Source organism: Chelatococcus composti (genome assembly GCF_014201415.1).
Taxonomy (GTDB): domain Bacteria; phylum Pseudomonadota; class Alphaproteobacteria; order Rhizobiales; family Beijerinckiaceae; genus Chelatococcus_A; species Chelatococcus_A composti.
The window spans coordinates 218,908-443,774 of sequence record NZ_JACHEH010000002.1 but is presented as its reverse complement, the minus strand read 5'-3'; the positions used below and the strand labels follow the sequence as shown (position 1 = coordinate 443,774).

Genomic DNA, 224,867 nt, shown 5'->3' with positions numbered 1-224,867 from the left:
ATCGCCTTGTACTTCTCCTCCGCCGTCCGGTAGACCTCGTCGTCCTCGTCGATGCGCTGCACGGGCAGGTTGGTCGGGATCTCGACCACGTCCAGCCGGTAGATGTCGGCGAACTCGTCCGCCTCGGTGGCGGCCGTGCCGGTCATGCCCGCCAGCTTCTCGTAGAGGCGGAAGTAGTTCTGGAACGTGATGGAGGCGAGCGTCTGGTTCTCGGGCTGGATCGGCACGCGCTCCTTGGCCTCGAGCGCCTGGTGCAGGCCTTCCGAATAGCGACGCCCGGGCATCATGCGGCCGGTGAACTCGTCGATGATGACAACCTCGCCGTTGCGGACGATGTAGTCCCTGTCTCGCTGGAAGAGCGTGTGGGCGCGCAACGCCTGGTTGACGTGGTGCACGATGGTGGCGTTGTTCGCCTCGTATAGCGAGCCTTCCTTGAGGATGCCCGCCTCCTGGAGGAGCTGCTCGATGTGCTCGTTGCCCTTCTCCGTGAGGGAGACGGCGCGCTGCTTCTCGTCGACCTCGTAGTCTTCCTTGGTGAGCTTGGGAATCACCGCGTCGATGGCGTTGTAGAGCTCGGAGCGGTCGTCGAGGGGCCCGGAGATGATGAGCGGCGTGCGCGCCTCGTCGATCAGGATCGAGTCCACCTCGTCGACGATGGCGAAGTGGTGCCCGCGTTGGACCATCTGTGCGAAGTCGTACTTCATGTTGTCGCGCAGATAGTCGAAGCCGAACTCGTTGTTGGTGCCGTAGGTGATGTCGCAGGCATAGGCTGCCTTGCGCTGCTCGTCGTCGAGCCCATGCACGATGATGCCGACGCTGAGGCCGAGGAAGCGGTAGACGCGGCCCATCCATTCGGCGTCGCGGCGGGCGAGGTAGTCGTTGACGGTGACGACGTGCACGCCCTTTCCGGCGAGCGCATTGAGATAGGTCGGCAGGGTGGCGACGAGCGTCTTGCCCTCGCCCGTGCGCATCTCGGCAATGCCGCCCTCGTGCAGGACCATGCCGCCGATGAGCTGGACATCGAAGTGGCGCTGGCCGAGCACGCGCTTGGCCGCCTCGCGCACCGTGGCGAAGGCAGGCACCAGCAGGTCATCGAGGCTGCGTCCCTCGGCGAGCTGACGCTTGAATTCCTCGGTGCGGGCGCGCAGCGCCTCGTCGCTCAGCGCCGCAAGCTCCGGCTCAAGGGCATTGATGGCCGCCACCTTCGGCTTGTACGTCTTGAGGCGGCGATCGTTGGCCGAGCCGAAGATTTTTTTTGCGAGAGCGCCGAACATCGATGGCCTTTCCGGACGAAAACAGTCTTGCGGTACGAACGAGCGCACGTGCGGCGCCGAGGAGCCGCGGCTATGGTGGAACTCCTGTCGCCGCGCGACAATTACCCGGCGTGAGCGCGCCGGTCCAGCATAACTCTGAAGGTTGCGCGTTGCTGGTCCGCCGGGGCGTCGTCGGGCGGCCGGGATCCCTTGCGCCACATGGGATCGGGGCGGGGGAATGTCAACGCTTTCAACAATGGGCGAGAGCTGTCGCGGACGATTTGTCCCTTGCCAAGCGCTTGCGCTTCAGCCACTCATGCCACCGTGATGCCGGCCGGCCCTGCGCGAGCGGCCCCGCCGGTCCATGTTCCATGCGGCTCGCGCCGGACCGATCCATGAAACGATTTCGCCCGCATGCCCTCGTCCTGCTGACCGGAGCCGCGTTCCTCGCGGGTGCGGCGGCCGTGGCCCAGACCTCGGCGCCCGCGCAGCCGGCGCCCGCGCAGAGCCAGGCGGCGGATGAGACGAAGGTGCTCGCTCGCGTCGATGGCGAGCCCATCACTGCCCTCGATCTCGAGATCGCGGCGCAGGATCTCGGCGACCGGCTGCCCGCGATGGCCGAGGCCCAGCGGCGGGACTATCTGATCGGCTACGTCATCGACCTGAAGCTCGGCGCCAAAGCGGCCCGGGCCGCCAAGGTCGATGCCGCGCCGGATTTCGAGCGTCGCGTTGCCTATTATCGCGACAAGGTGCTGCTCGACGAATATCTGCAGAAGGAAGTCGAGAAGGCGGTGACGCCCGAGGCCGCCCGCGCGCTCTACGACGAGACGGTGAAGAACCTGAAGCCGGAAGACGAGGTGCGCGCCCGGCACATCCTCCTCGAGAACGAGGAGGATGCGAAGAAGGTGGTCGCGCGGCTCGAGGCGGGGGAGGATTTCGCCAAGGTCGCCGGCGAGGTGTCGAAGGATCCTGGCTCGGCCAAGGAGGGGGGCGACCTCGGCTACTTCACGAAGGACCGGATGGTGAAGGAGTTCGCCGACGCCGCCTTCGCGCTCGAGCCCGGCAAGGTCTCCGCTCCCGTCAAGTCGCAGTTCGGCTGGCACGTCATCAAGGTCGAGGACCGGCGTGTGAAGCCGCTGCCGACCTTCGAGGAGGTGAAGGAGCAGGTCGAGGCCTATCTCGCCCGCAAGGCGCAGCAGGATCTCATCCTCGGCCTGCGCAAGGACGCCAAGATCGAGCGACTCGACAAGGCCGACAGCGCCAAGCCCGGCGAGAAGCCGGCCGAGCCGAAGAAGAACTGAGCAGATAGGGCCTGTCTTCCTCGCGGACCGGCCGTTGGTCCGCGAGGTCTTCCCCACCACCGCCCGCGCCGGCCCTGCACGAGGGCATCCCGAGGCATCCGATGTCCACCACCGTCTCCCCGCTTGCTCCCAAGATCGTGCCCGACATGCCCGCCATCGAGGGCGTGCGCTTCGCGACCGCCGCGGCCGGCATCCGCTACAAGAACCGCACCGACGTCCTGATGGCGGTGTTCGACGAGGGCACGACGGTGGCGGGCGTCTTCACGCGTTCCAAGTGCCCTTCGGCCGCGGTCGACTGGTGCCGGGAGCACCTTGCTTCCGGCACGGCACGGGCGCTCGTCGTCAACTCGGGCAACGCCAATGCCTTCACCGGCACGAAGGGCCGCGAGGCGGTGGCCCTGACGGCGAAGATCGCCGCCGCCGCTGCCGGCTGCCGGCCTGAGGACGTGTTCCTCGCCTCCACCGGCGTCATCGGCGAGCCGCTCGATGCGACGAAGTTTGAGGGCGTACTGGAAGACTGTGTGAGGCGCGCCGGGGGCGGGCCGTGGATCGAAGCCGCGCGTGCCATCATGACAACCGACACCTTTCCCAAGGTGGCGACGCGCACGGTCAATCTCGGCGGCGTGCCCGTGACCATCAACGGCATCGCCAAGGGTGCCGGGATGATCGCGCCCGACATGGCGACCATGCTCTCCTTCGTCGTCACCGACGCGCCCATTGCCGCGCCGGTCCTGCAGCGGCTCCTGGCGCGCGGCGTCGAGACCACCTTCAATGCGGTGACCGTAGACGGCGACACCTCGACCTCCGACACGCTGATGCTGTTTGCCACCGGTGCGGCGGCCAGGCGTGGCGCCCCGCGCATCGAGGAGGCGGGCGACCGCCGGCTCGCCGCCTTCCGCAAGGCGCTCGGTGAACTCCTGCTCGATCTTGCCCAGCAGGTGGCCCGTGACGGCGAGGGAGCGCGCAAGTTCATCACCGTCACCGTCGAGGGAGCGGTCAGCGCTGCCTCGGCCAAGCGCATCGCCTTCTCCATCGCCAACTCGCCGCTGGTGAAGACGGCCGTAGCCGGCGAGGACGCCAACTGGGGCCGCGTCGTCATGGCCGTCGGCAAGGCGGGCGAGCCAGCCGAGCGCGACAGGCTCACCATCTACTTCGGCGACATCCGCGTGGCGCACCAGGGTGAGCGCGACCCGTCCTACGACGAGGCGCTCACCACTGCCTACATGCGAGGCGACGAGATCCTGATCCGCGTCGATCTCGGTCTCGGACGCGGCAAGGCCACGGTGTGGACCTGCGACCTGACGAAGGAATACGTCGCCATCAACGGCGATTACCGCTCCTGAGGCACCGTCGATGAAGCTCGTCCTCGTCGCCGCCTGCGCCCTCCTCGACGTGGACGGGCGTGTGCTCATCGCCCAGCGGCCCGAGGGCAAGCAGCTCGCCGGGCTGTGGGAGTTCCCTGGCGGCAAGGTGGAGCCCGGCGAGCGGCCGGAGGAAACGCTGATCCGCGAGCTTCACGAGGAGCTCGGCATCACGGTGGCCGAGCCCTGCCTTGCGCCCTTGACCTTCGCGAGCCACGCCTACGAGACTTTCCATCTCCTGATGCCGCTCTATGTCTGCCGGCGCTGGGAGGGGCAGGTCATGCCGCGCGAGGGACAGGCGCTCAAGTGGGTGATGCCGAACCGCCTGCGCGACTATCCCATGCCGCCGGCAGATGAGCCGTTGATCCCGCATTTGACGGCGCTGATGTGAGCTTCGGCCGCAGGCAGCGTGACCGGCACGGTTCATTTGCCGGCGCAGGCCAGGTGCAGAAAGGCTCCGGCTTCGATTCTGGGCTGCGATGATTAGCCGGCGTCATTTCTGGCATCGACGACGAGTGGCAGCAGGGCCGTCCGGATCTTTTCCAAGATATCCACAGGCCTCTGGCTGTCGCGCGCGACAAGAACGTGCACGTAGTGGCCGGCCGCCAGCGCCTCGTTCTCGCCGGTGCGGAACACGGCGACGTCATAGGTGACGGAGGAGCGGCCGAGACGGGAGATGGCGAGCCCGACCTCGAGCGCGTCGGGATAGGCGGCGCTGGCGAAATAGGTGAGGCCGGTCTCCGCGACGAGGAAGATGTGCGGGCTCCTCGCGATGTCGATGAGGCCATTGTCGATGAGGAAGCGGTTCACCGCCGTGTCCACATAGGCGTAGTAGGTGACGTTGTTGACATGGCCGTAGGCGTCGTTGTCATGCCAGCGCGTTTCGATGCGGTGAAAGTGACGATAGGCGGTCCGGCTCGGCCGCGTCCGCCGCGCCGTGGCCGGGACGGGGGGCGTCGGATGATGGTTCACCAGGCAGCCTCGTAGATGCTGAGGGCGTCGGCCTCGCTCAGGGGCCGGGGGTTGTTGACGAGCAGGCGGGTCTGCTTCATGGCGTCGCGCGCGAGGCGGGGCAGGTCCTCACGCGGTATGCCGACGTCGCGCAGGCGCCGGGCGAGGCCGATCTCCTCGCACAGGTGCTCCAGGGCCTCTGCGAAGGCCTCCGCTCGCCGTGCCGCCGGCACTTCGGCGAGCCAGGGGAAGGCGCAGGGAGCGATCTCGGCATAGGCGGGGCCGCAGGCCTCGGCGTTGAAGCGCAGCACGTGCGGCAGCACGAGGGCGTTCGAGAGGCCGTGCGGCACGTGATAGTGGCCGCCCACCGGATAGGCGAGGGCGTGGACGGCTGCCACGGGCGAGTTGGCGAAGGCCTGGCCGGCGAACATGGCGCCGAGCAGCATGTTGGCGCGTGCCTCCCCGTGCGTGCCGTCGCGCACGGCCGAACGGATGTCGCCGCCGAGGAGCTTCAGCGCTTCTCTAGCGAGCAGGCGGGAGACGGGATTGTTGTTGGCGCTCGTCGAGGTATAGGCCTCGATGGCGTGCACCATGGCGTCGATCCCCGTCGCCGCGGTCACGTGATGCGGCAGCGCATAGGTGAGCTCCGGGTCGAGCAGTGCGATGTCCGGCAGCAGGACGGGCGACACGACGCCCTTCTTCTCGGCTTCGCCCGTGGTGACGATGGAGATCGGCGTCACCTCCGAGCCGGTACCCGCCGTCGTCGGCACCAGCACGAGCGGCAGGCGCGGCCCCTTCGCCTGGCCGACGCCGTAGACGGAGGAGAGCTCTTCCCCGCTGCGGGCAAGCAGCGCCACGAGCTTGGCGACGTCCATGGACGAGCCACCGCCGAAGCCGATGACACCATCCGCCTGCGCGGCGCGGGCCTCGCCCGCGGCGGCGAGCACCACGGCCTCTGGCGGGTCGGCCGTCACGCCGTCGAAGACGGTGACCGCGACGCCCGCCGCGGCAAGGGATGCGAGCGCGCCCTCATGCAGCTTCGCGTCGACGATGCCGCGGTCGGTGACGAGGATGACGCGTTTGCCCAGATGGCTGAGGGCGATGTTGCCGATCTGGGCGATGCTGCCGGCGCCGAAGACGATCGTTTTCGCCGTGCTGAAGGTGAAGGAATGCATCGCCTCCTCCCGTCCCGAGCCGGAACCTGCTCCAAAGCCGGTTCCCGGGCATGAGACGTGAGTGGCTGGCCGTTGGCAAGACCCATGGGCGGTTTTACCGCCGTGCGTTCATGCGCCCTCGTCCTTTCTGTCCGGCGCAAATCCCTTCAGCGCGTCGGCGAGGCGCATCTTCGCCGAGCCCGGTCGCAGAGGCTTCCGCTGGCTTTCATGCGGTGCCCAGCCGGACAGCCAGACGATGTCGAAGGTCGCCGGAATGCGCCCGTCCGCCATGGCGAAGCGCTCCGCATAGATGGCGGCGGCGCGTATCAGGGTTGCCCGGCGCAGCGGTGTGCGGCGACGCTCGACGAGGGTGTTGGTGAGGCCCATTGCCCTCAGGTCGCGCATGAGTGCGAAGGCGTTGTCGTAGCGCACGGTCAGCGTATCGACGTCCGTGACCGGCAGGGCGAGGCCGGCGCGCTGCAGCAGGCCTCCGAGGTCGCGCAGGTCCGCGAAGGGTGCGACGCGCGGGCTGACGCCCCCTTCGACTTCCGCCTCGGCGGCCGCGAAGGCGGTGCGCAGCTCGTTCAGCGTGCTGCCGCCGAAGAGGCAGCCGACGAACAGTCCGTCGTCGACGAGGCAGCGGCGGATCTGCGCAAGCGAGCCCGGCAGGTCGTTGACTCCCTGCAGAGCCAGCAGCGACACCACGAGGTCAAAGCTCTTCGGCGCGAAGGGAATGAGTTCCTCGTCCGCAACCACCGTCGCCCCGGCCGCGGTGGGGAGGAGCGGGCGGACCGGAGCTGCATGCAGGACGTGCCCGACCTGCCCGCTCGCCAGGAGTGCGGCGGCCGCACCGCCATGCGGCGTGCCGAGGTCGAGGGCCCGCGGAAAGCTGCGCTTGACGGCCGCAATCCGTTCGGCAAGCTCGTCGCAGACCCGCGTCAGGAGGAAGTCGGCATAACCGAGACGCCCGGCGCGCGTCAGGCGCAGGCGCTGCTGACGACGGTCGAAGATCTGGGGGGCATTTGTCATGGCGCGTGATCCGTTGCGGCCTTATGGGCCGTCGCGCGGGCAAGGTCAAAGCATTCCGGCCCGGCACCGATGAACCTTGTTGCCGAAGCGTCTCTCGCTTCCCGCCTCCATCGCTCCGTCCGGCGGGCGGGGACGAAGCTGGCCGATCTTCTCTATCCGCCTCGCTGCGTCGCCTGCGGCGCGGCCACTGCCGAGGCTCATGCGCTCTGTCCGCGCTGCTGGAGCGGGATCGCCTTCATCGAGCGACCGTTCTGCGAGCGGCTCGGCACGCCTTTCGCCGTGGATATCGGCGGGCTGCTCCTGTCGCCGGCGGCCATCGCCGAGCCGCCGGTCTTCGGCCGGGCGCGGGCGGTTGCCCGTTTCGACGGCGCCGTGCGGGAGATGGTGCACCGGCTGAAATACGGCGATCGCATGGATCTTGCCGAGGCCATGGGACGCATGATGGTGCGTGCGGGCGGCGAGATCCTGGCCGGGGCGGACGTGCTGGTGCCGGTGCCGCTGCACCGCATGCGGCTTTTCATGCGCCGGTTCAACCAGGCTGCGGCGCTTGCCCGTGTTATCTCCCGCCTCACCGGCGTGCCCTGGGAGGCGGAGGTGCTGCGCCGCGTCAGGCGCACGCGGCCCCAGACGGGTCTCACGCGGCTCCAGCGGGCCGGCAACCTGCAGGGTGCCTTCGCCGTGCCGGCCGACAGGCGCGCGCATGTGGAGGGCCGTACAGTCGTCCTCGTCGACGACGTGCTGACCACCGGCGCGACCGCCAATGCTGCCAGCCGTGCGCTGCTGCGCGCCGGCGCACAGCAAGTGGACGTCCTCGCCTTCGCGCGAGTTGTCGTCGGCGGGGATTGACGCCTATATGACAGCAAGGGCGCCGTGAGCCGGCGCCACAAGACAAGGCAGGAGAAGGATGGCCTCCGTCGTCATCTATACCAAGTCCTGGTGCCCCTACTGCAGCGCTGCCAAGGATCTGCTGCAGCGCAAGGGTGTCGCGTTCCAGGAAATCGAGATCACCGGCCGCAGCGACCTGCGCGACGAGATGATCGAGCGGGCGGCCGGACGCACCACCGTGCCGCAGATCTTCATCGGCGAGCGGCATGTCGGCGGCTGCGACGATCTCTATGCGCTCGATTCCCGCGGCGAGCTCGACGCGTTGCTCGCGGCTTGAGGCTCCGGGCGCCGGAGTGACCGAGAGATGATCCGCTACGATCTCGTCTGCGACAAGAACCATACATTCGACAGCTGGTTCACCGACAGCGCGGCCTACGAGAAGCTTTCGGCCGGCGGGCTCGTCACCTGTCCCCACTGCGGCTCCGCCCGGGTCTCGAAGGCCATCATGGCCCCGGCCGTGAAACGGACGGACAGGGACCAGCCGGCGCTTCCGTCCGCGCCGGCGGGCGCGCCCGCCGAGTCCGGTCCTGTAGCCCTCCTCTCCGAAAAGGATCGGCAGATACGCGCTTTCCTGCGCGCCGTGCGCCGTCATGTCCTGGAGAACGCCGAGAATGTGGGCGACCGCTTCCCCGAGGAGGCCCGGCGCATGCATGCGGGCGAGACGGAGGAGCGCGCCATTTACGGCGGCGCTTCGCTCGAGGAGGTGCGTGCCCTGCACGAGGAGGGCATCGAGGTTCTGCCGCTGCCGCGCCTGCCGGAAGAGGGCAACTGAACCCCTGCGAGCGGCTTTGACGCCGGTGTCCGCTGGCATCAATCTGGGCGGCGACGACAATGGAGCTTCCAGCCATGGCTGATCCTGCCTTCCGCTCCGTGCGCGGCCGCGTGCTCACCTTTCTTGCGCCGCCGCAAGGGGCGGGGGACGAGGCGAGCTATCGCTATTTCGTCGACGGCCTCGTGGTGGTGCGGGACGGCCGCATCGCAGCGGTCGGCGAGGCGGCCCCGCTGCTCGCGACCCTGCCGCCCGGCACGCCAGTCGATCACTACCCCGATGCGCTCATCCTGCCGGGATTCATCGATCCGCACATCCATTTCCCGCAGACACAGGTCATCGCTTCCTATGGGACGCAGCTGCTCGAATGGCTCGAGAAATATACTTTTGTCGAGGAGCAGCGCTTCGCCGATCCAGCCCACGCGGCCGAGCAGGCGGTATTCTTCTTCGACGAGCTTGCCCGCAATGGGACGACGACGGCGCTCGCCTTCTGCTCGGTCCATCCCGTCTCGGTCGACGCCTATTTCGCGGAGGCCGAGCGCCGCGGCATGGGCATGCTCGGCGGCAAGGTGATGATGGACCGAAACGCGCCGCCGGCCCTCACGGATACGGCGCAGCGCGGCTATGACGAGACGAAGGCGCTGATCGTCCGCTGGCACGGGCGTGGGCGCCAGCGCGTCGCCATCACGCCACGCTTCGCCATCACCTCGACGGCCGGGCAGCTCGCGGCTGCAGGGGCGCTCAGGCGGGAGCATCCAGACCTTCTCGTGCAGACGCACCTGTCGGAGAACTGCGCCGAGATCGAGACGGTGCGCCGGCTCTTTCCCGAGGCGGACGGCTATCTCGACGTCTACGACCGGTTCGGCCTCACCGGCGAGCGCAGCCTCTTCGGCCATTGCATCCACCTCACCGAGGCCGAGCGCCGCCGCATGGCAGAGACGGGTTCGGTCGCCGTCTTCTGTCCCACGTCCAACCTTTTTATCGGCAGCGGTCTCTTCGACATGAGGAAGGCCGTCAGCGAGACGCCGGCCATGCGCGTCGCGGTGGCGACGGATGTCGGCGGCGGCACGAGCTTCTCGATGCTGCGCACCCTCGCGGAGGGCTACAAGGTGCAGCAGCTTCTCGGCTACAACTGGAGCGCGCTTGAGGCCTTCTACCTCGCCACCGCTGGCAATGCCGCGGCCCTCGGCCTTGCGGGCGAGATCGGCACGCTGGAGCCCGGTGCCTTCGCCGACCTCGTCGTGCTTGATGCGCGGGCAACGCCGGTCATGGCCAACCGCATGGCGCGGATCGACGGCGACCTCGAGGCGGAGCTGTTCGTGCTCATGACGCTCGGCGACGACCGGGCCGTGCGCGCCACCTATGCCGCCGGCCGGCTCGTTCATGCCAGGAGCTGAGCGCCCGTCCGGTCACACCTTGCGTGTCGCGAGCTGCGCGACGGCTTCGGCCGTCTCGGCCGCGAGCCGCGCCATGAGTTCCGCCGCACTTTGGCGGCGTGCGAGGCGCACGCCCTGCCCGGCCCAGAGCGACAGGTAATCGGCCCGCCCGGCCCTGGCGGCGGCGGTGCGGATCGGCCGTGTCAGGGCGTTCTGCAGCGGGAAGGGGAGAATGGCGCCCCCGGCCTCCACCGCCGTCATGAAGCGGTTGGCGATGCCACGCGCCGGCCGGCCGGAGAAGGCGCGTGTCACCTGCGTCTCGTCTTCCCTCGCCGCCAGCAGGGCCGCGCGGTAAGCTTCAGGAATCCCGGCCTCGGCACAGGCGAGGAAGGCGGTCCCCATCTGAACCGCGCTGGCGCCGAGCGCGAGCGCTGCCGCGATGCCGCGCCCGTCCATGATGCCGCCGGAGGCGACGACGGGAATCGAAACGGCGTCCACCACCTGCGGCACCAGTGCCATTGTGCCGATCATGGCGCGCTCGAAGGGCACGGCGAAGGTGCCGCGATGGCCGCCGGCCTCGCTGCCCTGGGCCACGACCAGATCGGCGCCGGCCGCTTCCACGGCCTTTGCTTCCTCCACGGTCGTCGCCGTCGCAGCGAACAGCATGCCCTTCGCCTTGACGGCCGCCACGACGTCCGGCCCCGGCAGGCCGAAGGTAACGCTGAAGAGGCTGGCGCCGCTCTCCAGCACCGCCTCCACCTGCGCGGCGAAAGTATCGGCCGGCGCTGCCGGCATCTGCGGTCGGGGCAGGGCCAGCTCCTCGCAGAAGGGTGCGACGGCATCGAGCGCGGCGTTGGCATCGGCTGGAGGCTCCGGTGCCGGCAGGGGGGCGAAGAGGTTGATGCCGAAGGGGCGGGCCGTTGTGGCCCGCACGGCGGCAGCCGCCTCCCGAATCTGCTGCGGCGACAGATAGGCGGCGCCGATGACGCCGAGGCCGCCGGCCTCGCTTACGGCCGCGACGAGGGCAGGCGTATCGCTGCCGGCCATGGGGGCCTGGATGACGGGATGGACGAGGTCGAGGCGCTGCATGGGGTCAGTCCGCTCGTTCAGGGCGGACGAACGATAGCGCCGGACGAACCATCAGGAAAAATGGTTTTCGATGATGACAATCATCTCTTATGGAGATGGCAGGCCCGCATCACTGGCGCGTCACCTGGACTCGGCGCGGGCCGGCTCTTCCGTCGGGGTGGGAGCGTCGAGGGTCGCCCAGCCATTCGTCGTGCCGGTGGGCGGCAGGTTCGCGCGCTCGCGCTTGTCGCGCAGGATGTGGGCCTTGGAGATCATGAAAGCCGTCACCGGTGCCGTCAGGAAGATGAAAAGCGTGATGAGCAGCTCGTGGAGGGAGAGGCTGCCGCGCACGGCCACCGCAAAGATCATCGACGCGATGAGGATGGAGCCGATGCCCAGGGTGGTCGACTTGGTCGGGCCGTGCAGGCGGCGCATCATGTCCGGCAGCTTGGCGAGCGCGAAGGACCCGACCAGCAGGAAGAACGCCCCGACGAGGATGAGGGCGGCGATGAGGAATTCAGCGACGATGGCCATCGGTCCGTCCGGTGCGGGGTTTCATTCGATCACGTTGCCGCGCAGCAGGTACTTGCAGAATGACACCGTTGTGAGGAAGCCGACCATGGCAAAGAGCAGGGCGGCCTCGAAATAGACCGGCGCCTCGAAGAACATGGCGACGACGACGATGAGCGCGATGGCGTTCACCGTCATGGTATCGAGGGCAAGGATACGGTCGAGCACATCCGGTCCCGCGACGAGGCGGTAGACGTTGAACAGCAGCGACAGGCCGATGACTCCGATCGCGATCTGGCAGGCGAGCGTGATCATCCGAAGATCCTCTTCAGCCGAGCCTCGTAGCGGGTCTTGATCTGCGCGACGTCCGCGGCTGGATCGTCGCTGTTGAGGCAGTGAACGAGCAGCGCCCGCCCGTCGGCGGACAGGTCGCAGCTCACCGTGCCTGGCGTCATGGTGATGGTGCCGGCAAGAGCCGTGATGGCCTCGGGCGAGGTGATGTCGAGCGGCACGGTGACGAAGGTCGACTTTAGGCTGTCCCCGCGGCGGAAGAGGACGAGGCGCGCCACCATCACGTTCGAGACGATGATGTCCCACAGCACCACGAGGCCGTATTCGACGATGGCGAGCGGCGCCCTGATCCTGGGCCGATCGGGCCAGTAGGCGCTGGTGAGGAGGGGGATGAGAATGCCGAGGGCAAGGCCGAGCACGATATGGCCGGCCGATACGTCGTTCGCCAGCAGCAACCAGACGAAGGTGATAAACAGCGTCAGGATGGGGTGGGGGACGATCTTGCGCATGGCTCACAGTCCCGTCACGCTGGCCGTCTTGATGGTGCCGATCACGGCTTCGACGTACCCGCGCGTGTCGAGCGCCTGGTGCGCCGTTTCGCCGAGGGCGCGGGAGACGGGCGCCGCGAGGACCGACAGCAGGACCGTCGCGCCGATGAGCGTGGCGGCGGCCAGCGTCGGCACCGCGCGGCGCCGGACGTCCTCCTGCGCGGCCGGCGCCGGCTGGGCGGCGCTCTTCCAGAAGAGGACGCTGCCCGCCCGTGAGAAGCCGACGAGCATGAGGAAGCTCGAGCCGAGCACGACGGTCCAGATGGCGGCGGCGTGCGGAGTCGTCATCGTGGCGTCGAGGAGGAGCAGTTTGCCGAGGAAGCCCGACAGGGGCGGCAGGCCGACCGTGGCGATGGCGGCGAGGAAGAACAGGGCGCCGTAGACGTAGTCGCGCGGGAAGGGGGCAGCGGCGCTCAGCGTGTCGCGCGCCTTGCCGCGCCGGATGGCGATCAGATCCACCAGCAGGAAGAGCGCGGCCCCGGCCACGGTGCTGTGCACCAGATAGTAGAGCGCCGCGGTGACGCCCACTTCGTCGAACAGGCCGATGGCGATGAGCAGCGTTCCCATCGAGGCGACGGCGGCGAAGCAGGCGAGGTCGAGCAGCCTGCGGCTCGCGAGGACGCCGATGGCGCCAATGGCGAGGGTGACCATGGCGGCCGGGATGACCCACGGCTCCGCGACGAGGGCCAGCGGGCCGGCGTCCGGGCCGAAGACGAGGCCGTACATGCGCAGGATGCAGTAGGCGCCGACCTTGGTCATGATGGCAAAGAGCGCGGCGACCGGCGCCGAGGCGGCGGCATAGGTGGTGGGCAGCCACCAGTGCAGCGGCACCATGGCGGCCTTCAGTGCGAAGACCATGAAGAGAAGGAGCGCGCCGGTGCGCAGGAGGGCGACGTCACCCGTCGCGACCTGAGAGGCCTTCACCGCGAGGTCTGCCATGTTGAGCGTGCCGGTGACGGCGTAGATGATGCCGACGGCGATGAGGAACAGCGTCGAGCCGATGAGGTTGATGGTGACGTACTGGAAGCCTGCCTTGAGCCGGCGTGGCCCGCCCCCGTGCAGCATGAGGCCGTAGGAGGCGATCAGCATCACCTCGAAGAACACGAAGAGATTGAAGAAATCGCCGGTCAGAAAGGCGCCGTTGAGCCCGAGGAGCTGGAACTGGAACAGCGGGTGAAAGTGCCGGCCGCGCCTGTCCCAGCCGTTGATGGCGTAGACGATGACGACGAGGGCAAGGCATGCCGTCAGCAGCAGCATGGTGGCCGAAAGTCGGTCGAGCACCTGCAGGATGCCGAAGGGGGCCGGCCAGTTGCTGAGGAGATAGACGCGCAGTTCTCCATCGTCCGCGAGCCGGTAGAGCCCAAGGGTCAGGACGACGAGCGCCACCGTCGCGACGACGGAGATGACCCGCTGCAGGAAGAGGTTGTCGCGGGCGAAGAGCACGAGGCAGGCGGCGGTCAGCGCCGGCAGCACCGTGGGGACGACAATCCAGTGGCTCATTGGCGTGCCTTCCCGTCACGGGCCTCGAGGCCGTCCTCGCCGACGTCGTCCATGGCGACGCCATCCGATCCAGTTTCGAGGAAGCTGCGCAGAGCGAGGACGACGATGAGCGCCGTCATGCCGAAGGAGATGACGATGGCCGTCAGCACCAGGGCCTGCGGCAGCGGGTCCGTGTAGTCTGTCGCCGACGGATCGATGATCGGTGGCTTGTCGATGGTCAGGCGGCCCATGGAGAAGAGGAAGAGGTTGACGGCGTAGGACAGCAGCGCCAGCCCGATGATGACCGGGAAGGTGCGGGCCCGCAGCGTCATGTAGATGCCGCCCGCCGTGAGGGCGCCGATGGCGCTGGCCAGCAGAAACTCCATGCTCATTTGGCCGCTCCCTGGGTTGCGGTGAGGGCCGGCGCATCGCCGCCCACGGGCTGCGGCCTGTTGTCCATCGGGCCCTCCGGCACGGGCTCGCGTTCGGCCCGCTGCTCGACGCGGGCGATCTGCGACAGCGACAGCATCACGGCGCCGATGACGGTGAGGAAGACCCCGGTGTCGAAACCCATGGCCGAGGCCAGCTCCACGTCGCCGATGACGGGCAGGTGGAGGTGACCGAATGTGCTCGTCAGGAACGGGGCGTCGAAGAACCAGGAACCGATGCCAGTGAGGCCCGCGATGATGACGCCGGCGCCGATCAGCGCCTGGGCATTCACCCGGGCGCGCTCGGCGGCGAAGGCATAGCCGCTGGCGATGTACTGCATGATGAAAGCGATGGAGACGATGAGCCCGGCGATGAAGCCGCCGCCCGGCTGGTTGTGGCCGCGCAGGAAGATGTAGACGGCGACCGTGAGGGCGAGCGGCAGCAGCACGCGGGTGGCGACGACGAGGATGAGCGGATGGGCGTCCTTCGCCTCCTCGCCCTGGCGCATCGCGTCGAGCCGGCGCGCCGCCGCTCCCCGCAGCGCGTTGTCGAGCAAGGCGAAGATGGTGAGGGCGGCGATGCCGAGCACGATGATCTCGCCGAAGGTGTCGTAGCCGCGGAAGTCCACCAGCGTGACGTTCACCACGTTGGTGCCGCCGCCGCCGGGCTTCGACTGGGCGATGTGGAAGTCCGAGATGGTGGAGAAATCGCGCGTCATCACCGCATAGGCGATGCCGGCGATGCCGAGGCCAGCCACGATTGCGACCGCGCCGTCGCGCAGGTGGATGCCGAGCCCCTTCTCGGGCGCCGTCTGCTTCGGCAGGAGGTTGAGCGCGAGCAGCAGCAGGATGGTCGTCACCACCTCGACGGAGATCTGCGTCAGGGCGAGATCCGGCGCCGACAGCGTCAGGAAGGAAAGCGAGACGACAAGGCCGATGACGCTCGTCAGGACCAGCGCCAGAAGGCGGTTGGCGTGGCAGGTGATGACGGCGAGCGTCGCGCCGAGCACGAGGATCCACGCCAGGATGGCCGTCGCGTTGACCGGCATGGGCGTCCGCTCGCCCGCCGCGTGCGGCGCGTCGAAGAAGGCGACGAGGCCGACGGTGACGACCGCTGCGATGGTGGCACCCGCATAGGCCTGCAGCGAGCCGGTGTGCGACGCGTCGATGAAGCGGCGGCAGACCGCAACGAGTGCGTCGATCACGCTGTCGAACAGGCGCTTGGCTTCCGGCCGCGGCAGGGAGCGGCGCAGCCGGTCGGCCGGATCGAAGGCCGCAAAGAGCGCGGCGCCGCCCGCGATCGCCACGAGGCTCATAAAAAGAGCGGGCGTCAGGCCGTGCCAGAGGGCGAGGTGGAATTCCGGCAGCGGCCCGCCGACGATCGCCATCGCCGTGCGGGTGATGACCGGCTCGGCGAGCATCGGCAGGATGCCGATGGCGATCACCGGAACGACGAGGACCGCGACCGGCAGCCACATGCCAAAGGGCGGATCGTGCGGGTGATGCGGATAGTCGTGCCGCACGGGGCCGAGGAAGGTTCGCACGGCAAAGCGCGCCGAATAGGCAACGGAGAGGAGGGCGCCGAGCGTCGCGAGCACCGGCACCAGCCAGGTCGTGCCGGCGAAGACGGTGTGCGACGCTTCCTCGAGCATCATCTCCTTCGAGAGGAAGCCGTTGAGGAGCGGGATGCCTGCCATGGAGGCGGCGGCGATGAGGGCCAGTGTCGCCGTGATCGGCATCAGCGTCACGAGCCCGCCGAGGCGGCGGATGTCGCGGGTGTGCGCCTCGTGGTCGACGATGCCGGCGCTCATGAAGAGCGGGGCCTTGAAGGTGGCATGGTTGAGGATGTGGAAAGCGCAGGCGACGGCCGCCATGTGAGTGCCGAAGCCGAGCAGCATCACCATGAGGCCGAGGTGGCTGACGGTGGAGAAGGCGAGCAGGGCCTTGAGATCGTCCTTGAAGATCGCGATCCAGGCCCCGACCAGCATCGTCACGAGGCCAGCCGGGGTGACGACCATGAACCACATGTCCGTGCCGGCGAGGACGGGCCACAGCCGCGCCAGCAGGAAAACACCAGCCTTCACCATGGTGGCCGAGTGCAGGTAGGCCGACACGGGCGTCGGCGCCGCCATGGCGTGCGGCAGCCAGAAGTGGAAGGGGAACTGCGCGGACTTCGTGAAGGCCCCAAGAAGGATCAGCACCAGCGCCGGCGCGTAGAGCGGCGAGGCCTTGACGACCTCGCCGCGTGCGAGGATCTCGCCGAGTTCATAGCTGCCGGCGATGTGGCCCAGCAGCAGCATGCCGGCGATGAGGCAGAGCCCGCCGCCACCGGTCACCGCCAGCGCCATGCGTGCGCCCTGGCGCGCCTCGGGCAGGTGCCGCCAATAGCCGATGAGCAGGAAGGACGAGAGCGAGGTCAGCTCCCAGAAAACCAGCATCATCAGGACGTTGTTCGACAGCGCGATGCCGACCATGGCGCCCTGGAACAGCAGGAGGTAGGTGTAGAACACCCCCATCGGATTCCTGCTGTCGAGATAGAAGCGGGCATAGAGGATGATGAGCAGGCCGATGCCGAGGATGAGCGTTGCGAAGAACAGGCCCAGCCCGTCGAGGAAGAAGGAGAAGCGCAGGCCGACCGGCGCGAGCCAGTCAACGCCCCAGGCCGGCACCTCACCCCGGTAGACGGCCGGCGCTTCACCGAGGAGCAGCACGAGTGCGGCGAGCGTGAACGCCCCCGCCAGGGCAGCGCAGGCATTGCGGCCGTATCGGATGGAAAAGACGGGGAAGACGGCTCCGAGAAACGGTAGCAGGGTGATCAGCGCCAGTTTCATGCGAGTGCGTCGTTCCCACCTTCGATTGACCGCATCCGGATCCCCGCGCTGCGGGCCGGCGCCGCCGGCCTCGCCCCGGGCCGTGAGCGCCCTCCGACATGGACGGCACGTCCGGTGCCGGACGATGGCAGGCGCGACAATCGCTTCGCCGGCGAGTGCCCGCCACTTCCAGCCTGGCCGTCATCCTGCCGAAAATCCACGGAAAGATGCCGGAGAGGGGATGTGCCATTCCAGTTGCGCACGGGTCAAGCCTTCAACATGGCCCGGCGTCGTTTTTTGCGGCGCAGCAAGAATTTAGGGCAGCTGCCGCTCCTCGAAGAAGTCGGCGACGCCGGCGTTCGTGGCGCGGTCGGCGGCCTCGATCGCCTCCTTGACGCGGTTGCGGTAGCTCATCAGCGCATTCAGCAGCTGGGCCGCATCGTGGGAAAGGCCGAAGCGCAGCCAGCTCTCGATGGTGCTCTCCGGCAGGCCGGTGCGGTCGCAGAACTCGCGCATGGACGAAAAGCCGAGGCCGGCCACGGTGGCGCGGAAGGCGTCCGGGCTCATCCGCTCCTTGAGCGCGTGGGTATGGACGCGCTCCATGACATGGCCGAGATCGTCGAGCGCCGTTTTCAGCGATCGCTTGGCAAGGTCCGGCAGGCGTGGCGCCATCGTCGTGCCTCCATCGCAGACGCGTCCGTTCAGCGGGCATCATGCGCCACAGCGGCGGCCGCGCAAGCACCACCTTCCCGTTCCGGGCAGCGGCCGCCGGTGCCTCTGCGTTATTTGGCAGTCTCTTGGCGTAGTTTGCTATCCACTATCCAGTCAAATTTGTCGACGGTGCGAATACCATCAGAGCGCTTCGACCGTCACAGCGCAGGCAGGCGCATCCGTCGGGCTTCCGGTGAAGGTGCAGTTGCGTCGTTTGTCAGTCGGGTCGAGGAGAGCGATCCCGGGGATGTTTCCCTGCGGGTCAGGCGACTTCGTTTCTTCGTTCGTTGCGCGGTTTTTATTTCATCACTGCGGAATTTTTCAGATGCAGCAGATCGTTTCCAGGCTGGCACATGGCATTCGCCGACACTCGGACAGGAACGAACTTCTCACGAATCTCGACAGCATCTTCTTCGCCTGTGTGACAGGGATCGCCGCGGCATGGCGCCTTCTGACACAGGCCTTTCAGGTTCTCTGCTACCGCGTCGCGGAGCATGACGTGAAATCGACCTATTTTCTTGTCCGCCGCAGGCTCGTCGGCGCGGTCGGATATGGCGTTTTCCTGTCGATCAATCTCCTGCACCACGTGCCGCTTGTCGGACACGGTATCGCCATCTCGCTCAGCGGGCTGATCCTGAAGAAATATGCCGGCTGGTTGTGCAGCGTCCATTTCCATCGGTCGCCCGACCGGACTGGGCAGGCTCTCGGATGGCGGGATCTGCTTGGTGGCAACCTGACCGTGACCCCGATCCTCTTTTTCGATCCGGCCTATTACCAGCGACATTTTCCGGGGCGTTCCCTCGCCGTTGCGGAAGCGCTCCTGCATTTCCTGCTCGTCGGCCGCTGGCGACAGCTGAACCCGACACCCTGGTTCTCTTATCCCGTCTACCTCAAGAGAAACCCGGACATTGCAGACTGGGGAGGCGAGCCTTTCCGGCATTTCGTCGCCTTCGGGCTGCAGGAGGGGCGCAGCGCCAGCGACATGTTCGACCCAGGCAGTTACCTCGCCGCCAATCCGGATGTGGCAGCAAGCAACATGCCGGCGCTGGAGCATTTCGTGCGCTTCGGTGAGGCCGAGCGCCGGCGCGGTGTGCCGCTTCCGCCCCGGCCTGAGGAGACCCGCTTCCCCGACGACGATCACGATGCCGATCACGATCTGCGAAAAATCCTGGCCCTGCCGCGGCCGGGCACGATGCAGCAGCTCCTGAGGTGGGCCTCGCGCAAGACGGTCGATGTCATCATTCCCGTCTACCGGGGCAAGCGCGAAACTGTCACCTGCCTCTACCGTGTACTTTCGGCGCAGAATGAAACGTCCTTTCGCGTGGTCGTTATCGACGACTGCTCCCCGGAAGCGGACCTGTCGGACATTCTCCGGCTGCTGGCCAAGAAGGGCTACATCCGGCTGATCAGGAACGAGCAGAACGAAGGCTTCGTCAAATCCGTCAACAAGGGGATGAGGCTTCACCAGACCCGCGATGTCATCCTGTTGAACTCGGACACGGAGGTGTTCGGCAACTGGATCGACCGCCTGCGCCAGGTCGCGTTGGCGGATGAGAGCACCGGCACGGTGACGCCCCTGACGAACAACGGGACGGTCTGCTCCTACCCCTTCTTTAACGAGGACAATCACCGGCCGCTTGAGGTGCCCTATGCGGAGCTCGACCGAATCGCCTCCTCGGTGAACGCGGGGGTCGTCATCGAGCTGCCGACCGCCGTCGGCTTCTGCATGTACATCAGGCGAAAGCTCATCGACCAGATCGGCGAGTTCGACGCCGAGGCTTTCGGGACAGGCTACGGCGAGGAGAACGACTTCTCCCTGCGCGCCATCGATGCCGGATGGAAGAATGTCGCTGCCGCCAATGTCTTCGTCCGCCATCTGGGCGCGACGTCGTTCCAGGATCAACGGCGGGAGCGGGTCGAACGCGCCATGCGGGTCATCAACGAGAGGCATCCGCATTACCAAACGCAGGTGCAGTCCTTTCTCCAAGCCGATCCGATGCGCCCCGCGCGCGAGCGGATCGATCGCGAGCGCCTCAGGCGCGCATCTTTCGAAAGGAACGTGCTGATCATCAGCCATCTGCGCGGCGGTGGCACGGAACAGCACGTGCGCGAGGAGATCCAGCGCCTGGAGGCCGCGGGCTACGGCGTCTTCCGCGCGGTCGCTGATCCGCGTGTCCACGACCGCTTCGACATCGTCGCAACGCATGCGGCGAGGACGTCGACGCTGTCGGCGATCCGCATCGCCAGCGATCCGCAGCGTCTCCAGCGTGTTGCGGAGGACCTCGCGATCGCCGAGGTTCACGTCCATCACATCATGGATTTCGGTTCGCGTCCCGCCATCGGCGTGCTCAATCTGCTCAACCATCTGCAACGGCCGTGGAAGGTGGTGGTGCATGACTATTTCGGCATCTGTCCGCGCGTGAACCTCGTAGACACGAAGGGAATCTATTGCGGCGAGCCCGGAAAGCGGGCCTGCCAGGCCTGCCTGCAGGCCAATCCAACGGAGTTCGGCGTGCCCGACATCCAGACGTGGCGGGCGGATTATCACAAGCTTTTGGCGGGGGCGGCGTCTGTGATCGTGCCGGACGAGGATATTTTCCCGATATCGTCTTTCAGATCCGGCCGCACGACGATGTCGAGCCCATGCCGCTGCTCAAGCGGCCGCGGCCCGGTTCCCGCGTGTTGCGTGTCGGCGTCCTCGGCGCGATCTCCGCGATCAAGGGGTTCGAAAAGCTTCTCGACTGCGCGACCGATGCCCGGCTGCGCCGCCTGCCCCTCGAGTTCGTCGTCATTGGCTACACGGAAAACGACGAGAGGGCGGTGGAAGCAGGGATCATGGTGACGGGCCCCTATGACAACGCCACCGTCCTCGACACCATCGATTCCCTCGATATCGACGTCATCTTCCTGCCGTCCGTCTGGCCGGAGACGTATTCCTATACGCTCTCGCTGGCTTTAAGGTCGGCGCGCCCGATTGTCGTGTTCGATATCGGTGCCGCCGCACGCCGGATCCGCGGGCTGCCAGGCCACAAGCTCATTCCGCTGCATTACAACGGCTGGAAGATCAACAACGCAATCCTCGAGCTTCTGCCCTAGCGCAGCCGGACGGCGCCCGGGCACTGGCCCGGTTGGGCATTGGGGCACGACCTGCTATCCTGACTATCTCGTTTGCTGCAGATGAGGAGCGCTGTGGAAGGCACGAGGCTCAACGGCGGAATGGGTGCGTCGGACGAGGTCTCGCTGACCGGCGGGCAGCGGCGTCTGCTCCTGACTGTTTCGGCGGGCCTCTGCGTCGGGCTCCTGGCGGCAGGGGTCTTCTTCTGGAGTCATTCTTCTCAGGCCGTCTTCGCGGACTGGCTGCTCACGGCCATTGCCGGCTGCTTCTGAGGCGGGAGCAACGGTATCCGGGCCATGTGATCGGCGTCTCGCCGCCTCGGACGTGCGGGCGAGCCCATGCTCCGTCTTGTTCCAGCGGAAGGGGCTGCGGACGAGTTCGACCACGCCCAGCCATGTGGCGACGGAAATCAGCGTGAAATACAGTGGCATGAGCGCGGCATAAGGCGCCAGCCGGAGCAGCTTGCGACGCTTCAGGCCGATGAGCGCGGGCAGGAGCATGGCGAGGCAGCCCGCAATGAAGAGGGTGAGGCCGATGGCGGCAAAGGCGCGGCCTAAGAGCCCGTCCGCAATGAACAGGCTGCCATCGGTGAGGGAGAGTACCGATGCGATCAGGAATAAGGGGAAGAAGAGCGCTGTCAGTACGGTGCCAGCCAGCGTCGCGGTGACGCCCAGCATGCCGTCGGCGCCGAGCTGGCGCAGCGCGGTCAGGGGCTCGCGCGTGTGTGTGATACAGACCTGCATCCAGCCCTTCATCCACCGCGCCCGCTGGGCGAGCCAGGCGCGCAGGCGGGCGGGGGCCTCCTCGTGGGTGGTCGACGGCAGATCCGCCACGGCATATCCGAGGCGTGCCAGCCTGAGGCCGAGGTCGGCATCCTCGGTCACGTTCCATGCATCCCAGGCGTGGATACGGCGCAGCACCGCCGTGCGGAAATGGTTGGACGTGCCGCCGAGTGGCACCGGAAGGCTGAAGGCGGCGAGGCCCGGATTGATGACATCGAACAGCGCAGCATACTCGATCGCGAACAGGCGCGTCAGCAGGCTGTCATCCACGTTGTCGATGGCGAGGTGAGCCTGCAGGCACGCGATACGTTCCGGCGCGGCTGCAAGGCTTGCTGCCGCCAGGCGGAGCTGCTTCGGCTCGGGCACGTCCTCGGCGTCGTAGACGACCGTGTATTCGCCCCGCGCCAGCTGCAGGGCCAGGTTGAGCGCGCGCGGCTTGGTCCGCGGCAGGCCGGGTGGCGCAACCACGATCTCGAACCAGGGTGGCAGTGTCTGGGCGCGCAGGGCTTCGGCCGTCGTTGCATCGTCGCTCTCGATCACCAGCTTGATGTCGAGTTTGGCGGGTGGATAGTCGAGGCTCATGAGCGCGGTGAGAAGCTGCGGCACGACCCGCGCCTCCCGGTGCAACGGCACGATGACAGTATAGATCGGCAGCTCGTGGTCGGCGGGCATACGGGCCGGGGGGCGTCGCGGCCGCTCCATGCAGCAGGCGAGGCGCACCATGACCATGGCTATGAAGACGAGGCTGCAGAGCGCTGCGAACAGGCCGAAGGCCGCCGTCGGTGCCCGGACGAGGAGAAAACTCGTAACCCCCGCGGCGAGCGCGAGTATGCCGATCTGGAAGCCGTTCATCTGCCCTCGATACGACAGGGCGGCGGCAGCATCGGCGAGACCGTTGGCGGCGAGATGGGCGATCTGCCGCGGGTAGGTTCGCATCACCAGTCTGGTCAAAAGGCGTGGCGTCGTGAGCGCCACGCCGGCGTTCTGCCAACGCGCGTACTGCTTCATGAATCGGCCGAGATGCGGCACGCCCGGGGCGACGAGAAAGCGCGGACCCCGCCCGTCCGGGCGCAGGGGCACGATGCCGGCCGTCAGACATTCGGGAAAGCGGGCGTCAGCGCCGATGCGCACGCCGCGGTGCAGGAAGGGCAGGCCCATCGTCTCGGCGACGGCGGCATAGAGCCGTTCCTCGTCGATCGCGCCCGAGGCGAGAAGCGCCTCGAAGGGTGATACGTTCCACCGGTATGCCTGGCGACGTGCCTCCGTGAGAGCGTGTGCCGACACGCCATACTGCAGCAGGAAGACGAATTCGTCCGTGCCCGCCGCGTCGTCCAGACTTGTATAGTTCAAACAGACATCTTGATTGACGTTCTTAAAAAAATTCCGTTTTCCCCCGCTGGCGTCGGGAGCGATAGCATCATTCATCATCTATTACTCCCTGCAACCCCTGTGGAAAGATTATCGACAGTTCTTGATTTGTAAATTGGCCCGTGGGGTGAGTGCGTGTGCGCGCGCAAAGCGGCGACACCCTCTTGCCGGGAGGGGGTGGCTGGCGCACAACTACCAAAATCGGCGACAGGTTCCGGGGGAAGCCGGGTGTTCCGGGGATTGCTCTTTCGCTTGCTCGTCCTCTGTCCCTTCCTCGGCGGCCCGGCCGTCGCGGCCGGGGGGACCGGTCCGGTCGTGCCCAATTTCTGGGATACCCGTACCCGCATCGAGAAGCCGGATCTGTCCTGGGTGCGGGTCGTGCGGATCATGACGGACGACGAGTTTCCGCCGCTGCACTTCGCTGGTCCCGACGGTGTGCCGACCGGCTTTGCCGTCGAGCTCGCGCGTGCCGCTTGCGAGGTGCTGGCGGTTGCCTGCACCATCCAGGCGCGGCGCTTCGACACGCTGTTGCCGGCGCTCGAGGCCGGCCACGGCGACGTGGTGGCTGCCGGCATCCCCATCACCGCATCGCTCCGGGAGGGCTTTGCCGTCACCGCGCCCTTTCACCGCATGCCGGCCCGCTTCGTCGCCCGGCGCGAGAGGGCGCCGGACCGGTTCAGGCCCGAGGTTCTCGCCGGACGCACGGTCGCGGTCATTGCGGGAACGGCGCATGAGGCCTTCCTGAAGACCCATTTCCCCGAGGCGGAGGCAAAGCCCTACGCCAATCTCATCGCCGCGCGCGAAGCGCTCCGTGCCGGTGAGGTCGACTATCTGTTCGGGGACGGGATGAGCCTCGCCCTGTGGCTCAACGGGCGCGTGGCCGCCGATTGCTGCCGCTTCGTCGGCGGCCCCTATCTGGAGAGCCGCTATTTCGGCGAGGGCGTCGGCTTCGTGTTCCGGAAGGACGACAAGGTGCTCAGACGCGCCTTCGACTACGCGCTGCAGCGTCTGTGGGACAACGGCACCTACGCCGAGCTCTACCTGCGCTATTTCCCGGTGGGCTTCTATTGACCTTTCCGCGATTTGGCGGGAAATGCCGCGTTGACGCAGCGGGGGGCCCTACCTAGTGTCCGCCGCCTCGCCCCCGGAACGTTATCGCCGGCCGGTGCCCCTCATTCTTGAAGAGATGTGTGACATGACACAACCGCTCCAGCTCGATCCCGCGCTTGTCGAGGCTGCCCGAGCCTCGGCTGCCTGGCCGTTCGAGGAAGCGCGCAAACTCGTCGTGCGGCTGGAGCGTTCGGGCAAGAAGGAGGCGCTGTTCGAGACCGGATACGGCCCCTCCGGCCTGCCGCACATCGGCACTTTCGGCGAGGTGGCGCGCACCTCCATGGTGCGCCATGCGTTCCGCGTGCTGACCGAAGACCGCATCCCGACGCGGCTCGTCGCCTTCTCCGACGACATGGATGGCCTGCGCAAGGTGCCGGACAACGTGCCGAACCGCGACATGCTGAAGGAGCATCTCGGCAAGCCGCTGACGCGGGTGCCCGATCCCTTCGGCACGCACGAGAGCTTCGGCCACCACAACAATGCGCGCCTGCGCGCCTTCCTCGACGCCTTCGGCTTTGACTACACCTTCATGTCGGCGACCGACTGCTACACCTCCGGCCGCTTCGATGACACGCTGCGCCTGGTCGCCGAACGCTACGAGGAGGTGATGGCGATCATGCTGCCGAGTCTGCGGGCGGAGCGGGCGCAGAGCTATTCGCCCTTCCTGCCCATTCACCCGAAGACCGGCGTCGTCATGCAGGTGCCGATCGAGGAGGTGAAGAAGGACAGCGCCACCATCGTCTGGCGCGATCCCGAGACGGGCGAGCGTTTCGAGACGCCGGTGACGGGCGGGCACGCCAAGCTGCAGTGGAAGCCGGACTGGGCCATGCGCTGGGTGGCACTCGGCGTCGACTACGAGATGGCGGGCAAGGATCTCATCGATTCCGTGCGCCTGTCGGGACAGATTGCCCGTGCGCTCGGCGCCACCCCGCCCGAGGGCTTCAACTACGAGCTCTTTCTCGACGAGAACGGCCAGAAGATCTCCAAGTCCAAGGGCAACGGCCTCACCATCGAGGAGTGGCTGCGCTACGGCACGCCTGAGAGCCTCGCCTTGTTCATGTACAACAAGCCGCGCGAAGCCAAGCGCCTGTTCTTCGACGTCATTCCGCGTCACGTCGACGACTATCTCGGTTTCCTCAACGCATACGGCCGGCAGGAGTGGAAGCACCGGCTGGGCAATCCGGTCTGGCACATCCATGCCGGTAACCCGCCGCCCCCGGAGACGGTCGAGGCGGCCGGTGCCACTGGAGCGCCGACGCAGCTCACCTTCGGCATGCTGCTCAACCTCGCAGGCGTGGCCAATTCTGAGGATCCGGCGGTGCTGTGGGGCTTCATCCGCCGCTATGCGCCGGCTGCCTCGCCCGAGACGCATCCGCGGCTCGACAAGCTCGTCGGCTACGCCATCAACTATTTCCGCGACTTCGTCCGGCCGGCCAAGACCTTCCGCCCGCCGACCGAGGCGGAGCGCGCGGCGCTCCTCGATCTCGACAACGAGCTCGCGCCCCTCGAAGGCTCGACCGATGCCGACGCGCTGCAGGCAATGGTCTACGAGGTTGGCCGCCGGCACTTCCCGGACCTCAGCGGCAAGACGAAGAGCCCCGACGGGCGCCCTGGCGTCTCGCAGCAGTGGTTCTCCAGCATCTACCAGGTGCTGCTCGGCGAGGAGCGGGGGCCGCGCTTTGGCTCCTTCATCGCCCTCTACGGCGTCAAGGAGACGCGGGCGCTGATCGGGAAGGCGCTGTCCGGCGCGCTTCAGGCCGAGCACGAGGCCTTCCTGGCGGCGCGCTGAGCCGGCCACGGCGCGGGTCGTTTTCGGGTGACGGTCCGGGGGCGCGACGCGTCGTGCCATGGCGCGTCCGCGCCGGCCGGGCTATGGTCCCGGCGTTCGAAGGGGTGGGACGATGACGGCAGCGCCAGACGACAACACGCATTTCGGTTTCACCAATGTCCGCCTGGCGGACAAGCAGCGCCTCGTCGATGATGTCTTTCACAAGGTCGCCAGCCGCTACGACCTGATGAACGACCTCATGTCGGTCGGCCTGCACCGGGCGTGGAAGGATGCACTCGTCTCCATGCTGCGTCCGCCGTGGCACCGGCCCTTTCGTCATCTCGACGTGGCTGGCGGCACGGGCGACGTCGCCTTCCGCGTCAGTGACGCCGGCGGGCCGCAGACCAAGGTCACCGTGCTCGACATCAACGGCGACATGCTCGCCGTGGGGCGCGACCGGGCTGCGGCGCGCCGCAACAAGGGCGAGATCGAGTTCGTCCAAGGCAATGCCGAGAGCCTGCCCTTTCCGGACGGCAGCTTCGACGCCTACACGATCGCCTTCGGCATTCGCAACGTGCCGCGCATCGAACTCGCCCTCGCGGAGGCCTATCGTGTGCTCAGGCGCGGCGGCCGCTTTCTCTGCCTCGAGTTCAGCCGCGTCGACGTGCCCGTGCTCGACGCAATCTACGACGCCTATTCATTCAACGTCATTCCGGCAATGGGCCGCGTGGTGACAGGGGATGGCGAACCCTATCGCTATCTCGTCGAATCGATCCGCAAGTTCCCCAATGCCCGCGTTTTCGCAGGCATGATCGAGAAGGCGGGCTTCGCCCGTGTCACGGCCCGGCCGATGACGGGCGGCATCGTCGCCCTGCATTCCGGCTGGAAGATCTGAGGCGGTCGTGATCTCTGCGCTCGTCCACTGCTTCAGGCTCGCCCGCGTCGGCTTCGTGCTGGCGCGCGAGGGGGCGCTCTCCCTCGCCGACGTCGCCCCGCTGCCGCCGGCGATCCGCCTCCTGATCACCCTCGCCCGCACCATCGAGCGGCGCGGCGCGCGCGAGAGCGGCTCGCGCCTGGCGGCGGCGATGACGCGGCTCGGGCCGTCCTACGTCAAGTTCGGCCAGTTCCTGGCGACGCGCCCCGACGTCGTCGGCGTCCGCGCCGCGGCGGATCTCGAGACCCTGCAGGACCGGCTGCCGCCCTTTCCGCGCGAGGAGGCCGTGCGCACCATCGAGGCCTCCTTCGACATGCCGATCGACAAGCTGTTCAGCGAGTTCGGTCCGGCGATCGCCGCCGCCTCGATCGCGCAGGTGCACAAGGCGCGCATTGGCGAGGGCGAAAATGCGCAGACGGTGGCGGTCAAGGTGTTGCGGCCCGGTGTGCGTGAGCGTTTCGCGCGTGATCTTGCCTCCATGCGTTTCGCCGCCGCCATGGCCGAGCGTCTGTTTCCCGCCATGCGTCGCCTGCGGCCCATCGAGGTGGTGGAGACGCTGGCGCGGTCCGTCGCCATGGAGATGGATCTCAGGCTGGAGGCGGCGGCGCTGTCCGAGCTTGGCGAGAACACGCGCGATGACGCCGACTTCCGCGTGCCGGAAGTGAAATGGGATCTCACCGCCCGCGACGTCATGACGAGCGAGTGGGTGGACGGCACGCCGCTGTCGGACATGGCGGCGCTCGTCGCCGCCGGCCACGACCGCGAGGCGCTGGCGCGCACGGTCATCCAGTCCTTCCTGCGCCAGGCCTTGCGCGACGGCTTCTTCCACGCCGACATGCACCCCGGCAACCTCTTTGTCGATGCGCAGGGGCGCCTTGTCGCGGTCGACTGCGGCATCATGGGCCGGCTCGGCCACAAGGAGCGGCGCTTCCTCGCCGAGATCCTGCTCGGATTCATCACGCGCAACTACCGCCGCGTGGCCGAGGTGCATTTCGAGGCAGGCTACGTGCCGCGGCACCACAGCGTGGCGGACTTTGCCCAGGCCATCCGGGCGATCGGCGAGCCGATCCACGACCGGCGCGCCGACGAGATCTCGATGGCGAAGCTCCTGACGCTGCTCTTCGAGATCACGGCGCTGTTCGACATGAACACGCGCACCGAGCTCGTCATGCTGCAGAAGACCATGGTGGTGGTCGAGGGTGTGGCGCGCTCGCTCGACCCGCGGCTCGACATGTGGTCGACAGCCGATCCTGTCGTGCGCGAATGGATCGAGCGCAACCTCGGCCCTGTCGGCCGCCTGGAGGAGGCCGGCCGCGGCGCCGTCTCGCTCGCCGGTTTCGCCGCCCATCTGCCGTCGATCCTCAACCGCGGCGAGCGCATCTTCGAGCAGCTCGAGATCGCGAGTGAACGCGGCTTCCTGCTCGCGCCGGAGAGCGTGGCGGATATCGGTCGCGCCGAGGCCCGCCGCGCCCGCTGGGGCAATCTCGCGCTCTGGGTTATCGCCGCCATCCTGGCGGCGATGTGGCTCGGTGGCTGAATTCTTGCCGGCCTGCACGTTAAGGTTGATACTCCATTTCCGTTCCGGGGGGCCCCCTGCGGCGCTGAATCGTTTGCGTACGATGCACGACGCGCTAGTTTGCGGTCGCGCCGCGCCGGCCTTGCTCGCCGAAGCGCCCGGCGCCGGAGCGATCCTCGACGGGAGCGGCGCGTGAGCAAGCGGATCCTTCTTATCATCGGAGGCGGCATCGCGGCCTACAAGTCGCTGGACCTCATCCGCCGCCTGAAGGAGCGTGGTTACGGTGTGCGCGCGATCCTGACCACGGCCGGCGCCGAGTTCATCACGCCGCTGTCAGTCTCCGCCCTGTCGCGCGAACGCGTCTTCACCGATCTGTTCTCGCTGACCGACGAGGCGGACATCGGCCACATCGAACTGTCGCGCTCGGCCGATCTCGTCGTCGTTGCGCCGGCAACGGCCGACCTTCTTGCCAAAATGGCCGGTGGCCATGCCGACGATCTCGCCTCCACAGCGCTGTTGGCCACCGACAAGCCTGTTCTCGTCGCCCCGGCGATGAACCCGCGGATGTGGCAGCACCCGGCGACGCGCCGCAACATGGCCCTTCTCGAGGCTGATGGCGTCGCCGTGGTCGGGCCGAACGAGGGGGCGATGGCCGAGCGCGGTGAGTTCGGGCCCGGTCGCATGGCCGAGCCGCTGGAGATTGTTGCCGCCATCGAGCGGCTGCTCGGCGGCCGGGATCTGCCGCTTGCCGGCCGCCATGTCCTCGTGACCTCCGGGCCGACGCACGAGCCGATTGACCCAGTGCGTTACATCGCCAACCGGTCCTCGGGGCGGCAGGGGCATGCCATCGCTGCCGCTGCCGCGGCTGCCGGCGCGCGGGTGACGCTCGTGTCCGGCCCTGTCTCTATTGCTCCTCCGGCTGGCGTGACCACGGTGGCCGTCGAGACCGCGCGGGAGATGTTGGCCGCGGTCGAGGCGGCGCTGCCGGCCGATGCCGCCGTCTTCGCCGCTGCGGTGGCGGACTGGCGCACGGCCGGCGAAGCCACCCAGAAGATGAAGAAGACGGGCAAGGGCGTTCCCCAGCTCGCCCTTGTCGAGAACCCCGACATCCTCGCCACGATCGCGCAGCGGACTGACGGGCGGCCGCAGCTCGTCGTCGGCTTTGCAGCTGAGACGGAGAACGTGGTGGAGCATGCCCGCCAGAAGCGCCTGCGCAAGGGCTGCGACTGGATCGTCGCCAACGACGTTCGCCCCGGAACGGGGGTGATGGGCGGTCGGCACAACACGGTGCATCTCGTCACCGCCGAGGGGGTCGAGGACTGGCCGACCATGGACAAGGACGAGGTGGCGCGCCGGCTGGTGGCGCGCATCGCCGCTGCCTTGCCGAAGGGATGACGATGACATCGATGTCACCTGCCGATCCCATCGTGGAGATCGTCCGCCTGCCGCATGCCGGAGACCTGCCCCTGCCGCGCTACGAGACGAGCCAGGCCGCGGGGCTCGACCTCATGGCGGCTGTACCGGCCGACGCTCCGATCACCCTGCGACCCGGCAGCCGCGCGCTCGTGCCGACCGGCTTCGCCATGGCTCTGCCCCCCGGATACGAGGCGCAGGTGCGGCCGCGCTCGGGCCTCGCACTGAAGCACGGCGTGACCGTTCTCAACGCGCCGGGGACCATCGACGCGGATTACCGCGGCGAAATAGGTGTTATTCTGATCAACACAGGTTCAGCCGATTTTGTGGTTGCTCGCGGGATGCGCATCGCACAGCTGGTCGTCGCCCCCGTGCGGCAGGCTTTGCTCGTGGAGGTCGACCGGCTCGGCGCTACGGAGCGTGGTGCCGGCGGGTTTGGATCGACGGGTGTGTGACCCGCGAGAGGCAGACGAAGAGGAACGACGACAATGATCCTGCTGTCCCGGCGCAGCTTGCTCGCCATTGCCGCCGTGGTGGACGTGGCCATCCACGCCCGGCCGAGCCCGGTTGCGGCGAAGCTGCTCGCGGCCCGTCACAACCTGCCGCCCCGCCATCTTGAGACGGTGCTGCAGCAGCTGGTGCGGGCCGGCATCCTCAAGGGGGTGCGGGGACCGCGCGGCGGTTACGAGCTTGCGCGCGAGCGCCGCCGCATCACGGCCGGTGAGATCGTGCGGGCGGCCATGGCGACGTCGTCCGAGGAATCGATGCCGCCTGTGCCGGACTCGGCCCTCGTCGACCTGGTGGTCGGGCCGGTGGTGCGCAAGGCGGGCGAGGCCTTTCTCGAGGTTCTGGACAATTCGACGGTGGAGGACCTGTGCCGTCGCGCCGAGGAGGCGAAGGTTTTCGGGCAGGTGCCGTCGTCGGTCGATTTCACAATATAGAATGTAAATATACTAATATATCGACAATCTTTTTGTAAATATGCTATCGGGGCTGAGGTTCAATCGTCGGGCCTGCCCCTGGTTTCGCGGCAGGCCGGCACAAGGGTGGAGTCGAGACCATGGCCGAACCAGCCGCCAAATCCGCCGCCGACACGCAGCGCGTGCCCGGCCGCGGGCGCATCTACAATTCCATCACTGAGACGATCGGTGACACGCCCCTGGTGCGGCTCGACCGCCTGGCCAGGGAGAAGGGCGTCAAGGCCAACCTCCTCGCCAAGCTGGAGTTCTTCAACCCGATCGCGAGCGTGAAGGATCGCATCGGCGTCAGCATGATCGACGATCTCGAGCAGCGCGGCATCATCAAGCCGGGCGCGACGCTGATCGAGCCGACGTCGGGGAACACGGGCATCGCGCTGGCCTTCGTGGCGGCCGCGCGCGGCTACCGCCTTATCCTCGTCATGCCGGAGACGATGTCGATCGAGCGGCGCAAGATGCTCGCGCTGCTGGGAGCCGAGCTCGTGCTCACGCCTGGTCCACAGGGCATGCGCGGCGCCGTCAACCGCGCTGAGGAGCTGAAGAACGAGATCCCCGGCGCCATCATTCCGCAGCAGTTTGCCAACCCGGCCAACCCGGGGATCCACCGGCGCACCACCGCCGAGGAGATCTGGAACGACACCAACGGCGAGGTGGACATCTTCGTCGCCGGCGTCGGCACCGGCGGCACCATCACGGGCGTTGGCCAGGTGCTGAAGCCGCGCAAGCCTTCGCTGCGCGTCGTGGCGGTGGAGCCCGAGGATTCGCCCGTGCTGTCCGGCGGCCAGCCCGGCCCGCACAAGATCCAGGGCATCGGCGCGGGCTTCGTGCCGCAGGTGCTCGACCGCTCGGTGATCGACGAGGTGGTGACGGTCGGCAACCAGACGGCCTTCGACACGGCGCGCCTCGTGGCCCGGCTCGAAGGCATCCCGGTCGGCATCTCCTCCGGCGCGGCGGTGGCCGCGGCGCTCGAGATCGCAGCCCGTCCGGAGAGCGCCGGCAAGAACATCGTCATCATCATCCCCTCATTCGCCGAGCGCTATCTGTCGACGGCGCTGTTCGAGGGGCTGTGAGGCGGCTCATTTGCCCGTGGGGGAATGGCAAGAGCGGGGGCGGCCCATGTGGCCGCACTTTTCATTTCTCGGCTCCGGCTGTCCGCCACGTGCGGGGGCGCACGCCGGCCAAATCCGGCCCGGCGCAGATTATCCCGGCCTGAAGCGCCGATGCGGCGCCGGGCACCGGGAGCCGAACGATGTACCGCCGCCTCGCCCTCCTCTCGATGTTCGTCTTCTTCGCCGCGGCCTATGCGACGCAGGACCGGATGCCCCGTTCGGCGGTGAAGCTGCTGCGCGGTGCCAGCGAGCATGTCGCGGTCATCCCGGGGCCGGAAGCGAGCATCGGCCCGGAGATGTGAGGCAAGACCGCCGGGCCACAAAAAAGGGCGCCTGAGGCGCCCTTTTCGCTGTCCGGCGTCAGCCTGCCGCCGCTTCCTTGGCGCGCTCGGCGCGCTTGCGGTCGTTGGGGTCGAGCAGGATCTTACGCAGGCGGATGGATTTCGGCGTCACCTCCACCAGCTCGTCGTCCTGGATCCAGGCAAGCGCCCGCTCCAGGGTCATGCGGATCGGCGGCGTCAGGCGGACGGCCTCGTCCTTGGACGTGGTGCGGATGTTGGTGAGCTTCTTGCCCTTGAGCACATTGACCTCGAGGTCGTTGTCGCGCGTGTGCTCGCCCACGATCATGCCCTGATAGACCTTGCACCCGGGCTCGATCATCATCGGGCCGCGGTCCTCCAGGTTCCACAGCGCATAGGCCACGGCCTCGCCGGCGTCGTTCGAGATGAGGACACCGTTGCGCCGGCCGGGGATCTCGCCCTTGTAGGGGGCGTAGGAGTGGAACAGCCGGTTCATGATGGCCGTGCCGCGCGTGTCCGTCATCAGCTCCGACTGGTAGCCGATGAGGCCGCGCGTCGGGGCGTGGAAGACGAGGCGCAGGCGATTGCCGCCCGACGGGCGCATCTCGATCATGTCCGCCTTGCGTTCGGACATCTTCTGCACGACGACGCCCGAGTGCTCTTCGTCGACGTCGATGACGACCTCCTCGATCGGCTCAAGCGTCGCGCCGGTGGCCTCGTCCTTCTTGAAGACGACGCGCGGGCGTGAAACGGCCAGCTCGAATCCCTCACGACGCATGGTTTCGATGAGGATGGCGAGCTGCAGCTCGCCGCGGCCGGAGACGAAGAAGGAGTCCTTGTCGGGCGATTCCTCGATCTTCAGCGTGACGTTGCCCTCGGCCTCCTTGAACAGGCGGTCGCGGATCATGCGGCTCGTCACCTTGTCGCCCTCGGTGCCGGCGAGCGGCGAATCGTTGACGAGGAAGGTCATGGTGACGGTCGGCGGGTCGATCGGCTGCGCCGGCAGGGGCGTGTCGACCTCGGGCGCGCAGAAGGTGTCGGCCACGGTGCCCTTCTCGAGGCCGGCGATGGACACGATGTCACCTGCCTCGCCCACCTCGATCGGCTGGCGCTCGATGCCGCGGAAGGCGAGGATCTTCGACACGCGGCCCTGCTCGATGACCTTGCCGTCGCGGTCGAGAACCTTGACGGCCTGGTTCGGCCTCACCTGGCCGGCCGTGATGCGGCCGGTAACGATGCGGCCGAGGAAGGGGTTGGCCTCCAGGATGGTGCCGAGCATGCGGAAGGGGCCTTCCTCCACCTTCGGTGGCGGGACGTGATCGAGCACCAGGTCGAAGAGCGGGGCGAGGCCGTTCTCCTTCGGCCCCTCGGGCGAGGTGGCCATCCAGCCGTCGCGGCCCGAGCCGTAGAGGATGGGGAAGTCGAGCTGCTCGTCGGTGGCGTCGAGGGCTGCGAAGAGGTCGAAGACCTCGTTGATCACCTCCTGCGGGCGCGCATCCGGGCGGTCGACCTTGTTGATGGCGACGATCGGCCTCAGGCCGATCTTGAGCGCCTTGCCGACCACGAACTTCGTCTGCGGCATGGGGCCTTCGGCCGCGTCGACGAGCACGATGGCGCCATCCACCATGTTGAGGATGCGCTCCACCTCGCCGCCGAAGTCGGCGTGGCCGGGCGTGTCGACGATGTTGATGCGCGTGTCCTTCCAGACGACCGACGTCGCCTTGGCAAGAATGGTAATGCCGCGCTCCTTCTCCAGGTCGTTCGAATCCATCACGCGCTCGGCCACGCGCTGGTTCTCGCGGAAGGCGCCGGACTGCGCGAGCAGCTTGTCCACGAGGGTCGTCTTGCCGTGGTCGACGTGGGCGATGATGGCGATGTTGCGCAGCTGCATGAAAACTCCTGCCGCGGCGGATGGGGCCCGGCTCATGACACGAAATTGCGAAGCGGATGAGACAGCGCGCGCTGCCTACGCGCGTTGGCACGCGGTTCCTATAATGCCATGTGCGTCTGACGGCAACGGAAAGTCTGTTGCAGCGCAACAGCCTTGACGCTCAAACATGGGCGTTTTAATAAGGCGCCCTTATATTAAGGGGATCCATGAAAAGCGGCCCTTCGACCTTCGGCTTCCTTCTGACGGATGCGGCGCGCCTTCTGCGCGCGCGCGTCGACCGCGCGCTTGAGGAGGCGGGCCTCGGCCTGACGCCCGGCGAGGCGCGGGCGCTCGTCTTCGTCAGCCATTTCGGGCCCATCCGCCAGAGCCAGCTTGCCGAGCGCATGAGCGTGGAGCCCATGACGCTCGTCGGCTTCATCGATCGGCTGGAGGGGCGCGGGCTCGTGGTGCGCGAGGCCGACCCCGAAGACAGGCGCGCCAAGACGGTGCGGCTCACGCCGGCAGCGCAGCCGCTCGTCGAGGAGATCAAGGTCGTGCTGACGCGCACGCGCGAGGAGGCAACGCGCAACTTCACGCCGGAGGAGATCGAGACGATGCGCCGGCTGCTCGACCGCATGCGCAGCAATCTGTCCATTCGCAGCGGGGAAGAGGTATGAGGCCGGCGACCGCCACGCCGCTGATGAGCGAGATGCGCACGGCCGTCATCGGCGCCTTCATCGTGGCGCTCGGGCCGGTCAGCCTGGCGCTCTACACGCCGGCCATGCCGGCACTGGTCAGTGCCTTCGACACGACGCCGGCGGCGGTCAACCTGACGCTGACGGTCTATTTCTTCGGCTTCGCTTTCGCGCAGCTCGTCTGCGGGCCGCTGTCGGATGCATACGGGCGGCGCCCGGTCGCGATCGGTTTCTTTTCCGTCTACCTGACCGGCAGCCTCGTGGCCGCCTGGTCGCCGAGCATCGGCTGGCTGCTCGTCGGCCGGGCGCTGCAGGGCGTCGGCGTGGCGGCGGGCGTAGCCATCTCGCGCGCCATGGTGCGCGACCAGTTCACGGGCCAGACCTCGGCTCGCATCCTGAACCTCATCGGCCTTATGCTTGCCGTCGGTCCGGCCGTGTCGCCGACGCTTGGCGGCCTGACGGCAAGCGCCTTCGGCTGGCATGCCCTCTTCGTCATCATGGTCGTCTACGGCATCGCCGTGGTTGTCACGCTGATGCTGGCGACACGCGAGACGAACCTTTCCCCCGACAGGGCGCTGGCGCACCCCTCGCGCATGCTCAGAAGCTACGGCACGCTGCTGCGCGACCGGCGGTTCCTGCGCGCGGGCCTCGTGCTCGGCCTTGTCACCGGCGGGCTCTACACCCTCGCCTCCATGCTGCCCTTCGTCATGATCGACCGCGTGGGCCTGACGCCGACGATGTTCGGCCTGTCCATGCTGTGCCAGACGGGGGCCTATACGCTCGGCACGGTGATCGTCGGGCGGCTGCTGCGGCGGTTTGAGGCGAGCCGCCTCATCGCGGTCGGCCTCGTCTTCTCGATCTGCGCCGCCGTGGGGTTCGGCGTGGTGCTGAGGCTTTATCCGCCCAGCTTCGCCACCGTCATGACGCCGGTGGCGTTGTGGGCCTTCGGTATCGCGCTCGTCATGCCCGGCGTCACGACCAACGCGCTCGCCGGCTTCCCGCATATCGCCGGAGCTGCCGCTGCCATGACGGGCTTCATGCAGATCGGCGGCGGGCTCGTCGGCTCTGCCGTCGGGGCCGCGTTCTTCAGTGATCCCTTCGTCGCCATGACGACCGTCCTGCCCCTCATGGCCATCGGCGCCGTGGCCGTCCATGCGGGGCTGGCGCCGCGCCCGTTGCGCGCTGCCACGCCCGCGGCGGGGAACGCCAGGGCGGCGGCTGAACCGGCCGCCGTCGTCGGCAGCAATGCCGAGGAGGCGACGCTGCGGGACGAGGCCCGCGGCTGACGCCTCAGGCGCGCCGGCGGGCGCCGAAACGCCATTGCGGCTGCACGGCGCGCACCAGCATCATCTCGCCGATGTTCTCGGCCGTGAGCAGGCCGACGAGCCTGTCGCTGCTGTCGAGCACGCCGAGCGCCGGGGCCTTGGCTTCGTTGAGCTTGCGGAAGGCGGCCTCGAGCGGCTGGCGATAGTGGATCGTCGGCACATCCGTGTTCATCACCTCGATGACGGGCGCGGCGGCGCCATGGTTTCGGAGCGCCATGACGAGCGCATCGCGCGTGAGGATACCGCGCAGCCGCCCGGCGCCGTCGACGACCGGAAATTCTTTCTGCGCCGTGCGGATCATCGTCTCGACGGCATCATCGAGTGAGCTCTGCGGACCGAGAACCTCGAACTGCGTCATCATCGCCTCCCCGACGGGCAGGCCGCGGGTGACGTCGCGGAAGGCGACGTGCTCGGCCTCGGAGGAGGCGGCCAGATAGACGAAGATGGCGATGAAGATCAGCAGCGGGTTGAGGAACAGCCCCGCAAATCCGAGCAGGAAGGCGAAGCCCTGGCCGATCGTTGCGGCGAGCTGCGTCGCGCGCGAGAAGCCGAGGCGCATGGCGAGGATCGCCCGCAGCACCCGCCCGCCGTCCATGGGGAAGGCGGGAATGAGGTTGAAGAGGACAAGGACGACGTTGGCACCGGCGAGGCGGGCGATCAGGCTGACGCGCGGGTCCTCGAGCCGCGTCATGTCCGTGACGTCGACGGTCGCACCGAGGAGGACGATGAGGACGAGGGCGATGACGACATTGACCGCCGGGCCCGCCACGGCGACGATCAGCTCCTCGCGCGGCTTCTCCGGGATGCGCTCGAGGCTCGCCACACCGCCGATGGGAAAGAGCGTGATGTGCGGTGTGCGCACGCCGTAGCGCCGGGCGGCGAGGACGTGGCCGAACTCGTGCGCCAGCACGCAAAGGAACAGCAGCGCGATGAAGAGGACGCTGTCGGCCGCCGCCGCGGGCCCGCCGATGCGCCATTGCGCGAAGCCGATCCACGCCAGGAAGAGAAGGAAGGTGACGTGGATGCGAACCGCGGTTCCAGCAATCGTGCCGACGTGAATCGACCAGGGCATGGGGATGGGACCTCCGCTTCATGCTTCACCACAACAAAGCATGAAGCGGGGCCCTCGCGCCATGCGGCCAAAGGGTTCAGGGCCGTCCGGCGCGCTTCAGAGCCGGGCGCGCCACCAGGCGACCTGGGCGCGTACGTTGTCCGGCGCCGTGCCGCCGAAGCTCGTGCGCGAACGGACGGAGTTCTCCACGCCGAGCACGCCGTAGACCGCGTCCGTAATGCGCGGCTCGACCGCCTGCATCACATCGAGCGGCAGGTCCTCCAGGCCGCAACCGCGCTGCTCCGCCTCGGCGACGAGGCGGCCGGTGACGTGGTGCGCGTCGCGGAAGGGCATGCCGAGCGAGCGCACCAGCCAGTCCGCGAGATCGGTCGCCGTGGCAAAGCCGGCGCCCGCGGCCGCGGCCATGCGCTCCGGCACGGGCTTCATATCTGCGATCATGCCCGAGACGGCGGCAAGAACGAGCTCGTAGGTGTCGGCGGCGTCGAAGAGGCGTTCCTTGTCCTCCTGCATGTCCTTGGAATAGGCGAGCGGCAGGCCCTTCATCACCGTCAGCAGCGCTACCAGCGAACCGATGACGCGTCCGGTCTTGGCGCGCACCAGCTCGGCCGCGTCGGGGTTCTTCTTCTGCGGCATGATGCTGGAGCCGGTCGTCCACTGGTCCGACAGGCGCACGAAGCCGAACTGCGGCGTCATCCAGATAACGATCTCTTCCGCGAGGCGCGACAGGTGCACGGCCGAGATCGCGGCGATCGACAAATATTCGAGGATGAAGTCGCGATCGGAGACGGAATCGAGCGAGTTGCGGGTCGGCCCGTCGAAGCCCAGCGCCTCGGCCGTCGCATGCCTGTCGATGGGGAAGGAGGTGCCGGCGAGGGCAGCGGCGCCGAGCGGGCACTCGTTGAGGCGCTTGCGCGAGTCGCGGATGCGCGAGCGGTCGCGCCCCAGCATCTCGACGTAGGCCATGAGATGGTGGCCGAAGGTGACGGGCTGGGCGCTCTGCAGGTGGGTGAAACCGGGCATCACCGTGTCGGCATGGGCCTCCGCCTGGGTCAGCAGGGTGTCCATCAGGTTGGTGATCTGCGCGTCGGCCCGGTCGTGCGCCTCGCGCACCCACAGGCGCACGTCGGTCGCCACCTGGTCGTTGCGGCTGCGGGCCGTGTGCAGGCGGCCGGCGGCCGGCCCGATGAGGTCGCGCAGACGGCCCTCGACGTTCATGTGGATGTCTTCGAGGGCCGTCGAGAAGGTGAACTGGCCGCTCTCGATTTCCTCGAGGATGCGCTTCAGCCCGTCGTGGATGGCGTCGCGGTCCTCCTCCGTGATGATGCCCTGCTTGGCCAGCATGTCGGAGTGGGCGATGGAGCCGCGGATGTCCTGCGCGGCGAGGCGCTTGTCGAAACCGATGGAGACGTTGATGGCCTCCATGAGTGCGCTCGGCGAGGAGGCGAAGCGCCCGCCCCACATCGCGTTGGCGTTCTTGTTCTGCCCGTTCGTCGGCTTGCCGCTCACTGTCGCCTCGCTTGCTCTTTTTCCAGCGTTCACGCCACTGGCGCGTCATAGGGCAGCAGGGCGCGGGGAGCAAGGCGCGGTGGCTGGGGCGAAAGAAAAGACGCGGCAGGGGTTCACCTGTCGCGTCTGAAGGGTGGGAGGAAGAGTTCGTGCGGAACAGGGGGCTCAGCGCTCGACGAAGGCCTTCTCGATGACGAAATGGCCCGGCTCGCCGTGGTTGCCCTCGATGAAGCCGCGCTCCTCAAGGATGTTCTTGAGGTCGCGGATCATCTGCGGGCTGCCGCAGAGCATGAGCCGGTCGTTCTCGGTGTCGAGCGGCGGCAGGCCGATGTCGTTGAAGAGCTTTTTGGTCGTGATGAGGTCGGTGATGCGGCCGCGGTTGCGGAAGGGCTCGCGCGTCACGGTCGGATAGTAGATGAGCTTCTGGCGGACCTCCTCGCCGAGGTACTCGTCCTGCGGCAGGTCGCGCGTGATGAGCTCGCCATAGGCCAGCTCCGCCACCTGGCGGCAGCCGTGCAGGAGAATGACCTTCTCGAAGCGCTCGTAGGTCTCCGGGTCGCGGATGAGGCTGAGGAAGGGGGCAAGGCCGGTGCCGGTGCCGAGCAGGTAGAGGTTGCGGCCGTGCATCAGGTTGTCCAGCACCAGGGTGCCGGTGGCCTTGCGGCCAACGATGATGGGATCGCCCTCCTTGAGGTGCTGGAGGCGCGAGGTCAGCGGCCCGTCTGGCACCTTGATGGAGAAGAACTCCAGCTTCTCGTCGTAGTTCGGGCTGACGACACTGTAGGCCCTGAGGAGCGGCTTCCCGTCCACTTCGATGCCGATCATCGTGAACTGGCCGTTCTTGAAGCGGAAGCCGGGATCGCGCGTCGTCGTGAAGGAGAACAGCGTGTCCGTCCAGTGATGCACGCTGAGGACGCGCTCTTGGTTGAAGTTGCTCATGGCTTCTCGTCCATGCTCCCGGGGGATCTTCGTTGCGGTCGGTGCCGCGGGGTTAAGGGCCGCGCCTTCCATAACGGGGCGCCGCACGAGGGAAAAGGGGTCACAGCCTCTATTTGCGCAATCGCTCGCGGAATTGCAAGATTTTACATTTCCTCCGCACTAAACAGGAATTTCTCCTTGTCGGGAACGCCCTTCCAGGCGTCGGCGTCGTCCGGCACCGGGCCCTTATCGGTGATATTGGGCCAGATCGCGGCATACTTGGCATTGATCGGTGCCCACCGCTCGGCACGCGGGTCCGTATCGGGGACGATGGCTTCGGCCGGGCATTCCGGTTCGCACACGCCGCAGTCGATGCATTCGTCGGGATGGATGACGAGCATCGTCTCCCCTTCGTAGAAGCAATCGACCGGGCACACCTCGACGCAATCCTGGTACTTGCAACGGATGCAGCCATCGGTCACGACATAGGGCATGCGAACCTCCGGAGGGCTCTTGCTCGCCTCATAATTGTTTGTATACTAACAAATTAATGCGGCTGATCCGGCTTGTCAATCGGGTCGCGGCACAGGCCGTGAGGGGTCGGCCGAGGCACACGGAGAGAGAGGGAACCATGGCGCACGACGCGGTACAGCAGGGTGGAAAGGGCAAGCTCGTCATCCGCAACATCGGCCTGATCCTGAGCGGCGATCTCGAGCGGCCGATCCTCGATGGCGACACGGTGGTCGCGGTCGACGGGCGGATTGCTGCCGTCGGGTATGAGAAGGATGTCGATACCGAGGGCGCGAGCCAGGTGATCGACGCCAACGGCACGGTGCTGACGCCCGGCCTCATCGACAGCCACGTCCACCCCGTCGCCGGCGACTGGACGCCGCGCCAGCAGCAGCTCAACTGGATCGAGAGCAACCTGCACGGCGGCGTCACCACCATGATCTCGGCGGGCGAGGTGCATACGCCCGGCCGGCCGCGCGACGTCGTCGGCCTCAAGGCTATGGCAATCTACGCCCAGCGTACCTTTTCCGCCTTCCGCCCGAGCGGCGTGAAGATCCATGCCGGTGCTCCCTGCATCGAGCCGGACATGACGGAGCAGGATTTCAAGGATCTGGCCGATGCCGGCGTGAAGCTGCTCGGCGAGGTCGGCCTCGGTGGCGTCAAGGACGGGCCGACGGCGCGCAAGATGGTGGCCTGGGCGCGCAAGTACGGCATCCAGTCGACCATCCATACCGGCGGGCCGTCCATTCCCGGCTCAGGCCTCATCGACAAGGATGTGGTGCTCGAGGCGGACACGGATGTCGTCGGCCACATCAACGGCGGCCACACGGCCCTGCCGGACGACCAGATCCGCTGCATCTGCGAGGGCTGCAAGCGGGGTCTCGAGCTGGTGCACAACGGCAACGAGCGGGCAGCCCTCTACACCCTGCGCATCGCCCGGGAGATGGGCGAGCTCAACCGCGTCATCCTCGGCACGGATGCGCCGGCAGGGTCGGGCGTGCAGCCGCTGGGCATCCTGCGCATGATCTCGCTCCTGTCCTCGCTTGGCGACGTGCCGGCGGAAGTTGCCTTCTGCTTCGCGACGGGCAACACGGCGCGCATGCGCCAGCTCGACTGCGGTCTCATCGAGGCGGGTCGGGCGGCCGATTTCGTGCTGATGGACAAGGCCCAGCATTCTGCCGGCAAGGACCTGCTCGATTCCGTCCGCCTCGGCGACCTTCCGGGCATCGGCATGACCATTATCGACGGTGTCGTGCGCACCCAGCGCAGCCGGAACACGCCCCCGGCCACGCGGGTGCCGGAGATCGTGGCCCACTGAGGGCTCAGAGCATCTTCTGCAACAGGGCGGTGAGCGTCGCGCGTTCCGCGGCGCTCAGCTCCTTCAGCGTCTCCTCGGTGATGGCGATGGCCCGCGGCAGGCAACGCTCGACCATCGCCTCACCCTCTGGCGTCAGTGCCACGAGCAGGCGGCGGCCGTCGTCGGGATCGGGGCTCGTCGCGGTCAGCCCGCGTTTCGTCAGCCGGTCGACGACACCCTTGATGGTGGCGGCGTCCATGGCCGTATGCCGGCCGAGCAGGTTCTGGGACAGCGGTCCCAGCTGGTGGAGCTTGGCGAGGGCGGCCCACTGTGTCGGCGTCAAATCCTCGCCCATCAGCGTCATGAAGATGGTCGTGTGGCGCTGGCTGACCTGGCGCAGGATGAAGCCGATCTGCTCGTCGAGCACATAGGCGGGTGTCGAGGCGGCTGAAGTCATCGAAACTCCGGTTGGGGCGGTCGTTGCCGCGGCCTATCACACTGCGAGATAAGCGTCACGAATCTCTGGGCTCTCCTCGAGCTCGCGAATTGTGCCGCCGAAGCGGATACGTCCGCTTTCGATGATATAGGCCCTGTCCGAGATCAGCCGCGCGAAATGCAGGTTCTGCTCCGAAAGAACGATGCTGAGCCCCTCGTTCTTCATGGCGAGGATGGCGTTCGCCATCTCCTCGACGATCTTGGGGGCGAGGCCCTCCGAGGGCTCGTCGAGCAGGACAAGGGAGGGATTGCCCATCAGCGTACGCGCGATGGTGAGCATCTGCTGCTCGCCGCCACTCATGCGCCCGCCGAGGCGCCCGCGCATCTCGCCGAGGTTGGGAAAGAGCGTATAGAGCTTCTCGGGCGTCCAGCACGGGGCGCCGTCCCGCGCGGGCTGCGCGCCGACCATCAGGTTCTCCTCCACCGTCAGCTCCGTGAAGATGCGCCGGTCCTCCGGCACGTAGCCGAGGCCGCGGCGCACGATCTCGTGCGTCGGGCGGTTGGTGATGTCCTCGCCGTCGAAGACGATGCGGCCCTCGCGCCGCGCCACGAGCCCGACGATGGAGCGGAAGGTGGTGGACTTGCCGGCACCGTTGCGGCCGAGCAGGGCGACGACCTCGCCGGTGCCGACGCTGATGTCGACGTCGAAGAGGATGTGGGCCGGCCCGTAATAGCTGTTGAGCTTGTGGATTTCGAGTTTCATGCCGCCTCTCCGCCGTAGACGCTGCCTTCGCCGAGGTAGACGGCCTTGACGTCCGGGTTGTTGCGCACCTCGCCTGGCGTACCGCTGGCGATGAGCTGGCCCCGGTTCAGCACCATGATCCGGTCCGCGTGTTCGAAGACGACGTCCATGTCGTGCTCGGTGAACAGCACGCCGATGGACTGCTCCCGCGCGATGCTTGCGGTAAGGCGCATCAGGTCGACGCGCTCCTTGGGCGCCATGCCGGCGGTGGGCTCGTCCATCAGGAGGAGCCTCGGCTCGTTGACGAGAGCGATGGCGAGCTCGAGGCGCTTCAGGTCGCCGTAGGCGAGCTCGCCGCACGGCCGCGCCGCAAGCTCCTGCATGCCGACGAGGCCGAGCAGCCGGTCCGCCTCGGTGCGGTGGCGCGCGCCGGCGAAGCCGAAGAGGCGGCCGAGCTCGCGGTGGTGGGAGAGGATCGCCACCTGCACGTTCTCGCGCACGGTCATGGAGGGATAAGTGGCGGTGATCTGGAAGGTGCGGCCGACACCGAGGCGCCAGATCTCGCGCGGGCGCATGCCGGCCGTGTCCCGGCCGAGGATGCGGACCGAACCGCTGTCGCGGCTGATCTGGCCGTTCAGCATGTTGAAGCAGGTGCTCTTGCCCGCGCCGTTGGGGCCGATGAGGGCAAGGATCTCGCCAGCCCTCAGCGAGAAGGACACGCCTCTGACTGCGTGCACGCCGCCGTAGGACTTCGACAGGTTCTCGACCTCGAGGATGGGCTCGCTCATCGTGCGGCCTCCATCTTGGGAGCTGCGATGGGCGCGGCGCCGCTGCCGGGCGCCGCTGGGGCGGCCTTGGCCGGCGCGGCCAGCGCCGCGCCGCCGTCGTCGGTCCTGGCGCGGCGACGGGCCATGAGGTCTTCGGCGAAGCCGACGATGCCCTTGGGGAAGGCGACGACGAGCAGGACGATGACGGCGCCGAGCACGAGCTTCGACAGGTCCGTCTGGCTGACAAGCCAGATGGCGAGCGCCTTGTAGACGACCGCACCGACGACGGCGCCCGACACTGTCTCGATGCCGCCGAGCAGCACCATGACGAGGCCGTCGACCGACATCGGAATGGCGAGGTTGTCCGGGAAGACGCTGCCTTTCAGGAAGGCAAAGAGCGCCCCGGCGATGCCCGCGAAGGTGCCGGCGATGATGAATGCGGCCCACTGCACGCGGGCGCGGTCAATGCCGATCGCCTCCGAACGCAGGGCCGAGTCGCGTGTCGCCCGGAGCGCATAGCCGAAGGGCGAGAAGACGAGAACCCTGAGCGCGGCGATGCCGGCGACGGAGACGGCGAGTGCCAGCCAGTAGAAGGCGGCGGGGCTCGAGGCCCAGCTCGCCGGCCACACGCCGAGGATGCCGTTGTCGCCGCCGGTCACCTCCACCCACTGGAAGGCGATGGACCAGGCGATCTGCGCGAAGGCGAGCGTCAGCATGGCGAAATAGACGCCGGACAGCCGCACGCAGAACCAGCCGAAGAGGATGGCGCCGGCCACCCCCAGCAGCGGCCCGAGCAGGAGTGAGGCAACCATCGGCGCGCCGAACATGGTGGTGGCGAAGGCCGCACCATAGGCCCCGAGGCCGAAGTAGGCCGCATGGCCGAAGGAGGCGAGGCCGCCCACCGTCATGAGGAAGTGCAGGCTCGCCGCGAACAGGGCGAAGACAGCGATCTCCGCCAGCACCGTCAGCACGTAGTTGCCGGCGACGAGGGGGACGAAGCCCGCGACGACGACGAGCGCGAGCATGAGCAGGCGCTGGTTGGGACTCATCGGGTGCCAGGGACGGATGCTGAGCCCGGCCGGCTGGCGCGCGGGCCCTTCCGGACGCCCGAGCAGGCCCCATGGCCGCACGATCAGCACGCAGGCCATGACGAGGAAGACGAGAACAATCGAGATCTTGGGGAAGACCAGGATGCCGAAGGCATTGAGCTCGGAGACCAGCACGGCGGCGATAAAGGCGCCGAGCACGCTGCCGAGGCCGCCGATGACGACGACAACGAAGACCTCGACGATGATGGACAGGTCCATCAGGTGGGTCACGGCGTTGCGCGGAATCTGCAGCGCGCCGCCGAGGCCGGCGAGAAAGATACCGAGCGCGAAGACCGAGGTGAACAGCCACGTCTGGTTGACGCCGAGCGCCGCCACCATGTCGCGGTCCTGGGTCGCGGCGCGCACGAGCACACCCCAGCGCGTGCGGTGGAAGAGAATCCAGAGGGCGCCGAGCACCAGCGGGCCGAGGACGATGAGAAAGAGGTCGTAGGTCGGGACGGCGAGGCCGAGGATGTCAACGGCACCCCGCAGGCCGGGAGCGCGCGGGCCGACGAGATCCTCCGGGCCCCAGATCATCACCACGAGATCCTGCACCATCAGCGTCACGCCGAAGGTGGCGAGGAGCTGGAACAGCTCCGGCGCGCGATAGATGCGGCGCAGCAGCACGATCTCCAGCAGCGCACCGATGGCCGCGACCACGAGCGCGGCGAGAAGGATGCCGCCCCAGAAGCCGAAGAAGCCCTCGAACCGCTCGGTGAGCGTGTAGGCCACGTAGGCGCCGAGCATGTAGAAGGCGCCATGGGCGAAGTTCACGATGCGCGTGACGCCGAAGATGATCGACAGCCCGGACGCGACGAGAAACAGGGAAGCCGCGCTGGCGAGGCCTGTCAGAAACTGGACGACGAAGAATTCCACGGACGCGACCCTCTGGTTCGGTCAGGCCCGGCGTCGTTGCGCCGGGTGCGCGGGATGAGCGACGCTGGCTCGTTGCCTCCCCACGGGAGGAGCGGGAGGGCCCGCGGACAGCGGAGCGTCGGGTCGTCATGACCCCGACCCTTCCCGAGCCGGTCGGGTCACCCCGGCCGGCTCCCTGGAAACGAGGCTCGGGCCGCGCCCGGCCTCGCGGATTAAGAAGGCTGCGCCTTGCGGCGCTGCCTCCGCGTCCCCGCCTCAGCCCTGGGGCCGCAGGTGTTTCACTTCCTCCTCGGACGGCAGGTAGTCGGCGCCGTCGCGATAGACGGAATCGACCATTACGCCCTTGCCGTCGCGCACGTCGGTCTTGCCGACGAAGGCGCCGAGCGTCGACTGGTGGTCCGTCGCACGGAAGACGATCTTGCCGAAGGGCGTGTCGACCTCCACGCCTTTCGCGGCGGCGATGAGCTTGTCGGTGTCAGTCGAGCCGGCCTTGGCGAGGATGGCCGCGATTGCCTTCATCGTGCCGTAGCCGACGATGGAGCCGAGGCGCGGATAGTCGTTGAACTTCGCCTGGTAGGCCTTGAGGAAGGCGTCATGCTCCGGCGTCTTGATATCGTACCAGGGATAGCCGGTGACGATCCAGCCCTTGGGCGTTTCGTCCTTGAGCGGATCGAGATACTCCGGCTCGCCGGTGAGGAAGCTGACGACGGCGCGGTCCTTGAAAAGGCCGCGGGTGTTGCCCTCGCGCACGAATTTCACGAGGTCGGCGCCGAAGGTGACGTTGAGGATGGCGTCGGGCTTGGCCGCGAGCAATGCCTGGGTCACCGCGCCGGCGTCGATCTTGCCCTGCGGGGGCCACTGCTCCTCAACCCATTCGACATCGGGCCGTGCCTTGGAGAGAAGCTCCTTGAACACGGCCACGGCCGACTGGCCGTATTCGTAGTTGGGCGCCACGGTCGCCCAGCGCTTGGCCGGCAGCTTGGCTGCCTCCTCGGCCAGCATCGCCGCCTGCATGTAGTTCGACGGCCGCAGGCGGAAGGTGTACTCGTTGCCCTTGGACCAGACCATGGCGTCTGTCAGCGGCTCTGCCGCCATGAAGAACACCTGCTTCTGCTTGGCGAAGTCGGCCACGGCGAGGCCGATGTGGGAGAAGAAGGTGCCGGCGATGAGCGCCACGCCCTCGCGCGAGACGAGTTCATTGGCGGCCGTCACGGCCTCGGCCGGCTTGCCGGCGTCGTCCTTGGAGATGACGACGAGCTTCTTGCCGTTGACGCCGCCGGCGGCGTTGATCTCGTCGATGGCGAGCTGCCAGCCCTTGCGGTAGGGCTCGGTGAAGGCCGGCAGGGCCGAATAGCTGTTGATCTCGCCGATCTTGATCTCGCCCTCGGCCCGGGCAACGCTGCCGGCCGTGACAAGGGCCAGGGCTGCAAAGGCTACCGATTTTCGCAAGCTCGTCCGCATGCTCTCTCTCCCGTTATTGTTCGCACCGGTCCCCTCTGGTCTGGACTGTCAGCGCAAACCGTCCTCACCCTTGATTTCGTGTTTTGTCAGCCCGCCGACGCGCGGCAGCGGCCGGCCGGAATCGGTGACGGCGACCGCCACCATGATCTCGCCCGCCCGGGGCGCGTCGTTGAGGCTTACCTCCATGCCGTCGAAGTGGCTGCGCACATAGGCCGCGTCCTTGTGGCCGAGCGGGATGTCCAGCACCGCGCCGGGCCCGCCGCGCTTCTTGGAGGAGGGGATGAGCGCCGCGCCCTTGCCCAGCACCTTGCGCACGGCCGTGCCCATGCGCGGGTGCAGGATGGCGGCGGCATGCTCCAGCTCCCCGTTCTCGCCGACGAGGGCTGCCTTGCCGTAGCTCTCGGCCGCCGGCCCCTCGATGCCCAGCGCCGCGACGGCCTTCTCCGCCAGGAGACCGCCGAGCTCCTCGCCGATCTCCATCAGCTCGGTGAGGTCCTCGACATAGCGCCCGGCAAAAGGGTTCTCGATCACGGCGACGGCCGCGGCCTTGCGGGTCGGCGGGCTTACCGGCCGGCCCATCTCGGTGTGGGTTTCCTCGACGAATGTCGCGATCTTGCGGATCTTCGCCTTCATCTCAGGCCGTCCTCTCCCTTGATCTCGCTCGCCTTCAGCCCACCGACGCGGGCATGGATGCGCGGCCCCGTCGTCATGACGAGGATGACCGCCATCTCGTCGGCGCGCGGGGAATCGGGGATGCCAACCTCCATGGCGTCGAAATGGCTGCGCACGTAGGAGGCGTTGATGTGGGTGACGGGCACGTCGAGGCGCGCGCCCGGCCCGCCGACCTTCTTGGTCGAGGGCACGATGGCCTTGGCGCCGCCCAGGGCCTCGCGCATGGCATAGCCGCCGGGCACATGCCACAGCGCGCCGTGCTCCAGCTCGCCCGCCGAGCCGACAATGGCGCCCTTGCCGTAACCCTCGATGGCCGCCGGATCGCCGCCAAGCGCCGCGATCAGGTCCCGCGCCATGGCGAGGCCGAGGGGCTTCAGGTCATCCATGAAGCCGGCAATGTCCTCCACGTAGCGGCCGGCGAAGGGGTTGGCGATCACGGCGACGATGGCGCCGCGCTTGAGCGGTTTCTCAGCCGGCTGGCCGCCCTCGTGAAAGATTTCCTCCACCGTGATGAGGCGCTTGCGGACTTGGACTTCAGGCATGGATCGGACCCGTCTCCCCAAGAGTGTCGGCCAGCAGCGGCACGGGCGCTGCGGCGATGGGTGCGCCCGGCAGCGAGCCTACCGTTCGCGTGTGACCTTGCAAATGCAATGCCGCGGCGATGATCAGCCCGCGGTGGAGAAGCGTCTGGGCGAAAGCGCAGCCGGCATCGAGCGCCGCCGCCACGTCCACGGGCTCGAGGCGGCGCACGGCGCGCGTGACGAGGCGGTCGCCAAGGTCGCTGTCCGGCGCCAGCGCCGAGGCGGGCACGCGCGTCACGGCGGGATGGCCGGGCAGGTCCACGGCATTGGCGATCATCGTCGCGGCCGCGTCCGCCACCGCGGCGTCGCGTGCCAGCACCGTGACGGCATCGGCGATGCCGAGGGAGAAGCTGCGCCCGTGGCGTCCGCTCGTCGCGATGCCCCCGACTCCCTGGCCGGCGGAGAGGCGCAGCGTGCCGAACAGGCAGGGCGCGTCCGGCCGGTCCACCATGCCGATGGCAAAGGTGCTGCCCGGCGCAAGGTGCAGGGCGATGTCGCCGCCGTTGTTGACATAGGCCTTGTCGAGCCGCGCTGCGGCCAGCATGGCGGCGAGGATCTCGTCCGCATCGGCGCCGGCGACGGCCGCCATGGGCGTGATGAAGGCGTCGTGCGCATAGGGCAGGACCGCCTCCTGCATACGTCGCGCGACGGTGCCGGCGAGCGGCGGCTCGCCGGGGCGTGCCTGGCGCCGGAGGGCCGGCAGCTCGGCACACAGCTCGTCGAGCAGTGTCGCGAAGCGCCGTGCCGCCGCCTCGTAGGCGCGCGCCACCTCGCCCGTCGCGCCCCAGGCCTCAATGACGAGGTCGATCGGGCCGTGCTGCAGGTGCAGCCGGCGCCCGTCGGGCAGCATGCGGGCGAAGGGCGCGTCCCTCATCCGTGCGACCTCCGCGCCTCGTGCGGCGACAGCGGCCAGGGGTTGTCGAGGCGGTGCGGCAGCTGGCGGCGCGCCTCGCCCGGCGTCAGCGACGAGACTGGCCGGACCTCGCTCATATGGCCGCCGAGCGCCTCGTAGTCGCTCAGCCGCATGGTGAACTCGATGGGCGCGACGAGCGCCGGCGTCGGCACATAGCCGAAGGCGTTTTCCGGCACGCGCGTCACGTCCACCATGAAGGTGATGCCCCCGCCGGGCCAGACGTAGACCGGCGCGCCGCCGCAGGTGACATAGGTGAGAGCGTCCTTCACGGAGCGGGTGAGGCGCACCGGGTTCTCGGTGACGCCGGCGCGCAGGGAGCCACCGGCCCCACCCATAAAGAGCACGGTGCACAGGGCAGGCTCGCAGTTCTCCTTGATGCGATCCACCGACTGGCGCAGCGCCTCGGGCAGCTGGCGCTCGACGGGCGTCAGCGTTTCGTCGAGCTCGTAATAGGCGTGATGCTCGCCAGTGGTGGAGACCATGAGCAGCCGCAGGCCCGGCCACGCCACCCTAGGGTCGAAGGGCCCGAGGATCGACAGCGGATCGGAGATATTGGTGCCGCCCCAGCCGGTGCCCGGCTCCGCCACCTGGAAGTAGCGGCCCGGCGTCGAGCGCCGGCCCTTCATCTTGATGCCTGTTTCGCGCACGCCCAGCAGCTTGCCGGCCTGGTGCTCGGAGAGGACTCCGGTGATGTGGTCGTCGACGACCACCACCTCATCCACCTTGCCATGCCACTGCTTGGCGAACATGCCGATGGTGGCCGAGCCGCAGCCGACGCGCATGCGCTCCTCGGTGACGCCGTTGACGATCGGCGGCTTGCCGGCCTGGACGACGACCGTGGCCCCGTCGTCGATGGTCATCTCCACGGCCTTGCCGTTGCACAGGGCCAAGAGCGTGTCGCAGGTCACGCGGCCTTCCTTCTTGGAGCCGCCCGTGAGGTGATGCACGCCGCCAAGCGAGAGCATCTGGGAGCCGTATTCGCCCGTGGTGACGTGGCCGACGGCCTCGCCCTGCACGCGCACCGTCGCCTGCTCCGGGCCGAGGTGGCGGTCGGTGTCGATCTTCACCTTGACGCCGCAGTAGCTGAAGATGCCTTCGGTGACGACGGTCACCATGTCCACCCCGTCGACCTGCGACGAGACGATGAAGGGAGCGGGCTTGTAGTCGGGATAGGTGGTGCCGGCGCCGACGGCGGTGACGAAGGTTTCGGAGCCCTGGACGATGGTGCCGTCCCACTCGCCCTTGTTGAAGGGAACGACGTTGCCGCCCTGGGCGAGCGTGCGTTCGAGGAGCACGTGCGGGTCAACGCGGACGAGCTCCCCGTCGTGGTTGGCGTAGCGGTCGCAGGCGCCCGTCATGCCCGGCTTGATGTAACACATGACCGGGCAGGCATCGCAGCGGATCTTGTCGTCCTTGGCCGCGCCGGGCGCGACCGCCTGTTCGTTCTGCATGTCAGCCTCGTGCGCTTGTGGCGGCGAGAAGGGCGGCGCGGACCCGGTCGGGCGTCGCCGGCACGCGGCGGATGCGCACACCGGTGGCGTCATGGATGGCGTTGAGGATAGCCGGGGCAGTCGGGATCAGCGCCTGCTCGCCGATGCCCTTGGCGCCGAAGGGGCCGACGGGCGAGGCATCCTCGACGAGGATTGACTCGACCGGCGGCATGTCTCCCGCCGAGGGGATGAGATAGTCGTGCAGGTTCTCGCCCTTGCCGGGGAAGAACTCTTCCATCAGAGCGAGGCCGAGGCCCTGTGCCGCGCCGCCCTCGATCTGGCCCTCGACCAGTGTGGGGTTGATGGCGCGGCCGACGTCGTGCGCAGCGGTGATCTTCAGGACCTTCACCGTGCCGAGCTCGGTATCGACCACGACCTCCGCCATGTGGGCGCCGAAGCCGTAGACGGCGTAGGGAATGCCCTGGCCGTCGGCATCGAGGGGGCTCGTCGGCGGGTCGAAGGTAGCTTCGCCGGTCAGCACGTAGCCGTGCTCGTCGGTGGGCAGGTCGGCGAGGGCGATGGTGCGCTCGTGCCCGCCGTCGCGCACGACGACCGCCCCGTCCGCGAACGTAACCGTCGCTCCCTCGCCGGCATTGGCGAGGCGCAAGATGGCGGCGCGCAGCTCGCGGCCCGCCAGCTCGGCGGCCTTGCCGGTGACGAAGGTCTGGCGCGAGGCGGAAGTCTTGCCGGCGTCGGGTGTCAGGTCCGTGTCGGCCGAGACAAGATCGAAGCGGGCAATCGGCGCGCCGAGCGCATCGGCGCAGATCTGCGTGATGACGGTGTTCGAGCCCTGGCCGATGTCGACCGCCCCCTGGTGGAGGGCGATGCGCCCATCGCGCTTCAGCCCCACGCGGATGGTGGACGGGTTGGGCAGGGAGGTATTGCCGCAGCCGTACCACATGCCTGCCACGCCGACGCCGCGGCGCAGATGGCCCTGGCTCCCGGCGTTGAAGGCGGCGGCTTCGGCGCGAGCCCGCTGCCAGTGCGGCACGAGGGCCTCGAAACAGGCGCGGATGCCGACGCCCTCGCCCAGCACCTGGCCGGTGACGGTCGGCTGGTCCGCGCGCAGCGCGTTGCGCAGGCGGAATTCCAGCCGGTCCATGCCGATCCTGTCGGCGAGTTCGTCGTAGAGCTGCTCCTGGGCGATGCTTGCCTGCGGCACGCCGAAGCCGCGGAAGGCACCGGCGGGCACGAGGTGCGTGTGTACGGCCCGCGTCAGGGCACGGTAGTGGGGCACGTAGTAGGGGCCGGAGGCGTGCACCGGCACGCGGTTGGCCACCGTCGGACCCCAAGAGGAATACGCGCCGGTGTTGAAGTCGCCGAAAAAGTCAAAGCCGACGAGCCTGCCGTCGCGTGTCGCGCCCGCCCGTGCCCGGATGCGCGCCGGGTGGCGCTTGGTGGTCGTCATGATCGACTCGGGGCGCGTGTAGGTCATGCGCACCGGCCGGTCGAGGAGCCAGGCGGCGATGGCGATGAAGGGCTGGACGGACAGGTCGAGCTTGGAGCCGAAGCCGCCGCCGACAGCGGTCGGGATGATGCGCACGGCCTCCGGCGCGATCCCGAGTACCCTGGCGACGTCGTCGCGGTCCATGTAGGGCGCCTGGGTGCAGGCCTGCACCTCGATGCGGTCGCCGACGCGCCGGGCGAAGCCCGCTTCCGGCTCGATATAGGCGTGCTCGACGAAGCCGGTCTCGAATTCCCCTTCGACAACCACATCCGCCGTCGCAAGCGCCGCATCGACATCGCCACGGACGACGCGCCCGCCGACGAGAATGTTGCCGGGGCGGTTCGCGTGCACCAGCGGCGCGCCGTCTGCCAGGGCCGCATCGATGGTCGTGTTGGCCGGCAGCTCCTGCCATGAGACCGGGAAATCGGACAGGTCGAGCGCCGCCATGGCCGCGGCCTCGCCGACGATGGCGGCCACCGCCTCACCGCGGAAGCGCGTCTCCTTCTCGGCGAAGACCGGCTGGTCGGCGAAGGGCGGGATGACGCCGTAGCAGTTCTCGCCCGGCACGTCCTTGGCCGTGATGACGCGCACGATGCCGGGGTGACGCGCGAGGAAGGCGTCGATGTCGCCAAAGGTGAAGGCGGCCCGGTGATAGGGGCTGCGTACGGCCTTGAGGACGAGGGCATCGGCCGGTGCTTCGTCGGCCCCGAAGATGTCGGCGCCGCGCACCTTCTTCAGCCCGTCGAGGCGGCGGATGCGCGCGCCGATGGCCCCACCGCCTTCTGGCAGCACCTCCGGCTGTGCCTCGTTCGCCACGTCGAGAATGGCGGCGATGATCTTGCGGTAGCCGGTGCAGCGGCAGAGCACGCCGCCGATGGCGTCGAGCACTTCGGTCTCGCTCGGCCGCTCGTTGCGGCTGAGCAGCGCGACGGCGGCCACGAGCATGCCAGGCGTACAGATGCCGCACTGGGCTGCGCCATGCCGCAGAAAGGCTTCCTGCAGGCGCGCGGCGACGGGGTGGCCGGCCGGCAGGCCCTCGACTGTCGTGATCTGACGGCCCTCGACCTGACCGGCGGCGACGAGGCAGGAGCAGACGGCCTCGCCGTCGACGAGGACGGAGCAGGCGCCGCAGTCGCCGGCGTCGCAGCCGACCTTGGTGCCCGTGAGGCCGAGATCGTCGCGCAGCACCTTGGACAGGCGCGCCGCGGGCGAGGCGGGGACCTCCACGGTCCGGCCGTTGACGGTGAGGGCGACGCCGGCGCGGCTCTCGGTTGTGGCAACCCGGTCGAGCATGTCAGGCGGCCTCCTTCGCTCGCTCGTGCACACAGGCTTCGAGGGCGCGTGCGACGAGCGTCTGCGCCGCGTCTGCGCGGTAGGCACCGGTGGCGCGCACGTCGTCGATGGGTGACAGGGGGGCGAGATGCGCGGCCGTGACGGCCGAGCCGATGCCTGGGGCGGCCGGCCGGCCGACGAGCGCCGCCTCGAGTGCCGGCAGGCGCTGGGCGACGGCCGAGCAGGAGCCCACGGCGACGCGCGCGGCGTCGATGCGGCCGGCCTCGTCCGTGCGCAGCATGGCCGCCACCATGACGATGGAGATGACGAGATAGCGTCGCGCGCCGAGCTTGAGGAAGGCGGAGCGGGCGTCCGTCATGGCGCGCGGTACGAAAACGGCCGTGACGATCTCGTCCTCGCGCCGCTCCGTGCGGCGGTAGCCGGAGATGAATTCGCGAAGGGGCAGGCGGCGCCGGCCGGTGCGCGAGGTGAGCTCGACCTCCGCCTCGAGCGCAAGCAGCGGCGGCACGCCGTCGGCGGCCGGCGATGCATTGCAGAGATTGCCGGCGATGGTGCCGCGGTTCTGGATCTGCAGGGAGCCGACTTCACGGGCGGCGGCCCTCAGGGCGTCGAAGCCGCTCGGCAGGTCCGCACGCGCAATCTCGGTCCACGTGGTGGTGGCGCCGATACGCACGTGGTCCGGCTCCAGGCCGATGCCGCGCAGCTCGGGCAGTGCCGTGATGTCGAGGAAGGGCCGGGTCTGTGGCCGGTCGCCGAGGGCCGGGAAGACATCGGTGCCGCCAGCCAGGATCTGCGCGCCCGTTGTCGCGAGCGCGTCGAGCGCTTCGTCGAGGGAACGCGGACGGAGGTACATCGACGCCTCCCGAAACTGTTGTTCACCCTCTGACGGCATTGATGATGCCGAGCAGTTTTTTGTTGGTATACAAATAATCTGCAACTGGATGATCGGCGCTGTCAAGCGTCCCCCGGACCGTTTTGGGGGCAATGTCAGGCGCGTCCGGCGGCATCTGCCTCAAACGGCGGCAGGTGCGGCTTCGGAGGGCTCGCGGGGCCGCCGGGACCCTAAATGACAGGATGCCCGACGGCGGCGCGAAGGTCTATGCGGAGGCTTTCGGCGGGCTTGCTTCGCCGAGCCAGCGCCGGATGCCGTGCGCGGCGGCGATTCCCGTCGCGAAGGTGGCCTGCAGCAGGTAGCCGCCGGTTGGCGCTTCCCAGTCCAGCATTTCGCCGGCGGCGAAGACACCGGGCAGCGCCTTGAGCATGAGGTTGTCGTCGAGCGCCTCGCGGCGGACGCCGCCGGCGCTGGAAATGGCGCGGCTGATCGGTCGTGGTCCGGTGAAGGTGAGCGGCAGGGCCTTCACCGCCTGCGCCAGGGCCTCGGGCTCGACCGGCAGGGCGCCCAGCACCTCTCTGAGCAGGTTGACGGCGACCGGCATCAGGCCCCCGGCCTTACGCAGGAAGGAGGCGGTGGACTGCTTGCCCCGCGGCCGCGCGAGGCGCGCGGCAAGGTGCGAGGGGCTGAGATCGGGCCTGAGGTCGAGAATCACGGTCTGCGGGCCGTGCGCCGCGATGGCGTCGCGCAGGCGGCCGGAGAGGGCATAGACGACGCCGCCCTCCAGCCCCTCGCGCGTGACAACTGCCTCGCCCATGACCCGCAGGCCGTCGAAGGAGAGGGCGATGCGCTTCAGCGGCATGCCGGCGAATCGCCCGGCAAAATGGTCCGACCAACGGTGCTCGAAGCCGCAGTTGGCCGGGAGGAGCGGAGCAATGGCCACGCCTCTGGCGGAAAGAATCTCCGTCCATCCCCCGTCAGAGCCGAGGCGCGGCCAGCTCGCGCCGCCGAGTGCCAGCAGCGTGGCGTCGGGCGCGAGGGTGAGGCGCTCGCCGCCCTCGGTCTCGACGAGGAGGCGTCCTGTCTCGTCCCAGCCGTGCCAGCGGTGCCGCGTCAGGAGCCTCACGCCGAGCCCGTCGAGGCGGCGCAGCCAGGCGCGCAGGAGAGGCGAGGCCTTGAAGCTCTCGGGAAAGACGCGCCCGCTCGAGCCGACGAAGGTTCTTTCGCCGAGCCCTTCGCACCATGCGCGCAGTGCGGCCGGCGGAAAGGCCTCGATGATGGGCGCGAGCCATGGCCTCGCGGCGCCGTAGCGGGAGAGGAAGGTCTCGAGCGCCTCACCGTGCGTCAGGTTGAGGCCGCCGCGTCCCGCCATGAGGAACTTGCGCGCCGGTGAGGGCATGCGCTCGTAGACGGTGACGGCGAAGCCGGATCGCGCCAGCTCCTCCGCCGCCATGAGCCCGGCCGGGCCGGCCCCGATCACGGCCACCGTCCTGGTCTTGTCCGCCATGAGGTTCTACCGGCTGATGCGCGTGGACAGGATGATGGAGGACATGGTGCGCTCCACGCCCTCCAGCGCCCCGATGCGGTCGATGAGCTGGTCGAGCTCCGCGATCGACGGCGCAGCGACAACGGCGATCATGTCATAGCTGCCGCTGATGGAGTGCAGGGTGCGCACCTCAGCGATGCCGGCGAGCGCCTCCTCCACCTTGCGGGCGAGCTTGGGCAGCGCCCTTATAAGCACGTGCGCGCGCACGAGGCCGCTCTCGTAGTCGTCTGACAGGCGCACGGTATAGCCGGCGACGATCCCGCGCCGCTCCAGCCGCTCGATGCGGCTCTGCACCGTGGTGCGCGACAGCCTGAGCCGCCGCGCGAAGTCCGCCGTCGGCGTGCGCGCATTCTCGCGCAGGAGGGCGATGAGCTGGCGGTCGATGTCGTCCATCGTCGTTTCGCAGAAATGTATCGTCATTTCCACTAGGGCATCTTCGCATTTCGGCGAAGCGGAATCTTCATTTCGACGGACAGGCTGCGATCCTTGGGGAAATCGCCAACCAGGGGATCAAGCCATGCGTGATCGCAAGTCCGTTCTCGTTGTCGGTGCCGGCAAGATTGGCGCCACCATCGCCGACCTGCTGACGGCCACGGGCGACTATGAGGTGACCGTCGTCGATCGCGAGCAGGCGCAGCTCGATGCGCTCGATGCCGCCCTACCCGTCGCGCGCATCCGTCTCGACATCACCGACGACGGGGCACTCGACAGGGTTCTGGCGAGGAAGTTCGCCGTGCTCAGCGCCGCGCCCTTCCACCTGACGACGCGTATTGCCGAGGCGGCGGCGCGCGCCGGCGTGCACTATCTCGACCTCACCGAGGACGTTGCGAGCACGCGGCGCGTCAAGGAGCTCGCGGCTGGCGCGGCGAGCGCCTTCATTCCGCAGTGCGGGCTCGCGCCGGGCTTCATTTCTATCGTCGCCTACGATCTCGCCCGTCGCTTCGAGACCCTCGACAGCGTGCGCATGCGTGTCGGCGCGCTGCCGCAATATCCGTCCAACGCCCTCAACTACAACCTCACCTGGAGCACGGACGGCGTCATCAACGAATATTGCGAGCCGTGCGAGGCCATCGTCGACGGCGAGCTCGTCGAGGTGCCGGCGCTGGAGGAGCGCGAGGAGTTCTCGCTCGACGGCGTCACCTACGAGGCGTTCAACACCTCGGGCGGTCTCGGCACCCTGTGCGAGACGCTGAAGGGCAGGGTGCGCACGCTGAACTACCGTACCATCCGCTATCCTGGCCATTGCGCCATCATGAAGGCGCTGCTCAACGACCTCGGCCTGCGCCACCGGCGCGCGCTGCTCAAGGACATTCTCGAGAGCGCCCTGCCAACGACCCTGCAGGACGTGGTCGTCATCTTCGTCACGGTGAGCGGGCACCGCGGCGGCCGCCTGGTGCAGGAAACCTATGCCAACAAGATCTACAGCGCGTGTGTGAACGGCGTCACCCGCAGCGCTATCCAGATCACCACCGCCTCGGGCATCTGCGCGGTGCTCGACATGCTGGCGGCTGGCCAGCTGCCGCAGCGCGGTTTCGTGCGGCAGGAGGACATCGCCCTCGACACGTTCCTCGCCAACCGCTTCGGCCGGGTCTACGGCCAGGCGGCGCCGCAGCCCTACAGCGCCGCGGCGTAAGGTCCGGCTGCGCAGGGTCCGGGGCCTCGGGCCGCTTGCCCTGGCGCTGCGCATTGGCCGCATCCGGCTCCGCCACGCACTCCGTCTCGATGCGGCCGGGCAGCGCCACGTTCACCGTGATCCCCTGACCCGCTACCTCGTTCGCCAGTGTCGTCGACCGGCCCACCGCCGCAGAGCGGATGCCGTTCGACAGCGCAAGCCGCGGGATCGGCTGCCCCACGCCCGACGAGGCGGGGCGCATGGCAAGCCGGCGCCGGAATGGCGCAGCAACCGCCTTTCATGGCGCGTCGCCCGCCGCTATACGCGCGCAGCGATCGCATCGGACGGGGAGATTCGGCGAAGGATGAGCGGGGCGGATGATTTCGTCGACGCGGTTGTCGTCGGCGCCGGGGTAGTGGGCCTCGCCGTCGCGCGGGCCCTTGCGCTCGCCGGTCGCTCGGTGGTGGTTCTCGAAAGCGAGGGGGCCATCGGCACCGGCACGTCCTCGCGCAACAGCGAGGTGATCCATGCCGGGCTCTATTATCCTCCCGGCAGCCTGAAGGCGCGCCTGTGCGTCGAGGGGCGGCGCGCGCTCTATGCCTATTGCGCCGCACGCGGCGTGCCGCACCGGCGTTACGGCAAGCTCCTGGTCGCGTCGAGCGAGGACGAGATCGCCGGCGTCGAGGCGTTGGCCGAGCGCGGCCGGGCCAACGGCGCCGAGGAGCTCACCATGATTTCCGGCGCCGAGGCCCGGCGCATGGAGCCGGCGCTGGCGGCGGTCGCGGCGCTGTGGTCGCCGCAAACGGGCATCATCGACAGCCACGCCTACATGCTGGCGCTGCAGGGCGATGCCGAGAACGCCGGCGCTGTCTTTGCCTTCAACACGCCCTTCGAGGCGGCCGAGCCCACGGCGGGCGGCTTTCTCGTCCGCACGGGCGGGGCCGAGCCCATGCGCCTCGCCTGCCGCGAGCTCGTCAATGCCGCCGGCCTTTGCGCGTCCGACGTGGCCGACCGTATCGCGGGCTTGCCGCCCGAAACGGTCCCGCGCACGCGTTTCTGCAAGGGCAACTATTTCGTCCTTGCCGGCCGGGCGCCCTTTTCGCGCCTGGTCTATCCGGCGCCCCACGCGCACGGCCTGGGTGTGCACCTGACCCTCGACCTCGGCGGGCAGGCGCGCTTCGGCCCCGATACCGAATGGATCGAGGAGATCCGCTACGAGGTCGACGTCTCGCGGCGCGCGGCGTTTGCCGCGGCGATCCGCCGCTATTGGCCCGGCCTCGACGAAGAGGCCCTGTCGCCCGGCTACAGCGGCATCCGCCCCAAGATCGTCGGCGAGGGCGAGCCGGCGGCCGATTTCCGCATTGACGGGCCGCAGGTCCACGCAATGCCCGGCCTCGTCAATCTCTTCGGCATCGAGAGCCCGGGCCTCACGTCCTCACTCGCCATCGCCGACGAGGTGCTGGCGCGCCTCGCCGACGGGTAGGCCCGGGCGTGATGCGGCGCCGGCATGCGCTCGCCGTTCTTGCCTCGGACGCTGGCCAACGCCTAGTTTCGGCGCGGGAGAACGCCGAAAGGGCCCACGGAGCCGGTGCATGACGGACATCGCCACACGTGTCTACAATCACAAGTGGAAGATCGATCCGATCGTCCGCTCCCTGCTCGACACGGATTTCTACAAGCTGCTGATGGCGCAGACGATCTTCCGGCGCCATCGCAACACGCGCGTCACCTTCTCGATCCTCAACCGCTCGAAGGATGTCCGCCTCGCGGACCTCGTCGAGGAGAGCGCCCTGCGCGAGCAGCTCGACCACGCCCGAAGCCTGCGGCTGACTCGGGGCGAATCGACCTGGCTGCGCGGCAACATGTTCTACGGCAAGCGGCAGATGTTCGCGCCGGAGTTCATCGAATGGCTCGAGGGCTTCCAGCTGCCACCCTATGACCTCAGGGTCCGCGACGGCCAGTACGAGCTTGAGTTCGACGGGCCGTGGCTGGAGACGACCTTCTGGGAAATTCCGGCGCTCGCCATCCTGAACGAGCTGCGCTCGCGCGCTGTGCTCGCCACCATGGGCAAGTTCGAGCTGCAGGTGCTCTATGCCCGTGCCATGACGCGGGTGTGGGAGAAGGTGCAGCGCCTCAAGGCCCTGTCCGGCCTGCAGATTGCCGATTTCGGCACGCGCCGCCGCCATGGCTTCCTGTGGCAGGACTGGTGCGTGCAGGCGATGATGGAGGGGCTGGGTGACGCCTTCACCGGCACGTCCAACTGCCTCATCGCCATGCGGCGCGAGGTTGAGGCCGTCGGTACCAACGCGCACGAGCTGCCGATGGTCTATGCGGCGCTTGCCAACAGCGACGAGGAGCTCGCCGCCGCGCCCTACCAGGTGCTGCGCGACTGGCAGGAGGACTACGAGGGCAACCTGCTGATCATACTGCCCGACACATATGGCACCACCCATTTCCTGGCGGCGGCGCCGAGCTGGGTGTCGAGCTGGACGGGCATTCGCATCGATTCCAAGGATCCCATCGAGGGCGGAGAGGAAGCCATCCGCTGGTGGCAGGAGCGCGGCGAGGATCCGCGCAAGAAGCTCGCCATCTTCTCGGATGCACTCGATGTCACGGCCATCGAGCGCATCTATTATCATTTCAACGGGCGCATGCGCTTCGGCTTCGGCTGGGGCACGCTGCTCACCAACGACTTCCGCGGCTTCGTGCCGGACGGCGCGCTCGACCCCATCTCCATCGTCTGCAAGGTGGTGTCGGCCAACGGCCGCCCGGCCGTGAAGCTCTCCGACAATCCGGCCAAGGTCATGGGCCCGCCGGCCGAGATCGAACGCTACAAGCGTGTGTTCGAACTCGAGGAGCGTGCCGAGCGGCCTGTCCTCGTCTAGCAGGCAGCTCAGGCCGCCTTCTTCTGGTAGTCCTTGACGTCCGAGAAGCGGATGGCCGGCCACCGCTCCTCGTCATAGCGCAGCGAGAATGGGCTCGAGGCCATGAACACGGGCGCCCCGTCGAGGTCGGTGGCCATGGCGGAGTTGTTGGCCGCGATGAACCTGTCGAGCTCGGCCCTGTCGTCGGCGCTCACCCAGCGGCAGACGGAGAAGCGCGTCGTCTCGTAGGTGGCCTCGAGGCCATATTCGGTCTTCAGCCGCTCGATGAGGACGTCGAGCTGCAGCGCGCCGACGACGCCGACGATGGCACCCGAGCCGTCGTTGGGGATGAAGAGCTGCACCACGCCCTCCTCGGCGAGCTGCTCCAGCGCCTCGCGCAGTTTCTTGGCCCGCATCGCGTCCTTGATGGAGACGCGGCGCAGGATTTCCGGCGCGAAGCTCGGCACGCCGCGAAAGACGATGTCTTCACCTTCGGTCAGCGTGTCGCCGATGCGCAGGGTGCCGTGGTTGGGGATGCCGACGACGTCGCCCGCATAGGCTTCGTCCGCCACCGTGCGATCCTGTGCGAAGAAGAACTGCGGCGCGTTGAGGCTGATGGACTTGCCGGTGCGCACGAGCTTCACCTTCATGCCGCGCGTCAGCCGGCCCGAGCACACGCGCATGAAGGCGATGCGGTCGCGGTGGTTCGGGTCCATGTTGGCCTGGATCTTGAAGATGAAGCCGGTCATTTTCGGCTCGTTGGCCTGGACCATGCGCTTGTCCGCCTCCTGTCCGCGCGGCGACGGAGCGTACGCGGCCATGGCGTCGATGAGGTCGCGGATGCCGAAGTTGCGCAGGGCGCTGCCGAAGAAGACGGGCGTCAGGTGCCCCTCGCGGAAGGCGCCAAGGTCGAAGGGCTTCAGCGCCTCCTCGGCCAGCATCGCCTCCTCCTGCCAGGTGGCGGCCTCGTGCGCCGGCAGCAGCGCGGCGAGGACCGGGTCGTCGGCGCCGCTCACCGTAAGGGTCTCGTCGTCGGAGATACGCCGCACCATCTTCGTGCCGAAGGTGTAGGTGCCGGCAAAGCTCTTGCCGGCGCCGATGGGCCAGTTGATCGGGGCGGTGTCGAGCGCCAGCGTCTTCTCGATCTCGTCGAGCAGGTCGAAGGGGTTGCGACTCTCCCGGTCGAGCTTGTTGATGAAGGTGACGATGGGGATGTCGCGCAGGCGGCAGACCTCGAAGAGCTTGCGCGTGCGCGCCTCGATGCCCTTGGCCGCGTCGATGACCATCACGGCGGCATCGACGGCAGTGAGCGTCCTGTAGGTATCCTCCGAGAAGTCCTCGTGGCCGGGCGTGTCGAGCAGGTTGAAGACGCAGCCGCCGTACTCGAAGGTCATCACCGACGTGACGACAGAGATGCCGCGCTCGCGCTCGATGCCCATCCAGTCCGAGCGGGTCTGGGCGCGGTTGCGCTTGGCCTTGACCTCGCCGGCGAGCTGGATGGCGCCGCCGAAAAGCAGCAGCTTCTCGGTCAGCGTCGTCTTGCCCGCGTCCGGGTGGGAGATGATGGCGAAGGTGCGCCGCCGCGCGATGGGGTCGGCGGGGCCGCCGTTGACGAGAGGGCTCTGCATGGGGCGCCAAGACACTTGCGGCGGCCGAGCGGCAGGGAGGAGGCCTCATCCGCTCCGGCAGCGCCTGGGAACAGGGTCGGCGCGTTCTTTCCAGCCATCGGCGGCCGTGTCAATGGCGCGCATTGACGGAGCCGCGGACACTCCGGATCCTGCGGCCGGAAAGGGGGCCTGCCATGACCGGGATCAGGATCGGTGAGAGGGATGTCCTGCTTGTCGTCGACGTGCAGAACGACTTCTGCCCCGGCGGGGCGCTGGCGGTCGCCGGCGGCGACGCCATCGTGCCGACGGTCAACGCGCTCGCGCGGCGCTTCACCCACGTCATCCTGACGCAGGACTGGCACAAGCCGGGGCATCTGTCCTTCGCCTCCGCCCATCCCGGACGCAGGCCTTTCGAGACCGTGGAGATGCCTTACGGGCCGCAGGTATTGTGGCCGGACCACTGCATCGAGAACACGCCCGGCGCCGCCTTCCATCCGGCTCTCGACGTGCCGCATGCCGAGCTCATCCTGCGCAAGGGCTTCGACCCGGCGATCGATTCGTACTCCGCCTTCTACGAGAACGACCGTGTGACGCCCACGGGGCTCGGTGGCTACCTCAAGGAGCGCGGCCTCGAACGTGTCTTCCTCGCCGGCCTCGCGCTCGACTTCTGCGTGCGCTACTCGGCCGAGGATGCGCACGGCCACGGCTTTGCGGTGACGGTCATCGAGGATGCCTGCCGCGCCATCGACCTCGACGGCTCGCTGGCCGCCGCCGAGGCTGCCTTCGCGGCCCGGGGCATCGCCCGGGTTCGCGCGGTGGAGATCGCCTGAGCGCCCCAGCCTGGCCGACGGGCGGCGCGGGGCGCGCCGCCGGTCAGTGCGCCTCCTCCCAGTTGTCCGCGGCCCGCGCCTCGACCTCGAGCGGCACGGCGAGCGCGACGGCAGGGTTCGGCGCCTCGCGCATCACGCGCGTGATGAGCGGCAGCGCGCGCTCCACCTCCTCCTCCGGCACCTCGAAGACGAGCTCGTCATGCACCTGCAGCAGCATGCGGGCGTGGAGGCCGGCGCTCTCCAGCGCCTCGTCCATGCGCACCATGGCGCGGCGGATGATGTCGGCGGCCGAGCCCTGGATAGGAGCGTTGATCGCCTGACGCTCCACGAAGGCGCGTTCGGAGGGGTTGGACGACTTGATCTGCGGATAGTGGCAGACGCGTCCGAAGAGCGTCGTCACGTAGCCGTGTTCCCGGCAGAAGCGCTTGGTCTCCTCCATGTAGTCGCGGATGCCGGGGAAGCGCTCGAAATACTTGCGGATGTAGGCCGACGCCTCCTCGCGCGGAATGCCGAGCTGGTTGGCGAGGCCGAAGGCCGAGATGCCGTAGATGATGCCGAAATTGATGGCCTTGGCGCGCCGCCGCACGAGGGGATCCATGCCCTGAACCGGCACGCCGAACATCTCCGAGGCTGTCATGGCGTGGATGTCGATGCCGTCGGCGAAGGCCTGCCGGAGCTGCGGAATTTCCGCGATATGGGCGAGGACGCGCAGCTCGATCTGGCTGTAGTCGGCCGAGACGAGCTTGGTGCCCGGCGCGGCGACAAAGGCGGTGCGGATCTTGCGGCCTTCCTCCGTGCGCACGGGGATGTTCTGGATGTTCGGCTCCGACGACGACAGCCGGCCCGTCGTGGTCGCGGCGAGCGAGAAGCAGGTATGCACGCGCTGCGTCTCGGGGTTGACGAAGCCTGGCAGGGCGTCCGTGTAGGTCGACTTGAGCTTGGCGAGCTGGCGCCAGTCGAGAATCTTCGCCGGCAGCGCATGGCCCTCGGCGGCGAGATCCTCGAGCACGCCGGCGCCGGTCGCCCACTGGCCGGTCTTCGTTTTCTTGGCGCCGGGCAGGCCCATCTTGCCGAAGAGGATGTCGCCGAGCTGCTTGGGGCTGCCGATGGTGAAGCGCTCGCCGGCGAGGGCGTAGATCTCCTCCTCGAGGGCCGCGAGCTTCTGGGCGAAGTCGCCGGACAGGCGCGAGAGGATGGTGCGGTCGATGGCGATGCCCCGGCGCTCCATGCGCGCCAGCGTCTCCACCATCGGGCGCTCCAGGGTCTCGTAGACGCTCGTCAGTCCCTCGGCCACGAGGCGCGGCTTGAGCACGAGCCACAGGCGCAGGGTGACGTCCGCATCCTCGGCCGCATAGGCAGTGGCCTTGTCGATCGCCACCTTGTCGAAGGTGACCTGCGCCTTGCCGGAGCCCGCGACCTCCGTGAAGGCGATGGGCGTGTGGCCAAGATGCCTCTCCGACAGGGCGTCCATGCCGTGCGCACTGCGGCCGGCATCGAGCACATAGGAGATCAGCATCGTGTCGTCGTAGGGCGTCAGCGTGATGCCGTGCCGGGCGAAGATGAGCCAGTCGAACTTCAGGTTCTGGCCGATCTTGAGCACCGACGGATCCTCGAGGAGCGGCTGCAGCAGCGCCAACGCCTCGCGCAGGGGGATCTGGCCGGGCGCGAGGCCGTTGCCGAAAAGGTCGTCCCCGTCGCGGTGCTGCAGGGGTACATAACAGGCCCTGCCGGGCGCCGTGGCGAGAGAGAAGCCGACGAGCTCGGCCTGCATGGCGTCGACGGAGTTCGTCTCCGTATCGACGGCCACGTAGCCACGCTCGCGCGCCTCGGCGATCCACGCCTCGAGGCGTTCCAGGCTCGTCACCGTTTCGTAGGTGCTGCGGTCGACCGGGGTGGCGGTTGCCTCGGCCGCGCGGCTCGCGACGAGCGCCGCCGGGACGAGGAGATCGTCGCCCGGTCCGGTTGGTGTGGCGGCAGACGGCGGCGTGGCGGAGGGCGTACTGTCTCCGGTGGGATCGGCGGGGCTCCAGCCGAGGCCCGCGCCCGGCGCGGCGAGGCGGGCGTCCGGCTCCACGGCCGAGACATCGATCTCATAGAGTTCGCCGACGCGCTTGGTGATGGTGGTGAACTCCATCGCCTTCAGGAAGGCGACGAGGCGCTGCGGATCGGGCGGCACGAGCGCGAGATCGGCGAGCGGCGTTTCGACGGCCACGTCGTCGACCAGCGAGACGAGCCGGCGGGAGATGAGGATCTGCTCGACGATCTGCGGGTTCGTGAGCGTCTCGCGGCGCTTCGGCTGCTTGATCTCGCCGGCGCGGGCGATGAGCGTGTCGAGGTCGCCGTATTCGTTGATGAGCTGGGCGGCCGTCTTGATGCCGATGCCGGGGGCTCCGGGCACGTTGTCTGTCGAATCGCCGGCGAGCGATTGCACGTCCACCACCTTCTCCGGCTCGACGCCAAAATATTCCAGTACCTCATCCCGGCCGATGCGCCGCTCGGGCCGGTAGCTGCCCTTCGACTGGGTGCCGGAGGCGGGGTCGTACATGGAAACGCCCGGCCGGATGAGCTGCATCAGGTCCTTGTCGGCGGAGATGATGAGCACGTCGGCCCCGGCCTCCGTCGCCTGGCGCGCATAGGTGGCGATGAGGTCGTCCGCCTCGTAGCGGTCCTGCTCCACGGGCTTGAGACCGAAGGCGCGCACCGCCTCGCGCATGAGGGGGAACTGGGGGACGAGATCCTCCGGCGGCTCCTGCCGGTTCGCCTTGTAGGGCGGGTAGATCTCCTTGCGGAACGACTGTTCCGACTTGTCGAAGATGATGGCGAGGTGGGTCGGCATGATGCCGACCGCGCCCTCGCGGATGAACTGGAACAGCTTGGTGCAGAACAGGCGCACGGCGCCCGTGGGCAGGCCGTCCGAACGGTAGTTGTACTTCCGGTCCTGGTTCATGGACTGGAAGTAGGCCCGGAAGACGAAGGACGAGCCGTCGACGAGGAAGACATGGTCCCCCGGCTTCAGCGCGCGGGCGGCGTGGACGGCATCGGCGGGGGCGGTTTGGTCGGTCATGGCTCGGACGGATACTTCGCTGGAATCGCCGGTAAGGTCGGGGCGGGACTATGCCACGCCTCGTCCGCGTTCGCGATCCGTTTCGCTCGCCCGCCGGACCGCGTCCTCAGCCGGCCTGCGCGAGGCGTGCCGGGGCGGCGATGTGGCAGGCCCCGGGCCGCACAAAGAGGAAGTCGAGCACCGTGCCGCGCACGAGCCGCTCGAAGACAAGCGGGATGACGACGGCGGCGGCTGTGACGAGGGCGGCCCCCCAGCCGACGCCGACGGCATCGACGAGGCCCGTCTTGACAAGGATGGCGCGCGTCGCCGCCATCGGCAGGAAGAAGGCGAGATAGACGACGAGGGAGCGTTCGCCGCAGTAGGCCAGCGGGCCGGCCCAGCCGCGGCTCGTGAGCAGCGCCGCGACGGTCGTGATGGCGACCGCCCCTGCAAGCCCCAGGATGAGGCTCACGCCCGGCAGCGAGGCGACGGTCTGTCCGGCGAAGCTGCTCGGCGCAAAGGCGGCAAAGCCGTTGACGAAGGCCCAGAACGCGAGGCCCACCAGGGCTGGCAGGGCATTGCGCCCCGCCCAGGCGGCGATGGCGAAGACGCGCGGGGCGAAGACGTAGCCGGCAACGAAGTAGGCGAAGTAGGCGCAAAAGGCGTCGATCACCAGCCAGCCGCTCTCGACATGGGCGATCTGCAGCGCGGCGGCACCGGCAAGGAGCACCAACGGCGGCAGCCGCTGCAGCAGCTTCACCGTCACCGAATAGACGGCGAGCATATAGATGAACCACAGCGTGCCGAACGGCTCGATGAAACCGAGCGCGAAGAGGCGCACGAACTCCACGGGGTCACCGCCGGCAAGGCTCCAGCCCTTCAGGGCGAATTGGATGACGTACCAGAGGCCGTAGAAATAGAGGAAATGCACGATGCGCCGGTCGGCGAAGGTGCGCCAGTCGCGCGTGATCGCCCGGCCGAGAAACAGGCCCGAGACGAGGAAGAAGTCCGGCATGCGGAAGGGCTTGGCGAAGGCGACCACCACATGCATCCAGCCCTCGCGCTCCACCGCCTCGCCGAGGCCGAGGGTCGCGTGCATCATGACCACGAGGATGATGCAGATCCCCTTGGCGGCATCGACCCAGGCGATGCGCTCGGCGCTCGAGAAAGGCGAGGTCATGCTGGCTGCTCCGTTCTGGCACGCCCTGTCCCGCAAGGCGACGCTGGCCGGGCTATCGGCTGGCATGCGCCTGCTTGCGGGGCGTGTCGAGCAAGCCCCGTGCCGGATGGGGCGGGGCTCAGAGGATGCCGCGTGCGCCCTCGGGATCGAGGGCGGCATGGAGACGCGAGGCGGCGGCGCGGGCGAAGCGCAGCGTCACCTCCTTGCGGCGGGCACCGGGCAGCGGGTGCAGGGGCGCCTCGCGCAACACGGCGGCGCCGTACTGGTCGGCGACGATAAGCCCCGTCTCCTCGGGCAGCACCTCCTGCGGAAAGTCCTCGGTGACAGCGAAGAACAGCCGGTCGCAGAAGGCGCGGTAGTCCTGCCACTTGCCGTCGGCACGGAAATCCGCAAGGCAGGACTTCACCTCGACGACGGTGATGCGTCCGTCGGGCGCGAGCGCCACGACATCAGCCCTGCGTCCGGAGGCGAGGGTGAGTTCCGTCACCGTCACCTGGCCCAGGCTGGCGAAGAGGCGCCGCACGCCGCGCTGTACGGCGAGCGCGACCGGCGACTGGCGCCCGTCTTCCGGCAGCACCAGCGCGTTGTCAGCCCGGTAGGCCAGATCACCCATCGTCGTTGCCCGTGGCTTTGGCAGTCGCTCTCCTGCCCGGATTCGCACGGATTTGGTTCTACATCATGGCGGGCACGGGCATGAAGGCGGCGAGCACGAGTGAGAGGACGAAGCTCATGATGAGCGCGATGACGACGACAGCGGTGGTGAAGAGGCCGGCCTTGCCCTCCGGGATTGCCATCAGCCGCGGCGCCCCGACATAGAGCAGGTAGATGCCATAGAGCCCGAGGATGGAGAGGAAGCCGAGCACTGGCACGAGGAGGAAGATGCCCGTCAGCCAGGCTGGCGTGTAGGAGTAGGCCGCCAGCTTGAAGGCCGGGAGCATGCCCTTGCGCCCGTCGAAGCGCGGCGCCAGCGCGTCGATGACGAGCGCGACGAGATAGACGATGAGCAGCCCGAGGCCGAACTGCAGCGCGGCCATGATGAGGCCGCTGAAGAAGGGCACGCGCATGTGGTCGGCGCCCAGGCTGAAACCCAGCACCGACATGCCGACGAAGCTGCAGATGGCCGGGATGAGGGCGAGCGGGACGACGTAGTTGCGGTAGATGTCGCCGACGGTGCCGCCCTCGGCCGCGATGACAGACCACTCCGTCCGCGGCGTGACGATGATGTTCTTTGCCCTGTCGACCAGCCCCATGAATCATCTCCCCTGGCAGCCGCGACACCGCCGCGGCGAAACGACGCAACATAAGCCGGAAAAGGCGACGCGGAAACCGATTGCAGCAGTGTCCCTCAGGCGTTCCGCGCATCCTCGGCCATCATGGCGGCCGCCTTGTCGGCGATCATCATGGTGGGCGAGTTGGTGTTTCCGGAGGTGATGGTCGGCATCACCGAGGCATCGGCAACGCGCAGTCCCGCGATGCCGCGCACCCTGAGCCGCGTGTCGACAACGGCGAGCGGATCGTCGTCGCGGCCCATGCGCGCCGTGCCGACGGGGTGGAAGATGGTGGTGCCGAGATCGCCGGCGGCGCGGACCAGCTCCTCGTCGCTCGTCAGATGCGCGCCGGGCCGGAATTCCTCGGGCGAGAAGCGCGCGAGCGGCGGGGCGGCGGCCAGCCGGCGCGCGAGGCGGATGGCGTCGACGGCGACGCGCCTGTCCTCCTCGGTGGAGAGGTAGTTGGGCGCGATCGCCGGCGGCACGTGCGCGTCCGGGCTCTTCGCGTGGACCGAGCCGTGGCTCGTCGGGCGCAGGTTGCACACGCTCGCGGTGAAGGCGGGGAAGGGGTGCAGCCTGTCCCCGAACTTGTCGAGCGACAGCGGCTGGATGTGGAACTGCAGGTTGGGCGTCTCGTACTCGGGCGAGGAACGGGTGAAGATGCCGAGCTGCGAGGGGGCCATGGTGAGAGGCCCGCGCCGGAAGAGCGCATATTCGAGCGCCATGGCGACGCGCCTCGCAAGGCGCCCGTAGTCCTCGTTGAGGGTGCGCACGCCCGAGACCTTGAAGATGGGGCGCAGCTGCAGGTGATCCTGCAGGTTCTCGCCGACGCCGGGCAGGTCACGCACGGGCTCGATGCCGAGCCCGGCGAGCCGGCGCGCATCGCCGATGCCGCTCAGCTCGAGCAGCTGCGGCGTGCCGATGGCGCCGGCGGCGAGCACCACCTCGCCGCGTGCACGCATCGTGAAGCGCTCCCGGCCGCGGGAGAAGACGATGCCCGTGGCGCGGCCGTCCTCGACGAGGATGCGCTCCACATGCACGCCCGTCTCGAGCCTGAGGTTGGGGCGGCGGAGCGCCGGCTTCAGGAAGCCGCGCGCCGCGCTCCAGCGGCGTCCGTTCTTCTGGTTCACCTGGAAGTAGGACGAGCCGAAGTTGTCGCCGGTGTTGAAGTCCGCCACCTTGGGGATGCCGAGGCTCTCGGCCGCGTCCTGCACGGCATCGAGCAGCTCCCAGCGCACGCGCGGATAGTCGACACACCACTCCCCGCCGCTGCGGTGCAGCGCGTTGGGCGGGGCGACGTGGTTCTCCATGGCCAGGAAGTGGGGCAGCACGTCGTCCCAGCCCCAGCCGGGAAGGCCCATCTGCCGCCAGCGCTCGTAGTCCGCCGCCTGGCCGCGCATGTAGATCATGGCGTTGATGGCCGAGCAGCCGCCGATGACCTTGCCGCGCGGATAGGCGAGCTCGCGCCCGTTGAGGCCCGCCTCGGCTTCCGTGCGAAACATCCAGTCGGCACGGGGATTGCCGATGGCGAAGAGATAGCCGACGGGGATGTGGAACCACACCCAGTTGTCGCGCCCGCCAGCCTCCAGCACAAGGACGGTGCGCCTCGCATCGGCCGACAGGCGGTTGGCGAGCACGCAGCCGGCCGAGCCGGCGCCCACAACGATATAGTCGAACGTTTCCCCCTCACCGTTCGCAGGTGCCACGTTTTCCTCCCCCCAAGGCCGGTCGTTCTTGACGTGAAGGAGGACACAACACGGCGATCCATGGCAAGCCGTGCGCGGTGATGCTTTGGGCGGGACTGCCTGGTCGTTCTAACCATGGCAGCGACTTCTTTACGGAAAAGCGGTTCAATCTGACCGCAAAGCTCAGTACGGTCTGCGGGTTGCCGTACCGGGCCCGCCACTGGCTGCCGGAGAAACATGGAACGCGATCCCATAAGACTTTCCTGGCGCAGCAGCCGGGGCCCCAACCTGGGGATCGCCTTTGTCGGTCTCCTTCTGGCGGGAGCGGTCTTTCTCTTCCTTTTCGTCCTGGCGACCCTGATCGACGACGTCGTCATCGGCGGGCGTTTCGCCGGTGCTGATGCGCGAGTGCCGTTTCTGCGCCTTTCCTTCGGGCTGCCGCGAGTCCTCGGCGGCGGCAGTATCGTCCTGTCCGAGGGCATCCCTCTTGGCCGTGATCTCTATCTGACGGCTGCCGTCGCCACGCTCCTTGCCCTCATCCTCCTGCAGGTGGCGCTGAGGGCGCTTGTCGCCCTTCTGGCGGCGGCGGTGTCGCGCCGGGCCGCGAACGGGCTGCGGCAGGACATGTTCAGGCGCATCGTGACGGCCCGGCCCTCGGCGCAGGACGAGGCGGAGACCGCGGCGCGGCAGATTGGCGAAGGGGTCGGCCGCCTCGCCCCGGCACTGGGCGAGGCGCTGGCCGTGCCGCTCGCCGCCGGTGCGGAAATCGTCGTCATCCACGTGTTCGGCTTCGTGCAGCATCTGTGGATCGGGCTTCTCTTCCTCGGCGGGGCCATTGCCGCGGCCGCGCTGATGCGGCCGCTCCAGGAGGCGCGGGCAGCCGCGGGCCTCGTCGCACGCGAGAACAACCGCGAGGCGGGGCGCATGGCCGAGGAAACGGCCCGGCGGCTGCCGGCCATTCGCGTCCACGGCACGGGGCAGGCGGAGTTCGGCGCCTTCAACGCCATGCTGGCGCGCCAGTCCGGCCGGCTGGCGGCAGGGGCACGGCGTCATGTCGCCCGGCAGGCGCTCGTCGCCGTCGTGCGCTACGGCCTGCCGGCGCTCTTCATCGTCATCGCCGGCAATCTCGCCGCCGAGCGCGTCCTGACTCCCGGCGCCTTCGTGGCCGGACTTTTCGCCGCCTTTCTGATGCTGCGGCCGGTCGACGCGGTCATGCGCTGGCTCTCCGGGCAGTACGACGGCCGGGCGGCGCTCGAGGAGATGGCCCGCGCTGTCGGCAGCCTCAACGCGCGTGCCGACCGGCGCGAGCGGTCGGCGCGCCTTCCGCAGTCCACGCCGCAGCGCATCTCCGTCGAAGGGCTCGCGGCCTTCGACGCGCATACTGGCCAGAGGCTCGAAGGCGTCGACATCGCCCTCGACCTGCCGGCGCACATCGCCCTCGTCGGGCCGCCGGGGTCGGGGACGGACGTGTTCGCCGCCGTCCTCGCCGGGGCGCTTGATCCCGCGGCAGGGCGGGTCCTCGTGGACGGCGTCGACCTGCGCGACATGTCCGACGACTACAGGGCGTCCGTCATCGCCTATGCCGGTGCCGAGCCGGTCATGCTCGACGGCAGCCTGAGGGAAAACCTCACCTATGGCGCGCCGCCGGAGCTGACGCGGGACAGCGAGGCCTGGGATGACCGGCTGATAGCCTCGCTCAAGCTCGTGGGGGTCGACGCCGAGGTCTACAGCCTAGGCCTCAACGGTGCAGTGGGCACCCACGCGGCGGCACGCCTCGCCCCGTTCATCGCCGACGCCCGCCGCGCCGTGCGCACGGAACTCGCCTCCGCCGGCATCGAGGATCTTGTCGATCCCTTTGCTGCCGAGCGCTACAACCGCCACGGCACGGTGGCGGAGAACATTCTCTTCGGCGTGCCGGTGGGCGACACCTTCGAGGAGCGGCGCCTCGCCCGCAATCCCTTCCTCAGGGCGGTGCTGGAGGCCGAGGAGCTGACGCGGCCGCTCGCGGACATGGGGCTGGCCATCGCCACCCAGATGGTGGAGATGTTCGCGGGCATTCCCGACGACAATGCGCTGGTCGAGCGCTTCGCCTTCTTCAGCGCGGAGGAGCGTGGCCGCTACGAGAGCCTGATTGCCCGCCGCGTACAGCGCCGGCGCAACGAGCAGGCCGGGGACCGCGATCTGCTCATCGCGCTCGCCCTGCGCTACGTCGAGACGCGGCATCGCCTCGGGCTGCTCGACGAGGCGCTGGAGGCGCGCATTCTCGCCGCCCGGCGCACCTTCGCGCGCCTTTTGCCGCCCGGACTCGCGCCGGCCATCGAGTTCTGGGATCCGGAGCGACTTTGCAGCGCAGCCTCGCTCAGCGACAACCTGCTTTTCGGCCGCGTGGCCTATGACATCGCAGGTGCGGAGGAACGGGTTCACGCCGCGGTGCGGCGCGTGCTCGCCTCGCTTGATCTCGACGCCGAGGTGCTGCGCCTCGGGCTCTCCGCCCGCGTCGGGCCGCGCAAGGGGCTCGCCTCGCCGGTGCCGGAGCGGCTCGTCGATCTCGTCCGCTGCCTGGCGCGCGAGCCGGGCGTGCTCGTGGTCAGCCATATCTTCGAGGGCATGACACGTGCCGGCGCCGAGGCGCTGATCGACCGCCTGCACCGTGGCCTTGACGGCCGCAGCCTGATCGCTGTGCTGCCGCCGGGCCTGCCGGAGGACTGCCTCGACCGCACCGTCCGTTTCTCGCGCACCGGGCTGGTGCAGCCGCAAGCGGAGGCCGACATGATCGAGGGATCGTGAGCCCAGCGAATCATGACATCAATGTGCGCTAGCGCACGTCGTTTGCGGCTATTCTAAAGTAAGAACGTCAGATGGCTATGGACAACAAACCCGCCGAGGGTGATCTCAGCGTCCGCTTCTGGGGCGTGCGGGGGTCGCATCCCGTGTCGGGACTGGACGTGTGCGCGTTCGGCGGCCACACGGCCTGCGTTGAGGTCCGCTGTGGCGAGCGCCTGTTCGTGATTGATGCCGGCACCGGCATCACGCGCCTCGGACAGGCGCTTGGTGCCGACGCTCCGGCGCAGATCGACCTGCTTCTGAGCCATCTACATCTCGACCACGTCATCGGCCTGCCCTTCTTCCGGCCGGCGCTGATGAAGGGCACGACGCTGCGGCTTTATTGCGGCAATCTCGGAGGGGAAACCGCCGAGGTGGCGCTCGACCGGTTGTTCGCGCCGCCGCTCTTTCCGGTGAAGCTCGCGCAACTGCCGGCGACCATCGAGCATGTCGGCTTCCATGCCGGCGAGACGCTGACCTTCGATGACGGCGTCGAGGTCCGCACCTGCCCGCTGCAGCATCCCTCCGGCGCGACGGCCTATCGTTTCGATCACCGAGGGCGCTCGGTCTGCTATGTCAGTGACATCGAGCACGACGAGCTCGGCCCCTGGCCGCACGAGGAGCTGCTTGCCTTCGTCCGCGATGCCGACCTCGTCATCTATGACGCCATGTATACCGAGGCCGAATATTGCCGCTGCCGCGGCTGGGGCCATTCGACCTGCGATGCAGGCGTGGCCCTGTGCCGGGCGGCAGGCGTCGGCCGGCTGGCCGCCTTCCATCTCCACCCCTGGCATACGGACGCCGATCTCGCCGACATGGAGCGGCGCCTCGACATGATGATGCCTGGCTCCTTCGTGGCGCGCGAGGGGCAGGAGATTCACCTTACTGCGGCCCGCGCGGCCGCCTGAGGTGTTGCCGCCGTTCGCCTGATGCTTGCGGCTGCGCCGCCATCGGCTATTGTCGCGCCGCCGGCCCGGAACGGGGCGGTTCGTAATCGGAGCGCGACGTGACGGCGCTGTTCGCCACCACCTGCCTCGGCGCCGCCCTCCTGGCGGCCGTCGCCATCGTTCTTCTGCGCCCGCTGCTGCAGCGCTATGCGCTGGCACGCCCCAATGCCCGCTCGAGCCACCGTATCCCGACGCCCCAGGGCGGTGGCATCGCGGTGCTCGCGGCCGCGCTCGCCGTCGGTGCCGTTGCCGCCATGCTCGGCCTGCCGCCACTCGATGCCGGGACTGTTGCCGCTCTCTTCGCCGTCGCACTTTCCGCCGTCGTTCTCGCGGGGCTCGGCGCCTTCGACGACATCCGCCCGCTGCCGGTGCTGCCGCGCCTGGGCGTGCAGTTCGCCGCCGTCGCGCTCGTGGTCGTCGCGGCGACGAACGTGCAGCGCCTCGGGCCGGACTGGCTGCCCCTTGGCGTGGAGCAGGCCGTGCTGGTGCTCGCCGGTGTCTGGTTCGTCAATCTCGTCAACTTCATGGACGGGCTGGACCTGATGACGGTGGTGGAGTTCTCGCCGCTGTGTGCCGTGCTCGCCGCCTTCTCGCTCGCGGGCGTCTTGCCGCCGGCCGAGGGCGTCCTCGCAGCTGCCCTGCTCGGCGGCCTCCTGGGCTTTGCGCCCTTCAACCGCCCGGTGGCGCGGCTCTTCCTGGGCGATGTCGGTTCCCTGCCCATCGGGCTCATCGCCGGCTACCTGCTCCTCGTGCTCGCCAGCCGCGGCGGACTCGCCGCCGCCATCCTGCTGCCGCTCTACTATCTCGCCGACGCGACGCTGACGCTCCTGAGGCGCCTCGTGCGCGGAGAGCGGGTGTGGCAGGCCCACCGCAGCCATTTCTACCAGCGCGCCACCGACAACGGCTATTCGGTGCCCTCCGTTGTCGGACAGGTGCTGGTGCTCAACCTGTACCTTGCGGTACTCGCCGCGTTCTCGCTCGGCGCCAGCGCGCCGGCGCTGCAGGCAGCCATCGTCGGCCTCGGGGCGGCGGGCGTCGGCTTCGTGCTGCTGCGTTTCTCCCGCCCGCGCGCGGGCATGGCCACGGCATGACGGCGGGCGGGTGCGGCACCATCCTCCTCACCGGGGCCTCGGGCTTCGTCGGCCGGCATGTGGCCGCGGCCCTGCGCGAGGCGGGCTACGCCGTCCGCGCCGCCGTGCGCGATGCGGGTCGCGCGCCGCCCGGCACCGAGCCCTTCCTCATCGGCGACCTTGCCGCGCCGGTGGACTGGGGGCCGGCGCTTGAGGGCGTCGACGCCGTCGTCCACGGCGCCGGCATTGCCCATGTGGGGCCGGATGTGCCGGAGGCGCGCTACCAGGCGGTGAACACCGATGCGACGCTGGCGCTGGCCGATGCCGCCGCCGGCCGCGTGCGCCGGTTCGTCTTTCTCTCCTCCGTCCGCGCCCAGTGCGGGGCAAGCTCCCCGGTGACCGTGCGCGACGATGATGCGCCGGCCCCGGGCGACGCCTATGGCCGCTCCAAGCTCGCCGCCGAGCGCGGCCTCGCCGAGCGGGGCATCGACCATGTGTCGCTGCGGCCCGCGCTGGTCTACGGCAAGGGCGTCGCCGGCAACATGGGGGCGCTCGTCAGGCTGGCGCGCCTGCCGCTTCCGCTGCCTTTCGGCGGCCTCGGCGCCCGGCGTTCGCTGCTGGCGGTCGAGAATCTTGCCGATGCCATCGTGCACGTGCTCGCCGCGCCTGCCCCGCTGTCGGGCCCCATGCTCGTGGCGGATGCAGAGCCGGTCTCTCTGCCGGAGATCGTTGCGGCGCTCCGCGCCGGGATGGGGCGGCGCCCGGGCCTCGTCGGTGTCGACGAGCGATGGATTGCGGGGCTGCTGCGGCTCGCCGGCCGGCAGGACATGCTGGAAAGGCTGGCCGGCGCGCTCGTCGTCGAGCCGGGGCGGCTCACGAGGCTCGGCTGGCGGCCTGCCCTGCCGACGGTGGAAGGCCTGCGACGGCTTGGGGCTGCCGGCGGCTGAACTCTGGAATTGCCTCGGCCATCACCGCCTCGGCGGCGGCCCGGTCGTAGGTGCGGGTGGCGTCCGCGAGCCGCGCCAGCCAGCCGGCCATCCTCTCCTTGTCGGCGAAGATCGGCTCGGCCGCCATGACACCTTCGATGCCTGTTTCCATCATCGGCTCATCGCGCGCGAACAGGATCTCGTGCAGCCGCTCGCCGGGGCGCACGCCGGTGATGGCGATCTCGATGTCCACACCGGGCTCGAAGCCGGCGAGGCGAATCATGCGCTCGGCGAGATCGTAGATGCGGACCGGCTGGCCCATCTTGAGGACGTAGACGGCGGCGCGCCGGCCGGTGCCCGGGGCGGTACGCCCCTCTGCATCCGCATGGGACGCGGCGGTGAGGACGAGGTCCGCCGCCTCGCGCACCGTCATGAAATAGCGGACCATGTCCGGATGGGTGACGGTAACGGGCCCGCCGCGGGCGATCTGGGCCTTGAACTTCGGCACCACGGAGCCGACGGAGCCGAGCACGTTGCCGAAGCGCACGGCAATGAGGCGCGTGCCGTTGCCGCCGTTGGCCGTCTCGGCGTCGAGCGCCTGGGCGTACATCTCGGCGAGGCGCTTGGTGGTGCCCAGCATCGACACGGGTTCGATGGCCTTGTCGGTCGAGATCATGACGAGGGCGCGCGCACCGACGGCGACTGCGGCGTCGGCGACGTTCACGGAGCCGAAGACGTTGGTCTTGATGCCCTCGCTCCAGTCCTGCTCCAGATAGGGCACGTGCTTCAGCGCCGCGGCGTGGAACACGACATCGGGCGCGAACTGGCGGAAGATGTGCTCGATGCGCTCGCGGTCGCGCACGTCGGCGATGCCGCCCTCGATGCGCGTCGCGGCATCGAGGACGGAAAGGTGCTCGGTCACTGCGTGCAGCGCCGGTTCCGAGCTTTCCAGCACGTAGAGCGCGTCGGCGCCGAAGGCGGCCACGCGGGCGCAGATCTCGCTGCCGATGGAGCCGCCGCCGCCCGTGACCAGCACGCGCTTGCCGCGGATGAAGCGGGCAAGGCGCGCCTTGTCGATCTCCACCGTTGGGCGCAACAGGAGGTCCTCGATATCGACGGGCGCGAGCGTGAGATCGCGCACCCCCTCCTCGTCGAGGCCCTGCAGCCGCGACAGCGGCAGGCCGAGGCGCCGCGCCCGGGCGAGCAGGGCGTCCGCCTCGGGCGCGTTGATGGCGCTCGGCGTCATGACGAGGCGGCGGACGTTCACCCCGCGCTCGGCGAGGTCGGAGATGGCCTGTTCGAGGTCGGCAAAGGTGCCGAGTACCGGCACGCCGCGGATGGCCTGGTCGAGGTCCGACTCGCGCGGCGAGAGGATGCCCTTGGCGGCGATCTTGGAGAAGGCGCCGCTCTCGATGGCGCGCAGCGCCACCTCCACCTCCGCGCTGCGCCCGAGGACGAGAGAGGCGGTCGCATCCTGCCGCTCGATGTTGTGTCGCGACTGGGCGTACTTCAGATAGCGCCAGGCGAGCCGCGGCCCTCCGAGCAGGAACATCTGCAGCACCCAGTAGAGCGCGATCGTGATCTTGCCGAAGAAGAAGAAGCCGTAGAAGCGCGACGAGGCAAGGACGTAGTCACCGACGAGCAGCGCCAGCGCCAGGATGGTAACGGCCTTGAAGATGTTCGACAGGTCGGGCAGCGAGGCGAAGCGCCAGCGCGACCGGTAGAGGCCGAAGTACCAGTAGGTGACGGCCGCGATAGGCACGAAGACGAGCAGGACGTGCGGCAGCAGCGCCAGGCGCTCGCTGAACTGCGCACCTTCGAAGCGCACGGCGAAGGCGAGCACCACCGCAAGGATGGTCGCGGCGATGTCGTGGACGATGATCAGCGTCTTCTTCGCCAGGAGTCGGGACAAGAATCTGGAGCCGTTCTGGTTGGGTGAAGCGGGGTATCTGCCCGGCAGGGCGGTTTGTCAACGCGCCCGAAGGGGTGGATCAGGAGGCCCGCACCGTCTCGCAGGCCGGATGCGACGCCTCCTGCCGCTCCGCACCGAGGGCGGCCAGGATGAAGTCGATGAGCTCGTCGAGGGTAGGCTGCGGGATGTCACGGCACATGACCAGCACGCTCGGATGGCAGAAACGTGTCATCGCTGCCCGAACGCACGGGCCGGCCACCTCCGGATCGACGCCGCGGAACTCGCCGGCCTCCAGGCCCTCGCGCACGAGCCTGGTGATGATGGTGTCGATGTCGCGGATGTGATCGTGGATAACCCGCCAGCTTTCCGCGATGGCGACGGCCACCATCTCCTGGATCTTGGCATCCGCGTCGGCGAACTCGGCCATCATGATGTGCATCTCGGCGAGCATGCGTCGCATGCGCGCTCGGGCGCTGCCGGGCTCGCTGGCGATAGCCTCGAGCCGGGCGCGCTTGCGGCCCGTCATGCGCCGGGCCACCGCCTCGTTGATGTCCTGCTTGGAGGCGAAGAAGCGGTAGACGTTCGCCGGGCTCATGGAGAGAGTCCGCGCGATGTCGGCGACGGTCGTCTTCTGGAAGCCGATGTCGCGAAAGAGCTCTTCGGCAGCGGCGATGATGCGCTCGCGGGTGTCCGGGCGGGGGCTGCCGTCCGTCATGGCAGGTGATCGACTTCTCTCGAACCGAATGCCCCGACCGCTCGCCGGGCGGGGAGTTTCGGCTAGAGGTATGACGTTCCTTCTCACCCGTCAAACGGAGCCTGGCGCAAGCGGGCGCCAGGGCAGGACGAGCAGGCCGTCCGGCCGCTCCTCGTGCAGGGCGTGGACGCCGAAGACGTCGGCCAGAATGGCAGGCGTCAGCACCGCCTGCGGCGTGCCGGCGGCGACCAGTTTCCCACTGGCCAGGATGGCCACCCGGTCGGCGTAGCGCGCTGCCAGGGCGAGGTCGTGCATGACGACGGCGACGGCCCGGCCCCTGCGCGCCTCGTCGGCGAGCACGCCCATCACCGCGAGCTGGTGGCGCGGGTCGAGGGCGGCGACCGGCTCGTCGCAGATGAGCACCGGTGCCTCCACGGCGAGCGCGCGGGCGAGCAGGACGCGCGCCCGCTCGCCGCCCGAGAGCGCGGTGACGGGCCGATCGGCGAAGGCCTCGCTGTCCGTGGCACGCATGGCGCGGCTGACGGCGGGGTCCGTCCGGCCTGTTGCCGGCCCGCCGCCGTGGGGTACGCGCCCCAGGGCGACCACGTCTGCCGCCGGCAGCGGCCAGGCGACACTGCCGCCCTGCGGCAGGTAAGCGATGGCGCGCGCCCGTTCGCGGGCCGGCAGCGACGCAAGCAGCCGCTCGCCGAGGAGGACGGTGCCTGCCGCAGGCCGGACGAGGCCGGCCATCACCCGCATCAGGGTGGTCTTGCCGGCGCCGTTCGGGCCGATGATGGCGGTAAGGCTGCCGGGCGCGAGCGTCAGGTCGACGCCGTCGAGCACCTGACGGCCGCCGAGGCGGGCAGCAACCCCGCGGACCGAAAGGGGCAGGCCGGTCATGCGGGCGCTCCCGCCAGTTCCGCCCGCCGGCGCAGGATGATGTAGAGGAAGAAGGGTACGCCCACGATGGCGGTCAGCACGCCGACCTTGACCTCGCTGGCGGAAGGGATGACGCGCACGGCGCAGTCGGCCGCCGTCAGCAGCACCGCTCCCGCGAGAGCTGCCGGCACCAGCGTGCGGCGCGGATCGTGACCGACGAGCGGGCGCACGATGTGCGGGGCGACGAGGCCGACGAAGCCGATGGTGCCCGCAACCGCCACGCTTGCGCCGACACCGACGGCGACGCCGGTGACGATGGCCAGGCGCAGCAGGCGCACATCGACGCCGAGACTGCGCGCCGCCTCCTCGCCGAGCGCCAGCGTGCGCAGTGCCCCGCCCTGGGAGAGCAGGAGCGCGGCCCCGACGAGCGCAAAGGGGCTCACCAGCGCCACGTGGCGCATCGTCCGGTCTTCCAGCGAGCCCATGAGCCAGAAGACGATCTCCGTCACGGCGAAGGCGTTGGGCGACAGGCTGATGGCGAGGGAGGTGGCGGCGCCCGCGAGGCTGGAGATGGCGAGACCCGCGAGGACGAGGACGACGAGGCTCGCGCTCTCGCCGGCGACGAGAATGACGACCAGCACCGACAGAAAGGAAGCGGCGATGGCGGCGAGCGGCAGAGCCGGCGAATAGACCTCCGCATAGCCGAAGTAGATGACAACGACGGCGCCGAGGGCCGCCGCCTGCGGCGCGCCGAACACGGACGGCGCCGCGAGGGGGTTGCGCAGCAGGCCCTGCAGGGCGGCGCCGGCGAGGCCGAGCGTCGCCCCGATGATGATGGCGAGCAGGGTGCGTGGCAGGCGGATGTCGCGCACGACGACCGCGACTCCGCCGTTGCCGAGGAGCCCATCCATCACGGCAGCGGGCGTCAGGCGCGCCGGGCCGAGCATGAGGGAGAGCGCGGAGAACGCCACGAGGAGAATGACAAGCGCCGGCACCAGCCAGCGGCCGGGGCGATGGGCCGCCGCCTCCTCGACTGTCCTTGCCCGCTCCCCGTCCATCGCCTCACCAGGTGGCCCTGAGGCCGGCATAGACCGAGCGTCCTGCCGTGCCGAAGTTCTTCACCTCCTCATACCGCGCATTGGTGAGGTTTTCGCCGCGCAGGAAGATCGATACGCGCTCCGACACATCATAGGAGGCGAAGAGGTCGAGCCGGGCATAGGGCGGGAGCCTGTCCTGCTCATGCGCGGACGAATAGCGCGTGTCGACGAGGACGAGCGAAGGGGCGATGACGAGGCCCGGCGTGGGCGTCAGCGTGAGGCCGATGCGCGCGGAGTTCTCCGGCCGGCGGGCGAGTCTCAGGCCGGTGCCGAGATCGAGGGCGATGAGGTTGGTGTAGGCGACATCGAGGCCGAGCATGCCGGGGATGATGTCGGCCTTCGCCGACAGCTCGAAGCCGCTCGTCTCGGCTCGTGCCACGTTGACGAAGCAGCCGAAGGTCTGGTCCGGCCGGCAGGACGGGTCGCTCTGGAAGTTGATGAGATCCCGGTAGCGGTTGAGGAAGACCGTGCCCGAGAGGGTGAGGCGGCCGTCGAACAGCTTCTGGTCGATACCCGCGTCGACGCCGAAGGAGCGCTCGGAGCCCAGCGCCGCATTGCCGTAGACCGGGTCGAGGCGCTGGTAGAGCGTCGGGGCCTTGGCGCCGGTGCCGGCGCTCGCCCGCAGCACCGTGTCGCTCTCCGTGATGTCGTAGGCGAGGGTCGCGCGCCAGGTGGCGAAGCGGTCCGCGCCCTCGATGTCGTCGATGCGCCCGCCCAGCGACAGGTTGAGGCGATCAGCGATGGTAATCTGGTGCAGGGCGAAGAGCGAGCGGGTGGTCTGGGCGGCGTCGGCCAGCGTCGTGCGCGCTCCCGGCACTGGCAGCACAGGCTGGCTCGTGGTCTTCATCGTCTCGCGCTCCACCTGGCCGCCGAAAGTAAAGAGGCCGAAGTCGTCGAGCGAGAGGTCGCCCTGGTAGGAGGCGCCGATGCGCCCACCAGTGAAGCCGTCCTTCGACCAGTCCGTCACCGGCGCGGCCGCGGCGCCGTAATAGCTGATGGAGCGATAGTCGCGCGCCGTGCGGTTGGCATAGACGAGGAAGGTGTTCTTCAGCCGACGGTCGAAGGTGTAGACCGTGGCCTTGGCATGCACCTGCCCGAAGCGCTGGATGCCCGAAGACGGCGTGTCGGGAAAGGCACCGAAGGCGGCGTCGGTTTGTGCGTAATTGAAATAGGCTGAGCCACCGACGTCGAATGTCACGTCTTCGCTTGGAGAGAAGCCGAAGCGGGTGCTGAGGCCGAAGCGGCGTGCGCCGTCGTTCTCCAACGGCCACGGGTGCTGCGCCTGGAGGCGGCCGATGCGGTAGCCCCAGCGCGAGAAGCCGGCGGTGTCGTATGTGTTGAGCGAGACGGCGTAGTTGAAACGCGAGTCGCCCCCCGACACGGCGGCCTGCAGGCCCTTGCTGCCGTAGCTGCCCCCCTCCGCGGCGATCGAGGCGCGCGGCTCGCCGCGTCCCCTGCGGGTGATGATGTTGATGACGCCGCCGATCGCATCCGAGCCGTAGAGCGCCGACTGCGGGCCGCGCAGCACCTCGATGCGCTCGATGTCCGTCGGCACGAGCAGCGAAAAGTCGAACTGGCCGCTGCTGGTGGAGGGGTCGTTGACGCGCACGCCGTCGATCAGCACCAGCGTCTGCCCCGCCTCTGCGCCGCGCAGGCGCACGGCGGTGGTGCCGCCGGTGCCGCCGGTCTCGCTGATTTCGAGGCCCGGCACGCGGCGCAGGGCGTCGTTGAGCGTGCGAGCGCCGGAGCGGCCGATGTCCTCGGCGGTGATGACGGTAATGGCGCTGCCGGCGCGGGCCACCGCCTGGGGGCCGCGCGTCGCCGTTACGACGATCTCGCGCAGGCTGATGGTTTCCTCGCCGGCGGCGCCAGCGGCAGACAGGGTGACGAAAAACAGGAGAAATGCGGCGCCGGTGAGCGCCCGGCCGGTGGACCCGGTCATGAAAACCTCCATTCCGCCCCTCCGGCGGATGTCAGGGTTGCCTCGCGCGCTGGCCGGTCTCCTGGCTTGCGGGTCCTTGCGGCGATTCGGCCTTCCCGGAGCCTTCAGGCCCCAGTGGCTTCGTCGAATCGCTGCTCGCCGCTCACAGTTGCGGGGGCAGCCACGGCCTTGCACCGTGTTCCCGTTTCACCCCGCCGAAGCGGGGCACCAACGCATCACCCTCTTTAGGACAGACCGCGGCCCGGTCGCAAGCATGCACAGCATGTGCGGGGCGTTGGCATTTGCACGGGGGCCAGGAGCGCCGTAAGCCTGCGGAGTGTCGTCCTTCGGGGCCATGGGGGATTCGGACGGTGAGGATCATTCTCGCACTGGCGGTCTTGCTGGCGTCGGGACTCGGCATTGCGCCGGCCTTCTCCGCTGCCGCCGGCCGGCCTGCACGGCCCGAGCGGGTCGTCTCCCTCAACCTGTGCGCCGACCAGTATCTGCTGGCGCTCGCCGACCGGGCGCAGATCGCCTCCCTCAGCCCCCTGTCGCGCGATCCGGAGTATTCCTTTCTCGCCGGCCGCGCCGGCGACCTTCCGGTCAACGGCGGCACGGGGGAGGAAATCCTGGTCGACGAGGCCGACCTCGTGCTCAGTGGCCGCTATGGTACGCGCGTCAAACGCGAGATGCTCCAGCGTCACGGTGTGCCGATGATGGTGCTCGACCCGTGGCGGGACGTCGCCGAGGGGCGGGAGCAGCTGCTGGCCGTTGCGGCGCGGCTCGGCCATCCCGAGCGGGGCGACGCGCTCGTCAGGGAGATCGACGCAGCCCTCGCGCGCACGAAGGGCATCGCCCGGCGTCCGGCCACGGTCCTCATCCTCCACCGGCGCGGCTATGTGCCCGGCGAGCGCTCGCTCGTCGCCGAACTCCTCAGACACATGGGGCTGACGCCGATGCAGGCCCGCCTCGGCCTGCCGCTGGGCGGCCTGGTGCGCCTCGAGCAGCTCGTCATGGACCCGCCGGACTTCGTGGTGATGGACGAGGACGATGCCCGCGCCATCGACAACGGCACGGCCTTTCTGGTGCATCCGGCGCTGGCGCAGCTGCTGCCGCCCGAGCGCCGCCTGTTCCTGTCCGACCGGCTCACCATCTGCGGCGGGCCCTCGACGCCGGCGGCCATCGACGCGCTCGCCGCCGAGGTGCGCGCCAAGGTCAACGGGGAACGCTAGGCAGAGGTCTCGTGCGTCCGCTCCTGAGCGATGGCGAGGAGCGCATCCACGTCCATGTGCTGGCCGACGTGGGCGGCGAGCCTGTCGAGCGCCTCCTCGACGCTGCGCTCGTAAGCGAGGCTGGTGCGGAAGCTGCCGCCGCTCGCCTGGGCGAGGAAGGCCCTGCGGAAGTCGTCGGCGGAAAACATGCCGTGCAGATAGGTGCCCATGACGAGCCCGTCAGGCGACATGGCGCCCTCCCGTTCGCCCGCGATGCGGAAGGGGGCCCGCACGCAGTCTGGCCCCTCGCTGCGGCCGATATGGATCTCGTAGGCGGTGACGGTGTAGCCCGTCTCGGCATGGAGGGCCTCGACCGGCCGCACCGTCTTGTCGCCGGTGAGGACCGTGTCGATGTCGAGGAGGCCGAGCCCCGGCACGACGCCCGGCGCCCCCTCGACGCCTTCAGGGTCGGCGATGGTGCGGCCGAGCATCTGGTAGCCGCCGCACAGGCCGACGACGCGCCGCCCGCGGCGCACATGGGCCAGGATGTCGATGTCCCAGCCCTGGTCCCTGAGAAAGGAGAGGTCGGCGATGGTCGCCTTCGAGCCGGGCAGGGCGATGAGGTCGGCATCGGCCGGGATTGGCCGGCCCGGCGGCACGAGGATGAGCGAGATGCCGTCCTCGAGCCTCAGCGGATCGAGATCGTCGAAATTGGCGATGCGCGGCAGGACCGGGGCGGCCACGACGAAGCTGCCGCCTGGCTTGCGGCCGGTGCCATCGAGGTCGAGCGCGTCTTCCGCCGGCAGCCGGCTCGCCTCCCGCAGCCAGGGCAGCAGGCCGAGCGGCCGCCAGCCCGTGCGCTCGGCGATTGCCGTCATGCCTGCGGAGAACAGGGCGGCATCGCCGCGGAACTTGTTGACGAGGAAGCCGCGCACCATGGCGCGGTCGGCCTCGTCGAGCACGGCATGGGTGCCGACGAGGCTGGCGATGACGCCGCCGCGGTCGATGTCTCCGACGAGCACCACCGGCACGCCGGCTTCCGTCGCAAAGCCCATGTTGGCGATGTCGCCGGCGCGCAGGTTGATCTCGGCCGGGCTGCCGGCGCCCTCGACGATGACGAGGTCGGCGCCCTCGCACACCTTGGCAAAGCTGCCGAGGACGAAGGGCATAAGCGCCCTGCGCCGGGTGCCGAAGTCGCGCGCGTCGAGGTGACCGTGAAGCCGGCCCTGCACGATGAGCTGGGCGCCGCGGTCGCTCTCGGGCTTCAGTAGCACGGGGTTCATGTGCACGGTCGGCTCGGCGCGCGCGGCCCGCGCCTGCAGCGCCTGGGCGCGGCCGATCTCGCCGCCGGACACCGCGGCGGCGTTGTTGGACATGTTCTGCGCCTTGAAGGGGCGCACGACGAGGCCGCGCCGGGCGAAGAGGCGGCACAGGCCCGCAACGATCAGCGACTTGCCGACGTTGGAGCCGGTGCCCTGGATCATCACCGCAGGTGTCGCCATCAGTATTCGATGCCTTCCTGTGCCTTCACCCCGGCGTTGAAGTGATGCTTGACGAGCGCCGCCTCCGTGACGAGGTCGGCGGCCGCGATCATCTCCGGCTTGGCGTTGCGGCCGGTGACAACGACGTGCAGGTCCGGCCGCCGTGCCGCGAGCGTCGCCACCACCTCCTCAAGCGGCAGGTAGTTGTAGCGCAGGGCGATGTTGAGTTCGTCGAGGATGACGAGGCGGATGTCGTCGCGTGCCATCAGCTCGCGCGCCTTGTCCCAGGCACGCGAGGCGGCGGCGATGTCGCGCGCCTTGTCCTGCGTCTCCCAGGTGAACCCCTCGCCCATGACGTGCCATTCGACGAGGTCGGCGAATCGCTCCACGGCACGCCGCTCGCCGGTGTCCCAGGTGCCCTTGATGAACTGCACGACGCCCACCTTCCAGCCGTGCCCGAGGGCGCGCAGCATGAGGCCGAAGGCGGCGGTGGACTTGCCCTTGCCGGGGCCGGTGTTGACGATGAGAAGGCCTTTCTCGCGCGTCTTCGACGCCACTTTCGCGTCCTGCAGGGCCTTGCGCCTGGCCATCTTCTGCTGGTGGCGGGCGGCTTCCTCGGGCGTGATGTCTGTCATTGGGTGGGCCCCTTAACGGTGAGAGGAAGGCCGGCGACCATGAGGATGACCTCATCGACGACGGCGGCGAGGCGCTGGTTGAGGAGGCCGGCATGGTCGCGGAAGCGGCGGGCCAGCGCGTTGTCCGGCACGATGCCGAAGCCGACCTCGTTGGCGACGAGGACGAGCGGCCGGCGCCGGCTGGCTACGGTCTCGACAAGCTGCCGGCAGGCGGCCTCGACATCCTCGTCCGCGAGCATGACGTTGGTCAGCCAGAGGGTCAGGCAGTCGACGAGGACGGGCGCGCCTTCGGGCGCGGTCTCGATGGCCTCGGCGAGGGCGCGCGGCGCCTCCACCGTATGCCACTGCGGGCCCCGCTCCTGCCGGTGGCGGGCGATTCGCTCCGCCATTTCGTCGTCCCTGGCCTCGGCCGTGGCCACATAGATCCACGGTCCCGGCATCGCCCGGACCAGTGCCTCGGCATGGCGGCTCTTGCCCGAGCGGGCGCCGCCGAGAACGAGGTGGGCGGTGGGGCGTGCCGTGTCCTGCATGGCTCCGGCATGCCATGGCGGCACAGCGGCGGCAACAGCAATCTCGGCAAGAAAAAAGGGCCCCGCGGGCCCTTCTTTCGGGATCCGTCTGGTCTCGGCGTCAGATGGAGGCCGAGATCCACTTCGACAGTTCGCTCTTCGGCAGGGCGCCGACCTTCTGGCCGGCGAGCTTGCCGTCCTTGAACATCATGAGGGTCGGGATGGAGCGGATGCCGAACTGGGCTGCCGTGTTCGGGTTCTCGTCAACGTTGAGCTTGACCACCTTGACCTTGCCGGCCAGTTCCGTGGCGATTTCCTCGAGCGCGGGCGCGATCATGCGGCAGGGTCCGCACCACTCGGCCCAGAAATCGACGACGACGGGTTCTGCGGACTTCAGGACATCAGCCTCGAAGCTCGCATCTGTCACCTTCGCGGTCGCCATGATGAGTTCCTTTCCGTATGCGCGGCGCAAACTGCGCCGCCAGTCGCCCCGAACGTAGGAAGGTGCCCGGTCCCGGTCAAGGCAAGTTGTGTGCATGCCCACACGTGGACCCCACATATGGTGGCATTTGCGCTGTTCACAACACCGGGAGCTGGTCGAGGGCGGCGGCAAGCGCCTCGTCCGGAACCGCCAGCACGCGCGGACCGGCGGTGTAGACAAGCAGGGCCTCGAGGCGGCGGCCCGGGAAGATGTCCGCAAGCAGCGCCCCGTAGACGGCGAGCTGCCCGACATGCGCCACCGGGGCGCCGGCGAGGTCCGCCGGCGGGCGGGCGCTCGTCTTGAAATCGGCGAAGATGACGGCCTCGTCCGTCACTGCCAGCCGGTCGATCTGCCCCGAGACGGCGCGCCGCACGCCGCCGATGACAATCTCGCCCGCGACGGCGACTTCCGCGCGCGCTCCGGGGCCGAAGAGCGGCGCGAGCGCCGGGTCGTCGAGCAGGGCGAGGGTCTGGGCGACGATGCGTGCCCGCTGGCCGGCGTCGAGGCGTCCGGCCCGCACGGCGACGAATCGCTCAGCGGCGGTGCGGCGCGTCGCGGCAGGCAGGCCGGGCAGATGCTCGACGAGCTGGTGCACGAGCGTGCCGGCGAGGCGCGCATCGGCGGCGAAGGGGCCGTCTGCCGGCCGGTGCGGCCTGTCGGCCGCAGCGAGCGCGTTCGACGGGCTGAGCGGCGGAAGCGCCTCCGGCTCCGCCGGCGCCGGGCGTCCGAGCCAGTCGGGCGCGACGACGGCGGCCTTGTCTCCAGCCGGGGCCGGTGAGGCCGCCGCTGTGTCCAGCGGGCCGCTGCGCCAGCGCCAGACCCTGCTCCCGTCCACCTCTGCCTCTTCCAGCCGGCCTTCGAGGCCCCGGCGAATCATGGCGGTCCAGCACATGGACGGCAGTTCCGGCCAGTTACCGTTTTTGTCGCGCTTGGCGTTGCTGTAGGAGGCGACGACGAGGCGGTCCTTCGCCCGGGTCATGGCGACGTAGAGAAGGCGGTTGTGCTCCTCGGCCTCGCGCCTGCGCACGGCCTCGCGCAGCCGGGCGACGGCGGGCGGATCGTCGTCGCTCTTCGGCGACCAGACTGGCACCGTGATCCCGCCGGAGCCGTTGGGCAATGGCACGGGCAACGCGAAGAGCCTGGGGTCGTGGCGGCCGCTCGGCTGCCGGCAGTCGTCTGCGAGGATGACGAAGGGCGCTTCCAGCCCCTTGGCGCCATGCACGGTCATGACGCGCACCTCGTCGCGCCCGGTGTCGAGGTCGCGCTTGATCTCGCGCTTCACCTCGCGCCCGTCGCTCTCGAAGGAGAGGACGAAGGCCTTCAGCGAGGGCGCGTGCCGGTGCTCGAAATCGAGCGCCATGGCGAGGAAGGCGTCGATGGCGTCGCCCGCTTCTTGGCCGAGCCGTGCCACGAGCCGCTCGCGGCCGCCTTCGGGGCCGATCAGGCCGGCGTAGAAGGAGAAGGGGCCGCGGCGGGCGGCGGCGTCGCGCCACCGCGCCAGCGCCTCGGCGGCCTGTGCGGCGGTCGCATCGCCCGCAGAGGCGGCCCGCGTCACGGCCTCGACGAGGCTTTCGCTGTCCTCCCGCCGGGCGGCGATGCGCATGAGGTCCTCGTCAGTCAGGCCGACGAGGGGACTCTTGAGGGCGGCCGCCAGCGTCAGGTCGTCGTCAGGCAGCAGGGCGGCGCGGCCGGCGGCGACGAGGTCGCGCACCGCGATGTGCTGGCCGACATCGAGGCGGTCGGCGCCGGCCACCGCCACGCCGCGTCGTTTCAGGGCGCGGATAACTGCCTCGAAGAAGGCCCCGCGGTTGCGCACGAGGATGAGAATGTCGCCGGGCGAGAAGCGCTGGCCCGTGTCGTCACCGCGGGTCGTCAGACGCTCGACGGTGCGGGCGATGCGCTCGGCCACGCGGATGGCGGGCGCGCTCTCGGCGAGCTCGTCGAGCGGCAGTACCCAGGCCTCCGGCTCCTCGCGGTCGCTCGGCCGCTCCGTCTCCCACACCTCCACGAGGCCGGGCGCATCGGGACGGGCGCTCTCGTGCGCGGTGCCAACCGTCACATCCGCGAAGCTGAGGCCGCGGTAATGCTCCTCGATGGCGAAGACGGCGTCGACGGCGCTCAGCACCGCAGGCGCGGAGCGGAAGGAGACGGTGAGTTCCACCGGCTCGAACGCAAGCCGCGCTTGGCGGGCCCGCATCTCGAAATAGCGGCCGGAGCCCTCGAACTCCTGCGGGGCTGCACCCTGGAAGCCGTAGATTGACTGTTTGGGGTCGCCCACGGCGAAGAGCGTGCGGACCTTGCCCACGGCGCCCTCGCCGGCAAACAGCTCCTCCGTCAGCCGCTTCAGGATGGCCCATTGCGCCGGGCTTGTGTCCTGCGCCTCGTCGATGAGCAGGTGGTCGATGCCGGCATCGAGCTTGTAGAGCACCCAGGCCGCATCGGCGCGCTGGAGCAGGGTCAGCGTGCGCTCGACGAGATCGTCGAAGTCGAGCGCGCCGCGCGCCCGCTTCACGGCCTCGATGCGGGAGACGACGGCCCGGGCGAGGGTCAGCAGCGCCCGCGTGCGCTCCACCGTCTGCGCCGCCTTCATGCGCTCGTCGAGGGCGGCCAGGCGGTCGCGCTCGGCACGCAGGCGTTCGGCGAGGTCGGCCGGCACGGCGGAGGTTGCAAGGGTCCTGTCGGATGCGGGCTTGCCCTGCTGGGTGAAGAACAGACGCAGATAGTTCTTCAGCTGCTCCTCGGTGGTGGTGGCCTGGCAGGCCTTCAGCAGGCGTTCGGCGTTCTTCTGGTCGGTCGATTTGCCGGCCTGCAGCACCGAGGCGATGGCGGGCCATTCGGTGGCGGGGATGCCGTCCTCGCACATGGCGCGGGCGATGGTCTGCGGCGTCTCTCCCTCCGCAAGGCCGAGCGCACGGGCGAGGCCGGCCATCGCCTCCTCGAAAGTGGCCGGGGTGCGCGCATAGGCAAGGAGCGCGGCGCGGTGATTCAGCGCCTCGCGGACCGCATCCGCGATCGTGCCGTCGGCATGGTTTTCCGCAAGCAGGGTCAGGGCGTCGCCGAGGGCGCGGTCGCGGCCAAGCGCCGCCTGCGTCATGACCGCGCCGAGCGCCTCGGCAAGGAGGACGGCGCTCTCGTTGTCGTCGAGGACGGTGAAGCGTGCCGGCACGTTCGCCTCGAAGGGGAACATGTGCAACAGGCGCTCGCAGAAGGCGTGGATGGTCTCGATCTTGAGGCCGCCAGGGGTTTCGACGGCGTGGGCGAAGAGCCGCCGCGCGCGGGCGAGGCGGGCGCGGTCCGGCCGGCGGCCTTCCAGCTTCTCGAGCGCAGCAGCGAGCGCCTCGTCGTCAAGCCGCACCCACTTGCCGAGTTCGGCGAAGATGCGGTTCTCCATGTTCGCAGCCGCCGCCTTGGTGAAGGTCAGGCAGAGGATGCGCGAGGGCTCCGTGCCGGCGAGCAGGAGGCGCATGACGCGGTCGGCGAGCACCTTGGTCTTGCCGGAGCCGGCGTTGGCCGACACCCAGGCCGAGGCATCCGGCCGGGCGGCGCGCTGCTGGTCGTAGATTGTCTTGGGCGGAACACGGAGCCCGCCCGGCGCCGGGCCGCTCATGCCTCGCCCCCGAATTCACCGCCACCGGCGTCATCGCCGGCCAGTGACCATTCGCGCACGCGGGCGAGGTGGTCATAGGTGCCGAAGCGGCCGGCGAACTGCGGGAAGGGACGCGAGGCGAAGCCGATTTCGCCGGCAACGTAGCGCGACAACAGGTTCGTCAGCTTCCTCTCGTGCTCGACGACGATCTCGGCGACGGAGCGCGTCTCGCCTTGCGGTGGCTTCACCGGGCAAGGCTCCAGCGGCTTGCGGGCGCCGCCCGCATGCATGTAGAGCAGCTCGCAGAGCCCGGGCGGTACCGGCGCGATGTCGCGGAAGCCGCTCGCGGCGAGGATGGCAGCCTCGAGCGTGAGCTGCGGGGAGAAGCCGGCGAAGACCTGTTTCGCGCTTGGCGGCTGTCCTGTCTTGAAGTCGACGATCACCGCCCGGCCGTCGCGCAGGCGCTCGATGCGGTCGGCGCGCGCGGTGATGCGGAAGGAGCTGCCGTCGGCGAGGGCGAGCACGAGGGCGCCGGACACCTCGGCCTGGACGACGTCGATGTCGGCGCGCCGCTCCTGCTCCCAGGCGATGAACGCTTCCGCAAGGCGCAGGAACCGGGGCCACCACAGCGCGGCGATGTCGGGGTAGGCGTCGACGGGCGCGAAAGCCTGCCGGCCGAGGGCAACGAGCTGCTCGAGCGCATCGGCGGGCAGCGTCACGGGGTGGCGGGCGGTGAAAGCGCCCAGTGCCTCATGCACGATCGTGCCCCGGTCGGCGGCGCCCGGCGGCACGGCGATGGGGTCGAGCGGGTCGAGCTTCAGTACGTGGCGCGCGAAGATGGCATAGGGGTCGCGCACCAGCGTCTCGACCTCGGTGACGCTGAGCCGCCGGGGAATAAGGTCCGGGTCCGGCCGGGGCCGTGGCCGCTCGATCGGCCTGAGTGCCGGCGGCGCGGTGAGGGCGGCCGCCCAGTGGCGCAGGCGCTCGCCCCGCTGCTGCAGCTCCTTCCAGAGGCCGTCTCCCGCCAGCGCCTGCATGCGTTGCAGGAAGCGCGAGGGCACTGTGGGCGCGTCGCCGCGCTTCAGCGCCCGGGTCAGCACCACGTCGCGCGTGCCGAGGGCCTGCACGAAGTCGTGCGCCGTCTGGCCGATGCGCCGCTCGGGCGGGGCAAGGCCGAGGGCCGTGCGCATCGGCCGGTTGAGGAAGGCGTCGGTGCGCGCCGTCGGCGGCCAAACCTCCTCGTCGAGGCCGCCGAGGACGAGGCGGTCGGCCTCAACGAGGCGGGCCTCCAGCAGGCCGAGAATCTTGACGCGCCGGTGGCCGGACATCGGCCGGCGCACCACCGCGTCAGCCATCAGCGCGGCAAAGAAGGCCGGATAGTCGGCGAAGCGGCCGGTGAGGCCCTCGACCGTGGCGCTGGCCGCTGCGTCGAAGACCTCGGCCAAAACCTCTCCGGCCTCGCCCGAGGCGAGCGGTGACGGCTCGTCGGCGGCGGGACGCGTCACTGCCTCGAGGGCGGCGCGATGGGCGGTGACGAGGGCGACGAGATCGCATTCATCCTCCTCCGCAGCGCTGAAGCCGGAGAAGGCGCCCATGAGGCGCTCGAGCAGCGTTGCAGCCAGGTCCCAGTCCGCATCGCTCAGGCGGCGCAGCGGGCGCGGGGCGCGATGGTCGCGCGCCTCTTCCCGCCGCTCGGCGAGGACCGAGGCGATGCCGGCGAGGCCCGCCGGCGGCGCGGGGCCGCGCAGCACGCCGATCTCGAGCGCCCGGGCGGCGCGCTCCATGGTCGCCTGCGGCCAGCCGAAACGGGTGAGAGGGTGGGCGATGAGGCTCGCGAGGATCGCTGGCTCGTGGTTGGTGGCGGCCGCCTCGGCGACGAGGCAGGCAAGCGTGCCGTGCGGGCTGCGCCGCAGCGGCAGGCCGGCCGAATCCTCCGCCGCAATGTCCCAGCGGGCGAGCTCGGCGGCCACGCGCTCGGCGAGTGCCCGGTCCGGCGTGACGAGGGCCGCGGTCGCCTGCGGGTCCTCCAGCGCCTCTCGCAGGGCGATGGCCGCGCACAGCGCCTCCTCCCGCTCATCCGCCGCCTCGACGAGGGTGAGACCCTCGAAGGCGGCCCGCACGTCGGCTTCGGGCAGGCGATGGGCCGGCTCGGCCCACAGGTCTGTCGTCTCCGCCGGCCGCATGGCCTCGGAGAGGAAGCGGGCACGGGCGGTGAGGGCGGGCGGGGGCGCGCCCAGAACGGCGACGTCGCTGCGCGGGATGCCGATGGTGGCAAGCAGGCGCGCGAGCATCGCCTGCGGGTGGTTGTGCACCGTCAGGTCGTTGCCGCCGGCGCCGATGAGCGCGAAGGTGTCGTCGTCGAGCCACGTGTCGAGCCCCGGCAGCACCACGGCGCCCTGTGGCAGGCGCGCGATGGTGGCGATGAGCCGCGCCGTTGCCGGGATGGAGCCGGTCGAGCCGGCGACGATGACCGGCCCCGCCGGTGGCACTGCCGCAAGCCTCCTCGCCGCGGCGTCGATGAGGGCCGAGCGCCGCCGGGCCGGGTCGCTTGCCTGCCGCTCGGCGAGGATGGCCGGCCACATCTCGGCGGCGATCCTTACGAAGTCGAGCGTGATGCCGTAGTAGCGCGAATAACGCTCCTCGACGAGGCCGGCGAGGGACGACCAGGGGATGTCCTCGGTCGCAAGCCCGTCCATCAGCGCGGCAAGATCGTCCGCGAGGGCGAGGGCGTCCGCCGGGGAAGCAGGGACGAGCAGCGGCTCGTGCATCTCGGCGGGCAGGATGGCGCCGTCGAGGGCGCGGGCCCACTGCAGTACGAGCCGGGTGAGGATGAGGCGGCGCTCCATGGGCGGCAGCGCCGGCGGCAGGTGGGCAGCCGCATCGGCAAAGGCCCGTTCCGCCTCGCCGGCGAGGGCGAGCTCGGCAGCGTCGAGGTCGCCGAGCGGCTGGATGTCCGGCAGCAGCACGGTGCGTTGCGGCAGCCGCTCTGCGAGGGTGGCAGCGAGCGCGCGCGCGGCACGCCGGGTCGGCAGGTAGATGGTGGCCGAGGCGAGGGTCAGCGGGTCGCCGTCACCGGGAAAGCCGGGCACGATGCGGCCGGCGAGCAGCGCATCGGCAAAGGTTGTGAGGAAGGGTGCCCCCGGAGGGATGGTGAAGACCCGTGCCGGTGCCTGCCTCGCCATCGTCAGTCGGTCGTCGCAAATCGCTTTTCGGCCGCCCGCAGGGCCTCGGGCGTGCCGACGTGAAGCCATTGGCCCTCGATGCGTGTGCCGTAGAGCCGGCCCTGTTCCGCCACCGCGTCGAAGATGCGGTTGAGCGAGAAGGGGCCCTCCGGCGCGTCGGCGAAGAGTTGCGGCCTGATGATGGCGACGCCGGCATAGGCAAAGGGCACGACCTCGCGCTCCGGGCGGCGCGTCAGGCGCCCGCTGGGATCCATCGCGAAATCCCCGCGCCCCTCATAGCCGAGGCTGGTCGCCGTCGGGGCCATCAGCAGCAGGATGTCCATCCGCTCCCCGTCCCAGTCGCCGGCGAGGAGGTCAAGGTTCGGCTGCGGGCCTTCGAGCCACAGGGTATCGCTGTTGAGGAGGAAGAACGGATCCTCGCCCAGGAGCGGCAGCGCCTTGCGGATGGCGCCGCCGGTGTCGAGAAGCTTCTGGCGCTCGTCGGAGATGTGCACGCGCGGTCCGCCCTTATGCCGGCGTGCATGCTGCTCGACGAGGTCGGCGAGGTAGTGGACGTTGATGACCACATCCTCGACGCCCGCCGCTTGCAGCCTGTCGAGCGCCCGGTCGAGCAGGGAGCGTCCCGCCACGCGCACGAGCGGCTTCGGCGTCGTCGCCGTGATCGGACGCATGCGCTTGCCGAGGCCGGCGGCGAGGATCATGGCGCGGCGGGGCGCGGTGCGGCGTGTCGGGGCGGCGGTGCGACTCATCGTTCTCGACATTTCAAGGGGTCAGGACTCGGCGACGAGCGCCGGCAGGTGCGTCTCATACCAGAGCCGCAGCTCTGACAACACCGGATGGGCGAGGTTGCGCACCAGATAGCTCCGCAGACGCGGCAGGTGGTTGAGATAGATGCTCTTGCCGTCGCGCTTGGCGAGACGGGCGAAGGTGCCGAACAGCTTGGTGCCGCGCTGGGCGGCGAGAATGGCGTAGGCGGCGGCGAAGTTGCCGACGTCGAACTGCGGATCCTGGCTCCTCCTCGCCCGGGCGTAGACACCGAGCAGGGACAGCTCGAGCTCCGCCGGCACGGTGACGCGCGCATCCTGCAGCAGGGCGGCAAGGTCGTAGGCAGGATGGCCGAGGACCGTGTCCTGGAAGTCGATGAGGCCGACGCGGGCGAGCCCCTCCCGCTCCGGCAGCCAGATGATGTTCGGCGAGTGGAAGTCGCGCAGGGTCCAGGTGGTGGGGCCGGTCACGATGTCGGCGAGCAGGCGCGTCCACAGGGTGTTGAACTGGGCGCGGGCCACGGCGGACAGGGCCTTTCCGCCGATGTGCGGCGCGTACCAGTCGATAATCAGTTCGACCTCCGTCAGCAGCGCCTCGAGGTCGTAGGGCGGGATGACGTGGTCGATGCCGTCGGCGACGGGCAGGACGTCCGGCAGTGTGGTGCCGTGCAGCTTGGCCAGCAGCAGCGTTGCCTCGCGGTAGCGCTCGGGAATGGGGGCGCCGTCCGCCACCACCGGCTCGCTGCCGAGGTCCTCCAGCAGCAGGAGGCCGGTGTCGAGATCGGCGGCATAGATGTCCGGCGCGCTGAAGCCGAGCGCCCGCAGGCCCTTGTCGATGGCGACGAAGGGATGGACGGTGAGCGCGAGCTTGGCCGCGATCGGATAGGGCTTGGTGCCGCGCAGGACGGGGCCCGGCGGCCGCGGCGGCGAGATCATCAGCACGGCGGTGGCGCCGTCCGGCCGCACGAGCCGCTCGTATTCGCGGTAGGAGGCGTCCCCCTGGATGTGCCGGCGCTCGGCGTCGCCCCAGCCGGCGTTGTCGAGCAGGGTGCGGATGGCACGCAGGCGGAAGAGCCGCGGCGCGAAGCGGCCGTGGCCGGTCATGACGACGCGCCGATGCGCGGGAGGTTCCTGCGGCAGGAGGTGGAAGGAGATGTCGAGCCGGTCGGGCGAAAGCGCCTCCTCGGCCTTCTGCGGCCATTCGACGAGGACGAGCGCACCCTCGCAGGCCTCCTCCCAGCCGAGGTCGGTGAGCTCCTCCGCGCTGCCGAGCCGGTAGAAGTCGGCGTGCACCACCGGCGGGCGGGCGGTGTCGTAGAGCTGCATCAGGGTGAAGGTCGGGCTCGGCACCTCGAGGCTGGCGTCTTTCGCCAGGCTGCGGATCAGCCCGCGGGCGAAGGTGGTCTTGCCGGCGCCGAGATCACCCGAGAGGGTGACGAGATCGCCCGCCTTCAGCTCCTCGCACAGAACTTCTGCGAGGCGCAGCGTCGCTGCCTCGTTGGGCAGGTCGAGCTGCCAGGTGGTCACCGCCGCGTCGCCGCCGCGCGAGCCGGAAGCTGCGGCCTGCCCGGCCGGGAAGGGAGAACTCGCCATCGCGCCTCGTCCACTCGAAAGCCAACTCGTTACTCTGCTGCCGCGCGGTTCGGCACGCGGGGGAAGCGGCACGTCACCGTCGTGCCGCGGCCGGGTGTCGAATCCAGGGAGACCGTGCCACCGTGCAGCTCCACGAAGGAGCGCACGATGGACAGGCCGAGGCCGACGCCGCGATGGCCGGAGCCGAGTGTGTGGCTCTCGAAGCGGTCGAACACCCGGCTGCGGACTTCCGGTGCAATGCCGCGCCCGCTGTCGCTGACGCTGAAGACCACCTCCTCGCCTTCGCGCCGGGCGCTGACGGTGACTGTCTGGCCGGACTCCGAGAAGCCGATGGCGTTCGACAGCAGGTTGAAGAGCACCTGGCGCACGCGCTTGGCGTCGGCAACGAAGCGGCCGATGTCGGCCGGCACGTCGATGACGACGCGGATCTGGCGCTCCGCCAATCGGTCCTGCAGGCCGGCGAGCGCAGCGTCGATCGTCTCGCGGATGTCGATCTCCTCGCAGGTCAGCGCCATGGCGCCGTTGTCGATGCTGGCGAGGTCCAGGATGTCGTTGATGATGGCGAGCAGGGCCGCCGACGACTTGGTGATGTGCGAGGCGTATTCGCGCTGCTTGTCGTTGAGCGGGCCGACCGTCTCGGCGTCGAGCAGCTCGACGAAGCCGATGATGTTGGTCAGAGGCGAGCGCAGCTCGTAGGAGACGTGGTGGACAAAGTCGTCGCGCAGGCGCGCGGCCTGCTCGAGGGCCTGGTTCTTCTCCTTCAGTGCCCGCTCCACTTCCACGCTCGCCGTGACGTCAGTGAAGGTGAGGAGTGTCGAGCCGTCCGGCAGCGGTGCGGTGACGCAGTCGATGACCGTGCCGTCGCGGCGCTCCATGCGCGCGGCAAATCCGGTGCGCGTGTCGTGCACGCCGGCGACGGCGCCGCGGATGACGTCCCACGCCTCCTGCTGTGGCGCCATGGCCCCGCAGTGGCGGATGACATCGTCGATGTGCGGCAGCTCGCCCAGCATGTCCTCCGAGATCTGCCACAGGTGGCCGAAGGCGGGGTTGCAGAGCTTGAGGTGGCCGTTGGAACCGAAGACCGCGACTCCCTCGCGCAGCGAGTTCAGCGTTTCGCCCTGGGCGTTCAGCAGGGCGTTGAAGCGCGATTCGAGGTTGAACCGTTCGCTCACGTCGTCGAACAGGTAGGTGACGCCGCCCTTGGGGTTGGGATTGGCGAGGACGCGCAGTGTGCGCCCGTCCGGCAGGTACCACCAGTGCTCCTGCGGCTCGATCGAGCGATAGGCGGCAAGGACGTCCGCCTTCCAGGCTCGGTAATCGGCCTGCTCCGGCAGACGGCGGCGGGCGCGCAGCTCGTCGAGCACCTCCCCGTCTGTCGGGCCCGATTCGAGGAAGGCGGCGTCGAGCTGCCACAGCTCGCGATAGGCGGCGTTCCAGAAGGTCAGGCGCTGGCTCGCATCGAAGATGGCGACGGCGGTGGGCAGCTGGTCCAGCGTGCGCACGTGGGCCGCCATCTGCCGTTCGAGATCGGAGCGGACGGCCTCAAGCTCGGACACGTCGATGGCGACGCCGGCGGAGCCGTCGCCGTTCGGCGTCTCGGTCACGTCAAGCACGCGCCGCGCGCCCGCGACGACGGCAGTGACGCGGTCTTGATACGGCGTGCCCTCGGCGCGCTGCCGGTCGATGGCCTTGCGTGTGGGCGCGTCGAGCAGTTCGAGCCCCCGGCTCACCGCGTCGGCAGCGTCGGCGGCCTCGACGGCCTCGGCATAGGCCCGGTTGACCCAGGTGAGCCTGCCCTCGGCGTCCCGGCGCCAGGCGGGCACCGGCAGGCTGTCGAGCACGCCCGCGAGCGCGTCGTTCTCGGCCCGCGCCTCGGCGAGGGCGTCGCGGTGCCGCAGCAGGTCGAGCCGGTCGCCGGTCACCTCGCGCAGGCGAAGTACGGCGCGGCCGCCGATGGCGCGGCCCTCGGCCTCGTAATAGGCGCCGCTGGTGGCCCTGAGGTTCATCTGGAAGCGCTCGCCGCGCTCCTTCAGGCGCTCCAGCGCCCGCTCCAGCGCCTGCGCGCCGGCGGCCGGCAGCCAGGAGCCGAAGGCGAGCACGCGCCGGCCGGAGATGCCCTCGCCGAAGATGCTCGTGTCGCCCTCGATCTCCGGTTCGGCATCGCGCCCGTGCCAGCTCACGAGAAGCTGGGGCTCGGTGGCGACGAGCAAGGCGACGCGGTCGGCGCGGGCGCGCAGCTCCTCGTTCTCGCGCGCCAGCAGCGCCTCCTGCCGCGCCCAGCGGCGACGCTCCCTCAGATGCACGAGCGCGGTGGTGGTGGCGAAGGCGATGAGGCCGAGCACGAGGGCAAGGCCGGCGAAATCCTGCGGCGTGGCCCGGCCGAGAAGCGAGCCGAGGTCCTCGGCTGCGACAGGGGAGGGCAGGCTGGCGAGGCTCATGCCGAGGGCGGTGCAGGAGAGTGCGGGGATCGCACGGGAGGCGCGTCTCTCCCGCCGTTCGCCAGCCCTCGTTGCTCCCTGCATCGTCCGATCCTCGCTTCCGCGCCGCGCGCACGCGCTCGCCCAGGCCGCGAATCGAGCCACTGTAGCGTTTCAACGACTTCTGCAGGAAGTGGTTAACAAAAGGCAAATCGCCCGGTGGGGGCCACCGGGCGACGGATGTGGATGCGTGTGGAGAACGACTGCCTCAGTAGCGGTAGTGCTCGGGCTTGAACGGGCCTTCGGGTGACACGCCGATGTAGGCTGCCTGCTCGGGCGTGAGCTTGGTCAGCTTCACGCCGATCTTGGCGAGGTGCAGCATGGCAACCTTCTCGTCGAGGTGCTTGGGCAGCGTGTAGACCTTCTTCTCGTACTGGCCGTGCTTGGTGAAGAGCTCGATCTGCGCCAGCGTCTGGTTGGTGAAGGAGGCGCTCATCACGAAGGAGGGGTGGCCCGTGGCGTTGCCGAGGTTCACGAGGCGGCCTTCCGACAGCAGGATGATGCGCTTGCCGTCGGGGAACTCGATCTCGTCCACCTGCGGCTTGATGTTGTGCCACTTGAAGTTCCGCAGGCCGGCGACCTGGATCTCGTTGTCGAAGTGGCCGATGTTGCACACAATGGCGCGGTCCTTCATGGCGCGCATGTGCTCGACGGTGATGACGTCCCGGTTGCCGGTGGCCGTCACGAAGATGTCGGCGCGCGGGGCGGCGTCCTCCATCGTCGTCACCTCGTAGCCCTCCATCGCCGCCTGCAGGGCGCAGATGGGGTCAACCTCCGACACCATGACGCGGCAGCCGGCGTTGCGCAGCGAGGCGGCCGAGCCCTTGCCCACGTCGCCGAAGCCGGCGACCATGGCGACCTTGCCGGCCATCATCACGTCCGTGCCGCGGCGGATGCCGTCGACCAGAGACTCGCGGCAGCCGTAGAGGTTGTCGAACTTCGACTTCGTCACCGAGTCGTTGACGTTTATGGCCGGGAAGAGGAGCTTGCCCTCCCTGGCCAGCATGTAGAGGCGGTGCACACCCGTCGTCGTCTCTTCCGACACGCCGCGGATGTTGCGGGCGAGCTCGCTGAACCAGCCCTTCGGCTTCTCGGCCAGCTTGCGCTTGATGAGGGCGAAGAAGATCTCCTCCTCCTCGGAGGTCGGCTTGTCGAGGAAGGCGGTATCGCCCGACTCGGCGCGCACGCCGGCATGGACGAACATGGTCGCGTCGCCGCCGTCATCGAGGATCATGTTGGGCATGCCGCCGTCGTGCCAGTCGAAAAGGCGCGAGGTGTAGTCCCAATATTCCGTGAGCGTCTCGCCCTTGACGGCAAAGACGGGGATGCCGGCGGCGGCGATGGCCGCGGCGGCGTGATCCTGCGTCGAGTAGATGTTGCAAGACACCCAGCGGATGTCGGCGCCGAGCGCCTTCAGCGTCTCGATGAGCACGGCCGTCTGGATGGTCATGTGCAGCGAGCCGGCGATGCGCGCACCCTTGAGCGGCTGGCTCGGGCCGAATTCCTCGCGCACGGCCATCAGGCCGGGCATCTCGCTTTCGGCGATGGCGATCTCCTTGCGGCCCCACTCGGCCAGCGAAATGTCCTTGACGATGTATTCCTGGGTCATGGCGCGACGATCCGTGCTTGCGCTGTGCGTTGAGGTTCGGCGCGACCTATAGCAGCCGCGCCGCCCGCAGGCAATAAAGACATAAAGAAGTCTTTATATGTTCGTCGATCGCGCGGCGGCCCGGCGCGTGCCCCACTTCACGAGGAAGGCGGCGGTGATGGTGCCGATGAGGGCGGCCGCCATGAAGGCGAAGGCGAGGTGCGCCTGCCCCCGGTCGAGGAAGACGCCGATGGCGACCGGCGCCAGCATCGCGCCGAGATCAAGGCCGGAGTAGACGAAGCCGAAGATCTTGCCGGTCGATCCCGCCGGTGTCGCCGAGCGCACCAGCATGTCGCGCGAGGGGATGGTGATGCCGGTGAGGAAGCCGGCCACCGCGACCGTGGCGAAGGCCGTGGCGAGCGCGAGCGGGATATAGCCCAGCGCGAGCGTGAGCACGCCGGCGCCAACGAGCCCGCCGCCGACGATGCGCTCGTGGTTGCTCGTCCTGTCGGCGAGGAAGCCACCGACGAGCGACCCCGTGGCGCTGGCGACGAGATAGACGGTCGTTGCCGTTGTCGCGAGGGCGAAGGTGATGGCCTGCACCTGCGGCATCAGGCTCGGCAGGAAGCTCTGCATGCCGGTCTGTGCGATCGACAGCAGGGTAAAGTAGACGAAACACAGCAGGACCGGCGCGGCGAAGAGCAGCTGCGCCTTGCTGCTCGCGCCCTGCGCCGGCCGGGCGGAGCCGGCCTGGGGTTCGTGCGGCGCCACGCGCAGGTAGAGGTGCTGCGTGGCGACGAAGAGCGCGAAGGCGATGCCGACCGCTCCCGTGAGGATGAGCGCCGCGCGCCATCCCAAGAGATCATTGAGGAGCAGCAGCGTCACCGGCGCCGCGGCCCAGCCAAGCGTGCCCGACACTGTGTGGATGCTGTAGGCGCGGGCGAGGCGCGAGGGCGTCACGCGCGCCGTCATCACGGAAAAGTCGGCTGGGTGGAAGACGCAGTTGCCGAGGGCGGCAACGACCGCGACGACCACCAGCATCCAGTAGGCGGGGGCGAGGCCGGCGAGAATCGTCGCCAGGCCGAAGAAGGCTATGCCGGCGGGCAGGATGCGCTGCGGACCGTAGCGGTCGACAAGGAAGCCGGCGGCCACCTGGCCGAGGCCGGAGACGGCATAGAACACCGCCATCGCGAGGCCGAGCTGCGTGTAGCTGACGCCGAGGTCGTCGCGGATGAAGGGAAAGAGCGGGGGCAGGACGAGCTGGAAGAAGTGGCTCGAGAAATGGGCCGCGCCGACGAGACCGATGATGCGGACGTCGCGTTGCGGCAGGGCATGCGCCTGCTGCGTCATGTTTCCTCCGCCCTGGTTGCCGCGCAACCGTTTTGGAAAGCCGGTTTTTGGGTGCATTGAGCCAATAGGACGAACGGCCGCGAATGACCAGTCCGCCCGCGCAGGGCAGGGCTGCGCGTGCCGGGCGCCCGTCATGCTCGCGTAATGTTGCCCGGCGAAGGCGGACCGGGCGGATCTGGGGGCTGCCATGCGTGTTCTCGTCATCGAAGACGATCCCGATCTCGGGGCGTGGTTGCGCGCCTCGGTGACGCAGGCGCTCGGGCCGTGCGATGTCGTGACCTCGCTGGAGGAGGCGCGGGCGGCGCTGGCGGTCGCTGTCTTCGATCTCGTCGTCATCGACCGGCTGCTGCCGGACGGTGACGGCATGGGCCTCATCGCGGAGTTGGGGGCGCTCCGCCCCCAGCCGGGCATCCTTCTGACTGCGCTTGACGATCCGGAGGAGGTCGCGAGCGGCGTGCGGGTGAGGGGCGACCTCACCAATCACCTCGTGCGGGCGGGCGTCAGCTACCGGTTCTGACGCCACTCAGCAGGTGACAGCCTCGCAGGCGCGCAGGTTGGCGATGATCGCGCGCTTGTCGGCCAGAGGCACGAAGCCGTGGAAGGCTTCCGTCATCACAGTGTAGGACGGTGTGGCGTTGAAGCCGAGGTCGGAGCCAAGGGCCACGGCCTGTCCCATGGCGTTCGTCACCTCGTCCGAATCGGCCCGCTTGAGCAGCTCTTGCTTGTCGAGCGGGAAGGTGGCGGCGATGTCGAAGGTGCGCTGCGCGTCGACGCGGCCCTTGAGGGCGAAGATGCGCTGATGCAGCGCGAAATAGTCCGCCGCCGGCCGCATCTGGGCGAAGGCGAGCGCGATGCGCGCCGCCTCGACCGACTGCTCGCTCAGGATGGGATAGTTGACGAGGACGTAGGCGAGATCCTTCTCGCTGGCCAGCAGCGTCACCGCATCCCGGCATGACTGCCGGCACCAGGGACAGTTGTAGTCGAAGAACTCGACGATGGTGATGTCCGGTTGGGCGCTGCCAACCGTCACGCGGATGGGAAGCAGGGCGATCTCGTTGACGAGCTCGCTCGGCACGCGGTTGTGCGGGGCGGTGACGGGGGCAGCGAGGGCCCGCGGGGTGCCTGCGGCGAGGAATGTGCCGGCAAGTCCCTTGACGATGATGCGGCGTGAAGGCTGGAACATGGGTTCTGGGTGCACCGGCCTGCGGGCCGCGTCAATCGCCGCCGCCTCACGAGCCGGTGAGTGCCTGCCCGCTCAGGTCGTCGCCGTGTCGGCGAGACGCTCGCTCGCGGCTTCGGCCTTCTCCTGGGCCTTGAGCACGTCCGGCCGCGGCATGGAGATGATGTTGTAGCCCGAGTCGACGTAGTGGATCTCGCCGGTCACGCCGCTCGACAGGTCGGACAGGAGGTAGAGGGCGGAGCCGCCGACCTCCTCGATCGTCACCGTGCGGCGCAGCGGGGCATGGGCCTTCTGGTAGTTGAACATCAGCCGCGCGTCGGCGACGCCGGCGCCGGCGAGCGTGCGCACGGGGCCTGCCGAGATGGCGTTGACGCGGATGCCGTCAGGACCGAAGTCGGCGGCGAGATAGCGCACGCTGGCCTCGAGCGCCGCCTTGGCGACGCCCATCACGTTGTAGTTGGGCATCACCCGTGTGGAGCCGCCGTAGGTCAGCGTCAGCAGGGAGCCGCCGTTTGGCATCAGCGCCGCGGCGCGCTTGGCGATCTCCGTGAAGGAGAAGCAGGAGATCACCATGGTGCGCGAGAAGTTGGCGCGCGTCGTGTCGGCGTAGCGGCCCTTGAGCTCGTTCTTGTCCGAGAAGCCGATGGCGTGGACGACGAAGTCAAGGCTGCCCCAGCTTTCGCGCAGCGTGTCGCAGACCGCGTCGACCGTGGCGATGTCCTCCACGTCGCAAGGCATGATGAGCTTCGAGCCGAGCGACTCTGCCAGCGGCGCCACACGCTTCCTCAGTGCCTCGCCCTGGTAGGTGAAGGCAAGCTCGGCGCCGTGCTGGCGAAGAACCTTGGCAATGCCCCAGGCAATCGAATGATCGTTCGCGACCCCCATGATGAGGCCGCGCTTTCCGTCCATGAGACCCGACAAGGAGGCGCTCCCGGATAGAGCCCGACGCTCAGGCGTCGAGGTGTTTCATGACGATGGTTGCGTTGGTGCCGCCGAACCCGAAGGAGTTGGACAGCACGCAACCGAGCGTTACATTGTCAAGGCGCTCGCGCACGATGGGCATGTCGGCGAAGGCCGGGTCAAGCTCCTCGATGTTGGCGCTCTCGCAGACGAAGCCGTTGTTCATCATGAGCAGTGAGTAGATCGCCTCTTGCACGCCGGTGGCGCCGAGCGAATGGCCGGTGAGCGACTTCGTGGCTGAAATCGGCGGGCACTTGTCGCCGAAGACCTCGCGGATCGCCTCGATCTCCTTCTCGTCGCCCACGGGCGTCGAGGTGGCGTGCGGGTTGATGTAGTCGACCGGCACCTTCACGCTCTGGAGCGCCATGCGCATGCAGCGCACCGCACCTTCGCCCGAGGGGGCGACCATGTCGTAGCCGTCGGACGTGGCGCCGTAGCCGACGATCTCGCCGTAGATCTTGGCGCCGCGCGCTTTGGCATGCTCCAGCTCCTCGAGGACGAGGACGCCCGCGCCGCCGGCGATGACGAAGCCATCGCGGTTCTTGTCATAGGCGCGCGAGGCGGCCTGCGGCCGCTCGTTGTACTTCGTCGACATGGCGCCCATGGCATCGAAGAGCATGGACAGCGTCCAGTCCAGCTCCTCGCAGCCGCCGGCGAAGATCACGTCCTGCTTGCCGGCGAGGATCGTCTCGTAGGCATTGCCGATGCAGTGGTTCGACGTGGCGCAGGCCGACGAGATGGAATAGTTGACGCCCTTGATCTTGAACCAGGTGGCGAGCGTTGCGGAGGCGGTGGAGGACATCGCCTTCGGCACGGCGAAGGGGCCGATGCGCTTCGGTCCCTTGGTACGGGCGATGTCGGCCGCCTCGACGAGCGTGCGCGTGGAGGGGCCGCCGGAGCCCATGATGATGCCCGTGCGCTCGTTGCTGACCTCGTGCGCCTCGAGCCCGGCGTCCTGGATCGCCTGCTCCATGGCGACGTGGTTCCATGCTGCTCCCGTGCCGAGGAAGCGCAGGGCCCGACGGTCGACGACCTCTTCCGGGTTCAGCGCGGGGGCGCCGTGGACCTGGCAGCGGAAACCGAGCTTGGCGTAGTCCTCGGCGAAGACGATGCCCGATCGCCCTTCGCGCAGGGAGGCGAGCACCTCCTGCGTGTTGTTGCCGATGGACGAGACGATGCCCATCCCGGTGACGACGACGCGCCTCATGGCAGCCGTATCCTTTCCTCAGATCAACCAAATGGGCTCAGAAGCCCTATGTGGGGGGCCCGATCGGGGCTGTCCACCGTGCCGGTGCGTTCAGGCGGCAGGGGCAGCCCCGGACTGGAACAGGCCGACCCGGAGATCCTTGGCCTCGTAGATGCGCTTGCCGTCGGCCTCCACCCAGCCGTCGGCGATGCCGAGCACGAGCTTGGAACGGAAGACCCGCTTCAGATCGACGCCGTAGACCACCTTCTTGACGGACGGCAGCACCTGGTCGACGAACTTGACCTCGCCCACGCCCAGCGCACGCCCCCGTCCGGGGGAGCCGAGCCAGCCGAGGAAGAAGCCGACCATCTGCCACAGGGCGTCGAGGCCGAGGCAGCCCGGCATGACCGGATCACCCTTGAAGTGGCAGCCGAAGAACCAGAGATCCGGACGCACATCGAGCTCGGCGCGCACCAGGCCCTTGCCGTTCGCACCCCCCTCCTCGGCGATCGCAGTGATCCGGTCGAACATGAGCATAGGGGGCAGCGGCAGTTGCGCGTTGCCGGCGCCGAACAGCTCGCCGCGGCCGCAGGCGAGAAGTTCCTCGTAGCTATAGTTCGACTGCCGCTCCATAATCCTCGGACGATCCCTTCATTACGATTGTCACGAACCGGGCTCGGTGAACCCGGCAACAGGGGCTCTCTAACATAGTGGCCGCTCTGCCGGAAGCGGGAAGCCGCGCTTTCGCGTCCCCGACGCGGCGCAAGGACGCGCTGACGGGCCCCGCGGGTTGCGGACGGGCTATCCAGTTCCTATGATAATGCCAACAATTAGCAATTTCCGGGCCATTGGCAGACATGAGCGAGCAAGTGCATTCCCGCCGGGATTCGGACCTTCCCGTGCGCCTGCAGGAGGGGGCCGGAGCGCCGGCGCAGACGTCTGCGGCCGTCCAGGGCGAGCGTCGGGGGTGCCCTTTCCACGAGCTGCGCGAGAAGTTGCGCCGGGCGGGCCTGCGCCCGACGCGACAGCGCCTCTCGCTCGGCTGGCTCCTCTTCGCCAAGGGAGACAGGCACGTCTCCGCGGAGATGCTGTATGAAGAGGCGACTCGGGCGCGCGTGCCCGTCTCCCTCGCCACCGTCTACAACACGCTGCACCAGTTCACGCAGGCCGGCCTCCTGCGCGAGCTGGCTGTGGACGGCTCCAAGACCTATTTCGACACCAACCTCTCGGACCACCATCACTTCTTCGTTGAAGGCGAGGACAGGATGATGGACATTCCCGGTCCCTCCATCACGGTGGGGGATCTGCCGACGCCGCCCGAGGGCATGGAGATCGCTCGCGTCGACGTCGTGGTCCGCCTGCGGCGCAAGGAATGAGCGCCGCGCGCTCGCCCTGAGATGCACGCATTCGAAGAGATCATCGCCCGCACGGACGTCTTCGCTCTCTTCTTCGACATCGACGGCACGCTCATCGACATCGCACCTCGGCCTGATGACGTGGTCGTGTCGGAGGAGCTGTGCCGAAACCTCGTGCGTGCGCGGCTGCGCTATGACGGAGCGGTGGCGCTGCTGAGCGGCCGCTCCCTGTCCTGGATAGAGCAACGGTTTGGCGATGCCGTGACCGCTGTCGGCGCCCTGCACGGGCTTGAACGGCGCAACGCGGGCGGTGAATGCGAGCGCTTTCCCGCCCCGCCGGCGCTTGCGGCGGCGCGTGAGACGGTTTCGGCCGTCTTCGCCATGACGCCGGGCATCCTCATCGAGGACAAGGGCCTGTCGATCGCCGTGCATTATCGCGCGGCCCCGGAATCAGCGGAGACCGTTCGCGCGCTGGCCGAGGGGCTCGCGCGCGACAGTGGCGGCACGCTCGCTGCGCTGCCGGGCAAATGCGTCGTGGAGCTGCGCACCGTCGGCCCGCACAAGGGCAACGCACTTGATGCTTTCATGCTTGAGCAGCCCTTTGTCGGTCGCAGGCCCGTCTTCTTCGGCGACGACCGGACGGACGAGGATGCCTTCGCCGCCGCGCGGGCCCTCAACGGCATTGCCGTCGCCGTCGGTCGGGAACCGGAGGAGGTTGGAGCGGATTTGTATCTGGATGACCCGCCGGCCGTGCGCGCCTTTCTGGCGGAAGCGGCCTCGGGCGGGAGGCTAGGGGGAAGGGCATGAGCGATCTCGATCTCGGCGTCGTCGGCAACAGCGCCATCGCTGCGCTGATCGACCGGCGGGGACGGATCGTATGGTCGTGCTTCCCCCGCCTTGATGGCGACCCGGTCTTCCATGGCCTGCTCGGCGCCTCTCCCCAGGGTGACGAAGGCGTCTTCGAGATCGACCTGCAGGGGTCCATCCGCAGCGAGAGGCGCTACTGGCCCAACACCGCCATCCTTGAGACGATCCTCGAAGCCGAGGACGGCTCGAAGGTGCGCATCGTCGATTTCGTCCCGCGCTTCAAGATGTACGGTCGGATCTTCCGGCCGGCGATGCTGATGCGCTCGGTCGAGCCTCTGGTCGGCTCGCCGATGATCAAGGTCCGCATCAGGCCCTCGTACGACTATGGCCGCGAGCGGCCGGAGACGACCCGCGGCTCCAACACCATCCGCTACCACCTCGGCAACCAGGTGCTGCGCCTGACGACCGACGGCTCGCCGGGCCTCATCAGGGACGAGGTGCCGTTCATTCTCGAGCGGCCGCTGACGCTGATCCTCGGCCCAGACGAGACGCTGCCGGAGGCGCCGGCCACACTGTTCGGCAAGTTCTGCGAGAACACGGCAGACTACTGGCGCGAGTGGGTGCGCTATCTCGCCATTCCCTTCGAGTGGCAGGACGTCGTTATCCGCGCCGCCATCACGCTCAAGCTGTGCGCCTACGAGGAGACGGGTGGCATCGTCGCGGCCCTCACAACCTCCATCCCGGAATACGGCGCGAGCGGGCGCACGTGGGACTACCGCTACTGCTGGCTGCGCGATTCCTTCTTCACGGTGCGGGCCCTCAACCGGCTCGGGGCGACCCGCACCATGGAGGACTACATCAGCTACGTCTCCAACGTCGTCGCCCGCAACGGCGACCGCGAGCTGCAGCCGCTGTTTGGCCTGCAATTCGAATCGCAGCTGCACGAGGAGATCGTGCCCGCCCTGCCAGGCTACCGCGGCTTCGGCCCGGTGCGGCGCGGCAACGACGCCTTCCGCCAGCGGCAGAACGACGGCTATGGCTCCGTGGTTCTTGCCATCTCCCAGTGCTTCTTCGACGAGCGGCTGATCCGCAAGGGCGACGTGGCGCTGTTCGAGCGGCTCGAGGGCCTTGGCGAGCACGCCGCCCGCCTGTGGGCGGAGCCTGATGCCGGCCTTTGGGAATATCGCACGCTCGCCAATGTCCACACCCACTCCTCGGCCATGTGCTGGGCCGCCTGCGACCGGCTGGCGCGCATCGCCGGGCGTCTCGGCCTGCCCGAGCGGGCCGTCTACTGGCGCGGGAAGGCGGACGTCATCCGCGACGGCATCTTCGAGCGCGGCTGGAATGCGGAGCTCGGCACCTTCGTGAGCCGTTTCGGCGGCGACGATGTCGACGCGAGCCTGCTCCTGCTCGCCGACATCGGTCTCGTCGAGGCCCGCGACCCGCGCTTCGTCTCCACCGTTGACTTCATCGGCCGGCGGCTGCGGCGCGGAGCACATCTTTTCCGCTATGCCGGAGAGGACGATTTCGGCACGCCCGAGACGGCCTTCACCATCTGCACGCTCTGGTACATCGAGGCCCTCGCCAGGGTTGGCCGGCGGGAAGAGGCGCGTGTCCTCTTCGAGGACGTGCTCGGGCGGCGCAACAGTCTCGGTCTCTTGTCCGAAGGCATCCACGTCGAAAGCGGCGAGCTTTGGGGCAACTTTCCGCAGACCTATTCGATGGTCGGTCTCATCCATGCGGCCCTCTCGCTGTCGGCATCGTGGGAGGACGCGTTTTGAGCAGACTGATCGTCGTTTCGAACCGTGTCGCTGTTCCCTCGCGCAAGGGCGGGGCCACCGCCGGCGGCCTCGCTGTCGCGCTCAACGATGTTCTCGCCCAGCGCGGCGGCCTGTGGTTCGGCTGGAGCGGGCGCATCGGCCAACGCCAGAAGAAGGCGTCCCTGGTCACGCAGGGCAACGTCACCTATGCGGTCTGCGACCTGTCGCAGGAGGACCACCAAGAATACTACAACGGCTTCGCCAACCGCACCTTGTGGCCTCTGCTGCACTACCGCCTCGACCTCACCGAATTCGCTCGCAAGGACCTTGCCGGCTACCGCAGCGTCAACAGCTATTTCGCGGACCTGCTGGTCGAGCACATCGGGCCGGACGATCTCATCTGGATCCACGACTACCATCTCATCCCGCTCGCCGAGGCGCTGCGCGAGCGGGGTGTCACCAACCGCATCGGCTACTTCCAGCACATTCCCTGGCCTTCGCTCGACATCTTCCTCGCGCTGCCGAACCACGCCGAGATCGGCCGTGCCCTGACAGCGTGCGACCTCGTGGGGTTCCAGACGCGCAAGGATGCGGACAACTTCGGCTCCTATCTCGTGGAGGAGGCGGGCGCCTTCGCCAGCGGCAGGCGGCTCTTTGCCGTCGGCGGGCGGGCGCTGCGCATCGGCGTCTATCCTGTCGGCATCGATCGGCTCGGTTTTGCCCGCACCGCGGCGCGCGCCGCACGCTCGCGTTTTATCCAGGAGGTCGGCGAGAGCCTTGGCGGCCGCACGATGATGATCGGCGTCGACCGGCTCGACTATTCCAAGGGGCTCACGCAGCGCCTCGACGCCTTCGAGCGCATGCTGCAGATGGCGCCGGACTGGCGCACCCACGTCACCTTCCTGCAGATCACGCCCAAGAGCCGTGCGGACATTCCCGAATATGCGGCGATGCAGCGGGCGCTCGGCGAGGCAGCCGGACGCATCAACGGCCAATACGGCGAGGTGAGCTGGACGCCGATCCGCTACATCAACCGCTCCTACAACCGCAGCGAGCTCGCGGGCCTCTACAGGCTCGCCCACGTCGGCGTCGTCACGCCGCTGCGCGATGGCATGAACCTGGTCGCCAAGGAATACGTCGCCTCGCAGGATCCGGACGATCCGGGCGTCCTCGTCCTGTCGCGCTTTGCGGGGGCGGCGTCTGTTCTCGACGGGGCGCTCTTGGTCAATCCCTACGACATTGACGGGACGGCCGCTGCCTATGTGCGGGCGCTGATGATGCCGCTCGAGGAGCGCAAGGCGCGCTGGCGGCGCATGTGGCAGGGGCTCGCCACCACCGACATCGGCGGCTGGGCGGACCGCTTCCTTTCCGATCTCGAGGAAGTCGACCGAGACCTGCCCAACCGTGGCTTCCCCCTCGGCAACGGCCACGGCTCGGTCATCATCTGACGGCCTTGGCCGCGAGGGTCACTCGATGCGTTCGTTGGGGTAGACGCCCCAGAGCTTGTCCTGTTCCATGAAGCCGCGGCGGCCCGAGACGGCCACCTCGCACCACGTGCCGGTGCAGCGGCGCACGTCGACGACGACGCCCGCCTCGAGACGCGCGACGACGGCCGCCTCCTCCGAGGCGCGCTCGCGCATGGCGAAGATCTGTCCCTTGCTCCAGGGCGAGACGAGCGCCGTGCGCCGGCCGGAGAGGAGGCTGTGCAGCACCCAGCCGTCACTGCCCTCCGAATCGCGGATGCGTCGCCACGTCTCGAACTCGGCAATGATTTCCACCGGCAGGCCGGCGCGGGTGAAGACCCAGGTGACGCGGTGATCCTTCGACGGTCCCTCGCGCAAATTGACGCGGTCCGACTTGAGGCTGACGAAGCGCGGCAGCGGCAGCCCGCTCACCGTCCCGCGCGCCACCGGCGCATCGGCAGCCTGCGCGATGCGGCCGGCGGCGGCGGGGATGGCGAGGGCGAGGAGAACGAGGGCGAGGCGGAGGAGATGGGACATCGCTCTACTTTGCGGGGCTCGCCGGGCGGGTGGCACCGTGCGGGGCGCCGCGCCGGCCGGTCGGTCTTAGACTTCTCTACCGGTTGTCTTTCAGACTTCCTTTGCTACAGAGGCCGTGTGTAGAACTTGAGCCAAGGGCCGGCGGCAGGGAGACGAGTGCAGGTTGCGTTCAGCTCAATGTCTTGCCGATTGTGCTTAACGTGGGGTGAACACGCTGCCCCGGATGCGAGGCCTTCCTTATGAAAAAGAAGCCGCTCGTCGTCGTCACGCGTCGCCTGCCTGACGTCATCGAAACGCGCATGCGCGAGCTGTTCGATGCGCGCCTCAATGTCGACGACACGCCCATGACGACGCAGCAGCTCGTCGAGGCGGTACGCACCGCGGACGTACTGGTGCCGACCATCACCGACAGGATCGACGCTGCCCTGCTCGCCCAGGCGGGCGAGAATCTCAAGCTCATCGCCAACTTCGGCAACGGGTTTGACCACATCGATGTGGAGACGGCGCTGTCGCGCGGCATCACGGTGACGAACACCCCCGGCGTGCTGACGCAGGACACGGCCGACATGACGATGGCCCTGCTGCTGGCGGTCGCCCGGCGTGTGCCGGAGGGCGCGCGCACGATGGTAGAGGGGGACTGGCCGGGCTGGTCGCCCACCTGGATGCTTGGCCGGCGCATCACCGGAAAGCGCCTCGGCATCGTTGGCATGGGACGCATCGGCCAGGCCGTGGCACGCCGCGCCAAGGCCTTCGGCCTCTCGATCCACTACCACAACCGCCGCCGCGTCAGCCCGGCCATCGAGGAGGAGCTCGAGGCGACATACTGGGATTCGCTCGACCAGATGCTGGCGCGGATGGACATCGTCTCCATCCATTGCCCGCACACGCCGGCGACCTATCATCTCCTGTCCGCCAGGCGGCTCAAGCTGATGAAGCGCGAGGCGGTGCTCATCAACACCGCCCGCGGCGAGATCGTCGACGAGGTGGCGCTGGCGCGCATGCTCGAGGCGGGGGATCTCGCCGGCGCGGGGCTCGACGTGTTCGAGCACGAACCCTCAATCAACCCGCGCCTGCTCAAGCTCGCGCGGCAGAACCGGGTGGTGCTGCTGCCCCACATGGGCTCGGCCACCATCGAGGGGCGCATCGACATGGGCGAGAAGGTCATCGTCAACATCAAGACCTTCTTCGATGGCCATCGCCCGCCGGACAGGGTGCTGCCATCGATGCTCTGACGGGCCGCCGGCCGGTCGCAGCGGGAAGGGGGGGCCATGGTCTCGAGCGTTCTCACCCGTATCGGCCGAGGGCTTGTCGGCATCCTGACGCGCCCCATCAGGGGCTATGCGCCCGCCTTCCCGCCGGACCTCGATGCCCTGTCGCGCGTGATCCAGCCGGGCGACGTGCTCCTCGTGGAGGGGAACACGCGCATCGCCGTCGCCATCAAGTACCTGACGCAGTCCACCTGGTCGCACGCTGCCCTCTATGTCGGCGACAGGCTGGGCACCCGCGAGGCGGACGGCGAGCCGCACGTGCTCGTGGAGGCCACCGCCGAGGCCGGCGTGACGACGGCGCCGCTCACCAAATACCGCGACATGCACGTGCGCATCTGCCGGCCCGTGGCGCTGACGCCGGAAGACCGCGAGGCGGTGATCCGGTTCATGATCGATCGCATCGGCTATGGCTATGACGTCCGCAATATCGTCGACCTCGCGCGCTACCTGCTGCCGACGCCGCCCGTGCCGGTGCGCCTGCGCCGCCGCATGCTGGCGCTTGGCTCGGGCGAGCCGACGCGCACGATCTGCTCCACGCTGATCGCCCAGGCCTTCCAGAGCGTGCGCTATCCTATCCTGCCGCGAGTGAAGTCGTGGGATGACGACCGGCGCGTCAAGTCGGCCTACGGACGGGAGGAGATCCTCCACATCCGCCATCATTCTCTCTACGCGCCGCGGGATTTCGACATCTCGCCCTATTTCGACATCGTCAAGCCGACCATCGAGACCGGCTTCGACTACAAGCGATTCCTGTGGGGGGAGGACCGGCCGGCGGAGCTGCATCCGCCGGCCGGCGCGGCTCAGGCCTGACGAGGCTGCATCCGTTGGCGAGCGGAACGCTGGGCGAAGGCGCGCGCCACGAGATAGTGCAGGAGGATGCCGAGGCTCACGAGCGCCGCCTCGTCGAGATAGGCGGGCGGGTGCACGTGCTTGATGATCTGGCCCAGTGCACTCAGGAGCGAGCCGGCGGCGAAGACCGGCAGGCTGTGGCGGCCGATGAGGCACAGCGGGGCGTAGACCGGCGTGCGGGCGAAGATCCTCGACAGGCCGAGGTGGCTGAGGACATAGGCGAGCGCCAGGAAGTGCAGCAGCCGTGCAAGTCCGAGGTTCGTCTTGCCGACGTCGATCGACTCGCGCACGCTGTCCCACAGGCCGGGCACGAGGTGGAAACCGTTCGTCACCACGAAGAACGAAGCGACGAGGATCACGAGACAGAGGGCGAGCAGCAGGTTGTCGCGCGTCGCCATGACGTCCCGCAGGTGCAGGCCGATGAACAGGCCGATGCAGAACAGAAACTGCCACGTGAAGGGGTTGAAGAACCATTCGCCCTCCACCGGCCAGGTCGGCAGGTTGAGCCCGGTGGTCCGTGCGCCGACATAGACCAGAGCCGAGACGACGAGCATCAGGAAGCTGCTCACGCGTGCCAGCGCCAGGATGGCGGGCGTGCCGAGCAGCAGCACGATGTAGAGCGGCAGGATGTTGAAATAGCCGAGCTGGTGGCTGAGCCCCACGATAGCAAGGAGCGCCCGCGCCGGATCGGCCAGGACGATGTCGCGCCCGTGCTCGGCCAGGAGCCCTTCGTCGTCGAACAGGATGGCGGCCGTGACGAAGAGGGCGACGGCGACGAGCGACAGCATCACCTGCACGCCGTAGATGGTAAGCGCACGTCGGCCGAGCGCCCGCGTCGGCGTGCCGAGCTCGCCGTTCAGGAAGCGCCGGCCGTAGGCGAGCGCCACCGAGACACCGGAGAGGAAGACGAATGCTTCGGCCGCATCGGACAGGCCGATGTTCTTGTGTGTGAGATATTCGAAGATATTTCCGGGAATATGGTTGACGAAAATCGACACCAGCACGATTCCGCGCCAGAAATCGATCGAATCTATTCTTTTGTGTTTTTGGGACCTGTCCATTGCCAGCCCGACCCGTTGTAGTCACAAGCCCGATTCGTCTCGGGCGCCGGTTCTTTACGTCGCCTGTGGTCGAATTGAGGCGTCGCCCATGAAACGTCTGGAAAAGATCGGATGTTCCCTTCACGAAGGGGCGAGGTGCGGCGCACCGTCCGGGACGCGGCGAAAAAAAGCACGTTTCATCTGCCTCGGCTGATGCTCTAAAGTCCGCCCCCGATTGCGGCGAGAGGCCGTATGGGACGAGGAACGCCATGACCAAGGGACACGGGGCAGGAAGCACGACAGTGGCGCGCCGGGGCGTCATCGGGGCGCTGGCGGCGGGAGCGGCAGGGCTCGCCATGCCGCATGTGGCACGGGCGCAGGACACCATCACATGGCGCATGGCGACCTCCTGGCCCAAGAACACGCCCGGCGTCGGCGTCAACGCCCAGCGCCTCGCGGACATGATCACCGCCATGTCGGGTGGCCGGCTCAAGGTGCAGCTTTTCGCCGCGGGCGAGTTGGTGCCGCCCTTCGAGGTCTTCGACGCGGTGTCGTCCGGCGCCGTGGAGTGCGGCCACGCCACGCCCTACTACTGGCAGGGCAAGAGCCCGGCCTTCCACTTCTTCACCGGCGTGCCCTTCGGTCTCTCGGCCAACGAGCATGCCGGCTGGATTGCCTTCGGCGGCGGCCAGGCGCTGTGGGAGAAGGCCTACGAGCCGTTTGGCGTGCTGCCGTTCTTCACGGGGTCGTCCGGCGCCCAGGCGGGCGGCTGGTTCCGCAAGGAGATCAACAGCCTCGACGACCTCAAGGGCCTCAAGATGCGCATCGCCGGCCTCGGCGCCGAGGTGCTGCGCCGGCTCGGCGTCAACACGCTGCTGACGCCGCCGGGCGAGATCTTCCAGGCCATGCAGGCCGGCACGATCGACGCTGCCGAGTGGGTCGGCCCGTGGAACGACCTCGCCTTCGGCCTCTACCGGGTGGCAAAGTACTACTATCTGCCCGCCTTCCACGAGTTCGGCCCGGCGCTCGAGATGCTGGTCAACAAGCAGGCCTTCGAGGCCCTGCCGGACGACCTCAAGGAGATCGTGCGCCGCGCGGCGCAGGCGACCTCCTACGAGACGCTGGCCGACTTCACCTTCCACAACATCGAGAGCTACGAGCCCCTGCTGCAGAAGGGGGTGGAAGTGCGTGCCTTCAACGACGATATCGTCAAGGCGCTGGGGCGCGAATCCGAGGCGGTCCTCGCGGAACTGGCCAAGACCTCGCCACTCGCGGGTGAGGTTTATGCCTCCTTCACCGCCTACAGGGCCAAGGCCATGGCCTATGGCAAGGTGATGGACGGCGCCATCTACTCCATGCGCGAGATCGGGCTGGGGGCGTAAGGCCCCCGGTCTTTCAAGGAGAACCATGTATCCCGATGCCATCCTGAAGGCATGGCGGCAGATCATCTCGCCGCCGTTCCGCCGCATCCTGTGGCGCTCGCTGGCCCTGACGCTGGCGCTGATCTTCCTCGTCTGGCTGGCGCTGACGCGCGGTGTGGCCCTGCTGATGGACCGCTATGCGCTGCTGGTGGACTACCCGCTGATCGACAGCTTCGCGCTCGTCTTCGCCGGCATCGGCATCTTCATCGCGCTCGCCTTCCTCATTCCGCCCATCTCGGCGCTCGTCGCCGGCTATTTCCTCGACGACGCGGCGGAGATGGTGGAGCGGGCGCATTATCCGGCGGACCCGCCGGGCAGGCCGCTCTCCTTCGGCAAGTCAATCCTCTACGGGCTGCGCTTCGCCGGCCTGTCGCTGATGGTCAACGCCATCGCGCTGGTTCTGCTTTTCGTGCCCGGCGTCAACCTCGTCGCCTTCTTCGGGGCAAACGCCTACCTGCTCGGCCGGGAGTATTTCGAGCTCGCGGCCGGGCGCTTCCAGCCGATGGAGGAGGCGGCGGCCATGCGCCACCGCAATCGCGGCACCGTTCTGCTCGCCGGCCTCGTTCTGGCCGGCTTCGTTGCCATCCCTGTCGTCAACCTGATGACACCGCTGTTCGGCGTCGCCTACATGGTGCATGTGCACAAGAAGCTCGCCGCCCGCGAGGCGCGGGCGGTGGCAGCTTCCGGCGCCAGGAGTGGCTGAGCCGGCCGCTGCCGGCTCCCGTCAGGCGAGGTGCGGCTGCTGGAACTGCCCACGCTCGCGGAAGCGCCAGAGATAGCCCGGCGCGATGGCCTCGATCGCCTCCGGCTGGATGCCGAGGCCCTGCAGCGTGCGGCCTTCGGCGATAGCGGCCTCGGAGACGACGTTGTCGCTCGCGAGCAGCGACACCTGGTCACGCGTCAGCACGAGCTCGTCGGGCATGAGGCCGAGGGTCAGCTTGTCGAGCGTCTCGAGCACGGAAGCCTGGAGGCGGGCAATGCCGAAGGGCAGCGGCAGCACCAGCCGGCGCCGGCCGGTGATCTTGAGGATGTAGTCGATGATCTCGCGCAGGGTCCGCACATGCGGCCCGCCGAGCTCGTAGATGCGGCCGCCGGCCACGGTGCCGTCGACGGCACGGGCGATCGCCTCCGCGACATCGCCGACGAAGACCGGCTGGAAGCGCGTGTCGGCGCCCGCGAGCGGGATCACCGGCAGCATGCGGGCGAGCACGGCGAAGCGGTTGAAGAAGGCATCCTCCGGTCCGAAGAGAACCGACGGACGGAAGACGACCGCATCAGGCACGGCAGCGAGGACCGCCTCCTCGCCCGCCGCCTTGGTGCGCGCGTAGAGCGAGGCAGACGCGGCATCCGCGCCGAGAGCCGAGACATGTACGAGCGGCGCACCGATGCCGGCGGCCGCCTGGGCGACGACGCGGGCGCCGAAGGCCTGCACCGCGTCGAAGCGCTGGCGCCCGGTCTGCTGCATGATGCCGACGAGGTTGACGACGGCGTCGGAGCCGGCGACAGCGGCCTCGACCGAGTTCTTGAAGCGCAGGTTGGCCTGGACGGCATGGATCTGGCCGACGCGCCCGAGCGGCTGCAGATGCCCGGCGAGGTCGGGCCGGCGCACGGCCACGCGGATGCGGTAGCCGCGCTTGGCAAGGGCGCGCACCACGTGGCGGCCGAGGAAGCCCGAGCCGCCGAAAACCGTGACGAGCTTGGAGAGGGGATCGAGCGCTTGCGCCGCCATCAGTGTCTCCACGAATGCTGGCCCGGGAGTGCGGGCCGTCGGAAGGGTCGCGGCTTCCTTAGAGCATTTTTGAGGGAAGTGGAATCCGCCGCGACGAAAGGCTGCGGGCACCCGAGGTGGCCGGCTCAGCTGTCGATCTTCAGCGCGGCGATGAAGGCCTCCTGCGGAATCTCCACCTTGCCGAACTGGCGCATGCGCTTCTTGCCCTCCTTCTGCTTCTCCAGCAGCTTGCGCTTGCGCGTCACGTCGCCGCCGTAGCACTTGGCCGTCACGTCCTTGCGCAGCGCGCGGATGGTCTCGCGGGCGATGATCTTGGAGCCGATGGCGGCCTGGATCGGGATCTGGAACAGGTGCTGCGGGATGAGATCTTTCAGCTTCTCGCACATGGCGCGGCCGCGGGCCTCGGCGCGTGTGCGATGCACGAGCATGGACAGGGCATCGACCGGCTCACCGTTGACGAGGATCGACATCTTCACGAGGTCGCCGGGCCGGTATTCCGTGAGCTGGTAGTCGAAGGAGGCGTAGCCCTTCGAGACCGACTTCAGGCGGTCGTAAAAGTCGAACACCACCTCGTTGAGCGGCAGGTCGTAGACCACCATGGCGCGCTTGCCGACATAGTTGAGGTCCACTTGCTCGCCGCGCCGGTCCTGGCAGAGCTTGAGGATGGAGCCGAGATACTCGTCCGGCGTCAGGATGGTGGCGCGGATCCACGGCTCGGCGATCTCCGCGATCTTCACCACGTCGGGCATATCGGCGGGGTTGTGCAGCTCGCGCTCGGTGCCGTCCGTCATCCTGAGGCGGTAGACCACCGACGGGGCCGTCGAGATGAGGTCGAGGTTGAACTCGCGCTCCAGCCGCTCCTGGATGATCTCAAGGTGGAGGAGCCCCAGGAAGCCGCAGCGGAAGCCGAAGCCGAGCGCCGCCGAGGTCTCCATCTCGTAGGTGAAGCTGGCGTCGTTGAGCCGCAGCTTGCCCATGGCCGCCCGCAGGTCCTCGAAATCGGCGGCATCGACGGGGAAGATGCCGCAGAAGACGACGGGCTGGACGGGCTTGAAGCCGGGCAGCGGCTCGGCGCAGGGCCGTCTGTCGTCGGTGATCGTGTCGCCGACGGCCGTGTCCGCCACCTCCTTGATGGAGGCGGTGAGGAAGCCCACCTCGCCGGGGCCGAGCGAGTCCACGTTGGTCATCTTCGGACGGAAGACGCCGACACGGTCCACCGGATAGGCGGCGCCGGTGCCCATCATGCGGATGGTCATGCCCTTCTTCAGCACGCCGTCGACGATGCGCACGAGCACGACCACGCCGAGATAGGCGTCGTACCAGGAATCGACGAGCATCGCCTTCAGCGGCGCCTCCGCATCGCCCTTGGGTGGCGGCAGGCGGGTGACGATGGCCTCCAGCACGTCCTCGATGCCCAGGCCGGTCTTGGCCGAGATCAGCACGGCGTCGGAAGCGTCGAGGCCGATCACCTCCTCGATCTGCTCCTTGACGCGCTCGGGCTCGGCCGCGGGCAGGTCGATCTTGTTGAGGACGGGCACGATCTCGTGGTTGGCGTCGAGTGCCTGGTAGACGTTGGCGAGCGTCTGGGCCTCGACACCCTGCGAAGCGTCGACGACGAGCAGCGAGCCCTCGCAGGCCGCCAGCGAGCGCGAGACTTCATAGGCGAAGTCCACGTGCCCGGGCGTATCCATGAGGTTGAGGATGTAGGTCTTTCCGTCCTTGGCCGGATACTCGAGGCGCACGGTCTGCGCCTTGATGGTGATGCCCCGCTCCCGCTCGATGTCCATGGAATCGAGCACCTGCTCCTGCATCTCGCGTTCCGACAAGGCGCCGGTCTTCTGGATGAGCCTGTCGGCGAGCGTCGACTTGCCATGGTCGATGTGCGCGACGATGGAGAAGTTGCGGATGTTCTCGATGGGCTTCGTGGTCATGTCGGAACGTCGTTTCGCTCGCCCGCCTGTACTCGCGGATGTGACGGCCTTTCCTGCGCAGGCGGGGGCGGGAGCGCGGCCGTGATCGTCAAGCCGCGGGAATAGCAGTGCCGCGGCCATCCGCCAAGGGGTGGCGCGGCAACGGGCGTGGAACGGGGGCCGGCACAGGCGCCTCGGAAGGAAAGCGGCGCGTTGTCGACCGCCTCCATGAGGACGAGGAAGGTAGCATCTGGCGCACGCCGGGCAGCGCGGGCCGCTTCACGCCGTGCAGGCGGTTGAAGTCGAGGACGTCGCGCACCCGGATCTTGAGGAAATAGTCGAAGCCGCCGGCGACCCCGTGGCAGTCGAGCACCTCCAGCTCGGTTTCGTCCTGCCTGGCTCGAAGGTGCTCAACGTCCATCTGGGCGGCGTGCCGGCGATCAACGGCCACAGCTACACCTTCCGCAACGGCTGGGGAGGAAGCCATGGTGATGCGGCCGGCCGCCTCTCCCGTTGTGGTGCTGTGCCGCTGCAGTGCGGACGCATCCCGCCTGCGCGAAAGCCCCGCACGCCCGGGCGGCGATGATGCACTTTCTGTAAGGCGCGGGCCTACCGCCCCTCGAGCAGCCGCGACACCACCTGGGCCGTGTAGTCCACCATCGGCACGATGCGGGCATAGTTGAGCCGCGTCGGGCCGATGACGCCGACGACACCGACGATCTGTTGGCTGCTGTCGCGGAAGGGGGCGGCGATCATCGACGAGCCGGACATGGAGAACAGCTTGTTCTCCGAGCCGATGAAGATACGCACGCCCTCGCCCTCCTCTGCCCGGGAGAGGAGGTCGATCATGTCCTTCTGCGCCTCGAGATCGGCGAAGAGCAGGCGGATGCGCTCGAGATCCTCGGCGGCCTTCAGGTCCTCGAGGAGGTTCGCCTGGCCGCGCACGATGAGCCGGCGCTCCTCCGCCTGTCCGACGCTCATGGCGACTCCGGCCTCGACGAGCCGTGCCGTCAGCGCGTCGAGCTCGCGGGCGATTTCCTCCCGCCGGCGGGCGATCTCCTCCCGCGCCTCGCTCAGGGTGCGGCCGCGGATGCAGGCGTTGAGGAAGTTCGATGCCTCCGTCAGCGCCGAGGCGGGCAGGCCCTGCGGCAGGTCGAGCAGGCGGTTCTCCACCGAGCCGTCCTCGGCGACGAGCACCACGAGGGCGCGGCCGGGGTCGAGCCGCACGAACTCGATGTGCTTGAGGCGCAGGTTCTGCTTGGTGGTGACCACGACGCCGGCCCCGCGCGACAGGCCGGAGAGCAGCGTCGTCGCCTGCGCAAGCACGCCCTCGAGCGAGGTGCTGCCCGTGGCGCGCACCTGGCTCTCGATGTTCGCCCGCTCCTCCGCCGTAAGGTCGCCGATCTCGAGCAGCGCATCGACGAAGAAGCGCAGACCGAGCTCGGTCGGCATGCGCCCGGCGCTGGTGTGCGGGGCGTAGATGAGGCCGGTCGCCTCGAGATCAGCCATCACGTTGCGGATCGAGGCCGGCGAGAGCTGCAGCGGCAGCATGCGCGAGAGGTTGCGGGAGCCCACCGGCTCGCCCGTGGCTAGGTAGCTCTCGACGATCTGGCGGAAGATTTCGCGCGAGCGTTCGTTGAGCTCCACGATGGGACGCGACCCTTCCGGCGTTCCGGCCCTCGTGCCGGAAGCCGCCCCCGCGTCCGACGGGGAGCCACCGGCGGCCCAGGCACCACGTGGCGTCACATTCATGGCCGTCATGCTCCTGTCTTCCATTGGAAATTATGGGCCCGGCCCGCCGCTTTTCAAGGAACGGCTGGCCGCTGCCGGTGGATCGCGCCGCTCGCGCCCCGGCGAGGCTGCCGCCGCCGCCCGGTTGTCCACCGCGCGGCGCAGCTTCCCCGAAAAGTGCCGTTGACAAGCCCCGGACGCCCGCTTAGACAGACGCCTGCCCTGACATGGGCCCAGGTGGCGGAATTGGTAGACGCGCTGGTTTCAGGTACCAGTGGTGAAAGCCGTGGAGGTTCGAGTCCTCTCCTGGGCACCATATCCCTCAAGACGTTTCTGATCGAGACGTTGAGGTGCCCCAAGCGGGCTTTCCTTCCTTGAGCGCATTTCGGTGAAAGCTGCCGACGGCGGGATGTCGCGCGTTCGCAATATCCGGCGCGTCCGCTGGGCGCGCTTGCTTGTCTTGACTTTTGCCCAAGCGAAAGCGTCAGCGCGCGGCGATTACCGCTGCCTGAAAAGCTCAGCGCATGTCGTCTGTGCATCGGCTGCGGGGTACGCGCAGACGATGGTTTGTCTTGACTTCGACGGCCCCCTGTCCCCTCACCCCAGCCTCTCTCTCAGCCGCAGCAGCGCGATGCGTTCGATCTCGGCCATCGCGGTCGAGAATTCGGCTTCCGGCGTGTTCGCGAGCCGGGCGCGGAAGGCTTCGAGGATCTCGTCCTTGCTCCGGCCCTTCACGGCCATGATGAAGGGGAAGCCGAAGCGCGCCCTGTAGGCGTCATTGAGGGCGAGGAAGGTTTCCTTCTCCTCCGCCGTCAGGCAGTCGAGACCGGCGGAGGCCTGCTCGCGGCGGGAATCGGGGGCGAGCTCTGCGGCCTTGAGGCGGCCGGCGAGGTCCGGGTGGGCCTTGATGAGGGCGAGTTTCCTCTCCTGCGGCGCATGGGCGAGCACGGTGCACATGGCCGCATGCAGGCCCTCGGCGGTGTCCTGCGCCGCGGTGAGGCCGCGCCGGTGCGTCTCCTCCGCAATCCAGGGCGAGTGCTCGAAGACGTCGCCGTAGAGCGCGACGAAGCGCGGGGCGGAGAGGCGACTCGGCACGAGGGTGGCCGGGCGGTGGTGGACGTACCAGTGGCGGGCGATGTCGATGCGGCGCGCCACCCACACGCGCGGATGGGCGGCGACATAATCGAGGAAGCGCGCGAGCGCCGCGGCGCGGCCGGGCCGGCCGACGAGGCGGCAGTGCAGACCCACGTTGAGCATCTTCGGCGCGCCCTCGAGCCCCTCGGCATAGAGGGTGTCGAAGCTGTCCTTCAGGTAGGCGAAGAACTGGTCGCCCGAGTTGAAGCCCTGCGCCGAGGCAAAGCGCATGTCGTTGGCGTCGAGCGTGTAGGGGATGACGAGGTGCGGCCCGTGCGGCCCCTCGATCCAGTAGGGCAGGTCGTCGGCGTAGGAATCGGACGAGTAGAGGAAGCCGCCTTCCTCCATGACGAGCTCGGTGGTGAAGGCCGAGCAGCGGCCGGTGTACCAGCCGAGCGGGCGCGTGCCCGTCACTTCCTCGTGCAGGCGCAGCGCCTCATGGAGATGGGCGCGCTCCTCCTCCTTCGAAAAATCCTTGTACTCGATCCACTTGAGGCCGTGGCTGGCGATCTCCCAGCCGGCCTCCTGCATGGCGGCGACGGCCTGCGGGTTGCGGGCGAGGGCGGTGGCGACGCCATAGACCGTCACCGGCACGCCGCGGCGCGTGAACATGCGCCACAGCCGCCAGAAGCCGGCGCGCGAGCCGTATTCATAGATCGACTCCATGTTCATGTGGCGCTGGCCCGGCCAGGGCTGGGCGCCCATGATCTCGGAGAGGAAGGCTTCCGATGCGGCGTCGCCGTGCAGGATGTTGTTCTCGCCGCCCTCCTCGTAGTTGATGACGAACTGCACCGCGATGGCAGCGCCGTTCGGCCAGCGCGGATCGGGCGTGTGGCGCCCGTAGCCGATCATGTCGCGGGGGTAGGGGCTCGTCATGGCGAAGGCTCCGGAGGCTGCAGCGGGAGGGCGGCGAAGGGCCGCGCTGCTTTCATGCAAGCATCGGGCCGCACCGGAAATCAACGGTGTCGCGAGCAAGCGGCGCCCGCCCTGCACGCAAGGTGGCGTAATCCTTTGGCAAGCTGTGCACTCTGCTGTAGTGACTGGGCAGGGACGGCAATTCCGCCGCATGAAGGTAGGCACGCCCCGTGAAAACGTCCGTGATCTCCGGCTGCATCCGGCCGTCTGACTGGAACCTGCGCAGCGTCCTGCAGGATCTCTTCGTCCTCACCACGGGCATGGCGCTCGGCGTGCTCGTCGCCTGGCAGTACGACATCTTCACGAGCGACTACGTCACGGATCCCCCGGAGAAGCGGATCGAGATCGACGAGGCGCTGCTGCTCGGCCTCGTACTCTGCATCCTGCTCTTCGTCTTCGCAGTACGGCGGCTCGCCGAGCAGCGCCGGGCGCAGGAGCGGGCGCAGCGCGCCGAGGAGCTCGCCATGCTCGACCCCCTGACGGGGCTTCCCAACCGGCGCGTGCTGAGCCGGGCTTTCGAGGAGGTGCGGCAGCGGCCGGAGCGGGACGGTGCGAGCCTCGCCTTCATGCTCCTCGACCTCAACGGCTTCAAGGCGATCAACGACCGCTACGGGCACCCGGTGGGTGACAGGCTGCTCGTCGTCGTGGCGCAGCGCCTGCGGGGCGCGTTGCCGCAAGAGGCAACGCTGAGCCGGCTCGGCGGGGACGAGTTCGCCGTGCTCTGCCCGCGCATCAACGGACGTGCGGATGCCGGGGCCATCGCCCGGCGGCTCGCCGATGTCATCAGCGAGCCCATCGTGATCGAGGGCACGCGCCACTGCGTCACCGCCGTCGTGGGCGTGGCGCTGCGCCCGGCGGCCGGCGCCGTCATCGACGATCTGATGCGCGATGCCGATGCCGCTCTCTATGAGGCGAAGGCGACGGGCGGTGCGACCATCCGCTTCGCCGAGGCTGGAGGGACGGCGGCAACGGAGGCCGCGGCGCGCTGAGGCGGGTTCGGCCCGCGACAGGGGGCGACAACACGCCCGCGCGATGGCTGCCATGCAGCGGGGGCTGTGCGCGGGCAGTCCGAATCGTGGTTTGCTGATAAAATTACATGGCGTATCGCGTGGCGTTCGGTCGGGTCGTGGTGTCGGTATGCGTTTCGAGGCTTCGTTCTGCGTAGAGGTCGACGAATACGGGCGCGTGGCGCACGAATGCGTGGATTATTCGTTGCTGCCCCTGCGCTACGAGCGGCTGACGCTGGAGCTCGACGAGCCGATGCCGCGCCGGCAGATTGGCTATGCCATCGTCTGGAACGACGACCGGGTGGTGCATGCCGCCGCGGTGGTCAGCGACCGGCTGCGCATCGATCTCGATCTGGCCGTGCCGGCCGGCGACCATGCCTTCTGGTTCCTGTGCGCCGGGCTCGATCCGGGCGCCACCATCAGGGGGCGGGCGATCGTCGAGGGGCGGCTCGACCTTTCGGTCGATGCTGCGGCCGGGCGGCAGGGCTGACAGGCGACAGCGCCGACAAGGCACGCAAAGCACATATGGGGGAAACCAGTGGGCACTATTTCTTATCTGACGACGACGGAGTTCGGGCCGGGCAGTCTCGCGAAGCTGGCAGACGGCCTCACGGGCCTCGGCATCCGGCGTCCGCTCCTCGTCAGTGACCGCGGCCTTGCGGCGACGCCGCTCGTCGAGCGCGTGAGGGCGCTGTGCCCTGCGGGCACGCCGCTCTTCCTCGACGTGCCGACCAACCCCACCGAGGAGGCGGCGCTTGCCGCGCTCGAGGTCTACAGGGGCGAGGGCTGCGACGGGCTCGTGGCGCTCGGCGGCGGCTCGCCCATTGACCTCGCCAAGGCCGTGGGGCTGCTTGCCACGCATCCGGCGCCGCTCGCCCGCTACGCCGCCATCGACGGCGGCATGGCGCACATCACCGCGGCGGTGGCGCCGCTCATCGCCATCCCGACGACCGCCGGCACCGGCGCCGAGGTGGGGCGCGCGAGCCTGATGACGCTGGCCGACGGGCGCAAGGTTGGCATCATCAGCCAGCACCTCATCCCGCGGCTCGCCCTGTGCGACCCGGAGCTGACGCTCGGCCTGCCGGCGTGGCTGACGGCGGCCACGGGGCTCGACGCGCTGTCGCACTGCATCGAGACTTTCCTCTCGCCGCGCGACAATCCGCCGGCCGAGGCCATCGCCCTCGACGGCGCCGGGCGCATCTGGCGCAATCTCGAGCGGGCCTTTGCCGACGGCTCCGACCTTGCTGCGCGCACCGAGCTGATGATGGGCGCGCTCGAGGGCGGCCTCACGTTCCAGAAGGGCCTCGGGGCCGTGCATGCGCTGAGTCACGCGCTCGGCAGCCTCAAGGAGCCCTCGCTGCATCATGGCACGCTCAACGCCATCCTGATGCCGCCCGTGATCCGCTTCAACGCCGGCCATGTGGGCGACAAGCTGGAGCGCATCAAGGCGGCGCTTGGTCTGCCGGCGCACGCGGACCTTGCCGCCGAGCTCGAGGCGCTCAACCGGCGCCTGAACATTCCCGCCGGCATCCGCACGCTGGGCGTTACCGAGGCCATGTTGCCGGGCATCGTCGAGAAGGCGCTTGCCGATCACAGCAACGCCACCAATCCGCGCGCCGCGACCCGCGAGGACTACATGGCCCTGTTGCGCGAGGTGATGGTCTGAGCTTCCGGCCGGTCAGCGCAGGGTGAAGCTGATCGGCACGCGCACGTTGAGTGTCGCCTGCCGCATCATGGCGGGCGGCGGTGCCGGCACGGGGCTCGCGTTCTGCGCGCCCCGGATGATGGCCTCGTCGAGGATGGGCGAGCCGCTGCTCGTTGCGATGCGCACGCCGAGCACGTTGCCGGACGCGTCGAGGCGCAGCATCACCTGGGCCGAGCCCGTCACGGTGCCGGCCCGTGCGCGGTCGGGATAGCGCATGTGGCGGCGCAGGTGCGCCACAACCTTGCTGGCCCATTCCATCTTCGTCTGGCCCGACACGGGCGCCGAGCCTTCGCGCGGTGCGACCGGCGCCGGGGCCACGTTCTCCTGTGGCGTCAGGCTGCCACGGGTGCGCCGCTCCTGCGGCGGCGGCGGGCGTCGTTCCACCTTGCGCCTGGGCTGGGCGGCCGCGACCTTCGCCGGCTCGGGCGGGGTGAGTTCCGCCGGGCGCCGCGGCGGGGCCGGCAGCGCCACGTCCGGCGTCGGCACGTCCGGCGGCGGGGGCAGCATGTCGAGCGCGGGGACGTCGCCCGGCGTCATGAGCGCGGCGAAATCGGGCGCCGGTGCGGGCTCGGGCAGTTCGAACACCGGGTCGGGCAGCGGCTCCGGCTCGGCAGGCGACTCCTCGGCCTGTTCCTGCGGCTGGGGCTCTTCGGGCACGGGCTCGGGCTCCGGCGGAAGCGGCTGCTCCTCCTCGGTCCGCTGCGTGTCGGCATCATCTCCCGGTGTCGTGTCCTCCTCGCTCGCGTCGCTCGGCGGGGCGGCGGCGAGCGGGGCGAGGTCGACGAGCACGGCGGCCGGCGGCTCGCCCGGATCCTCGAACGGCGCCCAGGCGTGCATCAGGCCCACGGCGACGAGCCCGTGGACGGCCAGCACCACGGTGCCGGCGAGCAACCAGCGCAACGCAAGCCGGCCGGGATGCTCCGCTGCGGTGAAGGCCGGGTGGCGCATCCGTCAGGGGCTCGCCGTGGGTGCCGTGGCCGCCGCCTGTTCCAGCCCGACGAGGGCCACCTTGAGATAACCGGCGGCGCGCAGCGCGTTCATCACCTGCATCACTTCGCCGTAGGACACGGCCTGGTCAGCGCGCAGGAAGATGCGCTCCTCGCGGTTGTGGCCGGTCGCCGCATCGAGCGCGGCCGCGAGGCCCTCGCGCGTTACCGGAGCCTCACCGAGGACGAGGCCCAGGTCCGCCTTGATGGTGAGGTAGAGCGGCCGGTCGGGCCGCGGCTGCTGGGCGGCGTTGGACACCGGCAGGTCGACCGGCACGTCGACCGTGGCAAGCGGCGCCGCCACCATGAAGATGATGAGCAGGACGAGGATGACGTCGATGAACGGCGTGACGTTGATCTCGTGCGTCTCGGCGAGGTCGTCGTCCCCGTGGTTGAGCTGGACGGCCATGGTGCTGTCCGTTCATTCCGCCGCCATGGGCAGGTTCGGGACGGGGCGCAGGTTCGCGCGTCGCTCTCGCGCCGCGAGGTCGCGACGGTCGAGATCGCGCGAGAGCAGCCGCATCACCTCACTGCTGGCATCCGCGAGGAGGGCCTTGTAGCCGCCGATGGAGCGCGTGAAGGCGTTGTAGATGATGACGGCTGGAATGGCGGCCACCAGACCGATGGCGGTGGCGAGCAGCGCCTCGGCGATGCCGGGCGCCACCACGGCGAGGTTGGTGGTCTGCGCCTTGGAGATGCCGATGAAGGAGTTCATGATGCCCCAGACGGTGCCGAAGAGGCCGACGAAGGGGGCCGTGGCGCCGATGGTGGCGAGCAGGCCGGTGCCGCGCGTCATGCGCCGGGCGGCGTTGGCCTCGATGCGGGCGATGGCGATGGCGACACGCTCCTTGATGCCCTCCGCCGGCATGGCGCCGGAGCGCTCCACCTCGTCCTGCGCGGCACGCGGCAGGCTGGCCGCCGGGCTGCGCGCGGCGTCGCCCTCGCGGGCGACGATGGTCGCGAGGGCGTCCTGAAGCGTCGGGGCCACTGCGAGCGCGGCGCTGACCTGGCGGGCGGCGCGGCGGGCGGCGACGAGTTCGAGAGTCTTGGCGAGCCACACGGTCCAGGTGACGACGGAGGCGAAGGCGAGGCCCATCATCACGGCTTTGACGACCCAGTCGGCCGCCATGAACATGCCCCAGGGCGACAGGTCCTGCGGCAGGAGAGCCGTCGCCGGCGCCTTCGCGGAGGCGGTGTCCATCCCGGGCGCGGGACCGTGCGGCGACATCGCCGGCGCCGCGGCGGCGGAAGGTGCGCCCTCGCTCGTTGCGGGCTGGCCGGCCACGGGCGTTGCCTCGCCGGCGGGGGCCGCTTCCGCGCCCGGCGCGACGGTGGCAGACGGTGCGCTCTGCCGCGGAGCCGCCACTGGCGCCGCGTCCTGCTGCGCCTCGGCGGTGGTGAACGAGAGCATGCCGAAAACGAACGCGACGGTGAGGCGGCGCATGGCGGCCCCGGCGATGGGCGAGGCGATCCGTCGGTATGCCTCGCGCCCAGCGTGTGGCTGAGTTGCTGTCATCTCCGGCCTCGTCGGCTTTCGGTCCGTTTTGCCCGTCGCCGTGGCGGGGACAGGCGTCTCCTGCCTGCTTTGCTGCAATAGTCTGGCGGTGGATGGCAAGTAAAATCAGGGATATCTAAATTAAAATAATTCCAAAGAGGCTGAAACAAATGCGAATTACGGGCGATTTCTTGGCGCCGCAGCCGGATTTTCCGCAGGCTGCGTCACCTCGGCGCTGGATGTGTCGCTGATATGCGATAAATGAAGGAAGGGCGAAAAGCGACGCACAGGCACGACGCCTGCCCTGAGGAGAAGATCGCAACAACGGAGTGAAACCAGATGAGCGAGGGGTCACCCTTCAGTTGCGTGCTCGATGCGCGCGCCCGCCTCGGCGAGAGTCCCGTCTGGTCCGTGGCGGAGCAGGTGCTTTACTGGGTGGACATCAAGGGCCGGACCCTCAATCGCTTCGATCCGGCGACGGGCGCCAACAAGGCGATGGCGATGCCGGAGGACATTGGCTCGGTGGCGCTTGTGGAAGGTGGCGGCTTCATCGCCGCGATGCGCTCGGGGCTCTTCTTGGTCGACACCGACGGGAGGGTGCGCGAGCGTCTCGCTGCCAATCCGGAAGATCCCGCAGTCAGCCGCTTCAACGACGGGCGCACGGATCCTGCGGGCCGCTTTCTTGTCGGCACCATTGACGAGCCCAAGGCGGGCGGGCAGGCGCATCTCTACCGCTTTGACGAGCGCGGCCTGGTGCCGCTCGTCGGTGGCCTGCTCACGTCGAACGGCCTTGCCTTCAGCCCCGACAGCACCTGGCTCTACCATTCCGACACGCCGGCCTTCACCATCTACCGCCAGCGCTACGACATCGAGACGGGGACGTTCTCCGACCGTGAGGAATGGGTGCGCCTGACCCCGACGGAAGATGACCGGGGCCGGCCCGATGGCGCCGCTGTCGACATCGAGGGGTGCTACTGGACGGCGCTCTACGAGGGCGGCCGCATCCAGCGCTATTCGCCGCAAGGCGAGCTGCTCGCCGAATTCCCCGTGCCGGCCCGCTGCCCGACGATGGTCGCCTTCGGCGGGGCGGACCTGAAGACGCTTTTTGTGACCTCGGCGCGGGACGGCCGGCCGGACGATGAGCTCGCTCACCTGCCGCAGTCCGGCGGCATCTTCGCCATGCGCGTATCCGTGCCCGGCCTGCCGGAGCCGCTGTTCCGCCGGCCCGTGCCCTGAGCGGTGCCGATCCGCGGCTGGCGCATGGGCGGGGCCCGCCTCAGGTCGTTCCCGACCGTCTCGGGGGCAGCTAGAGAGGGCGCATCGCAGCCAGTGCCTCGCCCATGACCGTCTCCGCCTCCGGATCGACAGCCGACGCTTCCCCGCGCGCCGTGCGGGGGCGTCTCAGGGGGCGTCTTCGCGGCCTCGCCGACATCGCGCCGGGGATCCTGCTCGCAGCGGCAGTCGCCGTCGCGGCCACGCTCTTCGAGCCCGTTGCGGCGCGCCTCGCCGCCGTCCTTTTCGGTGCAGCCGCCGGCCTGCCGGCGATGGTGCTGGCGCTCCTTCTCGGTATCCTCCTCAATCCGTTGGCGCAACGGCCGGTGTTTCGCCCGGGGCTGACCTTCTGCGTCAAGAAAGTGCTGCGCTGGGCCGTCGCCCTCCTCGGCCTCAGGGTTGCCGTTGGCGATGTCCTCGGCCTCGGCTGGCAGGTCATGGCCGTCGTCGTCGGTGGCATGACGGCGACGCTCGTCGCGGGCGTCGTTATGGCGCGGCTCTTCGGTCGCAGCGATGCCTACGGCGCGCTCGTCGGCAGCGCCACCGCCGTCTGCGGCGCCTCGGCCGCGCTCGCCACGGTCAGCGTGCTCCCGGAGTACAGGGAAAGGGATGCCGATGTCGCCTTCGTCGTGGTGGCGGTGAATGCCCTGGCGACCCTCGCCATGCTGCTATATCCGCCGCTCGCCGCCTTCCTCGGCTTCGACGACCGCATGACGGGCGCCCTGCTGGGGGCGGCGATTCACGATGTGGCGCAGGTCGCCGGTGCCGGCTACGCGGTGTCGGAGGTCGCCGGCAACACGGCGGTGGTGGTCAAGCTCTTCCGCGTCTTCCTGCTGCTGCCGGTCGTCCTCGCCGTTGCCTTCTATTTTGCCGGCCGGGGCGGCGGCACGGCGCGGGCGCGCGTGCCCGTGCCGGTCTTCGCCCTCGTCTTCCTGGCGCTCGTGCTCGTCAACAGTTACGGCCTGCTGCCCGCTGCGGTGACGGCGGCGCTCAACGAGGCATCCCGCGTCGGATTGCTCCTTGCCATTGCCGCGCTCGGCCTCGGCACGTCGCCGCGGGTGCTGGCGAGCCTCGGCTGGCAGCATGTCGCCATCGTCGCCGGGGCGACGCTCGTCATCCTCGCCGTCTCGGCTGCGGGGCTCGCCCTTCTCGCCTGAGGCGGCTCAACTGCGCGTCGCGGGCGTGGCCGCCGGGGCTCCGGCCGGCGTGACGGCCGCCGGTTCTTCCTCCCTCTCTTCCGCCATGCTGCTCCTGAGGGCGATGCACAGCAGGGTCGTCGGGATGCCGATGGCGGCAGTGAGGACGAAGAAGGTCGGGTAGCCGAAGCTGTCCACCATGTATCCGGACAGCCCGCCCACGACCTTGCCCGGCAGGGCGTAGAGCGAGCTCAGCAGGGCATACTGGGTTGCCGCGAAGGCGGGAGAGGTAAGGCTCGACATGTAGGCGATCAGCGCCGTTCCGGCGAAGCCGCCGGCGAAATTGTCGAGGCTGATGCTCAGCATCAGCAGATTGAGGTCGTGCCCCGCGAGCGCCAGCCACGCGAACATGAGGTTGGAGGCGGCGGCGCTGACGGCGCCGATGAGCAGCGTGCCCCAGAGGCCGAGACGCGTCGCCGCGATACCGCCCGCGAAGGCCCCGAGGATGCCGATCCACACGCCGTAGAGTTTGGAAACGCTGGCGATCTCCGACTTCGAGAAGCCGAGGTCGATGTAGAGCGGATTGGCCATCACTCCTGCCACGAAATCCGGCAGGCGGAAGAGCGCGACGAGCGCGAGGATGGCGGCGATCAGCGGGCCCTTTCGGCGGGCGAGGTCGGCAAAGGGCTCGATCACCATCTCCCGCGCCCGCGCGAGGAAGGAGGTGCCCGTCGAGGCGGCGCGCTCGCGGCCGAGGTCGAGATTGGGCGCGCATAGGCTTGCGCCGACGCCGACGGCCATCGTCACCGCCATGGCGAGGTAGGCGCTGCGCCAGTCGACGAAATCGGCGATATAGAGGGCGCCCGCCCCGGCGCAGATGAGAGCGAGGCGATAGCCGAGCTGGTAGGCGGCGGACATCATGCCCTGCCGCTCGGTGGGGGCGGCGTCGATACGCCAGCCGTCGATGACCACGTCCTGCGTTGCCGAGAAGAAGGCGACGACGAGCGCGCAGGCGACGGTGAAGCCGAGGCTGGTTGCCGGATCGCTCAGGGCGATGCCGACGAGGCCGAGCGCGATGCCCCCCTGCGCCGTCAGCATCCAGGCGCGGCGGCGGCCGAAGAGGCCCGAGAGCACCGGCACGTCGAGCCGGTCGATGGCGGGGGCCCAGACGAACTTGAAACTGTAGGCGAGGGCGACGTAGCTCAGCAGGCCTATGTCCGTCCGCGAAATGCCCGCCTCGCGCAGCCAGGCCGACAGGGTGCTGAAGACGAGAAGGAAGGGCAGGCCGGCGCTGAAGCCGAGCGCCAGCATGATGGCGAGGCGCCCGTCCGAGAGGAGGGCGGCGAGGCTGAGGCGGGGGCGCTCGGTCTTCGTCACGGGCATCGTTCCGGTGTCACGTCGCCAGCCGCGGCCAGCATAGCAGCAATGATGGCGAGCGTGCGCCCGATCCCGTTGACTTTCCGTTAACTATGCCGCGCCGGTCGCCGGGGTGCTGTCGGAGGCGCCTGCGCCACTGCCGGCAGAGAGGTCCGGGCCGTTCGGGTCGCCGGGGGCCGTCTCCCATCCGAGATCGGGAAACGCCATAATGCGGTTGTTGCGGAAGTCGTTGCGGCAGACGATGACGCCCCGCTCCTCCATGTAGGCGATGATGCGGCGCGCCCGCCCGGCCGAGTGGGTGCCGTAGGCGCGCGCGACGGCGGCGTCCGAGGGGCAGGGGGCACCGTCATGGGCGGCCCGCGCCAACATCAGGAAGACGCCGTGCATGTCCTCCGGCAAGGTCGCCGCCAGCGAGACCGCCGCATGCCAGGGGCCGTCCTCGGCGGCGCTGCGCGCGTCAATGCCCGCGCGTGCCATGGCGAGGCGGCGGCGGAAGGCCGGCAGGTCCGGCGGTGTGCCGGGTACGCGACGGATGCGGCAGCGCACGAGAAAGTCCTGGTAGAGCACGGCGATGGAGCGGAAGGCCGAATCGGGGTCGGCGAGCACCTCCGTGAGCACGGCGTCGATGAGCGCCTCACGCTCTGCGGGGGGCATCGGCGGCTCGGCCGGCTCGCTCGGGGCCGGCGGTTCCGGCCGTGCGCGCACGAGCTGGGCGAGGATGTCGTTTGTCGAAGGTGGCGGCGGCGCGACCGGCCTGCGCGGCGGTGAGCGCACGGGCTCCGGCTCTGCCGGCGTGAAGATGAGCTCATGCGCATCCTGCGGCGGCTGCTCCGGCAGGGGCACGAGGCGCGGGCTGCTGCTGCGGGCGCTCGTCTCCACCGGGCCGATGGTCACCGGCAGGGGGCGGCGCGACAGGGCCGGGCCGAGCGCGACGAAACGGCCGCGGTCGAGGTCGCGGAACATCTCGGCCTGCCGCCGTTCCATGCCGAGGAGGTCGGCGGCGCGCGCCATGTCGATGTCGAGGAAGGTGCGGCCCATGAGGAAGTTGGAGGCTTCCGCCGCGACGTTCTTGGCGAGCTTGGCGAGACGCTGGGTGGCGATAACGCCGGCAAGGCCACGCTTGCGGCCGCGGCACATCAGGTTGGTCATGGCGCCGAGCGAGACCTTGCGCGCCTCGTCCGACACCTCGCCGGCGGCCGCCGGGGCGAAGAGCTGCGCCTCGTCGACGACGACGAGCATGGGATACCAGTAGTCGCGCTCGGCATCGAAGAGGCCGCCGAGGAAGGCGGCGGCGCAGCGCATCTGCATCTCCGCATCAAGCCCCTCGAGGTTGAGGACGACGGAGACGCGGTGCTGGCGCACGCGTGCGGCAATGCGGGTGAGGTCGTTCTCGCTGCGGCTCGCGTCGACGACCACGTGGCCGAAGCGGTCGGCCAGGGTGACGAAATCCCCTTCCGGATCGACCACGGCCTGCTGCACCCACTGGGCGCTCTGTTCCAGCAGGCGGCGCAGCAGGTGCGACTTGCCGGAGCCAGAATTGCCCTGCACGAGCAGGCGAGTGGCGAGGAGCTCTTCGAGATCGAGCAGGGCGGGTGTGCCCGCCTGCGTCACCCCCATGTCGATCCCGACCTTCATTCCGCTCCTCGTCCTGGCTCCCGACGCATGACGGCTCCCGGCTCCGCCGGTGCCGGCATGATTCGCATTCGCGAGCGCGCGCCCCTTCAATAGCCGCCGTAGACGAGGCGCGCCAAGACCGGTAGCGGGCTTTGCGGCCGCCAGATGCGGCACCGGACGACGCACGGTGCCGCATCGAGCGACGATTCCCGTCGCGTTCGCGTCAAAGTCGTGGTCAACCATGGTCGACCGTGGCCGGGCGGCGGTCGCGCGATGCTCAGGGAAGGCGACATGACGGCACGCATCGAAGATACGCACATCGTCTACGACGGCTGGGCGACCGTGGAGGTCGCCACGATCCGTTTCGAGGACGGCTTCATCATCCACCGCGAGGTGGAGAACCACGGCACCGCGGTGGCGGTGCTCGCCTTCGACTCCGAGCGCGGTGTGGCGCTGCTCACGAGCCAGTGCCGGGCACCCGTCCTGCGCGAGAGCGGCGACCTCGTGCTCGAGGTGCCGGCCGGGCTCGAGGAGGGGGAGGATCCGGTCGCTTGCGCCCGGCGCGAGGTGCTGGAAGAGACAGGCGTGCGGCTCGCCGGCCTCACCCATGTCGTGCGCGCCTGGACGATGCCGGGCCTTTCCACCGAGCGCTGCTCGCTCTTCCTCGCGGAGTACCGCGAGGCGGACCGGATCGAGGACGGCGGCGGGCTCGACGAGGACGGAGAGCGCATCACGGTTCACGAGCTGCCGCTCGCCACCCTCGCGGAAATGGCCGACGCGGGCCGGCTGACCGACCTCAAGACCTTCGCGCTCGTCCAGACGCTGCGGCTGCAGCGGCCGGAGCTCTTCGCGCGGCGGTGATGTTCAGGCCGGCGCCGACTCGCTCTCCTCGTCCGCCTCAACGCCGAGGAAGCCTCCGGACTGGCGCCGCCACAGCGCGGCGTAGAGGCCGCCGCGCGCCAGCAGCTCCGCGTGCGTGCCGGTCTCGACGATGCGGCCGGCGTCCATGACGACGAGCCTGTCGAGCACCGCGATCGTCGACAGGCGATGGGCGATGGCGATGACAGTCTTGCCCTTCATGAGGCTGTAGAGCTGTTCCTGGATCGCGGCCTCGATTTCCGAATCGAGGGCGGATGTCGCCTCGTCCAGCACGAGGATCGGCGCGTCCTTGAGCAGGGCGCGCGCGATGGCGATGCGCTGGCGCTGGCCGCCGGAGAGCTTGACGCCGCGCTCGCCCACATGGGCGTCGTAGCCGCGCCGGCCGGCGGGGTCCGTCAGATCCTCGATGAAGACGTCGGCATGGGCCATGCGGGCTGCGGCCCGGATCTCCTCCTCGCTCGCCTCGGGCCGTCCGTAGGCGATGTTGTCACGGATGGAGCGGTGCAGCAGCGAGGTATCCTGCGTCACCATGCCGATCTGCCGACGCAGCGACTCCTGGGTGACGGTCGTGATGTCCTGGCCGTCGATGAGGATGCGCCCGCTCTCGGCGTCGTAGAAGCGCAGCAGCAGGTTGACGAGCGTCGACTTGCCGGCACCGGAGCGGCCGACAAGGCCCACCTTCTCGCCGGGCTTCACCACGAGCGACAGGTCATCGATGACGCCGCGCTCGCGGCCGTAGTTGAAGCGCACATGCTCGAAGCGGATCTCGCCCCTGGTGACGACGAGCTCGCGCGCATCCGGCCGGTCCTTGATGGCGGTGGGCTGGGCGAGCGTGTTCATGCCGTCCTGCACCGTGCCGATCTCCTCGAAGAGGCTGGCGACCTCCCACAGGAACCAGTCGGACATGCCGCGCAGCCGCAGCACGATGGCGATGCCGACGGCGATGGCGCCCATCGACAGGGCGGACTGGTGCCACGCATAGACGGAAAGGCCACCGACGCCGGCGAGCAGGAGGGCGTTGGTCGTGTGCAGGCCGACCGTCAGCCAGGTGACGAGCCGCATCTGCCGATAGACGGTGTCCATGAAGCCGCTCATCGCATCGCGCGCATAGTCGAGCTCGCGGCGCGTGTGCGCGAAGAGCTTGATGGTCTGGATGTTGGTGTAGCTGTCGACCACCCGGCCGGTCATCTCCGCCCGTGCGTTGGCCTGTTCCATGGAGACGATCCGCAGCCGCGGCACGAAGTAGACCATGAGACCCACGTAGGCGAAGAGCCACAGGACCAGCGGTACCATCAGGAGCGGGTCGGCACTGGCGAGCAGGAAGAGCGCGCCGAGGAAGTAGGTGACGACATAGACCGCCACGTCCATGAGCTTCATCACCGTCTCGCGCACGGCGAGCGCAGTCTGCATCACCTTCTGCGAGACGCGGCCGGCGAACTCGTCCTGGAAGAAGGCCATGCTCTGCTCGAGAATGTAGCGGTGCGTCAGCCACCGCGCGATCATCGGATAGTTGCCGAAGATCGTCTGGTGGGTGATGAGCGACTGCACCAGGACGATGAGCGGAAAGCCCACGACGACGAGGAGTGCCATGCCGGCGAGCGCCCAGGCATGCGTCTGGAAGAAGGTGGCGCGGTCCGCCTTGGTCAGCCAGTCGACCAGCGAGCCCATGAAGCTGACGAAGCTGATCTCGATGATCGAGATGAGCGCCGTCAGCGTCGCCATGACGATGAGCCAGGGCAGCACCGGGCGCGAATAGTGCATGATGAACGGCACCAGCCGGCGCGGCGGCGCGACGGCCTCGCCCCTGGGGAAGGGGTCGACGAGGGTTTCGAAGAAACGGAACATGGCGTCCAGACTGAGAACGGTGAAGCCGCGGCGCGCGCGGCAGCGGCAGGTGGCCCGTCCGCCGCCCGGTCAGGCGGCGGATGAAGGCATGGCCACGGGCATATGGTGGCTCCTTCGCTCGCTGTCACGCTTCCGGCCGCTCACTGCGAGGACTCGGCCCCGCCTCGGCCTTCGTCGGACTGCTGATCGAGGTCGCCTGCTGGCGGGAGGGCCGGATCGCGGCGCCTGCCGCCCGCACTCCGCTGCCGTCACACGTCGAGGTTCGCCACCGACAGCGCGTTTTCCTGGATGAACTCGCGCCGCGGCTCGACGACGTCGCCCATCAGCTTGACGAAGATGTCGTCGGCCTCGTCGACCTCGCGGATCTTCACTTGCAGCAGCGAGCGGTTCTCGCGGTCGAGCGTCGTCTCCCAGAGCTGCTCGGGGTTCATCTCCCCGAGGCCCTTGTAGCGCTGGAGCTGGATGCCCTTGCGCCCCGCGGCCATGACGGCATCGAAGAGGGCGACCGGGCCCTCGATGGTCTTCTCCTCGCCGCGGCGCACAAAGGTGGCGGGCTTGGCATAGACGTCCTGCAGGCTCGCGGCGCGCTCGTCGAGCTTGCGTGCCTCCGACGATGCGAGGAGCGCCGCGTCGAGGCTGATCGTCTGGCGCACGCCGCGCACGGTACGGGTGAAGACGAAGCCGCCGGCTTCGGCCCGGCCTTCCCAGCCGCGCTCGGTTTCCTCGGCAATGGCGTCGAGGCGCCGGGCGATGTAGGCGGCAGCCGCCTCGGCAGCGGCCGGCTCCTCCGCCACCTGCGGGCGCAGCGCCCCGGCGATGGCCGCCTGCTCGACCACGGTGCGGTTGTAGCGCGTGTGCAGGCTGCCCAGCATCTGGCGCACGAAGCGCGCCTCCTCGACGAGGGTGCGCAGGTCCGCGCCGGCGCGCTCCTCGCCGTTGCCGAGCCGCAGCACGGCGCCATCGAGGCCGCCGTCGATGAGATAGTCCTCGAGCGCGCGCTCGTCCTTCAGGTACTGCTGCGACTTGCCGCGCGTGACCTTGTAGAGCGGCGGCTGGGCGATGTAGAGGTGCCCGCGCTCGATCAGCTCCGGCATCTGGCGGAAGAAGAAGGTCAGCAGCAGCGTGCGGATGTGGGAACCGTCCACGTCCGCGTCCGTCATGATGATGATCTTGTGGTAGCGCAGCTTGTCGGCCGAGAATTCCTCGCGGCCGATGCCCGTGCCGAGCGCGGTGATGAGCGTGCCGATCTCCTGGCTCGACAGCATCTTGTCGAAGCGGGCACGTTCCACGTTGAGGATCTTGCCCCTGAGCGGCAGCACGGCCTGATATTCGCGGGCACGGCCCTGTTTGGCCGAGCCGCCGGCCGAGTCGCCCTCCACGATGAAGAGTTCGGCCTTGGCCGGGTCGCGCTCCTGGCAGTCGGCGAGCTTGCCGGGCAGCGAGGCCACGTCGAGCGCGCCCTTGCGCCGGGTCAGCTCGCGCGCCTTGCGCGCTGCCTCACGGGCGGCCGCGGCTTCGACGACCTTGCTCACCACGGTGCGGCCGTCGGAGGGGTTCTCCTCGAGCCAGGTCGCCAGCGCCTCGTTCATGATGCTCTCGACCACGGGGCGCACCTCCGACGAGACCAGCTTGTCCTTGGTCTGGGAGGAAAACTTCGGGTCCGGCACCTTCACCGAGATGATGGCGGTGAGGCCCTCGCGGCAGTCGTCGCCCGTGAGCGAGACCTTCTCCTTCTTGGTCAGGCCGGTCGCTTCGGCGTAGTGCGTGATCTGACGCGTCAGAGCGGCGCGGAAGCCGGCCAGGTGCGTGCCGCCGTCGCGCTGCGGGATGTTGTTGGTGAAGGCCAGCACCGTCTCGTGGTAGCTGTCGTTCCACCACAGGGCGATCTCGACGCCGATGCCGTCGCGCTCGCCCCGCAGCACCACAGGTTTGGAGATGAGCGGCGTCTTGGTGCGGTCGAGATAGCGCACGAAGGCTTCGACGCCGCCCTCGTAGCACAGCTCCTCGCGCTTGCGCTCGGCATGGCGGTTGTCGGTGAGGACGATGCGCACGCCCGAGTTCAGGAAGGCGAGCTCGCGCAGGCGGTGCTCCAGCGTCGCATAATCGAATTCGGTGACGGAGAAGGTCTCGGGGCTCGGCAGGAAGGTCACCTCCGTGCCGCGCTTGCCGCCCGCGTCGCCCACCACCGCCAACGGTGCGACGGTGTCGCCGTTGCGGAATTCGACGAAATGCTCCTTGCCGCCGCGCCAGATGCGCAGCTTGAGCCAGGTGGACAGCGCGTTGACGACCGAGACGCCCACGCCATGGAGGCCGCCCGAGACCTTGTAGGAATTCTGGTCGAACTTACCGCCGGCGTGGAGCTGGGTCATGATGACTTCGGCAGCCGAGATGCCCTCCTCGGCGTGGAGGTCCGTCGGGATGCCGCGGCCGTTGTCCGTCACCGTGCAGGAGCCGTCGGGATTGAGCGTCACCGTGACCTCGGTGGCGTAGCCGGCGAGGGCCTCGTCGATGGCATTGTCGACGACCTCGTAGACCATGTGGTGCAGGCCGGAGCCGTCGTCAGTGTCGCCGATGTACATGCCCGGGCGCTTGCGCACCGCATCGAGCCCCTTGAGCACCCTGATGGAATCGGCGCCGTAGGAGTCGGGGTTGAGGTCGCGGGCGGGTTCGGCCATGGGGCGATAATCCTGTCAATGATCCCATGCGCACGCACAGCGTGCGACAGGCTTGATTCGACTATTAAATTTAGTGTCTCAACCGGACGATTGCACGTGTCGCGGCCGCTTTCGCAGCCTCATACGGACCCTCGCTCCGGCGTGTCCCGTCAACGGCTTGCCACCGCCAAGGCCGCGCCGGCCATGATCGTTCCGGTCGCCCGGTTGACGAGGCGCACCGCCTGCGCGCTCGTGAAGAGACGACGCGCGCGGGCCGCAAGGACGATGTAGGCCGAGAACACCGCGGCGAGCACCGACAGCGTCACGGCGACGAGCTCGACATAGCCCACCGCATCGAGGTGAGCCATGTCGACGATGTTCGGCACGAGCGCGAGGTAGAAGACGATGACCTTGGGGTTGCCGAGGGTGAGGGCGAGCCCGGCCAGGAACAGCTTCACCGGGTTTTCGCGCCGACTGTCCGCCTCGATCTCGCGGGCGTCCGCCGGGGCGCTCCACAGCTTCCAGGCGAGATAGAGCAGATAGGCTGCCCCCGCGTATTTCACGACGAGGAAGACGCCGTGGAAGGTCTGGGCCAGCACGGCAAGACCGGTCACGGCGAAGGTCAGCCACACGACATCGCCGAGGGCGATGCCCGCCGTGAAGGCTGCCGCCCCCTGCGTCCCGCGGCCGAGTACGCGCGCGACGATCGCAGCGATGCCGGGGCCGGGCGAGGCGGCGGCCACGGTGAGCGCGCCAGCGAAGACGAGAAGGCCCGTGAGGTCGAGACCGGACATGAAAACATCACTTCCTTGTGTCGCGGGGATCGGGGCTCCCCGCTGAGGCGCTGCCCGTTCTTATCAGAAATGCCGGCATCCGCGAAGTCCGGCGGCCCCTGCAGGAGTGCGGCATTTGCCGCATCAGCGGGCGCGGGCGGTCATCCGGCGCGCATCGGCACGAGCCGGCCCGGCGTCACGGAGAAGCGCGCGGCGCCCGCCGGCAGGTCGGCAAAAAGGGTGGGATCGGCACCGGTCATCCAGACCTGGCTGCCGAGGTCGGCGAGCGTGGCGTAGAGCGCGGCCCGCCGGCGCGGGTCGAGATGGGCGGCGATCTCATCCATGAGCACGAGCGGCGCCATGCCGCTCATGGCGGCGACGAGGCGGGCATGGGCGAGCACGAGGCCGATGAGGAGCGCCTTCTGCTCGCCGGTGGAACATTCGGCCGCCGGCATGTCCTTCGGCCCGTGGCGCACGGTGAGGTCGCTCGCCTGCGGCCCGGTGAGCGTGCGCCCCGCAGCCCTGTCGCGCATGCGGCCTTCGGCGAGGCGCGCGCGGTAAAGGTCCTCCACCTCGACCGCGGGCCGGCCCGCGGCCATGTCCTCGAACTCGCCGCCGATGGAGAGATCGCCCCAGGGGAAGGGCGAGGCGTCATCGCGCGCAGCGAGGATGAGCGCTGCGAGCCGCGTCACCGTTTCGCGTCGGGCGGCGGCGACGGCGACGGCGAGCTCGGCGAGCTCGGTCTCGATGGCGTCGAGCCAGGCGGTGTTGCGCGGATGTTCCTCCAGCACGCGGTTGCGGCTGCGCAGCGCGCGCTCGAAGGCGTTGACGCGTGTGCCATGGGCGGGGTCAACGGCGAGCACGAGCCGGTCGAGGAAGCGCCGCCGGTCGCCGGGCGCTCCGGTGAAAAGCCCGTCGAGCGCGGGTGTCAGCCACACGACGCGCACGTATTCAGCGAAGGCGGCCGGCGAGCTCGCAGTCTCGCCGTCGATGCGGCAACGGCGTGTGAGGCCGCCGTCCGGTGTGCGCTCGGTCCCTGTCCCGAGCCGGACGTCGCCCCAGCGCGTGTCGAGCGAAAGGGAGACGGAGAAGGTGCCAGGGCCATCGTGCGCCGCCATGGCGGCGAGGTCCGCCCGCCGCAGGCCGCGGCCTGCCGTGAAAAGCGAGAGGGCCTCCAGCAGGTTGGTCTTGCCGGCACCGTTCTCGCCCACGAGGGCAACGAGCGGCGCGTCGATGTCGATGTCGAGGCTGCGGTAGCTGCGGAAGTCGCGCAGGCCGAGGCGCGTCACGCGGCAGCGGCTGGCTGCGCCGGCAGGGGGCAGGGAAACGGGTGGCGTCTGCTCGGTCATCGCCTCGTCATGCAGTGGCGCGGCGGGCGCCACCGCCCCGATCCACGGTTGCCGAGGCGCAGGTGTTCTCGTCGTGACGTTCACACGCGCATCGGCATGAGGACATAGAGCGCACTCGCGCCCTCGCGGTCCTGGATCAGCGTCGGCGAGCCAGGGTCGGCGAGCTTGAACAGTGCCGTGTCGCCGTCGAGCTGGGCCGTGATGTCGAGGAGATAGCGGGCATTGAAACCGATATCGAGCGGCTCGGCCTCGTAGTCGACCTCGAGCTCTTCCGTCGCGCTGCCCGAATCGGGATTGGTGACCGAAAGCGTCAGCCGCCCGTCGGCGAGGGCGAGCTTCACCGCCCGGCCTCGTTCGGAGGAGATGGTAGAGACACGGTCCACGGCCGCGGCGAAGCTCGCCCGCTCGACGACGAGGTGCTTGTCGTTGCCGGTCGGGATCACCCGCTGATAGTCCGGGAAGGTGCCGTCGATGAGCTTGGATGTCAGGACGACGGAGCCGATGGAGAGGCGGATCTTGCTCGGGGACAGCTCGACGCTGACCTGCGCGTCGGCATCCTCCAGCAGCTTCTGCACCTCGGCCACGGCCTTGCGGGGCACGATGACGCCCGGCATGCCGGCCGAGCCCTCGGGCGCGGCGGTCTCGACACGGGCGAGGCGGTGGCCGTCGGTGGCGACGGCGCGCAGCACCGGCATGCCGTTGCTCTCGATGGTGTGGAGATAGATGCCGTTGAGGTAGTAGCGCGTCTCCTCGGTGGAGATCGCGAACTGCGTCTTGTCGATGAGACGTTTCAGCTCGCCTGCCGGCAGGGAGAAGCGGTGCGGCATCTCGCCGGCGGCGATGTCCGGAAAGTCGCTCTCGGGCAGCGCCTGCAGCGAAAAGCGCGAGCGGCCTGACCGGATCAGCATCTGGCTCGTATCGCCGCCGGTCTCGAGCGAGACCTGGGAGCCGTCGGGCAGCTTGCGCACGATGTCGTAGAGCACGTGTGCGGGCACGGTGGTCGCGCCCCCCATCTCGACGTCGGCGGCGAGCGCCTCGGTGACTTCGAGATCGAGGTCCGTCGCCTTCAGGTGCAGCATGCCGCTCTCGGCGCGCAGCAGCACGTTCGACAGGATCGGAATGGTGTTGCGCCGCTCGACGACGCGATGCACATGCCCGAGCGACTTGAGAAGTGCCGCCCGCTCGACCGTGACCTTCATGACCGCCTGTTTCCCTTTGGCGTTCCGCGAAGCGCCTGAGACGCTGCTGCCCGGCGGACAGGCTTGCCCGCCGGGGCACGCACAATGCCGTCTTGTCGGCCCTTGTGCAAGGGTGGCAACGGGGGTGTCAACAAAGGCGGGGTGGCAGGCTCCGCGGGGCTGCTCATTCCTGCAGCATGCGCTTGAGGAGTTCGACCTCCTCGTTGAGCGCAGGATCCTCTCCCACGGCTTTCTCGATCTTGCGCACGGCGTGCAGCACGGTGGTGTGGTCGCGTCCGCCGAAGCGCCGGCCGATCTCCGGCAGGGAGCGCAGGGTCAGCACCTTCGACAGGTACATGGCGATCTGGCGCGGCTTCACGACCGCCGCCGTGCGCCGCTCGGACAGGAGATCGGCGCGCGAGACGTTGTAGCGCCCGGCGACGAGCTTCTGGATGTCCTCGATCTTGACACGCTTGGGGTCGCGGGTGCGCACCAGGTCGCGCACGGCCGCCTCGGCGGTCTCGATGGTCAGCGGCGCGCCGGTCAGCGTCGCATGGGCGAGCAGGCGGTTGACCGCCCCGTCGAGGTCGCGCCCGTTGGTGGCGATGACGCGCGCCACATAGGCGATGACAGCCTCGGGCACCTGGAAGGTGGGATGCAGGGCCTGCACGGCGGCGATGCGCGTCGACAGGATGCGGGTGCGCAGCTCCTCATCGAGCGGGCTCATCTCGACGACGAGGCCGCCGGCCAGACGCGAGCGCACGCGCTCGTCGAGGGCCTCGAGGTCGGACGGCGGACGGTCCGCGGCGACGACGATCTGTCGGCCGGCGTCGAGCAGCGCATTGATGGTGTGGCCAAATTCCTGCTGGATCGACTTGCCCTGGAGGAACTGCACGTCGTCGATGACGAGCATGTCGATGCCGCGCAGGCGCTCCTTGAAGGCGAGGGCGGTCTGGGCCTTCAGCGAGGCGACGAAGCCGTACATGAAGCGGTCCGCCGTGAGGTAGATGACGCGCTTGCCGCGCTCCTGCGCCTCGTGGGCGATGGCCTGCATCAGGTGGGTTTTGCCGAGGCCGACGCCGGCATGGATGTAGAGCGGGTTGTAGAGCGGCGCGCCGCCCTCGTGGCGGGCGATGCGGTCGGCGGCGGCATGGGCGAGGGCATTCGAGCGGCCGACGATAAAGGTCGAGAAGGTGAGCCGCGGGTCGAGCGCGTTGGCGGCGCTGTCGTCCGTGAGATCGGAGGCCGCGGGCTTCTCAGTGGTGGTCTCGCGCGCCTCCTCGGCCCGCGGGCGGGCCGCGGCGGGTGCGGCGGAGCGTACGGGGGCCTGCGCCGGCTCGCTCACGCGGGTGACGGTCGGCACCTCGCGCGCCACCGCGCCGCGGACGAAGAAGGCGACGCGGCTGACGGCCGGATGCTCGGCCTTGAAGATGGCCAGGACACGATCGGCGTAGTGCGACTCGATCCAGCTTTTCAGGAAGCGGGTCGGCACGGACAGGCGGGCGGTACCGGCCACAAGGCCGTCGCACTCGAGCCGGCCGAACCAGCTCGAGAACACGTCCTCGCCCAGCTCGGCACGCAGCCGGCGGCGCACGCGCCCCCAGGCTTCCGTCAGGTCCTCGTTGCTGGCGGCGGTGCGGGCGTCATCGGCATCAGGCGCGGGTCCACGCGGGACGGCCATGCCCTTGGCCTCGATCACGCTCTCTTCGCCTTTGTACATCGCCCCAGCTCCTTCGTTCTTCTTGTTTGGTGCCGACAACGCCCCGCGCGATGCAGGTGACCCCGCAACGCCACTGAACGCGTCCCGCTACCGACGATTGAGTTTCGCAAAAAGCGCCCGTCTGCTGTCGCCATCCTGTGATGGCGACGCTCTGGAACTCTCTCTGCAATCGAATCCGGACCAGCTACGGCGGATAAGTTCTTATTCGTTCGTTCTTATGCCGCTCAGCTGATCCATCGCCTGCGTGGGCAGGCTTTTCCGCAATCCGGGAGAAAGAGTCAATGGGTTCGAGCTGTGGCAACTTTGCGGTGCGACGCCTTGTCTTAGAGACAACACGAACCCCTCCCCCGAAATGAGGCTGAATACGTCGAACTTCTGTTGAGAACCTCTGCCCTGGCGGCGAGGTAGGATGACCCTACGCCAAGGGCCGGCCTGACGCAACACGACTATGGGTTGCATTCTCGCCGCTCAACGCGCAAACCGATGGGCGGCCTCTCGTCGGTTCGTGGCTCCTGCGTGCAACTCTTTGTGGATCAAGCGACTTTGAAGTCGTGATCAGAAACTGAGAAGTCGCGTCGCGGCGGCATTTTTGGCGGCCGGAAGTCTCCGAGTCGGGGGCTCCGGCAGGGGAGATTCGGGTCCGGCCGGGCCCTTTGCCCCCTAAAGTTTTGTCAGCACGACATTTTGTCTGCGCGGTTCCCGCGGCGGCAAGCCGCAAGGGCAAGTCGGCAAAATGTCGCGTTGTCAAGGTATCCGATGCCGAAAAATGCGGCCGCGGCAGCGCCGTTGCCGCCGGCTGACGAACGGCCGCCCCGGCGTCCTGGGAACCCGCGCCGGCGGCTCGCGCGCAAAAGGAAAGAGCCCGGCGAAGGCCAGGCTCCTTCGGATCCGTGCGCGCAAAGCGGCGGCGCACGCGCCGTCAGCGCGGCCTCAGGCCTGCAGCGCCTTGATGCGGTGCGCGAGGCGCGACACCTTGCGCGAGGCGGTGTTCTTGTGCAGCACGCCCTTCTGGGCTGCACGCATCAGCTCGGGCTGGGCATTCCGCAGGGCCTCAAGCGCAGCCTGCTGGTCGCCCGTCGCGATGGCTTCCTCGACCTTGCGGATGAAAGTGCGCACGCGGCTGCGGCGCGCCTTGTTCACGGCGGTGCGGCGGGCGATCTTGCGCGTCGCCTTCTTGGCCGACGGGGTGTTCGCCATGGTGATCCTCGTATCGTCCCGATCTGGCCGCGCGGCGAAGGGCCGGGCGATCGGGATCGGTGGTGGCGGTTGAACAAAATGACAGCGGTCAAGCCGCCGTCCATGAGCGCGGGCTTATAGTCGCTCGTTGCCCGAGCGTCAACGGCCTGTCGCATCGGCGCGACGGGAATCGGCGGCGGAGGTCAGGGCAGGAGGCTCAGCAGCCATTGCCCGAGCGGGTTGGCGCTGTCGAGCAGGAGGCGCAGCGCCATCAGGCAGCAGACGACGACGATGAGCGGGCGGATGAGCCGGGCGCCGTGGCGCAGGGCGAGGGAGGCGCCGAGGCGGGCGCCGACGAGCTGGCCGGCCGCCATGGCGAGGCCGAGCGGCCACAGCACGGCCCCTGTCGCCGCGAAGAGGGCGAGGCCGCCGAGATTGCTCGCGAAGTTGAGCAGTTTGGTGTGGGCCGTCGCGCGGACCACGCCGAAGCCGAGGAGCGTGACGAACCCGAGCATGTAGAAGGAGCCGGCGCCCGGCCCGAGCAGCCCGTCGTAGAAGCCGACGGGCACCACGACGGCGAGGATGAAGGCTAGGCGGCTGATGCGGGCTCGCGCGTCTTCGTCGCGCACCTTGCGCGAGAGCGCGAAATAGACGGCGACGGCGATGAGGAGAACAGGCATCGCGGCCGCGACCAGCGTCACCGGCAGCACCCTGACGGCGAGCGCCCCGGCGATGGCGGCGACGCTGGCCACGCATGCCAGCGGCGCTGCGTCGCGCCAGTCGATCATGCCGGCGCGGGCGAAGCGGTGGGTGGCAACGGCGACGCCGAAGGTGCCCTGCAGCTTGTTGGTGGCGACGGCGGAGACGGGGTCGAGACCGGCCAGCATCAGCGCCGGCACCGTGATCATGCCGCCGCCGCCGGCGATGGCATCGACGAATCCGGCTCCCACCGCCACGAGCGCAAGCAGGGCGACGATGTCGAGTTCGAGACCGGCCATGGGTGACCGGCCTCCCCCGCCGGATCGGGCATGCGCTCCCTCTATAGACGCCGGTCAGCGGTTCTTGAAGTCCGCCTTGCGCTTGTCCACGAAGGCCGCCATGCCCTCCTTCTGGTCGGCGGTGGCGAACATGGCGTGGAACAGGCGGCGCTCGAAGCGGATACCCTCGGCCAGTGTCGTCTCGTAGGCGCGGTTGATGCTCTCCTTGGCCATCATGACGATGGGCAGCGACATGTCGGCGATGGTCGCCGCCGTCTTCAGCGCATCTTCGAGCAGCTCGGCCGCCGGCACGACGCGGGCCACGAGGCCGGCGCGCTCCGCCTCCTCGGCACCCATCAGGCGGCCGGTGAGGCAGAGTTCCATGGCCTTCGCCTTGCCGATGATGCGCGTCAGGCGCTGGGTGCCCCCGGCGCCGGGCATGACGCCCAGCTTGATCTCCGGCTGGCCGAACTTCGCCGTGTCGGCGGCGATGATGATGTCACACATCATGGCCAGTTCGCAGCCGCCGCCGAGTGCAAAGCCGGCGACCGCGGCGATGAGCGGCTTGCGGCGGCTCGCCACGCGGTCCCAGCTCGTGATGAAGTCCTCGAGATAGGTCTCGGGATAGGTGAGGCTTTGCATCTCCTTGATGTCGGCGCCGGCCGCGAAGGCCTTCTCCGACCCGGTGATGACGATGGCGCCAATGCCCGGATCCTTCTCGAAGGCGTCGAGCGCCTGGTTGAGCTCGCCGATGAGCTGCGAGTTGAGGGCGTTAAGGGCCTGCGGGCGATTGAGCGTGACGAGGCCGACCTTGCCGCGCGTCTCCACGAGGATGGTTTCATAGGCCATGGGAGAACTCCTGCGATGTGCTGGCGGAAGGGCTACCCGAAGGTGGACGGCCGCGTCCATACGCATTCGCGCAAAGCTGCCACGGCTTTCCGATGCCTCAGCGCTGGCACTGGCTGCACCAGAAGGTGGAGCGGCCGGACTGGACGAGCCGCGCCACAGTGCCGCGGCAGCCCGGCGTCGGGCAGGGCGCATGCTCGCGGTCGTAGACGCGGAAGGCATGCTGGAAATAGCCGAGTGAGCCGTCCGTCTTCACGTAGTCGCGCAGGGTGGAGCCGCCGGCGGCGACGGCCTCGTTCAGCACGTCGCGGATCGCCGTCGCCAGCCGCTCGGCGGCCGCGGTCGCCCGCCCCGTCTTCGTCGCCAGCGTGCCGGCGGGGCGCAGGGGCGACAGGCCGGCCCGGTGCAGCGCCTCACACACATAGATGTTGCCGAGTCCCGCAATGAGGCGCTGGTCCATCAGCGCGGCCTTGAGCGGCGCCTTGCGGCCGGCGAACAGGCGGGCGATGAGCGCGCCGTCGAGTGCGTTGCCCAGCGGCTCGACGCCGAGGTGGCGGAAGAGCGGGTGCCGGTCGAGCTCGTCGCGGGCCACGAGTGTCATGAAGCCGAAGCGGCGGGCGTCGTTGTAGGTGATGCGGACGCCGTTGGAGAGCAGGAACACGACATGGTCGTGGGCGGCGTTGCGGCCGGCTTCCTGGTAGAAGTCGCCGGGCTCGCGCAGCGCCCCGCCCGGCTCCTCCACGATGAAGCGGCCCGTCATGCCGAGATGCATGACGAGGATGTCGCCGCCCGACAGGTCCGCCATCAGGTACTTGGCGCGCCGCCCGAGTGAGATGACGGTCCGGCCCCGGAGCCGCTCGGCGAAGCGTTCCGGAAAGGGGAAGCGCAGGTCCGGCCGGCGCTGGTCGACGGCCGCGATGCCGGCGCCGACCATGGCGGGCTCGAGGCCCCGCCTCACCGTCTCGACCTCGGGCAGTTCGGGCATCGTGTCGTGCTCCTCCGGGCGGGCTTCCCACGGCGGGCCGTTGTGCCGCGTCCGCCCGTTCCTGTCCATGGGCCGCGGCCATTGACGGGCGCGGCTGGGCCGCGCTCCCATGGCCGGCAGGGGCCGACACACACCATCCGGAGGGAAGCCATGGAGCGGATTCTTCTCGTCACCGGCGGCAGCCGCGGCATCGGCGCGGCGACCTGCCGCCTCGCCGCCGCCGAGGGCTATCACGTCGCCGTCAACTACGTCAGTGATGCCGCCGCCGCCGAGGCGATCGTCGCTGACTGCCGTGCCAGAGGCGTGCGGGCCGAGGCCTTCAAGGCCGATATGGGCAAGGAGGAAGAGATCCGCCGTCTCTTCGCCGAGGTCGACGAGAGGCTCGGGCGGCTCACCCATTTCGTCAACAACGCCGGCATCACGGGTCCCGTCAGCCGGCTCGATGCCGCCTCCAGCGCCACGATCCGCGCCTGCATCGACGTCAACGTGACCGGCGCCATCCTGGCAGCGCAGGAGGCAATCCGCCGCCTGTCGCCGAAGCACGGGGGCCACGGTGGGGCGATCGTCAACATTTCCTCGGCCGCCTCGCAGCTCGGCGGGCCAGGCGAATATGTCTGGTACGCGGCGTCCAAGGGCGCCATCGATGCGCTCACCATCGGCCTGTCGAAGGAGCTCGCCGGCGAGAACATCCGCGTCAATGCCGTGCAGCCCGGTCTCATCGAGACCGACATCCACGCCAGAAGCTCCCACGCGCCCGAGAGGCTGGCACGGTTGACGCCGCTCATCCCCATGGGCCGCACCGGGACAGCCGAGGAGGTGGCGCGCACCATTCTCTTCCTGCTGTCCGACGCGGCCTCCTACATCACGGGGGCCTTCGTGCGCGTGACGGGCGGGCGCTGATCAGGCCGCGACCTCGTTCCACAGCGGGTGGAGTGGGGGCTCGTCCTCCTCAATGGCGGCGAAGCGTGGCAACTCTTCCAGAAACACATTGTCGGCGTGGTCGTCGTTGACCTGCGAGACCTCGCCGACGAGCACCGTGCCGGTGCTCGGCGCGCCGTAGAAGCGGTGCGCGAGTCCGCGCGGGATGGTGATGCTCTGGCCCGGTGCGAGCAGGATCGGCTCGCCCGGGGCCACCTCGCGGGCCATGCCGTCGCAGTGGACGATGACCGGCCCCTCGCCGCGCCTGCCGTCTGCGGTGCGGGAAAAGACCTCGACGGCGAGGCTGCCCCCGCCGCGCACGATGATGTCCTCCATCTTCACCCTGTGCCAGTGCCAGGGCGTCTCCTGTCCCTCGCGCACCATCATCAGTTTTTCGGCATAGGGCGCCTCGCCCGGCACGCCGGCGATCCCGTTGCGCAGGCAGAAGAGGACGAGCCCGCGCCGCGGGAAGTCGCCGGAGCCGAAATCGGTGACGTCCCAACCCATCTGCCGCGCGGCGCAGTAGCGTGCGACGGCTGGATGTGCAGCCCACTCCTCCGGGGACCAGGCGGCCCACGGCGGCAGGGCAAACTGATGGGCTGCGAAAAAAGCCGCGGCTTCGCGCAGCAAGGCGTTGATGTCCGATCGGCGCATGCGTCCTCCCTCCGGGGCGTGACCCCGCCCGCAGGCGGGGCGCGTGCCGCCTCTCAGGCGAGCGAGGCGATGATCTCGCGATAGGCTGCCTCGGGGAAGGCCTTCAGTGTGCGGGTGCGGACGTTGCCGAGCCGGCCCAGCTGCAGCGTGAAGCGCGCCGCCACCGCGTCGTCTGGCGCCTCGATGATGAGCACCATGTCGCAATCGCCCATGCACAGGTAAAAGGCGCGCAGGGCGCCGGACATGTCGGCGAGCGCCTTCTTGGCCGCGTCGAGCCGGGCCGGCGATTCCCCGATGTTGCGGATGCCCTGATCCGTCCAGTTGGCGAGCAGGATGTAGGTCGTCATGGCGCTCCTCCCGGCGGCTTCGGCCGCCGCGGCGCTCGTTCCGGAACCGCCCCGTGCCGGATCATGCCCCGCCAAGCGCCGCTGAAGGGGCGCGGGACGCGGGGTGGAGCCCTTGAGTGTGGACCGCGCCTCAGGGTCCGGCAAGGCATTGCAGCGGAAGGCAGAAGTCACGGGCGGGTGGCGCCGGCGCCCCCGCAGCGCGAAAGCCTGTTCCCACGCCCGCCAAAGCCGCTTAGAAGCATGCCGACCCATAGTCGAGCGGCCGAGTGCCGGAGGAGAGAAGCGATGAGGCCATCCAGGCGTGCGCCGGACGAAATGCGCAAGGTTTCCCTGGAGCGGGCGGTGGCGCGCTATGCCGAGGGCTCCTGTCTCGTGAAGTTCGGCGATACCCACGTGCTGTGCACCGCCTCCCTCGAGGAGCGGGGGCCGCCGTGGCTGCGCGGCACGGGCCGCGGCTGGGTGACGGCCGAATATTCGATGCTGCCGCGCGCGACGATGGAGCGCACGCGGCGCGAGGTGACGGCGGGCCGCCCCTCCGGCCGCACACAGGAGATCCAGCGGCTCATCGGCCGCTCCCTGCGCGCCGTCGTCGACCTCAACGCGCTCGGCGAACGGCAGATCGTCATCGATTGCGATGTGTTGCAGGCCGACGGCGGCACGCGCACCGCGGCGATCACGGGTGCCTGGGTGGCCCTGCACGACTGCATCGCCTGGATGAAGGCGCGCTCCATGCTGCAGGGCGAGGCCCTGAAGGACCACGTGGCGGCCGTCTCCTGCGGCATCCATGAAGGAACGCCTGTGCTCGACCTCGACTATGCCGAGGATTCGGTGGCGGAGACCGACGCCAACTTCGTCATCACGGGCTCGGGTGGCCTTGTCGAGGTGCAGGGCACGGCCGAGGGCAAGCCCTTCACGGTGGAGGAGCTGATGGCCCTCCTCGAGCTGGCGCGCGTGGGCGCGGCCAAGCTCGTCGACCTGCAGAAAATGGCCGTGATGTGAGCGGGAGCGGTCCCATGGCGCGCAGGCTCGAGGGCAAGATCGTCATCGCCACGCACAACCGGGGCAAGCTCCGTGAGATGCAGGAGCTGCTCGCGCCCTACGGCGTCGAGGCGGTCTCGGCGGGCGACCTCGGCCTGCCTGAGCCGGACGAGACCGGCATGACCTTTGCCGAGAATGCGGCGCTCAAGGCCCATGCGGCGGCGAAGGCGGCCGGCCTGCCGGCACTCGCCGACGATTCGGGCCTGTGCGTCGTCGCGCTCGACGGGGCGCCGGGCATCTTCTCCGCCCGCTGGGCCGGGCCGGGCAAGGACTTCGCCCATGCCATGCGGCGGGTGGAGGAGGAGCTCGCCCGGCGCGGGGCGACGGAGGCCGAGGCGCGGCGGGCGCATTTCGTCTCTGCCCTCGTTGTCGCCTGGCCGGATGGGCACGAGGAGCTGTTCGAGGGCCGTGTCTTCGGCACCCTTGTGTGGCCGCCGCGCGGTGACAGGGGCTTCGGCTACGACCCGATGTTCCAGCCCGACGGGCACGCGCGAACTTTCGGCGAGATGACGGGCGACGAGAAGCACGGCTGGGGCCAGGGCGAAGGCCTTTCGCACCGCGCCCGCGCCTTCTCGAAACTTGCCGCCGCCTGCCTTCGAAAGGACACAGCGGCCCGATAGCCGGGCGGGGAAGGGGCTGCCGATGGCCACCTTGTCCCGTGACTGAAGCCTTGTCGGAAACTGCAGGACGAGCCTTGATACATCCCACTGCCGACGCCGGCTTCGGTGTCTACCTGCACTGGCCGTTCTGCGCCTCGAAGTGTCCCTACTGCGACTTCAACAGCCACGTGCGGCACACGCGGGTGGACGAGGAGCGCTTCGTCGCCGCCTTCGCGCGCGAGATCGCCCACAACGCCGCGCTCACCGGCCCACGCGAGGTGACGAGCATTTTCTTTGGTGGTGGCACGCCCTCGCTGATGCGGCCGGCAACCGTCGGGGCCATTCTCGATGCAGTGGCGAGGCACTGGTCCATCGCACCGGACGCCGAGATCTCGCTGGAGGCCAACCCCACCAGCGTCGAGGCGGAGCGCTTCCGGGGCTATCGCGCGGCCGGTGTCAACCGGGTGTCCCTCGGCGTGCAGGCGCTCAACGATGCGGACCTGCGCCGCCTCGGGCGCATGCACACGGCCGCGGAGGCGCTGGCTGCAGTGCGTATCGCCGCCGACACGTTCGAGCGCTATTCCTTCGATCTGATCTACGCGCGCCCTCATCAGACGCCCGCCGCCTGGGCGGCGGAGCTCAAGGAGGCCATCGGCCATGCCGTCGAACACCTGTCGCTCTACCAGCTCACCATCGAGCCGGGCACGTGGTTCGAGCGGCTGGTGGCCGCCGGCAAGCTGAGCGTGCCGGACAGCGAGACAGGGCGCGCGCTCTATGACGTGACGCAGGAAGTCTGCGCGCGGCATGGCCTGCCGGGTTACGAGATCTCCAACCACGCCCGCCCGGGCGCGGAGTGCCGGCACAACCTGCTCTACTGGCGCTACGGCGAATACGCCGGCATCGGGCCGGGGGCGCATGGCCGCCTGGTTACGGCCGGCGGGCGCCTCGCCACAGTGACCGTCCGCGGGCCGGAGGACTGGCTGTCGGCGGTGGAGCGCGACGGCCACGGCATCGAGAGCAGCGAGATCCTCTCGCCGGAAGCGCAGGGGGACGAATTCCTGCTGATGGGACTGCGCCTCGTCGAGGGCATCGATCCCGGGCGCTTTGCAGCGCTCGCCGGACGCCCGCTCGATGCCGGCCGGGTCGACGCCCTCATTGCCGAAGGGCTCCTCGCGCGTGATGCGGCGGGCCGGCTGCGCGCCACGGAGGCGGGCTTCCCCGTCCTCGACGCGCTGGTGGCCGACCTCTCCTCCTGAGGATCAGCCGCCGGCGCCGAGCTGGCGGGGGGCCGGCGAGACCGGAACCGCCGTCCCGTTGCGGATTTCGAGCACCGCGAGGCCGCGCTCGTTGGTGCCGTTGGGGTTGAAGCGGAAGACGCCGTCCGCCCCGGCGAAGCCCGAGGCATTGGTCAGCACCGGCTCGCTGAAGCGCTGCGCGCCCTGGGTGCGCACCAGTGCCGCGGCAAGCGAGACGGCATCGTAGCCGAGCGTGGCGATGCGCGTCGGGTCGCTGCCGTACTTGGCCCGGTAGCGCTGCGCGAAGGCATTGAAGCCGGCCGCGTCGGGGGCGGCGAACCACCCGCCTTGCAGGCCGGGCTGCGAGAAAATGCGCGCCTCGTTCCACACACCGGTTCCGAGCATGCGCACCTTCTGCGGATCGACGCCGGCGCCGTGCAGCGCCTGGGCGACGGCGATGAGCGAATCACCGCTGTCCGGCACGAAGACGGCATTGACCTGTGGCGAGGTGCCGCCCGCGACGGCGGCGATCTTGGCCGCCTGGGCCGCGGCACTGGCGCGGTCATAGGTCTCCATGGCGACGATGCGCCCGCCGTTGCGGGCGACCGCCGTCTGGAAGGCGGCCTGGGCAACGCGGCCATAGGCCGTATTGGGGATAAGCGCGGCGAACGACCGCAGCCCCTGGCGCGCGGCATAGGCGACGACGCGCTCCACCTCCGATTCCGGCATGAAGCTCAGGAGATAGACGCCCGGCGCGGCGACGCCGGCATCGGTGGAGAAGGCGATGACCGGCCGGCCGGCGCCGCGGGCCACCTGGCCGGCGGCGCGCACGGCATCGGCAAAGAGCGGGCCGAGGATCAGCTCCGCCCCCTCGGAGATGGCCGCCTGCGTGGCGGCGCGCGCTCCTTCGGGCGTGCCGCGGTCGTCCTTTACGAGAAGCTGGATGTCCGGCTGGCTGAACTCGCTCATGGCGAGCTCGGCGGCGTTGCGCAGGGAGACGGCCGCCGCGCCGGCCTGGCCGCCGGCCGACAGCGGCAGGATGAGCGCCACCTTGACGTTGCCGGTGCCGATGGTGGTGCCCGGAACGCTCGGCGCCGGCTCGCTCGCCACGCCTTCGCCCCCCGTCATGTTCGATAGGCTGCCGCTGCACGAGGCAACGAGCACGCCCGTCGCGAGAACGAGGGCGGCCTGCTTGAGGCGGCGCCACAGCGAGGGCGCCGCGTCGGGGCGAGCGGGGTTGCGGGCAAGGTAGCGCGTCACGGCAGACTCCTGAGCACCTCTCGGCTGGTGAGCGGCCAGTGGGCCGGATGAGCCGGCATTGTTCAAAAGTCGCATCAGGATCGCAACCAAAAGTAAATGCTCGCTCCCGCCTCCGAACGCCCGACCTGCCCGGAGCGGGGCATCGTCTGCTATGGAAGGTGCAGGGCGCGTGGCAAAATTGTCGTGCACAGCTGTACGAAATGCAGGGAGCGCCGCGGCAGGGACATCATGACGGGCAGAATCAGGAGCGGAGCGGGACGGGACGGTGCCAACCAGGCAGAGGCGGCCGAGCGGCCCGCCGCGCGCTTCACGGCCTTCGGCCTCGCGGCCGAGGCGGAGCCGCTCGCGCCGGGGCTTCATCTCGTCGCGACGCCCATCGGCAACCTGAAGGACATCTCCTTCCGCGCGCTCGGCACGCTGGCGGCGGCCGACGCGATTCTCGCCGAGGACACGCGGGTGACGAAAACCCTGCTCGCCCACTACGGCATCACGACGCCGCTCATCGCCTATCATGAACACAACGCGGCGCAGATGCGCCCGCGCATCCTCGCCCGGCTCAAGGCCGGCGAGGCCCTGGCGCTCGTCTCGGACGCGGGCACGCCGCTTGTCTCTGACCCCGGCTACAAGCTCGTCGAGGCCGTGCTGGCGGAGAACATCCCCGTCACCACCGTGCCTGGCCCCTCGGCCGTGCTGACGGCCCTCGTCGTCTCCGGCCTGCCGACGGATCGCTTCTTCTTCGAGGGCTTCCTGCCGGCGAAGAGCGCCGCGCGGCGCGCGCGCCTCGCCGAGATCGGCGGCATTCCGGGCACGCTCGTGTTCTTCGAATCACCCCGCCGTCTCGCCGAGATGCTGGCGGATGCGGCGGCCGTGCTCGGGGACCGGCCGGCGGCGGTGGCGCGGGAACTGACCAAGCTCTACGAGACCGTGCGGCGCGGCTCGCTCCCCGCGCTTGCGGCCGAGTTCGGGGCCGAGCCGCCGCCCAAGGGCGAGATCGTGGTGCTCATCGGCCAGCCTGTCGCTGCGGAGCGCCACAGCGAGGCGGATCTCGACAAGATGCTCAGGGAGGCACTCGCCGGCCATTCGCTGAAGGACGCGGTGGCGCTCGTTGCCGGTGCCACGGGCCTGCCCAGGCGCGAGGTCTACCAGCGCGCGCTGAAGCTCGGCGAGGCCGACACATGAACAGGGCGCCGACAAGCCGGCAGGCCAAGGCGCAGCGGACGGGGCTGCGCGCCGAGGCGCTGGCCGCGCTCGTCCTCGTTCTCAAGGGCTACCGCATTGTCGCCCGCCGATATGCCGCTGCCGGCGGCGAGATAGACCTCATCGCCCGCCGCGGCGACACGGTGGCTTTCGTCGAGGTCAAGGCGCGCGCCCAGCTGGAGGATGCCCATGCCGCCATCTCGCAGCAGAAGGCGGCGCGCATGGCGCGCTGCGTGCGCCACTGGCTGGCGCGCAACCCGTGGGCGGCGGGGCTGACGCTGCGCTGCGACGCCGTCTTTCTTGCTCCGCGGCGCCTGCCGCGGCACGTGCCGGCCGTCCTTTCCCTCGCCATTGATTGAAGACGGGGTGCTTGCCTTCGTGCGCGCCCTCGCGCATGGATCGGGGCCACGCCATATAGGGCTGGCTTGGAGAAAGGACACGGACCATGGGCCTCACCGTTGCCGTGCAGATGGATCCCATCGAGCGCATCAACATCGCCGGCGACACCACCTTTGCCCTGATGCTCGAGGCACAGGCGCGCGGGCACGACCTGCTCTACTACACGCCCGACACGCTCTCGATGCGTGACGGGATGGTCACGGCCAGGGCCTTTCCGGTGCGTGTGCGCGACATCGTCGGGGAGCATGCCAGCCTCGGCGAGCCGGAGCGGCTCGACCTGTCGCGGGTCGACGTGATCCTCTTGCGCCAGGACCCGCCCTTCGACCTTGCCTACATCTCGACGACGCACATGCTGGAGCGCCTGCATCCGAAGACGCTCGTGGTCAACGACCCCGCCCATGTGCGCAATGCGCCCGAAAAACTCTTCGTCACCGAGTTTCCGCACCTGATGCCGCCGACGCTCATCACACGCGACAGGGAGGAGATCGAGGCCTTCCGCCGCGAGATGGGTGAGATCGTCATGAAGCCGCTCTACGGCCACGGTGGCGCGGCCGTGCTGCGCGTGACGCGAGACGACCCGAACTTCGGCTCGCTCTACGACCTCTTCGCCGCCACCTTCCGGGAGCCCTGGGTCGTCCAGCGCTTTCTTCCGCAGGTGAAGGAGGGCGACAAGCGCATCATCCTCGTCGACGGCGAGGCGGCCGGCGCCGTCAACCGCGTGCCGGCGGAGAACGACATCCGCTCCAACATGGTGCGCGGCGGCGCGGCCAAGCCGACAGACCTGACGGAGCGTGAGCGCGAAATCTGCGAGACCATCGGTCCGGCGCTGCGGGAGCGGGGCCTGGTGCTCGTCGGTATCGACGTGATCGACGGGTTGCTCACCGAGATCAACGTCACCTCGCCCACGGGCATCCGCGCCATCAAGCGCCTCGGCGGGCCGGATCTCGCAGTGACGGTGTGGGACGCGATCGAGCGGCGGCGCGGCGCCTGACCGCGCCGCGGGGAGCCCTGCGCCGGCCGTTCAGGCGCGTGCGAGGCGGGTTTCCAGGGCGGGGCCGCGCGCCAGCGTCTGGTAGACGACGCAATAGCGTTCGGTGAGCTTCAGCAGCTGGTCGAGCTTTTCCTGCGGCGCGTCCGTGTCGACTGAAAAGCGCAGGCGGATGGCCTTGAAGCCGACCGGCGCCTCCTTGTCGACGCCGAGCGTGCCGCGGAAGTCGAGGTCCCCCTCGGCCTCCACCGTGCCGGAGCGCAGCGGGATCTCGAGCGCCGTCGCGACGGCCTTGAGGGTGACGCCGGCGCAGGCCACGAGGGCCTCCAGCAGCATGTCTCCCGAGCACAGCTCGAGGCCGCTGCCGCCCGTCGCCGGATGGAGGCCCGCCACGGCCAGGGCGCGGCCGGTCTCGACCTTGCAGGCGATGTTCGTGTCGTCCAGGGTGCCGCGCGCCTTGAGTGTGACGAGTGCGGCGGCGGGATTCTCGCGGTAGGTGTTCTTGAGCGGCGCCTGGAGGGCGCGAAGCGACTGGGCGTCCATGGGGCTTCCTCGTCGTCTGTGGGTGCCGCCGGCGAGCCGGCCTGCGCGGGGTGCCCTCGTGTGCGCCGGGCGGATGCGGACGTCAAGAAGGCTTGCAGGCCGTGCCCATCGGCCAGCCGTGTGCTATGTGCGCGGGCGACGAGGCAGGAGAGCCATCGGGCATGGATCACAGAACGGGACCCACCTACGGTCCGGAGGACATCGCGGCCGAGGTCGCGGCGCTGGAGGCGCAGCACGGCCACGACCGCGACCGCCTGCGGAAGGAGCTCATCGCCTGCCTCTCCGCCGGGCTTGCCAAGGGCCGCGCAGCGGCGGAGGAGAGGCTTCTCGCCGAGCAGGACGGGCTCGCCTGCGCCCGGCGGCTGTGCGCCCTCATGGATGCCGTGGTCAAGGCGGTGTATGGCGTCGTGGTGCGCCACTTCTACCGGGCGGACAACCCCTCGACGGGCGAGCGCCTCGCCGTCGTCGCGACCGGCGGCTACGGCCGCGGCACGATGGCGCCGGGCTCGGACGTCGACCTGCTCTTCCTCCTGCCCTACAAGCAGACGGCCTGGAGCGAGAGCGTCGTGGAGGCGATGCTCTACATCCTGTGGGATCTGAGGCTCAAGGTCGGCCACGCCACGCGCTCGGTGGACGATTGCCTGCGCGAGGCACGGGCGGACATGACGATCCGCACGGCACTGCTGGAGACGCGCTACCTCATCGGTGAGAAGCCGCTCTACGAGGATTTCCTGAAGCGGTTCGACGCCGAGGTCATCGAGGGCACCGCGCAGGCCTTCGTCGAGGCAAAGCTCGCCGAGCGGGATGCACGCATCTCGCAGCGCGGCGCCTCGCGCTATCTCGTCGAGCCCAACGTCAAGGAGGGCAAGGGCGGCCTGCGCGACCTCAACACGCTGTTCTGGATCGCCAAGTACGTCTACCGCGTGCGCGACCAGCGCCAGCTCGTCAAGGCGGGCCTGTTCACCCAGGCCGAGTACAAGCTCTTCCACCGCTGCGAGGAGTTTCTCTGGCGGGTACGCTGTCACATGCATTTCGCCACCGGACGGGCGGAGGAGCGCCTGTCCTTCGACCTGCAGCGCGTTATCGCGCAGCGCATCGGCTATGGTGCCCATGGCGGGCTCTCCGCCGTCGAGCGCTTCATGAAGCGCTACTTCCTCGTCGCCAAGGACGTGGGCGACCTGACGGCCATCGTCTGCGCGGCGTTGGAGGCGCGGCAGGAGAAGCCGCGCGCCATGCTCGACCGCTTCGTGCGCCGCCTGCGCGGGCAGCGGCGCCAGACGCTCGGGGTGCCGGGCTTCGCCATCGAGAACAATCGCATCACGGTGGTGGACGAGGAAGTCTTCCGCCGTGACCCGGTCAACCTCATCCGCCTGTTCTGGCTGGCTGACAGGCACAACCTCGCCATTCATCCCGACGCGAGCCGCCTCGCCACCCGCTCGCTCAAGCTCATCGACCGCTCTGTGCGCGAGGATCCGGAGGCAAACCGCCTCTTTCTCGACATCCTCACCTCGCGCAACGCGCCGGAGGTTGTGCTGAGGCGCATGAACGAGGTCGGCGTGCTCGGCCGCCTCGTGCCGGACTTCGGCCGCATCGTCGCGATGATGCAGTTCAACATGTACCACCACTACACGGTGGACGAGCACCTGCTGCGCGCCGTCGGCGTCCTCGCCGAGATCGAGGCGGGGCGGCTCGAGGCCGAGCATCCGCTCGCCAACAGCATCATCGGCAGCATCCGCCACCGGCGGGTGCTCTATGTGGCGGTGTTCCTGCACGACATCGCCAAGGGCCGCGACGAGGACCATTCCATCGCCGGGGCGCGCGTCGCCCGCCGGCTCGGCAGGCGCTTCGGTCTCGACGAGGGCGAGATCGACACGCTCGCCTGGCTTGTGGAAAACCACCTCGTCATGTCCACCGTCGCCCAGAGCCGCGACCTGGCGGATCCGCGCACCATTGCCGACTTCGCCTCGCTCGTGCAGACGATGGAGCGGCTCAAGCTGCTGCTTATCCTCACCGTCGCCGACATCAAGGCCGTGGGGCCTGGTGTGTGGAACGGGTGGAAGGGCGAGCTGCTGCGCCAGCTCTATTACGAGACGGAGCTGGTGCTGTCCGGAGGCCACTCGGGCGTCGGCCAGGCAGAGCGCGTGCGCCGTGCCCAGGCCGCCCTGCGCGAGGCCCTGCCCGACTGGACGGACAAGGCCTTCGAGGCCTATGCGGGGCGCCACTACCCCGCCTACTGGCTCAAGGTGGAGCTGCCGCGCCGCGTGAAGCACGCCCGCTTCCTCGCGGCGGCCGAGGCGCGCGGCGACACGACGGCCACGGCGGTGGAGACGGACCGCTTCCGCGGCGTGACGGAGCTGACCGTGCTCGTCCCGGACCATCCGCGCCTTCTCGCCATCATCACTGGTGCCTGCGCTTCTGCCGGCGGCAATATCGTCGATGCGCAGATCTTCACGACCACCGACGGACTGGCGCTCGACACCATCTTCGTCTCGCGCGCCTTCGTCGAGGACGAGGACGAACTGCGCCGGGGCGAGCGCATCGCGCTCGCCATCGAGCGGGCGCTGAAGGGCGAGGTGCGCATCGCCGACCTGGTCGATTCCAGGCGGCCGTCGTCGGCGCGCGAGCGCATGCGCGCCTTTCACGTGCCGCCGGAGGTGGCCCTCGACAACAGGCTCTCACAGCGCCACACGGTCATCGAGGTCTCCTGCCTCGACCGGCCGGGGCTGCTCTACGATCTCACGACGGCGCTCGGCAAGCTCAACCTCAACATCGGTTCCGCCCACATCGCCACCTTCGGCGAGAAGGCGGTGGACGTGTTCTACGTGACGGATCTCACGGGGGCGAAAATCGTCAGCGGCAGCCGTCAGGCAGCCATCCGGCGCACGCTGATGGAAGTGCTCCGCAACGAGGACGACGGCCAGGGAGCAGGGCGCGGCGAAGCGGCGCGTGCAAGGCCAAGTCCTTGATTTTTGCACTGCAAGGCCTGATATCCCGCTCAATAGCATTCAAGCCAGCAACGGAACAGCATGACCCAGAAGCCGACCCGACCCGAGGTGGTCGACGAGACCCTTGACGCGGCCGATGCTCCTGAGAATGCGGCGCCGGAGCAAGAGCAAGCCGAGGGCGAGACGCTCGAAGACCTTGTCAACGAGCGCGACGACCTCAAGGACAAGCTGCTGCGCGCGCTTGCGGAGATGGAGAACCTGCGTCGGCGTACCGAGCGCGAGGTGGCGGATGCGCGTGCCTACGGCATCGCCGGCTTCGCCCGCGACATGCTGACGGTCGCCGACAACATCCAGCGTGCGCTGGAGAGCTTGCCGGCGGAGCTGCGCGACAATGAGGCCATCAAGCCCTTCGTCGAGGGCGTGGAGCTGACCGAGCGCGACTTTCTCAAGACGCTCGAGCGCCACGGCGTGAGAAAGCTGGTGCCCCAGGGCGAGCGCTTCGATCCCAACCTGCATCAGGCCATGTTCGAGGTGCCGGACACGAGCGTGCCCAACGGCACCGTCGTCCAGGTGGTGCAGGCCGGCTTCGTGATCGGCGAGCGTGTGCTGCGGCCGGCTCTCGTTGGCGTCTCCAAGGGCGGCCCGAAGCCGGGCAGTGCCGAGAGCGGTCCCGCAGCGCCGGCCGACGAACCCAAGCCCAACTGAGGATCGTCCGGCATCCGCCGGGCGAGTCATTCCGCGGCCAGCCTCACGAGCCCATCGACAGGCCGGCCGCGATGGCGCGTGCGCGTTTCTCCAGGTCGCCGCGCTGCTTCTCCCGCGCCATGACGACGAGGCGCAGGTAGTGGGAGCGCTCGAAGCGCACGATCTGCATCAGGAACAGGCGGTGCCTGGTGCGTATGTCGTCGGCGGTGGCGACGATCTCGTGCATCGGCACGCCGTTCTCGTCCCGCCCCTCGATGCGCTGGATGGCGACGTTGTTGATCCCGGGCAGGGTGGCGAAGGCTTGCTTGGCGAAGCGGTCCTGCTCTAGCGTGCCGGGAATGGCCGCCTCCCCCGAGGAGATGATGATGAGCGGCTGCTCGGCCTCGCGCACCACGTCCTTGGGGCCCTGCGTCATGAGCACGCTGTTGCCGGTGGCGACGCGCACGACACGGAAGCCGGCGAGATCGCCCAGGCGGAACGGCAGCGAGGCGAGCTGCTCCTCGACGCCGGGCGGCGGGCGGAACGCGACCGTCTTGAGGCTCTTCTCGATGGTCGCGCTGTCATAGCCGGCGGTCGTCGCCGGTGCCTGCACCGTCACGAGCGCGGTGGTCTTGCCGTTGGTCGCCACCAGGATCCACTTGTCGAAGACGGCTGTGCCCTGCTTCTGGGCGCCTTCGACGAGAAAGGCCTTGATGTCCTTGCCGAGGGGGAAGGGGGCGCGCTTGCGCACGGTGACGCCCTGGCTGCTGAGCGCCTCGGCATCAAAGCCTTTCTCGATATCGGCATAGGCTTCCGCAGGCATCTCGACGATGACGATGCTGGCGCCGGCGTTTTCGTCGACATAGCCCGAGAACTGGGTAGCCGGCTTCATCGACGGCGGCGGCTCGAAACCGATGCTGAGGCCCGGCAGGAAGGGCGGCTCGGCGGCGCGCGCCGGCGGCGCGGCCGTCAGTCCCGCGAGCACCACCAGGGCCATCATGACAAGACGCGGCAACAGGGATGCCATACGCTCATTCTCCTCACACGGGCAGGCAGCAGGTCGGCGCTGCTGTTCCATGGCGCGTTCGGTCAGGGCCGCGTGACACGGCGCAGGGTCAGATTGATCCGCCCCGGTTCCCGGAGCAAGGTCGAAGTGCCGGGCATGATCCGGTCGATGCCGTGGAAGGCCAGCCGCGCCGGTCCGCCGAAGAGCAGCGCGTCGCCGGAGGAAAGGCGCAGCGAGACTGTGGCGTCGCGCCGGCTGGTGCCGCCGATGCGAAACAGCGCGGTGTCGCCCAGCGACAGAGACAGGACCGGGGCGTCGAAGTCCTCCTCGTCCCTGTCCTGATGCAGGCCCATGCGCGTGCCGGGGCCGTAGAAATTGACGAGGCACGCTTCCGGCGGGTGCGGATAGCCGGATAGCGCCTGCCATGTCTCGACGAGGACGGCGGGCATGGGGGGCCACGGCCGGCCGGTCTCCGGGTGGGTCCGCTGATAGCGGTAGCCGGCCTTGTCCGACACCCAGCCGAGGCTGCCGCAGTTCGTCATGCGCACCGAGAAGGGCTTGCCGGTGCGCGGCATGCAGGGCGTGTAGAATGGAGCCTCGCGCACCACCTCGCGCAGGGCGGTGACGAGGGCCTCCTGCGCCGGTCGGTCGAGGTAGCCGGGCCAGTGCATCACGCCCGGCCGCAGTTCCAGCGCCTGTGTCATCCCCCTCGCAATCGGGTCTCAGCCCTTGAGCACGTCCTTCGATTCTACCGTCGTGTCAGCCCGCAGGCGATAGACGAGCGGCTCGCCCGTGGCGAGCTCCAGCGTCGGGATGGTCTCGGGCGTCAGCCGGTCGAGCACCATCACCAGGGCGCGCAGGCTGTTGCCGTGGGCGGCGACGAGCACTTTCTCGCCGCGCATCACGCGCGGCAGGATCTCGCCGATGTAATAGGGCAGCACGCGGGCGGCAGTGTCCTTCAGGCTCTCGCCGCCGGGCGGGGGCACGTCGTAGGAGCGGCGCCAGATGTGCACCTGCTCCTCGCCCCAGCGCTTGCGCGCATCATCCTTGTTGAGGCCGGAGAGCTCGCCATAGTCGCGCTCGTTGAGCGCCTGGTCGCGGATGGTCGTGAGGTTCTGCTGGCCGAGCTCCTCGAGGATCAGGCGGCAGGTGTGCTGGGCGCGGGTGAGCGCTGAGGTGAAGGCCACATCGAAGGACAGGCCGAGCGCCTTGAGGCGCTGGCCGGCAGCCCTGGCCTCGGCCACGCCCTGCTCGGTGAGGTCCGGGTCCTTCCAGCCGGTGAAGAGATTTTTCAGGTTCCAGTCGCTCTGGCCGTGGCGGACGAGGACGAGAAGGCGCTCCATGGGGATCTCCGGATCGGGGTGGGCTTACAGCGCTGAGATGCCGAGCACGTCGGTCATGGCGTAGAGGCCGGGCGGCCGCTCGCGCGCCCACAGCGCCGCGCGCACGGCGCCGCGGGCGAAGAGCGCCCGGTCGTCGGCCTTGTGGGTGAGTTCGATGCGCTCGCCGTCGCCGGCGAAGATGACGGTGTGCTCGCCGATGACGGAGCCGCCGCGCAAGGTGGCGAAGCCGATGTCGCCGGCCCGGCGTGCGCCCGTGTGGCCGTCGCGCACGCGCACGGCGGTATCCTTGAGGCTCACCGCACGCCCCTCGGCGGCAGCGGCGCCGAGCATCAGGGCCGTGCCGGAGGGCGCGTCCACCTTCATGCGGTGGTGCATCTCCAGCACCTCGATGTCGAATTCCGGCCCGAGCGTCGCCGCCACGCGGCGCACCAGCGCCGTCAGCAGGTTGACGCCGAGGCTCATGTTGCCGGACTGGACGAGCGGTATCCTGCGCGCTGCCTCGGCGAGCGCGGCCAGGTCCGCCTCCGACAGGCCGGTCGTACCGACCACGTGGACGATGCCGGCTTCCGCTGCGGCGCGGGCGAAGGCGACGGTAGCCGCCGGGGCGGTGAAGTCGATGACGCCGTCCGCATCCGCGAAGGCTTCATCCACATTGCTCGTCACGGGGACGCCGAGGGCGCCCGTACCGGCGAGGTCGCCCGCATCCCTGCCGAGGAAGGGCGAACCCTCGCGCTCGACGGCGGCCGCCAGCACAGTCCCCGGTGTCTCGTGCACGGCCTTGACGAGCAAGCGCCCCATGCGTCCGGCTGCTCCGACGACGACGAGTCGCATGTCGCCCATGGTCTTTCTCCCGTGCTGCCGGCGCCCTGCGCCCGGTCGTGGCCGGTGGTATAGCGGCGCGGGCAGCCCGCGCCAAGACCGGGGCGCCAAGACGGGGGCGCCAAGACCGGGGCTTTGCGCCCATGGTAACGGTGCCTAGCGTCACTTCTGCTCCGGATCAGGCGAGCGCCAGCACCATAGCCACGCGGCGGGCGAGATCGTGGCCGTGTCGGGCCTCTTCGGCCAACTGCTCACGCAGGAAGGACGGCAGCTCGTCCCACATCATCTCGCGAAAGCCGAGTGAAGCGTAGTAGGGACCGTTCCACGCGATGTCGCGATAGGTGGTCAGCGTCAGCCCGCCCTAGCCCTGGCGGCAAGCCTTCGCACGAACGGCGGCGATGAGGGCGCGGCCGAGGCCGCGCCCCTGGTGCGGCTGGGCGACCGAGACCTCTCCGATATGAATCATGTTGCCGCTCGGCCGGGCGAGGATGAAGCCGACGGGTCGATCGTCCGCATCGGTCGCGACCCAATGCCAGCCGAGATACCGAGCGTGGCTCTCGACGGGCAAGCGCGGCTGATCGGCGATCCAGGCAAGATCGCTCGCGCGGAAGCGTTCGCCGGCGGAGCGTTCCACGTCCGGCAGGTGGCAGAGGTCAGCGGCCTGCGTCGGTCTGATCCGGTAGGGTGCCGGCGCGCCCGGTTCATCCGTCGGACGGCTGCGGTCCCTCATAGCCCTCGATGATGATGACGTCGGCGACAGCGTGTCCGTCGCGCTTGGCCTTGGCGGCCTGGTACTCGGGCGAGTGCCAGCAGGCGAGCGCGGCCTCCTTGTCCGGGAACTCGATGACGACGTTGCGCTCGCGGGCGCTGCCCTCCACCGTCTCGAAGGGGCCGCCGCGCACGAGGAAGCGTGCCCCGTACTTGCGGAAGGCCTCGCCATTGGCGGCGACATAGGCCTTGTAGGCTTCCGGGTTCTCGACGTCGACGCGGACGATCCAGTAGGCTTTTGCCATTCCTTCCTCCCTCATGCGGTCAGGTTTGCGGAGATCTCGGCCACAATCGCCTCGGCTGCGGCACGCGGGTCGCTCGCGGCGGTGACGGGGCGGCCGACGACGAGATGATCTGCCCCGGCGCGGATCGCCTCGCCCGGCGTCATCACGCGCTTCTGGTCGCCCACGGCGCTGCCGGCCGGGCGGACGCCGGGCGTGACGAGTAGCATCGAGGGGCCGAGCGCGGCGCGCATGGCGGCCGCCTCGTGCGGTGAGAGGATAAGGCCGTCGATGCCGATGTCCCTGGCCTGGCCGGCACGGCGGCGCACGGTCTCTGCGACGCCTTCGGCATAGCCGGCGGCGGCGAGGTCCGCATCGTCGTAGGAGGTCATCACGGTGACGGCGAGAAGCTTCAGCCCCGAGCCGGCCCTGCCGGCATGGGCGGCGCGCATCGTCTGGGGGTAGCCGTGGACGGTGAGCAGGTGGACGCCGAGCTGCGCTACCTGCGCCGTCGCGCGCTCGACGGTGTTGGGAATGTCATGCAGCTTGAGGTCGAGGAAGACCTTCTTACCGGCCGTCACCAGCCGCTCCGCGACGGCGAGGCCGCCGCCGCCGTACACCAGCTCCATGCCGATCTTGTAGAAGCTGACGGCATCGCCCAGCCGTTCGACCAGCGCCAGGGCCTCGTCGGCGCTCGGCACGTCGAGCGCGGTGATCAGGCGATCGCGGGCGTTCGTCTGCATGGACGTATCCTTTACGGCTGGTCGAAGGGGTTGGGCCGTGTAGCACTTCCCGCGCTCCGCTGTCGAAGGAGATTGTCGGGAAGACGGGGGCGGCGCGTCCGGGAGAATCCTCGCGCTCGGCGCGCAGGGCGGCGCACCCGGGCGGGACGGGCAGCGGCAGACACGCGCTATGCCTGGCGCGCGCGGTAGACCCAGACGCGGGCCGGCGGCAGGTTCCACCACACGCGGTTGGAGGCGGTCGCCGTATAATGGGTCGCGTCCTTGGGGATGGGCGGCACGACCGCATAGGTGAACTGGACGAACGGCGCCGAGGGATGCATGAGGCTGAAGGCGTCGTTCAGCAGTGCCACGCGCACGTGCAGCGGCTTGGTGAAGAGCGGCAGGCTCGAGACAACCGCAGCGGCGGGCTGCGAGGCGATGTCGCCGAGGGTGTCCGCCAGCCGGTAGGCGTCGCCCTCCACGATGGTGGCCGCCGGAAAGCGGCGCCGCAGGAGCTTGCAGAAATCGGGGTTGAACTCGACGAGGACGAGGCGCTCGGGCGCCACGCCGCGTCGGATGAGTGCGTCGGTAACAGGCCCCGTCCCCGGGCCGAGCTCGATGACGGGGCCGTCGAAAGCAGGGTCGACGTAGCTTGCCATCGTGCGGGCGAGCAGTCGTCCAGAGGGGCTGACGGCACCGGTGACGAACGGGCGCTCGACCCACGATTTCAGGAAGCGGGCCTCGTCTTCAAGCGGGGGCTTGTCCTCGCGACGGCGCAGCTCAACCACGGATCAGCACTTTCCGGTCTTTATAGAACGCACAATAGCTGGAACAGCCCGCTGGCATGGTCAAGTGCCCAGTGATCAGGCATTGCCGCTGACGCCGCCACCGAAGCCTTCGAAGAAATCCTTGACGCGCGAGAAGAAGCCCGTGCTCTCCGGGTGAGTCTCGCGCGAGCATTCCTCCTCGAACTCCATGAGAAGCTCGCGCTGGCGCTTGGTGAGCTTCTGCGGCGTCTCGACCACCACCTGGATGTAGAGATCACCGTACTCGCGCGAGCGCAGCACCGGCATGCCCTTGCCCTTGAGGCGGAACTGCTTACCGGTCTGGGTGCCCTCGGGCACCTTCACCCGCGCCTCGCCACCGTCGACTGTCGGCACGTCGAACTCGCCGCCGAGTGCGGCCGTGACCATCGAGATGGGCACGCGGCAAAACAGGTCCGCCCCGTCGCGCTGGTAGATGGGGTGGGGCTTGATCGACAGGAAGATGTAGAGGTCGCCGCTGGGGCCGCCGCGCAGGCCGGCCTCGCCCTCGCCCGCCAGGCGGATGCGCGTGCCGTCCTCCACCCCCGGCGGGATGTTGACGGACAGCGTGCGCTCGCGCGTGACGCGCCCGGAGCCCGAGCAGGCCGGGCACGGGTCGTCGATGACTTCGCCGCGGCCGTGGCAGGCCGGGCAGGTCCGCTCGATGGCGAAGAAGCCCTGCGAGGCACGCACGCGCCCGTAGCCGGCGCAGGTGGGGCACTGGCGCGGGCGCGAGCCCGGCCTGGCGCCGGAGCCGTCGCAGGCGTCGCAGACGATGGAGGTCGGGAGCGTGATGGTCGCGGTCTTGCCCTTGTAGGCATCCTCGAGGGTGATCTCGAGGTTGTAGCGCATGTCGGCGCCCCGCTCGCGCCCGCCGCCGGTGGCGCCACGGCCGCGGCCGGCGCGGCCCATGAAGTCGCCGAACAGGTCGTCGAAGATGTCGGCCATCGAGGACGCGAAGTCGGCGCCGAAGCCGTGCGCGCCATTCATGCCACCGCCGGGCTCGAAGGCGGCGTGGCCGTAGCGGTCGTAGGCCGCGCGCTTCTGCGGATCCTTCAGCGTCTCGTAGGCCTCGTTGATCTCCTTGAACCGCGCCTCGGCGGTCTTGTCGCCGGGGTTGCGGTCGGGATGATAGCGCATGGCGAGCTTGCGAAAGGCGCTCTTGAGCTCGCTGTCGGAAGCGCCACGCTCAACGCCGAGGATTTCGTAATAGTCCGCCTTGGCCATGCGACCTCGTCCTCGAAGATCGAACCGGGCCGATCTCTTGGGCCATTCCCGCGCGGGCAAGATTCCGGTGCGCGGGAGCTGAACTCAACATGTAATGGTGGCGGGACCCGGCGCAAGCGCCGGGTCCCGCCGGACATGTCTCGTTACGCGCTCTTCTTCTTGTCGTCGTCGACTTCCTGGAAGTCGGCGTCGATCACATCATCCTTGGCCTCGTCCTTGGCCTCGCCCGCGCCGGCTCCGGTGGCGTTCTGCGAGGCCTGGTAGATGGCCTCGCCGAGTTTCATGGAGGCCTGCAGCAGGTCGTTGGTCTTGGCCTGGATGTTGGCCACGTCGTCGCCCTCGAGCGCGGTCTTCAGCGCCGCGATGGCGTCCTCGATGGCGCCCTTCTCGGCGGCGCCGACCTTGTCGCCATACTCCTTGAGTGACTTCTCGGTCGAGTGGATGAGGCTCTCGCCCTGGTTCTTCGCCTCGACCAGCTCGCGCCGCTTCTTGTCCTCGGCCGCGTGCGCCTCCGCCTCCTTGATCATCTTCTCGATGTCGGCCTCGGACAGGCCGCCGGAGGCCTGGATGCGGATGGCCTGCTCCTTGCCGGTGGCCTTGTCCTTGGCCGAGACGTTGACGATGCCGTTGGCGTCGATGTCGAACGTCACCTCGATCTGCGGCACGCCGCGCGGCGCCGGCGGGATGCCGACGAGATCGAACTGGCCGAGCAGCTTGTTGTCTGCCGCCATCTCGCGCTCACCCTGGAAGACGCGGATGGTGACAGCCGTCTGGTTGTCCTCGGCGGTCGAGAACACCTGGCTCTTCTTGGTCGGGATGGTCGTGTTGCGGTCGATGAGGCGCGTGAACACGCCACCCAGCGTCTCGATGCCGAGCGACAGCGGCGTCACGTCGAGCAGCAGCACGTCCTTCACGTCGCCCTGCAGCACGCCGGCCTGGATGGCGGCGCCGATGGCGACCACCTCGTCAGGGTTGACGCCCTTGTGCGGCTCCTTGCCGAAGAACTGCTTCACGACCTCCTGCACCTTGGGCATGCGCGTCATGCCGCCGACGAGGACGACCTCGTCGATGGCGCCCGCCGACAGGCCCGCGTCCTTGAGCGCCTTGCGGCACGGCTCGATGGTGCGCTGGATAAGGTCGTCGACCAGCGCCTCGAACTTGGCGCGCGTCAGCTTGAGCGCGAGGTGCTTCGGCCCGGAGGCGTCGGCCGTGATGTAGGGCAGGTTGATCTCGGTCTGCTGGGCGGACGAGAGCTCGATCTTCGCCTTCTCGGCGGCCTCCTTGAGGCGCTGCAGCGCGAGCTTGTCCTTGCGCAGGTCGATGCCCTGCTCCTTCTGGAACTCGTCGGCGAGATACTCGACGAGGCGCATGTCGAAGTCCTCACCGCCGAGGAACGTGTCACCGTTCGTCGACTTCACCTCGAAGACGCCGTCGCCGATCTCGAGGATCGAGATGTCGAAGGTGCCGCCGCCCAGGTCGTAGACGGCGATGGTGCCGTTCGATTTCTTGTCGAGGCCGTAGGCAAGCGCGGCGGCCGTGGGCTCGTTGATGATGCGCAGCACCTCGAGGCCGGCGATCCGGCCGGCGTCCTTCGTGGCCTGGCGCTGGGCGTCGTTGAAGTAGGCGGGGACGGTGATGACAGCCTGGTCGACCTTCTGGCCGAGATAGGCTTCTGCCGTCTCCTTCATCTTCTGCAGCGTGAAGGCGGAGATCTGCGACGGCGAATATTCCTTGCCGTCGGCGGCGACCCAGGCGTCGCCGTTGCTCGCCCTGACAATCTTGTACGGCACGAGGCCGATGTCCTTCTTCGTCATCGGGTCGTCGTAGGTGCGACCGATGAGGCGCTTGATGGCGAAGAAGGTGCGTTCGGGGTTCGTCACCGCCTGGCGCTTGGCCGGCTGGCCGACGAGACGCTCGCCATCATCCGTGAAGGCAACGATCGAAGGCGTCGTGCGGGCGCCTTCCGCGTTCTCGATCACCTTGGGCGTCGTGCCTTCCATCACCGCGACGCAGGAATTGGTGGTGCCGAGGTCGATACCGATAACTTTACCCATGGATGTGATCCCTCACTTTCAAGCAGACCGCCGTGCCGGATCCCGAAGCGATCCGGCCCATGGCTTGACTCTGACCAAACTCGGGCGCATCGCGGTTGGCTGTCGCGTTGAGCTCCTGACCGACAATCCGCACGTCGGGCGCGTATATAAGGACAGGCCCAGCGGCAAGCAAGGCAACTGTCTCACGCGCCGGCGGCGTTGTCTCCAGCCATGAGATGGATGTGGCGGCAGCGCTTCGCAAGGCTCGCGGTCGTAATGGGCGCACTGCGCTGCCGGAATGGATGGTGGCGTCAGCGGCTGGTCCGGCCGGCCTCCCAGCCGAGGATGGCCTGCTTGCGCGTGAGTCCCCAGTGATAGCCCGTGAGGGCACCAGAGCTGCCGAGCACGCGGTGGCAAGGCACGACGAAGGAAATCGGGTTCCTGCCGACGGCGGCGCCGACGGCCCGGGCCGCGCCCCGCTTGCCTATGTGCTCCGCAACCTGCGCATAGGTGGTGGCGCATCCCATCGGCACCTTGAGCAGGGTGCTCCACACGCGGATCTCGAAATCCGTACCGATGAGCACAACCTTCAGCGGCTGGTCCGGCCGCCACATTGCCGGGTCGAAGATGCGGCGGGCGAGCGGCGCCGTCACGGCCGTGTCCTCCACATAGTGCGCCCGCGGCCAGCGCCGGCGCATGTCGGCGAGGGCCGCCGCGCGGTCGCCGCCGTCGACGAAGCCGAGGCCGGCGAGGCCGCGGTCCGTGGCGACGAGGATGGCCTCGCCGAAGGGCGAGGGATGGAAGCCGTAGGACATGACGAGCCCGGCGCCGCCGGCCTTGTAGGCGCCAGGTGTCATCGCCTCATGCGTGACGAAGAGGTCGTGCAGGCGGCCGGGGCCGGACAGGCCGACCTCGTAGGCCGTCTCGAGCACGCTGGCGGAGGCCCTGAGCAGGGCGCGCGCCCGGTCCAGGGTGATCGCCTGCAGGAAGGCCTTGGGCGAAAGGCCGCACCAGCGCCGGAAGAGATGGTGTACCTGCGTCGTCGTCAGCCCGACGTGGGTGGCGATGTCGTCAAGCGACGGCTGGCTGCGCCAGCGCTCGGAGATGAAGGCAATGATGCGGCGCACGCGCTCGTAGTCGCCCGCACTCGCCGCGGCGCCGTCGGCCGCGGGCAGCTCGTCGAAGGCGGGCAGGGTCTCGGTCGTGGTGTCGAGCATGGTGCGGGGATCCTCCGACGCGAGCATAGGCGCTGATCCGGTCCCTGCCACCCGAAAGCTGCGCGGCGTCGCCCGCAGCCCGGCGCCTCGCGTCAGCCCTTCTTGGCGACGAGGAGGGCGGCTCCGAAAGCGTCGGCAAAGTCGGCGCGCTCGGCGGCGGAGAGCGCCCCGGCCACCGGCACCCGCTCGCCGCGGGAGACGAGCGCGAGCGCGACGAGGCCAAAGTCCTCGTCGGTGACGCGCTCGAGCCGCGTCCAGGCCGGGTTGAAGCGCCACTCGCGCCGGTCGCCGCGGTGGCTGACCTTGCGCAGGAGCAGCTCGATCCGCGTGAGGAACACTTCCTCGAAGCTGCGGGCGCGGCTGAAGTTGATGCGGAAGGCGAGATAGAGGGCGAGAAGGTCAAGCCCGAAGAAGCCCGCCACCGGCCAGGCCCCGGCGAGCATGAAGGGCAGGCTGGAGACGAGGGTTGCGACGCACATGAGCGTCATCACCAGCCGGAAGGCATTCTGCCCCAGCGAGCGGTGCGGTGTGATGAGCGCGCAGAACAGCGGTTCGGTCGCAGGATCGGGCGGGGCCGGTTCTGGCGGGAGAGAGTGCTTGTCGCTCGTCATGGCCGTCCATTATAGGTCCGGCATGCGCGCGAAGCACCCTTCTTCTCCCGCCGTCGACGTGGCGGCCTCCGAACCGCAAGAGCCGAAGGCGCCGAAGCCGGCCCCGATGCGGACCCGCAGGGCGAGGAAGGGGCCGGTCGTGCCGGACGCGGCGACGGTGGCCGAGATCTTCCGGCGCTTCCACGCGGCCAATCCGGAGCCGAAGGGCGAGCTCGAATACGTCAATCCCTACACGCTGCTTGTCGCGGTCGTGCTCTCGGCCCAGGCGACGGATGCCGGCGTCAACAAGGCCACGCGTCCGCTCTTCGCCGTCGTGGACACGCCGCAGAAGATGCTCGCCTTCGGCGAGGAGCGGTTGCGCGACGCCATCAAGACCATCGGCCTCTACCGCAACAAGGCGAAGAACGTCATCGCCCTGTCGCAGCAGCTCATCGAGCGGTTCGGCGGCGAGGTGCCACGCACGCGCGAGGAGCTCGAGTCCCTGCCAGGCGTCGGCCGCAAGACGGCGAACGTGGTCCTCAACATCGCCTTCGGCGCGCCGACCATCGCCGTCGACACCCATCTCTTCCGGGTCGCCAACCGCATTCCGCTGGCCCCCGGCAAGACGCCGCTGGCGGTGGAGCTTGGCCTTGAGAAGATCGTGCCCGAGCCCTACAGGCGCCACGCGCACCATTGGCTCATCCTGCACGGGCGCTACGTCTGCAAGGCGCGCAAGCCCGATTGCGGCCGCTGCATCATCAACGACCTGTGCCGCTACGAGGCCAAGACGATATGAGGCGCGCTGGCGCGACGGCTCAGCCGTAGACGAGGAGTCCGGCGAGGCCGGCCGCGCCGACGACGATGCGCCACCAGCCGAAGACGGCGAAGCCGTGCCGCGAGACGAAGTCGAGCAGGGAGCGCACCACGAAGAGCCCGGCAAGGAAGGCCGAGACGAAGCCGATGACGATCAGCGCACCATCGTGGAAGGTGAGGTTCTTGTAGTTCTTCAGGAGGTCGTAGGCAAAGGCCCCGGCCATGGTCGGCATGGCGAGGAAGAAGGAGAACTCCGCTGCCGAGCGCTTGTCGGCGCCCATCAGCATGGCGCTCACGATGGTGGCGCCCGAGCGCGACACGCCGGGAATCATGGCGAGGCACTGGCAGATGCCGATCTTGAGATACATCGACAGCGGGTAGTGCATGGCGTCCCGGTACTCGACCCGCAGCTTCAGCCCGTCGACGGCGAGCAGCACCACACCGCCGACAAGCAGCGAGATGCAGACGATCTTCGGGTCGAACAGCACTTCCTTGATGAAGCCGTGCAGGAGCGCGCCCACGATCGCGGCCGGCAGGAAGGCAAGGAGGACGCCGAGGACAAAGCGACGCATGCCGGGGTCCGTTGGCAGGCCGCGGGCGATGGTGAGGAGCTTGCCGCAGTAGACCGAAAGGATGGCGAGGATGGCACCGAGCTGGATGAGGACCTCGAACGTCTTGCCGTTCGACTCGAAGCCGATGAAATGGCCGAGGAGCAGCAGGTGGCCGGTGGACGACACGGGGAGGAACTCCGTCAGGCCTTCGACGAGGCCGAGCACGAGTGCTTCGAGGGCGTCCGTGAAAGTCATGGGGCGATCCTGCGGCCTGTGTGCGAGCTGTGAAGAGTTCCGGGAAGGCGCGGGGACGGCTGTCCTCGCGAAGCGAATCGAGTTGTGTCGGCCCGGCAGCGGTTCTATACGGGGAAAGGCCATCGTGCCAGCCGGTCTGCGGCGCGCGGATATGCCGGCAGGTGACCGCTCCCGCCTTATTGCCGCCCGCCTGTCAGCATAGTCCGCGCGTATCATGGCGACGCTTCATCACTATCCCTTCTGCCCGCACTCCCGTTTTGTCCGGCTCATCTTCGGCGAGCTCGGCGTCGAGCTGTCCATGGTCGAGGAAAAGCCGTGGGAGCGGCGCACCGAGTTCCTGATGCTCAACCCGGCCGGCCTCGTGCCCGTGCTGGTGGACGAGCACGGGCTCGTGGTACCCGGCGCCACCGTCATCGCCGAATATCTCGACGAGGCGCGCGCCGGCGGGCTCGACGCCATGCGCCGCCTCATGCCGCAGACGGTGGCCGATCGCGTCGAGGTGCGGCGGCTGATGGAGTGGTTCCACCAGAAGTTCTTTGAGGAGGTGTCGGGCTATCTCGTCACCGAGAAGATCTACAAGCGCTTCATGGGGGCCGATGCCGGTGGCGGCCCGCCGGACATGAGCGCCATCCGTGCGGCGCGCAACAATGTCCGCTATCATCTGAAATACATCGGTTTCCTGGCCGCCAAGCGGAATTGGCTGGCGGGCGCGCAGCTCACCTACGCCGACCTTGCGGCGGCAGCGCACCTGTCCTGTGCCGACTACCTGGGCGACGTGCCTTGGGACGAGGACGAAACGGCGAAGGCGTGGTACGCACGGATAAAATCGCGGCCGTCCTTCCGGACGCTGCTGAACGACAGGGTGCCGGGCATGGCGCCGGCCGCCCATTACGCGGATCTCGATTTCTGACGGGCGAGGCTCTGAGGCGTGCGGTTGCCGCCCGGGCGGCGGCCGAGGGCTTCGACGTCCTCAGGGTCACGCATCCGGGCGCCGCACCGCAACTGCCGGAAAGGCTCCGCGCCTGGCTGGCGGAGGGCCACCATGGCGACATGGCTTGGATGGCCGACAGGGCCGACGAGCGGGCTGATCCCGTGCGGTTGTGGCCGCAGGTGCGCTCCATTCTCCTCCTCGGCATGAACTACGGCCCGGCGCAGGATCCGCTGGCCAGCCTGGCGCGGCCCGAGCGCGCGACCATTTCGGTCTATGCCCGCAACCGCGACTACCACGACATCATCAAGGGCAAGCTTAAGCAGGTGGCGTCGCTGCTCGCCTCCGCCGGCGGCGCGGACGTCAAGGTCTTCGTCGACACGGCGCCGGTGATGGAGAAGCCGCTTGCCGCGGCGGCCGGCCTCGGCTGGCAGGGCAAGCATACGGTGCTTGTCTCCCGCGCCTTCGGGAGCTGGCTCTTCCTCGGCGCCATTTTCACAACGGCGGACCTGCCGGCGGACGCGCCGGAGCGGGACCGTTGCGGCTCATGCCGGCGTTGCCTCGACATCTGCCCGACGGCAGCCTTCCCGGAGCCCTACGTGCTCGATGCGCGGCGCTGCATCTCGTATCTCACCATCGAGCACAAGGGGCCTATCCCGCGCGACCTGCGGCCGCTGATGGGCAACCGGGTCTTCGGCTGCGACGACTGCCTCGCCGTCTGCCCCTGGAACAAGTTTGCGCAGCAGGCGCGGGAGGTGCGCCTCGCCGCCCGGCCGGACCTGACGGCGCCGTCGCTCGCCGCGCTGGCGCGGCTCGACGATGCTGCCTTCCGCCAGTTTTTCGCCGGCTCGCCCGTCAAGCGCACGGGGCGAGAGCGCTTCATTCGCAACGTGCTCGTGGCCATCGGCAATTCGGGCTTGCCCTCGCTGGCGCAAGCGGCCCTTCCCCTTCTCGACGACCCCTCCGCCCTGGTGCGGGGCGCGGCGGTGTGGGCCCTGTCGCGGCTGCTGCCGAGAGGGGAGTTCACGGCCCTCGCCGCGCGCCGCATTGACGGGGAGGAGGACGCGGCCGTGCGTGAAGAGTGGCAACAGGCGCTTCAGGAGAGTGTGGGGGGAGGACTGGCTTGAACTTGTTCGTCTTCGGGCTGGGCTATAGCGCCAGCCATTTCGTCGCCCGCCATCGCGACCGCTTCGAGCGCGTGTGGGCAACGGTGCGCACGCCGGAGAATGCGGCTGCCGTCAATGCTGCGCCGGGCGGCGTCGAGGCCTTCGTCTTCACGGGAGAGAAGCTGCAGGAGGCGGCCGCCGAGGCCCTCGCGCAGGCCGATGCGCTCATCGTCAGCATTCCGCCGGGGCCGCAAGGGGACGTGGTCCTCGCGGCGGCGCGCGAGGCCGTCGCCGGGGCGCCGCGACTCGGGTGGATCGCATATCTGTCCACGGTCGGCGTCTACGGCGACCATGGCGGCGCCTGGGTGGACGAGAACGCGCCGCTCAACCCCTCCCAGGGGCGCACGCGCCAGCGCGTCGTCGCGGAGGAGGCGTGGCTGGCGCTCGGCCGCGAGACCGGCAAGGCGGTCCAGATCTTCCGGCTCGCGGGCATTTACGGGCCGGGCGGGCGCAGCCCGCTCGGCAAGCTCCTGCGCGGCGAAGCACAGCGCATCGTCAAGCCCGGCCAGGTGTTCAACCGCATCCACGTGGAAGACATCGCCGCGGCGCTGGCGGCGTCGCTCGCGCGCCCGTCGCCCGGGGCGATCTACAACGTCAGCGACGACGAGCCGGCGCCGCCGCAGGACGTCGTGGCCTATGCCGCCGAGCTGGCCGGTGTTGCGCTGCCGCCGGAGGTTCCCTTCGAGGAGGCCGACCTGCCGCCCATGGCACGCAGCTTCTATGCGGACAACCGTCGGGTCTCGAACCGCCGCCTGCGCGAGGAGCTGGGCGTGACGCTCGCCTATCCCACCTACCGCGAGGGGATCGCGGCACTGGCACGGACAGAGCTCGCCGGGCGGAACTGAGCCCGCCCGTTAGGCCGCGTGGCGGTTTGCTGCCGGGCCGAAATGGTCGATGTAGCGGGGGTTGATGGCCTCGACAGGCAGGACCACCAGCACGTCCGTCGTGCCGAACTGATGGTCGATCACGGCCCCGTCGCCGATCGAGGCGCCGAGGCGCAGATAGCCCTTGACCAGCGGCGGCAGCGCATGCAGCGCGGCCTTGGGGTCGACCGCCTCCTTCGGCAGCCGGTCCATGGCGACGCCGCGGCCGGCGAGCGCATTGGCCCGCCATCTCTCCGGTGCGCGGGCGTAATGGTGCAGGAAGCTCAGCTGCAGCGCCATCTTGTCCGGGTTGGTGCCCTCAAGGCTGGCGCAGCCCAGCATCACGTCGATGCGGTGGTGCAGCACATAGGCCCAGATACCGTGCCACAGCAGCTCGACGGTACGCTTGTTGCGGTAGGGCTTCAGCACGCAGGAGCGGCCGAGCTCCAGGAAACGCTTGTCCGGATTAGCGTCGATCAGCGGCTGGATGTCGAACTCGCCGGCCGTGTAGAAGCCCCAGTGCCGGTCGGCCACCTCCTGCCGCAGCAGGCGGTAGGTGCCGACCACCTGCGGCTTGGGATTGCGGAAGGCTTTCTTGGGCACGTCGTAGTCGAGCACGAGCAGGTGGTCGCAGATGGCGTCGTACTCGTCGACATCGCGCCGCGACAGCATGGAGGTCGCGTTCGGCAGTGCCGACATCTCCTCGTAGAACACCTGGTAGCGCAGCCTCTGCGCCTGCTTGATCTCCTTGCGCGTGCGCGCGAGGCGCACCTCGAGCGAGCCGAGCCGCCCGAGGACCGTGGGCAGGCCGCCGGCATCGGCCGGCGCCGGCGCGCGGAACGGCAGGAGTGCGCTTGCCGTGGCTGCGCCCCAGTTGCTCGGGCGCAGCATGTTTGTCAGGCCGCGGGGTACGAGCCGGATGACATCGGGTTGCGCGGCCCCTCGCGAGGTCTTCACCTGTGTCGGATCGTAAACCATGAGCCCCAGACCGTCTGCCCCGTAAGCGGCGGCGTCAGCCCAGCGCGCCGGTTTGCCGACGCAGCCATTTCCACCGCATATGTTAACGGAACCATAAGCCTCGGAACGTTTTGTGACAACGAGGAGATGGGGCGGGCATCTCACGCCTGTGCCGCGCCGGGCGTTCCCGAACCTTCGACAAGTTCCTGAATTTTCTGGCGTTCAAACGGTTTGGCGAGGAAGCCGTCGGCCCCGGCGGCCATGGCTGCCGCGCGGTCCTCGGCGAAGGCGTTGGCGGTCAGCATCACGATTCGCACGTGCGTCGGACGGGGGTGGGCAGCCTCCATGGCGCGGATGCGGCGCACGGCCTCGAGCCCGTCCATCTCGGGCATGCGTGCGTCCATGAGAATGAGATCGAACGGCTCTTCGTGGCCGGCGAGCACCCGCCGCATCTCGGCGACGGCCTTGGTGCCGTCCCGCACCCAGACGGTCTCCGCCCCCGCGCCCTCGAGCAGCTTGAGCGCGAGCAGGGCGTTGATCTCGTTGTCCTCGGCGAGAAGGACGCGCCGCTTGCGCTGGGACCGTTCGGTAGCCCTGGGCTGGGCCTGCGCCTCTGTCGCGGGGGGCTGCTGGGGCGGCGGCGTGACGGGCTCGAGCGCGATCTGCTGCATCAGGGACAGGGCGCGGACCGGCTTCACCAGATAGCCGTCGAATCCGGCTGCGGCAGGGGGGCCGAACTCGCGGCGCTCGAAGGGCGAGAGCAGGATGAGGCTGCGCCGCACGCCCGAGCGCCGGGCGAGGGCGGCGAGGCGCCGGGCTGCCTCCTCGCCGAGTGCGCAGTCGGTGAGGACCACGTCGTATTTCTCCGTCGTCATCGCGGCGCTGGCGGCCGCCTCGCTCGTGCGGATCTCGGCCTGGGCGCCGGCGGCCACGAGCCGGCGCGCGATGAACGGCGCCTCGAAGGGAGAATCGGCGATGATGAGCACGCGCTTGCCCGAGAGGTCCACCTTCGTCGGCGGCGGCAGGGCCGGGGGGCTGTCTCCGCCGACAGCGGCGAGGGCGATGGCGAAGCGGAAGGTGGCGCCGCGGCCCTCCTCGCTCTCCACGGTGATGGTCCCGCCCATGCGTTCCACGATGTGCCGGCAGATGGCGAGGCCGAGGCCAGTGCCACCGTGACGCCGGCTCGCGGTGTCGTCGACCTGCTCGAACTCGCGGAAGACGGCGTCCTGCCGATCCTTGGGGATGCCGGGGCCGGTGTCGGCGACGCTGAAGGCCACGAGCCCGTCAGGCTGCACCTCGATGCAGACGCCGACACCGCCGCGGTCCGTGAACTTCACCGCATTGCCGGCGAGGTTCATCAGCACCTGGCGCAGGCGGTCGCGGTCGCCCAGGACGAGGGGCGGCAGGTCGGGCGAGACGGAGCTCGCGATCTCGATGCCCTTGCCCTGGGCGCGGGGGGCCAGCAGCTCGACGACGTTCTCGACGAGGCTGCGCAGGTCGAACGGCTCCTGCACGAGGGCGATCTTGCCGGCCTCGATCTTGGAGAAGTCCAGGATGTCGTCGATGAGCGACAGCAGCACCTCGCCCGAGGTCTTCACGGCACGCACATAGGTGGCCTGTTCGGGGTCGAGGCGGGTGTCGGCCAGCAGGTCGGCCATGCCGAGGATGCCGTTGAGCGGCGTGCGCACCTCATGGCTGACGGTGGCGAGGAAGCGGGACTTGGCCTCGCTCGCCGCCTCGGCGCGGTGGCGTGCATCGAGCAGGTCGTGCTCGGCGGCGACGCGGCTCGTCACGTCCCGGCCCACGCGCTGGCGTTCGGCGCCGCTGTCGCCGAGGGCGAGGGTCTCGATCCACGAGATCCAGACGATGCCGCCGCCGTATTCGATGGCCTCGTCGAAGATGCGGGCGCCGGTCGTGGACAGGCGCACGTCGCTGACTTCACGCACGACCGGCTGCCAGGTGGTGCCGATGAGCTCCTCGCGCGGCCGGCCGGCGAGGCGTGCGAAGGCGTCGTTGCAGTAGACGATCCGCCCGTCCTGGGCGCGGCGCACGATGAGGTCGCCCTGCGCCTCGACGATGCTGCGGTAGTGCTCGCGACTTTCGGACAGTTCCCAGATCGAATCGTGCAGCGCCTCGATCTCGGCCTCCAGACGGTCGATCTGGTCGAGAAGCGTCCGCCGGCGCCGGAGGATGAGCCACACCACGGTCGCGACCACGATCAGCGCGGCGGCGCCGGCCACGAGATCATGAGATGTGGTCAGAAGGTCCATGGGGCGTTCAGCTCAGCTTTCGTTGCTGCGCAACCTCCCATGGAGGCGTTGAGATTGCGTTGGCAGGCGTGCTGAATCGCCCGTTAAAGCCTCAGGCCGGTACGGCGAGCCGCTCGAGCGCCGTGCGGTAGGACAGGGCCTCGGCGAGATGCAGGCGCCCCACCCGTTTCTCGCCGTCGAGGTCGGCCAGGGTCCGCGCCACCTTGAGCACCCGGTGGTAGCCGCGGGCGGTGAGGCGCATGGCGTCCGCCGCACCGCGGATGAGGGCGAGGCCGGCCTCGTCGGGCCGGGCCACTTCCTCGAGCACCGGCACGGGGCAGCGGGCATTGGTGGTCACCCCGGAAAGGCCGAGCGAGGCGTAGCGGGCGGCCTGCACGGCGCGGGCGCGGGCGACGCGCTCGGCCACCTCCGCCGAGCCCTCGGCCGGTGGCGGCAGGATGAGATCGGCGGCCGTGACGGCCGGCACCTCGATGATGAGGTCGATGCGGTCGATGAGCGGGCCGGACAGACGGGCCTGGTACTGCGCCATGCAGCGCTCATTGGGCGCGCGCCGGCAGGCGTAGCCCGGCTCGGTGGCGCGGCCGCAGCGGCATGGGTTCATGGCGGCGACGAGCTGGAAACGGGCCGGGTAGCTGACACGGTGGTTGGCGCGCGAGATCAGCACCTCGCCGGTCTCCAGCGGCTGGCGCAGGCTGTCGAGCACCTGAGGCTGGAACTCGGGCAGCTCGTCGAGAAAGAGCACGCCGTGGTGCGCGAGCGAGACCTCACCTGGCTGCGCCCTGAGGCCACCGCCGACGAGCGCAGCCATGGAGGCGGAATGGTGCGGCGCGCGGAAGGGCCGGCGATCGGTAAGCGCCCCGTCGGCAAGGAGGCCGGCGACGGAGTGGATCATGGAGACTTCGAGCAGCTCGGCCGGGGCGAGCGGCGGCAGGATCGACGGCAGGCGCTGCGCCAGCATCGACTTGCCGGCGCCGGGCGGGCCGTTCATCAGGAGGTTGTGGCCGCCGGCGGCGGCGATCTCAAGCGCCCTCTTGGCGCTCTCCTGGCCCTTGATGTCCTTCAGGTCGGGCAGGTCGGAGCCCGGGGGCGCCACCGCCGGCTGGGGCCGGGCCATGACCTGTGTGCCCTTGAAGTGGTTGGCGAGCTGCACGAGGGAGCGCGGCGCGAGAATGTCGAGGTCGCCGCTCGCCCACGCCGCCTCGGGCCCGCAGGCAGCGGGGCAGATGAGCCCGTGGCCGCGCGCACTGGCGGCAATGGCGGCCGGCAGCACGCCGGCAACGGGCGCGATCGAGGCATCGAGCGCGAGCTCGCCGATCACCGTGTAGCCGGCGAGGGCATCGGCCGGCACGGCGCCGATGGCCGCCATGACGGCAAGCGCGATGGGCAGGTCGTAGTGCGAGCCTTCCTTGGGCAGGTCGGCCGGCGCGAGATTGACGGTGATGCGCTTGGCCGGCAGGGTGAGCCCGGCGGCCATCAGGGCCGCGCGCACGCGCTCGCGGCTCTCGGCCACTGCCTTGTCGGGCAGGCCGACGATGGTGAAAGCCACGTTGCCCGGTGCGATCTGCACCTGCACGTCCACCGCCCGCGCCTCGATCCCTTCAAACGCGACCGTCGCGACCCTCGTCACCATGTCCTTCCCCCCGGGCCCAGCCAGCTTAGCGGCGATCGACCTTCTGCTCAAGAACAGGAAGAGAACAAAAGCAGGCGCGATTGTGGCGGTCCACCGCTTCGGCCGGGGCAGGGCAGGGTTGCGCCGGCAGCGCGGGCCTTGGTTGCTGTAACGCGCTATGCGTTGCCTGAGCGGCAGCGCGTGCGCCGCCGGGGAGGAAGGTTCGCAGACATGGCGTTGGATGCCGCGCTGCTGGCGCTGCCGGTCAAGATGCTGCTCGTGGCGGCCGTCGTCGTCGCTGGCTCGCTCGCGGCGCAGAAGGCGGGGCCCTTCGTCGGGGGGCTGATCGCGACGCTGCCGATCTCGGCCGGCCCGGCCTATGTCGTGCTGGCCCTGGACCACGGCGCTGCCTTCATTGCCGAGAGCGCCGTGGGCAGCGTCAGCATCAATGCGGTGACGGTGCTTTTCGTCATGACCTATGCGGTGCTCGCCCGGCGTGGGGTGGGCGCCCCCGGCTGCCTTGCCGGCGCGATCGGCGCGTGGCTGCTCGCCGCCGTCGCCATCCGCGCCCTCACGCCGCCGCTGTGGGCGGGCCTCGTGCTCAACGCCGTTGCACTTGCCATCGGCGTGCCGCTGGCGCTGCGCTTCTCGCGAGTGGCGATGCCTCCTGCCAATGCGTCCCGCCCGGTGGATCTCGTACTGCGCGCGCTTGCCGTGGCGACGCTCGTCGGCGTCCTCAGCGTCGTGAGCTGGCACATCGGCCCGCTCGCCTCGGGCATCCTCGCGCTCTTCCCCGTCGTGATCCCGAGCGTCGTCGTCGTGACGCACCGTGCGGTCGGGGGGCTGGCCGCTGCCGCGGTGGCGGCGAGCAGCATCTACGGCCTCGCCGGTTTTGCTGCAGGGATGGCCGCGGTGCATCTCGCCGCCGTGCCCCTCGGTGCGGCCGCGGCACTCCTGATCGGCCTCGCCATCTCCGTTGCCTGGAACGGCCTGCTCTTCATGCTGCGGCTGCGGCGGATGCGCCGGGTGGCGGCTGCCACCTGATCACCGCTGGTTCTGCTCGGCCCGCAGCGCCTTGAGGCGATAGAGGGTCTCCAGTGCCTCGCGGGGTGTCATCTCGTCCGGGTCGAGGCCGTCGAGGGCCTCCCTGAGCACGTCTTTCTGCGGCGTTGCGGCGGCGGGGCGCTGCGACACGGCGGCGAACAGTGGCAGGTCGTCGACGAGCGCGGCGACCGGCTTCTCCCGCTCGGTCTTTTCCAGTTCGTCGAGGATGGCGCGGGCGCGCGCGATGACCGGCGGCGGCAGGCCGGCGAGCTTGGCGACCTGGATGCCGTAGGAGCGGTCGGCCGCGCCGGGAATGACCTCGTGGAGGAACACGACGTCGCCCTTCCACTCGCTCACGCGCACCGTCGCGTTCTCGACACGCGCCAGGCGCTCGGAGAGCGCGGTGAGCTCGTGATAGTGGGTCGCGAAGAGCGAGCGGCAGCGGTTGACCTCGTGCAGGTGCTCGATGGCCGCCCAGGCGATGGACAGGCCGTCGAAGGTGGCCGTGCCGCGGCCGATCTCGTCGAGAATGACGAGGGAGCGCTCGCCCGCCTGGTTGAGGATGGCCGCCGTCTCGATCATCTCGACCATGAAGGTCGAGCGTCCGCGGGCGAGGTCGTCGGCGGCGCCGACGCGCGAGAACAGCTTGTCCACGATGCCGATGTGGGCCCTTGCCGCCGGCACGAAGGCGCCCATCTGGGCAAGCACGACGATGAGCGCATTCTGGCGCAGGAAGGTGGACTTGCCGGCCATGTTGGGGCCGGTGACAAGGGTGATGCGGCCAGCTTGCTCGCCCTCTGGCGGAGAGAGCGCGCAGTCGTTGGCGACGAAGGTCTGGCCGGCGCGCTTGAGCGCGGCCTCGACCACCGGGTGACGCCCGGCGGAAATGGAGAAGGCGAGACTGTCGTCGACGATGGGGCGGGTCCAGCCGAGGTCGTCGGCCAGCAGCGCAAGCGCCGCCGTGACGTCGACGACGGCGAGTGCCTCGGCGGCGCGCTTGATGGCTTCTCCCGCCGCGACGACGGCATTGCTGAGGCGGTCGAAGATGGCGAGCTCGATGCCGAGTGCCCTGTCGGCCGCCGAGGCGATACGTGCCTCGAGTTCGCCGAGCTCCACCGTGGAGAAGCGCATGGCCCCCGCCATCGTCTGGCGGTGGACGAAGGTGGCGTTGTGGGGCGGCTTGAGGAGATCCTCGCCGACGGCGGCGGGCACCTCGACGAAATAGCCGATGAGGTTGTTGTGCTTGACCTTGAGCGTCCGGCAGCCGGTCTCGTCGACATATCGGGCCTGCAGGGCGGCGATGAAGCGGCGCGAATCGACTTGCAGCACGCGCGCCTCGTCGAGTGCCGCGTCGTAGCCCTCGCGCACAAAGCCGCCGTCGCGCCTGAGCAGCGGCAGTTCGTCGGCGAGCGCAGCGGACAGGTCCTCGGCGAGGCCGGGCGCGATGCCCCGCATTGACCCGGCGGCGGCCGCGAGCTCCGCCGGCGGGGCAGCGTCCGCGAGCAGGTTCGCGATGGCCTCCGCCGCCCGGAGCCCGTCGCGCACCGCCGCAAGATCGCGCGGGCCGCCGCGGCCGAGTGTCAGGCGCGACAGGGCACGGGCGATGTCAGGCACCGCGGCGAGGGCCTGGCGCAGGCGTTCGCGCAGCGGCCGTTCCGCGACGAGGAAGGCCACGGCATCGTGGCGGGCGCGAATGGTGGCCACGTTGGTGAGCGGGCTCGCCAGCCGCTCGGCGAGGAGGCGTCCGCCGCCGGGCGTCACCGTGCGGTCGATGGTCGCAATAAGGCTGCCGCTGCGCTCGCCCGACAGGGTGCGCATCAGCTCGAGATTGGCGCGCGTCGCCGCGTCGATGGAGAGCGTGCCGGACAGGTCCTCGCGCAACGGCGGCGACAGGGGCGGCCGGGCAGAGAGCTGTGTGCGCTCCACATAGGCGAGTGCAGCTGCGGCCGCCGCGATCTCGGCGCGCGAGAAGGCGCCGAAGGCGTCGAGGCTCGCCACGCCGAAGAAGTCCTTCAGCCGCCGTTCGGCGGAGGCCGAGTCGAGCCCGTCGCGCGCCATGGGCGTGACGGCGGCGCGCTGCTCGCGCCACAGGTCGCGCAGCGAAGGCTCGTCGTAGATGGTGTCAGGCACCACGATCTCGCGCGGGTCGAGCCGCGCGATCTCGGCCGAGAGTCCGGAGGCCGGCGTTTCCGTCACCGTGAAGCGGCCGGTGGAGATGTCGATGGCGGCCAGGCCGTAGGCGTAGCTGTCCTCGCCGGTGCGGCGACGGGCGATGGCGACGAGAAGGTTGGCCCGCGCCGGGTCGAGCAGGCTGTCCTCGGTGATGGTGCCGGGCGTGACGAGGCGCACGACACCGCGCTGGACCACGGACTTGCCGCCGCGCTTCTTCGCCTCGGCGGGGTCCTCCATCTGCTCGCAGACGGCGACGCGGTGGCCGGCCGCGATGAGGCGCTGGAGATAGTCCTCGGCGCGCTCCACAGGCACGCCGCACATGGGGATATCCTCGCCGAGGTGCTTGCCGCGCTTCGTCAGGACGATGCCGAGGGTGCGCGAGGCAATCTCGGCGTCCTCGAAGAACAGCTCGTAGAAGTCGCCCATGCGGTAGAAGAGGAGACAGTCCGCGTGCGCGGCCTTGATCTCCATGTACTGCGCCATCATCGGGGTCATGCGCTGGAGCTCGGCCCGCACGGCCTCGGCGCCCGCATCCGCAGGCACGGCAACGCTGCCCGTCCGCTCCTGATCGTCCCTTGCGGCGCTAACTTCACGGCTCATGGGCCGGGACGCTAGCAGAGCCAACCCGGCGTTTCATCCTCCGTTGCATGGTTGATCTGCGGAAATCGTGGAGAACTTCGCTTGAGCGGAATCGTGCTGCTGCCGTAAGGTCGCGGCCGACCCGGAAACGCCCGAGATCAAGAAGACAATGGACACTGCCAAGCGCCGCTCCCGCCCTACCTTCACTGACCAGGAAGCCCTGCAATTTCATGCCCAGGGGCGGCCCGGCAAGCTGGAGGTGGTGCCCACCAAGCCCATGGCGACCCAGCGCGACCTCTCGCTCGCCTATTCACCCGGCGTCGCCGTGCCTGTGAAGGCGATTCACGAGGACCCGAGCGTCGCCTACGACTACACGACCAAGGGCAACCTCGTCGCCGTCATCTCCAACGGCACGGCCATCCTCGGCCTCGGCAACCTTGGCGCGCTCGCCTCGAAGCCGGTGATGGAGGGCAAGTCCGTCCTCTTCAAGCGCTTCGCCGATGTCGATTCGATCGACCTCGAGGTCGACACCGAGGACCCGGAAGCCTTCATCAACGCGGTGCGCTATCTCGGGCCGTCCTTCGGCGGCATCAACCTCGAGGACATCAAGGCGCCGGACTGCTTCATCATCGAGGAGCGCCTGCGCGAGCTGATGGACATTCCCGTCTTCCACGACGACCAGCACGGCACGGCCATCATCGCCGCCGCGGGGCTCATCAACGCGCTGCACCTGACCGGCCGCGACGTTAAGACGACCCGGCTCGTGATCAACGGCGCCGGCTCGGCCGGCATCGCCTGCGCCGAGCTTATCAAGGCGATGGGCTTCGCGCCCAACAACGTCATCCTCTGCGACACCAAGGGCGTCGTCTACAAGGGGCGCGAGGAGGGGATGAACCAGTGGAAGTCGGCCCATGCCGTCGAGACGAAGGCCCGCACCTTGGCCGAGGCGCTTGACGGGGCCGACGTCGTCTTTGGCCTGTCCGCCAAGGGTGCGCTCACGCCGGAGATGATCGCCTCCATGGCGCCGAACCCCATCATCTTCGCCATGGCCAACCCGGACCCGGAGATCCTGCCGGAGGAGGTTGCAGCCATCCGTGACGACGCCATCATGGCGACGGGCCGTTCGGACTATCCGAACCAGGTCAACAACGTCCTCGGGTTCCCCTACATCTTCCGCGGCGCGCTCGATGTGCAGGCGACGACGATCAACATGGAGATGAAGATCGCCGCCGCGCGGGCGCTCGCCGAGCTCGCGCGCGAGGATGTGCCGGACGAGGTGGCGGCCGCCTATCAGGGCGCGCGTCCGCGCTTCGGGCGCGACTACATCATTCCCGTGCCGTTCGACCCGCGCCTCATCCACGTGGTGCCGGTCGCTGTCGCCAAGGCGGCGATGGAGACGGGCGTGGCGCGCCGGCCCATCGTCGACATGCGCGGCTACAAGGCGCAGCTCTCGGCCCGGCGCGACCCGGTGGCGGGCACGCTCAACCGCGTCTTCGAGCGCGTCCGGCGCTTCCCGAAGCGCGTCGTCTTCGCCGAGGGCGAGGAGGAGCAGGTCATCCGCGCCGCCGTTTCCTTCGTCAACCAGGGGCTGGGCACGGCCATTCTGGTCGGGCGCGAGGAGCGCGTCTACGAGACGGCGCGGCTCGCCGGCATTGACCTCGAGGCCAAGGAAGGCATCGAGGTGCACAATGCCCGCCTGTCGCATCGCAACGCCGCCTACGCGCAGTTCCTCTACGAGCGGCTGCAGCGCAAGGGCTATCTGTTCCGCGACTGCCAGCGCCTCATCAACCAGGACCGCAACCACTTCGCCGCCGCGATGGTGGCGCTCGGCGACGCCGATGCGATGGTGACGGGCACGACGCGCAACTATTCAATCGCACTCGAGGACGTGCGCCGCGTCATCGACGAGAAGCCGGGCCACCGCGTCATCGGCGTGTCCATCGTCCTGGCGCGTGGTCGCACCGTCCTGGTCGCGGACACGGCCATCACCGAGATGCCGAGTGCACAGGATCTGGCGGAGATCGCGGTGGAAGCGGCGGGCGTCGCCCGCCGGCTCGGCTATGAGCCGCGTGTTGCCATGCTCGCCTTCTCCACCTTTGGCCACCCGACGGGCGAACGTTCGGAGCGCGTACAGGAGGCGGTGCGCATCCTCGACAGTCGGCGCTGCGACTTCGAGTACGACGGCGAGATGGCTGCGGATGTCGCGCTCAACCGGGACCTGATGAGCGTCTATCCGTTCTGCCGCCTGACCGGGCCGGCGAACGTGCTTGTCATGCCGGCCTTCCACTCGGCTTCGATCGCGACGAAGATGCTGCAGGAGCTCGGTGGCTCCACCGTCATCGGCCCGCTCATCGTCGGCCTCGACAAGCCGGTGCAGATCGTGTCGCTCGGCGCCAAGGACACGGACATCGTCAACATGGCGGCGCTCGCGGCCTTCAACGTGGGAGGGTGAGGCGGGGCCGCTAGAGGTCGAGCTCCCAGGTCTCGCTGACGAGATCCTTGCCGAAGTTCCTGCGGGGTTCGGCGGCGACGAGGCGGAACCCGGCCTTGGCATAGATGACGCGGGCCGTGGTCAGGACGTCGTTGGTCCACAGCGTGATGCGGGCATAGCCCGCGGCGCGGGCGAAGGCGATGCATTCGGCCACCAGCCGCCGGCCGAGGCCGAGCCCCCGTGCCGCAGGCTCGACGAACAGCAGGCGCAGCTTCGCCACCTCGTCGGACTGTCGCACGAGGCAGATGGAGCCCAGCCTGATGCCGTCGTGGTCGGCGATCCAGACGCGCTCGCGTGCGGGGTCAAAATTCTGCACAATGTCGCTGATCACCTGTGCCACGAGTCCCTCGAAGGTCGCATCCCAGCCATATTCTTCGGCGTAGAGCGCACCGTGGCGGGCGACGATCCAGCCGAAGTCGCCTGGACGGGGATCCCTCAGGACGATCCGGGCCGGATCGAGCCGGCCGGCGCCAAGCGCATTCTCCAGCGCGGCCATGGCCGTGACCAGCTGCTCCTGCGCGTCCTCCGTCAGGGGCGCGATGAGCGCCCCGGCCTCACGGCGGGCTGCCGCGTCGAGACCGGCGAAGGTCTCCCGGCCCTGTTCGGTGAGGGACAGGAGAGAGCGGCGCCCGTCGTCCGGCGAGGCGCGGCGAGCGACCAGCCCCCTCTCCTCGAAGCGGCGCAACAGGCGGCTGAGATAGCCGGCGTCGATCCCCGTCCGGCGGCGAAGCTCGGTCGCGGTCGTCTCCCCGCACTGGGCGAGCTCGTAGAGCACGCGTGCCTCGCTTAGCACGAAGCCGCTGTCGTGCAGGTGCTCGTGAAGGAAGCCGATCTCGCGCGTGTAGAAGCGGTTGAAGCGGCGCACGGCCGCGATGCGATCGTCGAGCGTGCTGCCCGTGGCCATGCCTGTCCCGGCATGGCGAAGTGTTGCCGTCACCATGGGTAGAACCCTCCCATCGCGGCAGCATCCTGTGATTGTTTGACTGAGTCAACTATCTGTTAGGCGGAGCGGACCTGGCGTACGAAGGCGTCGACGGCCTCGTTGAGGGCGAGGGCCTGCTCGTCGAGCTCCGTCGCCGCCTGCAGCACTTGCTCGGCGGCGACGCCGGCGCTCTGGGCGTCGAGCCGCACGTCGCCGATGTTGCTCGACACTGCCTGGGTGCTCGTTGCCGCCTGGCGGGCGCTGGCGGCGATCTCCTCGGCGGCGCGCGACTGGGCCTTGGCGACGTCGGCGACGATCGACGCGGCCTGGCCGATCTCGGCCACCGTTCCGTCCATGGAGGCCACGGCCCGCACCGCCGCGACGGAGGCGTTGCGGATGGTCTCGATATTGGCGGCGATCTCGGCGGTTGCGCGGCTCGTCTGCACGGCGAGGCTCTTGACCTCGCCCGCCACCACTGCAAAGCCGCGGCCGGCGGCGCCGGCGCGCGCGGCCTCGATCGTGGCGTTGAGCGCCAGGAGATTGGTCTGGTTGGCGATGTCCTCGATGAACTCGACGATGGTGCCGATCTTCTGCACTGCCTCGACGAGGCCGTCGACGTCGGCCCGGGTCATTGCGACATGCTCGGAGGTCTCGCGCGCCTTGTCCACCGTCACCATGGACTGGCGGGTGAGCTCGTCGATGGAGGCGTGGATCTGCTCGGCCGCGCCGGCCACCGTGCGCACATGGGCGGAGGTCGCCTCTGCGTCGGCAGCCACCTCGGTTGCCTTGCGGCTGGTGCCCTGCGCGGTGGTGGCCAGGTTGCCGGCCGCTGCCCGCATGTCGTCGGCCGCTCGCGAGAGCTGGCGCAGCGCCTGCCCGACCCCCTGCTCGAAGCGGTCGGCGAGCTGGTGCAGCGTGCGCTGCCGGGAGCGCTCGTTCTCGGCCCGCAGCTCGTCGGCGACGATGCGGTCGGTCACGTCGATGACGAAGCCGTCCCAGATGATCTCGCCGTTGCGGCCCGCGCGCGGCGAGGCCTGGGTGCGTATCCAGACAGTGCGGCCGTCCTCGGGGCGGATGATGCGGACCTGCACGTTGCACGGCGCGCCGTCGCGGGCGGAGACGTCGAGCGCCTCGCGATAGGTGGCAAAGTCCTCCGGGTGCACGAGGCGGTGGACGTTCTCGGCATTTCGCATGATCTCGGACGCCTCGACGCCGAAGATGTCGATGGCGCCCTTGGAGACGAAGGGGAAGGAGATGCGGCCGTCCGGATGCAGCACGCGCTGGAAGAGCACGCCCGGCGCATTGTCGACGATGCCGCGCCGCAGCAGCTCGGTCTCACGGAGCGCCTGCACGGCCGCGCGCCGCTCCCTGTCCCACAGGACGAGCATGCCCGTGATCTCGACACCGAGCCAGTTCACGATGATATGCGGGGCCGCGATCGTCCGCAGTGTTTCGACTGTCGCCTCCCAGCTTGGCAGCGCGACGAGCGCAAACAGGGGCAGGATGCCCGCCACGGCGCCGAGGACATGGAGGTCCCGACAGCTCAGCTCGCGGCGCGTGTGCCGCAGGTAGAGGTGGTAGGCCGATCCGGCCAGTGCGCACATGACGATGGCGATGAGCCCGGCCGTAACGCCGGTGCCGCCCGCATTAAAGCGCATCACCAGCACCATGCAGGCGGTGATCGTGGCGCTCAGGATGCCGCCGACGGGCGCGGCGAGCGTTACCAGCACGTTGCGCGCATCGAACAGCATGCCCGGATGGGGAACAGCCGGACGATGCATGCTCACCAGGGCAACGAGGCCGAAGACGACGCCCACTGTGATCTGCCAGGCGAGCGGCCGGCGTGCCAGCGGCTTCGCGAGAACCGCGAGCAGCACGGACGACAGCACGAGAAACGATGCGCTCTCGACGAACGGAAGGAAGTAGTTGAAGGAAGGCATTCCAATCGTCGTTCCGATGGCGGCTGAGAAGGAAGACTACGCCGCGGGTGTAAACAAAGCCCTGCCGAGCGCCGGTTTGCGTGTCTCTTCGTCATCTTCCGTGAAGATCGTCGCCGGCGGATGCACGACCTCTCGCTTGCCGGCGGCATTCTTCTTCGCCATCAAGGGCGGCATGACGCATCTGCCCTCTGCATCGCCCCTGCCTGTCGATGAGGCCCTGCCCGCCCTGCGGGCTGCGCTCGCGCAGCGCAACGCTGCCGTTCTCGTGGCGCCGCCCGGCGCGGGCAAGACGACGCGCGTGCCGCTCGTGCTGCGCGAGGAGGCCTGGTGCGGGGGGCGAATCATCCTGCTCGAGCCGCGGCGCCTCGCGGCGCGCGCGGCGGCCGCCCGCATGGCCGCCATGCTCGGGGAGGCGGTCGGCGAGACGGTCGGCCTGCGCGTCAGGCTCGAGACGAGGGTGTCGCGCCGGACCCGCATCGAGGTGGTCACCGAGGGCGTGTTTACGCGCATGATCCTCGACGATCCGTCGCTTGAGGGTGTGTCGGCGGTCCTGTTCGACGAGTTTCACGAGCGTTCGCTTGATGCCGATCTCGGCCTCGCCCTCGCCATCGATGCGCAGGAAGGCCTGCGGGAGGACCTGCGGCTGCTCGTGATGGCGGCGACGCTCGACGGCGCGCGCGTCGCCGCGCTGCTCGGCGATGCGCCGGTGATCGAGAGCAAGGGCCGCGCCTTCGCGGTCGAGACGCGCTATCTCGGCCGCAGGCCCGAGCGGCGCATCGAGGAGGACGTGGCTGACGCGGTGCTCACCGCGCTCGGCGCCGAGCAGGGCTCGATCCTCGTCTTCCTTCCCGGTGGGCGCGAGATCCGCCGTGTCGCGGAGCTGCTGGCCGAGCGCATCCGGGACCCGGCCGTCGATGTCGCGCCCCTCTACGGCGCGCTGGAGCGCGCCGAGCAGGACCGGGCCATCGTGCCCGCGCCGCCTGGCCGGCGCAAGGTGGTGCTCGCCACCTCCATCGCCGAGACTTCGCTCACCATCGAAGGTGTGCGCGTGGTCATCGATTCGGGGCTGGCACGCGTGCCGCGCTACGAGCCCGATCTCGGCCTGACGCGACTCGAGACCGTACGCGTCTCGCGCGCGTCCGCCGACCAGCGGCGCGGCCGCGCCGGCAGGACGGAGCCGGGGGTCTGCTACCGGCTGTGGGAGGAGGCGGGCAACGGCGCGCTTGAGCCCTTCGCGCGGCCGGAGATCCTGAGTGCCGACCTCGCGCCCCTTATGCTCGACTGTGCGGCCTGGGGGCTCGCCGACCCGACGCGGCTGCGCTTTCTCGATCCGCCGCCGGCGCCCGCCCTCGCCGAGGCGCGGCGCCTCCTCGTGGAGATCGACGCGCTGGACGGCGACGGCCGGCTGACGCCGACGGGGCGGCACCTGCACGACCTGCCGCTGCCGCCGCGCCTTGCGCGCATGGTTCTTGCCGCGGGTGCTGCGGCCGGCACGGCGGCCGAGATCGCCGCTGTCCTTGTCGAGCGCGGCCTCGGCGGTAACGGGACGGACCTCGTCGAGCGGCTGGAGCGTTTCCGCACCGATGGCTCGCGCCGGGCGGCCGACATGCGTCGCACGGCTGCCGGCTGGGCCCGGCAGGCTGCGGCGGCGGGCCTGCCCGCCGAGGTGGCGGACGACGACCCGGGCGCCCTCGTCGCGCTCGCCTATCCGGACCGTATCGCCCGCGCGCGGGGCAAGGCGGGCGAGTTTCTGCTCGCCAACGGACGCGGCGCCTTCGTCGATCCCGCCGACCGGCTGGCGCGGGAGCCCTTCCTCGCCGTGGCCGAGATCGCCGGCGGCGGGGCGAGCGCGCGCATCGTGCTCGCGGCACCGATCACCCCGGAGGCCATCGAGGCCGTCGCGGGCCATCGCATCGAGACGGTCGTGGAGGTGACGTTCGACCGGGCCGCACGCGCCCTGCGCGCCCGCCGGCTGCGTCGTCTCGGTGCTGTCGTCCTCTCGCAGCAGCCGCTCGCCGTGCCGGCGGACGGATCGTCCGCGGCGACCCTCGCGCGTGGCATCGCAGCCCTGGGCATCGACTGCCTGCCCTGGACCAGGACGCAGCAGCAGCTGCGCGGGCGCGTCGCCTTTCTGCGCCGGGCCGAGGGCGAGCCCTGGCCGGACCTTTCTGACGAGTCCTTGGCACGGACCGTCGAGGATTGGCTGGCGCCGCACATCCTGGGCGTGACGAGCCTCGCCGGCATTGATGCCGGCCATCTCGACGCGGCACTGCGCAGCCTGGTGCCGTGGGAGCTGATGCGCCGGCTCGACGCCGAGGCGCCCACCCACTTCGAGGCGCCGACGGGATCGCGCATCCCGGTCAACTACGACGGGGAGGAGGGGCCCTCCATTGCCGTGCGGGTGCAGGAGCTGTTCGGGCTCGACAGGCACCCGACGCTCGCCGGTGGGCGCGTGCCGCTCATCCTTGAGCTGCTGTCGCCGGCGCACCGGCCGATCCAGATCACGCGCGACCTGCCGGGTTTCTGGCGCGGCTCGTGGGCTGCGGTGCGGGCCGAGCTGCGCGGCCGCTATCCCAAGCACCCCTGGCCGGAAGACCCTGTCAGCGCCCAGCCGACGACGCGGGCCAAGCCGCGCGGCACGTGAAGGGTCCCTTCACCCCTGCACCTTGAGGGGGAGCAGGAGGGCGGCCGTGGCCGGGTTGAGCGCCATGGGGATGTCATAGACGAGCGCAAGGCGCATCAGCGCCTTCACGTCGACGTCGTGGGGATGCGGCGACAGCGGATCGACGAAGAAGATCAGCATGTCGATGCGCCCTTCGGCGATCATGGCGCCGATCTGCTGGTCGCCGCCCAGCGGCCCGCTCTTCAGCCGCGTCACGCTGAGCTCCGGGCACCGCTCCATCACACGCGCACCGGTGGTGCCGGTGGCGTAGAGCTTCGTGCCGGCGAGCTGATGGCGGTGCGCCTCGGCGAAGGCGGCCATCTCCTCCTTCTTCGCGTCGTGGGCGACGAGGGCGATGGTGAGGGGGGCGGCGGGGGTCTCGGTCGTCTCGGTCATGGCGGCTTTCGCTTGGGGCCGGAGGAAGGCTCCCCGGTCTTAGAAAAGCCGCCGCCTTGGCGCAATCGGCCTCCGGCCGGCCCCGCGTCCCGCCTCGTGCATGGGTGCCGGCGTCATCGCGTCAGTTGCCCATCCGCTCATTCCAGCGCCATTCGCCGACGAGGCATGAGGTCTTCTCTTGCGCCGCTGTCGGTTCGAGGCGCGGCGCGGGCTCGCTGATGCCGGCGATCTCCATGACAAGCTTCTTGCGGATGGTGTCGGGAAACTGCTCGATCTCGCGCACCGGAACCATGAAGGCGCCGAAGCCGCCGATCACGCAGTCGCGGTAGTAGGCGTCGAGATTGGCGATGTCCATGTAGCTCGAGCGCTTGTAGAGCAGCGGCAGCCCGTTGATCGTGATGTTGCGGGCCACGGCGTCGTCGCGGGCGGCGGTCACGGGCCGGCCCTGGTTGTTGGGCCCGTCGCCGGAGATGTCGATGACCTGCCGCATGGCCTTGACGCCGATCTTGCTGAAGAGGCTGGCCGAGAAGTCGATGGCGCCGGAGATGGAGGTGCGGTAGGCGCGCCGGATGGGTGCAGCCGCGATGCGCTCGGCGAAGGCATCGGCGCTCTCCGGGCCCTCGATCACCTGCCAGGGTACGACCACGTCCTGCGAGTTGGAGCCGGCCCATTCGACATAGGTGGCGGCGATGCGGCCGATGGGGCCGCGCGCGATGGCATCGAGCACGGCCGTGGAGCGCAGGGCCTCGACGTAGCCCTTGCGCTGCAGGCGCTGCTCGTCCTCGTCCATGGAATAGGAGATGTCGACCGCGATGACGAGGGCGACGTCGACCTCCTGCGGCCCTCCCTGCGCGAGAGCGGCCGCCGGCAGCATCAAGAGAAAGGCGAGCGCCGCCCGGACGGCTGATCCCCACAGCAGCGCCCCGTTTGCCGGATGGGCCATCTCGCGTCTCCTCTGTCCCGGTAGGCGAGGGGACCATCAAGTGTGCCACTGCCGGCAAAACGATGGAGCGGCCGGTTTCCGCCTGGTCACGATTTCGTGCGTGAGGCCATCACCGAGGAGATGATGCCGAGCGCCGCAGCAAAGGCGCCGTCGGCGTCGAGATGGGTCGTGTCGAGCCGGTGAGCGTCGGAAGCCACGGCAAGCGGTGCCGTCGGCCGCTCGGCATCGCGCTGGTCGCGCCGGCGGATGTCCTCCAGGATCGCGGCCTGGTCGGCCGGCTCGCCGCGCGCGACGAGTTCGCGCCAGCGGCGGCGCGCCCGCTCCTCGGCGCTGGCCGTGACGAAAAGCTTCACGTCGGCGCCGGGGCAGATCACCGTGCCGATGTCACGGCCGTCGAGCACTGCCCCGCCGGGCTGCCCGGCGAAGGCGCGCTGCAGGGCGACGAGCGCCTCGCGCACGCTCGGCATGGCGGCGACGATGGAGGCCGCCTCTCCCATCGCGCGTCCGCGTAGGGCCGCGTCGTCGAGACGCTGGAGGTCGAGCGCGCGGGCTGCCGCCGTCGCCGCCGCGACGTCGTCGAGCGCCTCGCCCGCGCTGATGAGGTGGTGCGCCACGGCCCGATAGAGCAGACCGGTGTCGAGATGCGGCAGGCCGAAGTGGGCGGCGAGCCGGCGGCCGAGCGTGCCCTTGCCGGAGGCCGCCGGACCGTCGATGGCGATGATCATGGCCATTCCCCGTCCGTCAGCCGATATCGGCGCCCAGACCGTGCATCAGCGGCACGAAGGTCGGGAAGCTCGTGGCGATCATCGCGCCGTCGTCGACCTGCATCGGCTTCTCGCTCGCGAGGCCGAGCACCAGGAACGACATGGCGATACGGTGGTCGAGGTGCGTCGCGGCCGTGCCGCCGCCCGGCACGCGCCCGCCGCGCACGATGAGATCGTCGCCGGAGATCTCGGCATCCACGCCGGCGGCGAGGAGGCCGGCCCGGACGGCTTCCAGCCGGTCCGATTCCTTGACGCGCAGCTCCTGCAGGCCGCGCATCACCGTCTCGCCCTCGGCATAGGCGGCCGCGACGGCGAGAATGGGATATTCGTCGATCATCGAGGGGGCGCGCTCGGCGGGCACCTCGATGCTCCTGAGCGCACTGGCGCGCACGCGCAGGTCCGCCACCTCCTCGCCGCCTTCCTCGCGCCGGTCGAGCACCGTGATGTCCGCCTCCATCTCCATGAGCGTGGTAATGAGGCCAGTGCGCAGCGGGTTCATCATGACGCCTTCGAGGACGATGTCCGAGCCCGGCACGATGAGCGCGGCAACGAGCGGGAAGGCGGCGGAGGAAGGGTCGGCCGGCACGACGACGGGCCGTGCCGTCAGCTCCGGCTGGCCGACCAGCGTGATGCGCCGGCCGTGGGCGCCGTGCGGCTCGATATTCACCTCTGCGCCGAAATGGCGCAGCATGCGCTCGGTGTGGTCACGCGAGGCCTCGGCCTCGATGACGGTGGTACGGCCGGGCGCATTGAGGCCGGCCAGCAGCACGGCCGACTTGATCTGCGCCGAGGCGACCGGCGTCTCATAGACGATGGGCACGGCCTCGCGCGCGCCTTCCAGCGTGATGGGGCAGCGCCCGCCCTCGGCCTCGGAGAGCACCCGTGCGCCCATCATCACCAGCGGGTCGAGGATGCGGCGCATCGGCCGCTTGCGCAGGGAGGCGTCGCCGTCGAATGTCGCGGTGACGGGATGGCCGCCCACTACGCCCATCATGAGCCGGGAGCCGGTGCCGGCGTTGCCGAAGTCCAGCACCCCCGCCGGGTTCGAGAGCCCGCCGATGCCCACGCCCCGCACGCGCCAGCGCCCCTCGCCGAGGCGCTCGACGGCGGCGCCGAGCGCACGCACGGCGTCTGCCGTGCGCAGCACATCCTCGCCCTCCAGCAGCCCGCTGATCGCCGTCTCGCCGGCGCTGAGCAGGCCGAAGATCAGCGAGCGGTGGGAGATGGACTTGTCGCCGGGCACCCGCAGGCGGCCGGAGAGGCGGCCGCCGCGGCGGGCAGTGAGTGGTTGCGGAATTGCCGAATGGGAAGACACGGGCCTCGGATCCGGTTGAAAGAGCAGGAAAGAGCAGGCACGCGCTCCCTAGCGCATTTCGCCGCCGGATGAAATCGCCAGCCTGGCCGATGAAAAACTGCGATTAGGGTTTGACAGGCGGCGGCCACATGACTAACGGGAGCGCTCAACCTCAACCCCGCGAGAGAGAACCACCGTGGCGAAACCGGAACTCGGCACGAAGCGCCAATGCCTGAGCTGCGGCGCCAAGTTCTACGACCTCAACAAGGATCCGATCGTCTGCCCGAAGTGCAGCACGGTTTTCGTCGTGCAGGCCCTGCGCGGCCGTGCCGATGCCCGGAGCGAGGAGGGCGATGACGTCGAGCTTGAGACCGGCGCGGACATCGTGTCGCTCGACGAGGTTGCCGCCGGCGAGAAGGCCAAGGAAGTTGTTGTGGATGACGACGTCGATCTCGAAGACGATATTGACGACGACGACACTTTCCTGGAAGAAGACGAAACGTCCGACGACGACGTGAGCGATCTCATCGACGGCGATATCGACGACGATGAAGAGGCTTGATACCACGGCGCGTTGAGGATATAGACCCGGCCGTCGCCTTCGCGGCGGCCCCGTGCGGAACCCAAGCCGCACCGGTTCGGATGGGGCCATAGCTCAGTTGGGAGAGCGCTTGAATGGCATTCAAGAGGTCGGCGGTTCGATTCCGCCTGGCTCCACCAAACCCTCCGATTGATCCAAAGATTTGAAGTCCGCCGCTGACGAGGGTGGCATCCTCCTGCGAAGCTTCGGCGTGACAGGCGCGTCCGGTTGATGGCGCGCAAGACCTTCCCTTCCGCGTCCGGCATCGGTGCAGCCCCCTTTAACCATGGGCCACGGCACCTGCACAGCTTGCTCTTGACCGGCCGGTGGGGGAGCGCCATATCCTTCTCATCCAGGACGCCGCCCCAGGCGGGTCCGAGGCTCCGAAGTGCCTGAGAGGGCTTCGCAATGTCGCGTGTACCGTCCCTGTCGTCCCCTTTTCTGCTCGGCTTCGACGAGATCGAGCGGGCGCTCGACCGCGTCGCCAAGGCGACGTCGGACGGGTATCCGCCGTACAACATCGAGCGGTTGCCGCGCACGGAGAGTGAACCGGACCGTCTGCGAATCACGCTGGCTGTCGCCGGGTTCACTCGTGAGCAGCTCGAGATCACGGTTGAGGAGAATCAGCTCGTCATCCGCGGGCGCCAGAACGAGGACAAGACGCGACATTTCCTGCATCGCGGCATCGCCGCACGGCAGTTCCAGCGGACTTTCCTGCTGGCCGACGGCATGGAGGTGCTCAGTGCAGACCTCTCGAACGGCCTTCTGTCCGTCGATCTCGCGAGGCCGGAACCGGAGCGGATCATCCGCAAGATCGACATCCAGGCGCGCGGCTGAACCGCGGCCTATCACCGACACCGCTTCATGAGGAGGGTGTGATGAACGGCAATGACAGCTTCGAATTCCGTGGCGATATCCATGATGTCGCGGCGCTGGCGGAGGCCGGCGGCGGCAAGGTGGCCTATGTGCGGCCCATCCGCTCCGAGCAGGTGCGCCAGCTCTTTCCCCAGGTGCCGGAGATCCAGCCCGGTCTCAAGCTCTTCGCCCTGCTGGCGGCCGATGGCACGCCGATCCTTCTGACCGATTCGAAGGACGCGGCCATCGCCAATGCCTGGGCCAACGACCTCGAGACCGTCAGCGTCCACTGACCTGCTGGGTCACGAGCCCTTCCACCGCAGAGACCAGAAGGTCGAGATCCTGCGGCCGCGACAGACGGTGGTCGCCGTCCTTCACCAGCGTGATCACCGTCTCGTCCCCCGGCAGGTGCTCGACGAGTTCCATGGCGTGCTGCCACGGCACGTCCGGGTCCTGCATGCCCTGAAGGATGTGCACCGGGCAGCCGGTTGCGATGGGGCTGCCGAGCATGAGGTGGTTGCGCCCGTCCTCGATGAGCAGGCGGGTGATGGCATAGGGCTCGGGTGAATATTGCGAGGGCTGCAGATAGCGGCCCTCGCGCATGATCTCGTCCCGCACCGCCTCGGGCATCACGTCCCACATCAGCCGCTCGGTGAAGTCGACCGCCGGCGCGATCAGCACGAGGCCGCCGGGTGCGGCGGGCGAACCCTTGGCGCGCAGGGCGCGGTTCGCGAGCAGGGCCAGCCAGCCGCCCATGGACGAGCCGACGAGGACCGGTGCTTCCCCGGCCTCGGCCTCGATGACGGCCAGGCTGTCGGCGAGCCAGGTGGAGATGCAGCACTTCTCGAAATCGCCCTCCGACTCACCGTGGCCGGTGTAGTCGAAGCGCACGAAGGCGTGCCCGGAGCGCGCGGCCCAGTCGTCAAGCGCCGAGGCCTTGGTCGCCAGCATGTCGGAGCGGAAGCCGCCGAGCCAGACGACGGCCGGCGCCCGGCCCGCGCGCTTGCGCAGCGCCAGGCGATACTCGTCCCCATTTTCCTTGCGTTTCAGAAATTGCGGTTCGGGCGCGCTCATCCTAAACACTCCGCAGGGGCTGTTCTCAGTTCGCCGTTCGAAGGCCTCATACACCGGTGGCAGTTTTGATGCGACCCGGCATGCCGGCACCTTTCCCCACCTCGGCCGAGCACCCGTTGACGGGGCGCACGGTGCTGCAGATCGTCCCCGAGCTCGAGATCGGGGGGGCAGAGCGCACCACGGTCGATGTTGCGGCCGGCCTGGCGGCTGTCGGCGCGCGGGCGCTGGTTGCCACCGTCGGCGGACGCCTCGTCGGCGAGCTGCAGGCCAAGGGTGGTGTGTGGATCCCCTTCCCGGCGGCGAGCAAGAACCCGCTCGCGATGCTCATCAACGCCCGCAAGCTGATGCGCATCTGCCTCGACGAGGGGGTGGACGTGCTGCATGCGCGCTCGCGCGCCCCGGCCTGGGTTGCGCTGACGGCGGCGAGGGCGCTCGGCCTGCCCTTCGTCACCACCTATCATGGGAGCTATTCGGGCCGCTCCAAGATCAAGGTCACCTACAATTCGGTGATGGCGCGCGGCGATGTCGTCATCGCCAACTCGCGCTACACGGCCGAGCTCATCTCGGCCATGCATCCCTTCGCCCGCGACCGGCTGCGGGTGATTCACCGCGGCACGGACCTGTCGGTGTTCTCGCCGTCGGCCGTCTCGCCGGCGCGCGTCGATGCGCTGCGCCGGCAATGGAAGGTGGAGCCGCACGAGCGTATCGTGCTGCTGGCCGCGCGCCTGACGGGCTGGAAGGGCCACCGGGTGCTCATCGAGGCGGCGCGCCGCCTCTGTGACAACGGCCTGCGCGACGTGGTCTTCATTCTCGCCGGGGACGCGCAGGGGCGCGACAGCTACGTGCGCGAGATCGATGCCCTCATCGCCGAGCGCGGCCTCACCGGTATCGTGCGCCGTGTCGGCCATTGCACGGACATGCCGGCGGCCATGCTGGCGGCCTCCGTCGTCGCCGTGCCCTCAACGGAACCCGAGGCTTTCGGCCGGGTGGCCGTGGAGGCGCAGGCCATGGGCACCCCCGTGGTGACGAGCGATCTCGGCGCCGTGCCGGAGACGGTGCTGGCGCCGCCACAGGTCGACGCCTCCGCGCGCACAGGCTGGCACGTGCCGGCAGGCGACGCGCCGGCCCTGGCAGCGGCCCTTGGCGAGGTGCTGTCCCTCGGCGCCACCCAGGCCGAGGCGCTGCGCATGCGCGCGCGCGCGCATGTCGAGAACATGTTCTCGCTCGAGCGCATGGTCGCCGACACGCTCGACGTCTACGCCGCGCTCATCGAGGCGCGAAGCCCGCATCGACGCGGCTGATCTGTTGACTTTTCGCGGCTTTGTGCAGAATGTCGGCGTTTCAGCCAGAACGAGCGTAACGGCGCGACAGCGTCGCGGCTTGGCATCGGCGGATCGGTCCGAAGGGCCGGGTCTTGTCGCGCTGTCCCAGGCCGCAGGATGCATCCGCACCGGCGCTGAACGAGGAGTTACGAACCATTCGCAGGCCTATGAGAGCAATGGCGATGCCCCAGAAGGAGGGGCCGCGCGCCAACCGGGACATTCGTGGTGTCCGTGAAGTCCAGCTCATCGACGAAAACGGGCAGAACCGCGGCATCGTGCCGTTCTTCGATGCGCTGAGGATCGCCGAGGAGGTCGGGCTCGATCTGGTCGAGATCGCTCCCAATGCCACGCCTCCGGTCTGCAAGCTGCTCGACTACGGGCGTTACAAGTTCCTCGAACAGAAGAAGGCCGCCGAGGCGCGCAAGCGCCAGAAGACCGTCGAGGTCAAGGAAATCAAGCTGCGTCCCGGCATCGACACCCACGACTACGAGGTGAAGATGAAGGCCATGCGCCGCTTCTTCGAGGAGGGCGACAAGGTCAAGGTGACGCTGCGTTTCCGCGGCCGCGAGATGGCCCACCAGGATCTCGGCTACAAGCTCCTGGTGCGCGTCAAGGAGGAGATGAGCGAGATCGCCAAGGTGGAGAGCGAGCCGCAGCTCGAAGGCCGCCAGATGATCATGGTGATGGCGCCGCGGTGAGACGCCGCCCGATCACGTCGAGATGACCGAAGGCCGCCGGCATCGCCGGCGGCCTTTTGCCGGGATGGGCCCGCCCGCGGTGTGGCAGGATGGGGAACAGCCTGCGCCCTTCCGCCCCACCCCATTGCCTTTCCCCGCCATCTCTGGCATAAGCCCGGCCTCGTTCAGATCGCCCGGCTCAAACGGGCTGCCGTGGCGGTCTGCAGCGCTTTCGACCATATGGGCCGTTGCTCGGCGCCGTTCGGGAGTACTCCGGGTTTTCGCGCGGAGGCTTCGCGAGGTGCCGGCAGCGGCGGACAAGGGAAGCAAAATGCCCAAGCTGAAGACGAAGTCTAGCGCCAAGAAGCGCTTCAAGATCTCCGGAACCGGCAAGGTCATCGCCGCTCAGGCCGGCAAGCGCCACGGCATGATCAAGCGGTCCAACAAGTTCATCCGCAACCAGCGGGGCACCACGGTGCTCTTCGAGGGCGACGCGAAGAACGTCAAGAAGTTCTTCCTGCCCAGCGGCTGAACCCCATCGCCCCAGTTCCAGGAGATTAGCGCATGGCCCGCGTCAAGCGTGGCGTGACCTCTCACGCCAAACACAAGAAGGTCCTCAAGGCCGCCAAGGGCTTCTACGGCCGCCGCAAGAATACGATCCGCACCGCCAAGGCGGCTGTGGATCGCGCGATGCAGTATGCGTATCGCGACCGCAAGAACAGGAAGCGCAGCTTCCGTGCCCTGTGGATCCAGCGCCTCAATGCCGCGGCGCGCGAGCATGGCCTGACCTACAGCCGATTTATCGACGGCCTCGGCAAGGCCGGGATCGAGATCGACCGCAAGGTGCTGTCCGACCTCGCCATCCGCGAGCCGGAGAGCTTCAAGGCGATCGTCGAGAAAGCCAAGGCTGCGCTGCCGGCAGCCTGACGCCTGTGGCGCCCGCCGGGGCAGGGCCTCGTCCCGCCCCAGCGGCCGTGCCGCGGCACCGCATCCGCCCTACCGAGGCCCTGGAAGCGATGAGCGGCGCACAGCGCCGCTCGCCCCATCGCGGCCCAAGGGCTTGATGGTCCTTCGGCCGTTGCCGACAAGCGGTAACCATCCCGAGGGACCGATGACCGACATTCTCACTCTCGAACGCACGCTGCTCGGCGCCATCGCCGCCGCCGCGGACGAGGCCGCTCTGGAGGCCGTGCGCGTCTCCGCGCTCGGCAAGAAGGGCAGCGTATCCGAACTCCTGAAGACGCTCGGCTCCATGACGCCGGAGGAGCGGCGCGAGAAGGGTCCGCTGATCAACGGCCTGCGCGACCGCGTCAATGCCGCCATCGCCGCCCGCAAGGCCGAACTGGAGGAGGCGGCGCTCGCCGCACGCCTCGCCGCCGAGCGCGTCGACGTCACGCTGCCGCTGCAGGAGGGGCCGCAGACGCGCGGCCGCATCCACCCGATCTCCCAGGTCATCGACGAGCTCACGGCCATCTTCGCCGACATGGGCTTCTCGATCGCCGAGGGGCCGGACATCGAGACCGACTTCTACAACTTCACGGCGCTCAATTTCCCGCCCGGCCATCCGGCGCGGGAGATGCACGACACCTTCTTCCTGCCGCCGGACGAGAAGGGCGAGCGCAAGGTGCTGCGCACCCACACGAGCCCGGTGCAGATCCGCACCATGCTCGGCCAGAAGCCGCCGATTCGCGTCATCACGCCGGGCCGCACCTACCGCTGCGACTCGGACCAGACGCACACGCCGATGTTCCACCAGGTGGAGGGGCTCGTCATCGACAAGTCCTCCCACATCGGCCACCTCAAGTGGATCCTCGAGGAGTTCTGCAAGGCCTTCTTCGAGGTGGACCAGGTGAAGATGCGCTTCCGCCCGTCCTTCTTCCCCTTCACCGAGCCCTCGGCGGAGGTGGACATCCAGTGCTCCCGCAAGGGCGGCGAGATCCGCTTCGGCGAGGGCGATGACTGGCTCGAGATTCTCGGCTGCGGCATGGTGCATCCCAATGTGCTGCGCAACTGCGGGCTCGACCCGGACGAGTACCAGGGCTTCGCCTGGGGCATGGGCATCGACCGCATCGCGATGCTGAAATACGGCATGCCGGACCTGCGCCCCTTCTTCGAGGCGGACGTGCGCTGGCTGTCGCATTACGGTTTCCGCCCGCTCGACCTGCCGACGCTGGCCGGCGGCCTGAGCGCGTGAGGAGAGACGCAAGATGAAGTTCACCCTCTCCTGGCTCAAGGACCACCTCGACACCGACGCTTCCGTGCAGGAGGTGGCCGACACGCTCAACCGCATCGGCCTCGAGGTCGAGGCCGTCGAGGACAAGGCGGCGATCTTTGCCCCCTACGTCATCGCGCGCGTCATCTCGGCCGAGCAGCACCCCAATGCGGACCGGCTGCGTGTCTGCATGGTCGACACCGGCCGCGGCGAGCCGCCGGTGCAGGTCGTCTGTGGTGCACCCAACGCGCGCGCCGGCATGAAGAGCGTTTTTGCGCCGGCCGGAACCTACATTCCGGGCAAGGGCATCACGCTCGCGGTCGGCACCATCCGCGGCGTCGAGAGCCGTGGCATGCTGTGCTCGGCCTTCGAGCTCGAGCTGTCGAACGACCATGATGGCATCATCGACCTGCCGGCGGATGCGCCGGTCGGCCAGCCCTTCGCGGCCTATGCGGGCATCGACGATCCGGTCATCGAGATCGCTGTGACGCCCAACCGGGCCGATGCGCTCGGCGTCGCGGGCATCGCGCGCGATCTCGCCGCGGCCGGCCTCGGCCGGCTGAAGACGCCGGTGATCGAGGCCGTTCCCGGCAAGGGCCCGTGCCCGGTCTCCGTCTCGCTCGACTTCGCGGATGAGGACACGCACCTGTGCCCGGCCTTCGCGCTGCGCCTCGTGCGTGGCGTGAAGAACGGGCCGTCACCGGAGTGGTTGCAGCGGCGCCTCAAGGCCATCGGCCTCAGGCCCATCAACGCCCTCGTCGACATCACCAACTACATGACCTTCGACCGAGGCCGGCCGCTGCACGTCTTTGACGCGGGGAAGGTCGCCGGCAACATCGTCGTGCGCCGCGCCCGCGAGGGCGAGACGGTGCTGGCGCTCGACGGGCGCACCTATACGCTGGACCCGTCGATGGTGGTCATCGCCGACGACAAGGGCGTCGAGTCGATCGCCGGCATTATGGGCGGCGAACATTCGGGCTGCGACGAGACGACCACGGACGTGCTGATCGAGTCGGCGCTGTGGGATCCGCTCAACATCGCCCAGTCCGGGCGCAAGCTCGGCATCGTCTCCGATGCGCGCTACCGTTTCGAGCGCGGGGTTGACCCCGCCTTCTGCCTGCCCGGCCTCGAGCTGGCGACGAAGATGGTGCTTGACCTGTGCGGCGGCGAGGCCAGCGAGACAACGCTGGCCGGCGCGGTTCCGGACACGCGCCGCGTCATCGCATTCCCCTATGCGGAGGTCAGGCGCCTCACGGGCCTCGAGCTGCCGGCCGAGACCATGCGCGGCACACTCGAGGCGCTCGGTTTCGAGGTCCGCGGCTCGGGCGACGTGGTCGAGGTGACGCCGCCGTCCTGGCGCGCCGACGTGGAGGGCAAGGCCGACCTCGTCGAGGAGGTGACGCGCATCGCGGGGCTCGACAGTGTGCCGGCTGTGCCCTTCCCCCGCCTCGCGCCGGGGGTGCCCAAGCCGGTGCTGACGCTGCTGCAGAAGCGCACGCGTCTCGCCAAGCGCGCACTCGCGGCGCGCGGGCTCGTGGAGGCCGTCACCTGGTCCTTCATCAGCAAGGCGGAGGCGGAGCTGTTCGGCGGCGGCGACCCGCGCCTTGCGCTCGCCAATCCCATCGCATCCGAGCTCTCCGACATGCGGCCGAGTCTGGTGCCCGGCCTGGCCAGGGCGGCACAGAGGAATGCGGACCGCGGCTATCCCGACGTGGCGCTCTTCGAGGTCGGCCAGATCTTCGTCTCGGACGAGCCGGAGGGGCAGAAGATGGTCGCCTGCGCGCTGCGCCGCGGCACGGCCCGCATGGAAGGCGTCGGACGGCGCTGGGACGGCGAGGCGCGGCCGGTAGACGTCTTCGACGCCAAGGCCGATGCCATGGCGCTGCTCGCGGCACTCGGCATTCCCACGGGCGGGCTGCAGATCGTGCCCGGCGGGCCTGACTGGTACCACCCCGGCCGCTCGGCGACGCTGCAGTTTGGTCCCAAGGCCGTCATCGGCGCCTTCGGCGAGCTGCACCCGCGTGTCCTCAAGGCGCTCGACGTCAAGGGGCCGATGGTCGCCTGCGAGGTGACGCTCGATGCGCTGCCGGCGCCCAAGGCCAAGCCCACGAAGATGAAGCCGAAGCTGGCGCTGTCCGACTTCCAGCCGCTGACGCGCGACTTCGCCTTCGTCGTTGGCCGCGACGTTGCCGCGGCGGAGATCGTGCGCTCGGCCAGCGCCGCCGATCGCAACCTCATCACCGATGTCACCGTGTTCGACGTCTACGAGGGGCCGAACGTGGGCGAGGGCAAGAAGTCCGTCGCCATCGCCGTGACGTTGCAGCCGACCGACAAGACGCTCACCGACGCGGAGATCGAGGCCGTGTCGGCGAAGATCATCGAGCAGGTGGCGAAGAAGACCGGCGCGACCCTGCGCGGCTGAGGCTGCGCTGGCCCTCTGCCGGAATACTCGGGCTCGCCCCGTCTTCGGGCCGGGCGAGCCGTCCTGCACGGGTTGCCGGTGCAAGGGGTATAGCCCCGGGACACGCACGGCCGGTATAAAGGGGCGTCGCCGGAGCCGGATATCGTGCTGCGCCTGCTTGCCATCCTCGCTGTCCTCTGCCTGCCGGGCGCCGCCCTGGCGCAGGGCAAGCCGCGCTCGATCGAGGATTGCGAGAAAATTGAGGAACCGCTCGCCTACAACGCCTGCCTCGCCTCCTTCGGCCCCCGGCGGGGGGAACGCAGCTTCGTGCCGTCCGGCGAGGCTGCGGCGCGGGCGCCCGCCCGAGGCATGAAGGGCGCGGTCTCTTCCGGCCGGCGCAAGGACGGCAAGGCCTTCGTCATCTTCGACATGGGGCAGGGCCGGCGCTGACGCTCAGCCGGCGGTCAGCGCCGCGGTCCCGTTCAGCGGATTGTCGGGATCCCAGCCGTAGGTCAGCATCTCAAATCGCATGGAGCGCGCGTCGACCATCAGCAGCTTGCCGACGAGAGGCTCGCCGAAGCCGACGATGGCGCGGATGACCTCGAGAGCCATGAGCGAGCCCATGACGCCGGGCAGCGCGCCGAGGATGCCGGCCTCCTCGCAGGTCGGCACGGTGCCGGGCGGCGGCGGGCTGGGAAAAAGACAGCGATAGGTGGGGTTCGGCGTGCCATCGGGCCCGCGCTCGAAGGGGCGCAGCGTCGTCAGCGAGGCATCGAATGTGCCGAGCGCGGCGGTGACGAGCGGCTTCCTCTCGTAAAAACAGGCATCGGCCACGGCGTAGCGTGTGGCGAAATTGTCCGAGCCGTCGGCGACCACGTCGTAGCCGGCGACGAGTGCGCGCACGTTGTCGGCGGTCACGCGCTCGCGGTGGCAGATGACGTTGACGTGCGGATTGAGCCGGGCGATGGCGGCGGCGGCGCTGTCGACCTTCGGCGTGCCCACGTCGGGCGTGCCGTGGATGATCTGCCGCTGCAGATTGGACAGGGAGACCACGTCGTCGTCGACGATGCCGAGCGTGCCGATGCCGGCGGCAGCGAGATACTGCAACAGCGGTGCCCCGAGCCCGCCGGCGCCGATGGCGAGGACGCGGGCCCGCTTCAGCTTCAGTTGTCCCGGGCCGCCGACATCGCGCAGCACGATGTGGCGGGCGTAGCGCTCGATCTCGTCGGCCGAAAGGCTGACGGCGTTCGTCGTTTCGTTCGTCATGGTGCGACAATACCCGTGGGCGCGGCTGGCCGGAAGCAGCACAGACGGCTGTGCGGGGGGCGGGCGCGGAGAGCAGGGAGCGGCTCTTGGAATCCGCGCCCGGGCCGTGTCATCGTAGACGCAAGCCAGGCGCGGCCGCCGGGCCGACGCCCGCACGAACGAAGGGGAACCTCCATGCGTCTCAGGACCCTCGGCCTAGCGCTCGCCGGATTGGCCGCGTGCGCGGCTGCCGCTCTCGCGCAGGATTTCAAGCCCGCCATCGTCTATGACCTCGGCGGCAAGTTCGACAAGTCGTTCAACGAAGGCGTCTACAGCGGCGCCGAGAGGTTCAAGGCCGAAACCGGCATTGCCTATCGCGACTTCGAGCCGCAGAACGACGCCCAGCGCGAGCAGGCGCTGCGCCGCTTCGCGCGCGACGGTTATTCGCCCATCGTCGCCGTCGGCTTCAGCCAGGCGAGCGCAGTCGAGAAGGTGGCGGGGGAGTACCCGGACCTCAAGTTCGCCATCATCGACATGGTGGTGGAGCGGCCGAACGTGCAGTCCATCATCTTCAAGGAGCAGGAGGGCTCATTCCTCGTCGGCATGCTCGCCGCCATGGCCTCGAAGACGGGCAAGGTGGGCTTCGTCGGCGGCATGGACGTGCCGCTCATCCGCGCCTTCGCCTGCGGTTACGTGCAAGGCGTCAAGCACGCCCGGCCCGATGCCGAGATTTTCCAGAACATGACGGGCACCACGGGCGCGGCCTGGAACGACCCGGTCAAGGGCGGCGAGCTCGCCAAGAGCCAGATCGACCGGGGCGCCGACGTCATCTACCACGCCGCCGGCGGCACCGGCATCGGCGTGCTGCGCGCGGCCGCGGATGCCGGCAAGCTCGGCATCGGTGTCGATTCCAACCAGAACGGCCTGCATCCGGGCAAGGTGCTGACCTCGATGCTGAAGCGCGTCGATACCGCCACCTACAAGACCTTTATGGACGCCAGGGACGGCAAGTGGCAGGCCGGCATCCTCAACCTGGGGCTCGCCGAGGATGGCGTGGCCTGGGCGCTCGACGAAAACAACCGCGCCCTCATCACTCCCGAGATGAAGGAAGCGGTCGACAAGGCCGCAGAGGCGATCAAGGCGGGGACCATCAAGGTTCACGACTACCGCGCCGACAACAAATGTCCCGTCTGAACGGCCAGGATCGTCACCCGTGATCGGCGCAGCGGTCGAGCCTCCTGCGATCGAACTCGTCGACATCGACAAGCGCTTCGGGCCCGTGCGGGCGAACGATCGCGTCAACCTCACGGTGGCGCGGGGCACGGTGCACGGCATCGTCGGGGAGAACGGCGCTGGCAAGTCGACGCTGATGTCGATCCTCTACGGCTTCTACGAGGCCGATGGGGGCGAGATCCGCGTCGGCGGTGCTCCGGTCCGCATCCGTCGTCCGGCCGATGCGATCCGCCTCGGAATCGGCATGGTCCACCAGCACTTCATGCTGGTGGACAGCCTCACCGTGGTCGAGAACGTGGTGCTCGGCGCCGAGGGAGGCTCGCTGCTTGCCAGGGGCCTTGCCCGGGCGCGGGTGGAGCTTGCGCGCCTTGCCGCCGACCACGGCCTCGCCGTGGACCTCGATGCGCGCGTCGGTGACCTGCCCGTGGGGCTGCAGCAGCGTGTCGAAATCCTGAAGGCGCTCTATCGCGGTGCCGACGTGCTCATCCTTGACGAGCCGACGGCCGTGCTGACGCCGGCGGAAGCCAAGGCCCTTTTCGGTCTGCTGCGGGCGCTGCGCGCATCCGGCAGGACGGTGCTTCTCATCACGCACAAGCTCGAGGAGATCATGGCCGTGACGGACCGCGTCTCGGTGATGCGCCGCGGGCAGATGGTCGCCACGCTCGACACCGCCTCGACCTCTCCGTCGGCGCTCGCCGAGCTCATGGTGGGCCGCAAGGTCCTGTTGCGGGTGGAAAAGCGCCCGCACGTCCCGGGCGAGCCGCGGCTCAAGGTCGAGAACCTGTCCGTCGTCGACGAGCGGGGCTGCATCTGCGTGGCGGACGTGTCCTTCACCGTCCGCGCCGGCGAGATCGTCGGCATCGCCGGGGTGGCCGGCAACGGCCAGAGCGAACTTCTGGAGGCGATTGCCGGCATGCGGCAGCCGGCGCACGGCACGATCGCCCTCGACGGCGAGGTGCTGTCGCGCGAGGCGCACACGCCGCACAACTTGAGACGGCTCGGCCTCCTGCACGTGCCGGAGGACCGGCTGCGCACCGGCCTCGTGCCGTCCTTCCCGGCCTACGAGAGCGCGGCGCTCGGCTTCATTGACGACCCGGCCTATGGCCGGGGCCTCCTGTTGGATCGCGGCCGCATGGTCGCGGACCTGGCCGAGAAGATGGCCGCCTACGACGTGCGTCCGCCGGATCCTCTCCTAAAGACCTCGAAGTTCTCCGGGGGCAACCAGCAGAAGATCGTGCTGGCGCGCGAGATCGAGCGCGCGCCGAAGGTGCTGGTCGTTGGCCAGCCGACGCGCGGCGTCGACATCGGTGCCATCGAGTTCATCCACCTCCGCCTGATCGCGCTGCGCGACGCCGGGGTCGCCGTCCTCATCGTGTCGGTGGAGCTCGAGGAGATCATGAGCCTCGCCGACCGCATCCTCGTCATGTGCGGCGGGCGCATCACGGGTGAGCGCCGGCCCGAGGAGACGAACGAGCGCGATCTCGGCCTGCTGATGGCGGGCGTGGGGGGCACGGCATGAGCGCGCCCATCGATCTGCCGCGCTGGGCGGATGTCGCCCTCGTGCCGGCGCTCAGCGTCGTCGCGGCCTTCGCGGTCGCCGGCCTCGTCGTGGCGGGCATCGGCGAGGACCCCTTCCTGGCGACGCGTCTCCTGATCGCCGGCAGCCTCGGCTCGGCGGAGGGTGTGGGCTTCACCCTCTATTATGCGACCGATTTCATCTTCACGGGCCTTGCCGTCGCGCTCGCCTATCACGCCGGCCTGTTCAACATCGGCGGGGAGGGGCAGGCGACGGTCGCCGGCATCGGTGTGGCCCTCGTGTGCCTTTATGCCGACTTCCTGCCCGGCATCCTCCTCGTGCCTGCCGGCATCCTCGGCGCGGCGGCCTTCGGCGCGCTCTGGGGCTTCGTGCCGGGCTACCTGCAGGCCCGGCGCGGCAGCCACATCGTCATCACGACGATCATGTTCAACTTCCTCGCCGCGACGCTCATCGTCTATCTCGTCGTCAACGTCATCGGCGAGCCGGGCGTGACGGAGACGCGCGCCTTCGCGCGCCATGCTGTCATTCCCTATGTGCACGAGGCCCTGCGCGCGCTCGGCTTTGCGGCGCCGACCTCGCCGCTCAACTTCACCTTCTTCCTCGCGCTCGCCGCGGCGGTGGGCGTGTGGGCGCTCGTCTACCGTTCCCGTCTCGGCTACGCCATCCGCACCGTCGGGGCCAATCCCTCGGCGGCTGTTTACGCCGGGCTGTCGCCGGCGCGACTCATCATGGTGGCCATGACCCTGTCGGGGGCGCTCGCCGGCGGGCTCGCCGTCAACGAGATCATGGGGGTGCAGCACCGGCTGCTGCTCGAGTTCACCTCCGGCTACGGCTTCGTCGGCATCGCGGTGGCGCTGATGGGCCGTGCGCATCCCGCGGGCATCATCTTCGCGGCGCTGCTCTTCGGCGTGCTCTACCAGGGCGGAGCGGAGCTCGCCTTCGACATGCCGGCCATCACCCGCGACATGGTCGTGGTCATCGGCGGCGTGATCGTGCTTTTCGCAGGGGCGCTCGAGGGGCTCTTCCGGCGTCTTGCCGCACGGCTTGTCGCCCTCGGGGCGGGGCTTGCGGCGGGCCGGCGCGTGGGCACGGCCGGGGGCGGGTGAGCCATGGATCTCGCCTCGCTCCTCGCTGTGCTCGATTCGGCCGTGCGGCTGTCGATCCCGCTTTTGTGCGCCTGCCTCGCCGGCCTCTGGTCGGAGCGCTCGGGCGTCGTCGACATCGGGCTTGAGGGCAAGATGCTGGTCGCGGCCTTCGCTGCCGGTGCCGCTGCCCACGCCAGCGGCTCCGCTGCTGTCGGGCTCCTCGCCGGACTGGTCGCCTCCGTCGCCTTTGCGCTGGTGCATGGCTTCTCCGCCATCAGCCAGCGCGGCAACCAGATCGTCTCGGGCGTCGCCATCAACATGCTGGCGGCCGGCCTGACGGCCATCGTCGGCAATGCCTGGTATCACCAGGGTGGACGCACGCCCCCGGTGGAGGGGGCGGCGCGCTTCGGCGAGATCGTGCTGCCCGGCGCCGAGACGCTGGCGGACATCCCGCTGCTTGGACCGCTCTACCGCGACGTAGTGTCCGGCCATTCCCTCCTGTCCTATCTGGCGCTTCTTGCCGTTGTCGCCACGTGGTGGACGCTGGCGCGCACGCGCTTCGGCCTGCGCCTCAGGGCCGTTGGCGAGAACCCGGCCGCCGTCGATACGGCAGGGATTTCCGTCGCGGGGCTGCGCTATGCCGCCGTGGTGCTCGCCGGCCTCCTGTGCGGGCTCGGCGGCACCTATCTTTCCCTCGCACAGGCGGCAGGCTTCCTGCCGCACATGACGGCGGGCAAGGGCTTCATTGCGCTCGCCGCGCTCATCTTCGCCAAGTGGCGGGCCTGGCCGGCGCTTGGTGCCTGCCTGCTGTTCGGTCTGCTCGACGCCGTCGCCATTCGCATCGAGGGCGTGGCCCTGCCCGTGGTCGGCCGTGTGCCGGTGCAGGCCATCCAGGCGCTGCCCTATCTCATGACCGTAGTGCTGCTTGCGGGCTTCATCGGCCGTGCCGTGCCGCCGCGGGCTTCCGGCATCCCCTATGTCAAGGAACGGTAGGATGAGCCTGCTCGACGACCTCTTCCGTGCGGCGAGTGCAGCGCGCGGGAATGCCTATGCCCCCTATTCGCGCTTTGCCGTCGGTGCCGCGGTGGCGACGCCGGACGGGCGGATCTTCGCCGGCTGCAACGTGGAGAACGCAGCCTATCCGGTCGGCACCTGCGCCGAGGCGGGCGCCATCGCCGCCATGGTCGCGGCGGGCGGCCGGCACATCGCGGCCGCCCTGGTAGTGGGGGCGGGCGATGCCCTCGTCACGCCCTGCGGTGCCTGCCGGCAGCGCTTGCGCGAATTCGCGCGCGGGGATACGCCAGTCCACGTTTGCGGGCCGGAGGGCCTGCGGCGCAGCTTCACCCTCGAAGAGCTGCTGCCGGTGTCCTTCGGGCCGGACAATTTGGCAAGCGACGGGTGAAGCCATGGGCAATGCGGCTGGGACGGACGAGCAGCTCAGGGAGGAGGCCCTCGGTCTGCTCGCGCAGCGCGGCATCACGGGCCCCTTCGATACCGCGGTGGTGCTTGGCACCGGGCTCGGCAACATTGTCGAGGATGTCGAGGAGGCGTGCGAGGTGCCCTATGCGGACATCCCGGGCTTTCCCGTCAGCGACGTCTCGGGCCATGTGGGCCGGCTGATCGCGGGCCGCATGGAGGGGCGGCGCGTCGTCATCTATGCCGGACGGGCGCACTACTACGAGACGGGCAATGCGGCCGTCATGCGCGCGCCCATAAGCCTCCTGACCGGCCTCGGCAGCCCGCCGCTGGTTCTGACCAATGCGGCTGGCTCGCTCAGGGCCGACATTCGCCCGGGCAGCCTTGCGCTCATCACCGACCACATCAACTACTCCGGGCTCAATCCCCTCATCGGCGACACCGGCGACGGGCGCTTCGTGCCGATGACGCAGGCCTATGACGAGATGCTGCGCAAGCGGATGATGCTTGCGGCAAAGGTGGCGGGCATCACGCTCAACTCCGGCATCTACATGTGGTTCTCGGGACCGAGCTTCGAGACGCCGGCAGAGATCCGCATGGCCCGCCTGCTGGGCGCCGATCTGGTCGGCATGTCGACCGTGCCCGAGGTCATCCTCGCCCGCCGCTTCGGCCTGCGTGTTGCGGCCCTTTCGGTCGTCACCAATCTGGCGGCCGGCGTCGAGGGGGCGACTCCGAGCCACGGCGAGACGAAGGATGTCGCCACCCTCGCCGCGGTGACGTTGCGGCGGTTGCTGCGGGCTTTCCTCGCCACGCGCGACGAGCGGTAGCGCAAGTATATTACGCGGGATGCTTAGCCGGCGGCTCTATTTGCAAATATTATTCAACAAATAGACAATTCGCAGACTGTCTGTTTTCGTTTTCGCCCGGAAGATTTAGATACCCCGCATCGAATTGGGAAACTGCTCGCAGCGCGGCTTGCGGTGACGAGCGCCCGCGGTGGGCGCCGTCGTGGTGCGCTTGCGATCGTCGATCGCCTCGCTGTGATCGGGAAGGAATAACCATGTTCATACGTGGATCGAGCGCGGACGCGCGCAGGACCCATCCGCGATGCCGCCGGCTGGCGGCACTCGCCGTGTTGATTGCGGGACTTGCGGCACCGGAGGCGTGGGCCACCGAGCCCGCATGGCCCGCCCTGTCCTATGACTATGTCGCCCTCGATGAGGATGTCCGCGACGTGCTGACGGCATTCGGCAACCATATGCGCATTCCGGTCAAGCTCAGTGACCGCGTGCGGGGCCGTGTGCGCGGCGGCGTGAAGCCTGCGGCGCCACGGGCCTATCTCGACGATCTGTGCGGCCGTTTCGGCCTCTCCTGGTACTACGACGGCACGACGCTGCACATTTCCTCGAGCGACGAGCAGCGGACCGAGATTGTCGAATACGGCTCGGCCTCGCCGGAAGAGCTGCTGAAGGCGCTTAACGAGCTCGGGGTGGCGGACGCGCGCTACCCTGTTCGTCTCGCGCATGGCCGCAGCGTCCTCTCCATCTCCGGGCCGCCGGTCTATCGCTCCCTCGTGCGGCAGACGCTCTCGTCGCTGATGAAGGGCCGCGCCCCGCAGGCACGCGTCAGGGTGTTCCGCGCCGGCGCCGAGAGTTCGTCCTGAGCCGGCGATTGTTTGCGTAGCATGGAGAGAGAGTTCATCCGGCAGTGACTGTCATCTGTCGACGCCGCGTCTGTATGATCGCGCAATTGTTTGCAGTCATTGGGTTTATTGCGACGGAGTGAGGGCAGATGAGCGACGTGCGCGGTATCGGCAATGCGGAGCACCGGCGGGCCGGCGGGCTCGACAGGGAGCTTCTGGACAAGATGCAGGCCTTCATCGAGCAGGCGATGAAGGCTCATCGCGAGCTGACCAGCGCCGCAGTGGACATCGTCCCGTCGTCCCAGCTCAACCCTGCCGCGGCACCGGCAGGGCCCGACGACAAGCGGGCTGATCCGCGTCTCTTGCGACCCCTGCACTCATCGGGAGCCTGACGCTCCCCTGTCAGCGTGGAATTGATCATGAACGCCATTACAGCCATCAGCAGCCTCATTGGCTCCGGCGTGAAGCCGGTCGATTCCGTCGAGCCGACGCGGACGGTGCAGGACTTCCAGTGGTCCTTGCAGGAGGCGCAGGCACTCTGGGCGTCGCAGGCGGCATCCGCAGACGGCGACGGCCTTCCGGCCGTGGTCGGGGCGATGCGCGACCGAATCCTGCCTCTCTTCGAGCGCAGGAGCGATGTTGCTGAGCTCGCCGAGGAGGTGAGCACCGGAAGCCCCCAGGAGGACGTGCTGGCCTTCTTTGAGCAGATCAAGGAGAAGGCCGGTGAGGAGCGCGAGCATCATCTGACGATGCAGCTCATCATCACGGCGTTCACCGGTCTCATCAGTACAATGAAGATGCTGCTGAGGGGATGAGCCATGCGACGCGCGCCATCGCCTCGCCCACAATGCCTGGCGGCGGTCGCTCTGCTTGCGCTCGCCACAGCTGCCTGCAAGGCCGACCTTTACGGCAATCTTGACGAGCGGCAGGCGAACGAGATCGTCGCGGTCTTGCAGCGCCACGGCATCGCTGCCGACCGGACCGTCGACAAGGATGGCCGCATCACCATTTCTGTCGACGACGACGATTTCGCGCGTGCGTTCGACATCCTGAGGGACAACGGCCTGCCCCGCCGCGCCCATGCCACGCTCGGCGAGGTTTTCAAACCGGAGGGGCTGGTCGCCTCGCCCCTGCAGGAACGGGCGCGCATGACCTACGCCCTGAGCGAGGAATTATCCCGCTCTTTGGGCGAGATCGACGGGGTCCTGTCGGCGCGGGTGCACATCGTCCTGCCGGAACATTCGCCGCTCCAGCAGAGCTCGACGCCCGCCTCCGCCTCCGTGCTCATCCGGCACAAGTCGGGCCTGCCGCTGGGCGAGCTCGTGCCCCAGATCAAGACCCTGGTGGCCAACGGGATCGCCGGGCTGACCTATGACGGCGTGTCCGTCGTGCTCGTTCCCGTGCCAGAGCGGCCGGACACGCCAGAGGCGGCTGCGCCCGTCTCTTTCCTCGGCATGTGGCTCCGGCCCGACAGTCTCGCCAGGGCGCGCGTTCTCGCAGGCCTTGCCCTGCTCCTCATTGCGGGCTTTGCCGCCGGGCTCGGCTATCTCATCTGGCGAACCCGGTCGAGCGTCTATGCGCTCGGTGCGATGGGACAGCCGCCTGCCGGGCCGGAGGAGGCACCTGAGACGTTCGCTCGAACGGGGGAGGCGGCATGACGACGCTGTTCCCCATCGACGACGAAGGGCGCTGGCGCACCTTCCTGCGCCTGCCCGGTATCCATGCGCACCCGGCGCGCCTGGCCGCCTGCTTCGGCGGTGCCATTGCACCGGACCTTTGCGCCGCGCTGCAGGCCGAGCCGCGCTTCGCCGTGCGGCTGACGGGCGTGCTGGAAGACGTCGGTCTGTTACCGCCGGCGGACGATGCGCTCCATTGCGCTGAAGTCGATCGCGCGATCGTCGTTCAGGCGCCGCAGGAGCTCATGGCGGCGGCCTTGCGCGCCGGTGCGCTCTACTGGGCGGATGCCATCGCCAATGTGGTTCTGGCGCCGGACGTGGAGCAGCTTCGCAGCTCGCTCGATGGCGCACTCATCGCCTTCGGCCTTGCCAACCGGGCGGCAGGTCCACAGGGGCTGCGCTTCGACGACCTCTCCCATGCGGCGGAGGTTGTGGCGCGGGATGGCTGGTACAGCTTTCTGGCATGGGTCGCGCAGCTCCCCGCGGGTGTGAGGGCGCGGCTGGTGCTCAAGTTCGAGGACGGGGCGATAGCGCCCGGGCCGGTTCCGGCTCTCTTCGCGGAGATTGGGCCGGGTCTCTACCGTCAGGCAGCAGGATCATGATGACCAGCGTAAATCTTTCATCGACGCCGGGCGGCCGGATCGTACGTGCGCCGGAGGTCGACGTCTGGCAGACGGCGGCCCAGACCCTTCGCAAGGTGGAGGATCTTGCGTCGTCGGAAAAGAGCGGGGGCTATCGCGAAGGCTACGAGAAGGGCGTTCGCGACGGCCTTGCCAGTGTGCGGGATGAGCACGCCGCCGCGGCTGAGCAGCTTGCCCGCACGGTGGCGGCGGTCGACCGCTACCTCGGATCGATGGAGGGTGAGATCGCCGAGCTCACCATGGGCATCGTCCGCCAGGTGCTGGGCACCTTCGACGATGCCGACCTCGTCGCCCGGCTCGCGGGCGAGGCGCTGGCCAATTTCCGCCGCGCCAGGCATCTCAAGATCACGGTTCATCCGGATGCCTGCACCAGGGTGCGGGAGGCCGTGGACGGGCTCGTCGAGCGCGAGGGGCTCGCCGTCACCGTCATGGTGGCGGGCGATCCGGCCCTGCGCCCGACGGATTGCCGGCTCGTGAGCGACTTCGCCGTCGTGGAGGCCGATCTGGAGACGCAGCTGGCGGCCCTCGCCCGTGCCTTGCCGCAGCGTGAGGCACAGCGGCCATGACGGTCGACAGCCTCGGCATCGACGCGCGTATCGCCGGCATCCTGCCGAAGCTCAGGCAGCAGGCCGAGACTGTCAGCACGCGCCTTATCAAGGGGCGTATCCTGCGGGCCATCGGGGTCACGATCCACGCGAGCGTCGCGGAGGTGCGGTTGGGTGAGGTCTGCCGGCTCTGCGACCCGGTGTCCGGCCGCGAGGTCCTGAGCGAAGTGGTCGGCCTTCTCGAGGATGCGGCCGTGCTGACACCCCTTGGTGATCTTTCCGGTCTCTCCAGTGCCACCGAGGTCATTCCGACCGGCAGCGAGATGCGTGTTCCCGTGGGGCCGGGCCTGCTCGGGCGCGTGCTGAACGCCCTCGGCGAGCCACTCGACGGTGGCCCCTGGCCGCCGCCCGACCTTGACGGCACTTATCCGTTGCAAGCGCCGCCGCCGCAGCCGATGGCGCGTGACATCATCAAGGCGCCGTTACAGCTCGGCATCCGCGCCCTCGACGGCCTCGTCACCTGCGCGCGGGGGCAGCGCATCGGCATCTTCGGCGAGCCGGGCGTCGGCAAGTCGACGCTGCTCGCGCAGATCGTCAAGGGGACGGAAGCCGACGTTATCGTCATCGGCCTCATCGGGGAGCGGGGCCGCGAGGTGCGCGAGTTTCTGGAGCGTGAGCTCGGCGAGGAGGGGCGCCGCCGCGCCGTGACCGTGGTTGCCACCTCCGACCGCCCGGCGATCGAGCGCGTCAAGGCGGCCTACGTCGCGACCGCAATTGCCGAATATTTCCGGGATCGGGGGCGCAGCGTGCTGCTGCTGATGGACAGCGTCACGCGCTTTGCCCGTGCCCAGCGCGAGATCGGCCTCGCCGCCGGCGAGCCGCCGACGCGGCGCGGCTACCCCTCCTCGCTTTTCGCCGTGCTGCCGCAGCTGCTCGAGCGCAGCGGACCAGGGCAGGGCGGTGCCATTACCGGGCTCTACACGGTGCTGATGGAGGGAGACGGCACCCAGGACCCGATCGCGGAGGAGGTGCGGTCCATCCTCGACGGGCATGTCGTTCTGTCGCCCGAGCTCGCCCACCGCAACCATTTCCCGGCCATCGACGTGCTGAAGAGCCGCAGCCGCCTGATGGATGCGGTGGTCGACCCGGAGCATTCTCGTCTCGCGGGCCAGGTGCGTGACCTGATGGCGCGTTACGCGGAGGTGGAGCTCTTGGTGCGCGTGGGCGAATACCAGCGCGGCAGCGATCCCCGCGCCGATGAGGCCATCGCGCGTATCGATGCCATCAACGCCCTGCTGCGTCAGGGGCAGGACGAACGCTCGACGATTGCGGACGTCCAGCAGCGCATGCGGACCCTGGTGTCGTGACGCAGGAGCGGACGCTGGACCTGTTGCGCCGCCTGAGGCAGCGCGGCCTGACGCGTGCGGAGGAAGGCCGCGTGCGGGCGGAGCGCAGGCTGCACGAGGCCGAGGCCGCCGTGCGCGCTGCCGAGGCCGCTGTCGAGAACCACAAGGCGGCGGTCCGGCACGAGGAAATGGTCTGGCTCGGCCGCATGGCAGCACATGTGGTCGATGCCTCCGATCTGGCGCGCCGGCAGGTGGCACTCGACGCGGAGGCGGCCGAGGCTGCCCGGCGTCGTAACGCCGTTGCCGCCGCGGATGAGGAACGGGAAGCGCGGGAGGCGGCGCTCGCCGCGGGCCTCCGGCGCAGCCGCAGAGCGCCTGCGGGGAGCGGACCGCTTGCGCGGCGCAGGTTTCTCAGCGGCCGCAACGCGTCTCGCCATGGCCGTCCCCCGCCAATGCGACTGCGCGATCCTCGGCTTCCATCTCCGCCAGCGCCTCTTCCCGCCGCAACCTGTGCCCCCGCTTCTCGTCGAGCAGCAGCTCGAGCTTGGCGAGCTTGCGTCGTCGGCGCTGCAGCTCCTGGCCGGCGACAGGCGCGCGGGGTCGAACTGGGGCGGCAGCGCCCCCAGCAGCTCGTCGGCGAATGCCTCCGGCACCCAGAGCGCCCCCGGCTGGCCAGCAATCGTCAGTTCCGCCACGATCCCGGCCCTTCGTGGCCGATCCGGAGATTGCCGACCTCAAGGTCGTCACACCGACGTCGGTCTATGTCTTCGGCAAGAAGGCTGGCATCACCAACCTCATCGCCCTGTCTCAGGACAACGAGTTGCAGTCCGAGATCAAGCTGCGTGTCGTCATCGACAGCTCGCCCGCGAACGAGGCCGTGGAAGCACTGCAGCCGCGCTCGAATGTCGATGTCTCGCTGTTCGGTAAACGCCTCGTGGCGCGGGGGGATACGGGCTCCGTGGCCGAAGCAATCGATGTCGGGGAGGTGGCGAACGCCTATGCGCCGGACGGGCAGACGCCATACAACAGGACGACTGTCGCTGGCTCCCAGCAGGTCAACATCCGCGTCCGGTTTGCCGAGATTTCCCGCAACGACCTCTCGGTGCTCGGCATTGACTGGAACCTTGCCTTCCGCGCCGGCTTCTTCACCTTCGGAACCGTCAACAAGGGGAGCGCCTTCGGCTCCGTCGATGTCGACGTCTTGGTGCAGGCCTTGCAGCGTAACGGCATTATGACCGTGCTGGCCGAGCCCAACCTGACGGCCGTGACGGGACAGGAGGCGACCTTTCTCGCTGGCGGGGAGATCCCCGTGCCGGTGCCGGGCCAGAACCAGACCCTGTCCGTCACCTACAAGCCCTTTGGCGTCTCGCTCGCCTTCACGCCGATTCTCCTGCAAGGCGACCGTATTGCTCTGCGCGTGCGGCCGGAGGTCAGCACGCTCTCCTCCGCTGGCGCCGTGCAGCTGCGCGGGCTCGAGATTCCTGCCCTCGCTGTGCGGCGGGCGGAAACGACGGTGGAGGTGGCGAGCGGCCAAACCTTTGCCATCGCGGGCCTTTTCCAGCGCAACATGGGCCAGGCCCTGGGAAAGATCCCGATGATCGGCGACATTCCGGTCCTCGGTGCGCTCTTTCGCTCGCAGAGCTTCCGCCGGGACGAGAGCGAGCTCGTCATCCTGATCACGCCCTACATCGTGTCGCCGGTTCGCGACAGGCGCCTGGCAACGCCGCTCGACCGGCCGCGCCAGGCGCTGGGCCGGCACACGGCGGCGCGGGTGACCAAGGGGCCGGTCTCCGGCCTCATCTTTAAGTGACGGCGGAGAAGGACGATGACGATCATTCTGCGACATTGCGGCGCTTCCTCCCTGCTGGCCGGCGCCCTTGCTGCCGCCCTTGCCGGCTGCGTACGCACCCCGCCCGACTATTCCCCGCACTACAGCAGCGCGGCCGGTCGTGCCGCATGGTCGACTGTCACGGTGCCCGTCGACGGCCTCGTGCCGGAGGCGTGCATGACGCCCGATCCGACGCAGGTGAGCGACCTCGGCCCCTTCCTGCCGCCGGGCTGTGCCAATGCCTACAACCTGATGCGCATGGCGGAGCGCAAGCACGACCTCGTTCACGGCCGTCAGATGGGAAGGGCTCCCGGACTCCCGACGTTCCGCGCGGCACAGCAGTACCTGACCGGCAGCGAGCGCGACCCCGGCAAGAGTGTGTCGGGCGGCAGGTGACACGGCGTCAGATCATGACGGCGCCGAGGGCCAGAGCCCTGGCCTTGGCGTCACCCGAAGTTGCGATCTTTCTTGCCTGGGAGAGCAGCTTGTCGACATCGCGAGGGTCCAGGCGGCGCTCCTGCGTCTTCCGCACCTCGGCGGCCTTGTCGGTCAGACCGAGTACGAGCACGCGGGCGCGGTGGTGCCGCTGCTGCGCTGTCGGATGTGCCACGACTTCGGCAATGAGCGCCTGTGCCTCCGCATCGCGGCGGGCAAGAGCGGTGGCGAGGGCGAGGTTGGTCTTGATGTCGAGGTCGGCGGCGTCGAGTGCGAGGGCCTTGCGGTAGGCGGCCTCGGCCTCCGTGAGGCGGCCGGCGAGCGTGTAGGCGATGCCGAGCCGGTTGTAGGCGGTGGCGGTGCCGACCTGAGGGGCTGCCGCGGCGATGAGTGCCACGGCCTGCGTCGTCTCCCCCCGGCGCAGCTTGGCCGAGCCGAGGCCGAGCAGGGCCGTTGCATCGGCCGGCTTCAGGTCGACGGCCATGGCATAGGCGCGCTCGGCACGCTCGTTTTCTCCGAGCCGCAGATAGGCGTCGCCGAGACGGGTATGGAGCATCGCATCGTCACCGGCGAGCTCGCCCGCGCGGTCGAGAAGCGCGAGTGCCGTCTGCGTCTCGCCGCGGCCTGCGATATCCTCGGCGAGGAAGAGGAGACGGCCGGCCTGCGACGTCTCCTCCGGGATGGTCTTGTCGAAGGGGTGCAGCGGGCTGATCGCCATGCAGCCGGCGAGCCAGGCCGCGAATATGGTGGCCGTTGTCGTTGATACGAGCCGGTGATCCATGCAGTGCCTCCCACAATCGACACCTGCGGCGAATGGCAGGCCGCACGGTGGATGTCGTGTCGATTGCTAGACGACCGCCCGGCGCGCAGGCGCGGGCCGGGCGGTCGACTTGAAGGCAGCTTGTGCACACAGTGCGTCCGGGGCGGCGCGACCCGCCCGGCAGCAGGCTCTCAGGCCTCGCGGACGGTCACGAGACCGGCCGGCTCGCGCGCTATGGCGAGCGGGTTGCGCAGCGGGCGGCCGAAGCCCTCAGCCTCGATCTCGAAGATGTCACCCTCCTGCGTGCGCACGCCGTCGGCGAAGCTCAGCGTCGCCGTGCCGAAGTAGTGGACATGCACGTCGCCCGGCACCCGGTGCTCGGCATACTTGAAGTGGTGATGCTCGAGATTGGCGAAGCTGTGCGACATGTTGGCCTCGCCCGTGACGAAGGGCTTCTCCCACAGCACCGCGCCGTCGCGGCGGATGCGGCTCACGCCCCGGATGTCTGCGGGCGGCGTGCCGATGAGCACCTCCGGCCCGAAGCTGCTCTGGCGCAGCTTGGAATGGGCCAGGAAGAGGTAGTTTTTCCGCTCGGTGACGTGGTCGGAGAACTCGTTGGCGAGGGCAAAGCCCACACGCACGGGCGTCCCGTCCGGGGCGATGACATAGAGGCCGGCGAGCTCCGGCTCCTCGCCCGCATCCTCGGCGAAGGCGGGGGAGACGAGCGGCGCGCCCGGCGGCACGATGAAGCGGCCGTTGCCCTTGTAGAACCACTCGGGCTGCACGCCGACGGCCCCCGGCGCCGGTCGGCCGCCCTCGAGGCCCCAGCGGAACATCTTCATGGAGTCCGTGAGCGCCGCCTCGTCCGCCTCGACGGTCGACTTGTGCATCTTGTCGCGCGTGTCGGCACTGCCGAGGTGGGTGAGGCCCGTGCCGGTGACGTGGCAGCGCGTCTCGTCCGGATGGTCGATCGGCGGCAGCAGGCGCCGGTCGGCGATGACGGCGTCGTAGTCGACGCTTCTGTCGCTGAGCCGCGAGCGCACGAACGTGGCGAGCGGTGTGTTCGCCGCCAGCGCGTCGAGCACGAGGGAATAGACGCTCTGCGTGCCGTTGAGCACGGTCAGGTGGCGGCCGTCCTCGGAGGGCACGCCGACGCGTCGCGTGCCGGCTTCATCGAAGAACTGGACGAGGCGAAGGGACATGCTCAGTCCTCCCGTCAGTGGTTGTCGCGCGGGACAGCCGAGCCGCTCTTGCCCACGAGGAAGTCGAGGTCGGCGCCCTCGTTGGCCTGCAGCACGTGGTCCACATAGAGCTTGACGTAGCCGCGGTCGGTGTGGGGTGCCGGCGGCTGCCAGGCGGCGCGGCGGCGCTCGAGCTCCTCATCCGAGACGTGCAGCGTGAGCGTGCGGGCCGGCACGTCGAGGGTGATCATGTCACCGTTCTGGACGAGGGCGAGCGGGCCGCCGGCGGCCGCCTCCGGCGCCGTGTGCAGCACCACCGTGCCGTAGGCCGTGCCTGACATGCGCGCGTCCGAGATGCGGACCATGTCGGTGATGCCCTTCTTCAGGATCTTGGGCGGCAGCGGCATGTTGCCGACCTCGGCCATGCCGGGATAGCCCTTGGGTCCGCAGTTCTTGAGCACCATGACACAGGTCTCGTCGATGTCGAGGTTCTCGTCATTGATGCGGGCGTGGAAGTCCTCGATGTTCTCGAAGACGACGGCCCGGCCCGTGTGCTGCATGAGGTGCGGGGACGCGGCCGAGGGCTTGATGATGGCGCCGTCGGGGGCGAGGTTGCCGCGCAGCACGGCGATGCCCGCCTCGGGCTTGAAGGGCGCGTCGAAGGAGTGGATCACCTCGCGGTTCCAGCACGGGGCGTCCTTGTTGTTCTCCCAGATGGTGCGGCCGTTGACGGTGAGCGCGTCCTTGTTGAGGAGGCCACGCTCGCCGAGCTCGCGCAGCACAGCCGGCAGGCCGCCCGCCTCGAAGAAGTCCTCCATCAGGAAGCGGCCGGAAGGCATCAGGTCGACGAGGCAGTGGACGTCGCGGCCGAGGCGGTCCCAGTCGTCGAGGGTCAGCTCCACGCCGACGCGACGGGCGAGCGCGATGAGGTGGATGACGGCGTTCGTCGAGCCGCCGATGCCGGCGTTGGCGCGGATGGCGTTCTCGAAGGCCTCGCGCGTCAGGATCTTGGACAGCACGAGATCCTCGCGGACCATCTCGACGATGCGGCGGCCGGCCTCGCGGGCGAGGTGGTTGCGGCGCGCGTCGACGGCCGGGATGGCGGCGTTGCCGGGCAGGCCGACGCCGAGGGCTTCCACCATGCAGGCCATGGTCGAGGCCGTGCCCATGGTCATGCAGTGGCCGTGCGAGCGGTGCATGCACGCCTCGGCCTCATGGAACTCCTCGATGGTCATCTTGCCGGCGCGCACGTCCTCGCTCATCGACCAGGTGTTGGTGCCCGAGCCGATGTGCTTGCCGCGGTAGATGCCGCGCAGCATGGGGCCGCCCGAGATGCCGATGGTAGGCAGGTCGACGCTCGCCGCGCCCATGAGCAGCGAGGGCGTGGTCTTGTCGCAGCCCATGAGCAGCACGACGCCGTCGAGCGGGTTGGCGCGGATCGATTCCTCCACGTCCATCGAGGCGAGGTTGCGGTAGAGCATCGCCGTCGGGCGCAGCAGCGTCTCGCCCAGCGACATCACCGGAAACTCGAGCGGGAAGCCGCCCGCCTCCAGGATGCCCCAGCGCACGTGCTCGGCGATCGTCTTGAAATGCGAGTTGCAGGGGGTCAGCTCGGACCAAGTGTTGCAGATGCCGATGACCGGGCGGCCATCGAACTGGTCCTGCGGGAAGCCGCGGTTCTTCATCCAGGAGCGGTAGAGGAAGCCGTGCTTATCCTGCTTGCCGAACCACTCCTGGCTGCGGAGCTTCTTCTTCGTGCCGTTGCTCATGGGTCGAAGTCCTCTTGCGGCGTCGGTCAGTTGGCGGGGTTGCGGCGCTCGAGCTCGACGAGGAGGCCCGAGTGGTCGAGGTCGCCGGCGTTGGCGAGAAGGCCGCGGAAGAGGTCGGCGGTCGCGGCCGTGAAGGGCATGGCGGCAAGGCCGAGGCGCCCGGCGGCGTCGAGCGCGTTGTCGATGTCCTTGAGGTGCGTGACCGAGCGGCCCCTGGTGGTGAAGTCGCGCTCCACCATGCGGGCGCCGTGCAGGTCGAGCACGCGGCTCTCGGCGAAGCCGCCGCGCAGCGCCTCGCGCACCTTGGCCGGGTCGGCACCGCCGCGCGCCGCGAGCATCAGTGCCTCGGCCACGGCGCCGATGGTGACGCCGACGATGATCTGGTTGGCGAGCTTGGCGAGCTGGCCGGAGCCGTGCGGCCCGACGAGCGTCGCCCGGCCCATGGGCGCGAAGACGGCGGCAACGCGCGTAAAGACCGCCTCGTCGCCGCCGACCATGATGGCGAGCGTGCCCTGTTCGGCGCCCACCGTGCCGCCGGAGACGGGCGCGTCGAGATAGGAGACGCCCCTTTCAGCGAGGCGCGCCGCGTGATCCTGTGCCTCGGCCGGCTTGATCGAGCTCATGTCGATGAGCACGGTGCCCGGCCGCATCGCCTCGGCGACGCCCTGGCCGAAGACGACGGCTTCGACGATGGGGCCGTTCTCCAGCATGGTGATGACGATGTCCGCCTCTGCCGCCGCCTCCGCGGCGCTTGCGGCGATGCGGGCGCCGAGCGGCGCCAGCGCCTCGGCCTTCTCGCGCGAACGGTTCCACAGTACGAGCGGCCAGCCGGCCTCGATCAGGCGGCGGGCCTGGCGTACGCCCATGAGACCGAGGCCGAGAAAGGCCACGGTCGGCTTGTTGTCGGTCATCGAACCACCCTCGAACGTTCCGCCGGCGCAGCTTCCGGCCTCGCCGCGGCAGCGCCTCCTCAGAATGGCTCTAGACGAAAGAACGATAACCGCCTAATCGCTTTATGCGATCAATTGATATAAAATCGGATATCACGATGCCGATGGAGGAGCGGGCGAGGACGGCAGCGCCGCCGGCGCTGGAGGCGGCCGTGCGGCGGCTCAAGCTGCGCCAGCTGCAGCTTCTCGTCGCCATCGGTGAGCATGCCAACCTGCATCGCGCCGCGGAGGCGGTGCATATCAGCCAGCCGGCGGCCTCCAAGCTGCTCGCCCAGGTGGAGGAAGCGGTCGGCACAAGCCTCTTCGAGCGCCTGCCGCGCGGCCTGCGGCCGACTGCGGCCGGAGAGGCGCTGCTGCGCCGCGCCGGCAATGTCATGGCCGAGCTGTCGGCGGCGGGGGAGGAGTTGGCGGCCATCGCCAGCGGTCGCGGCGGTCGCGTGCGCCTCGGCTCCATCGTCGGTGCGGTGCCGGGTCTCATCAGCGCCACGGCGGTGTCATTGCACCGCGCGAGCGATCCAGTCGCCCTGTCGCTCGTCCTCGGCACCAGCGGAACGCTGCTTGCGGCCCTGCGCGAGCGGCGGCTCGACCTTGTCGTCGGCCGCATCCCGGTGTCGAGCGAGCGGCACGACCTGTCGTTCGAGTTTCTCGTCGACGAGCGGCAGGTGGTGGTCTGCCGGGCCGATCACCCCATCGCCGTGCGGGCGCAGGGCGCGCCTGGCGACCTCGAGCTCGCCCATCTCATGGACGAGCCGTGGGTGGTGCATCCGCCGGGCAGCGTGCTGCACGCTCGCTTCGAGGACAGGCTGCGGCGGGCCGGCCTGCCTTCGCCCGTGCAGGCCATCGAGACCGACTCCGTCGACATCACCATCAACCTGCTGCTGACGGGCGACTTTCTCGCCATCCTGCCGCGCAACACGGTGGCGCCGTGGATCGAGCGCGGTTTCCTCGCCGTCCTGCCGGTGGATCTGTCGCTCGACCTGGGGGCCGTCGGCATCATCACGCTGACCGACCGCCCGCTGTCGCGAGCGGCCGAGCGTGTCGTCGAGAGCCTCAGGCGCCACGCCCGCGCCGGCGCGGATCAGGCGGGTGAGCCGTAACGTCCCTTGAGATAGGCGTAGAGTGCCCGCGCGCCCTGCACCTCACCACCCTCGGGCCGTCCGGGCTTGGTCGAGGGATTCCAGGCATAGATGTCGAGAT

200 protein-coding genes, 2 tRNA genes, 1 pseudogene and 1 riboswitch (2 of these 204 only partly in view) are annotated in these 224,867 nt (G+C 69.2%); of the genes and pseudogenes, 89 read left to right on the top strand and 114 right to left on the bottom strand.

From position 1 onward, the window contains the following. On the bottom strand, nt 1-1,274 hold the 5' portion of the coding sequence (gene secA, locus HNQ73_RS05335) for a preprotein translocase subunit SecA (protein WP_183332980.1). Its footprint begins 1,504 nt before the window's first position; only the first 1,274 of its 2,778 coding nucleotides appear in the window; it begins with the start codon at nt 1,272-1,274; its stop codon lies off the left edge, out of view. A gap of 374 nt (nt 1,275-1,648) precedes the next feature. Between secA and HNQ73_RS05330 the strand changes: the two genes are divergently transcribed. The 3 genes from HNQ73_RS05330 to mutT all read left to right on the top strand — a co-directional run bounded on the left by HNQ73_RS05330 (nt 1,649) and on the right by mutT (nt 4,306). Continuing rightward, a complete protein-coding gene (locus tag HNQ73_RS05330; protein ID WP_244649897.1) occupies nt 1,649-2,554 on the top strand; it encodes a peptidylprolyl isomerase in 906 nt (301 codons plus the stop codon). 101 nt (nt 2,555-2,655) lie between these two features. Beyond that, nucleotides 2,656-3,897 (top strand): bifunctional glutamate N-acetyltransferase/amino-acid acetyltransferase ArgJ, encoded by a 1,242-nt coding sequence (argJ, locus tag HNQ73_RS05325; RefSeq protein WP_183332976.1) that lies wholly within the window; start codon nt 2,656-2,658, stop codon nt 3,895-3,897. 10 nt (nt 3,898-3,907) lie between these two features. Next, nucleotides 3,908-4,306: an 8-oxo-dGTP diphosphatase MutT gene (gene mutT, locus HNQ73_RS05320; protein WP_183332974.1), complete on the top strand. Its 399-nt coding sequence runs from the start codon at nt 3,908-3,910 to the stop codon at nt 4,304-4,306. Nucleotides 4,307-4,398: 92 nt separating this feature from the next. Here mutT and HNQ73_RS05315 read toward each other — a convergent pair whose 3' ends face one another. From HNQ73_RS05315 to HNQ73_RS05305, 3 genes are all read right to left on the bottom strand, one after another. Further along, nucleotides 4,399-4,887 (bottom strand): acyl-CoA thioesterase, encoded by a 489-nt coding sequence (locus HNQ73_RS05315; protein ID WP_183332972.1) that lies wholly within the window; start codon nt 4,885-4,887, stop codon nt 4,399-4,401. After that, a complete protein-coding gene (locus HNQ73_RS05310; RefSeq protein WP_183332970.1) occupies nt 4,884-6,041 on the bottom strand; it encodes an iron-containing alcohol dehydrogenase in 1,158 nt (385 codons plus the stop codon). Before HNQ73_RS05310 ends, HNQ73_RS05315 begins: the two co-directional genes overlap by 4 nt. Before the next feature lie 108 nt (nt 6,042-6,149). Continuing rightward, nucleotides 6,150-7,049, bottom strand: coding sequence for a methyltransferase domain-containing protein (locus tag HNQ73_RS05305; protein ID WP_183332968.1), 900 nt, complete (start codon nt 7,047-7,049; stop codon nt 6,150-6,152). Between the two features lie 69 nt (nt 7,050-7,118). Between HNQ73_RS05305 and HNQ73_RS05300 the strand changes: the two genes are divergently transcribed. The 4 genes from HNQ73_RS05300 (at nt 7,119) to guaD (ending at nt 10,100) form a co-directional block, all read left to right on the top strand. Next, nucleotides 7,119-7,895, top strand: coding sequence for a ComF family protein (locus HNQ73_RS05300; RefSeq protein WP_183332966.1), 777 nt, complete (start codon nt 7,119-7,121; stop codon nt 7,893-7,895). 58 nt (nt 7,896-7,953) lie between these two features. Further along, on the top strand, nt 7,954-8,211 hold the full coding sequence (gene grxC, locus HNQ73_RS05295; protein ID WP_183332964.1) for a glutaredoxin 3: 258 nt from the start codon (nt 7,954-7,956) through the stop codon (nt 8,209-8,211). Between the two features lie 27 nt (nt 8,212-8,238). Continuing rightward, a complete protein-coding gene (locus tag HNQ73_RS05290; protein ID WP_183332962.1) occupies nt 8,239-8,706 on the top strand; it encodes a DUF1178 family protein in 468 nt (155 codons plus the stop codon). Nucleotides 8,707-8,780: 74 nt separating this feature from the next. Beyond that, entirely contained in the window at nt 8,781-10,100 is a 1,320-nt protein-coding gene (guaD, locus tag HNQ73_RS05285) for a guanine deaminase (RefSeq protein ID WP_244649895.1), read from the top strand. Between the two features lie 12 nt (nt 10,101-10,112). On the opposite strand, the gene HNQ73_RS05280 is transcribed toward guaD, so the two are convergent. The 8 genes from HNQ73_RS05280 to HNQ73_RS05245 form a co-directional block, all read right to left on the bottom strand. After that, a complete protein-coding gene (locus tag HNQ73_RS05280; protein WP_183333345.1) occupies nt 10,113-11,189 on the bottom strand; it encodes an NAD(P)H-dependent flavin oxidoreductase in 1,077 nt (358 codons plus the stop codon). Nucleotides 11,190-11,288: 99 nt separating this feature from the next. Next, nucleotides 11,289-11,681, bottom strand: a complete 393-nt coding sequence (locus tag HNQ73_RS05275) for a Na+/H+ antiporter subunit G (RefSeq protein ID WP_183332958.1) — start codon at nt 11,679-11,681, stop codon at nt 11,289-11,291. A gap of 21 nt (nt 11,682-11,702) precedes the next feature. After that, nucleotides 11,703-11,972, bottom strand: a complete 270-nt coding sequence (locus HNQ73_RS05270; protein WP_183332956.1) for a K+/H+ antiporter subunit F — start codon at nt 11,970-11,972, stop codon at nt 11,703-11,705. Beyond that, nucleotides 11,969-12,457 (bottom strand): Na+/H+ antiporter subunit E, encoded by a 489-nt coding sequence (locus tag HNQ73_RS05265; protein ID WP_183332954.1) that lies wholly within the window; start codon nt 12,455-12,457, stop codon nt 11,969-11,971. Before HNQ73_RS05265 ends, HNQ73_RS05270 begins: the two co-directional genes overlap by 4 nt. Nucleotides 12,458-12,460: 3 nt before the next feature. After that, nucleotides 12,461-13,996 carry a monovalent cation/H+ antiporter subunit D gene (locus HNQ73_RS05260; RefSeq protein ID WP_183332952.1) on the bottom strand — a complete coding sequence of 512 codons (1,536 nt, stop codon included), beginning with the start codon at nt 13,994-13,996 and terminating at the stop codon, nt 12,461-12,463. Then, nucleotides 13,993-14,361, bottom strand: coding sequence for a Na+/H+ antiporter subunit C (locus HNQ73_RS05255; protein ID WP_183333344.1), 369 nt, complete (start codon nt 14,359-14,361; stop codon nt 13,993-13,995). The genes HNQ73_RS05260 and HNQ73_RS05255 overlap by 4 nt, the downstream gene beginning before the upstream one ends. Before the next feature lie 2 nt (nt 14,362-14,363). Next, nucleotides 14,364-17,234 carry a monovalent cation/H+ antiporter subunit A gene (locus HNQ73_RS05250; protein ID WP_183332950.1) on the bottom strand — a complete coding sequence of 957 codons (2,871 nt, stop codon included), beginning with the start codon at nt 17,232-17,234 and terminating at the stop codon, nt 14,364-14,366. Between the two features lie 294 nt (nt 17,235-17,528). Further along, the gene (locus tag HNQ73_RS05245; protein ID WP_183332948.1) at nt 17,529-17,885 is read right to left on the bottom strand and encodes a hypothetical protein; all 357 of its coding nucleotides are present in this window, start codon (nt 17,883-17,885) and stop codon (nt 17,529-17,531) included. A 364-nt stretch (nt 17,886-18,249) separates the two neighbouring features. Between HNQ73_RS05245 and HNQ73_RS18230 the strand changes: the two genes are divergently transcribed. Together HNQ73_RS18230 and HNQ73_RS18225 are read left to right on the top strand one after the other, a co-directional pair. After that, nucleotides 18,250-20,766 carry a glycosyltransferase gene (locus HNQ73_RS18230; RefSeq protein ID WP_183332946.1) on the top strand — a complete coding sequence of 839 codons (2,517 nt, stop codon included), beginning with the start codon at nt 18,250-18,252 and terminating at the stop codon, nt 20,764-20,766. Further along, nucleotides 20,745-21,020: a hypothetical protein gene (locus HNQ73_RS18225; protein WP_183332944.1), complete on the top strand. Its 276-nt coding sequence runs from the start codon at nt 20,745-20,747 to the stop codon at nt 21,018-21,020. Before HNQ73_RS18230 ends, HNQ73_RS18225 begins: the two co-directional genes overlap by 22 nt. Nucleotides 21,021-21,083: 63 nt before the next feature. On the opposite strand, the gene HNQ73_RS05230 is transcribed toward HNQ73_RS18225, so the two are convergent. Beyond that, nucleotides 21,084-23,171, bottom strand: a complete 2,088-nt coding sequence (locus HNQ73_RS05230; protein WP_183332943.1) for a glycosyltransferase family 2 protein — start codon at nt 23,169-23,171, stop codon at nt 21,084-21,086. A gap of 270 nt (nt 23,172-23,441) precedes the next feature. Between HNQ73_RS05230 and HNQ73_RS05225 the strand changes: the two genes are divergently transcribed. The 9 genes from HNQ73_RS05225 to HNQ73_RS05185 all read left to right on the top strand — a co-directional run bounded on the left by HNQ73_RS05225 (nt 23,442) and on the right by HNQ73_RS05185 (nt 32,318). After that, nucleotides 23,442-24,260 carry a transporter substrate-binding domain-containing protein gene (locus HNQ73_RS05225; RefSeq protein WP_244649893.1) on the top strand — a complete coding sequence of 273 codons (819 nt, stop codon included), beginning with the start codon at nt 23,442-23,444 and terminating at the stop codon, nt 24,258-24,260. A gap of 124 nt (nt 24,261-24,384) precedes the next feature. Further along, nucleotides 24,385-26,088: a lysine--tRNA ligase gene (locus tag HNQ73_RS05220; RefSeq protein ID WP_183332939.1), complete on the top strand. Its 1,704-nt coding sequence runs from the start codon at nt 24,385-24,387 to the stop codon at nt 26,086-26,088. A gap of 112 nt (nt 26,089-26,200) precedes the next feature. Next, entirely contained in the window at nt 26,201-26,962 is a 762-nt protein-coding gene (gene ubiE, locus HNQ73_RS05215) for a bifunctional demethylmenaquinone methyltransferase/2-methoxy-6-polyprenyl-1,4-benzoquinol methylase UbiE (RefSeq protein WP_183332937.1), read from the top strand. A gap of 7 nt (nt 26,963-26,969) precedes the next feature. Next, complete coding sequence (ubiB, locus tag HNQ73_RS05210) at nt 26,970-28,538, top strand: 2-polyprenylphenol 6-hydroxylase (RefSeq protein ID WP_183332935.1); 1,569 nt, start codon at nt 26,970-26,972, stop codon at nt 28,536-28,538. A gap of 171 nt (nt 28,539-28,709) precedes the next feature. Next, complete coding sequence (gene coaBC / locus HNQ73_RS05205; protein ID WP_183332933.1) at nt 28,710-29,912, top strand: bifunctional phosphopantothenoylcysteine decarboxylase/phosphopantothenate--cysteine ligase CoaBC; 1,203 nt, start codon at nt 28,710-28,712, stop codon at nt 29,910-29,912. Between the two features lie 11 nt (nt 29,913-29,923). Then, nucleotides 29,924-30,385 (top strand): dUTP diphosphatase, encoded by a 462-nt coding sequence (gene dut / locus HNQ73_RS05200; RefSeq protein WP_373284862.1) that lies wholly within the window; start codon nt 29,924-29,926, stop codon nt 30,383-30,385. Nucleotides 30,386-30,418: 33 nt separating this feature from the next. After that, the gene (locus HNQ73_RS05195) at nt 30,419-30,871 is read left to right on the top strand and encodes an RrF2 family transcriptional regulator (RefSeq protein ID WP_183332929.1); all 453 of its coding nucleotides are present in this window, start codon (nt 30,419-30,421) and stop codon (nt 30,869-30,871) included. Between the two features lie 119 nt (nt 30,872-30,990). Further along, nucleotides 30,991-31,977 (top strand): cysteine synthase A, encoded by a 987-nt coding sequence (cysK, locus tag HNQ73_RS05190; protein ID WP_183332927.1) that lies wholly within the window; start codon nt 30,991-30,993, stop codon nt 31,975-31,977. 179 nt (nt 31,978-32,156) lie between these two features. After that, nucleotides 32,157-32,318, top strand: a complete 162-nt coding sequence (locus HNQ73_RS05185; protein ID WP_183332925.1) for a hypothetical protein — start codon at nt 32,157-32,159, stop codon at nt 32,316-32,318. Nucleotides 32,319-32,376: 58 nt separating this feature from the next. Here HNQ73_RS05185 and typA read toward each other — a convergent pair whose 3' ends face one another. Further along, nucleotides 32,377-34,206 carry a translational GTPase TypA gene (typA, locus tag HNQ73_RS05180; protein ID WP_183332923.1) on the bottom strand — a complete coding sequence of 610 codons (1,830 nt, stop codon included), beginning with the start codon at nt 34,204-34,206 and terminating at the stop codon, nt 32,377-32,379. A gap of 206 nt (nt 34,207-34,412) precedes the next feature. Here typA and HNQ73_RS05175 point away from each other — a divergent pair, with 206 nt between their 5' ends. Together HNQ73_RS05175 and HNQ73_RS05170 are read left to right on the top strand one after the other, a co-directional pair. Then, a complete protein-coding gene (locus HNQ73_RS05175; RefSeq protein ID WP_183332921.1) occupies nt 34,413-34,862 on the top strand; it encodes a MarR family winged helix-turn-helix transcriptional regulator in 450 nt (149 codons plus the stop codon). Beyond that, nucleotides 34,859-36,166 (top strand): multidrug effflux MFS transporter, encoded by a 1,308-nt coding sequence (locus tag HNQ73_RS05170; RefSeq protein ID WP_183332919.1) that lies wholly within the window; start codon nt 34,859-34,861, stop codon nt 36,164-36,166. The genes HNQ73_RS05175 and HNQ73_RS05170 overlap by 4 nt, the downstream gene beginning before the upstream one ends. 4 nt (nt 36,167-36,170) lie before the next feature. Here the strand turns inward: HNQ73_RS05170 and HNQ73_RS05165 are convergent, their stop codons facing one another. The 4 genes from HNQ73_RS05165 to fdxA all read right to left on the bottom strand — a co-directional run bounded on the left by HNQ73_RS05165 (nt 36,171) and on the right by fdxA (nt 40,195). Continuing rightward, on the bottom strand, nt 36,171-37,277 hold the full coding sequence (locus HNQ73_RS05165) for a site-2 protease family protein (protein WP_183332917.1): 1,107 nt from the start codon (nt 37,275-37,277) through the stop codon (nt 36,171-36,173). Between the two features lie 96 nt (nt 37,278-37,373). Further along, entirely contained in the window at nt 37,374-38,738 is a 1,365-nt protein-coding gene (gene argH / locus HNQ73_RS05160; RefSeq protein WP_183333343.1) for an argininosuccinate lyase, read from the bottom strand. A 210-nt stretch (nt 38,739-38,948) separates the two neighbouring features. Then, nucleotides 38,949-39,722 (bottom strand): ferredoxin--NADP reductase, encoded by a 774-nt coding sequence (locus tag HNQ73_RS05155; RefSeq protein ID WP_183332915.1) that lies wholly within the window; start codon nt 39,720-39,722, stop codon nt 38,949-38,951. Between the two features lie 143 nt (nt 39,723-39,865). Next, nucleotides 39,866-40,195 (bottom strand): ferredoxin FdxA, encoded by a 330-nt coding sequence (fdxA, locus tag HNQ73_RS05150; protein WP_183332913.1) that lies wholly within the window; start codon nt 40,193-40,195, stop codon nt 39,866-39,868. A 137-nt stretch (nt 40,196-40,332) separates the two neighbouring features. Between fdxA and HNQ73_RS05145 the strand changes: the two genes are divergently transcribed. Continuing rightward, complete coding sequence (locus HNQ73_RS05145; protein WP_183332911.1) at nt 40,333-41,529, top strand: amidohydrolase family protein; 1,197 nt, start codon at nt 40,333-40,335, stop codon at nt 41,527-41,529. A 4-nt stretch (nt 41,530-41,533) separates the two neighbouring features. On the opposite strand, the gene HNQ73_RS05140 is transcribed toward HNQ73_RS05145, so the two are convergent. From HNQ73_RS05140 to HNQ73_RS05080, 13 genes are all read right to left on the bottom strand, one after another. Beyond that, nucleotides 41,534-41,965 carry a MarR family winged helix-turn-helix transcriptional regulator gene (locus HNQ73_RS05140; protein ID WP_183332909.1) on the bottom strand — a complete coding sequence of 144 codons (432 nt, stop codon included), beginning with the start codon at nt 41,963-41,965 and terminating at the stop codon, nt 41,534-41,536. Nucleotides 41,966-42,001: 36 nt separating this feature from the next. Then, nucleotides 42,002-42,706: an ABC transporter ATP-binding protein gene (locus HNQ73_RS05135; protein ID WP_183332907.1), complete on the bottom strand. Its 705-nt coding sequence runs from the start codon at nt 42,704-42,706 to the stop codon at nt 42,002-42,004. After that, on the bottom strand, nt 42,703-43,473 hold the full coding sequence (locus tag HNQ73_RS05130) for an ABC transporter ATP-binding protein (RefSeq protein WP_183332905.1): 771 nt from the start codon (nt 43,471-43,473) through the stop codon (nt 42,703-42,705). The genes HNQ73_RS05135 and HNQ73_RS05130 overlap by 4 nt, the downstream gene beginning before the upstream one ends. Continuing rightward, on the bottom strand, nt 43,470-45,416 hold the full coding sequence (locus tag HNQ73_RS05125) for an ABC transporter permease (RefSeq protein ID WP_183332903.1): 1,947 nt from the start codon (nt 45,414-45,416) through the stop codon (nt 43,470-43,472). The genes HNQ73_RS05130 and HNQ73_RS05125 overlap by 4 nt, the downstream gene beginning before the upstream one ends. 255 nt (nt 45,417-45,671) lie before the next feature. After that, nucleotides 45,672-46,877: an ABC transporter substrate-binding protein gene (locus tag HNQ73_RS05120; RefSeq protein ID WP_244649891.1), complete on the bottom strand. Its 1,206-nt coding sequence runs from the start codon at nt 46,875-46,877 to the stop codon at nt 45,672-45,674. 48 nt (nt 46,878-46,925) lie between these two features. After that, nucleotides 46,926-47,510 carry an amino acid synthesis family protein gene (locus HNQ73_RS05115; protein WP_183332901.1) on the bottom strand — a complete coding sequence of 195 codons (585 nt, stop codon included), beginning with the start codon at nt 47,508-47,510 and terminating at the stop codon, nt 46,926-46,928. Next, nucleotides 47,507-48,091: an amino acid synthesis family protein gene (locus HNQ73_RS05110; RefSeq protein ID WP_183332899.1), complete on the bottom strand. Its 585-nt coding sequence runs from the start codon at nt 48,089-48,091 to the stop codon at nt 47,507-47,509. Before HNQ73_RS05110 ends, HNQ73_RS05115 begins: the two co-directional genes overlap by 4 nt. Further along, entirely contained in the window at nt 48,084-49,004 is a 921-nt protein-coding gene (locus tag HNQ73_RS05105; protein WP_183332897.1) for a UPF0280 family protein, read from the bottom strand. Before HNQ73_RS05105 ends, HNQ73_RS05110 begins: the two co-directional genes overlap by 8 nt. Further along, nucleotides 49,001-50,494, bottom strand: coding sequence for a 6-hydroxynicotinate reductase (locus HNQ73_RS05100; protein WP_183332895.1), 1,494 nt, complete (start codon nt 50,492-50,494; stop codon nt 49,001-49,003). Before HNQ73_RS05100 ends, HNQ73_RS05105 begins: the two co-directional genes overlap by 4 nt. Nucleotide 50,495: 1 nt before the next feature. Continuing rightward, the gene (locus HNQ73_RS05095) at nt 50,496-53,273 is read right to left on the bottom strand and encodes a molybdopterin-dependent oxidoreductase (RefSeq protein WP_183332893.1); all 2,778 of its coding nucleotides are present in this window, start codon (nt 53,271-53,273) and stop codon (nt 50,496-50,498) included. 1 nt (nt 53,274) lies between these two features. Next, nucleotides 53,275-54,126, bottom strand: coding sequence for an FAD binding domain-containing protein (locus HNQ73_RS05090; RefSeq protein ID WP_183332891.1), 852 nt, complete (start codon nt 54,124-54,126; stop codon nt 53,275-53,277). 244 nt (nt 54,127-54,370) lie between these two features. Continuing rightward, nucleotides 54,371-55,612 carry a BaiN/RdsA family NAD(P)/FAD-dependent oxidoreductase gene (locus HNQ73_RS05085; RefSeq protein WP_183332889.1) on the bottom strand — a complete coding sequence of 414 codons (1,242 nt, stop codon included), beginning with the start codon at nt 55,610-55,612 and terminating at the stop codon, nt 54,371-54,373. A 6-nt stretch (nt 55,613-55,618) separates the two neighbouring features. Continuing rightward, on the bottom strand, nt 55,619-56,044 hold the full coding sequence (locus HNQ73_RS05080) for an Lrp/AsnC family transcriptional regulator (protein WP_183332887.1): 426 nt from the start codon (nt 56,042-56,044) through the stop codon (nt 55,619-55,621). A gap of 124 nt (nt 56,045-56,168) precedes the next feature. On the opposite strand from HNQ73_RS05080, the gene HNQ73_RS05075 reads away from it, so the two are divergent. From HNQ73_RS05075 to pncB, 3 genes are all read left to right on the top strand, one after another. Continuing rightward, the gene (locus tag HNQ73_RS05075) at nt 56,169-57,284 is read left to right on the top strand and encodes a saccharopine dehydrogenase family protein (RefSeq protein WP_183332885.1); all 1,116 of its coding nucleotides are present in this window, start codon (nt 56,169-56,171) and stop codon (nt 57,282-57,284) included. A gap of 343 nt (nt 57,285-57,627) precedes the next feature. Next, complete coding sequence (locus HNQ73_RS05070) at nt 57,628-58,746, top strand: NAD(P)/FAD-dependent oxidoreductase (protein WP_183332883.1); 1,119 nt, start codon at nt 57,628-57,630, stop codon at nt 58,744-58,746. A gap of 109 nt (nt 58,747-58,855) precedes the next feature. Then, the gene (gene pncB, locus HNQ73_RS05065) at nt 58,856-60,148 is read left to right on the top strand and encodes a nicotinate phosphoribosyltransferase (RefSeq protein WP_183332881.1); all 1,293 of its coding nucleotides are present in this window, start codon (nt 58,856-58,858) and stop codon (nt 60,146-60,148) included. 8 nt (nt 60,149-60,156) lie between these two features. Here the strand turns inward: pncB and HNQ73_RS05060 are convergent, their stop codons facing one another. Continuing rightward, nucleotides 60,157-61,755 carry a peptide chain release factor 3 gene (locus HNQ73_RS05060; RefSeq protein ID WP_183332879.1) on the bottom strand — a complete coding sequence of 533 codons (1,599 nt, stop codon included), beginning with the start codon at nt 61,753-61,755 and terminating at the stop codon, nt 60,157-60,159. A gap of 173 nt (nt 61,756-61,928) precedes the next feature. On the opposite strand from HNQ73_RS05060, the gene pncA reads away from it, so the two are divergent. Continuing rightward, a complete protein-coding gene (gene pncA / locus HNQ73_RS05055; RefSeq protein ID WP_183332877.1) occupies nt 61,929-62,564 on the top strand; it encodes a bifunctional nicotinamidase/pyrazinamidase in 636 nt (211 codons plus the stop codon). Nucleotides 62,565-62,607: 43 nt separating this feature from the next. Here pncA and polA read toward each other — a convergent pair whose 3' ends face one another. The 5 genes from polA to HNQ73_RS05030 all read right to left on the bottom strand — a co-directional run bounded on the left by polA (nt 62,608) and on the right by HNQ73_RS05030 (nt 69,761). After that, complete coding sequence (gene polA, locus HNQ73_RS05050; RefSeq protein ID WP_183332875.1) at nt 62,608-65,628, bottom strand: DNA polymerase I; 3,021 nt, start codon at nt 65,626-65,628, stop codon at nt 62,608-62,610. A 106-nt stretch (nt 65,629-65,734) separates the two neighbouring features. After that, on the bottom strand, nt 65,735-66,787 hold the full coding sequence (locus HNQ73_RS05045) for an acyltransferase family protein (protein ID WP_183332873.1): 1,053 nt from the start codon (nt 66,785-66,787) through the stop codon (nt 65,735-65,737). A gap of 118 nt (nt 66,788-66,905) precedes the next feature. Continuing rightward, the gene (locus HNQ73_RS05040; protein WP_244649889.1) at nt 66,906-67,400 is read right to left on the bottom strand and encodes an MmcB family DNA repair protein; all 495 of its coding nucleotides are present in this window, start codon (nt 67,398-67,400) and stop codon (nt 66,906-66,908) included. Nucleotides 67,401-67,458: 58 nt separating this feature from the next. Further along, complete coding sequence (locus tag HNQ73_RS05035; RefSeq protein ID WP_183332871.1) at nt 67,459-68,037, bottom strand: Yip1 family protein; 579 nt, start codon at nt 68,035-68,037, stop codon at nt 67,459-67,461. Nucleotides 68,038-68,132: 95 nt separating this feature from the next. Beyond that, nucleotides 68,133-69,761 (bottom strand): GMC family oxidoreductase, encoded by a 1,629-nt coding sequence (locus HNQ73_RS05030; RefSeq protein ID WP_183332869.1) that lies wholly within the window; start codon nt 69,759-69,761, stop codon nt 68,133-68,135. Between the two features lie 216 nt (nt 69,762-69,977). Between HNQ73_RS05030 and HNQ73_RS05025 the strand changes: the two genes are divergently transcribed. The 4 genes from HNQ73_RS05025 (at nt 69,978) to HNQ73_RS05010 (ending at nt 75,527) form a co-directional block, all read left to right on the top strand. Continuing rightward, nucleotides 69,978-72,527: an ATP-binding cassette domain-containing protein gene (locus tag HNQ73_RS05025; RefSeq protein WP_183332867.1), complete on the top strand. Its 2,550-nt coding sequence runs from the start codon at nt 69,978-69,980 to the stop codon at nt 72,525-72,527. Nucleotides 72,528-72,598: 71 nt separating this feature from the next. Beyond that, nucleotides 72,599-73,471 carry an MBL fold metallo-hydrolase gene (locus HNQ73_RS05020; protein WP_244649887.1) on the top strand — a complete coding sequence of 291 codons (873 nt, stop codon included), beginning with the start codon at nt 72,599-72,601 and terminating at the stop codon, nt 73,469-73,471. A gap of 98 nt (nt 73,472-73,569) precedes the next feature. Continuing rightward, complete coding sequence (locus tag HNQ73_RS05015; RefSeq protein WP_183332865.1) at nt 73,570-74,601, top strand: MraY family glycosyltransferase; 1,032 nt, start codon at nt 73,570-73,572, stop codon at nt 74,599-74,601. After that, nucleotides 74,598-75,527, top strand: coding sequence for an NAD-dependent epimerase/dehydratase family protein (locus HNQ73_RS05010; protein ID WP_183332863.1), 930 nt, complete (start codon nt 74,598-74,600; stop codon nt 75,525-75,527). Before HNQ73_RS05015 ends, HNQ73_RS05010 begins: the two co-directional genes overlap by 4 nt. Here the strand turns inward: HNQ73_RS05010 and HNQ73_RS05005 are convergent. The 5 genes from HNQ73_RS05005 to HNQ73_RS04985 all read right to left on the bottom strand — a co-directional run bounded on the left by HNQ73_RS05005 (nt 75,454) and on the right by HNQ73_RS04985 (nt 82,030). Next, a complete protein-coding gene (locus HNQ73_RS05005) occupies nt 75,454-77,418 on the bottom strand; it encodes an SDR family NAD(P)-dependent oxidoreductase (RefSeq protein WP_183332861.1) in 1,965 nt (654 codons plus the stop codon). The two genes, HNQ73_RS05010 and HNQ73_RS05005, sit on opposite strands and share 74 nt — an antisense overlap. 79 nt (nt 77,419-77,497) lie before the next feature. Beyond that, nucleotides 77,498-78,133, bottom strand: coding sequence for a TetR/AcrR family transcriptional regulator (locus HNQ73_RS05000; protein WP_183332859.1), 636 nt, complete (start codon nt 78,131-78,133; stop codon nt 77,498-77,500). A gap of 90 nt (nt 78,134-78,223) precedes the next feature. After that, nucleotides 78,224-79,012 carry an ABC transporter ATP-binding protein gene (locus tag HNQ73_RS04995; protein WP_183332857.1) on the bottom strand — a complete coding sequence of 263 codons (789 nt, stop codon included), beginning with the start codon at nt 79,010-79,012 and terminating at the stop codon, nt 78,224-78,226. Next, complete coding sequence (locus HNQ73_RS04990; RefSeq protein WP_373284861.1) at nt 79,009-80,079, bottom strand: FecCD family ABC transporter permease; 1,071 nt, start codon at nt 80,077-80,079, stop codon at nt 79,009-79,011. Before HNQ73_RS04990 ends, HNQ73_RS04995 begins: the two co-directional genes overlap by 4 nt. Next, on the bottom strand, nt 80,054-82,030 hold the full coding sequence (locus tag HNQ73_RS04985) for a TonB-dependent receptor plug domain-containing protein (RefSeq protein ID WP_183332855.1): 1,977 nt from the start codon (nt 82,028-82,030) through the stop codon (nt 80,054-80,056). Before HNQ73_RS04985 ends, HNQ73_RS04990 begins: the two co-directional genes overlap by 26 nt. Nucleotides 82,031-82,064: 34 nt before the next feature. Then, nucleotides 82,065-82,257: riboswitch (cobalamin riboswitch) on the bottom strand. Between the two features lie 123 nt (nt 82,258-82,380). On the opposite strand from HNQ73_RS04985, the gene HNQ73_RS04980 reads away from it, so the two are divergent. Beyond that, on the top strand, nt 82,381-83,241 hold the full coding sequence (locus tag HNQ73_RS04980; RefSeq protein WP_244649885.1) for an ABC transporter substrate-binding protein: 861 nt from the start codon (nt 82,381-82,383) through the stop codon (nt 83,239-83,241). Here the strand turns inward: HNQ73_RS04980 and HNQ73_RS04975 are convergent. The 11 genes from HNQ73_RS04975 to HNQ73_RS04925 form a co-directional block, all read right to left on the bottom strand. Beyond that, the gene (locus HNQ73_RS04975) at nt 83,238-84,722 is read right to left on the bottom strand and encodes a cobyric acid synthase (RefSeq protein WP_183332853.1); all 1,485 of its coding nucleotides are present in this window, start codon (nt 84,720-84,722) and stop codon (nt 83,238-83,240) included. The genes HNQ73_RS04980 and HNQ73_RS04975 overlap by 4 nt on opposite strands. Continuing rightward, complete coding sequence (cobO, locus tag HNQ73_RS04970) at nt 84,722-85,336, bottom strand: cob(I)yrinic acid a,c-diamide adenosyltransferase (RefSeq protein WP_183332851.1); 615 nt, start codon at nt 85,334-85,336, stop codon at nt 84,722-84,724. The genes HNQ73_RS04975 and cobO overlap by 1 nt, the downstream gene beginning before the upstream one ends. Then, nucleotides 85,333-85,866: a bifunctional adenosylcobinamide kinase/adenosylcobinamide-phosphate guanylyltransferase gene (cobU, locus tag HNQ73_RS04965; RefSeq protein WP_183332849.1), complete on the bottom strand. Its 534-nt coding sequence runs from the start codon at nt 85,864-85,866 to the stop codon at nt 85,333-85,335. Before cobU ends, cobO begins: the two co-directional genes overlap by 4 nt. A 100-nt stretch (nt 85,867-85,966) precedes the next feature. After that, nucleotides 85,967-86,287, bottom strand: a complete 321-nt coding sequence (gene trxA, locus HNQ73_RS04960; protein ID WP_183332847.1) for a thioredoxin — start codon at nt 86,285-86,287, stop codon at nt 85,967-85,969. Nucleotides 86,288-86,423: 136 nt separating this feature from the next. Next, complete coding sequence (addA, locus tag HNQ73_RS04955; protein ID WP_183332845.1) at nt 86,424-89,933, bottom strand: double-strand break repair helicase AddA; 3,510 nt, start codon at nt 89,931-89,933, stop codon at nt 86,424-86,426. Further along, complete coding sequence (gene addB, locus HNQ73_RS04950; protein WP_183332843.1) at nt 89,930-93,094, bottom strand: double-strand break repair protein AddB; 3,165 nt, start codon at nt 93,092-93,094, stop codon at nt 89,930-89,932. Before addB ends, addA begins: the two co-directional genes overlap by 4 nt. A gap of 2 nt (nt 93,095-93,096) precedes the next feature. Continuing rightward, nucleotides 93,097-93,843, bottom strand: coding sequence for a nucleotidyltransferase family protein (locus HNQ73_RS04945; protein ID WP_244649883.1), 747 nt, complete (start codon nt 93,841-93,843; stop codon nt 93,097-93,099). 21 nt (nt 93,844-93,864) lie between these two features. Then, nucleotides 93,865-95,451 (bottom strand): tRNA (adenosine(37)-N6)-threonylcarbamoyltransferase complex ATPase subunit type 1 TsaE, encoded by a 1,587-nt coding sequence (tsaE, locus tag HNQ73_RS04940; RefSeq protein WP_183332839.1) that lies wholly within the window; start codon nt 95,449-95,451, stop codon nt 93,865-93,867. Between the two features lie 29 nt (nt 95,452-95,480). Then, nucleotides 95,481-97,973, bottom strand: a complete 2,493-nt coding sequence (locus HNQ73_RS04935) for a sensor histidine kinase (RefSeq protein ID WP_183332837.1) — start codon at nt 97,971-97,973, stop codon at nt 95,481-95,483. A 163-nt stretch (nt 97,974-98,136) separates the two neighbouring features. Next, entirely contained in the window at nt 98,137-99,537 is a 1,401-nt protein-coding gene (ahcY, locus tag HNQ73_RS04930; protein ID WP_183332835.1) for an adenosylhomocysteinase, read from the bottom strand. Between the two features lie 93 nt (nt 99,538-99,630). Next, complete coding sequence (locus HNQ73_RS04925) at nt 99,631-100,866, bottom strand: MFS transporter (protein WP_183332833.1); 1,236 nt, start codon at nt 100,864-100,866, stop codon at nt 99,631-99,633. 187 nt (nt 100,867-101,053) lie between these two features. Between HNQ73_RS04925 and HNQ73_RS04920 the strand changes: the two genes are divergently transcribed. Continuing rightward, entirely contained in the window at nt 101,054-101,383 is a 330-nt protein-coding gene (locus tag HNQ73_RS04920) for a response regulator (protein ID WP_244649881.1), read from the top strand. 6 nt (nt 101,384-101,389) lie between these two features. On the opposite strand, the gene HNQ73_RS04915 is transcribed toward HNQ73_RS04920, so the two are convergent. The 4 genes from HNQ73_RS04915 to fabA all read right to left on the bottom strand — a co-directional run bounded on the left by HNQ73_RS04915 (nt 101,390) and on the right by fabA (nt 104,825). Continuing rightward, a complete protein-coding gene (locus HNQ73_RS04915; RefSeq protein ID WP_183332831.1) occupies nt 101,390-102,049 on the bottom strand; it encodes a DsbA family protein in 660 nt (219 codons plus the stop codon). A gap of 72 nt (nt 102,050-102,121) precedes the next feature. Beyond that, nucleotides 102,122-102,967, bottom strand: a complete 846-nt coding sequence (gene fabI / locus HNQ73_RS04910; RefSeq protein WP_276513664.1) for an enoyl-ACP reductase FabI — start codon at nt 102,965-102,967, stop codon at nt 102,122-102,124. Between the two features lie 28 nt (nt 102,968-102,995). Next, nucleotides 102,996-104,213: a beta-ketoacyl-ACP synthase I gene (gene fabB, locus HNQ73_RS04905; protein WP_183332829.1), complete on the bottom strand. Its 1,218-nt coding sequence runs from the start codon at nt 104,211-104,213 to the stop codon at nt 102,996-102,998. 90 nt (nt 104,214-104,303) lie between these two features. Beyond that, nucleotides 104,304-104,825, bottom strand: a complete 522-nt coding sequence (gene fabA / locus HNQ73_RS04900; RefSeq protein ID WP_183332827.1) for a 3-hydroxyacyl-[acyl-carrier-protein] dehydratase FabA — start codon at nt 104,823-104,825, stop codon at nt 104,304-104,306. 224 nt (nt 104,826-105,049) lie between these two features. Between fabA and irrA the strand changes: the two genes are divergently transcribed. Genes irrA through otsA form a run of 4 tightly spaced genes read left to right on the top strand, consistent with a single transcriptional unit; the run spans nt 105,050 to nt 109,562 of the window. Then, nucleotides 105,050-105,568 carry an iron response transcriptional regulator IrrA gene (gene irrA / locus HNQ73_RS04895; RefSeq protein ID WP_183332825.1) on the top strand — a complete coding sequence of 173 codons (519 nt, stop codon included), beginning with the start codon at nt 105,050-105,052 and terminating at the stop codon, nt 105,566-105,568. Nucleotides 105,569-105,589: 21 nt separating this feature from the next. Beyond that, nucleotides 105,590-106,354 (top strand): trehalose-phosphatase, encoded by a 765-nt coding sequence (otsB, locus tag HNQ73_RS04890; protein WP_183332823.1) that lies wholly within the window; start codon nt 105,590-105,592, stop codon nt 106,352-106,354. Continuing rightward, entirely contained in the window at nt 106,351-108,135 is a 1,785-nt protein-coding gene (locus HNQ73_RS04885; RefSeq protein WP_183332821.1) for a glycoside hydrolase family 15 protein, read from the top strand. Before otsB ends, HNQ73_RS04885 begins: the two co-directional genes overlap by 4 nt. After that, nucleotides 108,132-109,562, top strand: a complete 1,431-nt coding sequence (gene otsA / locus HNQ73_RS04880) for an alpha,alpha-trehalose-phosphate synthase (UDP-forming) (RefSeq protein WP_183332819.1) — start codon at nt 108,132-108,134, stop codon at nt 109,560-109,562. Before HNQ73_RS04885 ends, otsA begins: the two co-directional genes overlap by 4 nt. A gap of 18 nt (nt 109,563-109,580) precedes the next feature. Here the strand turns inward: otsA and HNQ73_RS04875 are convergent, their stop codons facing one another. Next, nucleotides 109,581-110,114, bottom strand: coding sequence for an SH3 domain-containing protein (locus HNQ73_RS04875; protein WP_183332817.1), 534 nt, complete (start codon nt 110,112-110,114; stop codon nt 109,581-109,583). A 239-nt stretch (nt 110,115-110,353) separates the two neighbouring features. On the opposite strand from HNQ73_RS04875, the gene HNQ73_RS04870 reads away from it, so the two are divergent. Further along, on the top strand, nt 110,354-111,346 hold the full coding sequence (locus tag HNQ73_RS04870) for a 2-hydroxyacid dehydrogenase (protein ID WP_183332815.1): 993 nt from the start codon (nt 110,354-110,356) through the stop codon (nt 111,344-111,346). A gap of 36 nt (nt 111,347-111,382) precedes the next feature. Next, nucleotides 111,383-112,192, top strand: a complete 810-nt coding sequence (locus HNQ73_RS04865; protein WP_183332813.1) for a YiiX/YebB-like N1pC/P60 family cysteine hydrolase — start codon at nt 111,383-111,385, stop codon at nt 112,190-112,192. Here HNQ73_RS04865 and HNQ73_RS04860 read toward each other — a convergent pair. Further along, nucleotides 112,183-113,292 (bottom strand): OpgC family protein, encoded by a 1,110-nt coding sequence (locus HNQ73_RS04860; RefSeq protein WP_246512323.1) that lies wholly within the window; start codon nt 113,290-113,292, stop codon nt 112,183-112,185. The genes HNQ73_RS04865 and HNQ73_RS04860 overlap by 10 nt on opposite strands. A 248-nt stretch (nt 113,293-113,540) precedes the next feature. Here HNQ73_RS04860 and HNQ73_RS04855 point away from each other — a divergent pair, with 248 nt between their 5' ends. Continuing rightward, nucleotides 113,541-114,653, top strand: coding sequence for a TRAP transporter substrate-binding protein (locus HNQ73_RS04855; protein ID WP_183332809.1), 1,113 nt, complete (start codon nt 113,541-113,543; stop codon nt 114,651-114,653). 25 nt (nt 114,654-114,678) lie between these two features. Next, complete coding sequence (locus HNQ73_RS04850; RefSeq protein WP_183332807.1) at nt 114,679-115,395, top strand: sulfate transporter family protein; 717 nt, start codon at nt 114,679-114,681, stop codon at nt 115,393-115,395. Between the two features lie 21 nt (nt 115,396-115,416). On the opposite strand, the gene HNQ73_RS04845 is transcribed toward HNQ73_RS04850, so the two are convergent. The 4 genes and pseudogenes from HNQ73_RS04845 to hrcA all read right to left on the bottom strand — a co-directional run bounded on the left by HNQ73_RS04845 (nt 115,417) and on the right by hrcA (nt 120,092). After that, nucleotides 115,417-116,421 (bottom strand): complex I NDUFA9 subunit family protein, encoded by a 1,005-nt coding sequence (locus HNQ73_RS04845; protein ID WP_183332805.1) that lies wholly within the window; start codon nt 116,419-116,421, stop codon nt 115,417-115,419. Nucleotides 116,422-116,546: 125 nt separating this feature from the next. Continuing rightward, a complete protein-coding gene (gene lepA / locus HNQ73_RS04840) occupies nt 116,547-118,352 on the bottom strand; it encodes a translation elongation factor 4 (RefSeq protein ID WP_183332803.1) in 1,806 nt (601 codons plus the stop codon). A gap of 176 nt (nt 118,353-118,528) precedes the next feature. Beyond that, nucleotides 118,529-118,707: pseudogene (locus HNQ73_RS17895) on the bottom strand (Lrp/AsnC ligand binding domain-containing protein); the annotation flags it as partial. 233 nt (nt 118,708-118,940) lie between these two features. Beyond that, nucleotides 118,941-120,092, bottom strand: a complete 1,152-nt coding sequence (gene hrcA, locus HNQ73_RS04830; protein WP_210304936.1) for a heat-inducible transcriptional repressor HrcA — start codon at nt 120,090-120,092, stop codon at nt 118,941-118,943. 201 nt (nt 120,093-120,293) lie between these two features. On the opposite strand from hrcA, the gene HNQ73_RS04825 reads away from it, so the two are divergent. Next, nucleotides 120,294-120,378: transfer RNA gene (locus HNQ73_RS04825), tRNA-Leu, on the top strand. Nucleotides 120,379-120,659: 281 nt separating this feature from the next. Here HNQ73_RS04825 and puuE read toward each other — a convergent pair. After that, nucleotides 120,660-122,072 (bottom strand): allantoinase PuuE, encoded by a 1,413-nt coding sequence (gene puuE, locus HNQ73_RS04820; RefSeq protein WP_183332801.1) that lies wholly within the window; start codon nt 122,070-122,072, stop codon nt 120,660-120,662. A gap of 209 nt (nt 122,073-122,281) precedes the next feature. Here puuE and HNQ73_RS18125 point away from each other — a divergent pair, with 209 nt between their 5' ends. The 3 genes from HNQ73_RS18125 to HNQ73_RS04805 all read left to right on the top strand — a co-directional run bounded on the left by HNQ73_RS18125 (nt 122,282) and on the right by HNQ73_RS04805 (nt 124,784). After that, nucleotides 122,282-123,100 carry a GGDEF domain-containing protein gene (locus HNQ73_RS18125; protein WP_183332799.1) on the top strand — a complete coding sequence of 273 codons (819 nt, stop codon included), beginning with the start codon at nt 122,282-122,284 and terminating at the stop codon, nt 123,098-123,100. 148 nt (nt 123,101-123,248) lie between these two features. Then, nucleotides 123,249-123,608 carry a hypothetical protein gene (locus tag HNQ73_RS04810; RefSeq protein ID WP_183332797.1) on the top strand — a complete coding sequence of 120 codons (360 nt, stop codon included), beginning with the start codon at nt 123,249-123,251 and terminating at the stop codon, nt 123,606-123,608. Nucleotides 123,609-123,656: 48 nt separating this feature from the next. After that, nucleotides 123,657-124,784 (top strand): iron-containing alcohol dehydrogenase, encoded by a 1,128-nt coding sequence (locus HNQ73_RS04805; protein WP_183332795.1) that lies wholly within the window; start codon nt 123,657-123,659, stop codon nt 124,782-124,784. 12 nt (nt 124,785-124,796) lie between these two features. Here HNQ73_RS04805 and HNQ73_RS04800 read toward each other — a convergent pair whose 3' ends face one another. The 3 genes from HNQ73_RS04800 to exbB are packed head-to-tail and all read right to left on the bottom strand — an operon-like array spanning nt 124,797 to nt 127,325. After that, nucleotides 124,797-125,771: a TonB family protein gene (locus tag HNQ73_RS04800; RefSeq protein WP_183332793.1), complete on the bottom strand. Its 975-nt coding sequence runs from the start codon at nt 125,769-125,771 to the stop codon at nt 124,797-124,799. A 3-nt stretch (nt 125,772-125,774) separates the two neighbouring features. Beyond that, nucleotides 125,775-126,218, bottom strand: coding sequence for a TonB system transport protein ExbD (gene exbD / locus HNQ73_RS04795; RefSeq protein WP_183332791.1), 444 nt, complete (start codon nt 126,216-126,218; stop codon nt 125,775-125,777). A 12-nt stretch (nt 126,219-126,230) separates the two neighbouring features. Further along, a complete protein-coding gene (exbB, locus tag HNQ73_RS04790; protein ID WP_306415744.1) occupies nt 126,231-127,325 on the bottom strand; it encodes a tonB-system energizer ExbB in 1,095 nt (364 codons plus the stop codon). A 318-nt stretch (nt 127,326-127,643) separates the two neighbouring features. Here exbB and HNQ73_RS04785 point away from each other — a divergent pair, with 318 nt between their 5' ends. Together HNQ73_RS04785 and HNQ73_RS04780 are read left to right on the top strand one after the other, a co-directional pair. Further along, nucleotides 127,644-128,540: an SMP-30/gluconolactonase/LRE family protein gene (locus tag HNQ73_RS04785; RefSeq protein WP_183332789.1), complete on the top strand. Its 897-nt coding sequence runs from the start codon at nt 127,644-127,646 to the stop codon at nt 128,538-128,540. A 104-nt stretch (nt 128,541-128,644) separates the two neighbouring features. Then, a complete protein-coding gene (locus HNQ73_RS04780; RefSeq protein WP_183332787.1) occupies nt 128,645-129,733 on the top strand; it encodes a YeiH family protein in 1,089 nt (362 codons plus the stop codon). A gap of 6 nt (nt 129,734-129,739) precedes the next feature. On the opposite strand, the gene HNQ73_RS04775 is transcribed toward HNQ73_RS04780, so the two are convergent. Then, entirely contained in the window at nt 129,740-131,095 is a 1,356-nt protein-coding gene (locus HNQ73_RS04775; protein ID WP_210304935.1) for an AmpG family muropeptide MFS transporter, read from the bottom strand. An 84-nt stretch (nt 131,096-131,179) separates the two neighbouring features. Continuing rightward, the gene (locus tag HNQ73_RS04770; protein ID WP_183332783.1) at nt 131,180-132,724 is read right to left on the bottom strand and encodes a helicase HerA domain-containing protein; all 1,545 of its coding nucleotides are present in this window, start codon (nt 132,722-132,724) and stop codon (nt 131,180-131,182) included. 270 nt (nt 132,725-132,994) lie between these two features. Between HNQ73_RS04770 and HNQ73_RS04765 the strand changes: the two genes are divergently transcribed. Then, entirely contained in the window at nt 132,995-133,564 is a 570-nt protein-coding gene (locus HNQ73_RS04765) for an NUDIX domain-containing protein (RefSeq protein ID WP_183332781.1), read from the top strand. 3 nt (nt 133,565-133,567) lie between these two features. On the opposite strand, the gene HNQ73_RS04760 is transcribed toward HNQ73_RS04765, so the two are convergent. The 10 genes from HNQ73_RS04760 to mutM form a co-directional block, all read right to left on the bottom strand. Further along, a complete protein-coding gene (locus HNQ73_RS04760; protein ID WP_183332779.1) occupies nt 133,568-135,427 on the bottom strand; it encodes an ABC transporter ATP-binding protein in 1,860 nt (619 codons plus the stop codon). Between the two features lie 248 nt (nt 135,428-135,675). Then, entirely contained in the window at nt 135,676-138,102 is a 2,427-nt protein-coding gene (gyrB, locus tag HNQ73_RS04755) for a DNA topoisomerase (ATP-hydrolyzing) subunit B (RefSeq protein ID WP_183332777.1), read from the bottom strand. 149 nt (nt 138,103-138,251) lie between these two features. Beyond that, nucleotides 138,252-138,875 (bottom strand): LysE family translocator, encoded by a 624-nt coding sequence (locus HNQ73_RS04750; protein ID WP_183332775.1) that lies wholly within the window; start codon nt 138,873-138,875, stop codon nt 138,252-138,254. 140 nt (nt 138,876-139,015) lie between these two features. Beyond that, nucleotides 139,016-140,203, bottom strand: coding sequence for a DNA replication/repair protein RecF (gene recF, locus HNQ73_RS04745; protein WP_183332773.1), 1,188 nt, complete (start codon nt 140,201-140,203; stop codon nt 139,016-139,018). 80 nt (nt 140,204-140,283) lie between these two features. Continuing rightward, on the bottom strand, nt 140,284-141,402 hold the full coding sequence (gene dnaN, locus HNQ73_RS04740) for a DNA polymerase III subunit beta (protein ID WP_183332771.1): 1,119 nt from the start codon (nt 141,400-141,402) through the stop codon (nt 140,284-140,286). 163 nt (nt 141,403-141,565) lie between these two features. Further along, nucleotides 141,566-143,062, bottom strand: coding sequence for a chromosomal replication initiator protein DnaA (gene dnaA, locus HNQ73_RS04735; protein ID WP_373284870.1), 1,497 nt, complete (start codon nt 143,060-143,062; stop codon nt 141,566-141,568). A 969-nt stretch (nt 143,063-144,031) separates the two neighbouring features. Further along, nucleotides 144,032-144,298 carry a 30S ribosomal protein S20 gene (gene rpsT / locus HNQ73_RS04730; RefSeq protein WP_183332767.1) on the bottom strand — a complete coding sequence of 89 codons (267 nt, stop codon included), beginning with the start codon at nt 144,296-144,298 and terminating at the stop codon, nt 144,032-144,034. Nucleotides 144,299-144,480: 182 nt separating this feature from the next. Further along, a complete protein-coding gene (locus tag HNQ73_RS04725) occupies nt 144,481-145,275 on the bottom strand; it encodes a TSUP family transporter (protein WP_183332765.1) in 795 nt (264 codons plus the stop codon). A 54-nt stretch (nt 145,276-145,329) separates the two neighbouring features. Next, nucleotides 145,330-146,103, bottom strand: coding sequence for an enoyl-CoA hydratase (locus HNQ73_RS04720; protein ID WP_183332763.1), 774 nt, complete (start codon nt 146,101-146,103; stop codon nt 145,330-145,332). A gap of 97 nt (nt 146,104-146,200) precedes the next feature. Continuing rightward, nucleotides 146,201-147,085, bottom strand: a complete 885-nt coding sequence (mutM, locus tag HNQ73_RS04715) for a bifunctional DNA-formamidopyrimidine glycosylase/DNA-(apurinic or apyrimidinic site) lyase (RefSeq protein ID WP_183332761.1) — start codon at nt 147,083-147,085, stop codon at nt 146,201-146,203. Between the two features lie 150 nt (nt 147,086-147,235). Between mutM and HNQ73_RS04710 the strand changes: the two genes are divergently transcribed. After that, complete coding sequence (locus HNQ73_RS04710; RefSeq protein ID WP_183332759.1) at nt 147,236-147,985, top strand: SDR family oxidoreductase; 750 nt, start codon at nt 147,236-147,238, stop codon at nt 147,983-147,985. Here HNQ73_RS04710 and HNQ73_RS04705 read toward each other — a convergent pair whose 3' ends face one another. Beyond that, complete coding sequence (locus tag HNQ73_RS04705; RefSeq protein WP_183332757.1) at nt 147,986-148,657, bottom strand: D-lyxose/D-mannose family sugar isomerase; 672 nt, start codon at nt 148,655-148,657, stop codon at nt 147,986-147,988. Between the two features lie 53 nt (nt 148,658-148,710). Continuing rightward, entirely contained in the window at nt 148,711-149,004 is a 294-nt protein-coding gene (locus HNQ73_RS04700) for a GYD domain-containing protein (protein WP_183332755.1), read from the bottom strand. Nucleotides 149,005-149,289: 285 nt separating this feature from the next. Between HNQ73_RS04700 and rph the strand changes: the two genes are divergently transcribed. The 3 genes from rph (at nt 149,290) to hemW (ending at nt 151,897) form a co-directional block, all read left to right on the top strand. After that, nucleotides 149,290-150,003 (top strand): ribonuclease PH, encoded by a 714-nt coding sequence (gene rph / locus HNQ73_RS04695; RefSeq protein ID WP_183332753.1) that lies wholly within the window; start codon nt 149,290-149,292, stop codon nt 150,001-150,003. A 14-nt stretch (nt 150,004-150,017) separates the two neighbouring features. Next, complete coding sequence (gene rdgB / locus HNQ73_RS04690; protein ID WP_183332751.1) at nt 150,018-150,662, top strand: RdgB/HAM1 family non-canonical purine NTP pyrophosphatase; 645 nt, start codon at nt 150,018-150,020, stop codon at nt 150,660-150,662. A 74-nt stretch (nt 150,663-150,736) separates the two neighbouring features. Next, complete coding sequence (gene hemW, locus HNQ73_RS04685; protein WP_183332749.1) at nt 150,737-151,897, top strand: radical SAM family heme chaperone HemW; 1,161 nt, start codon at nt 150,737-150,739, stop codon at nt 151,895-151,897. A gap of 3 nt (nt 151,898-151,900) precedes the next feature. Here the strand turns inward: hemW and HNQ73_RS04680 are convergent, their stop codons facing one another. Then, nucleotides 151,901-153,136, bottom strand: coding sequence for a penicillin-binding protein activator (locus HNQ73_RS04680; protein ID WP_183332747.1), 1,236 nt, complete (start codon nt 153,134-153,136; stop codon nt 151,901-151,903). A gap of 228 nt (nt 153,137-153,364) precedes the next feature. Here HNQ73_RS04680 and rsmI point away from each other — a divergent pair, with 228 nt between their 5' ends. From rsmI to gshB, 3 genes are all read left to right on the top strand, one after another. Beyond that, a complete protein-coding gene (rsmI, locus tag HNQ73_RS04675; protein WP_210304934.1) occupies nt 153,365-154,315 on the top strand; it encodes a 16S rRNA (cytidine(1402)-2'-O)-methyltransferase in 951 nt (316 codons plus the stop codon). Then, a complete protein-coding gene (locus HNQ73_RS04670; RefSeq protein ID WP_183332745.1) occupies nt 154,312-154,692 on the top strand; it encodes a YraN family protein in 381 nt (126 codons plus the stop codon). Before rsmI ends, HNQ73_RS04670 begins: the two co-directional genes overlap by 4 nt. 86 nt (nt 154,693-154,778) lie before the next feature. Further along, nucleotides 154,779-155,723: a glutathione synthase gene (gene gshB / locus HNQ73_RS04665; protein ID WP_183332743.1), complete on the top strand. Its 945-nt coding sequence runs from the start codon at nt 154,779-154,781 to the stop codon at nt 155,721-155,723. 30 nt (nt 155,724-155,753) lie between these two features. Here the strand turns inward: gshB and HNQ73_RS04660 are convergent, their stop codons facing one another. Beyond that, nucleotides 155,754-156,263, bottom strand: a complete 510-nt coding sequence (locus HNQ73_RS04660; protein WP_183332741.1) for an OsmC family protein — start codon at nt 156,261-156,263, stop codon at nt 155,754-155,756. A 161-nt stretch (nt 156,264-156,424) separates the two neighbouring features. Between HNQ73_RS04660 and HNQ73_RS04655 the strand changes: the two genes are divergently transcribed. Together HNQ73_RS04655 and grpE are read left to right on the top strand one after the other, a co-directional pair. After that, nucleotides 156,425-159,229, top strand: coding sequence for a [protein-PII] uridylyltransferase (locus HNQ73_RS04655; protein ID WP_183332739.1), 2,805 nt, complete (start codon nt 156,425-156,427; stop codon nt 159,227-159,229). 60 nt (nt 159,230-159,289) lie between these two features. Continuing rightward, complete coding sequence (grpE, locus tag HNQ73_RS04650; RefSeq protein ID WP_183332737.1) at nt 159,290-159,913, top strand: nucleotide exchange factor GrpE; 624 nt, start codon at nt 159,290-159,292, stop codon at nt 159,911-159,913. A 43-nt stretch (nt 159,914-159,956) separates the two neighbouring features. Here the strand turns inward: grpE and HNQ73_RS04645 are convergent, their stop codons facing one another. From HNQ73_RS04645 to HNQ73_RS04590, 12 genes are all read right to left on the bottom strand, one after another. Continuing rightward, entirely contained in the window at nt 159,957-160,919 is a 963-nt protein-coding gene (locus tag HNQ73_RS04645; RefSeq protein WP_183332735.1) for a hypothetical protein, read from the bottom strand. A gap of 62 nt (nt 160,920-160,981) precedes the next feature. Beyond that, entirely contained in the window at nt 160,982-161,602 is a 621-nt protein-coding gene (locus tag HNQ73_RS04640; RefSeq protein ID WP_183332734.1) for an alpha-ketoglutarate-dependent dioxygenase AlkB family protein, read from the bottom strand. Nucleotides 161,603-161,620: 18 nt separating this feature from the next. Then, a complete protein-coding gene (locus HNQ73_RS04635; RefSeq protein ID WP_183332732.1) occupies nt 161,621-162,241 on the bottom strand; it encodes a 2,3-bisphosphoglycerate-dependent phosphoglycerate mutase in 621 nt (206 codons plus the stop codon). Between the two features lie 24 nt (nt 162,242-162,265). Next, on the bottom strand, nt 162,266-163,072 hold the full coding sequence (dapB, locus tag HNQ73_RS04630) for a 4-hydroxy-tetrahydrodipicolinate reductase (RefSeq protein WP_183333326.1): 807 nt from the start codon (nt 163,070-163,072) through the stop codon (nt 162,266-162,268). A 349-nt stretch (nt 163,073-163,421) separates the two neighbouring features. Next, entirely contained in the window at nt 163,422-163,790 is a 369-nt protein-coding gene (locus HNQ73_RS04625) for a GNAT family N-acetyltransferase (protein WP_210304933.1), read from the bottom strand. Continuing rightward, entirely contained in the window at nt 163,762-164,073 is a 312-nt protein-coding gene (locus HNQ73_RS04620; protein ID WP_183332730.1) for a DUF1330 domain-containing protein, read from the bottom strand. The genes HNQ73_RS04625 and HNQ73_RS04620 overlap by 29 nt, the downstream gene beginning before the upstream one ends. 11 nt (nt 164,074-164,084) lie before the next feature. Then, nucleotides 164,085-164,792 carry an orotidine-5'-phosphate decarboxylase gene (gene pyrF / locus HNQ73_RS04615; protein WP_183332728.1) on the bottom strand — a complete coding sequence of 236 codons (708 nt, stop codon included), beginning with the start codon at nt 164,790-164,792 and terminating at the stop codon, nt 164,085-164,087. Between the two features lie 167 nt (nt 164,793-164,959). Beyond that, nucleotides 164,960-165,559 carry a class I SAM-dependent methyltransferase gene (locus HNQ73_RS04610; RefSeq protein ID WP_183332726.1) on the bottom strand — a complete coding sequence of 200 codons (600 nt, stop codon included), beginning with the start codon at nt 165,557-165,559 and terminating at the stop codon, nt 164,960-164,962. A 75-nt stretch (nt 165,560-165,634) separates the two neighbouring features. Continuing rightward, nucleotides 165,635-166,801, bottom strand: coding sequence for a molecular chaperone DnaJ (dnaJ, locus tag HNQ73_RS04605; protein ID WP_183332724.1), 1,167 nt, complete (start codon nt 166,799-166,801; stop codon nt 165,635-165,637). Between the two features lie 143 nt (nt 166,802-166,944). Then, complete coding sequence (gene dnaK / locus HNQ73_RS04600; RefSeq protein ID WP_183332722.1) at nt 166,945-168,855, bottom strand: molecular chaperone DnaK; 1,911 nt, start codon at nt 168,853-168,855, stop codon at nt 166,945-166,947. A 290-nt stretch (nt 168,856-169,145) separates the two neighbouring features. Then, nucleotides 169,146-170,051, bottom strand: coding sequence for a bifunctional helix-turn-helix domain-containing protein/methylated-DNA--[protein]-cysteine S-methyltransferase (locus HNQ73_RS04595; protein WP_183332720.1), 906 nt, complete (start codon nt 170,049-170,051; stop codon nt 169,146-169,148). 92 nt (nt 170,052-170,143) lie between these two features. Then, nucleotides 170,144-170,662, bottom strand: coding sequence for a DUF2244 domain-containing protein (locus tag HNQ73_RS04590; RefSeq protein ID WP_183332718.1), 519 nt, complete (start codon nt 170,660-170,662; stop codon nt 170,144-170,146). Nucleotides 170,663-170,684: 22 nt separating this feature from the next. On the opposite strand from HNQ73_RS04590, the gene nth reads away from it, so the two are divergent. Then, nucleotides 170,685-171,437 (top strand): endonuclease III, encoded by a 753-nt coding sequence (gene nth / locus HNQ73_RS04585; protein ID WP_183333324.1) that lies wholly within the window; start codon nt 170,685-170,687, stop codon nt 171,435-171,437. 19 nt (nt 171,438-171,456) lie between these two features. Here the strand turns inward: nth and HNQ73_RS04580 are convergent, their stop codons facing one another. Continuing rightward, nucleotides 171,457-172,260, bottom strand: coding sequence for an undecaprenyl-diphosphate phosphatase (locus HNQ73_RS04580; RefSeq protein WP_183332716.1), 804 nt, complete (start codon nt 172,258-172,260; stop codon nt 171,457-171,459). 214 nt (nt 172,261-172,474) lie between these two features. Between HNQ73_RS04580 and HNQ73_RS04575 the strand changes: the two genes are divergently transcribed. Genes HNQ73_RS04575 through HNQ73_RS04565 form a run of 3 tightly spaced genes read left to right on the top strand, consistent with a single transcriptional unit; the run spans nt 172,475 to nt 175,199 of the window. Next, nucleotides 172,475-173,170: a glutathione S-transferase family protein gene (locus HNQ73_RS04575; RefSeq protein WP_183332714.1), complete on the top strand. Its 696-nt coding sequence runs from the start codon at nt 172,475-172,477 to the stop codon at nt 173,168-173,170. Beyond that, on the top strand, nt 173,167-174,315 hold the full coding sequence (gene queG / locus HNQ73_RS04570; RefSeq protein ID WP_183333322.1) for a tRNA epoxyqueuosine(34) reductase QueG: 1,149 nt from the start codon (nt 173,167-173,169) through the stop codon (nt 174,313-174,315). Before HNQ73_RS04575 ends, queG begins: the two co-directional genes overlap by 4 nt. Next, nucleotides 174,312-175,199: an NAD-dependent epimerase/dehydratase family protein gene (locus tag HNQ73_RS04565; RefSeq protein WP_183332712.1), complete on the top strand. Its 888-nt coding sequence runs from the start codon at nt 174,312-174,314 to the stop codon at nt 175,197-175,199. The genes queG and HNQ73_RS04565 overlap by 4 nt, the downstream gene beginning before the upstream one ends. Before the next feature lie 9 nt (nt 175,200-175,208). Here the strand turns inward: HNQ73_RS04565 and olsB are convergent, their stop codons facing one another. The 3 genes from olsB to HNQ73_RS04550 form a co-directional block, all read right to left on the bottom strand. Beyond that, complete coding sequence (gene olsB, locus HNQ73_RS04560; RefSeq protein WP_183332710.1) at nt 175,209-176,195, bottom strand: l-ornithine N(alpha)-acyltransferase; 987 nt, start codon at nt 176,193-176,195, stop codon at nt 175,209-175,211. 140 nt (nt 176,196-176,335) lie between these two features. Then, nucleotides 176,336-178,444, bottom strand: a complete 2,109-nt coding sequence (locus HNQ73_RS04555; RefSeq protein ID WP_183332708.1) for a PAS domain-containing hybrid sensor histidine kinase/response regulator — start codon at nt 178,442-178,444, stop codon at nt 176,336-176,338. 91 nt (nt 178,445-178,535) lie between these two features. After that, a complete protein-coding gene (locus tag HNQ73_RS04550; protein WP_183332706.1) occupies nt 178,536-180,074 on the bottom strand; it encodes a YifB family Mg chelatase-like AAA ATPase in 1,539 nt (512 codons plus the stop codon). A 210-nt stretch (nt 180,075-180,284) separates the two neighbouring features. On the opposite strand from HNQ73_RS04550, the gene HNQ73_RS04545 reads away from it, so the two are divergent. Further along, the gene (locus tag HNQ73_RS04545; RefSeq protein ID WP_183332704.1) at nt 180,285-181,097 is read left to right on the top strand and encodes a hypothetical protein; all 813 of its coding nucleotides are present in this window, start codon (nt 180,285-180,287) and stop codon (nt 181,095-181,097) included. Here the strand turns inward: HNQ73_RS04545 and mutS are convergent, their stop codons facing one another. Continuing rightward, entirely contained in the window at nt 181,098-183,869 is a 2,772-nt protein-coding gene (gene mutS, locus HNQ73_RS04540) for a DNA mismatch repair protein MutS (protein WP_183332702.1), read from the bottom strand. 148 nt (nt 183,870-184,017) lie between these two features. Here mutS and HNQ73_RS04535 point away from each other — a divergent pair, with 148 nt between their 5' ends. Next, a complete protein-coding gene (locus HNQ73_RS04535) occupies nt 184,018-186,300 on the top strand; it encodes an NADP-dependent malic enzyme (RefSeq protein ID WP_183332700.1) in 2,283 nt (760 codons plus the stop codon). Nucleotides 186,301-186,310: 10 nt separating this feature from the next. Here the strand turns inward: HNQ73_RS04535 and HNQ73_RS04530 are convergent, their stop codons facing one another. Next, the gene (locus tag HNQ73_RS04530; RefSeq protein WP_183332698.1) at nt 186,311-187,279 is read right to left on the bottom strand and encodes a bifunctional helix-turn-helix transcriptional regulator/GNAT family N-acetyltransferase; all 969 of its coding nucleotides are present in this window, start codon (nt 187,277-187,279) and stop codon (nt 186,311-186,313) included. A 59-nt stretch (nt 187,280-187,338) separates the two neighbouring features. Continuing rightward, the gene (locus HNQ73_RS04525) at nt 187,339-189,201 is read right to left on the bottom strand and encodes a methyl-accepting chemotaxis protein (RefSeq protein WP_183332697.1); all 1,863 of its coding nucleotides are present in this window, start codon (nt 189,199-189,201) and stop codon (nt 187,339-187,341) included. Between the two features lie 172 nt (nt 189,202-189,373). Between HNQ73_RS04525 and hrpB the strand changes: the two genes are divergently transcribed. Further along, nucleotides 189,374-191,845 carry an ATP-dependent helicase HrpB gene (gene hrpB, locus HNQ73_RS04520; protein WP_244649930.1) on the top strand — a complete coding sequence of 824 codons (2,472 nt, stop codon included), beginning with the start codon at nt 189,374-189,376 and terminating at the stop codon, nt 191,843-191,845. Nucleotides 191,846-191,854: 9 nt separating this feature from the next. Here hrpB and HNQ73_RS04515 read toward each other — a convergent pair whose 3' ends face one another. The 4 genes from HNQ73_RS04515 to aroA form a co-directional block, all read right to left on the bottom strand. Next, nucleotides 191,855-192,259, bottom strand: a complete 405-nt coding sequence (locus tag HNQ73_RS04515) for a methylglyoxal synthase (RefSeq protein WP_183332694.1) — start codon at nt 192,257-192,259, stop codon at nt 191,855-191,857. 121 nt (nt 192,260-192,380) lie between these two features. Continuing rightward, on the bottom strand, nt 192,381-193,202 hold the full coding sequence (locus HNQ73_RS04510; protein ID WP_183332692.1) for a DUF1194 domain-containing protein: 822 nt from the start codon (nt 193,200-193,202) through the stop codon (nt 192,381-192,383). An 86-nt stretch (nt 193,203-193,288) separates the two neighbouring features. Continuing rightward, nucleotides 193,289-193,927 carry a (d)CMP kinase gene (gene cmk, locus HNQ73_RS04505; protein ID WP_183333318.1) on the bottom strand — a complete coding sequence of 213 codons (639 nt, stop codon included), beginning with the start codon at nt 193,925-193,927 and terminating at the stop codon, nt 193,289-193,291. 16 nt (nt 193,928-193,943) lie between these two features. Next, nucleotides 193,944-195,281, bottom strand: a complete 1,338-nt coding sequence (gene aroA / locus HNQ73_RS04500; RefSeq protein WP_183332690.1) for a 3-phosphoshikimate 1-carboxyvinyltransferase — start codon at nt 195,279-195,281, stop codon at nt 193,944-193,946. A gap of 175 nt (nt 195,282-195,456) precedes the next feature. On the opposite strand from aroA, the gene HNQ73_RS04495 reads away from it, so the two are divergent. The 4 genes from HNQ73_RS04495 to HNQ73_RS04480 all read left to right on the top strand — a co-directional run bounded on the left by HNQ73_RS04495 (nt 195,457) and on the right by HNQ73_RS04480 (nt 196,988). Next, nucleotides 195,457-195,822 carry a TIGR02300 family protein gene (locus HNQ73_RS04495; RefSeq protein WP_183332688.1) on the top strand — a complete coding sequence of 122 codons (366 nt, stop codon included), beginning with the start codon at nt 195,457-195,459 and terminating at the stop codon, nt 195,820-195,822. A gap of 82 nt (nt 195,823-195,904) precedes the next feature. Then, nucleotides 195,905-195,980: transfer RNA gene (locus tag HNQ73_RS04490), tRNA-Ala, on the top strand. Nucleotides 195,981-196,248: 268 nt separating this feature from the next. Continuing rightward, on the top strand, nt 196,249-196,677 hold the full coding sequence (locus HNQ73_RS04485) for an Hsp20 family protein (protein WP_183332687.1): 429 nt from the start codon (nt 196,249-196,251) through the stop codon (nt 196,675-196,677). Between the two features lie 41 nt (nt 196,678-196,718). After that, nucleotides 196,719-196,988, top strand: a complete 270-nt coding sequence (locus tag HNQ73_RS04480) for a BQ00720 family protein (RefSeq protein ID WP_183332685.1) — start codon at nt 196,719-196,721, stop codon at nt 196,986-196,988. Here the strand turns inward: HNQ73_RS04480 and HNQ73_RS04475 are convergent. Continuing rightward, the gene (locus HNQ73_RS04475; RefSeq protein ID WP_183332683.1) at nt 196,975-197,769 is read right to left on the bottom strand and encodes an alpha/beta hydrolase; all 795 of its coding nucleotides are present in this window, start codon (nt 197,767-197,769) and stop codon (nt 196,975-196,977) included. The two genes, HNQ73_RS04480 and HNQ73_RS04475, sit on opposite strands and share 14 nt — an antisense overlap. A gap of 68 nt (nt 197,770-197,837) precedes the next feature. Here HNQ73_RS04475 and HNQ73_RS04470 point away from each other — a divergent pair, with 68 nt between their 5' ends. From HNQ73_RS04470 to HNQ73_RS04440, 7 genes are all read left to right on the top strand, one after another. Beyond that, complete coding sequence (locus tag HNQ73_RS04470; RefSeq protein WP_373284855.1) at nt 197,838-199,070, top strand: glycosyltransferase; 1,233 nt, start codon at nt 197,838-197,840, stop codon at nt 199,068-199,070. A gap of 197 nt (nt 199,071-199,267) precedes the next feature. After that, a complete protein-coding gene (gene infC, locus HNQ73_RS04465; protein WP_213363803.1) occupies nt 199,268-199,789 on the top strand; it encodes a translation initiation factor IF-3 in 522 nt (173 codons plus the stop codon). Nucleotides 199,790-200,099: 310 nt separating this feature from the next. Beyond that, entirely contained in the window at nt 200,100-200,300 is a 201-nt protein-coding gene (rpmI, locus tag HNQ73_RS04460) for a 50S ribosomal protein L35 (RefSeq protein WP_183332677.1), read from the top strand. Between the two features lie 32 nt (nt 200,301-200,332). Next, on the top strand, nt 200,333-200,695 hold the full coding sequence (gene rplT, locus HNQ73_RS04455; RefSeq protein WP_183332675.1) for a 50S ribosomal protein L20: 363 nt from the start codon (nt 200,333-200,335) through the stop codon (nt 200,693-200,695). 184 nt (nt 200,696-200,879) lie between these two features. Next, nucleotides 200,880-201,962 (top strand): phenylalanine--tRNA ligase subunit alpha, encoded by a 1,083-nt coding sequence (gene pheS, locus HNQ73_RS04450; RefSeq protein WP_183332673.1) that lies wholly within the window; start codon nt 200,880-200,882, stop codon nt 201,960-201,962. A gap of 13 nt (nt 201,963-201,975) precedes the next feature. Further along, a complete protein-coding gene (gene pheT / locus HNQ73_RS04445) occupies nt 201,976-204,402 on the top strand; it encodes a phenylalanine--tRNA ligase subunit beta (protein WP_183332671.1) in 2,427 nt (808 codons plus the stop codon). A 144-nt stretch (nt 204,403-204,546) separates the two neighbouring features. Next, on the top strand, nt 204,547-204,831 hold the full coding sequence (locus HNQ73_RS04440) for a hypothetical protein (protein WP_183332669.1): 285 nt from the start codon (nt 204,547-204,549) through the stop codon (nt 204,829-204,831). Nucleotides 204,832-204,834: 3 nt separating this feature from the next. Here HNQ73_RS04440 and HNQ73_RS04435 read toward each other — a convergent pair whose 3' ends face one another. After that, the gene (locus HNQ73_RS04435; protein WP_183332667.1) at nt 204,835-205,647 is read right to left on the bottom strand and encodes a HesA/MoeB/ThiF family protein; all 813 of its coding nucleotides are present in this window, start codon (nt 205,645-205,647) and stop codon (nt 204,835-204,837) included. 174 nt (nt 205,648-205,821) lie between these two features. Here HNQ73_RS04435 and HNQ73_RS04430 point away from each other — a divergent pair, with 174 nt between their 5' ends. The 13 genes from HNQ73_RS04430 to HNQ73_RS04370 all read left to right on the top strand — a co-directional run bounded on the left by HNQ73_RS04430 (nt 205,822) and on the right by HNQ73_RS04370 (nt 216,768). Then, nucleotides 205,822-206,820 carry a BMP family lipoprotein gene (locus HNQ73_RS04430; protein WP_183332665.1) on the top strand — a complete coding sequence of 333 codons (999 nt, stop codon included), beginning with the start codon at nt 205,822-205,824 and terminating at the stop codon, nt 206,818-206,820. Between the two features lie 19 nt (nt 206,821-206,839). Next, complete coding sequence (locus HNQ73_RS04425; protein ID WP_373284854.1) at nt 206,840-208,378, top strand: ABC transporter ATP-binding protein; 1,539 nt, start codon at nt 206,840-206,842, stop codon at nt 208,376-208,378. Continuing rightward, nucleotides 208,375-209,502 (top strand): ABC transporter permease, encoded by a 1,128-nt coding sequence (locus tag HNQ73_RS04420; protein WP_183332663.1) that lies wholly within the window; start codon nt 208,375-208,377, stop codon nt 209,500-209,502. The genes HNQ73_RS04425 and HNQ73_RS04420 overlap by 4 nt, the downstream gene beginning before the upstream one ends. A gap of 3 nt (nt 209,503-209,505) precedes the next feature. Beyond that, nucleotides 209,506-210,474, top strand: coding sequence for an ABC transporter permease (locus HNQ73_RS04415; RefSeq protein WP_183332661.1), 969 nt, complete (start codon nt 209,506-209,508; stop codon nt 210,472-210,474). 1 nt (nt 210,475) lies between these two features. Further along, complete coding sequence (gene cdd / locus HNQ73_RS04410) at nt 210,476-210,883, top strand: cytidine deaminase (RefSeq protein ID WP_183332659.1); 408 nt, start codon at nt 210,476-210,478, stop codon at nt 210,881-210,883. Nucleotides 210,884-210,887: 4 nt separating this feature from the next. Next, nucleotides 210,888-211,724, top strand: a complete 837-nt coding sequence (locus tag HNQ73_RS04405) for a purine-nucleoside phosphorylase (protein ID WP_183332657.1) — start codon at nt 210,888-210,890, stop codon at nt 211,722-211,724. A 233-nt stretch (nt 211,725-211,957) separates the two neighbouring features. Next, on the top strand, nt 211,958-212,560 hold the full coding sequence (locus HNQ73_RS04400) for a type III secretion protein (RefSeq protein WP_183332655.1): 603 nt from the start codon (nt 211,958-211,960) through the stop codon (nt 212,558-212,560). 128 nt (nt 212,561-212,688) lie between these two features. Continuing rightward, nucleotides 212,689-212,931 carry a hypothetical protein gene (locus HNQ73_RS04395; protein ID WP_183332653.1) on the top strand — a complete coding sequence of 81 codons (243 nt, stop codon included), beginning with the start codon at nt 212,689-212,691 and terminating at the stop codon, nt 212,929-212,931. A gap of 27 nt (nt 212,932-212,958) precedes the next feature. Further along, nucleotides 212,959-213,354 carry a hypothetical protein gene (locus HNQ73_RS04390; RefSeq protein WP_183332651.1) on the top strand — a complete coding sequence of 132 codons (396 nt, stop codon included), beginning with the start codon at nt 212,959-212,961 and terminating at the stop codon, nt 213,352-213,354. Between the two features lie 3 nt (nt 213,355-213,357). Next, on the top strand, nt 213,358-214,197 hold the full coding sequence (gene sctJ, locus HNQ73_RS04385) for a type III secretion system inner membrane ring lipoprotein SctJ (protein WP_183332649.1): 840 nt from the start codon (nt 213,358-213,360) through the stop codon (nt 214,195-214,197). Next, nucleotides 214,194-214,817, top strand: a complete 624-nt coding sequence (locus tag HNQ73_RS04380) for a hypothetical protein (RefSeq protein ID WP_183332646.1) — start codon at nt 214,194-214,196, stop codon at nt 214,815-214,817. The genes sctJ and HNQ73_RS04380 overlap by 4 nt, the downstream gene beginning before the upstream one ends. Next, entirely contained in the window at nt 214,814-215,422 is a 609-nt protein-coding gene (locus HNQ73_RS04375; RefSeq protein WP_183332644.1) for a FliH/SctL family protein, read from the top strand. Before HNQ73_RS04380 ends, HNQ73_RS04375 begins: the two co-directional genes overlap by 4 nt. Continuing rightward, nucleotides 215,419-216,768 carry a FliI/YscN family ATPase gene (locus HNQ73_RS04370; RefSeq protein WP_244649876.1) on the top strand — a complete coding sequence of 450 codons (1,350 nt, stop codon included), beginning with the start codon at nt 215,419-215,421 and terminating at the stop codon, nt 216,766-216,768. Before HNQ73_RS04375 ends, HNQ73_RS04370 begins: the two co-directional genes overlap by 4 nt. On the opposite strand, the gene HNQ73_RS04365 is transcribed toward HNQ73_RS04370, so the two are convergent. Continuing rightward, nucleotides 216,702-217,184, bottom strand: a complete 483-nt coding sequence (locus HNQ73_RS04365; RefSeq protein ID WP_183332642.1) for a hypothetical protein — start codon at nt 217,182-217,184, stop codon at nt 216,702-216,704. The genes HNQ73_RS04370 and HNQ73_RS04365 overlap by 67 nt on opposite strands. A 203-nt stretch (nt 217,185-217,387) precedes the next feature. Here HNQ73_RS04365 and HNQ73_RS04360 point away from each other — a divergent pair, with 203 nt between their 5' ends. Together HNQ73_RS04360 and HNQ73_RS04355 are read left to right on the top strand one after the other, a co-directional pair. Further along, entirely contained in the window at nt 217,388-218,557 is a 1,170-nt protein-coding gene (locus HNQ73_RS04360) for a type II and III secretion system protein family protein (RefSeq protein WP_246512322.1), read from the top strand. Nucleotides 218,558-218,572: 15 nt separating this feature from the next. Then, nucleotides 218,573-218,971, top strand: coding sequence for a hypothetical protein (locus HNQ73_RS04355; protein ID WP_244649872.1), 399 nt, complete (start codon nt 218,573-218,575; stop codon nt 218,969-218,971). Nucleotides 218,972-218,978: 7 nt separating this feature from the next. Here the strand turns inward: HNQ73_RS04355 and HNQ73_RS04350 are convergent, their stop codons facing one another. From HNQ73_RS04350 to HNQ73_RS04335, 4 genes are all read right to left on the bottom strand, one after another. Further along, on the bottom strand, nt 218,979-219,791 hold the full coding sequence (locus HNQ73_RS04350) for a tetratricopeptide repeat protein (RefSeq protein WP_183332640.1): 813 nt from the start codon (nt 219,789-219,791) through the stop codon (nt 218,979-218,981). 170 nt (nt 219,792-219,961) lie between these two features. Continuing rightward, nucleotides 219,962-220,972 (bottom strand): AraD1 family protein, encoded by a 1,011-nt coding sequence (araD1, locus tag HNQ73_RS04345; RefSeq protein WP_183332638.1) that lies wholly within the window; start codon nt 220,970-220,972, stop codon nt 219,962-219,964. Between the two features lie 14 nt (nt 220,973-220,986). Continuing rightward, a complete protein-coding gene (gene araD, locus HNQ73_RS04340; protein WP_183332636.1) occupies nt 220,987-222,720 on the bottom strand; it encodes an L-arabinonate dehydratase in 1,734 nt (577 codons plus the stop codon). A 26-nt stretch (nt 222,721-222,746) separates the two neighbouring features. Further along, a complete protein-coding gene (locus HNQ73_RS04335; protein ID WP_183332634.1) occupies nt 222,747-223,631 on the bottom strand; it encodes an NAD(P)-dependent oxidoreductase in 885 nt (294 codons plus the stop codon). Between the two features lie 137 nt (nt 223,632-223,768). On the opposite strand from HNQ73_RS04335, the gene HNQ73_RS04330 reads away from it, so the two are divergent. Beyond that, nucleotides 223,769-224,767 (top strand): LysR substrate-binding domain-containing protein, encoded by a 999-nt coding sequence (locus HNQ73_RS04330; protein ID WP_183332632.1) that lies wholly within the window; start codon nt 223,769-223,771, stop codon nt 224,765-224,767. Here the strand turns inward: HNQ73_RS04330 and HNQ73_RS04325 are convergent. Beyond that, on the bottom strand, nt 224,749-224,867 hold the 3' portion of the coding sequence (locus tag HNQ73_RS04325) for a leucyl aminopeptidase family protein (protein ID WP_183332630.1). It continues 1,279 nt past the right edge of the window; only the last 119 of its 1,398 coding nucleotides appear in the window; the start codon falls outside the window, past its right edge — the gene reads right to left on this strand; the stop codon is at nt 224,749-224,751. The two genes, HNQ73_RS04330 and HNQ73_RS04325, sit on opposite strands and share 19 nt — an antisense overlap.

Excerpts from the sequence above, each read along its gene's own strand:
- HNQ73_RS05330 (WP_244649897.1), top strand. The coding sequence starts at position 1,649 with ATGAAACGATTTCGCCCGCATGCCCTCGTCCTGCTGACCGGAGCCGCG.
- argJ (WP_183332976.1), top strand. The coding sequence starts at position 2,656 with ATGTCCACCACCGTCTCCCCGCTTGCTCCCAAGATCGTGCCCGACATG.
- mutT (WP_183332974.1), top strand. The coding sequence starts at position 3,908 with ATGAAGCTCGTCCTCGTCGCCGCCTGCGCCCTCCTCGACGTGGACGGG.
- HNQ73_RS05310 (WP_183332970.1), bottom strand. The coding sequence starts at position 6,041 with ATGCATTCCTTCACCTTCAGCACGGCGAAAACGATCGTCTTCGGCGCC.
- HNQ73_RS05305 (WP_183332968.1), bottom strand. The coding sequence starts at position 7,049 with ATGACAAATGCCCCCCAGATCTTCGACCGTCGTCAGCAGCGCCTGCGC.
- HNQ73_RS05300 (WP_183332966.1), top strand. The coding sequence starts at position 7,119 with ATGAACCTTGTTGCCGAAGCGTCTCTCGCTTCCCGCCTCCATCGCTCC.
- grxC (WP_183332964.1), top strand. The coding sequence starts at position 7,954 with ATGGCCTCCGTCGTCATCTATACCAAGTCCTGGTGCCCCTACTGCAGC.
- HNQ73_RS05290 (WP_183332962.1), top strand. The coding sequence starts at position 8,239 with ATGATCCGCTACGATCTCGTCTGCGACAAGAACCATACATTCGACAGC.
- guaD (WP_244649895.1), top strand. The coding sequence starts at position 8,781 with ATGGCTGATCCTGCCTTCCGCTCCGTGCGCGGCCGCGTGCTCACCTTT.
- HNQ73_RS05275 (WP_183332958.1), bottom strand. The coding sequence starts at position 11,681 with ATGGCCATCGTCGCTGAATTCCTCATCGCCGCCCTCATCCTCGTCGGG.
- HNQ73_RS05270 (WP_183332956.1), bottom strand. The coding sequence starts at position 11,972 with ATGATCACGCTCGCCTGCCAGATCGCGATCGGAGTCATCGGCCTGTCG.
- HNQ73_RS05265 (WP_183332954.1), bottom strand. The coding sequence starts at position 12,457 with ATGCGCAAGATCGTCCCCCACCCCATCCTGACGCTGTTTATCACCTTC.
- HNQ73_RS05260 (WP_183332952.1), bottom strand. The coding sequence starts at position 13,996 with ATGAGCCACTGGATTGTCGTCCCCACGGTGCTGCCGGCGCTGACCGCC.
- HNQ73_RS05255 (WP_183333344.1), bottom strand. The coding sequence starts at position 14,361 with ATGGAGTTTCTGCTGGCCAGCGCCATCGGCGCCCTCACGGCGGGCGGC.
- HNQ73_RS05250 (WP_183332950.1), bottom strand. The coding sequence starts at position 17,234 with ATGAAACTGGCGCTGATCACCCTGCTACCGTTTCTCGGAGCCGTCTTC.
- HNQ73_RS05245 (WP_183332948.1), bottom strand. The coding sequence starts at position 17,885 with ATGGCGCCACGCCTGCCGGACCTTGCCAAGCGATCGCTGAAAACGGCG.
- HNQ73_RS18230 (WP_183332946.1), top strand. The coding sequence starts at position 18,250 with ATGCAGCAGATCGTTTCCAGGCTGGCACATGGCATTCGCCGACACTCG.
- HNQ73_RS05220 (WP_183332939.1), top strand. The coding sequence starts at position 24,385 with ATGACACAACCGCTCCAGCTCGATCCCGCGCTTGTCGAGGCTGCCCGA.
- ubiE (WP_183332937.1), top strand. The coding sequence starts at position 26,201 with ATGACGGCAGCGCCAGACGACAACACGCATTTCGGTTTCACCAATGTC.
- dut (WP_373284862.1), top strand. The coding sequence starts at position 29,924 with ATGTCACCTGCCGATCCCATCGTGGAGATCGTCCGCCTGCCGCATGCC.
- HNQ73_RS05195 (WP_183332929.1), top strand. The coding sequence starts at position 30,419 with ATGATCCTGCTGTCCCGGCGCAGCTTGCTCGCCATTGCCGCCGTGGTG.
- cysK (WP_183332927.1), top strand. The coding sequence starts at position 30,991 with ATGGCCGAACCAGCCGCCAAATCCGCCGCCGACACGCAGCGCGTGCCC.
- HNQ73_RS05185 (WP_183332925.1), top strand. The coding sequence starts at position 32,157 with ATGTACCGCCGCCTCGCCCTCCTCTCGATGTTCGTCTTCTTCGCCGCG.
- typA (WP_183332923.1), bottom strand. The coding sequence starts at position 34,206 with ATGCAGCTGCGCAACATCGCCATCATCGCCCACGTCGACCACGGCAAG.
- HNQ73_RS05175 (WP_183332921.1), top strand. The coding sequence starts at position 34,413 with ATGAAAAGCGGCCCTTCGACCTTCGGCTTCCTTCTGACGGATGCGGCG.
- HNQ73_RS05170 (WP_183332919.1), top strand. The coding sequence starts at position 34,859 with ATGAGGCCGGCGACCGCCACGCCGCTGATGAGCGAGATGCGCACGGCC.
- HNQ73_RS05165 (WP_183332917.1), bottom strand. The coding sequence starts at position 37,277 with ATGCCCTGGTCGATTCACGTCGGCACGATTGCTGGAACCGCGGTTCGC.
- argH (WP_183333343.1), bottom strand. The coding sequence starts at position 38,738 with ATGTGGGGCGGGCGCTTCGCCTCCTCGCCGAGCGCACTCATGGAGGCC.
- HNQ73_RS05155 (WP_183332915.1), bottom strand. The coding sequence starts at position 39,722 with ATGAGCAACTTCAACCAAGAGCGCGTCCTCAGCGTGCATCACTGGACG.
- fdxA (WP_183332913.1), bottom strand. The coding sequence starts at position 40,195 with ATGCCCTATGTCGTGACCGATGGCTGCATCCGTTGCAAGTACCAGGAT.
- HNQ73_RS05145 (WP_183332911.1), top strand. The coding sequence starts at position 40,333 with ATGGCGCACGACGCGGTACAGCAGGGTGGAAAGGGCAAGCTCGTCATC.
- HNQ73_RS05140 (WP_183332909.1), bottom strand. The coding sequence starts at position 41,965 with ATGACTTCAGCCGCCTCGACACCCGCCTATGTGCTCGACGAGCAGATC.
- HNQ73_RS05135 (WP_183332907.1), bottom strand. The coding sequence starts at position 42,706 with ATGAAACTCGAAATCCACAAGCTCAACAGCTATTACGGGCCGGCCCAC.
- HNQ73_RS05130 (WP_183332905.1), bottom strand. The coding sequence starts at position 43,473 with ATGAGCGAGCCCATCCTCGAGGTCGAGAACCTGTCGAAGTCCTACGGC.
- HNQ73_RS05120 (WP_244649891.1), bottom strand. The coding sequence starts at position 46,877 with ATGCGGACGAGCTTGCGAAAATCGGTAGCCTTTGCAGCCCTGGCCCTT.
- HNQ73_RS05115 (WP_183332901.1), bottom strand. The coding sequence starts at position 47,510 with ATGAAGGCGAAGATCCGCAAGATCGCGACATTCGTCGAGGAAACCCAC.
- HNQ73_RS05110 (WP_183332899.1), bottom strand. The coding sequence starts at position 48,091 with ATGCCTGAAGTCCAAGTCCGCAAGCGCCTCATCACGGTGGAGGAAATC.
- HNQ73_RS05105 (WP_183332897.1), bottom strand. The coding sequence starts at position 49,004 with ATGAGGGACGCGCCCTTCGCCCGCATGCTGCCCGACGGGCGCCGGCTG.
- HNQ73_RS05100 (WP_183332895.1), bottom strand. The coding sequence starts at position 50,494 with ATGCAGAACGAACAGGCGGTCGCGCCCGGCGCGGCCAAGGACGACAAG.
- HNQ73_RS05095 (WP_183332893.1), bottom strand. The coding sequence starts at position 53,273 with ATGCTCGACCGGGTTGCCACAACCGAGAGCCGCGCCGGCGTCGCCCTC.
- HNQ73_RS05090 (WP_183332891.1), bottom strand. The coding sequence starts at position 54,126 with ATGTACCTCCGTCCGCGTTCCCTCGACGAAGCGCTCGACGCGCTCGCG.
- HNQ73_RS05085 (WP_183332889.1), bottom strand. The coding sequence starts at position 55,612 with ATGGCGGACAAGACCAGGACGGTGGCCGTGATCGGGGCCGGCCCGGCC.
- HNQ73_RS05080 (WP_183332887.1), bottom strand. The coding sequence starts at position 56,044 with ATGGACGACATCGACCGCCAGCTCATCGCCCTCCTGCGCGAGAATGCG.
- HNQ73_RS05075 (WP_183332885.1), top strand. The coding sequence starts at position 56,169 with ATGCGTGATCGCAAGTCCGTTCTCGTTGTCGGTGCCGGCAAGATTGGC.
- HNQ73_RS05070 (WP_183332883.1), top strand. The coding sequence starts at position 57,628 with ATGAGCGGGGCGGATGATTTCGTCGACGCGGTTGTCGTCGGCGCCGGG.
- pncB (WP_183332881.1), top strand. The coding sequence starts at position 58,856 with ATGACGGACATCGCCACACGTGTCTACAATCACAAGTGGAAGATCGAT.
- HNQ73_RS05060 (WP_183332879.1), bottom strand. The coding sequence starts at position 61,755 with ATGCAGAGCCCTCTCGTCAACGGCGGCCCCGCCGACCCCATCGCGCGG.
- pncA (WP_183332877.1), top strand. The coding sequence starts at position 61,929 with ATGACCGGGATCAGGATCGGTGAGAGGGATGTCCTGCTTGTCGTCGAC.
- polA (WP_183332875.1), bottom strand. The coding sequence starts at position 65,628 with ATGACCGACCAAACCGCCCCCGCCGATGCCGTCCACGCCGCCCGCGCG.
- HNQ73_RS05045 (WP_183332873.1), bottom strand. The coding sequence starts at position 66,787 with ATGACCTCGCCTTTCTCGAGCGCCGAGCGCATCGCCTGGGTCGATGCC.
- HNQ73_RS05040 (WP_244649889.1), bottom strand. The coding sequence starts at position 67,400 with ATGGGTGATCTGGCCTACCGGGCTGACAACGCGCTGGTGCTGCCGGAA.
- HNQ73_RS05035 (WP_183332871.1), bottom strand. The coding sequence starts at position 68,037 with ATGGGGCTGGTCGACAGGGCAAAGAACATCATCGTCACGCCGCGGACG.
- HNQ73_RS05025 (WP_183332867.1), top strand. The coding sequence starts at position 69,978 with ATGGAACGCGATCCCATAAGACTTTCCTGGCGCAGCAGCCGGGGCCCC.
- HNQ73_RS05020 (WP_244649887.1), top strand. The coding sequence starts at position 72,599 with ATGGCTATGGACAACAAACCCGCCGAGGGTGATCTCAGCGTCCGCTTC.
- HNQ73_RS05010 (WP_183332863.1), top strand. The coding sequence starts at position 74,598 with ATGACGGCGGGCGGGTGCGGCACCATCCTCCTCACCGGGGCCTCGGGC.
- HNQ73_RS05000 (WP_183332859.1), bottom strand. The coding sequence starts at position 78,133 with ATGACGGACGGCAGCCCCCGCCCGGACACCCGCGAGCGCATCATCGCC.
- HNQ73_RS04995 (WP_183332857.1), bottom strand. The coding sequence starts at position 79,012 with ATGACCGGCCTGCCCCTTTCGGTCCGCGGGGTTGCTGCCCGCCTCGGC.
- HNQ73_RS04990 (WP_373284861.1), bottom strand. The coding sequence starts at position 80,079 with ATGCCGGCCTCAGGGCCACCTGGTGAGGCGATGGACGGGGAGCGGGCA.
- HNQ73_RS04985 (WP_183332855.1), bottom strand. The coding sequence starts at position 82,030 with ATGACCGGGTCCACCGGCCGGGCGCTCACCGGCGCCGCATTTCTCCTG.
- HNQ73_RS04975 (WP_183332853.1), bottom strand. The coding sequence starts at position 84,722 with ATGGCGACACCTGCGGTGATGATCCAGGGCACCGGCTCCAACGTCGGC.
- cobO (WP_183332851.1), bottom strand. The coding sequence starts at position 85,336 with ATGACAGACATCACGCCCGAGGAAGCCGCCCGCCACCAGCAGAAGATG.
- cobU (WP_183332849.1), bottom strand. The coding sequence starts at position 85,866 with ATGCAGGACACGGCACGCCCCACCGCCCACCTCGTTCTCGGCGGCGCC.
- trxA (WP_183332847.1), bottom strand. The coding sequence starts at position 86,287 with ATGGCGACCGCGAAGGTGACAGATGCGAGCTTCGAGGCTGATGTCCTG.
- addA (WP_183332845.1), bottom strand. The coding sequence starts at position 89,933 with ATGAGCGGCCCGGCGCCGGGCGGGCTCCGTGTTCCGCCCAAGACAATC.
- addB (WP_183332843.1), bottom strand. The coding sequence starts at position 93,094 with ATGGCGAGGCAGGCACCGGCACGGGTCTTCACCATCCCTCCGGGGGCA.
- HNQ73_RS04945 (WP_244649883.1), bottom strand. The coding sequence starts at position 93,843 with ATGAGTCGCACCGCCGCCCCGACACGCCGCACCGCGCCCCGCCGCGCC.
- tsaE (WP_183332839.1), bottom strand. The coding sequence starts at position 95,451 with ATGGCGAGTTCTCCCTTCCCGGCCGGGCAGGCCGCAGCTTCCGGCTCG.
- HNQ73_RS04935 (WP_183332837.1), bottom strand. The coding sequence starts at position 97,973 with ATGCAGGGAGCAACGAGGGCTGGCGAACGGCGGGAGAGACGCGCCTCC.
- ahcY (WP_183332835.1), bottom strand. The coding sequence starts at position 99,537 with ATGACCCAGGAATACATCGTCAAGGACATTTCGCTGGCCGAGTGGGGC.
- HNQ73_RS04925 (WP_183332833.1), bottom strand. The coding sequence starts at position 100,866 with ATGACGCAGCAGGCGCATGCCCTGCCGCAACGCGACGTCCGCATCATC.
- HNQ73_RS04920 (WP_244649881.1), top strand. The coding sequence starts at position 101,054 with ATGCGTGTTCTCGTCATCGAAGACGATCCCGATCTCGGGGCGTGGTTG.
- HNQ73_RS04915 (WP_183332831.1), bottom strand. The coding sequence starts at position 102,049 with ATGTTCCAGCCTTCACGCCGCATCATCGTCAAGGGACTTGCCGGCACA.
- fabB (WP_183332829.1), bottom strand. The coding sequence starts at position 104,213 with ATGAGGCGCGTCGTCGTCACCGGGATGGGCATCGTCTCGTCCATCGGC.
- fabA (WP_183332827.1), bottom strand. The coding sequence starts at position 104,825 with ATGGAGCGGCAGTCGAACTATAGCTACGAGGAACTTCTCGCCTGCGGC.
- irrA (WP_183332825.1), top strand. The coding sequence starts at position 105,050 with ATGAGCGAGCAAGTGCATTCCCGCCGGGATTCGGACCTTCCCGTGCGC.
- otsB (WP_183332823.1), top strand. The coding sequence starts at position 105,590 with ATGCACGCATTCGAAGAGATCATCGCCCGCACGGACGTCTTCGCTCTC.
- HNQ73_RS04885 (WP_183332821.1), top strand. The coding sequence starts at position 106,351 with ATGAGCGATCTCGATCTCGGCGTCGTCGGCAACAGCGCCATCGCTGCG.
- HNQ73_RS04875 (WP_183332817.1), bottom strand. The coding sequence starts at position 110,114 with ATGTCCCATCTCCTCCGCCTCGCCCTCGTTCTCCTCGCCCTCGCCATC.
- HNQ73_RS04870 (WP_183332815.1), top strand. The coding sequence starts at position 110,354 with ATGAAAAAGAAGCCGCTCGTCGTCGTCACGCGTCGCCTGCCTGACGTC.
- HNQ73_RS04865 (WP_183332813.1), top strand. The coding sequence starts at position 111,383 with ATGGTCTCGAGCGTTCTCACCCGTATCGGCCGAGGGCTTGTCGGCATC.
- HNQ73_RS04860 (WP_246512323.1), bottom strand. The coding sequence starts at position 113,292 with ATGGACAGGTCCCAAAAACACAAAAGAATAGATTCGATCGATTTCTGG.
- HNQ73_RS04855 (WP_183332809.1), top strand. The coding sequence starts at position 113,541 with ATGACCAAGGGACACGGGGCAGGAAGCACGACAGTGGCGCGCCGGGGC.
- HNQ73_RS04850 (WP_183332807.1), top strand. The coding sequence starts at position 114,679 with ATGTATCCCGATGCCATCCTGAAGGCATGGCGGCAGATCATCTCGCCG.
- HNQ73_RS04845 (WP_183332805.1), bottom strand. The coding sequence starts at position 116,421 with ATGGCGGCGCAAGCGCTCGATCCCCTCTCCAAGCTCGTCACGGTTTTC.
- lepA (WP_183332803.1), bottom strand. The coding sequence starts at position 118,352 with ATGACCACGAAGCCCATCGAGAACATCCGCAACTTCTCCATCGTCGCG.
- hrcA (WP_210304936.1), bottom strand. The coding sequence starts at position 120,092 with ATGACGGCCATGAATGTGACGCCACGTGGTGCCTGGGCCGCCGGTGGC.
- puuE (WP_183332801.1), bottom strand. The coding sequence starts at position 122,072 with ATGACGAGCCCCTACCCCCGCGACATGATCGGCTACGGGCGCCACACG.
- HNQ73_RS04810 (WP_183332797.1), top strand. The coding sequence starts at position 123,249 with ATGCGTTTCGAGGCTTCGTTCTGCGTAGAGGTCGACGAATACGGGCGC.
- HNQ73_RS04800 (WP_183332793.1), bottom strand. The coding sequence starts at position 125,771 with ATGCGCCACCCGGCCTTCACCGCAGCGGAGCATCCCGGCCGGCTTGCG.
- exbD (WP_183332791.1), bottom strand. The coding sequence starts at position 126,218 with ATGGCCGTCCAGCTCAACCACGGGGACGACGACCTCGCCGAGACGCAC.
- exbB (WP_306415744.1), bottom strand. The coding sequence starts at position 127,325 with ATGACAGCAACTCAGCCACACGCTGGGCGCGAGGCATACCGACGGATC.
- HNQ73_RS04785 (WP_183332789.1), top strand. The coding sequence starts at position 127,644 with ATGAGCGAGGGGTCACCCTTCAGTTGCGTGCTCGATGCGCGCGCCCGC.
- HNQ73_RS04780 (WP_183332787.1), top strand. The coding sequence starts at position 128,645 with ATGACCGTCTCCGCCTCCGGATCGACAGCCGACGCTTCCCCGCGCGCC.
- HNQ73_RS04775 (WP_210304935.1), bottom strand. The coding sequence starts at position 131,095 with ATGCCCGTGACGAAGACCGAGCGCCCCCGCCTCAGCCTCGCCGCCCTC.
- HNQ73_RS04770 (WP_183332783.1), bottom strand. The coding sequence starts at position 132,724 with ATGAAGGTCGGGATCGACATGGGGGTGACGCAGGCGGGCACACCCGCC.
- HNQ73_RS04765 (WP_183332781.1), top strand. The coding sequence starts at position 132,995 with ATGACGGCACGCATCGAAGATACGCACATCGTCTACGACGGCTGGGCG.
- HNQ73_RS04760 (WP_183332779.1), bottom strand. The coding sequence starts at position 135,427 with ATGTTCCGTTTCTTCGAAACCCTCGTCGACCCCTTCCCCAGGGGCGAG.
- gyrB (WP_183332777.1), bottom strand. The coding sequence starts at position 138,102 with ATGGCCGAACCCGCCCGCGACCTCAACCCCGACTCCTACGGCGCCGAT.
- HNQ73_RS04750 (WP_183332775.1), bottom strand. The coding sequence starts at position 138,875 with ATGTCCGGTCTCGACCTCACGGGCCTTCTCGTCTTCGCTGGCGCGCTC.
- recF (WP_183332773.1), bottom strand. The coding sequence starts at position 140,203 with ATGACCGAGCAGACGCCACCCGTTTCCCTGCCCCCTGCCGGCGCAGCC.
- dnaN (WP_183332771.1), bottom strand. The coding sequence starts at position 141,402 with ATGAAGGTCACGGTCGAGCGGGCGGCACTTCTCAAGTCGCTCGGGCAT.
- dnaA (WP_373284870.1), bottom strand. The coding sequence starts at position 143,062 with ATGGCCGTCCCGCGTGGACCCGCGCCTGATGCCGATGACGCCCGCACC.
- rpsT (WP_183332767.1), bottom strand. The coding sequence starts at position 144,298 with ATGGCGAACACCCCGTCGGCCAAGAAGGCGACGCGCAAGATCGCCCGC.
- HNQ73_RS04725 (WP_183332765.1), bottom strand. The coding sequence starts at position 145,275 with ATGGCCGGTCTCGAACTCGACATCGTCGCCCTGCTTGCGCTCGTGGCG.
- HNQ73_RS04720 (WP_183332763.1), bottom strand. The coding sequence starts at position 146,103 with ATGGCCTATGAAACCATCCTCGTGGAGACGCGCGGCAAGGTCGGCCTC.
- mutM (WP_183332761.1), bottom strand. The coding sequence starts at position 147,085 with ATGCCCGAACTGCCCGAGGTCGAGACGGTGAGGCGGGGCCTCGAGCCC.
- HNQ73_RS04710 (WP_183332759.1), top strand. The coding sequence starts at position 147,236 with ATGGAGCGGATTCTTCTCGTCACCGGCGGCAGCCGCGGCATCGGCGCG.
- HNQ73_RS04705 (WP_183332757.1), bottom strand. The coding sequence starts at position 148,657 with ATGCGCCGATCGGACATCAACGCCTTGCTGCGCGAAGCCGCGGCTTTT.
- HNQ73_RS04700 (WP_183332755.1), bottom strand. The coding sequence starts at position 149,004 with ATGACGACCTACATCCTGCTCGCCAACTGGACGGATCAGGGCATCCGC.
- rph (WP_183332753.1), top strand. The coding sequence starts at position 149,290 with ATGAGGCCATCCAGGCGTGCGCCGGACGAAATGCGCAAGGTTTCCCTG.
- rdgB (WP_183332751.1), top strand. The coding sequence starts at position 150,018 with ATGGCGCGCAGGCTCGAGGGCAAGATCGTCATCGCCACGCACAACCGG.
- rsmI (WP_210304934.1), top strand. The coding sequence starts at position 153,365 with ATGACGGGCAGAATCAGGAGCGGAGCGGGACGGGACGGTGCCAACCAG.
- HNQ73_RS04670 (WP_183332745.1), top strand. The coding sequence starts at position 154,312 with ATGAACAGGGCGCCGACAAGCCGGCAGGCCAAGGCGCAGCGGACGGGG.
- gshB (WP_183332743.1), top strand. The coding sequence starts at position 154,779 with ATGGGCCTCACCGTTGCCGTGCAGATGGATCCCATCGAGCGCATCAAC.
- HNQ73_RS04660 (WP_183332741.1), bottom strand. The coding sequence starts at position 156,263 with ATGGACGCCCAGTCGCTTCGCGCCCTCCAGGCGCCGCTCAAGAACACC.
- HNQ73_RS04655 (WP_183332739.1), top strand. The coding sequence starts at position 156,425 with ATGGATCACAGAACGGGACCCACCTACGGTCCGGAGGACATCGCGGCC.
- grpE (WP_183332737.1), top strand. The coding sequence starts at position 159,290 with ATGACCCAGAAGCCGACCCGACCCGAGGTGGTCGACGAGACCCTTGAC.
- HNQ73_RS04645 (WP_183332735.1), bottom strand. The coding sequence starts at position 160,919 with ATGGCATCCCTGTTGCCGCGTCTTGTCATGATGGCCCTGGTGGTGCTC.
- HNQ73_RS04640 (WP_183332734.1), bottom strand. The coding sequence starts at position 161,602 with ATGACACAGGCGCTGGAACTGCGGCCGGGCGTGATGCACTGGCCCGGC.
- HNQ73_RS04635 (WP_183332732.1), bottom strand. The coding sequence starts at position 162,241 with ATGGAGCGCCTTCTCGTCCTCGTCCGCCACGGCCAGAGCGACTGGAAC.
- dapB (WP_183333326.1), bottom strand. The coding sequence starts at position 163,072 with ATGCGACTCGTCGTCGTCGGAGCAGCCGGACGCATGGGGCGCTTGCTC.
- HNQ73_RS04625 (WP_210304933.1), bottom strand. The coding sequence starts at position 163,790 with ATGAGGGACCGCAGCCGTCCGACGGATGAACCGGGCGCGCCGGCACCC.
- HNQ73_RS04620 (WP_183332730.1), bottom strand. The coding sequence starts at position 164,073 with ATGGCAAAAGCCTACTGGATCGTCCGCGTCGACGTCGAGAACCCGGAA.
- pyrF (WP_183332728.1), bottom strand. The coding sequence starts at position 164,792 with ATGCAGACGAACGCCCGCGATCGCCTGATCACCGCGCTCGACGTGCCG.
- dnaJ (WP_183332724.1), bottom strand. The coding sequence starts at position 166,801 with ATGGCCAAGGCGGACTATTACGAAATCCTCGGCGTTGAGCGTGGCGCT.
- dnaK (WP_183332722.1), bottom strand. The coding sequence starts at position 168,855 with ATGGGTAAAGTTATCGGTATCGACCTCGGCACCACCAATTCCTGCGTC.
- HNQ73_RS04595 (WP_183332720.1), bottom strand. The coding sequence starts at position 170,051 with ATGCTCGACACCACGACCGAGACCCTGCCCGCCTTCGACGAGCTGCCC.
- HNQ73_RS04590 (WP_183332718.1), bottom strand. The coding sequence starts at position 170,662 with ATGACGAGCGACAAGCACTCTCTCCCGCCAGAACCGGCCCCGCCCGAT.
- nth (WP_183333324.1), top strand. The coding sequence starts at position 170,685 with ATGCGCGCGAAGCACCCTTCTTCTCCCGCCGTCGACGTGGCGGCCTCC.
- HNQ73_RS04580 (WP_183332716.1), bottom strand. The coding sequence starts at position 172,260 with ATGACTTTCACGGACGCCCTCGAAGCACTCGTGCTCGGCCTCGTCGAA.
- HNQ73_RS04575 (WP_183332714.1), top strand. The coding sequence starts at position 172,475 with ATGGCGACGCTTCATCACTATCCCTTCTGCCCGCACTCCCGTTTTGTC.
- olsB (WP_183332710.1), bottom strand. The coding sequence starts at position 176,195 with ATGGTTTACGATCCGACACAGGTGAAGACCTCGCGAGGGGCCGCGCAA.
- HNQ73_RS04555 (WP_183332708.1), bottom strand. The coding sequence starts at position 178,444 with ATGGACCTTCTGACCACATCTCATGATCTCGTGGCCGGCGCCGCCGCG.
- HNQ73_RS04550 (WP_183332706.1), bottom strand. The coding sequence starts at position 180,074 with ATGGTGACGAGGGTCGCGACGGTCGCGTTTGAAGGGATCGAGGCGCGG.
- HNQ73_RS04545 (WP_183332704.1), top strand. The coding sequence starts at position 180,285 with ATGGCGTTGGATGCCGCGCTGCTGGCGCTGCCGGTCAAGATGCTGCTC.
- mutS (WP_183332702.1), bottom strand. The coding sequence starts at position 183,869 with ATGAGCCGTGAAGTTAGCGCCGCAAGGGACGATCAGGAGCGGACGGGC.
- HNQ73_RS04535 (WP_183332700.1), top strand. The coding sequence starts at position 184,018 with ATGGACACTGCCAAGCGCCGCTCCCGCCCTACCTTCACTGACCAGGAA.
- HNQ73_RS04530 (WP_183332698.1), bottom strand. The coding sequence starts at position 187,279 with ATGGTGACGGCAACACTTCGCCATGCCGGGACAGGCATGGCCACGGGC.
- HNQ73_RS04525 (WP_183332697.1), bottom strand. The coding sequence starts at position 189,201 with ATGCCTTCCTTCAACTACTTCCTTCCGTTCGTCGAGAGCGCATCGTTT.
- hrpB (WP_244649930.1), top strand. The coding sequence starts at position 189,374 with ATGACGCATCTGCCCTCTGCATCGCCCCTGCCTGTCGATGAGGCCCTG.
- HNQ73_RS04515 (WP_183332694.1), bottom strand. The coding sequence starts at position 192,259 with ATGACCGAGACGACCGAGACCCCCGCCGCCCCCCTCACCATCGCCCTC.
- HNQ73_RS04510 (WP_183332692.1), bottom strand. The coding sequence starts at position 193,202 with ATGGCCCATCCGGCAAACGGGGCGCTGCTGTGGGGATCAGCCGTCCGG.
- cmk (WP_183333318.1), bottom strand. The coding sequence starts at position 193,927 with ATGATCATCGCCATCGACGGTCCGGCGGCCTCCGGCAAGGGCACGCTC.
- HNQ73_RS04485 (WP_183332687.1), top strand. The coding sequence starts at position 196,249 with ATGTCGCGTGTACCGTCCCTGTCGTCCCCTTTTCTGCTCGGCTTCGAC.
- HNQ73_RS04480 (WP_183332685.1), top strand. The coding sequence starts at position 196,719 with ATGAACGGCAATGACAGCTTCGAATTCCGTGGCGATATCCATGATGTC.
- HNQ73_RS04475 (WP_183332683.1), bottom strand. The coding sequence starts at position 197,769 with ATGAGCGCGCCCGAACCGCAATTTCTGAAACGCAAGGAAAATGGGGAC.
- HNQ73_RS04470 (WP_373284855.1), top strand. The coding sequence starts at position 197,838 with ATGCGACCCGGCATGCCGGCACCTTTCCCCACCTCGGCCGAGCACCCG.
- infC (WP_213363803.1), top strand. The coding sequence starts at position 199,268 with ATGGCGATGCCCCAGAAGGAGGGGCCGCGCGCCAACCGGGACATTCGT.
- rpmI (WP_183332677.1), top strand. The coding sequence starts at position 200,100 with ATGCCCAAGCTGAAGACGAAGTCTAGCGCCAAGAAGCGCTTCAAGATC.
- rplT (WP_183332675.1), top strand. The coding sequence starts at position 200,333 with ATGGCCCGCGTCAAGCGTGGCGTGACCTCTCACGCCAAACACAAGAAG.
- pheS (WP_183332673.1), top strand. The coding sequence starts at position 200,880 with ATGACCGACATTCTCACTCTCGAACGCACGCTGCTCGGCGCCATCGCC.
- pheT (WP_183332671.1), top strand. The coding sequence starts at position 201,976 with ATGAAGTTCACCCTCTCCTGGCTCAAGGACCACCTCGACACCGACGCT.
- HNQ73_RS04435 (WP_183332667.1), bottom strand. The coding sequence starts at position 205,647 with ATGACGAACGAAACGACGAACGCCGTCAGCCTTTCGGCCGACGAGATC.
- HNQ73_RS04430 (WP_183332665.1), top strand. The coding sequence starts at position 205,822 with ATGCGTCTCAGGACCCTCGGCCTAGCGCTCGCCGGATTGGCCGCGTGC.
- HNQ73_RS04420 (WP_183332663.1), top strand. The coding sequence starts at position 208,375 with ATGAGCGCGCCCATCGATCTGCCGCGCTGGGCGGATGTCGCCCTCGTG.
- HNQ73_RS04415 (WP_183332661.1), top strand. The coding sequence starts at position 209,506 with ATGGATCTCGCCTCGCTCCTCGCTGTGCTCGATTCGGCCGTGCGGCTG.
- cdd (WP_183332659.1), top strand. The coding sequence starts at position 210,476 with ATGAGCCTGCTCGACGACCTCTTCCGTGCGGCGAGTGCAGCGCGCGGG.
- HNQ73_RS04405 (WP_183332657.1), top strand. The coding sequence starts at position 210,888 with ATGGGCAATGCGGCTGGGACGGACGAGCAGCTCAGGGAGGAGGCCCTC.
- HNQ73_RS04400 (WP_183332655.1), top strand. The coding sequence starts at position 211,958 with ATGTTCATACGTGGATCGAGCGCGGACGCGCGCAGGACCCATCCGCGA.
- HNQ73_RS04395 (WP_183332653.1), top strand. The coding sequence starts at position 212,689 with ATGAGCGACGTGCGCGGTATCGGCAATGCGGAGCACCGGCGGGCCGGC.
- HNQ73_RS04390 (WP_183332651.1), top strand. The coding sequence starts at position 212,959 with ATGAACGCCATTACAGCCATCAGCAGCCTCATTGGCTCCGGCGTGAAG.
- sctJ (WP_183332649.1), top strand. The coding sequence starts at position 213,358 with ATGCGACGCGCGCCATCGCCTCGCCCACAATGCCTGGCGGCGGTCGCT.
- HNQ73_RS04380 (WP_183332646.1), top strand. The coding sequence starts at position 214,194 with ATGACGACGCTGTTCCCCATCGACGACGAAGGGCGCTGGCGCACCTTC.
- HNQ73_RS04375 (WP_183332644.1), top strand. The coding sequence starts at position 214,814 with ATGATGACCAGCGTAAATCTTTCATCGACGCCGGGCGGCCGGATCGTA.
- HNQ73_RS04370 (WP_244649876.1), top strand. The coding sequence starts at position 215,419 with ATGACGGTCGACAGCCTCGGCATCGACGCGCGTATCGCCGGCATCCTG.
- HNQ73_RS04365 (WP_183332642.1), bottom strand. The coding sequence starts at position 217,184 with ATGGCGAGACGCGTTGCGGCCGCTGAGAAACCTGCGCCGCGCAAGCGG.
- HNQ73_RS04360 (WP_246512322.1), top strand. The coding sequence starts at position 217,388 with ATGCCTCCGGCACCCAGAGCGCCCCCGGCTGGCCAGCAATCGTCAGTT.
- HNQ73_RS04355 (WP_244649872.1), top strand. The coding sequence starts at position 218,573 with ATGACGATCATTCTGCGACATTGCGGCGCTTCCTCCCTGCTGGCCGGC.
- HNQ73_RS04350 (WP_183332640.1), bottom strand. The coding sequence starts at position 219,791 with ATGGATCACCGGCTCGTATCAACGACAACGGCCACCATATTCGCGGCC.
- araD1 (WP_183332638.1), bottom strand. The coding sequence starts at position 220,972 with ATGTCCCTTCGCCTCGTCCAGTTCTTCGATGAAGCCGGCACGCGACGC.
- araD (WP_183332636.1), bottom strand. The coding sequence starts at position 222,720 with ATGAGCAACGGCACGAAGAAGAAGCTCCGCAGCCAGGAGTGGTTCGGC.
- HNQ73_RS04335 (WP_183332634.1), bottom strand. The coding sequence starts at position 223,631 with ATGACCGACAACAAGCCGACCGTGGCCTTTCTCGGCCTCGGTCTCATG.
- HNQ73_RS04330 (WP_183332632.1), top strand. The coding sequence starts at position 223,769 with ATGCCGATGGAGGAGCGGGCGAGGACGGCAGCGCCGCCGGCGCTGGAG.